At 71.4% G+C, this 196187-nt stretch carries 220 protein-coding genes, 1 tRNA gene, 3 pseudogenes and 1 riboswitch; of the genes and pseudogenes, 43 read left to right on the top strand and 181 right to left on the bottom strand.

What is annotated here, in order from left to right; all coding sequences use genetic code 11:
• Positions 1-414: 414 nt before the first annotated feature.
• The 3 genes from ABZX75_RS18010 to thyX form a co-directional block, all read right to left on the bottom strand.
• Positions 415-2100 (bottom strand): ribonuclease J, encoded by a 1686-nt coding sequence (locus ABZX75_RS18010; protein WP_355411482.1) that lies wholly within the window; start codon positions 2098-2100, stop codon positions 415-417.
• 113 nt (positions 2101-2213) lie between these two features.
• A complete protein-coding gene (gene dapA, locus ABZX75_RS18005) occupies positions 2214-3113 on the bottom strand; it encodes a 4-hydroxy-tetrahydrodipicolinate synthase (RefSeq protein WP_355411480.1) in 900 nt (299 codons plus the stop codon).
• 201 nt (positions 3114-3314) lie between these two features.
• Positions 3315-4055 carry an FAD-dependent thymidylate synthase gene (gene thyX, locus ABZX75_RS18000; RefSeq protein WP_355411478.1) on the bottom strand — a complete coding sequence of 247 codons (741 nt, stop codon included), beginning with the start codon at positions 4053-4055 and terminating at the stop codon, positions 3315-3317.
• A 239-nt stretch (positions 4056-4294) separates the two neighbouring features.
• On the opposite strand from thyX, the gene ABZX75_RS17995 reads away from it, so the two are divergent.
• Entirely contained in the window at positions 4295-4534 is a 240-nt protein-coding gene (locus ABZX75_RS17995) for a hypothetical protein (protein ID WP_355411476.1), read from the top strand.
• Between the two features lie 48 nt (positions 4535-4582).
• Positions 4583-5143 (top strand): PH domain-containing protein, encoded by a 561-nt coding sequence (locus tag ABZX75_RS17990; RefSeq protein ID WP_355411474.1) that lies wholly within the window; start codon positions 4583-4585, stop codon positions 5141-5143.
• A gap of 37 nt (positions 5144-5180) precedes the next feature.
• On the opposite strand, the gene ABZX75_RS17985 is transcribed toward ABZX75_RS17990, so the two are convergent.
• From ABZX75_RS17985 to eccD, 6 genes are all read right to left on the bottom strand, one after another.
• Positions 5181-5648, bottom strand: coding sequence for a hypothetical protein (locus tag ABZX75_RS17985; protein ID WP_355411472.1), 468 nt, complete (start codon positions 5646-5648; stop codon positions 5181-5183).
• 9 nt (positions 5649-5657) lie between these two features.
• Positions 5658-6413 (bottom strand): 4-hydroxy-tetrahydrodipicolinate reductase, encoded by a 756-nt coding sequence (dapB, locus tag ABZX75_RS17980; RefSeq protein ID WP_355411470.1) that lies wholly within the window; start codon positions 6411-6413, stop codon positions 5658-5660.
• 74 nt (positions 6414-6487) lie between these two features.
• Positions 6488-7867: a pitrilysin family protein gene (locus ABZX75_RS17975; RefSeq protein WP_355411468.1), complete on the bottom strand. Its 1380-nt coding sequence runs from the start codon at positions 7865-7867 to the stop codon at positions 6488-6490.
• Positions 7864-10086 (bottom strand): polyribonucleotide nucleotidyltransferase, encoded by a 2223-nt coding sequence (locus tag ABZX75_RS17970; protein WP_355411496.1) that lies wholly within the window; start codon positions 10084-10086, stop codon positions 7864-7866. The genes ABZX75_RS17975 and ABZX75_RS17970 overlap by 4 nt, the downstream gene beginning before the upstream one ends.
• A 304-nt stretch (positions 10087-10390) precedes the next feature.
• Positions 10391-10678, bottom strand: coding sequence for a 30S ribosomal protein S15 (rpsO, locus tag ABZX75_RS17965; RefSeq protein WP_030011220.1), 288 nt, complete (start codon positions 10676-10678; stop codon positions 10391-10393).
• Between the two features lie 172 nt (positions 10679-10850).
• The gene (eccD, locus tag ABZX75_RS17960) at positions 10851-12356 is read right to left on the bottom strand and encodes a type VII secretion integral membrane protein EccD (protein ID WP_355411466.1); all 1506 of its coding nucleotides are present in this window, start codon (positions 12354-12356) and stop codon (positions 10851-10853) included.
• A 220-nt stretch (positions 12357-12576) separates the two neighbouring features.
• On the opposite strand from eccD, the gene eccCa reads away from it, so the two are divergent.
• On the top strand, positions 12577-16539 hold the full coding sequence (gene eccCa, locus ABZX75_RS17955) for a type VII secretion protein EccCa (RefSeq protein WP_355411464.1): 3963 nt from the start codon (positions 12577-12579) through the stop codon (positions 16537-16539).
• A gap of 154 nt (positions 16540-16693) precedes the next feature.
• A complete protein-coding gene (locus tag ABZX75_RS17950; RefSeq protein ID WP_355411462.1) occupies positions 16694-16939 on the top strand; it encodes a DUF397 domain-containing protein in 246 nt (81 codons plus the stop codon).
• A gap of 76 nt (positions 16940-17015) precedes the next feature.
• Here ABZX75_RS17950 and ABZX75_RS17945 read toward each other — a convergent pair whose 3' ends face one another.
• From ABZX75_RS17945 to eccB, 4 genes are all read right to left on the bottom strand, one after another.
• Complete coding sequence (locus tag ABZX75_RS17945; protein ID WP_355411460.1) at positions 17016-17324, bottom strand: WXG100 family type VII secretion target; 309 nt, start codon at positions 17322-17324, stop codon at positions 17016-17018.
• 44 nt (positions 17325-17368) lie between these two features.
• The gene (locus ABZX75_RS17940; protein WP_355411458.1) at positions 17369-17713 is read right to left on the bottom strand and encodes a hypothetical protein; all 345 of its coding nucleotides are present in this window, start codon (positions 17711-17713) and stop codon (positions 17369-17371) included.
• Positions 17714-17925: 212 nt separating this feature from the next.
• Positions 17926-19203, bottom strand: coding sequence for a type VII secretion-associated serine protease mycosin (gene mycP, locus ABZX75_RS17935; protein ID WP_355411494.1), 1278 nt, complete (start codon positions 19201-19203; stop codon positions 17926-17928).
• 17 nt (positions 19204-19220) lie between these two features.
• Positions 19221-20801, bottom strand: a complete 1581-nt coding sequence (gene eccB, locus ABZX75_RS17930; RefSeq protein WP_355411456.1) for a type VII secretion protein EccB — start codon at positions 20799-20801, stop codon at positions 19221-19223.
• 258 nt (positions 20802-21059) lie between these two features.
• Here eccB and eccE point away from each other — a divergent pair, with 258 nt between their 5' ends.
• The 3 genes from eccE to ABZX75_RS17915 all read left to right on the top strand — a co-directional run bounded on the left by eccE (position 21060) and on the right by ABZX75_RS17915 (position 25567).
• Entirely contained in the window at positions 21060-22334 is a 1275-nt protein-coding gene (gene eccE, locus ABZX75_RS17925; RefSeq protein ID WP_355411454.1) for a type VII secretion protein EccE, read from the top strand.
• Positions 22331-23029 carry a hypothetical protein gene (locus ABZX75_RS17920; protein WP_355411452.1) on the top strand — a complete coding sequence of 233 codons (699 nt, stop codon included), beginning with the start codon at positions 22331-22333 and terminating at the stop codon, positions 23027-23029. Before eccE ends, ABZX75_RS17920 begins: the two co-directional genes overlap by 4 nt.
• A 234-nt stretch (positions 23030-23263) precedes the next feature.
• Positions 23264-25567, top strand: coding sequence for an SCO5717 family growth-regulating ATPase (locus ABZX75_RS17915; RefSeq protein ID WP_355411450.1), 2304 nt, complete (start codon positions 23264-23266; stop codon positions 25565-25567).
• Positions 25568-25650: 83 nt separating this feature from the next.
• Here the strand turns inward: ABZX75_RS17915 and ABZX75_RS17910 are convergent, their stop codons facing one another.
• The 8 genes from ABZX75_RS17910 to rimP form a co-directional block, all read right to left on the bottom strand.
• The gene (locus tag ABZX75_RS17910) at positions 25651-26607 is read right to left on the bottom strand and encodes a bifunctional riboflavin kinase/FAD synthetase (protein ID WP_355411448.1); all 957 of its coding nucleotides are present in this window, start codon (positions 26605-26607) and stop codon (positions 25651-25653) included.
• A gap of 604 nt (positions 26608-27211) precedes the next feature.
• The gene (gene truB, locus ABZX75_RS17905) at positions 27212-28144 is read right to left on the bottom strand and encodes a tRNA pseudouridine(55) synthase TruB (protein ID WP_355411445.1); all 933 of its coding nucleotides are present in this window, start codon (positions 28142-28144) and stop codon (positions 27212-27214) included.
• Positions 28141-28599 (bottom strand): 30S ribosome-binding factor RbfA, encoded by a 459-nt coding sequence (gene rbfA / locus ABZX75_RS17900; protein WP_355411443.1) that lies wholly within the window; start codon positions 28597-28599, stop codon positions 28141-28143. Before rbfA ends, truB begins: the two co-directional genes overlap by 4 nt.
• A 34-nt stretch (positions 28600-28633) precedes the next feature.
• Positions 28634-28927: a DUF503 domain-containing protein gene (locus ABZX75_RS17895; RefSeq protein ID WP_355411441.1), complete on the bottom strand. Its 294-nt coding sequence runs from the start codon at positions 28925-28927 to the stop codon at positions 28634-28636.
• A 153-nt stretch (positions 28928-29080) separates the two neighbouring features.
• On the bottom strand, positions 29081-32227 hold the full coding sequence (infB, locus tag ABZX75_RS17890; protein ID WP_355411439.1) for a translation initiation factor IF-2: 3147 nt from the start codon (positions 32225-32227) through the stop codon (positions 29081-29083).
• A gap of 149 nt (positions 32228-32376) precedes the next feature.
• Positions 32377-32664 (bottom strand): YlxR family protein, encoded by a 288-nt coding sequence (locus ABZX75_RS17885; protein ID WP_355411437.1) that lies wholly within the window; start codon positions 32662-32664, stop codon positions 32377-32379.
• Between the two features lie 155 nt (positions 32665-32819).
• Positions 32820-33818 carry a transcription termination factor NusA gene (gene nusA, locus ABZX75_RS17880; RefSeq protein WP_355411435.1) on the bottom strand — a complete coding sequence of 333 codons (999 nt, stop codon included), beginning with the start codon at positions 33816-33818 and terminating at the stop codon, positions 32820-32822.
• Positions 33819-33820: 2 nt separating this feature from the next.
• The gene (rimP, locus tag ABZX75_RS17875; RefSeq protein ID WP_355411432.1) at positions 33821-34318 is read right to left on the bottom strand and encodes a ribosome maturation factor RimP; all 498 of its coding nucleotides are present in this window, start codon (positions 34316-34318) and stop codon (positions 33821-33823) included.
• A gap of 114 nt (positions 34319-34432) precedes the next feature.
• Here rimP and ABZX75_RS17870 point away from each other — a divergent pair, with 114 nt between their 5' ends.
• From ABZX75_RS17870 to ABZX75_RS17855, 4 genes are read left to right on the top strand one after another with little or no spacing between them, the layout of a single operon-like run.
• Positions 34433-35041 (top strand): hypothetical protein, encoded by a 609-nt coding sequence (locus ABZX75_RS17870; protein ID WP_355411430.1) that lies wholly within the window; start codon positions 34433-34435, stop codon positions 35039-35041.
• Positions 35038-35496 (top strand): ferritin-like domain-containing protein, encoded by a 459-nt coding sequence (locus ABZX75_RS17865; RefSeq protein WP_355411428.1) that lies wholly within the window; start codon positions 35038-35040, stop codon positions 35494-35496. The genes ABZX75_RS17870 and ABZX75_RS17865 overlap by 4 nt, the downstream gene beginning before the upstream one ends.
• A gap of 16 nt (positions 35497-35512) precedes the next feature.
• Complete coding sequence (locus ABZX75_RS17860; protein WP_355411426.1) at positions 35513-36415, top strand: aminoglycoside phosphotransferase family protein; 903 nt, start codon at positions 35513-35515, stop codon at positions 36413-36415.
• Positions 36416-36457: 42 nt separating this feature from the next.
• Positions 36458-37345 (top strand): slipin family protein, encoded by an 888-nt coding sequence (locus tag ABZX75_RS17855; RefSeq protein ID WP_355411424.1) that lies wholly within the window; start codon positions 36458-36460, stop codon positions 37343-37345.
• Between the two features lie 121 nt (positions 37346-37466).
• Here the strand turns inward: ABZX75_RS17855 and ABZX75_RS17850 are convergent, their stop codons facing one another.
• From ABZX75_RS17850 to ABZX75_RS17775, 16 genes are all read right to left on the bottom strand, one after another.
• A complete protein-coding gene (locus tag ABZX75_RS17850; RefSeq protein WP_355411422.1) occupies positions 37467-39164 on the bottom strand; it encodes a proline--tRNA ligase in 1698 nt (565 codons plus the stop codon).
• Between the two features lie 42 nt (positions 39165-39206).
• Positions 39207-39779, bottom strand: a complete 573-nt coding sequence (locus ABZX75_RS17845) for a GNAT family N-acetyltransferase (protein ID WP_355411420.1) — start codon at positions 39777-39779, stop codon at positions 39207-39209.
• Positions 39780-39824: 45 nt separating this feature from the next.
• A complete protein-coding gene (locus ABZX75_RS17840) occupies positions 39825-40670 on the bottom strand; it encodes a GNAT family N-acetyltransferase (RefSeq protein WP_355411418.1) in 846 nt (281 codons plus the stop codon).
• A 174-nt stretch (positions 40671-40844) separates the two neighbouring features.
• Complete coding sequence (gene ispG, locus ABZX75_RS17835; RefSeq protein WP_355411416.1) at positions 40845-42002, bottom strand: flavodoxin-dependent (E)-4-hydroxy-3-methylbut-2-enyl-diphosphate synthase; 1158 nt, start codon at positions 42000-42002, stop codon at positions 40845-40847.
• A 176-nt stretch (positions 42003-42178) separates the two neighbouring features.
• Entirely contained in the window at positions 42179-43480 is a 1302-nt protein-coding gene (locus tag ABZX75_RS17830; RefSeq protein WP_355411414.1) for a site-2 protease family protein, read from the bottom strand.
• Entirely contained in the window at positions 43477-44778 is a 1302-nt protein-coding gene (dxr, locus tag ABZX75_RS17825; RefSeq protein WP_355411412.1) for a 1-deoxy-D-xylulose-5-phosphate reductoisomerase, read from the bottom strand. The genes ABZX75_RS17830 and dxr overlap by 4 nt, the downstream gene beginning before the upstream one ends.
• A gap of 20 nt (positions 44779-44798) precedes the next feature.
• On the bottom strand, positions 44799-46103 hold the full coding sequence (locus ABZX75_RS17820; RefSeq protein WP_355411410.1) for a hypothetical protein: 1305 nt from the start codon (positions 46101-46103) through the stop codon (positions 44799-44801).
• Positions 46104-46266: 163 nt separating this feature from the next.
• Entirely contained in the window at positions 46267-48234 is a 1968-nt protein-coding gene (locus tag ABZX75_RS17815) for an acyl-CoA dehydrogenase family protein (RefSeq protein ID WP_355411408.1), read from the bottom strand.
• Between the two features lie 516 nt (positions 48235-48750).
• A complete protein-coding gene (locus tag ABZX75_RS17810) occupies positions 48751-49338 on the bottom strand; it encodes a MazG-like family protein (RefSeq protein WP_355411406.1) in 588 nt (195 codons plus the stop codon).
• Positions 49339-49388: 50 nt separating this feature from the next.
• A complete protein-coding gene (locus ABZX75_RS17805) occupies positions 49389-49775 on the bottom strand; it encodes a DUF6302 family protein (RefSeq protein ID WP_355411404.1) in 387 nt (128 codons plus the stop codon).
• 10 nt (positions 49776-49785) lie between these two features.
• Positions 49786-50601, bottom strand: a complete 816-nt coding sequence (locus ABZX75_RS17800) for an endonuclease/exonuclease/phosphatase (protein ID WP_355411402.1) — start codon at positions 50599-50601, stop codon at positions 49786-49788.
• On the bottom strand, positions 50598-51212 hold the full coding sequence (tmk, locus tag ABZX75_RS17795; RefSeq protein ID WP_355411400.1) for a dTMP kinase: 615 nt from the start codon (positions 51210-51212) through the stop codon (positions 50598-50600). The genes ABZX75_RS17800 and tmk overlap by 4 nt, the downstream gene beginning before the upstream one ends.
• Entirely contained in the window at positions 51209-52321 is a 1113-nt protein-coding gene (locus ABZX75_RS17790) for a radical SAM protein (protein WP_355411398.1), read from the bottom strand. The genes tmk and ABZX75_RS17790 overlap by 4 nt, the downstream gene beginning before the upstream one ends.
• Before the next feature lie 82 nt (positions 52322-52403).
• Positions 52404-52595 (bottom strand): hypothetical protein, encoded by a 192-nt coding sequence (locus ABZX75_RS17785; RefSeq protein ID WP_355411396.1) that lies wholly within the window; start codon positions 52593-52595, stop codon positions 52404-52406.
• Positions 52596-52931: 336 nt separating this feature from the next.
• Positions 52932-53375, bottom strand: a complete 444-nt coding sequence (locus ABZX75_RS17780) for an ATP-binding protein (RefSeq protein WP_355411394.1) — start codon at positions 53373-53375, stop codon at positions 52932-52934.
• Positions 53368-53961, bottom strand: a complete 594-nt coding sequence (locus tag ABZX75_RS17775) for a hypothetical protein (RefSeq protein WP_355411392.1) — start codon at positions 53959-53961, stop codon at positions 53368-53370. Before ABZX75_RS17775 ends, ABZX75_RS17780 begins: the two co-directional genes overlap by 8 nt.
• 516 nt (positions 53962-54477) lie before the next feature.
• On the opposite strand from ABZX75_RS17775, the gene ABZX75_RS17770 reads away from it, so the two are divergent.
• From ABZX75_RS17770 to ABZX75_RS17760, 3 genes are read left to right on the top strand one after another with little or no spacing between them, the layout of a single operon-like run.
• Entirely contained in the window at positions 54478-55473 is a 996-nt protein-coding gene (locus tag ABZX75_RS17770) for a hypothetical protein (protein WP_355411390.1), read from the top strand.
• Positions 55470-56039: a GNAT family N-acetyltransferase gene (locus ABZX75_RS17765; protein WP_355411388.1), complete on the top strand. Its 570-nt coding sequence runs from the start codon at positions 55470-55472 to the stop codon at positions 56037-56039. Before ABZX75_RS17770 ends, ABZX75_RS17765 begins: the two co-directional genes overlap by 4 nt.
• Positions 56040-56089: 50 nt before the next feature.
• Positions 56090-56269, top strand: a complete 180-nt coding sequence (locus tag ABZX75_RS17760; protein WP_355411386.1) for a hypothetical protein — start codon at positions 56090-56092, stop codon at positions 56267-56269.
• A gap of 246 nt (positions 56270-56515) precedes the next feature.
• Here ABZX75_RS17760 and ABZX75_RS17755 read toward each other — a convergent pair whose 3' ends face one another.
• Positions 56516-57895 carry a hypothetical protein gene (locus ABZX75_RS17755; protein ID WP_355411384.1) on the bottom strand — a complete coding sequence of 460 codons (1380 nt, stop codon included), beginning with the start codon at positions 57893-57895 and terminating at the stop codon, positions 56516-56518.
• Between the two features lie 615 nt (positions 57896-58510).
• Between ABZX75_RS17755 and ABZX75_RS17750 the strand changes: the two genes are divergently transcribed.
• The 6 genes from ABZX75_RS17750 to ABZX75_RS17725 all read left to right on the top strand — a co-directional run bounded on the left by ABZX75_RS17750 (position 58511) and on the right by ABZX75_RS17725 (position 64071).
• Entirely contained in the window at positions 58511-59773 is a 1263-nt protein-coding gene (locus ABZX75_RS17750) for a TfuA-like protein (protein WP_355411382.1), read from the top strand.
• On the top strand, positions 59763-60908 hold the full coding sequence (locus ABZX75_RS17745; protein WP_355411380.1) for a YcaO-like family protein: 1146 nt from the start codon (positions 59763-59765) through the stop codon (positions 60906-60908). The genes ABZX75_RS17750 and ABZX75_RS17745 overlap by 11 nt, the downstream gene beginning before the upstream one ends.
• Complete coding sequence (locus ABZX75_RS17740; protein ID WP_355411378.1) at positions 60905-61804, top strand: class I SAM-dependent methyltransferase; 900 nt, start codon at positions 60905-60907, stop codon at positions 61802-61804. The genes ABZX75_RS17745 and ABZX75_RS17740 overlap by 4 nt, the downstream gene beginning before the upstream one ends.
• Complete coding sequence (locus ABZX75_RS17735) at positions 61801-62808, top strand: NAD(P)H-dependent glycerol-3-phosphate dehydrogenase (RefSeq protein WP_355411376.1); 1008 nt, start codon at positions 61801-61803, stop codon at positions 62806-62808. The genes ABZX75_RS17740 and ABZX75_RS17735 overlap by 4 nt, the downstream gene beginning before the upstream one ends.
• A 65-nt stretch (positions 62809-62873) precedes the next feature.
• Positions 62874-63230 carry a hypothetical protein gene (locus tag ABZX75_RS17730; RefSeq protein WP_355411374.1) on the top strand — a complete coding sequence of 119 codons (357 nt, stop codon included), beginning with the start codon at positions 62874-62876 and terminating at the stop codon, positions 63228-63230.
• Positions 63217-64071 (top strand): hypothetical protein, encoded by an 855-nt coding sequence (locus tag ABZX75_RS17725; RefSeq protein WP_355411372.1) that lies wholly within the window; start codon positions 63217-63219, stop codon positions 64069-64071. The genes ABZX75_RS17730 and ABZX75_RS17725 overlap by 14 nt, the downstream gene beginning before the upstream one ends.
• A 65-nt stretch (positions 64072-64136) precedes the next feature.
• Here the strand turns inward: ABZX75_RS17725 and ABZX75_RS17720 are convergent, their stop codons facing one another.
• The 61 genes from ABZX75_RS17720 to ABZX75_RS17420 form a co-directional block, all read right to left on the bottom strand.
• Entirely contained in the window at positions 64137-64517 is a 381-nt protein-coding gene (locus ABZX75_RS17720; RefSeq protein WP_355411370.1) for a hypothetical protein, read from the bottom strand.
• Entirely contained in the window at positions 64517-64825 is a 309-nt protein-coding gene (locus ABZX75_RS17715) for a hypothetical protein (protein WP_355411368.1), read from the bottom strand. Before ABZX75_RS17715 ends, ABZX75_RS17720 begins: the two co-directional genes overlap by 1 nt.
• A gap of 12 nt (positions 64826-64837) precedes the next feature.
• Complete coding sequence (locus ABZX75_RS17710; RefSeq protein WP_355411366.1) at positions 64838-65761, bottom strand: N-acetylmuramoyl-L-alanine amidase; 924 nt, start codon at positions 65759-65761, stop codon at positions 64838-64840.
• Positions 65739-65996: a hypothetical protein gene (locus ABZX75_RS17705; RefSeq protein WP_355411365.1), complete on the bottom strand. Its 258-nt coding sequence runs from the start codon at positions 65994-65996 to the stop codon at positions 65739-65741. The genes ABZX75_RS17710 and ABZX75_RS17705 overlap by 23 nt, the downstream gene beginning before the upstream one ends.
• Before the next feature lies 1 nt (position 65997).
• Entirely contained in the window at positions 65998-67068 is a 1071-nt protein-coding gene (locus ABZX75_RS17700; RefSeq protein ID WP_355411363.1) for a hypothetical protein, read from the bottom strand.
• A gap of 90 nt (positions 67069-67158) precedes the next feature.
• On the bottom strand, positions 67159-68400 hold the full coding sequence (locus ABZX75_RS17695) for a hypothetical protein (RefSeq protein WP_355411361.1): 1242 nt from the start codon (positions 68398-68400) through the stop codon (positions 67159-67161).
• Between the two features lies 1 nt (position 68401).
• Complete coding sequence (locus tag ABZX75_RS17690) at positions 68402-71416, bottom strand: hypothetical protein (RefSeq protein WP_355411359.1); 3015 nt, start codon at positions 71414-71416, stop codon at positions 68402-68404.
• Between the two features lie 61 nt (positions 71417-71477).
• Positions 71478-71699, bottom strand: a complete 222-nt coding sequence (locus ABZX75_RS17685; protein WP_355411357.1) for a hypothetical protein — start codon at positions 71697-71699, stop codon at positions 71478-71480.
• A gap of 5 nt (positions 71700-71704) precedes the next feature.
• Positions 71705-72247, bottom strand: a complete 543-nt coding sequence (locus ABZX75_RS17680) for a hypothetical protein (RefSeq protein WP_355411355.1) — start codon at positions 72245-72247, stop codon at positions 71705-71707.
• Between the two features lie 104 nt (positions 72248-72351).
• Positions 72352-72729: a hypothetical protein gene (locus ABZX75_RS17675; protein ID WP_355411353.1), complete on the bottom strand. Its 378-nt coding sequence runs from the start codon at positions 72727-72729 to the stop codon at positions 72352-72354.
• Complete coding sequence (locus ABZX75_RS17670) at positions 72726-73313, bottom strand: hypothetical protein (RefSeq protein ID WP_355411351.1); 588 nt, start codon at positions 73311-73313, stop codon at positions 72726-72728. The genes ABZX75_RS17675 and ABZX75_RS17670 overlap by 4 nt, the downstream gene beginning before the upstream one ends.
• A complete protein-coding gene (locus ABZX75_RS17665) occupies positions 73304-73765 on the bottom strand; it encodes a hypothetical protein (RefSeq protein WP_355411349.1) in 462 nt (153 codons plus the stop codon). The genes ABZX75_RS17670 and ABZX75_RS17665 overlap by 10 nt, the downstream gene beginning before the upstream one ends.
• 339 nt (positions 73766-74104) lie before the next feature.
• Positions 74105-74815, bottom strand: a complete 711-nt coding sequence (locus ABZX75_RS17660) for a hypothetical protein (RefSeq protein ID WP_355411347.1) — start codon at positions 74813-74815, stop codon at positions 74105-74107.
• Position 74816: 1 nt separating this feature from the next.
• Positions 74817-75518, bottom strand: a complete 702-nt coding sequence (locus ABZX75_RS17655; RefSeq protein WP_355411345.1) for a hypothetical protein — start codon at positions 75516-75518, stop codon at positions 74817-74819.
• A gap of 83 nt (positions 75519-75601) precedes the next feature.
• The gene (locus ABZX75_RS17650) at positions 75602-75847 is read right to left on the bottom strand and encodes a hypothetical protein (RefSeq protein WP_355411343.1); all 246 of its coding nucleotides are present in this window, start codon (positions 75845-75847) and stop codon (positions 75602-75604) included.
• Between the two features lie 24 nt (positions 75848-75871).
• Positions 75872-76609, bottom strand: a complete 738-nt coding sequence (locus ABZX75_RS17645; protein ID WP_355411341.1) for a hypothetical protein — start codon at positions 76607-76609, stop codon at positions 75872-75874.
• Between the two features lie 88 nt (positions 76610-76697).
• Positions 76698-78719: a glycosyltransferase family 4 protein gene (locus ABZX75_RS17640; protein WP_355411339.1), complete on the bottom strand. Its 2022-nt coding sequence runs from the start codon at positions 78717-78719 to the stop codon at positions 76698-76700.
• Between the two features lie 49 nt (positions 78720-78768).
• Entirely contained in the window at positions 78769-79266 is a 498-nt protein-coding gene (locus ABZX75_RS17635; RefSeq protein WP_355411337.1) for a hypothetical protein, read from the bottom strand.
• On the bottom strand, positions 79263-80117 hold the full coding sequence (locus ABZX75_RS17630; protein WP_355411335.1) for a cupin: 855 nt from the start codon (positions 80115-80117) through the stop codon (positions 79263-79265). Before ABZX75_RS17630 ends, ABZX75_RS17635 begins: the two co-directional genes overlap by 4 nt.
• 78 nt (positions 80118-80195) lie before the next feature.
• Positions 80196-81836: a major capsid protein gene (locus ABZX75_RS17625; protein WP_355411333.1), complete on the bottom strand. Its 1641-nt coding sequence runs from the start codon at positions 81834-81836 to the stop codon at positions 80196-80198.
• A 144-nt stretch (positions 81837-81980) separates the two neighbouring features.
• Complete coding sequence (locus tag ABZX75_RS17620) at positions 81981-82160, bottom strand: hypothetical protein (protein WP_355411331.1); 180 nt, start codon at positions 82158-82160, stop codon at positions 81981-81983.
• Positions 82160-85621 carry a phage minor head protein gene (locus ABZX75_RS17615; protein ID WP_355411329.1) on the bottom strand — a complete coding sequence of 1154 codons (3462 nt, stop codon included), beginning with the start codon at positions 85619-85621 and terminating at the stop codon, positions 82160-82162. The genes ABZX75_RS17620 and ABZX75_RS17615 overlap by 1 nt, the downstream gene beginning before the upstream one ends.
• On the bottom strand, positions 85608-85853 hold the full coding sequence (locus tag ABZX75_RS17610) for a hypothetical protein (RefSeq protein WP_355411327.1): 246 nt from the start codon (positions 85851-85853) through the stop codon (positions 85608-85610). The genes ABZX75_RS17615 and ABZX75_RS17610 overlap by 14 nt, the downstream gene beginning before the upstream one ends.
• Positions 85850-87589 carry a hypothetical protein gene (locus tag ABZX75_RS17605; protein ID WP_355411325.1) on the bottom strand — a complete coding sequence of 580 codons (1740 nt, stop codon included), beginning with the start codon at positions 87587-87589 and terminating at the stop codon, positions 85850-85852. The genes ABZX75_RS17610 and ABZX75_RS17605 overlap by 4 nt, the downstream gene beginning before the upstream one ends.
• Positions 87589-87948: a DUF1360 domain-containing protein gene (locus ABZX75_RS17600; protein ID WP_355411323.1), complete on the bottom strand. Its 360-nt coding sequence runs from the start codon at positions 87946-87948 to the stop codon at positions 87589-87591. Before ABZX75_RS17600 ends, ABZX75_RS17605 begins: the two co-directional genes overlap by 1 nt.
• 203 nt (positions 87949-88151) lie before the next feature.
• Positions 88152-88292 carry a hypothetical protein gene (locus ABZX75_RS17595; RefSeq protein ID WP_355411321.1) on the bottom strand — a complete coding sequence of 47 codons (141 nt, stop codon included), beginning with the start codon at positions 88290-88292 and terminating at the stop codon, positions 88152-88154.
• A 107-nt stretch (positions 88293-88399) separates the two neighbouring features.
• Complete coding sequence (locus tag ABZX75_RS17590) at positions 88400-89140, bottom strand: AbiV family abortive infection protein (protein WP_355411319.1); 741 nt, start codon at positions 89138-89140, stop codon at positions 88400-88402.
• A gap of 52 nt (positions 89141-89192) precedes the next feature.
• Positions 89193-89441: a hypothetical protein gene (locus ABZX75_RS17585; RefSeq protein ID WP_355411317.1), complete on the bottom strand. Its 249-nt coding sequence runs from the start codon at positions 89439-89441 to the stop codon at positions 89193-89195.
• 42 nt (positions 89442-89483) lie between these two features.
• Positions 89484-89651, bottom strand: coding sequence for a hypothetical protein (locus tag ABZX75_RS17580; protein WP_355411315.1), 168 nt, complete (start codon positions 89649-89651; stop codon positions 89484-89486).
• A gap of 123 nt (positions 89652-89774) precedes the next feature.
• Entirely contained in the window at positions 89775-90080 is a 306-nt protein-coding gene (locus tag ABZX75_RS17575) for a hypothetical protein (RefSeq protein WP_355411313.1), read from the bottom strand.
• 41 nt (positions 90081-90121) lie between these two features.
• Complete coding sequence (locus tag ABZX75_RS17570) at positions 90122-91702, bottom strand: terminase family protein (RefSeq protein WP_355411311.1); 1581 nt, start codon at positions 91700-91702, stop codon at positions 90122-90124.
• Positions 91699-92382, bottom strand: coding sequence for a hypothetical protein (locus ABZX75_RS17565; protein ID WP_355411309.1), 684 nt, complete (start codon positions 92380-92382; stop codon positions 91699-91701). The genes ABZX75_RS17570 and ABZX75_RS17565 overlap by 4 nt, the downstream gene beginning before the upstream one ends.
• A 79-nt stretch (positions 92383-92461) precedes the next feature.
• Complete coding sequence (locus ABZX75_RS17560; protein WP_355411307.1) at positions 92462-93322, bottom strand: ParB/Srx family N-terminal domain-containing protein; 861 nt, start codon at positions 93320-93322, stop codon at positions 92462-92464.
• Positions 93286-94743: a hypothetical protein gene (locus tag ABZX75_RS17555; protein ID WP_355411305.1), complete on the bottom strand. Its 1458-nt coding sequence runs from the start codon at positions 94741-94743 to the stop codon at positions 93286-93288. The genes ABZX75_RS17560 and ABZX75_RS17555 overlap by 37 nt, the downstream gene beginning before the upstream one ends.
• A gap of 197 nt (positions 94744-94940) precedes the next feature.
• Positions 94941-95017 (bottom strand) — tRNA-Arg (locus ABZX75_RS17550).
• Between the two features lie 120 nt (positions 95018-95137).
• Positions 95138-95659 carry a hypothetical protein gene (locus ABZX75_RS17545; protein WP_355411303.1) on the bottom strand — a complete coding sequence of 174 codons (522 nt, stop codon included), beginning with the start codon at positions 95657-95659 and terminating at the stop codon, positions 95138-95140.
• A 131-nt stretch (positions 95660-95790) separates the two neighbouring features.
• Complete coding sequence (locus ABZX75_RS17540) at positions 95791-96957, bottom strand: ParB/RepB/Spo0J family partition protein (protein WP_355411301.1); 1167 nt, start codon at positions 96955-96957, stop codon at positions 95791-95793.
• A gap of 140 nt (positions 96958-97097) precedes the next feature.
• A complete protein-coding gene (locus ABZX75_RS17535; RefSeq protein ID WP_355411299.1) occupies positions 97098-97763 on the bottom strand; it encodes a hypothetical protein in 666 nt (221 codons plus the stop codon).
• A gap of 80 nt (positions 97764-97843) precedes the next feature.
• Positions 97844-98797: a magnesium chelatase domain-containing protein gene (locus tag ABZX75_RS17530; protein WP_355411297.1), complete on the bottom strand. Its 954-nt coding sequence runs from the start codon at positions 98795-98797 to the stop codon at positions 97844-97846.
• A 125-nt stretch (positions 98798-98922) separates the two neighbouring features.
• Entirely contained in the window at positions 98923-99198 is a 276-nt protein-coding gene (locus ABZX75_RS17525) for a hypothetical protein (RefSeq protein WP_355411295.1), read from the bottom strand.
• Between the two features lie 107 nt (positions 99199-99305).
• Positions 99306-101099: a DNA cytosine methyltransferase gene (locus ABZX75_RS17520; RefSeq protein ID WP_355411293.1), complete on the bottom strand. Its 1794-nt coding sequence runs from the start codon at positions 101097-101099 to the stop codon at positions 99306-99308.
• A gap of 98 nt (positions 101100-101197) precedes the next feature.
• The gene (locus tag ABZX75_RS17515) at positions 101198-101434 is read right to left on the bottom strand and encodes a hypothetical protein (protein WP_355411291.1); all 237 of its coding nucleotides are present in this window, start codon (positions 101432-101434) and stop codon (positions 101198-101200) included.
• 115 nt (positions 101435-101549) lie between these two features.
• Positions 101550-102590, bottom strand: a complete 1041-nt coding sequence (locus ABZX75_RS17510; RefSeq protein ID WP_355411289.1) for a hypothetical protein — start codon at positions 102588-102590, stop codon at positions 101550-101552.
• 47 nt (positions 102591-102637) lie between these two features.
• Positions 102638-103465 carry a methyltransferase gene (locus ABZX75_RS17505; RefSeq protein WP_355411287.1) on the bottom strand — a complete coding sequence of 276 codons (828 nt, stop codon included), beginning with the start codon at positions 103463-103465 and terminating at the stop codon, positions 102638-102640.
• Between the two features lie 78 nt (positions 103466-103543).
• Entirely contained in the window at positions 103544-103945 is a 402-nt protein-coding gene (locus tag ABZX75_RS17500) for a hypothetical protein (protein ID WP_355411285.1), read from the bottom strand.
• Between the two features lie 136 nt (positions 103946-104081).
• Positions 104082-105107 (bottom strand): DUF3560 domain-containing protein, encoded by a 1026-nt coding sequence (locus ABZX75_RS17495; protein WP_355411283.1) that lies wholly within the window; start codon positions 105105-105107, stop codon positions 104082-104084.
• Positions 105108-105132: 25 nt separating this feature from the next.
• Positions 105133-105444 carry a hypothetical protein gene (locus tag ABZX75_RS17490; RefSeq protein WP_355411281.1) on the bottom strand — a complete coding sequence of 104 codons (312 nt, stop codon included), beginning with the start codon at positions 105442-105444 and terminating at the stop codon, positions 105133-105135.
• Between the two features lie 55 nt (positions 105445-105499).
• Positions 105500-105811, bottom strand: a complete 312-nt coding sequence (locus tag ABZX75_RS17485; RefSeq protein WP_355411279.1) for a hypothetical protein — start codon at positions 105809-105811, stop codon at positions 105500-105502.
• Between the two features lie 60 nt (positions 105812-105871).
• Complete coding sequence (locus tag ABZX75_RS17480) at positions 105872-106159, bottom strand: hypothetical protein (protein ID WP_355411277.1); 288 nt, start codon at positions 106157-106159, stop codon at positions 105872-105874.
• A gap of 162 nt (positions 106160-106321) precedes the next feature.
• Positions 106322-106720 carry a hypothetical protein gene (locus ABZX75_RS17475; RefSeq protein ID WP_355411275.1) on the bottom strand — a complete coding sequence of 133 codons (399 nt, stop codon included), beginning with the start codon at positions 106718-106720 and terminating at the stop codon, positions 106322-106324.
• 116 nt (positions 106721-106836) lie between these two features.
• Positions 106837-109590 carry a DUF3560 domain-containing protein gene (locus tag ABZX75_RS17470; RefSeq protein ID WP_355411273.1) on the bottom strand — a complete coding sequence of 918 codons (2754 nt, stop codon included), beginning with the start codon at positions 109588-109590 and terminating at the stop codon, positions 106837-106839.
• 65 nt (positions 109591-109655) lie between these two features.
• Positions 109656-109955 carry a hypothetical protein gene (locus tag ABZX75_RS17465; RefSeq protein WP_355411271.1) on the bottom strand — a complete coding sequence of 100 codons (300 nt, stop codon included), beginning with the start codon at positions 109953-109955 and terminating at the stop codon, positions 109656-109658.
• A gap of 136 nt (positions 109956-110091) precedes the next feature.
• Positions 110092-110604, bottom strand: a complete 513-nt coding sequence (locus tag ABZX75_RS17460) for a hypothetical protein (protein ID WP_355411269.1) — start codon at positions 110602-110604, stop codon at positions 110092-110094.
• Positions 110605-110760: 156 nt separating this feature from the next.
• The gene (locus ABZX75_RS17455) at positions 110761-111222 is read right to left on the bottom strand and encodes a hypothetical protein (RefSeq protein WP_355411267.1); all 462 of its coding nucleotides are present in this window, start codon (positions 111220-111222) and stop codon (positions 110761-110763) included.
• 86 nt (positions 111223-111308) lie between these two features.
• Entirely contained in the window at positions 111309-111671 is a 363-nt protein-coding gene (locus ABZX75_RS17450) for a hypothetical protein (protein WP_355411265.1), read from the bottom strand.
• A gap of 34 nt (positions 111672-111705) precedes the next feature.
• Entirely contained in the window at positions 111706-112302 is a 597-nt protein-coding gene (locus ABZX75_RS17445) for a hypothetical protein (protein WP_355411263.1), read from the bottom strand.
• 124 nt (positions 112303-112426) lie between these two features.
• The gene (locus tag ABZX75_RS17440) at positions 112427-112690 is read right to left on the bottom strand and encodes a hypothetical protein (RefSeq protein WP_355411261.1); all 264 of its coding nucleotides are present in this window, start codon (positions 112688-112690) and stop codon (positions 112427-112429) included.
• Between the two features lie 37 nt (positions 112691-112727).
• Positions 112728-113642, bottom strand: a complete 915-nt coding sequence (locus ABZX75_RS17435; RefSeq protein WP_355411259.1) for a hypothetical protein — start codon at positions 113640-113642, stop codon at positions 112728-112730.
• Between the two features lie 133 nt (positions 113643-113775).
• Entirely contained in the window at positions 113776-114132 is a 357-nt protein-coding gene (locus tag ABZX75_RS17430; RefSeq protein ID WP_355411257.1) for a hypothetical protein, read from the bottom strand.
• Positions 114133-114293: 161 nt separating this feature from the next.
• Positions 114294-115061, bottom strand: a complete 768-nt coding sequence (locus tag ABZX75_RS17425) for a mucin-2 (protein WP_355411255.1) — start codon at positions 115059-115061, stop codon at positions 114294-114296.
• A 35-nt stretch (positions 115062-115096) separates the two neighbouring features.
• A complete protein-coding gene (locus ABZX75_RS17420; RefSeq protein ID WP_355411253.1) occupies positions 115097-115522 on the bottom strand; it encodes a hypothetical protein in 426 nt (141 codons plus the stop codon).
• Between the two features lie 161 nt (positions 115523-115683).
• Here ABZX75_RS17420 and ABZX75_RS17415 point away from each other — a divergent pair, with 161 nt between their 5' ends.
• Positions 115684-116298, top strand: a complete 615-nt coding sequence (locus ABZX75_RS17415; protein ID WP_355411252.1) for a hypothetical protein — start codon at positions 115684-115686, stop codon at positions 116296-116298.
• 51 nt (positions 116299-116349) lie between these two features.
• Here ABZX75_RS17415 and ABZX75_RS17410 read toward each other — a convergent pair whose 3' ends face one another.
• From ABZX75_RS17410 to ABZX75_RS17360, 11 genes are all read right to left on the bottom strand, one after another.
• A complete protein-coding gene (locus ABZX75_RS17410) occupies positions 116350-116874 on the bottom strand; it encodes a hypothetical protein (RefSeq protein ID WP_355411251.1) in 525 nt (174 codons plus the stop codon).
• A gap of 96 nt (positions 116875-116970) precedes the next feature.
• On the bottom strand, positions 116971-117570 hold the full coding sequence (locus tag ABZX75_RS17405; protein WP_355411249.1) for a hypothetical protein: 600 nt from the start codon (positions 117568-117570) through the stop codon (positions 116971-116973).
• Between the two features lie 279 nt (positions 117571-117849).
• The gene (locus ABZX75_RS17400) at positions 117850-118026 is read right to left on the bottom strand and encodes a hypothetical protein (protein ID WP_355411247.1); all 177 of its coding nucleotides are present in this window, start codon (positions 118024-118026) and stop codon (positions 117850-117852) included.
• 79 nt (positions 118027-118105) lie between these two features.
• A complete protein-coding gene (locus ABZX75_RS17395; RefSeq protein WP_355411245.1) occupies positions 118106-119404 on the bottom strand; it encodes a hypothetical protein in 1299 nt (432 codons plus the stop codon).
• Complete coding sequence (locus ABZX75_RS17390) at positions 119404-119811, bottom strand: hypothetical protein (protein WP_355411243.1); 408 nt, start codon at positions 119809-119811, stop codon at positions 119404-119406. The genes ABZX75_RS17395 and ABZX75_RS17390 overlap by 1 nt, the downstream gene beginning before the upstream one ends.
• A gap of 27 nt (positions 119812-119838) precedes the next feature.
• Entirely contained in the window at positions 119839-120819 is a 981-nt protein-coding gene (locus tag ABZX75_RS17385; RefSeq protein ID WP_355411240.1) for a hypothetical protein, read from the bottom strand.
• A 3-nt stretch (positions 120820-120822) separates the two neighbouring features.
• On the bottom strand, positions 120823-121515 hold the full coding sequence (locus tag ABZX75_RS17380) for a nuclease-related domain-containing protein (RefSeq protein ID WP_355411238.1): 693 nt from the start codon (positions 121513-121515) through the stop codon (positions 120823-120825).
• The gene (locus ABZX75_RS17375) at positions 121512-122627 is read right to left on the bottom strand and encodes a hypothetical protein (RefSeq protein WP_355411236.1); all 1116 of its coding nucleotides are present in this window, start codon (positions 122625-122627) and stop codon (positions 121512-121514) included. The genes ABZX75_RS17380 and ABZX75_RS17375 overlap by 4 nt, the downstream gene beginning before the upstream one ends.
• A 74-nt stretch (positions 122628-122701) precedes the next feature.
• Positions 122702-122902 (bottom strand): hypothetical protein, encoded by a 201-nt coding sequence (locus ABZX75_RS17370; protein WP_355411234.1) that lies wholly within the window; start codon positions 122900-122902, stop codon positions 122702-122704.
• A gap of 115 nt (positions 122903-123017) precedes the next feature.
• Positions 123018-123176, bottom strand: a complete 159-nt coding sequence (locus ABZX75_RS17365) for a hypothetical protein (RefSeq protein WP_355411232.1) — start codon at positions 123174-123176, stop codon at positions 123018-123020.
• Positions 123176-123574: a hypothetical protein gene (locus ABZX75_RS17360; protein ID WP_355411230.1), complete on the bottom strand. Its 399-nt coding sequence runs from the start codon at positions 123572-123574 to the stop codon at positions 123176-123178. The genes ABZX75_RS17365 and ABZX75_RS17360 overlap by 1 nt, the downstream gene beginning before the upstream one ends.
• A 198-nt stretch (positions 123575-123772) precedes the next feature.
• Between ABZX75_RS17360 and ABZX75_RS17355 the strand changes: the two genes are divergently transcribed.
• From ABZX75_RS17355 to ABZX75_RS17335, 5 genes are all read left to right on the top strand, one after another.
• The gene (locus ABZX75_RS17355) at positions 123773-124102 is read left to right on the top strand and encodes a hypothetical protein (RefSeq protein ID WP_355411228.1); all 330 of its coding nucleotides are present in this window, start codon (positions 123773-123775) and stop codon (positions 124100-124102) included.
• 123 nt (positions 124103-124225) lie between these two features.
• Complete coding sequence (locus ABZX75_RS17350) at positions 124226-124621, top strand: tyrosine-type recombinase/integrase (RefSeq protein ID WP_355411226.1); 396 nt, start codon at positions 124226-124228, stop codon at positions 124619-124621.
• A gap of 132 nt (positions 124622-124753) precedes the next feature.
• Positions 124754-125083: a DUF6233 domain-containing protein gene (locus ABZX75_RS17345; RefSeq protein WP_355411224.1), complete on the top strand. Its 330-nt coding sequence runs from the start codon at positions 124754-124756 to the stop codon at positions 125081-125083.
• A 55-nt stretch (positions 125084-125138) separates the two neighbouring features.
• Entirely contained in the window at positions 125139-125360 is a 222-nt protein-coding gene (locus tag ABZX75_RS17340) for a hypothetical protein (protein WP_355411222.1), read from the top strand.
• A complete protein-coding gene (locus ABZX75_RS17335) occupies positions 125357-125572 on the top strand; it encodes a hypothetical protein (RefSeq protein WP_355411220.1) in 216 nt (71 codons plus the stop codon). The genes ABZX75_RS17340 and ABZX75_RS17335 overlap by 4 nt, the downstream gene beginning before the upstream one ends.
• A 51-nt stretch (positions 125573-125623) precedes the next feature.
• On the opposite strand, the gene ABZX75_RS17330 is transcribed toward ABZX75_RS17335, so the two are convergent.
• The 12 genes from ABZX75_RS17330 to ABZX75_RS17275 form a co-directional block, all read right to left on the bottom strand.
• Positions 125624-125851 (bottom strand): hypothetical protein, encoded by a 228-nt coding sequence (locus tag ABZX75_RS17330; protein WP_355411218.1) that lies wholly within the window; start codon positions 125849-125851, stop codon positions 125624-125626.
• Positions 125852-125985: 134 nt separating this feature from the next.
• Positions 125986-126288: a hypothetical protein gene (locus ABZX75_RS17325; RefSeq protein ID WP_355411216.1), complete on the bottom strand. Its 303-nt coding sequence runs from the start codon at positions 126286-126288 to the stop codon at positions 125986-125988.
• Positions 126285-126827, bottom strand: a complete 543-nt coding sequence (locus tag ABZX75_RS17320; protein ID WP_355411214.1) for a hypothetical protein — start codon at positions 126825-126827, stop codon at positions 126285-126287. Before ABZX75_RS17320 ends, ABZX75_RS17325 begins: the two co-directional genes overlap by 4 nt.
• A 97-nt stretch (positions 126828-126924) precedes the next feature.
• On the bottom strand, positions 126925-127320 hold the full coding sequence (locus ABZX75_RS17315) for a hypothetical protein (protein ID WP_355411212.1): 396 nt from the start codon (positions 127318-127320) through the stop codon (positions 126925-126927).
• A gap of 15 nt (positions 127321-127335) precedes the next feature.
• Positions 127336-127686, bottom strand: coding sequence for a hypothetical protein (locus ABZX75_RS17310; RefSeq protein WP_355411210.1), 351 nt, complete (start codon positions 127684-127686; stop codon positions 127336-127338).
• On the bottom strand, positions 127683-128036 hold the full coding sequence (locus ABZX75_RS17305) for a hypothetical protein (RefSeq protein ID WP_355411208.1): 354 nt from the start codon (positions 128034-128036) through the stop codon (positions 127683-127685). Before ABZX75_RS17305 ends, ABZX75_RS17310 begins: the two co-directional genes overlap by 4 nt.
• 147 nt (positions 128037-128183) lie before the next feature.
• A complete protein-coding gene (locus ABZX75_RS17300; RefSeq protein WP_355411206.1) occupies positions 128184-128738 on the bottom strand; it encodes a hypothetical protein in 555 nt (184 codons plus the stop codon).
• A complete protein-coding gene (locus tag ABZX75_RS17295; RefSeq protein WP_355411204.1) occupies positions 128735-128956 on the bottom strand; it encodes a hypothetical protein in 222 nt (73 codons plus the stop codon). Before ABZX75_RS17295 ends, ABZX75_RS17300 begins: the two co-directional genes overlap by 4 nt.
• Positions 128953-129438, bottom strand: a complete 486-nt coding sequence (locus tag ABZX75_RS17290; RefSeq protein ID WP_355411202.1) for a DUF6011 domain-containing protein — start codon at positions 129436-129438, stop codon at positions 128953-128955. Before ABZX75_RS17290 ends, ABZX75_RS17295 begins: the two co-directional genes overlap by 4 nt.
• Entirely contained in the window at positions 129438-129629 is a 192-nt protein-coding gene (locus tag ABZX75_RS17285) for a hypothetical protein (protein WP_355411200.1), read from the bottom strand. The genes ABZX75_RS17290 and ABZX75_RS17285 overlap by 1 nt, the downstream gene beginning before the upstream one ends.
• Positions 129616-130065 (bottom strand): hypothetical protein, encoded by a 450-nt coding sequence (locus tag ABZX75_RS17280; RefSeq protein ID WP_355411197.1) that lies wholly within the window; start codon positions 130063-130065, stop codon positions 129616-129618. Before ABZX75_RS17280 ends, ABZX75_RS17285 begins: the two co-directional genes overlap by 14 nt.
• Entirely contained in the window at positions 130062-130517 is a 456-nt protein-coding gene (locus tag ABZX75_RS17275) for a hypothetical protein (RefSeq protein WP_355411195.1), read from the bottom strand. Before ABZX75_RS17275 ends, ABZX75_RS17280 begins: the two co-directional genes overlap by 4 nt.
• A 373-nt stretch (positions 130518-130890) precedes the next feature.
• Between ABZX75_RS17275 and ABZX75_RS17270 the strand changes: the two genes are divergently transcribed.
• Positions 130891-131100, top strand: a complete 210-nt coding sequence (locus ABZX75_RS17270) for a hypothetical protein (protein WP_355411193.1) — start codon at positions 130891-130893, stop codon at positions 131098-131100.
• Positions 131101-131235: 135 nt separating this feature from the next.
• Entirely contained in the window at positions 131236-131436 is a 201-nt protein-coding gene (locus tag ABZX75_RS17265; RefSeq protein ID WP_355411191.1) for a type II toxin-antitoxin system prevent-host-death family antitoxin, read from the top strand.
• A gap of 23 nt (positions 131437-131459) precedes the next feature.
• On the opposite strand, the gene ABZX75_RS17260 is transcribed toward ABZX75_RS17265, so the two are convergent.
• The 19 genes from ABZX75_RS17260 to ABZX75_RS17170 form a co-directional block, all read right to left on the bottom strand.
• On the bottom strand, positions 131460-131783 hold the full coding sequence (locus tag ABZX75_RS17260) for a hypothetical protein (RefSeq protein ID WP_355411189.1): 324 nt from the start codon (positions 131781-131783) through the stop codon (positions 131460-131462).
• A gap of 73 nt (positions 131784-131856) precedes the next feature.
• A complete protein-coding gene (locus ABZX75_RS17255; protein WP_355411187.1) occupies positions 131857-132015 on the bottom strand; it encodes a hypothetical protein in 159 nt (52 codons plus the stop codon).
• Positions 132012-132263: a helix-turn-helix domain-containing protein gene (locus ABZX75_RS17250; protein ID WP_355411185.1), complete on the bottom strand. Its 252-nt coding sequence runs from the start codon at positions 132261-132263 to the stop codon at positions 132012-132014. Before ABZX75_RS17250 ends, ABZX75_RS17255 begins: the two co-directional genes overlap by 4 nt.
• Positions 132264-132379: 116 nt before the next feature.
• Positions 132380-132580 carry a hypothetical protein gene (locus ABZX75_RS17245; protein WP_355411183.1) on the bottom strand — a complete coding sequence of 67 codons (201 nt, stop codon included), beginning with the start codon at positions 132578-132580 and terminating at the stop codon, positions 132380-132382.
• Positions 132581-132602: 22 nt separating this feature from the next.
• Positions 132603-132947 (bottom strand): WhiB family transcriptional regulator, encoded by a 345-nt coding sequence (locus ABZX75_RS17240; RefSeq protein ID WP_355411181.1) that lies wholly within the window; start codon positions 132945-132947, stop codon positions 132603-132605.
• A gap of 81 nt (positions 132948-133028) precedes the next feature.
• On the bottom strand, positions 133029-133256 hold the full coding sequence (locus ABZX75_RS17235; RefSeq protein ID WP_355411179.1) for a hypothetical protein: 228 nt from the start codon (positions 133254-133256) through the stop codon (positions 133029-133031).
• The gene (locus ABZX75_RS17230; RefSeq protein ID WP_355411177.1) at positions 133253-133471 is read right to left on the bottom strand and encodes a helix-turn-helix domain-containing protein; all 219 of its coding nucleotides are present in this window, start codon (positions 133469-133471) and stop codon (positions 133253-133255) included. Before ABZX75_RS17230 ends, ABZX75_RS17235 begins: the two co-directional genes overlap by 4 nt.
• Positions 133471-133794, bottom strand: coding sequence for a hypothetical protein (locus ABZX75_RS17225; protein ID WP_355411175.1), 324 nt, complete (start codon positions 133792-133794; stop codon positions 133471-133473). The genes ABZX75_RS17230 and ABZX75_RS17225 overlap by 1 nt, the downstream gene beginning before the upstream one ends.
• A gap of 2 nt (positions 133795-133796) precedes the next feature.
• Positions 133797-134606: a RusA family crossover junction endodeoxyribonuclease gene (locus ABZX75_RS17220; RefSeq protein ID WP_355411173.1), complete on the bottom strand. Its 810-nt coding sequence runs from the start codon at positions 134604-134606 to the stop codon at positions 133797-133799.
• Positions 134603-135295 (bottom strand): hypothetical protein, encoded by a 693-nt coding sequence (locus ABZX75_RS17215; RefSeq protein WP_355411171.1) that lies wholly within the window; start codon positions 135293-135295, stop codon positions 134603-134605. The genes ABZX75_RS17220 and ABZX75_RS17215 overlap by 4 nt, the downstream gene beginning before the upstream one ends.
• The gene (locus ABZX75_RS17210) at positions 135288-135527 is read right to left on the bottom strand and encodes a hypothetical protein (RefSeq protein ID WP_355411169.1); all 240 of its coding nucleotides are present in this window, start codon (positions 135525-135527) and stop codon (positions 135288-135290) included. The genes ABZX75_RS17215 and ABZX75_RS17210 overlap by 8 nt, the downstream gene beginning before the upstream one ends.
• Positions 135515-136252 (bottom strand): exonuclease domain-containing protein, encoded by a 738-nt coding sequence (locus ABZX75_RS17205; protein WP_355411167.1) that lies wholly within the window; start codon positions 136250-136252, stop codon positions 135515-135517. The genes ABZX75_RS17210 and ABZX75_RS17205 overlap by 13 nt, the downstream gene beginning before the upstream one ends.
• Positions 136249-137244 (bottom strand): recombinase RecT, encoded by a 996-nt coding sequence (locus ABZX75_RS17200; protein WP_355411165.1) that lies wholly within the window; start codon positions 137242-137244, stop codon positions 136249-136251. Before ABZX75_RS17200 ends, ABZX75_RS17205 begins: the two co-directional genes overlap by 4 nt.
• 2 nt (positions 137245-137246) lie before the next feature.
• On the bottom strand, positions 137247-138317 hold the full coding sequence (locus ABZX75_RS17195; protein ID WP_355411163.1) for a lambda-exonuclease family protein: 1071 nt from the start codon (positions 138315-138317) through the stop codon (positions 137247-137249).
• Positions 138314-139105, bottom strand: a complete 792-nt coding sequence (locus tag ABZX75_RS17190; protein ID WP_355411161.1) for a hypothetical protein — start codon at positions 139103-139105, stop codon at positions 138314-138316. Before ABZX75_RS17190 ends, ABZX75_RS17195 begins: the two co-directional genes overlap by 4 nt.
• Positions 139105-139314 (bottom strand): hypothetical protein, encoded by a 210-nt coding sequence (locus tag ABZX75_RS17185; protein WP_355411159.1) that lies wholly within the window; start codon positions 139312-139314, stop codon positions 139105-139107. The genes ABZX75_RS17190 and ABZX75_RS17185 overlap by 1 nt, the downstream gene beginning before the upstream one ends.
• Positions 139314-139625, bottom strand: a complete 312-nt coding sequence (locus ABZX75_RS17180; protein ID WP_355411157.1) for a hypothetical protein — start codon at positions 139623-139625, stop codon at positions 139314-139316. The genes ABZX75_RS17185 and ABZX75_RS17180 overlap by 1 nt, the downstream gene beginning before the upstream one ends.
• 84 nt (positions 139626-139709) lie before the next feature.
• Positions 139710-140051 carry a hypothetical protein gene (locus tag ABZX75_RS17175; RefSeq protein WP_355411155.1) on the bottom strand — a complete coding sequence of 114 codons (342 nt, stop codon included), beginning with the start codon at positions 140049-140051 and terminating at the stop codon, positions 139710-139712.
• Positions 140048-140299, bottom strand: coding sequence for a helix-turn-helix transcriptional regulator (locus ABZX75_RS17170; protein WP_355411153.1), 252 nt, complete (start codon positions 140297-140299; stop codon positions 140048-140050). Before ABZX75_RS17170 ends, ABZX75_RS17175 begins: the two co-directional genes overlap by 4 nt.
• Before the next feature lie 239 nt (positions 140300-140538).
• Here ABZX75_RS17170 and ABZX75_RS17165 point away from each other — a divergent pair, with 239 nt between their 5' ends.
• Positions 140539-141018, top strand: a complete 480-nt coding sequence (locus tag ABZX75_RS17165; RefSeq protein ID WP_355411151.1) for a helix-turn-helix transcriptional regulator — start codon at positions 140539-140541, stop codon at positions 141016-141018.
• Positions 141019-141042: 24 nt separating this feature from the next.
• Positions 141043-141687: a hypothetical protein gene (locus ABZX75_RS17160; protein ID WP_355411149.1), complete on the top strand. Its 645-nt coding sequence runs from the start codon at positions 141043-141045 to the stop codon at positions 141685-141687.
• A gap of 84 nt (positions 141688-141771) precedes the next feature.
• Here the strand turns inward: ABZX75_RS17160 and ABZX75_RS17155 are convergent, their stop codons facing one another.
• The 4 genes from ABZX75_RS17155 to ABZX75_RS17140 form a co-directional block, all read right to left on the bottom strand.
• On the bottom strand, positions 141772-143562 hold the full coding sequence (locus ABZX75_RS17155) for a site-specific integrase (RefSeq protein WP_355411147.1): 1791 nt from the start codon (positions 143560-143562) through the stop codon (positions 141772-141774).
• Between the two features lie 157 nt (positions 143563-143719).
• The gene (locus tag ABZX75_RS17150; RefSeq protein ID WP_355411145.1) at positions 143720-145165 is read right to left on the bottom strand and encodes an aldehyde dehydrogenase family protein; all 1446 of its coding nucleotides are present in this window, start codon (positions 145163-145165) and stop codon (positions 143720-143722) included.
• Positions 145166-145453: 288 nt separating this feature from the next.
• A complete protein-coding gene (locus ABZX75_RS17145) occupies positions 145454-147034 on the bottom strand; it encodes a PucR family transcriptional regulator (protein WP_355411143.1) in 1581 nt (526 codons plus the stop codon).
• Positions 147035-147228: 194 nt separating this feature from the next.
• The gene (locus ABZX75_RS17140) at positions 147229-149622 is read right to left on the bottom strand and encodes an ATP/GTP-binding protein (RefSeq protein WP_355411141.1); all 2394 of its coding nucleotides are present in this window, start codon (positions 149620-149622) and stop codon (positions 147229-147231) included.
• A gap of 241 nt (positions 149623-149863) precedes the next feature.
• On the opposite strand from ABZX75_RS17140, the gene gabT reads away from it, so the two are divergent.
• Positions 149864-151198 (top strand): 4-aminobutyrate--2-oxoglutarate transaminase, encoded by a 1335-nt coding sequence (gene gabT, locus ABZX75_RS17135; protein ID WP_355411139.1) that lies wholly within the window; start codon positions 149864-149866, stop codon positions 151196-151198.
• A gap of 182 nt (positions 151199-151380) precedes the next feature.
• Entirely contained in the window at positions 151381-152208 is an 828-nt protein-coding gene (locus tag ABZX75_RS17130) for a phosphatase PAP2 family protein (protein ID WP_355411137.1), read from the top strand.
• On the opposite strand, the pseudogene ABZX75_RS17125 reads toward ABZX75_RS17130, so the two are convergent.
• The 8 genes and pseudogenes from ABZX75_RS17125 to ABZX75_RS17090 all read right to left on the bottom strand — a co-directional run.
• Positions 152180-152302 (bottom strand): annotated as a pseudogene (locus tag ABZX75_RS17125) (chitinase); the annotation flags it as partial. The gene ABZX75_RS17130 and the pseudogene ABZX75_RS17125 sit on opposite strands and share 29 nt — an antisense overlap.
• Before the next feature lie 7 nt (positions 152303-152309).
• Positions 152310-152438, bottom strand: coding sequence for a hypothetical protein (locus ABZX75_RS17120; protein ID WP_355411498.1), 129 nt, complete (start codon positions 152436-152438; stop codon positions 152310-152312).
• Positions 152439-152479: 41 nt separating this feature from the next.
• A complete protein-coding gene (locus ABZX75_RS17115; RefSeq protein WP_355411135.1) occupies positions 152480-153898 on the bottom strand; it encodes an FAD-binding oxidoreductase in 1419 nt (472 codons plus the stop codon).
• Between the two features lie 57 nt (positions 153899-153955).
• Positions 153956-154777, bottom strand: a complete 822-nt coding sequence (locus tag ABZX75_RS17110; RefSeq protein WP_355411133.1) for an ABC transporter permease — start codon at positions 154775-154777, stop codon at positions 153956-153958.
• Positions 154778-155707 (bottom strand): ABC transporter permease, encoded by a 930-nt coding sequence (locus tag ABZX75_RS17105; protein WP_355411131.1) that lies wholly within the window; start codon positions 155705-155707, stop codon positions 154778-154780. It abuts the gene before it with no gap.
• Positions 155704-156879 carry an ABC transporter ATP-binding protein gene (locus tag ABZX75_RS17100; RefSeq protein ID WP_355411129.1) on the bottom strand — a complete coding sequence of 392 codons (1176 nt, stop codon included), beginning with the start codon at positions 156877-156879 and terminating at the stop codon, positions 155704-155706. Before ABZX75_RS17100 ends, ABZX75_RS17105 begins: the two co-directional genes overlap by 4 nt.
• Before the next feature lie 103 nt (positions 156880-156982).
• A complete protein-coding gene (locus ABZX75_RS17095) occupies positions 156983-158230 on the bottom strand; it encodes a spermidine/putrescine ABC transporter substrate-binding protein (protein WP_355411127.1) in 1248 nt (415 codons plus the stop codon).
• A gap of 50 nt (positions 158231-158280) precedes the next feature.
• A complete protein-coding gene (locus ABZX75_RS17090; protein ID WP_355411492.1) occupies positions 158281-159795 on the bottom strand; it encodes a gamma-aminobutyraldehyde dehydrogenase in 1515 nt (504 codons plus the stop codon).
• 182 nt (positions 159796-159977) lie between these two features.
• Here ABZX75_RS17090 and ABZX75_RS17085 point away from each other — a divergent pair, with 182 nt between their 5' ends.
• Positions 159978-160547, top strand: a complete 570-nt coding sequence (locus ABZX75_RS17085; RefSeq protein ID WP_355411125.1) for an NADAR family protein — start codon at positions 159978-159980, stop codon at positions 160545-160547.
• A gap of 114 nt (positions 160548-160661) precedes the next feature.
• Positions 160662-161329, top strand: a pseudogene (locus tag ABZX75_RS17080) (TROVE domain-containing protein); the annotation flags it as partial.
• Positions 161330-161357: 28 nt separating this feature from the next.
• Here the strand turns inward: ABZX75_RS17080 and ABZX75_RS17075 are convergent.
• Positions 161358-162104 (bottom strand): hypothetical protein, encoded by a 747-nt coding sequence (locus ABZX75_RS17075; RefSeq protein WP_355411123.1) that lies wholly within the window; start codon positions 162102-162104, stop codon positions 161358-161360.
• A 111-nt stretch (positions 162105-162215) separates the two neighbouring features.
• Between ABZX75_RS17075 and ABZX75_RS17070 the strand changes: the two genes are divergently transcribed.
• Together ABZX75_RS17070 and ABZX75_RS17065 are read left to right on the top strand one after the other, a co-directional pair.
• Positions 162216-163241 carry an adenosine deaminase gene (locus ABZX75_RS17070; RefSeq protein ID WP_355411121.1) on the top strand — a complete coding sequence of 342 codons (1026 nt, stop codon included), beginning with the start codon at positions 162216-162218 and terminating at the stop codon, positions 163239-163241.
• A 39-nt stretch (positions 163242-163280) separates the two neighbouring features.
• On the top strand, positions 163281-163970 hold the full coding sequence (locus ABZX75_RS17065; RefSeq protein ID WP_355411119.1) for a glycerophosphodiester phosphodiesterase: 690 nt from the start codon (positions 163281-163283) through the stop codon (positions 163968-163970).
• A 187-nt stretch (positions 163971-164157) separates the two neighbouring features.
• Here ABZX75_RS17065 and ABZX75_RS17060 read toward each other — a convergent pair whose 3' ends face one another.
• A complete protein-coding gene (locus tag ABZX75_RS17060) occupies positions 164158-165597 on the bottom strand; it encodes a gamma-aminobutyraldehyde dehydrogenase (protein WP_355411117.1) in 1440 nt (479 codons plus the stop codon).
• 169 nt (positions 165598-165766) lie between these two features.
• Between ABZX75_RS17060 and ABZX75_RS17055 the strand changes: the two genes are divergently transcribed.
• The 6 genes from ABZX75_RS17055 (at position 165767) to ABZX75_RS17030 (ending at position 171825) form a co-directional block, all read left to right on the top strand.
• Entirely contained in the window at positions 165767-166270 is a 504-nt protein-coding gene (locus ABZX75_RS17055; RefSeq protein WP_031144106.1) for an Lrp/AsnC family transcriptional regulator, read from the top strand.
• 3 nt (positions 166271-166273) lie between these two features.
• Positions 166274-167635 carry an aspartate aminotransferase family protein gene (locus tag ABZX75_RS17050; protein WP_355411115.1) on the top strand — a complete coding sequence of 454 codons (1362 nt, stop codon included), beginning with the start codon at positions 166274-166276 and terminating at the stop codon, positions 167633-167635.
• 237 nt (positions 167636-167872) lie between these two features.
• Positions 167873-168661, top strand: a complete 789-nt coding sequence (locus ABZX75_RS17045) for an ATP-binding cassette domain-containing protein (RefSeq protein WP_355411113.1) — start codon at positions 167873-167875, stop codon at positions 168659-168661.
• Positions 168643-169722 (top strand): hypothetical protein, encoded by a 1080-nt coding sequence (locus ABZX75_RS17040; protein WP_355411111.1) that lies wholly within the window; start codon positions 168643-168645, stop codon positions 169720-169722. The genes ABZX75_RS17045 and ABZX75_RS17040 overlap by 19 nt, the downstream gene beginning before the upstream one ends.
• Positions 169723-169747: 25 nt before the next feature.
• Positions 169748-170839 (top strand): LOG family protein, encoded by a 1092-nt coding sequence (locus ABZX75_RS17035; protein ID WP_355411109.1) that lies wholly within the window; start codon positions 169748-169750, stop codon positions 170837-170839.
• An 80-nt stretch (positions 170840-170919) separates the two neighbouring features.
• Complete coding sequence (locus ABZX75_RS17030) at positions 170920-171825, top strand: hypothetical protein (RefSeq protein ID WP_355411107.1); 906 nt, start codon at positions 170920-170922, stop codon at positions 171823-171825.
• Between the two features lie 149 nt (positions 171826-171974).
• Here the strand turns inward: ABZX75_RS17030 and ABZX75_RS17025 are convergent, their stop codons facing one another.
• The 9 genes from ABZX75_RS17025 to rpsB form a co-directional block, all read right to left on the bottom strand.
• A complete protein-coding gene (locus tag ABZX75_RS17025; RefSeq protein ID WP_355411105.1) occupies positions 171975-173006 on the bottom strand; it encodes an ABC transporter ATP-binding protein in 1032 nt (343 codons plus the stop codon).
• Positions 173006-174622, bottom strand: coding sequence for an iron ABC transporter permease (locus tag ABZX75_RS17020; protein WP_355411490.1), 1617 nt, complete (start codon positions 174620-174622; stop codon positions 173006-173008). The genes ABZX75_RS17025 and ABZX75_RS17020 overlap by 1 nt, the downstream gene beginning before the upstream one ends.
• A gap of 86 nt (positions 174623-174708) precedes the next feature.
• A complete protein-coding gene (locus tag ABZX75_RS17015) occupies positions 174709-175806 on the bottom strand; it encodes a thiamine ABC transporter substrate-binding protein (protein WP_355411103.1) in 1098 nt (365 codons plus the stop codon).
• Between the two features lie 85 nt (positions 175807-175891).
• Positions 175892-176001: riboswitch (TPP riboswitch) on the bottom strand.
• A 117-nt stretch (positions 176002-176118) separates the two neighbouring features.
• The gene (rlmN, locus tag ABZX75_RS17010; protein ID WP_355411102.1) at positions 176119-177228 is read right to left on the bottom strand and encodes a 23S rRNA (adenine(2503)-C(2))-methyltransferase RlmN; all 1110 of its coding nucleotides are present in this window, start codon (positions 177226-177228) and stop codon (positions 176119-176121) included.
• A gap of 194 nt (positions 177229-177422) precedes the next feature.
• The gene (locus tag ABZX75_RS17005) at positions 177423-178493 is read right to left on the bottom strand and encodes a phosphatidate cytidylyltransferase (RefSeq protein ID WP_355411100.1); all 1071 of its coding nucleotides are present in this window, start codon (positions 178491-178493) and stop codon (positions 177423-177425) included.
• Complete coding sequence (gene frr, locus ABZX75_RS17000; RefSeq protein WP_355411488.1) at positions 178493-179050, bottom strand: ribosome recycling factor; 558 nt, start codon at positions 179048-179050, stop codon at positions 178493-178495. Before frr ends, ABZX75_RS17005 begins: the two co-directional genes overlap by 1 nt.
• Before the next feature lie 84 nt (positions 179051-179134).
• Complete coding sequence (gene pyrH, locus ABZX75_RS16995) at positions 179135-179914, bottom strand: UMP kinase (RefSeq protein WP_355411098.1); 780 nt, start codon at positions 179912-179914, stop codon at positions 179135-179137.
• Positions 179915-180076: 162 nt separating this feature from the next.
• Entirely contained in the window at positions 180077-180913 is an 837-nt protein-coding gene (gene tsf, locus ABZX75_RS16990; protein WP_355411096.1) for a translation elongation factor Ts, read from the bottom strand.
• 135 nt (positions 180914-181048) lie between these two features.
• Positions 181049-181987 (bottom strand): 30S ribosomal protein S2, encoded by a 939-nt coding sequence (gene rpsB / locus ABZX75_RS16985; protein ID WP_355411094.1) that lies wholly within the window; start codon positions 181985-181987, stop codon positions 181049-181051.
• Between the two features lie 250 nt (positions 181988-182237).
• On the opposite strand from rpsB, the gene ABZX75_RS16980 reads away from it, so the two are divergent.
• Positions 182238-182750, top strand: coding sequence for a M23 family metallopeptidase (locus ABZX75_RS16980; protein ID WP_355411092.1), 513 nt, complete (start codon positions 182238-182240; stop codon positions 182748-182750).
• A 176-nt stretch (positions 182751-182926) separates the two neighbouring features.
• Here ABZX75_RS16980 and ABZX75_RS16975 read toward each other — a convergent pair whose 3' ends face one another.
• The 17 genes and pseudogenes from ABZX75_RS16975 to ABZX75_RS16895 all read right to left on the bottom strand — a co-directional run bounded on the left by ABZX75_RS16975 (position 182927) and on the right by ABZX75_RS16895 (position 195865).
• The gene (locus ABZX75_RS16975) at positions 182927-183484 is read right to left on the bottom strand and encodes a helix-turn-helix domain-containing protein (RefSeq protein WP_355411486.1); all 558 of its coding nucleotides are present in this window, start codon (positions 183482-183484) and stop codon (positions 182927-182929) included.
• Between the two features lie 52 nt (positions 183485-183536).
• Entirely contained in the window at positions 183537-184373 is an 837-nt protein-coding gene (gene whiG, locus ABZX75_RS16970; RefSeq protein WP_355411090.1) for an RNA polymerase sigma factor WhiG, read from the bottom strand.
• Between the two features lie 239 nt (positions 184374-184612).
• A complete protein-coding gene (gene dprA, locus ABZX75_RS16965; RefSeq protein ID WP_355411088.1) occupies positions 184613-185758 on the bottom strand; it encodes a DNA-processing protein DprA in 1146 nt (381 codons plus the stop codon).
• Positions 185755-187386: a YifB family Mg chelatase-like AAA ATPase gene (locus tag ABZX75_RS16960; protein ID WP_355411086.1), complete on the bottom strand. Its 1632-nt coding sequence runs from the start codon at positions 187384-187386 to the stop codon at positions 185755-185757. The genes dprA and ABZX75_RS16960 overlap by 4 nt, the downstream gene beginning before the upstream one ends.
• Complete coding sequence (locus ABZX75_RS16955) at positions 187386-187757, bottom strand: YraN family protein (protein ID WP_355411084.1); 372 nt, start codon at positions 187755-187757, stop codon at positions 187386-187388. Before ABZX75_RS16955 ends, ABZX75_RS16960 begins: the two co-directional genes overlap by 1 nt.
• 111 nt (positions 187758-187868) lie before the next feature.
• A complete protein-coding gene (locus ABZX75_RS16950) occupies positions 187869-188177 on the bottom strand; it encodes a DUF2469 domain-containing protein (protein ID WP_005311352.1) in 309 nt (102 codons plus the stop codon).
• Between the two features lie 55 nt (positions 188178-188232).
• Positions 188233-188748, bottom strand: coding sequence for an NUDIX hydrolase (locus tag ABZX75_RS16945; RefSeq protein WP_355411082.1), 516 nt, complete (start codon positions 188746-188748; stop codon positions 188233-188235).
• The gene (gene lepB, locus ABZX75_RS16940; protein WP_355411080.1) at positions 188738-189574 is read right to left on the bottom strand and encodes a signal peptidase I; all 837 of its coding nucleotides are present in this window, start codon (positions 189572-189574) and stop codon (positions 188738-188740) included. The genes ABZX75_RS16945 and lepB (ABZX75_RS16940) overlap by 11 nt, the downstream gene beginning before the upstream one ends.
• 46 nt (positions 189575-189620) lie before the next feature.
• A complete protein-coding gene (gene lepB, locus ABZX75_RS16935; protein ID WP_355411484.1) occupies positions 189621-190517 on the bottom strand; it encodes a signal peptidase I in 897 nt (298 codons plus the stop codon).
• Positions 190489-191499 (bottom strand): annotated as a pseudogene (gene lepB, locus ABZX75_RS16930) (signal peptidase I); the annotation flags it as partial. The pseudogene lepB (ABZX75_RS16930) and the gene lepB (ABZX75_RS16935), both read right to left, overlap by 29 nt.
• On the bottom strand, positions 191492-192241 hold the full coding sequence (gene lepB, locus ABZX75_RS16925; protein ID WP_355411078.1) for a signal peptidase I: 750 nt from the start codon (positions 192239-192241) through the stop codon (positions 191492-191494). The gene lepB (ABZX75_RS16925) and the pseudogene lepB (ABZX75_RS16930), both read right to left, overlap by 8 nt.
• 44 nt (positions 192242-192285) lie before the next feature.
• Complete coding sequence (gene rplS / locus ABZX75_RS16920) at positions 192286-192636, bottom strand: 50S ribosomal protein L19 (RefSeq protein ID WP_355411076.1); 351 nt, start codon at positions 192634-192636, stop codon at positions 192286-192288.
• 132 nt (positions 192637-192768) lie between these two features.
• Positions 192769-193590 carry a tRNA (guanosine(37)-N1)-methyltransferase TrmD gene (gene trmD / locus ABZX75_RS16915; RefSeq protein ID WP_355411074.1) on the bottom strand — a complete coding sequence of 274 codons (822 nt, stop codon included), beginning with the start codon at positions 193588-193590 and terminating at the stop codon, positions 192769-192771.
• On the bottom strand, positions 193590-194165 hold the full coding sequence (rimM, locus tag ABZX75_RS16910) for a ribosome maturation factor RimM (RefSeq protein ID WP_355411072.1): 576 nt from the start codon (positions 194163-194165) through the stop codon (positions 193590-193592). Before rimM ends, trmD begins: the two co-directional genes overlap by 1 nt.
• Before the next feature lie 94 nt (positions 194166-194259).
• Complete coding sequence (locus tag ABZX75_RS16905; protein WP_150517622.1) at positions 194260-194499, bottom strand: RNA-binding protein; 240 nt, start codon at positions 194497-194499, stop codon at positions 194260-194262.
• Between the two features lie 2 nt (positions 194500-194501).
• Complete coding sequence (rpsP, locus tag ABZX75_RS16900; protein ID WP_355411070.1) at positions 194502-194939, bottom strand: 30S ribosomal protein S16; 438 nt, start codon at positions 194937-194939, stop codon at positions 194502-194504.
• Between the two features lie 329 nt (positions 194940-195268).
• Positions 195269-195865 (bottom strand): hypothetical protein, encoded by a 597-nt coding sequence (locus tag ABZX75_RS16895; RefSeq protein WP_355411068.1) that lies wholly within the window; start codon positions 195863-195865, stop codon positions 195269-195271.
• Between the last annotated feature and the right edge of the window lie 322 nt (positions 195866-196187).

The raw sequence follows: 196187 nt of genomic DNA, 5'->3' as shown, positions 1-196187 counted from the left end.
AACGGACGCTTCCTTTGTACTCACCTCAGCACATCGGCTGAAGCTTTCCTCCGGGCTTCGTTCTTCATTCTTCGTTTCCGACTCTATCAGATCCTCGCGGACCCGACTTCCTCGGTGCTTTCCAGGTTCCCGCTTTCGCGTTTCCCTTTCCGGCGATTCCGACTCTATCAGATTCCATTCCCTGCCGTTTCCGGCTGGATTCGAATTCCGATGGCCTGCGGAGGGCCTTTCCCTTTCGGGTGGATCAGACTTTATCAGGTCTCCCTGGCGTCTTCATTCCCGCCCGCCCGCATGACCCGTCCGGGCACACGTGTGTGCCGGGGTGCCGTGCGAGTGGAGACGCAAACGTACTGGAGCGGGGCCCCCGGATGCAAATCCGGTTGCCCCGCTCCAGGTCGGGCGCTACGGAGGAGGTCAGACCTCGACCACGACCGGGAGGATCATGGGGCGGCGGCGGTAGCCGTCGGAGACCCACTTGCCCATCGTGCGGCGGATCAGCTGCTGGAGCTGGTGCGGCTCGGCGACGCCGTCCGCGCCCGCGCGGGCGATGGCTTCCTCGATCTTCGGCAGGACCGCGGCGAAGGCCGAGTCCTCGATGCCGGAGCCGCGGGCCTGGATGCTCGGGCCGCTGACGACCTTGCCCGTGGTGCTGTCGACCACGACGTAGACCGAGATGATGCCCTCTTCGCCCAGGATGCGGCGGTCCTTGAGGTGGACCTCGGTGACGTCTCCGACCGAGAGGCCGTCCACGTACACGTATCCGGCCTGCACCTTGCCCGAGATCCGGGCCTTGCCGTCGATCAGGTCGACGACCACGCCGTCCTCGGCGATGACGATGCGGTCCTTCGGAACGCCCGTCAGGGCACCGAGCTCGGCGTTGGCGCGCAGGTGGCGCCATTCGCCGTGGACCGGCATGAGGTTCCGCGGCTTGCAGATGTTGTAGAAGTACAGCAGCTCGCCCGCGGAGGCGTGGCCGGACACGTGCACCTTGGCATTGCCCTTGTGCACGACGTTGGCGCCCCAGCGGGTCAGGCCGTTGATCACGCGGTAGACCGCGTTCTCGTTGCCCGGGATCAGGGACGACGCCAGGATCACGGTGTCACCCGGGACGATCCGGATCTGGTGGTCGCGGTTGGCCATGCGGGACAGGGCCGCCATCGGCTCGCCCTGGGAACCCGTACAGACCAGGACGACCTCGTGGGCCGGCAGGTCGTCGAGGGTCTTCACGTCCACGACGAGGCCGGCCGGGACCTTCAGGTAGCCGAGGTCGCGGGCGATGCCCATGTTGCGGACCATCGAGCGGCCCACGAAGGCGACCCTGCGGCCGTACTCGTGCGCGGCGTCGAGGATCTGCTGGATGCGGTGCACGTGGCTGGCGAAGCTGGCCACGATGATCCGGCTGTGGGCGTTCGCGAAGACCGTCCGCAGGACGTTCGAGATCTCGCGCTCGGGCGGGACGAAGCCCGGGACCTCGGCGTTCGTCGAGTCGGAGAGGAGGAGGTCGATGCCCTCTTCGCTCAGACGCGCGAATGCGTGCAGGTCCGTGAGGCGGTTGTCCAGCGGGAGCTGGTCCATCTTGAAGTCACCCGTGGCGACGACCAGGCCCGCAGGGGTGCGGATGGCGACGGCCAGGGCGTCGGGGATGGAGTGGTTGACCGCGATGAACTCGCAGTCGAACGGGCCGAGGCTCTCGCGCTCGCCTTCCTTCACCTCAAGGGTGTAGGGGCGGATGCGGTGCTCCTGGAGCTTCGCCTCGATGAGGGCCAGCGTCAGCTTGGAGCCGATCAGCGGGATGTCCGGCTTCTCCCGGAGGAGGAAGGGGACGGCGCCGATGTGGTCCTCGTGGCCGTGCGTGAGGACGATGCCGTCGATGTCGTCGAGACGATCCCGGATGGACGTGAAGTCCGGCAGGATCAGGTCGATGCCCGGCTGCTCCTCCTCGGGGAAGAGGACGCCGCAGTCGACGATCAGGAGGCGACCGTCGAACTCGAAGACGGTCATGTTGCGGCCGATCTCGCCGAGGCCACCCAGGGGGGTGACCCGCAGGCCGCCCTTGGGCAGCTTCGGCGGCGGACCGAGTTCAGGATGCGGATGGCTCAAAAGTATCTCCTCACCACGCGCGCCACGTGCCCCGAAGGCACGTGGCGCGCATGTCATTCGTGCACTTGCTCTTGTCTGTTTCGGTCTTGCTTATTCAGTTGTGAAGTCTGTTGTCAGAGCTGTACCCCACCGGCGGCAAGATCGATCTTGAGCTGGGCCGTCTCTTCGTCGGTCAGCTCCACCAGCGGGAGTCGCAGCGGGCCCGCGGGCAGGCCCCGCAGGTTCAGCGCGCCCTTGGTGGTCATCACGCCCTGGGTACGGAACATGCCGGTGAAGACCGGGAGCAGCTTCTGGTGGATCTCGGCGGCCTTCTGGACGTCGCCGTCCAGGTGGGCCTCCAGCATGGCGCGCAGCTCGGGGGTGACCACGTGGCCGACGACCGAGACGAAGCCGACCGCGCCGATCGACAGGAGGGGCAGGTTCAGCATGTCGTCGCCCGAGTACCAGGCCAGGCCGCTTCGTGCGATGGCCCAGCCGGCGCTGCCGAGGTCGCCCTTGGCGTCCTTGTTGGCCACGATACGGGGGTGCTCGGCCAGCCGGACCAGGGTCTCGGTGTGGATCGGGACACCACTGCGGCCCGGGATGTCGTAGAGCATGACCGGCAGCCCGGTGGCGTCCGCGATCGCCGTGAAGTGCCGGTAGAGGCCCTCCTGCGGCGGCTTGCTGTAGTACGGCGTCACGGCGAGGAGGCCGTGGGCGCCGGTCCGCTCGGCCTCGCGGGCGAGCTCGAGCGTGTGGCGGGTGTCGTTGGTACCGATGCCGGCGACCACGTGGGCGCGGTCTCCGACGGCTTCGAGCACGGCTCGTACGAGGTCGTTTTTCTCCGCGTCGGTGGTGGTCGGCGACTCGCCGGTGGTGCCGTTGATGATCAGGCCGTCGTTGCCTGCGTCCACCAGGTGGACGGCGAGCTGCTGCGCGCCGTCGAGGTCGAGTGCGCCATCCGCCGTAAACGGCGTGATCATGGCGGTGAGGACCCGCCCGAAGGGGGTCTGCGGAGTCGAGATCGGAGCCATGGGTAACACGCTACTCGCTGCCATGCTCGCGGTGTCCCCTCGGGGGACGTCAACAGGGTGTTGGACACCGGCACTGCCTGCTCGGGGGTTCAGGCAGTGCCGGGTCCGTTTGATCAGCCTAGATGAACTTTACGAAACGCCGCAATACGGACACTTGGGACTTAACTTCGTACATATGTACGTCCCGGGTGCATCGACCCTTTACGGGGCAACGCGACCGTTGCCGTTGAAGGCCGCGTACGTGAGCGGCATGAGCTTCGCCCAGTGCTGCTCCATCTTCTCGCCGACCATCTCGATCTCCCGCTGCGGGAAGGACGGGACGGCCGCGAGCTCGTGCTGCGTACGCAAGCCCAGGAAGTGCATGAGCGAGCGCGCGTTGCAGGTGGCGTACATCGACGAGAAAAGACCGACCGGCAGGACCGAACGGGCAACCTCGCGGGCGACGCCCGCCGCGAGCATCTCCTGGTAGGCCTCGTAGGCCTCCCGGTACGCGCTCTCCATGACCCGGCCCGTCAGCTCCTGCTGCGCCTCGGTCCCCTCGACGAAGACGTACTTGCCGGGGCGGCCCTCCTGCACGAGCTTGCGCTCGGCGTCCGGGACGTAGAAGACCGGCTGGAGCTCCCTGTAGCGACCCGATTCCTCGTTGTAGGACCAGCCGACGCGGTGGCGCATGAACTCGCGGAAGACGAAGATCGGCGCGCTGATGAAGAAGGTCATCGAGTTGTGCTCGAAGGGGCTGCCGTGGCGGTCCCGCATCAGATAGTTGATGAGGCCCTTGGAACGCTCCGGGTCCTTCTGCAGCTCTTCCAGGGACTGCTCGCCGGCCGTGGAGACCCGTGCGGCCCACAGCACGTCGGAGTCGCTCGCGGAGTGCTTCACCAGTTCCACGGTCACATCACTGCGGAAGCTGGGTTTCAGATCTGAAGCGGCGGTTTCGCTCACCGGCGGTCCTTCCAAACGTGCGTTACCTGGGGCGCGCCCAACTCTACGTCGCCCTCCGCGGCCCACCGCGCAAACCCACTCGGGTCCAGAACCACCCGGACAGCTGACGGGGCGCCATGAAATTCGGTTGATGTGCCGGATTCCGGCACCGATCGGGCGGCTCGTACGTCCTACAAGGGGAGAAGACACATCCGCCTGGCACACCGCTCCAGGGCCCTGATCGTGAGGAGAGTCGCTCCATGTTCCTCCGGCGCGAACCCGTCCCGTTCGCCTTCGTCGCCGAAACCGACCGTTTCCGCAGTAACGTCACTCCGCCGCCGCGCGAGCGTCTGGGCAAGACCCAGATAGCCGCCCGTAGTCTGGTCGGACTGACCGTGGTGGCGGGGCTCGTCGGCTCGCTGCTCTTCGGCATGCCAGCACTGCAGCCGAGCAAGGCAACCGCGACGTCGCAGCAGTCGGAGGCGTCCGAGGGGCGGTAGCCTCACGGGCACAGCCCAACCGAACGTGCACGTGAGTGAGGTCCAGCCGTGCCCCTGCCCTTCCTGTCGGCCGACGGCGTCTTCGACGCGGATGACGCCGGCGACGAGGTACTGGCCCATGCCGATCACGACCGCTGGCAACGGCCCTACCGCCCCGGTCCATGGCGGGTGGCCATCGCCGCGGTACTGCTCCTGCTGTCCGCCTTCATGCTGCTGGCCACGATGATCATCGCCTTCGCCGGCACCTGGGCGGGGGCCGGCGTCTGCCTGGCCGCCGCGCTCTGCGTCGTCGGCGCGGCGGTGCGGATACTGCGCGCGGGCGTCTGGGTGAGCCCTACGGGGCTGCGCCGCGTCGGGCTCTTCGGGACCCGTTCGATCGCGTGGAGCGAGATCGTCGAGGTCCGTACGGTGCAGCAGCCGGTGCGCTGGCTCGGGCTGCCGAGGACCGTGCAGGGGCAGGCGCTCACGGTGGCCGGACGCGGCGGCGCCCAGCTGCCGGTCCTCATGACCGACCACAACGCCGACTTCCTGTCGCGGACCGAGGCCTTCGACCGGGCGGCCGACACGGTCGAGGCCTGGGCCGAGGAGTACCGGCCCGTGTCCGCCTGACGGAGGGGAACGGGCCGGCGGGGCCGCCCGTACGGGTTCAGGCCCGTACGGGCCCTTCCTGTACGGGCACCGCGTCGTGCAGGGCGATCGCCCGCTGCATGGCCTTGCGCGCCCGCGGGGTGTCGCGGGCGTCGTGGTAGGCGACGGCGAGGCGGAACCAGGTGCGCCAGTCTCCCGGCGCGTCCTCGGTCTCGGCCTTGCGGCGCGCGAAGACCTCGTCGGCGGAGTCACGCAGGATCCGGCCGTACGTGTCGCGCTCCAGCTCGTCGACGGGAAGTCCGCCCTCGGCCTCCAGCTCGGCTCCGAGCCGGTTGGCCTTGGTGACGAACCGCGTGTTCTTCCAGAGGAACCAGGCACCGATGACCGGCAGGATCAGCACGGCCACCCCGAAGGTGACGGTGAGCCAGGTGCCGTGGCGGATCAGCATCAGGCCCCGGCTGCCGGCCAGGACGAAATAGACGACCAGGACGGCGGCCGTGAGGAAGTACGTGATCTTCGCGCGCATGACGTCGAATCAGCCCAGGTCGAGGAAGTTTTCCAGGCCGAAGGTGAGGCCCGGGGTCGTCACGACACGGCGCGCACCGAGCAGGATGCCCGGCATGAAGCTGCTGTGGTGCAGGGAGTCGTGACGGATGGTCAGGGTTTCGCCCTCGCCGCCGAGGAGCACCTCCTGGTGGGCCAGCAGGCCGCGCAGGCGGATGGCGTGCACCGGGACGCCGTCGACGTCCGCGCCGCGCGCGCCGTCGAGGGCGGTCGTGGTGGCGTCGGGCTGCGGGGCGCGGCCGGCCTCGGCGCGGGCGGCCGCGATGAGCTGCGCCGTACGGGTCGCCGTGCCGGAGGGCGCGTCGACCTTGTTCGGGTGGTGCAGCTCGACGACCTCGACGGACTCGAAGTACCGGGCGGCCTGCGCGGCGAACTTCATGGTGAGGACGGCGCCGATGGAGAAGTTCGGGGCGATGAGCACACCCGTCTCCGGGGAGCCCTCCAGCCACGTGTTCAGCTGGGCGAGGCGGTCCTCGGTCCAGCCGGTGGTACCGACGACGGCGTGGATGCCGTGCCGGATGCAGAAGTCGAGGTTGCCCATGACGGAGGCGGGGGTGGTCAGCTCGACGGCGACCTGGGCGCCGGTCTCGGCCAGGGTCTCCAGCTTGTCGCCGCGGGTGAGGGCGGCGACCAGTTCCATGTCATCGGCGGCCTCGACGGCCCGGACGGCTTCGGCGCCGATGCGCCCGTGGGCGCCGAGAACCGCGACCCGCAGCTTGCTGCTCATACTCCTGCTTCCTTCGCTTCCTGTCGTACGGGCCGGACGCCGGCCGCAGCCGGCGTCCGGTCGCGTGCTTCGCGTCAGGCCACGGCTTCGTCGAGGCGGGCGGCCTGCTTTTCCTTCAGCGGGCCTATCACCGCGAGCGAGGGCCGCTGGGTCAGTACATCCTGTGCGACCGAGCGGACGTCGTCCGGGGTCACCTCGGAGATCCGGGCCAGCATGTCGTCGACCGACATCTGGTCGCCCCAGCACAGTTCGCTCTTGCCGATGCGGTTCATGATCGCGCCGGTGTCTTCGAGGCCGAGGACGGTGGAGCCGGAGAGCTGGCCGATCGCCCGCCTGATCTCCTCGTCGCTGAGCCCGTCCGCTGCGACCTTGTCGAGTTCGTCGCGGCAGATCCGCAGCACGTCGTGGACCTGGGTGGGCCGGCAGCCCGCGTACACGCCGAAGAGGCCGGTGTCGGCGAAGGCCGAGGTGTACGAGTACACGCTGTAGGCCAGGCCGCGCTTCTCCCGGACCTCCTGGAAGAGGCGGGAGGACATGCCGCCGCCGAGGGCGGTGTTCAGTACGCCCATCGCCCAGCGGCGATCATCGGTGCGGCCGAGGCCGGGCATGCCGAGGACCACGTGGGCCTGCTCGGTCTTGCGGCCCACCAGATCGACGCGGCCGGCGGTGCGGATGCGCTTGGTGCCGGTGCGCGGGCCGACCGGTTCGGCGTCGGTGCGTCCGAGGGCGCCGGCCTTCTCGAAGGCCGCGCGGACCTGGCGTACGACCTTGTTGTGGTCGACGTTGCCCGCGGCGGCCACCACCAGGTGGGTCGGGTCGTAGTGCTTCTTGTAGAAGCGGCGGATCCGCTCGGAGCCGAGTGCGTTGATCGTGTCCACGGTGCCGAGGACGGGACGCCCCAGGGGGGTGTCGCCGAACATGGTCTGCGCGAACAGGTCGTGCACGCAGTCGCCCGGGTCGTCCTCGGTCATGGCGATCTCTTCGAGGATGACGCCGCGCTCGGCGTCGACGTCCTCCTCGCGGATCAGCGAGCCGGTGAGCATGTCGCAGACGACGTCGATCGCCAGCGGCAGATCGGTGTCGAGCACCCGCGCGTAGTAGCAGGTGTACTCCTTCGCCGTGAAGGCGTTCATCTCGCCGCCGACGGCGTCTATCGCGGAGGAGATGTCGAGGGCACTGCGCTTCTCGGTGCCCTTGAAGAGGAGGTGCTCCAGGTAGTGCGTGGCACCGTTGAGCGTCGGCGTCTCGTCACGCGAGCCCACGTGCGCCCAGATGCCGAAGGTGGCGGAGCGGACGGAGGGCAGCGTCTCGGTGACGATGCGCAGTCCGCCGGGGAGAACCGTGCGCCGGACGGTGCCGATGCCGTTCTGCCCCTTGAGGAGGGTTTGGGTACGGGCGACGGCCCGCCCCTCCGAAGAGGGGCGGGCCGTCACACGGGAACTACGCGACGTCACTTGTCGGAATCGTCCTTGTCAGTCTCAGCGTCGGCGGTCTCGCCCTCGATCACGGGGACCAGGGAGAGCTTGCCGCGGGAGTCGATCTCGGCGATCTCGACCTGCACCTTGGTGCCGACCGCGAGCACGTCCTCGACGTTCTCCACGCGCTTGCCACCGGCGAGCTTGCGGATCTGCGAGATGTGCAGCAGACCGTCCTTGCCCGGCATGAGGGAGACGAAGGCACCGAAGGTGGTGGTCTTGACGACCGTACCCAGGTAGCGCTCGCCGACCTCCGGCATGGTCGGGTTGGCGATCTGGTTGATCGTGGCGCGGGCGGCCTCGGCGGCCGGACCGTCGGCGGCACCGATGTAGATGGTGCCGTCGTCCTCGATCGTGATCTCGGCGCCGGTGTCCTCCTGGATCTGGTTGATCATCTTGCCCTTGGGGCCGATGACCTCACCGATCTTGTCCACGGGGATCTTGACGGTGATGATCCGCGGGGCGTTGGGGGACATCTCGTCCGGCGTGTCGATCGCTTCCATCATCACGTCGAGGATGTGGAGGCGGGCGTCGCGGGCCTGCTTGAGGGCCGCGGCCAGGACGGAGGCCGGGATGCCGTCCAGCTTGGTGTCCAGCTGGAGGGCGGTCACGAACTCCTTGGTGCCGGCGACCTTGAAGTCCATGTCGCCGAAGGCGTCCTCCGCACCGAGGATGTCGGTGAGGGCGACGTAGTGCGTCTTGCCGTCGATCTCCTGCGAGATCAGGCCCATGGCGATGCCGGCGACGGGGGCCTTGAGGGGCACACCGGCGTTCAGCAGCGACATGGTCGAGGCGCAGACCGAGCCCATGGACGTCGAACCGTTGGAGCCGAGGGCCTCGGACACCTGGCGGATCGCGTACGGGAACTCCTCGCGGGTCGGGAGGACCGGCACGATCGCGCGCTCGGCGAGCGCGCCGTGGCCGATCTCGCGGCGCTTGGGCGAGCCCACGCGGCCGGTCTCACCGACGGAGTACGGCGGGAAGTTGTAGTTGTGCATGTAGCGCTTGCGGGTCACCGGGGAAAGGGTGTCCAGCTGCTGCTCCATGCGGAGCATGTTCAGGGTGGTGACGCCCAGGATCTGGGTCTCGCCACGCTCGAACAGCGCCGAGCCGTGCACGCGCGGGATGGCCTCGACCTCGGCGGCGAGGGTACGGATGTCCGTGATCCCGCGGCCGTCGATGCGGATCTTGTCCTTGATGACGCGCTGGCGCACCAGGGCCTTGGTCAGGCTGCGGTAGGCGGCGGAGATCTCCTTCTCGCGGCCCTCGAAGGCCGGGAGGAGCTTCTCGGCGGCAAGCTCCTTGACGCGGTCCAGCTCGGCCTCGCGGTCCTGCTTGCCCGCGATGGTCAGCGCCTGGGAGAGCTCGCCCTTGACGGCGGCCGCGAGGGCCTCGTACACGTCGTCCTGGTAGTCCAGGAAGACCGGGAACTCGCCCTCTGGCTTCGCGGCCTTGGCGGCCAGGTCGGCCTGGGCCTTGCAGAGGACCTTGATGAAGGGCTTCGCGGCGTCGAGACCGGCGGCGACGACCTCCTCGGTCGGCGCCTCGGCGCCGTCCTTGACGAGGGCGATGGTCTTCTCGGTGGCCTCGGCCTCGACCATCATGATCGCGACGTCGCCGTCGTCCAGGACACGGCCCGCGACGACCATGTCGAAGACGGCGTCCTCGAGCTCGGTGTGCGTCGGGAAGGCCACCCACTGGCCGCGGATCAGCGCGACGCGGACGCCGCCGATCGGGCCGGAGAAGGGCAGGCCGGCCAGCTGGGTGGACGCGGACGCGGCGTTGATCGCGACGACGTCGTACAGGTGGTCCGGGTTGAGCGCCATGATCGTGGCGACGACCTGGATCTCGTTGCGCAGGCCCTTCTTGAAGGACGGGCGCAGCGGGCGGTCGATCAGGCGGCAGGTGAGGATCGCGTCCTCGGAGGGCCGGCCCTCACGGCGGAAGAAGGAGCCGGGGATCTTGCCGGCCGCGTACTGCCGCTCCTCGACGTCCACCGTCAGGGGGAAGAAGTCGAGCTGGTCCTTGGGCTTCTTCGACGCGGTGGTGGCGGACAGCACCATCGTGTCGTCGTCCAGGTAGGCAACGGCGGAGCCGGCGGCCTGGCGGGCCAGACGGCCCGTCTCGAAGCGGATGGTGCGGGTGCCGAAGGAACCGTTGTCAATGACGGCCTCGGCGTAGTGGGTCTCGTTCTCCACTAGCGTTTTCTCCATTTTCGTCGTCTCCGTCCGCCGCCCGTATGGCGGTGGACGGTTGCGGAGAAGCGCTCCTGGCGTGCGGGCCGGTCTTCGATCGAAGCACCCGGTTCGGTGCCCTCGGGGGCATTCCGGGTGCCACTACCGAGGACCGGCGGCGTAGGGAGGGCGCTCCTCCTCTTCAGTTGTGCACGTCTTCCTCAGACGGGCACGTGCGTCCGTTCCAGACTACAAAGGGTCCGGTCCGTCCCGCACGTACAGCAAAGGAGCGGCTCCCTCATGCGGGAACCGCTCCCTTCACGGCGTGTTACTTGGCGCCGGCCGCACCGCGGCGGATGCCGAGGCGCTCGACCAGCGTACGGAAGCGCTGGATGTCCTTCTTGGCCAGGTACTGCAGCAGGCGGCGACGCTGGCCGACCAGGATCAGCAGACCACGACGGGAGTGGTGGTCGTGCTTGTGCGTCTTGAGGTGCTCGGTCAGGTCCGAGATCCGGCGGGAGAGCATCGCGACCTGAACCTCGGGGGAGCCGGTGTCGCCCTCCTTGGCACCGAACTCGGTGATGATCTGCTTCTTCGTAGCGGCGTCGAGCGGCACGCGTACTCCTCGTGTTAGGTCTTCATAGCCACCGAGTGCCCCAGGTCTGTGTCTCTGGGGAGCTTCCGTAACTCGGAAGGCGGGGTCCGCTGAGCGCAGCCCCCAGAGGACTCCGGGAACGCGTACACAAACGGCCGTCACCCAGCGTACCAGGCTGCCGCTCGGCCAGGTCTCAGCTGGTGAGAGCCCGGGCCCGGGAGTAGACGTCGAGCACGGCCAGGGTGAGCGGCACCAGGCTGAGCAGCACCGCGGCCTCCGTGAGGTCGAGCAGGCGCCCCCAGAAGGGTGACAGACCCTTGCGGGGAATGACCAGCGCGATTCCGGCGAGGAGGGCCGCGCCGGCGATGACCGCGGCGGAGAGCCAGATCGTACGGAGGTCCAGGCCGCTGCGGTCGTGCTCGACGACGAGGGCCTCGACCAGGTGGAGCGGCGGGTGCAGCGCCAGACCGAGGATCAGCAGGCCGATGGCGGCCAGGCCGGCGACGAGGGCGCACACCACCTGGGAGGTGTAGCGGAAGAGACGGGCGCGCAGCAGCATGGCGAGGCCGGTGGCCAGGGCGAGCAGCCGGCCCCAGGTGTTGTCGGAGAAGCCGAGGACGGCGGCGGCGCCGACGCAGACGGCGGCGCAGCCGCCGACGAGGCCGAGCAGCATCTCGTGGCCGCGGCGGGCCTGGGCCGCGATCCGCTCGGCGTCGAGCGGGGCGCCCTGCTCGTGCTGGTCGGTGCCGGACTGGTCGCCGTACGGCTCGGTCTCGTAGCGGTCCGGGGTCTCGTAGTCCTCGGTGGCGCTCTGGGGGGCGGCGTAGCCGATGGGCAGCCGGGCGAAGCGCGCGGAGAGGCCCGGCAGGAAGGCGACGAGTCCGATCGCGACGGGCGCGCAGACGGCGGCGGTGGAGGTCGCGGAGGCCTCCGCGGTGATGGCCGCGAAGGTGGCCAGGGTTCCGGTGGCGGCGACGAAGGTGGCCGCGACGAAGGGGGCGTCGCCGCTGGGGGTGAGCGCGACCAGGGCGACGGAGGCGACCAGGACGCAGACGCAGCCGAGCAGGAACTGGAGGCGGCCGGGGCCCTGGCCCGCGGCGGGGCCGATGATGCCGGAGCCGGCGATCAGCAGGTGCGGGAGGGCGCCGAGGCCGAGTGCCACGGCGGAGCCGCGGTCCCGGTAGACCCGGGCGCGCACGCCGGCCAGGGCGGTGAGCAGGACGCCCACGGCCCCGGCGATGATGCCGGGCAGGCCGTGCATGTCGTGGCGGACCGGGTCGGCGTACCAGAGGACGAATCCCAGCAGGACGAGGAGCAGCGCGGCGCCGGCCAGGCCCGCGCCGCGCAGCATGTCGTCGCTCCAGCGGTGCCGGTCGCGGACCACGGCGGAGGCGACGGCGTCGGAGACGTCGTCGAAGACGGCGGGCGGCAGGGATTCGGCGAACGGGCGCAGGCTGAGCACCTCGCCGTCGAGGACCTGCTGGGCGGCGAGGGTGCGGGCGCCGTCCAGGACGGCGCCGGAGCGGCGTACGAGGTGGAAGCCGGTGGGGGCGCCGACGGGCTGGGTCTGCCCGGTGAGGCGCAGCAGTTCCGGATAGACGTCGGCGACGGCGATGTCCTCGGGCAGAGCGACGTCGATGCGACTGTCGGGAGCCACGACGGTGACCCTGCAGAAGCCCGTCGTTGCGGCCGTACTCACCTGTATGACCCCCTGGTTGGTTCCCGCACCGGCGGACGATTCGCGGATGCGCATGCTGCGCGCGCCACCCTACCGGCCGTATGGCCGACTGTCGGCAAGTAGGATCACCTCCCCCGGCCCACGCCGGGAGGTACCCCCGGGCGGAGGAGCCCCATGACCGCCCGGGACTTGAGGGCGCCGGTCGCGACGTCCCGTCCTTTTTCAAGGGATTGATGCTCCGGTGAGCCAGATCGTCGTCAAACGCCCGCCGCGGTCCCTGCCGCCCGAAGTGCCTTCGGACGAGCTGCGGCTGGAGGCTCCGCCGGAGCTTCCGCGGGGGCAGCAGGAGGGCATGCTGATGCAGCTCCTGCCGATGCTCGGCATGGGCTCCTCGGTCGTCTTCTTCTTCATGCCGGGTGCGGCGCCCTTCATGCGCATCATGGGTGTGCTGATGCTGGTGTCCACGGTGGGCATGGTCATCGCCCAGCTGGTGCGGCACCGGCGCGGTACGCAGGGGCAAATGGCCGATGTGCGCCGCGACTACCTCAAGTACCTCGCACAGACGCGCCGTCAGGTACGCCGGACCGCGCGGGCGCAGCGCGATGCGCAGCTGTATCTGCACCCCGCTCCCGAGCAGTTGTGGTCGGTCGTGGCCGAGGGCTCGCGCCTGTGGGAGCGGCGGGTCGGCGACCGGGACTTCGGGCAGGCCCGGCTCGGGCTGGGATCGCAGCGCCTCGCGACTCCGCTGGTGGCCCCCGACACGGCGCCGGTGGACGAGTTGGAGCCGCTGACCGCGGGCGCCATGCAGCGCTTCCTGAAGGTGCACTCCTCGCTGGACGGGCTGCCGGTGGCGGTGTCGCTGCGGGCGTTCTACCACGTGACGGTGTCCGGTGAGCCGGAGTCGGCGCGCGGGACGGCGCGGGCGCTGGTGGCGCAGCTGGCGACGCTGCACTCCCCTGAGGACCTGGTGGTGGCCGTGGTGGCCGCGCCGGGTGCGCTGGCCTCGTGGGACTGGACGAAGTGGCTGCCGCACACCCAGCTGCCCGGACAGGTCGACGGGGCCGGTACGAAGCGGCTGTTCAGCGACGACCTGGGTGAGCTGGAGGTGCTGCTGGCTCCCCGGCTGGAGGGGCGGCCGCGGTTCAGCCGGGAGGTGTCCCCGGTGCTGGACCAGCCGCACCTGGTCGTCGTACTGGACGGCGGCATGGTGCCGGCGGACTCGGCGTTCGCGGCGGCCGAGGGATTGCAGGGCGTGACCATCGTGGAGGTGGTCGCGGGTGAGCTGGACGAGCCGCGCGGCGGGCTGTCGGTCGTGGTGCGCCCGGGCCGGCTGCGCCTGGAGTCGGGCGGGGGCGTCGCGTACGAGGGCACGCCGGACACGCTGTCGCTGCCCGCGGCCGAGGCGCTGGCCCGGCAGCTCGCGCCGCTGCGCACGGGCGGCGGGGACGACGACGAGCCGCTGCTGGCCAACTTGGACTTCACGGACCTGCTGAACCTGGGCGACGCGGCCGCGGTCGACGTGGCCCGGACCTGGCGGCCTCGGTCGGCCGGTGAGCGGCTGCGCGTGCCGATCGGTGTCGGCGAGGACGGCGGTCCGGTCATGCTGGACCTCAAGGAGGCCGCGCAGGAGGGCATGGGCCCGCACGGGCTGTGTGTGGGCGCGACCGGTTCCGGCAAGTCGGAGCTGCTGCGCACGCTGGTGCTGGGCCTGGCGGTCACGCACACCTCGGAGACGCTGAACTTCGTACTCGCCGACTTCAAGGGCGGTGCGACCTTCACGGGCATGGGTCAGATGCCGCACGTGGCCGCCGTCATCACCAACCTGGCGGACGACCTCACGCTCGTGGACCGCATGGGCGACTCGATCCGCGGCGAACTGCAGCGCCGCCAGGAGCTGCTGCGCTCGGCGGGCAACTACGCGAACATCCACGACTACGAGAAGGCCCGCGCGGCGGGCGCCCCGCTGGAGCCGCTGGCCTCGCTGGTGCTGGTCATCGACGAGTTCAGCGAACTGCTGACGGCGAAGCCGGACTTCATCGACATGTTCATCCAGATCGGCCGCATCGGCCGGTCGCTGGGTGTGCACCTGCTGCTGGCCTCGCAGCGTCTGGAGGAGGGCAAGCTGCGCGGGCTGGACACGTACCTGTCGTACCGGATCGGTCTGCGGACCTTCTCGGCGGCGGAGTCGCGGACCGCGATCGGTGTGCCGGACGCCTACCACCTGCCGTCGTTGCCCGGTTCGGGCTATCTGAAGTTCGGTACGGACGAGATGACCCGCTTCAAGGCGGCGTACGTCTCGGGTACGTACCGCTCGGGCGGACCGGACCTGTCGGTGGGCCTCTTCCCGGTGGAGCGGCGGCCCGCGCTGTTCACGGCGCATCCGGTGCCGGTGGTGTACGCGGCCCCGGACCCGGCGTACCTGGTGGCGCAGACGGTGCGGGAGGACGACGCGCTGGCGGACACGGTGCTGGACGTGATCGTGAGCCGGCTGGAGGGGCAGGGGGTGCCGGCGCACCAGGTGTGGCTGCCGCCGCTGGACCAGGCGCCGCCGCTGGACCAGCTGCTTCCGGCGCTGGCGCCTTCGGCGGAGCGCGGCCTGCACGCGGAGGGGTACACGCGGCCCGGTGGGCTCGTCGTACCGCTCGGGCTGATCGACAAACCGTTCGAGCAGCGGCGCGAGGTGCTGTACCGCGACTTCTCGGGCGCGGCGGGCCACATGATGGTGGTCGGCGGTCCCCAGTCGGGCAAGTCGACCCTGATGCGGACGCTGATCTGCTCCTTCGCGCTCACCCACACCCCGCGCGAGGTGCAGTTCTACGGGCTGGACTTCGGCGGTGGCAGCCTGTCCGCGGTGGCCGAGCTGCCGCACGTGGGCGGGATCGCCTCGCGGCTGGACCCGGAGCGGGTGCGGCGCACGGTCGCGGAGGTGGGCGGCATCCTGGGCCGCCGCGAGGAGTTCTTCCGCTCGAACGGCATCGACTCCATCGGCACCTACCGGCGCCGGCGGGCCGCGGGCGAGCTGCCCGGTGAGCCGTGGGGCGACGTCTTCCTGGTCATCGACGGCTGGGGCGGCTTCCGCGGCGAGTACGCCGGCCTGGACGAGATCGTCACCGACATCGCGGCCCGCGGCCTGGGTTACGGCATCCACGTGGTGATCACCGCGGCGCGGTACATGGAGGTGCGGCCCGCGCTCAAGGACCAGATGCTGAACCGGCTGGAGCTGCGGCTCGGCGACGTCATGGACTCGGAATTCGACCGGAAGGTCGCGGCGAACGTTCCCCCGGGCATGCCGGGCCGCGGTCAGGTGGCGGAGAAGCTGCACTTCCTGGGCGCGCTGCCGCGGATCGACGGCTCGCACGACGCGGGAGACGTGTCGCAGGGCACGGCCGCCTTCGTGGCGGCGGTGAAGCAGAACTGGGCGGGTGCCTCGGCTCCCGGCGTACGGCTGCTGCCGCGGCTGCTCCACGCCGATCAGCTGCCCAAGGGCAGTGAGTACCCCGGCCGCGGGATCGCGATCGGCATCGACGAGACCGGTCTTGAGCCGGTGTTCGTCGACTTCGAGTCCGACCCCTTCCTCCTCGTCTTCGGCGAGAGCGAGTCGGGCAAGACGAATCTGCTGCGGCTCATCGCCCAGCAGATCGCGGACCGCTACTCCCCCGAACAGGCGCGCATCGTCGTGGGCGACTACCGGCGCGGCCTGCTCGGGGCGCTGCCGGAGGCGCACCTGCTGGAGTACGCGCCGATGGCCGGCTCCCTGCAGATGCACATGGAGGCACTGGGCGGGGTGTTCTCCCGGCGCCAGCCGCCGGACGACGTCACGCCGCAGCAGTTGCGCGACCGCAGCTGGTGGACCGGCCCGGACGTGTTCATCATCATCGACGACTTCGACCTGGTGGCCACGAGCCAGGGCAATCCGCTGGCGCCGCTGGTGGAGTTCCTGCCCTTCGCCCGGGACACGGGCGTCCGCTTCGTCATCGCGCGCAACTCGGCGGGCGCCTCGCGCTCGCTGTACGAACCGTTCATGCAGCGGATCAAGGAGCTTGGCGCGCAGGGCATCGTGCTGTCCGGCGACCCGTCCGAGGGTGACCTCGTGGGCAACGCGCGCCCGCGTCCGATGCCGCCGGGCCGGGCCTACTTCGTCTCGCGCAAGCGGGGTACGTCGCTGGTGCAGCTGGGGCGGGTACCGGGATCGCCCGGGATGTGAGCACCGCCGTGGGGCGGCGCCGGGTCGCCCGGGGCCGCCCGGGGCCGCCCCACGGCGCACGCTTCGGGCGGAAACCCGCCCCCGGCGGGCACCCACCACCGATAATCGGCAGCGCAGACCGTGCAACACCGCACCACCGAGGGAAAGGCCGCACATGGGCACCCAGCAGGAGAAGGACGAGCTGTACGCGCTCGACATCAGCGGCGTCGAGTGGGAGGGCCCGCCCGGGAGCAGCCCGGACGAGGAGCGGGTCGAGATCGCGCGGCTGCCCGAGGGCGCGGTGGCCATGCGGTCCTCCCTGGACCGGGACACCGTGCTGCGGTACACCGCGGCCGAGTGGGAGGCCTTCGTACTCGGGGCCAGGGACGGCGAGTTCGACCTGGACCGGCACCAGCCCTGACGGCGGCCGGACGTGACGAAGGGGCACGCCCGGTGCGGGCGCGCCCCTTCGTCACGGTGCGGACGTGTCGGCCGGCTCAGTAGGCCTCGGTGAACAGGCGCGAGGCCTTCACGTCGGTGGCGCGGTAGTCGCCCTTGCCGCGCTCGATGAGCTGGGCGACCTTCTCCAGCTGCTTCTGCATGTGCTCGGCCTTGCCCTTGTACTTCGTCTGGAGCGCGATGTACTCGGCGTGCGCCACACCGTCCCACGTGTCCGTGACGACCTTCAGGGCCTGGTCCATTTCGGCCAGGTCCTTGATGATGTTCCCGGAGACGATCCGGATGCGGTCCGCCATCTCCTGGACGCTCTCGTACCGGACCCGGGTGTGCCCGTCGTTACCCGCCATGTTCTTCTCCCTTTCACTGCGGCCAACTGGAAAACGGCGCGTTGTCAGACGTTGTTGAGTGCCGACCGGTTGGCGCTGGGCGAGTCCGCGGTGGCCGCCTTGAACGCGGCACGCACGTCGTCGTCCTGGGCGTTGCTGAGGTTCTTGGTCCCCACCACCGCGTTGTGCAGGACGCCGAGCATCCTGCGGATCTCGTCGTGATCCTCATTGACGACGTTCTGGGCGGTGATGAAGCCCGAGGCACCCACACCTGTCCAGCCCGCGCTCACCGTGGCGATGATGTCGGCAAGCTCGCGGGCCTGCTTGGTGACGGCGTTGGCCGTCATCTCGATCTTTGTCTTCGCCTGGACGACCGGATCGTCTGCAAGTCCGTAAGTGTTCGTGCTCATCCGAAGCCCCTCATTCCAATTCGCCGGCAGAACCGGCAGATTGCGTGGCGGAGCAGACATTCCAAGGCACGGCTTTGAGCCACGCGTACCCGGACATCCCCCTCCGCTTCACGCGATCCCCCGATCACACTCGTGAAGCCTGTTGTCACTCTAGTCAGTTCACGGTCCCGGCCCAACACAGGTATGCCGCTCTGCCGATGAACCGTGACTGTTCACTGCAAACGGCGTCGGCGGTTCCGGGAGTCCCGGACGACTGTCGCGGTCCCGGCGATGACGGCGATGAGGACGGCGCCGATGCCCAGGGCGTAGGTCCCGAACCGCTCCTCTCGCTCTTGCGTCGTCTCGGTCAGCCGCAGCGCCACGGCCTGCGGTGCCGACGCCGGGGGCGGGCCGGGGTCCGGGACGGGCGGCTTCGGGGGCTCGTGGTCCTGGCTGACCGCGCGCACCGGATCCACGACGCCCCATCCGACGTAGTCGTCGCGGCCCTTGACCGAGCGTTCGGCGGTGTTCTGGATCTGCCAGACGATCTGCTGCGGGGACCACTCCGGGTGCTCGGCGCGCAGCAGCGCGGCGACGCCGGCCACGTACGGCGCGGAGAAGCTGGTGCCGTTGTCGATGCACTGGCCGAAGCCGGGAACGGTGGAGACCATGTCGACGCCGGGTGCCGCGACCCCGATGAAGTCGCCGGGCTGGGAGAAGGCGGCGCGCTCGTTGTTGCGGTCCGAGGAGGCCACCGCGAGCACACCGGGGAAGGCCGCCGGGTAGGTCTTGCGCTTCTGGCCGGTCGTGCCGTCGTTGCCCGCCGAGGCCACGACCACGATCCTGGCGTCGATGGCCTTCTGGACCGCCTTGGCGAGCTCCGAGTCCGCGGACAGCGGCACGTCGGTGTCCTGGGAAACGTTGATCACGTGGGCGCCCTTGGCCACCGCGTGGTCGATCGCCTGGCTCAGTGACAGGGCGTTGCCCTTGCCCTGCCCGTCGTTCTGCCGGATCGGGATGATCGTCGCCTCCGGGGCCAGGCCGACGAAGCCGGTGCCCTGCTGGGGGCGGGCCGCGATCAGCCCGGCGACCTTGGTGCCGTGCCCGACGGTGTCGGTCGTACCGTCGCCGCCCTTGGGGTCGATGAAGTCCTTGCCGGCGCCGATGTCGACGGCCGCGCTGAGTTGCGGGTTGGCGCGGTCCACGCCGGTGTCGATGACCGCCACCCGGATGCTCTTGCCGTCCTTGCCCTTGCCCTTGGTCTGAGCCCAGAGCGTGTCGAGGAGGAGCCGCTGGAGGGCCCAGGGGCGGTCCTCGATCTGCTTCTTCATGGGGAAGGTGCACTCGCCGGCGCCGGTGAGGCGCAGGGCGTACGGGGGCTGCGGCGCGGGCGCGGCGCCGGTCGTGCCGGAGATCGCGAGGAGGGTGAGCGCGGCGGTGAGCAGCGGTGCGCGCCGCGCGGGCGGGCGACGGCGGTTCGGCGAGGTCTGCGTGGGCGTCGGCATGGGCATGGGCATGGGCGGCATCGTCACGAACCCTGGGGCTGGCGGGCGGAGTTGGTGTCCATGCGCGGGCCCTTGGAGAGGAACTCCGACCACGCGATGGGCACCATGGCCGGTGCGACGCCTCCGTAGCCGAGCCGGATCTGCGCCTGGCTGGCCTCGGGGCGGCCGTCCCCGGTCGCCTTGGCCTGCTGGTCGGGCGCGCCGATCTGCGACTGCTCGGCGTCGCTGTCGCCGTTGGCCTGGACGGCGTACCGCAGGCCGGTGTCGGTGACCAGGAAGAGGGCGCCGCCGGCCGTGGTCTGCTTGCCCTGCACCTGGGTGTAGAGCAGTCCCGAACCGGGGGTGACGTACGCGCTCGTGCCGCTGGCGGTGATGTCGATGGGGAAGCCGGAGCCGGCCCAGGTGCTCAGCGTCTGGTTGCCCTGGCCGTCGACGGCGCGCAGGACGTTGCAGACGGTGTCGCGGTCGCCGGAGCCGGTCGCGGCGGCCCCGGCGGCGGGTGCGGTGTGGTTGATCCGCTCCGTCTTCTTCTGCGGCCACTTGGTGCCGCCCAGGAACGAGGTGGCGTCGGGAAGGAGGGACTGGAGGTCGACCTCGCGCGGCTTGCCGTGCATGTTGAGGCCGTCGGTCGCCGGAGCCGAGATCAGCAGCCAGGCGATGAAGTCGGAGACCGGGGCGACCTTCCCGGGCAGCACCACGTAGTGCTGGGCGCCGCTGCCGGTCTGGGCCTTGAGCACCATGCCGACCTTGTTGTCGGCGGTGACCAGGCCCTGGACTCCGGCGTTGGCGCCGACCTGGCCGGGCAGTTGCGGGAAGGCGAGGTCCGCGCCGGCGTCGAGGGTGGCCAGCCACTGCTCGGTGACCTGCTGCGGGACGGCGCCGGTGCCCACCAGGGCGGTGGTCATCGTCCCGGCGGCCGGCGTGCCCTCCGGGAACTTGTACCTCCGGCCCGTGGAGTCGACCAGGTAGCGCTCCTTGCCCGCGCCGGTGCTCTGGACGTACAGCGCCTGGGTGTCGGTGACCTTGCGGGTGTCGTCCATCAGGCCGGCCTCGCGGTCGGCGAGGACGAAGGTGGCGGTCTGCACCCCCCGGCCGTTGCCGCCCGGCTGCTGGCAGACGGCCCAGCGCTTGGCCTTGCCGGCGTCCGCCTTGGCGGGCAGCCGGTCGGGGGCGTACGGGATGCCGATGATGGGGCCGCGCGGCGGCTTGCCGGCGTCCAGGACCTTGTCGTCGACCTGGACGACCTTGAACTTCTGCGGGTCCAGCAGCAGTCGGGCCGAGGCGAGGTTCAGCACCGGGTGGAGCCGGGTCTGGTCCTTGCCGTTCACCTTGGTCGTCAGGACCACGTACCGCGTGGTCGACTGCTTGCCGACGATCACCTGCGTACCGGGCGCCGCCCAGCCCTTGGGGGCCGTCGGCTTGAACATGCCCCAGGCCCCGAAGCCGGCCAGCACGAGCGCCCCGATGACCATTCCGGGGACGACCGCCCGCAAGGGCCGCGGCGCGCCCTCCTCGGTCCCCGTGGCGGAAGGCTGGAGGAACGCTGCCACCGTGCGCCGCTTCGCAAAGGTGTACGCGTTGAGCTCATCACGTCGTGATGCCATGACCGCCTGATTCTCCCCGCACGGCCCGCCGGTGAGTACGGTCCCCGGGCCTCGATTGTCGGACCGGGCACCTACTATGCCTCTTGACGGACGGTATGCGGGGGGCCGGGTAGGGTGACCTTGCCGCTCAGCGCCTTCCGGACCGGGGCAGTCAGGGCTTGTTGGGGTTGATTGGGGAGATTCCGGGGTCATGCGACGGGTGTCGCACAGCACCGGGACTCATGGGGTCTGGCCCCGGGAAGGGGAGGTGTGCGAGTGATGGCCACCGTGACGCAGCCGCAGACGGGCGCAGCCACATCCGCACGCGGCGGGGTGACACCGCATCCGAAATCGAGCCCGGGCCGCTTCGGCCCGTTTCGATTGCAACAGCTCGTACTGCTTCAGCTCGCCGCGGCGGCGCTGCTGGTGGCCTGGGTGGTCGAACCGCTGCTGCTGGTTCCCGCCGGTGCGCTGGCAGTCGTCCTGGTCGTCCTCGCGGTCGTACGCCGCCACCAGCGCTCCCTGCCCGAGTGGATCGGCGCCGCGCTCGCCCTGCGCGCGCGCCGGCGCCGGGCCGCGTCCCTGACCGTGCCCGCGGGCACGGAGCCGGGGCTGGCCCCGCTGGTCGAGGCCGATCCGGCACTGCGGACCCTGACGTTCAGCGACCGTGACCGGCGGCCGGTCGGGATGATAGGCGACGGCACCTTCCTGACCGCGGTCGTCCAGGTGGACATGGAAGCCACCGCGCTGCGGCCCGACCGTACGGCGCGGCCGCTGCCCCTGGCCGTCGTCCGGGACGTCCTCGAAGTGGACGGCATCCGGCTGGAGTCCGCGCAGCTGGTGCAGCACACCCAGACCGCGCCGGCCCCGCACCTGCCCGCCCAGTCGATGGCCACGCGCAACTACGCGCCGCTGCAGGCGCGGACGGGTTCCCCGGCGGTGCGGCTGACCTGGATCGCCCTCAAGCTCGATCCGGAACTGTGCCCGGAGGCCGTCACCGCCCGCGGTGGCGGACTGGCGGGCGCGCAGCGGTGTGTGGTGCGGGCGGCGGACCAGCTGGCGAGCCGGCTGGCCGGCGCCGGTTTCAAGGCCACCGTACTGACCGAGCAGGAGCTGACGGCCGCGCTGGCCACGTCCTCCTGTGCGAACCCGATGGCGATCACCCAGGCTGGGCGGTCCGCCGGCACGGGGCGGCGTACGGAGGAGACGCCGCGGACGTGGCGCTGCGACGACCGCCGGCACACAACGTACTGGATAGGCCGCTGGCCGCAGTTGGGCGGCGGCGGAGCGGCGGCGCTGCCGCAGTTCGTGGCCCTGCTGACCTCGCTGCCCGCCCTCGCGACGAACTTCAGCCTGACGATGGCCCCGGCGGAGCGCCAGGGCGTGACACTGGCCGGGTACGTACGGGTGACCGGGCGCAGCGACGAGGAACTGGTCGCGGCCCGCAGGGAGCTGGAGCGGACGGCGCGGGGCGTGAAGGCCGGGCTGGTCCGCCTCGACCGCGAACAGGTACCGGGGCTGCTGGCTTCGCTGCCGCTGGGAGGGGCGCGATGAGAGGCGGATTCGGGCTGATCGGCCCCCAGCGGGAACGGCATGTGGTGCCCGCGGCCGACTTGGACGTGCTGGCGCTGCCCATCGGGGACGACGGGGTCGTCATCGGCGTGGACTCCGAGGGGCGGCCGGCGGTGCTCGGCATCAACCGGCCGACACCGTACGAGGTGACGCTCATCGGCGGTCTGTGGACGGCGCAGGTGCTGACGCTGCGCGCGGCGGCCACGGGTGCGCGGGTGGCCGTGGAGACGGGGCGCGGGCAGGTGTGGTCCGGGCTGGCCCAGGCGGCCGGCGGCGGACAGCAGTGCGTGACGTTGCACGAGGTGGGCCGGGTGCCGCCGCAGGGCGCGTCGGCGGGCAGCCCGGTGCTGGTGGTCCGCGACTGCGGGATGCGGCCGCCGCGCGGGCGTGTGGTGGCCGGGCCGTGGCAGTCGGTGCTGACTCTGCTGCCGTATCTGAGCCCGACGGCGCCGCGGCTGCTCCAGCAGTCGTCGCTGGTGGGCGTGCAGCGGGTGTCCCCGGACGAGGCTGAGCAGATCGGCCGCCTGATGAACCTGCCGCCGTCGGCGGTGCATTCCCTGCCCACGCTGGGCGACGGGGTGACGCTGTGGTGCACGTCGCGGGACCGGCAGTTCGTGATGACGCAGGGGACCGAGGTGGAGACGGGCCTGCTGGGCGCGTCACGCCGTATCGACTGAGCACCGGCTGAGCCTTGCGCGCGGTTGCCGTTGCCCGTCGCCTGCTCGGGCCGGGCCGGCCCGGCCCGGCCCGGCCCGACGCCTTGTGGACGACCTCGTGGAGGCGGACCCGGCGCCGGCCGACGGGGGCACGCCCCCGGGGCGGCGGACATTGACGGCGGGCGCGATTAGGCTGAGTGCGGGCGTGGCGTCGAGGTGGGCGCCGGACCAGTGTTCGACAGACCAGGAGGACCAGTGAGCGGCGATCGGAACGAGAGGCGCGGCGGGACGTGGGACGTCCCGACGGACGATCAGTCCGACGCCGACCAGGAACTGACGGGCGAGTTCACCATCGACTACACCCCGCCGGCCTGGTACACGCAGGGCGCGCCGTCGGCCACGCCGGTGGTGCCGGGGCTGCCCGAGGGCAGCGGCTTCGAACCGCACCGCCCGTCGGAGGTGGCCTCGCCCCCGACCATGCGGATGGCTCCGCCGGCCCCCCGGCCCCCGTCGGACGGCACGGCCCCGCCCGCGCCGCACCCGGAACCGGCCCCGCACGACCAGGACGCCCCGCCCGCGCCCTACACGGCACCCGCACCCGCTCCGGCGGAAAGCCCGGCGACACCGTACGCGACCCCTACGCCTGCCCCGCACGACGAGCAGGACGCCCCCGCGCCCTACACGGCACCCGCACCCGCACCGGCGGAGAACCCGGCGACACCGTACGCGACCCCTACGCCTGCCCCGCACGACCAGGACGCCCCGCCCGCGCCCTACACGCCACCGGCACCGGCACCGGCACCCGCACCCGCACCGCAGGAGCAGGCCGTCCCGGCGGCGCCCGTCGAGGCGCCGACCCCGGCTGAGCACGCCGCCCCGGCCCCGTACGCGGCACCGGCACCGGCACCGCACGAGCAGGGCGCCCCGGACGCGCCGCAGGCTCCGGCCGACGACGTGCCCGGCCGTGCCGCCGAGACCCCGTTCGAGGGAACTGGCACCAGCCCGCGCGACACTCCCGCCGAGAGCACTCCCCTCGCCGCCGCGCCGCCGTTCGCCGAGTCACCGGTCGCCCGTACGGACGCCCCGTACCCCGGAGCGGAGAACCCGTACGGGGGACCGGGGCCCGGTGGTGAACTGCCCTCGCTGCCGCCCGCGTTCCCCGCACAGGGCTCCTACGGATTCCCGCCGCCCGCACCGCCGCAGCCGCAGCCGCAGCCACCGCACCATGACCTCCGCGCCAACACGCAGTGGCCCGTCGGCCCGCAGCAGCAGCAACACCAGCCGCACCAGCCGCAAGACCCCCGCTACCCGGCCGGTCAGGCGACCGGTGGGGCTCCGCTCGGCTACACCGCCGCCGTCGAGCTGTCCTCCGACCGGCTGCTGCGCAACAAGCAGAAGCCCAAGAACAACGGCGGCGGCGCCGGAGGAGGAGGCGGCGGTCTCTTCCGCTTCGGAGGCAAGGCCGCCGAAGCGGAACGCCGGCGCAAGCTGGAACTGATCCGCACCCCGGTCATGTCCTGCTACCGCATCGCCGTCATCAGTCTCAAGGGGGGCGTCGGCAAGACCACGACCACCACCGCCCTCGGCGCCACCCTCGCCACCGAGCGCCAGGACAAGATCCTGGCCATCGACGCGAACCCCGACGCCGGCACCCTCGGCCGCCGCGTCCGCCGCGAGACCGGCGCCACGATCCGGGACCTGGTCCAGGCGATCCCATACCTCAACTCGTACATGGACATCCGGCGGTTCACCTCGCAGGCCCCCTCCGGCCTGGAGATCATCGCCAACGACGTGGACCCGGCCGTCTCCACCACCTTCAACGACGAGGACTACCGCCGCGTCATAGAGACGGTGGGCCGCCAGTACCCGATCGTCCTCACCGACTCGGGCACCGGCCTCCTCTACTCCGCCATGCGCGGCGTCCTGGACCTGGCCGATCAGCTGATCATCATCTCGACCCCGTCCGTGGACGGCGCCAGCAGCGCCAGCACGACGCTCGACTGGCTCTCCGCGCACGGGTACGCCGACCTCGTCTCCCGCTCCCTCACCGTCATCTCGGGGGTGCGCGAGACGAGCAAGATGATCAAGATCGAGGACATCGTGCAGCACTTCGAGACCCGCTGCCGCGGCGTCGTCGTGGTGCCCTTCGACGAGCACCTGGCGGCCGGCGCCGAGGTCGATCTCGACATGATGCGGCCCAAGACGCGAGAGGCGTACTTCAACCTCTCCGCCCTCGTGGCCGAGGACTTCCTCCGGGCCCAACAGCAGCCCCCGCAGAACCACTGGGGAACGCCGCAGCAGCCCCAGCCCGGCCAGCCGCCTCAGCACCACCAGCAGCAGCCTCCTGCACAGCCGCAGCCGTACGGACAGCCCCCGTACCAGCAGCCTCAACAGCCTTACGGCCAGCCCTACCCGCAGGCCGGTCAGCCCTGGCAGCAGCCCCAGGCCCCACAGCCGCAGCCGCAGCCGCCACAACAGCAGCCCCCGCAGCAGCCGCAGCCGCACCACCAGCAGCCGCCACAACCGGCCCAGCCCCCGCGCGACCCGCGCCTCGGCTGACGAAGACGGCAGCGAGAAGGGCCCGTACCGCCTCAGGATCCACGATCCGGGCAGTACGGGCCCTCACCCGTTGCGGCGGAGCGTCAGCGCTCCGCGTCGTACGTGTCCGTGAGCACCCGCGCGCGCTTCACGTCGTCCGCGATGGCCTCCAGCAGCCCGTCCAGCGACTCGAACTTCGCCATCCCCCGTACGTAGGCGAGGAAGTCGACGGCCACGTGCATGCCGTACAGGTCCAGCCCGATCCGGTCGATGGCGTACGCCTCCACGGTCCGCTCGGTGGCGTCGAACTGCACGTTCGTCCCCACCGAGATCGCCGCCGGCATCCGCTCGCCGGCCGCGGTCAGCCAGCCCGCGTACACGCCGTCCGCCGGGATCGCGGTGTGCGACTGCGTCTCAACGTTCGCCGTCGGGTAGCCGAGCTCGCGGCCGCGCTGCGCACCGCGCACCACGACGCCCTCGACCCGGTGCGGCCGGCCCAGGATCTCGGCCGCGCCCTCCATGTCGCCCTCGGCGACCAGCTTGCGCGCCAGGGTCGAGGAGAACGGCACGCCGCCGCCCGCCTCACCCCTCTCGACCAGGTCCACGACGTCGACCTCGTAGTCGTAGGTGGCGCCCAGCTCGCGGAGGAAGTCGACGTTTCCGGCGGCCCGGTGGCCGAAGCGGAAGTTCGGGCCCTCGATGACGGCGCGCGCGTGCAGCTTGTCGACGAGCACCTTCACGATGAAGTCGGCCGGGGACAGCTTCGAGAACTCCGCCGTGAAGGGCAGGATCAGCAGGGCGTCCACACCCAGCCCGGCCATCAGTTCGGCACGCCGGTCGTACGTGGCCAGGATCGGCGGGTGGCTGCCGGGGCGGACCACCTCGCTGGGGTGGGGGTCGAAGGTGACGACGACGGAGGGGACGCCGAGCGCGTGCGCCTTGGCCACGGCCCGTCCGATGATCAGCTGATGCCCTCGGTGCACACCGTCGTAGGAGCCGATGGTGACGACGCTGCGTCCCCAGTCCTGGGGGATGTCCTCCAAGCCACGCCAGCGCTGCACTGTGACCGCTCCTCGCCCGAACCGTGTAGTCCTTGTACTGATTGCCTCTTGCAGGTCTAAGACTGCCATGCCGGTGGCCGGTGCCTCGCATCGGCATCTGGCTGAGACCAGTGCTGTGTCATATCGTCACGTCACATCAGAAGCCGCCCCGCCGAGGGTCTCCACCGTCCGCCGGGCACGCGGTCCCGGCAGTGCCGCCGCCTCCACGCCGGCTTCCGTCGGCCGGCGCGCGAGGTGCTCCCGTACGAGTCACCTGCGCCGGGCCGGCCCCGGCGTCGTCAGCGCGGCCGGGGCGCGCAGGTCCCCCGTCGGCCTGGGCCGCACCAGCTCCGGAGCGGAGCTGGAGAAGCACGCGAGGCGAACGCGCCCCCGTACGCTCCCTCCATTCACTCCGAGCGCCTGCTCGGACGGGTGAAAACGAGGGTCCGGGTGGATAGAGACCTACCCGAGGGGGGTCGTGGAGCGGCGAGCCGCAGAACACGTGCGCTCGCCGCTCCACGTCGACACGGAATCCCGTCGAGCGTGAGGGCCGGTTCACCACCGGCCCGGGTCCGAACCCGCAGATCAGCAGATCGGCAGATCGGCAGATCGGCAGATCGGCAGATCAGACGAAGACCGCGAGGGACTTCGCCTTCCCGCCCTTGCTCTCGACGAGCCCGAGCAGCTGCCCCTGCGGCCCGTAGACCGCCACCGTCTTTCCGGCCTCGTACTCCGCCGGCATCTCGATGCGCACGCCGTTGGCGAGCAGCGAGGCCCGCCGGGCGTCGAGGTCCCAGCGCGGAAAGGCCGCGGCGGCCGCCTCGCCGATCGGCATGACGGTCAGCTCCTCCTGGAGCTGGTCCAGGGTCCGCGCCCGGTCGATCTTGTACGGGCCCACCCGCGTGCGGCGCAGCGCGGTCAGGTGCCCGCCGACGCCGAGGTCGGCGCCGAGGTCACGGGCCAGGGCGCGGATGTACGTACCGCTGGAGCAGACGACGGAGACGATGAGGTCGAGGACCTTCGTACCGTCCTCGGCCTGGGCCTCCCGCATGTCGTACACCTGGAACGACGAGATGGTCACCGGCCTGGCCGGGATCTCGAAGTCCTCGCCGTCGCGCGCCCGCTTGTAGGAGCGCACGCCGTTGATCTTGATGGCGCTGACCTTGGACGGGACCTGCATGATCTCGCCGGACAGCTTGGCGATGCCCGCGTCCACGGCCTCGCGGGTGACCCCGGAGGCGTCCGTGGACGAGGTCGGCTCGCCCTCGGCGTCGTCCGTCAGGGTGTTCTGGCCCAGGCGGATCGTGCCGAGGTACTCCTTCTCCGTGAGCGCGAGGTGGCCGAGGAGCTTGGTGGCCTTCTCGATGCCCAGGACCAGCACGCCCGTCGCCATCGGGTCCAGCGTGCCGGCGTGGCCGACGCGGCGGGTCTTGGCGATCCCGCGCATCTTGGCGACCACGTCGTGCGAAGTGAAGCCGGACGGCTTGTCGACGATGACCAGGCCTCCCCCGGCCTCCGGCCGGGAGGGACCCCCTGGCGTCCCTGCGTTGGTGCTCATTCCGCGGCTGCGTCCTCGTCGTCCTCGTCGTCCTCGCCCGGCTTCTTGTACGGGTCGGCTTCTCCCGCGTACGTCGCGCCGGAGGAGACCTCGCGCACCTGGGCATCGGAGGCGCGCGCCTTGTTGAGGAGGTCCTCGATGGTCTTGGCGTTCTCCGGGAGGGCGTCCGCGATGAAGGTCAGGGTGGGCGTGAACTTGGTGCCCGCCGCCCGGCCGACCGCGGAGCGCAGTACGCCCTTGGCGCTCTCCAGGCCCGCTGCCGCGCTGGCCCGGTCCTCGTCGTCGCCGTACACCGTGTAGAAGACCGTGGCCTCCCGCAGGTCACCGGTGACGCGGGTGTCCGTGATGGTCACGTGCGTCCCGAGGCGGGGGTCCTTGACACCACGCTGCAGCTTCTCGGCCACCACCTCCCGGATGAGGTCCGCCAGCTTCTTCGCCCGCGCATTGTCGGCCACTGGTCCGTCTCCTTCTTTTCTTGCAGACAAGCAATCAGTCTTCATCACCGTGGATGCGCCGTCGTACGGACAGCAGCTCCACTTCCGGACGTGCCGCGACCAGCCGCTCGCAGCGGTCGAGTACGTCCGAGAGGAACCCCGTGTCCCCACTTACCAGGGCTACCCCTATACGGGCCCTGCGGTGCAGGTCCTGGTCGCCCACTTCGGCCGCGCTCACAGAGAACTTGCGCTGGAGCTCGGCGACGATGGGCCGGACGACGGAGCGTTTCTCCTTCAGCGAGTGGACGTCGCCGAGGAGCAGATCGAAGGACAGAGTCCCCACGTACATGCAGTTCCGGATATCCCGCCGGTTCGGGTTCGGTGGCCTGCCGGCCGACGCTCGGCAGGCTCACCTGAACCGTACACGCAACGGCCGGGGCCGATCGACGGATATATTCCGCCGACCGGCCCCGGTTACGACACGGTGCGTTCCGCCACGCGATTACGCGCGGGGCTTCTCGCGCATCTCGTACGTCGCGATGACGTCGTCGACCTTGATGTCGTTGAAGTTTCCGAGGTTGATACCACCCTCGAAGCCTTCGCGGATCTCGGTGACGTCGTCCTTGAAGCGGCGCAGACCGGAGATGGTGAGGCTCTCCGCGATGACCTTGCCATCGCGCAGGAGCCGCGCCTTGGTGTTGCGCTTGACCTCGCCGGACCGGATGAGGACACCGGCGATGTTGCCCAGCTTGGACGAGCGGAAGACCTCGCGGACCTCCGCCGTACCGAGCTCGACCTCTTCGTACTCCGGCTTGAGGAGACCCTTCAGGGCCGCCTCGATCTCCTCGATGGCCTGGTAGATCACCGAGTAGTACCGGACGTCGACACCCTCGCGCTCCGCCATCTGCGCGGCACGGCCGGCCGCACGGACGTTGTAGCCGATGACGATGGCGTCGGAGCCCATCGCCAGGTTGATGTCGGACTCGGTGACCGCACCCACACCGCGGTGCAGGACCCGGATGTCGACCTCTTCACCGACGTCGAGCTGGAGCAGCGAGGACTCGAGAGCCTCGACCGCACCGGACGCGTCGCCCTTGATGATGAGGTTGAGTTCCTGGACGAGACCGGCCTTGAGGACCGAGTCGAGGTCTTCCAGGGACACCCGGCGGACACGCTTGGCGAAGTTGGCGTTGCGCTCTCGCGCAGCACGCTTCTCGGCGATCTGACGGGCCGTGCGGTCCTCGTCGACGACGAGGAAGTTGTCGCCGGCGCCGGGGACGTTGGTGAGACCCAGGACCAGGACGGGGGTCGACGGACCCGCTTCCTCGACGTTGTTGCCCTTGTCGTCGAGCATGGCGCGCACTCGGCCGTAGGCGTCGCCCACGACCATCGTGTCGCCGACGCGGAGGGTACCGCGCTGGACGAGGACGGTGGCGACGGCACCGCGGCCGCGGTCGAGGTGGGACTCGATCGCAATACCCTGAGCGTCCTGCTCCGGGTTGGCGCGCAGGTCGAGCGAGGCGTCGGCGGTGAGGACGACGGCCTCGAGCAGGGAGTCGATGTGCAGACCCTGCTTGGCGGAGATGTCGACGAACATCGTGTCGCCGCCGTACTCCTCGGCGACCAGACCGAACTCGGTGAGCTGACCGCGCACCTTGACCGGGTCGGCACCCTCGACGTCGATCTTGTTGACCGCGACCACGATCGGCACACCGGCCGCCTGGGCGTGGTTCAGCGCCTCGATCGTCTGCGGCATGACACCGTCGTTGGCCGCCACCACGAGGATCGCGATGTCGGTCGACTTGGCGCCACGGGCACGCATGGCGGTGAACGCCTCGTGACCCGGGGTGTCGATGAAGGTGATCTTGCGCTCTTCACCGTTGACCTCGGTACCGACCTGGTACGCACCGATGTGCTGCGTGATGCCGCCGGCCTCGCCCGCAACGACGTTCGTCTTGCGGATGGCGTCGAGCAGTCGGGTCTTACCGTGGTCGACGTGACCCATGACGGTCACGACCGGCGGACGCGGCATGAGGAATTCCTCGCCGCCCTCGTCCTCGCCGAACTCGATGTCGAAGCCCTCGAGGAGCTCGCGGTCCTCTTCCTCCGGGCTGACGATCTGAACGACGTAGTTCATCTCGCCGGCCAGCATTTCGAGGGTCTCGTCGGAGACGGACTGCGTGGCAGTGACCATCTCGCCGAGGTTCATCATCACGGCGACGAGCGACGCCGGGTTGGCGTTGATCTTCTCCGCGAAGTCGGTGAGGGACGCACCGCGCGACAGGCGAACGGTCTCGCCGTGGCCGCGGGGCAGCATCACGCCGCCGACGGACGGGGCCTGCATGGCCTCGTACTCCTGGCGCCTCTGACGCTTGGACTTGCGACCACGACGGGCCGGACCGCCGGGACGGCCGAAGGCACCCTGCGTGCCACCACGGGCACCGGGACCGCCGGGACGACCACCGAAGCCGGGACGACCGCCGCCGCCGGCACCAGCCGGACCGCCACCGAAGCCGCCACCACCGGGACGCGGGCCGCCGAAGCCGCCACCGCCACCGGGACGCGAGCCAGGACCGGCCGGACGGCCGGCGAAGCCGCCACCGCCACCACCGGGACGAGCGCCGCCGCCACCGGGACGACCGGCGCCACCGGCACCGGGACCACGGCCACCGGGGCCGCCGCCGGGACGCGGACCGGGACCACCGGCAGCGGGACGCTGCGGCATCATGCCCGGGTTGGGACGGTTACCACCGGGCGCACCGCCAGGACGCGGGGCACCACCCTGCGGACGGGGCATACCGCCCGGGGTCGGACGAGCGCCGCCCTGGCCCTGCGGACGCGGAGCGCCGCCGGGGCCGCCCTGCGGACGGGGAGCACCCTGGCCGCCGGCGCCGGGGGCGCCGGGACGGGGAGCGCCGGCCGGACGGGGCGCCTGCGGGCGCGCCATGCCGGTGGAGCCACCAGAGGTGAAGGGGTTGTTGCCCGGGCGGGGACCCGCCGGACGGGAGCCCTGCGGACGCGGGGCCTGGGATCCGGGACCACCGGCAGGGCGCTGCGACGGACCGCCGGGGGCGGTGCCGGCCGGGCGCGGGGCGCCGGGACGGGCGCCGGTCTGGCCACCCTGACCACCCTGGGCCGCGGGACGCTCGGTACGTGCCGGGCGCGGACCGGGGGCCGCACCGGCGGGACGCTCGGTACGCGCCGGGGCGGCCGGAGCCGCCGGAGGCGCGGTGAACTCGGTCGCCACGGGAGCCGCCGGAGCGGGCTTCGGGGCGGCCGGAGCCTTGGGACCGGGACGCGGGCCGGATGCGGCCGGAGTCACCGGGGCGCTGGCGGCCGGAGCCTCGGCAGCGACCGGCTTGGGGGCCGGTACGCCGGGCTTCGGGGCAGCGGGACGTGCCGCGGCGGCCGGGGAGGGCGCCGCGGGCTTGGCGGGCGCGGCCTTGCGGGGCGCGCCCGGCTTCGCAGCGGCCTTGCCGGCGTTGCCGCCGGGCCCCTGCAGTGCGTCAGTCAACTTGCGTACAACCGGCGCCTCGATCGTCGAGGACGCCGAACGGACGAATTCACCGAGTTCTTGGAGCTTGGCCATGACGACCTTGCTCTCCACTCCGAACTCCTTGGCGAGTTCGTATACCCGGACCTTAGCCACTTCGCTCCTTTTAGGTCCGGGTTACGCCGGACCGTCGCTACTTCATGGGCGTACTCATCGCGTACTCATCGAGTGCTCATCGCAATCTCGACCTACTTCCAACTCGCGAGGTACCTGACCGCACGGGGTATCCGTGCCGTACTACGTTCTTACGGTGTTGCCTCGGCCTCACCGGCCACGGCTTTGCGCAGTTCCGCTGTGTCGAGCGCTCCGGCGGACCGAAGGGCCCGGGGGAACGCCCGGCGGCGGACCGCCTGGTCGAGGCAGACCACGGCGGGGTGCACGTAGGCACCCCGGCCGGGCAGCGTACCGCGTGGATCGGGGACGCATTCGTCCCCGATCGCCACGATGCGCAGCAGTTCGTTCTTGGCCGCTCGCTCCCGACACCCCACACAGGTGCGTTCGGGGCATGCGCGGGCTTGCGTCCGGCCAGACACGCCTCAGTCTACCTCCCCGTACCGACCTCACCCCTTCAGGCGAAAAATCGAACGGATGTTGTTGTGATCGACAGCCCCGCGCCCCGCTACCGAAACCTCGACAGCGCTCGCTCGTGGTCCTGTCTACCGTCCGGATAGCCCCGGCCGGTACCGGTTTATTCCCCGTCGCCGTCCGAGGGCTGCTCGGTGTCGGGACGGATGTCGATGCGCCAGCCGGTGAGCCGCGCGGCGAGGCGGGCGTTCTGGCCCTCCTTGCCGATGGCCAGCGACAGCTGGTAGTCGGGCACGGTCACCCGGGCGGAGCGCGAGTCCCAGTCGACGACCTCGACCTTGCTCACCCGGGCGGGTGACAGCGCGTTCGCGACCATCTCCGCCGGGTCGTCCGACCAGTCGACGATGTCGATCTTCTCGCCGTGCAGCTCGGCCATCACATTGCGCACACGGCTGCCCATCGGGCCGATGCAGGCGCCCTTCGGGTTCAGGCCCGAGCGGGTGGACCGTACGGCGATCTTGGTGCGGTGACCGGCCTCACGTGCGATCGCCGAGATCTCGACGCTGCCGTCGGCGATCTCCGGGACCTCCAGCGAGAAGAGCTTCTTCACGAGGTTGGGGTGGGTCCGCGACAGGGTCACGGACGGACCGCGGACACCCTTCGCCACCCGTACGACGTACGCCTTCAGGCGGAGGCCGTGCGTGTACTCCTCACCCGGGACCTGCTCCTGCACCGGCAGCATGGCCTCCATCTTGCCGATGTCGACCAGGACGTTCTTCGGGTCCTTGCCCTGCTGGACGACGCCGGTGATGACATCGCCCTCACGGCCGGCGAACTCGCCGAAGGTGAGGTCGTCCTCGGCGTCGCGCAGACGCTGCAGGATCACCTGCTTGGCGGTCGTCGCGGCGATGCGGCCGAAGTCCGACGGGGTGTCGTCGAACTCCTTGGGCTCTTGGCCCTCTTCGAGATCCTTCGGGTCTTCCGTCGCCCACACGACCACGTGACCGTTGGTGCGGTCCAGCTCGACGCGTGCGCGCCGGAAACTGCCCTCGGTCCGGTGGTACGCGATGAGGAGGGCCGACTCGATCGCCTCGACGAGCAGGTCGAAGGAGATCTCCTTCTCCCGGACCAGACCCCGCAGGGCACTCATGTCGATGTCCACGGCTACGCCTCCTCTTCCTTCTTGTCCTTGCGGTTGAACTCGATCTCGACACGCGCCTTGGCGATGTCGGTCAAAGCAATACGGCGGGTGGTCGCCTTGCGGCCCTTCACACCCGGGATCTCGAGCTCCAGGCCCTCGTCGTCGACGTCGAGGATGCGGGCGATCAGTTCCCCGCTCTCGGCCAGCTGGAACTTCACGAGGCGGCCGATCGCCCGGACGTAGTGACGGTGCTCGGTCAACGGGCGGTCGGCGCCCGGCGAGCTCACTTCGAGGACGTACTCGTCCTCACCCATCGCATCGGTCTCGTCGAGCTTGTCGGAGACCTCGCGGCTCAGCTCGGCACACGCGTCCAGCTCCACGCCTTCGTCAGAGTCCACGATGATGCGCAGCATCCGGCGCTTGCCCGCCCGGGAAATCTCGATCTCCTCGAGGTCCAGGCCCTTGGCGGCGACGAGCGGCTCCAGCAGTCCGCGCAGCCTGTCGCTCTGGGTGGTGCTCATCCGGGTGACTCCTCGGCCGCGTGTGCTGTTGTGGTTTCCGTCGTGTGTCAGGTCAAAGGGTATCCGGTCGCGGGGGGTGTTGCCGTCCGCCCGCCGGCCGGGGCCCCGGGTACCGTGATCACACTCTGCCCCGCCACCATCCCCGAGGACGTCGCCGTGCCTTCTTGGACCATGCCTTCGAGGCCCTCGCGAAGGAGCCTGCTCGTCGGTGCCGCCGGTGCGGCCGGTACCGCGCTGATCGCCGGGTGCTCCGGCGGGGCCTCGCCCGACGAAGACTTCGGAGTGCCACTCGAACGGCGGATGCGCGAGGCGGCCGTTCGTGACAGTGAGCGACTGCTGGAACGTTACGACAGCACCGCCGCGGCCCATCCGGCCCTCGCGGAGCGGCTCGCCCCGCTGCGCACCGCCGTCGCGGCGCACACCTCGGCCCTGGCCTTCCGGGACGCCGGCGCGGGCACCGCCCCCGCGCCGTCGCCCCCGGGACCGGCCTCCCCGTCCGGCGCCGCCCCCGCCGGTGCCGCCACGGCGAGCCAGGCGCCGGTGCCCCCGAAGCAGGCCGACGCCCTGACCGCCCTCGCGGACGCCGAGCGGAGCCTGTCGGAAGCCCGGACCATCGACCTGGCCGCGGCCCCCGGGGAGCTGGCCCGGATGCTGGCCTCGGTGGCCGCGTGCGGCGCCGTACACGCCTACCTGCTGACCTCGACCCCGGGAGACAAGCCGTGAAGCCCGAACCCTCCTCCGCCGGCCGGGCCCTGGAGGCCGCGCAGGCGGCACTCGCCGCCGAACACGCGGCCGCCTACGGCTACGGGGTGATCGGCGCCCGGGCCGACGCCGCCCGCGCGGCGCAGGCCAGGGAGGCCTACGGCAGCCACCTCGCGCGGCGGGACGCGCTCGCCCGGACCGTACGGGAGCTGGGCGGTTCGCCCCGGGCCGCGGAGGCGGCGTACGCCCTGCCCTTCGAGGTGCGCGGCCCCGCCGACGCCGAGCGGCTGGCCGCCGACATCGAGGACCGGGTGGCGGGCGCTTACTCCGATCTGGTGCGTGCGGCGGAGGGCCCGCTGCGCCGCGAGGCGGCCGACGCGCTGAGCGCCGCGGCCGTGCGCGCGGCACGCTGGCGTGGTGTCGGCGTAGCCTTCCCTGGGCTCACGGAACGCGTAGAAGGAGCCCAGACCGGCTGAAAGGGACCACGCACGCATGGCTTTCGAACCGCCGCAGCGGCTTGTACGGGCGCTCGGCGAGCTGCCGGAAACGGCGCGGGACGCGGACTGGCTGCGGCAGTTGCCGGGGCTCACCGAGGCCGCGCTGTCCCGGCGCGGTGTACAGGCGCAGCGGGTGCAGGCCCCCGGCGGCCGCAGCAGCCTGGTGGTCCTCGTCCGGTACGCCGACGGGACCCCGGCCGCGCTGAAGCTGGCGCCTCCGCACGCCCGGCCCGGCCGGGAGCTGGCCGCGCTGGCGCACTGGGGCGGTTTCGGGGCCGTACGGGTCCTGGACACCCGCCACCACGAGGAGGACGGGGCGCTGCTGCTGGAGCGGCTCCACCCGGAGGTGTCGCTGCGCTCGCTGCCGGAGGCGAAGGCGCTGCTGGAGGCCAGCGGCACGCTGCGCAGGCTCTGGGTGGCCCCGCCGGCCGGGCACGGGTGGGAGACCGTGGCCGAGCGCACCGAGGGGCAGTCGGCGGCCCTGCGGGAGGCCCCGGCGGAGGTCCGGGCCCTGGCCGACACGGCTCTGGCGATGCGCAAGGAGCTGGTGACGGCCCCGCCGGAGGAACTCCTGCTGCACGGGAACTTCCGGCAGGGCAAGGTGCTGGCGGGCGAGCGGGCCCCGTGGCTGACGGTGGGCCCGGACCCGCTGGTCGGCGAGCGGGCGTACGACCTGGCGCGGCTGGTCCGGGACCGGCTGGAGGACCAGGTCGCCTCCTCCGCGGGGGCGGCGGGCGCCCGGCGCCGGGTGAACAAGCTCGCGGACGCCCTGGAGGTGGACCGGGACCGGCTGCGGGGCTGGACGCTCTTCCGGGCGGTGGAGTCCGGGAACCGGGCGCTGGCCGCCGGGCGGCGCAGGGATGCGGAGCTTTTGCTGGAGTTCGCGGCCTGGCTGTAGGGCATACCGTAGGTAGGAAGGCACGTCTGGCAGGGGGCCGCCATGGTCGAAGAACTGCTGACAGCGGGAATCGCCGCGGCCACGGGTATCGCGGTGTACGTCGGGGCCGCCGCCCGGGTGGTGAAACAGTACGAGCGGGGCCTGGTCTTCCGCTTCGGCCGACTGCGCGATGAGATCCGTCGGCCCGGCTTCACGATGATCGTGCCGGGCGTGGAGAAGCTGCGGAAGGTGAACCTGCAGATCGTGACGCTGCCAGTGCCCGCGCAGGAGGGCATCACGCGGGACAACGTCACGGTGCGGGTGGACGCGGTCGTGTACTTCAAGGTCGTCGACCCGGCGAGCGCGATCGTGGCGGTGGAGGACTACCGCTTCGCGGTCTCGCAGATGGCGCAGACCTCGCTGAGGTCGATCATCGGAAAGTCGGACCTCGACGATCTGCTGTCCAACCGGGAGAAGCTCAACCAGGGGCTGGAGCTGATGATCGACAGCCCGGCGGTGGGGTGGGGCGTAGGGGTCGACCGCGTGGAGATCAAAGACGTCTCGCTGCCGGAGACGATGAAGCGGTCGATGGCCCGGCAGGCGGAGGCGGACCGTGAGCGCCGGGCCCGTGTGATCAACGCGGACGCGGAGCTGCAGGCCTCGCACAAGCTGGCCGAGGCGGCGGAGGTCATGTCGGAGCAGCCGGCGGCGCTTCAGCTGCGCCTGCTGCAGACGGTCGTGGCGGTCGCTGCGGAGAAGAACTCCACGCTGGTCCTGCCGTTCCCGGTGGAGCTCCTCCGCTTCCTGGAGCGTGCGGCCCCCTCGCCTGCGGCTCCGGCTCCGGCTCCGAGTGAAGGGCCCGGCCCCCAGGCCGTCACCGGCCCGGCCGGGCTGTCCCTTGACGGGTCGCCGCCGCCGTCCCCGGCGGAGCCGGACGAACCGCGCGGATAGGCCCCCTTCAGCCCCGCCGGCGTTTGAGGCGCGGGGTGTGGGGCGGAGCCCCCGGAGACGGCGCGGGACAGGCGCGGGCACCGGCTGGGTCAGGCGGTCAGGCGGTCAGGCGGTCAGGCGGTCAGGCGGTCAGCCGGGACAGTGCCTCGGGCAGCGGGAGTTCCTCGCGGGTGCCCGACGCACGGTGCTGGAGTTCGACGACCCCGTCGGCGGACCGGCGCCCCGCCACCAGGATCCACGGCACGCCGATCAGCTCCGCGTCCGTGAGCTTGACGCCTGGGGAGAGCCCGGGGCGGTCGTCCAGCAGGACCCGCGAGCCCGCCTCGGCCAGGGCGGCGGCTGCCGTCTCCGCCAGCGCGAGCGGCACCGCCTTGCCCGCCGCCACCACGTGGACGTCGGCGGGGGCCACCGCCGACGGCCAGCACAGGCCGCGTTCGTCCGCGCTCTGCTCGGCCAGCGCCGCCACCGCGCGGGAGACGCCGATCCCGTACGAGCCCATCGTGACCCGGACCGGCTTGCCCTCGCGGCCCAGCACGTCCAGCCCGAAGGCATCGGCGTATTTGCGGCCCAGCTGGAAGATGTGCCCGATCTCGATCGCGCGGTCGAGCCGCAGACCGGCCCCGCAGGACGGGCAGGGGTCGCCCGGCTCCACGATCACCACGTCCAGGTACTGGTCCACCTCGAAGTCCCGCCCGCAGACCACGTTCCGCGCATGGGTGTCCGCCCGGTTGGCCCCGGTGACCCATGACGTGCCGGGGGCCACCCGCGGGTCGGCCAGGTAGCGGACCTTCTCCAGGCCCTGCGGGCCCACGTAGCCCCGTACGAGATCCGGCCGGCCCTCGAAGTCCTGCGCCGTCACCAGCTCGACGACCGCCGGTGCCAGGTGCTCCCCCAGCTTGCCGAGGTCGACCTCCCGGTCGCCCGGCACGCCCACGGCCGTGATCTCGCCGTCCACCTTCACCAGGAGGTTCTTCAGGGTCGCCGAGGCGGGGACCCCCAGTTGGGCCGCCAGCGTCTCGATCGTCGGGGTGTCCGGGGTGTCCACCTCCTCCAGCGGCGGGTGCTCCCCGGCCACGGGGGTCAAGGCGAAGGTCACGGCCTCGGTGTTCGCCGCGTAGTCGCACGACGGGCAGTCCACGAAGGTGTCCTCCCCCGCCTGGGCCGGCGCGAGGAACTCCTCCGACGCCGAGCCGCCCATCGCCCCCGACACCGCCGACACGATCCGGTGGTCGAGGCCGAGCCGTTCGAAGATGCGCTGGTAGGCGGCGCGGTGGAGGGCGTACGAGTGGGCCAGGCCCTCGTCCGAGACGTCGAAGGAGTACGAGTCCTTCATCTGGAACTCGCGTCCGCGCAGCACTCCGGACCGGGGCCTCGCCTCGTCGCGGTACTTGGTCTGGATCTGGTAGAGCATGACCGGCAGGTCCTTGTACGACGTGCACTGGTCCTTCACGACCTGGGTGAAGATCTCCTCGTGCGTCGGGCCGAGCAGATAGTCCGCGCCCTTGCGGTCCTTGAGCCGGAACAGCAGGTCGCCGTATTGCGACCACCGCCCGCTGACCTCGTACGGCTCCTTCGGCAGCAGCGCCGGGAGCAGCACTTCCTGGGCTCCGATCGCGTCCATCTCCTCGCGGACGATGCGCGACACGTTGTCCAGGACCCGCTTGCCGAGGGGCAGCCAGATCCAGACTCCGGCCGAGCTGCGCCGGACGTATCCGGCGCGGACGAGGAGCCGGTGGCTGAGGGTTTCCGCGTCGGCCGGGTCCTCGCGGAGGGTCTTGGCCATGAGGCGGGACATGCGCTGCACGTGTTGCGTTGACATACCGGGAGATTACCGGCGGCCGGCCGGGGGCCGGTATCGGATTCAGAGCCGGCGCAGGGGCAGGGTGGCGCCCATGACGGCGTACGGGGGGCTCGCGCTCGGGAAGTGGACCTGGCGGGCGAGGTCGGTGTAGCCGAGGGCCCGGTAGAGCCCGCGGGCCGGGCTGTCGGTGTCGATGGCGGAGAGGATCGAGCGCGGCTCGGCGGCGCTGTCGGTGATGCGGGTGATCAGTGCGCGGCCGACGCCGTGGCCCTGGAAGCCGGGGTGGACGTGCAGCTCGGTGATGACGAAGGAGTCGTCGAGCCAGCTCTCGTGGCCGCCGGCGCGCAGGTAGGGCTCGACGATCGTGGACCACCAGTGCGTCCGGTCGTTCGGCATCCCGTACACGAATCCGGTGAGCGCGTCGTCCTCGGTGAACGCCCCGAACGCGCGGGCGCCGCGGCAGGCCATGTGGCGCTGGACGATGTAGCGCCGGATGCCGACCTCTTCCTGGCTGAGCCCGAAGGCGACGGCCTGCACGCGCAGGGCCTCGTCCACGCGGGCGGCGAGGTCGAGGGGGCCGATGCGGAGGCCGGCGGGCCGGGCGGGGTCGTCGGCCCCGGGGGTAGGCAGCATGCGGCGACTTTACGTCGCGACGGGGGCGCGCCGATATGCCGACGGTCAGAACAGCACGCTCATGAACGCGCCGACCTCGCGGAAGCCGACCCGGCGGTACGAGGCACGCGCGGCGGTGTTGAAGTCGTTGACGTAGAGGCTGACCACGGGGGCGACGTCCCGCAGCGCGTACGCGACGACGGCGGCCATTCCGCGCTCCGAGTGGCCGCGGCCGCGGAACTCGGGGTCCACCCACACGCCTTGGATCTGGCAGGCCCGGGAGGTGGCGGCGCCGATCTCCGCCTTGAAGACGACCCTGCCGTCCTCGACGCGGGCGAAGGAGCGGCCGGAGGAGACGAGTTCGGCGACCCGGGCCTGGTAGAGCAGCCCGCCGTCGCCGGCCATCGGCGAGATGCCGACCTCCTCGGTGAACATGGCCACGCAGGCGGGCATGATCAGGTCGATCTCGTCCTTGCGGATCCGGCGGACCAGCGGGTCGGGCCCGACCGTCGTGGAGGGCTGTTCCATGATCATGAGCGGTTGGCGGGAGCGGATGTCGCGGGCCGGTCCCCAGCTGGGCTCCAGGAGCCGCCACAGCAGCCGGGTGGCCTCGGCGGGGCCGACGATGGAGGAGCAGCGGCGGCCGGTGCGGCGCGCCCGGTCGGCGAAGGCGCGTACGGCGTCGGGTTCGGCGCAGACGGGGACCAGGTTGGCGCCGGCGTAGCAGAGGGAGCGGAGCTCGCCGTCGGCGTACCAGCCCCACATCTCGCCGCCCAGGCGCCAGGGGTCGAGTCCGGCGATCTGCACGCGGGAGGCGACGAAGGCGTTCGAGACCGGCTCACGTCCGAGGATTTCGAGCGCGGCGTCGAGATCACTGGGCTCAAGGACCCGGGTGGTGGTCTGCGTCAACACTGGGGCCTCACCATGCAAGTCTGCTGATCTCCGCACTGTACCCGGCGTCGCTGGAGGATGCCGCGTCCCGCAGGTCACGGAAAAGCCCCGACCCCGCCCGCGAGCTGCGGGAACGGGGCCGGGGGACGTTCTCGGGGCCGCCAGGGACGGAGCCCGGACTCGTGCCCGCGGGCGTCAGACGCCGATGGCCACGGTGGGCTCGCCGGACATCACGCCGTCCGCCTCCATCTGCGCGGCGATCTTCATCGCCTCTTCGATGAGGGTCTCCACGATCTTCGACTCGGGGACGGTTTTGATGACCTCGCCCTTCACGAAGATCTGGCCCTTGCCGTTGCCGGAGGCGACGCCGAGGTCGGCCTCGCGGGCCTCGCCGGGGCCGTTGACGACGCAGCCCATGACCGCGACGCGCAGCGGGACCTCCATGCCCTCCAGGCCCGCCGTGACCTCTTCGGCCAGCTTGTAGACGTCCACCTGGGCGCGACCGCAGGACGGGCAGGAGACGATCTCCAGGCGGCGCGGCTTGAGGTTCAGCGACTCCAGGATCTGGATGCCGACCTTGACCTCCTCGACCGGCGGGGCCGAGAGGGAGACGCGGATGGTGTCGCCGATGCCCTCGGACAGCAGCGCGCCGAAGGCGACGGCGGACTTGATGGTGCCCTGGAAGGCGGGGCCGGCCTCGGTGACGCCGAGGTGCAGCGGGTAGTCGCAGGCGGCGGCCAGCTGGCGGTAGGCGTTGACCATGACGACCGGGTCGTTGTGCTTGACCGAGATCTTGATGTCGCTGAAGCCGTGCTCCTCGAAGAGGGAGGCCTCCCACAGCGCGGACTCGACCAGCGCCTCGGGGGTGGCCTTGCCGTACTTCTTGAGCAGCCGGGCGTCGAGCGAGCCCGCGTTGACGCCGATCCGGATCGGGGTGCCCGCGTCCTTGGCGGCCCGCGCGATCTCCTTGACCTTGTCGTCGAACTGCTTGATGTTGCCCGGGTTCACGCGGACGGCGGCGCAGCCCGCGTCGATCGCGGCGAACACGTACTTGGGCTGGAAGTGGATGTCGGCGATGACCGGGATCTGCGACTTCTTCGCGATGACGGCGAGTGCGTCGGCGTCGTCCTGGGTGGGGCAGGCCACGCGGACGATGTTGCAGCCGGAGGCGGTCAGCTCGGCGATCTGCTGGAGCGTGGCGCCGATGTCGGAGGTGCGGGTCGTGGTCATCGACTGCACCGAGATGGGTGCGTCGCCGCCGACGGCCACGGAACCGACCTGAATCTTGCGGCTGACCCTGCGGTCGGCAAGCTTCGTCGGCACGGCCGGCATTCCGAGAGAGATGGCAGTCATCTGCTGTGCAACCCCAAGGTGTGGATCAAGGTCCCGAGATCGGCGGGCTCCAGGCTTCGAGATTACGCCAACCCGCGCGCGCCCCACGCATCCGGAGGGGTGTGCCACCCGAACGTAGGGGGCCGGGCACGATCCGTGCCCGGCTCCCGTCGGCATGAGGTAGCGCCCGACGGCCGCTAAGTGATCTTGATGGGGTTCACCACGTCCGCCACGAGCACGAGCAGCGTGAAGCAGACGAAGATTCCGGCCACCACGTACGCGGCGGGCATCAGCCTCGCCACGTCGAACGGGCCGGGATCGGGGCGCCGGAAGACCCGCGCCACATTGCGCCGGACCGACTCCCACAGGGCGCCCGCGATGTGCCCGCCGTCCAGCGGCAGCAGCGGGAGCATGTTGAACAGGAACAGCGAGAGGTTGAAGAAGCCGACGAGCTGGAGGAAGAACACCAGCCGCTGCTCGGCCGGGATGTCCAGGGTGGCGATCTCCCCGCTGATCCGGGCCGCGCCGACGATGCCCATCGGGGAGTCTGCCTCCCGCTCGGCGCCGTCGAAGGCCGCGTTCCACAGCGCCGGGACCTTGGCCGGGAGCTTGATCAGGCCCTGGACGCTGTCGTGGACGACATCGCCCATGTGATCGACGGACTGGCCGAAGGAGAGCGCGGCGATCTCGCTCCTCGGGGTGAAGCCGAGCCAGCCGGCCGTCACGTACTCGCCCTTGACGTACCCGCCGCGGCCGTCCGTCTTGCCGACCCTGTTCTCGATCAGGGTGACCGGGAGGGAGAGCTGCTGTCCGTCCCGCACGACGGTGAGCGTGGCCGGTCCGATGGTGGTGCGGATCTGCTGCTGGAGGGTGGTCCAGTCGCTGACCCCGCGGCCGTTGAAGGCGACGATCCGGTCCTCGGGCCGCAGGCCCGCCGCGTGAGCCGGGGCCACCGGGTCGCCGTCCTTGCAGACCTCGCGGTTCTCGCTCTGCTTGATGACGCAGGGCGAGACGGAGGCGACCTGGGTGGTCGTCTGGTTGATCCCGAAGGTCATCCACACGCCGAAGAAGATCGCGAGCGCCAGCACCAGGTTCATGAAGGGGCCGGCGAACATCACGATCACGCGCTTCCACGGCTTGCGCGTGTAGAAGAGCCGCGACTCGTCGCCGGGCTGGAGCTCCTCGTACGCCGCCGACCGCGCGTCCTCGATCATCGAGCGGAAGGGCGAGGTCGAACGGGCGGTGACCTTGCCGTCCTCACCCGGCGGGAACATCCCGATCATGCGGATGTAGCCGCCCATCGGGATGCCCTTGATCCCGTACTCGGTCTCGCCCTTCTTCCGCGACCAGAGGGTCGGGCCGAAGCCGACCATGTACTGCGGCACGCGGATGCCGAACATCTTGGCCGTGGACAGGTGTCCGAGCTCGTGCCAGGCGATGGAGACGAGCAGGCCGAAGACGAAGACCAGTATTCCGATCACCGTCATGAGTGCTGTCATGCGCCCGCCTCCACGGCGGCCTTCGCCGCCATCTCCCGCGCCCGGGCCCGGGCCCAGGTCTCCGCTTCAAGGACGTCCTGGACGGTGAGTGAAGTTCCCGCCGCGGGCATCCCGCTGCGCCGCGCTCCGCCTTCGGTGCCCTGGACTCCCGCGGAACCGAAGCGCTCATCGACCACGGCAGAGACCGTATCCATGATTGCCGTGAACGGCAGCCGACCGGCGAGAAACGCCTCGACGCACTCCTCGTTCGCCGCATTGAACACGGCCGGCGCGGTGCCTCCGAGGGCGCCCACGTGCCGGGCCAGGCCAACCGACGGGAAGGCCTCCGTGTCCAGCGGGAAGAACTCCCAGGTGGACGCCTTCGTCCAGTCGAAGGCGGGCGCGGCGTCGGGGATCCGCTGGGGCCAGCCGAGGCCGATCGCGATGGGGCCGCGCATGTCGGGCGGGGTGGCCTGGGCCAGCGTGGAACCGTCCGTGAACTCCACCATCGAGTGCACGTAGGACTGCGGGTGGACCACGACCTCGATGCGCTCGAAGGGGATGTCGTAGAGCAGGTGCGCCTCGATGACCTCCAGCCCCTTGTTGACCAGCGTCGCCGAGTTGATGGTGATCACGGGGCCCATGGCCCAGGTGGGGTGGGCGAGGGCGTCCTTGACGGTGACACCCGCCAGCTCCGCGCGGGTACGGCCGCGGAAGGGTCCGCCGGAGGCGGTGACCACCAGCTTGCGCACGTCGGCCCGGGTTCCGGCGGCGAGTGCCTGGAAGAGCGCCGCGTGCTCGGAGTCCACCGGGATGATCTGGCCGGGCTTCGCGAGCGCCTTGACCAGCGGGCCGCCGACGATCAGCGACTCCTTGTTGGCCAGGGCCAGGGTGCGGCCCGCCCGCAGCGCGGCGAGGGTGGGCGCCAGGCCGATGGAACCGGTGATGCCGTTGAGGACCGTGTGGCAGGGGGAGGCGGCGAGCTCGGTCGCCGCCTCCGGCCCCGCCAGGATCTCGGGCAGCGGCTCGGAGGGGCCGTACTGGGCGCTCAGCGCCTCTTTCAGGGCCGGTACGACGTCCTCGCGGGCGACGGCCACCGTCTGGACCCGCAGCAGCCGGGCCTGTTCGGCCAGCAGTCCGACGCGCCCGCCGGCGGCGGACAGCGCGGTCACCCGGAACCGGTCCGGGTGGCGCAGGGCGAGGTCGATGGCCTGGGTGCCGATGGACCCGGTGGACCCGAGGATGACGATGTCCCGGGGGCCGGCCGCGGGGTCGAAGAGGACGTGCGGATCGGCGAGGGGGGCTGGGCGGTCGCTCATGCCCCCATTGTTGCCGCAACTCAGGGGCCGCCGGACACGGAGTCCCCCTGTACGACCGCGGCGAGGAGCTGCGGAAGCGTTCCGGCGAAGTCGGGCAGTGCGAGGGCGGCGCACCACCACGCGTCCGGATCGTCGTGGAGGGCGGCGGCGAACAGCCGGTCGGCCTCGGCCCGCGCGGCGAGCACGGCTTGCGGCCGGTCGTGGCGGTCCGGGTGGTAGACGTCCCCCAGCCAGTGGTCCTCGTCCAGGGCCCAGCAGGCGGGGACCTTGTGCCGGATCACGTCCGCGCCGGTGAGGAGCCCGCGCGCCAGGCAGTCCCGCACCCACCGTACGTCCTCCTGGACGGTGTCCATGGGGACCGCGAGGCTCGTCAGGGCCAGCTCCCGTTCCACTCCCCCGAACGGCTCGTCGGCCGTCGGCGCGAGGTGGGGAAGGGCCTCGGCGAGCCCGGCGACCGGTGGTCCGCCGGCCGGCTCGGGCAGGGAGTCGTCGGCGACCCGGGCCACCAGCTCCGGCAGGGTGCCCGGGAAGGCGGGGGCGCCGCGCAGCAGTTCGTCCCAGAACCGGGGGTCGTCCCCCAGGGGCCGCAGCGCCCGGGCGACGGCCGTCTGCATCCCCGCCTGTTCGGGGAGGGTCCAGCGCAGGCCGTCGGCTTCGGGGAGGTGTCCGAGCAGCAGGGTCCGGTGCGCGGGGGCGACGTGGGCGACGAGCTCGTCGCAGGTGAGCATGCCCATGCGGACCGCCCGAACGGCGGGCCGGTGCCACTGGCGTCCGTACGTGTCCTGCGCGCGGGTGTCGAGCAGGGCCTGGCCTACCTGCCGGGGCAGACCGCCGACCAGCAGCAGGGCCTCGACGGCGCCGGGCGGCAGCGGGGCGCGGGCGTGCTCGCGCAGCAGCGGCTCCGGGTCGAGCTGGGCGTGCGGCATCCGCAGCAGGGTCAGGGGTATCCGGGGGCGGCGGCCGTGCCGTCGCAGCAGCGCGATCAGCTCCCCGGGGGCGAACGGCCCCGGTCCGACCTGCCGCAGCAGCTCGGCCGACGGCCCCGGCCGGGCCGCGTACCGCGCGGGTCCGGGCAGTCCGGGCAGGGGTCGTCCGACGACGTGCGGATTGCGGGCGACGAAGTGCCGGTCCGCCTCGCTGCCGTGGCGCAGCAGCAGGGTGACGGTGGAGGCGGACAGCCACTCGTCGCGGCACAGGTACTTGCGGGCCGGCGGACCGAGCCGGTCGAGCAGCTCGGCGACGACGTGGTCCGGTGCGTGGCGCAGCAGGTGCGCCACGCACCAGGCCAGTCGTCGGCTGCCCCGGTCTTCCTCGGCCGTCGGCATCGCTCTCGTCCGCCTCGTGCTGTGCTCGTCGCTCTGTTCGTCGGCTGTTCGTCGGCTGTTCGTCGGCTGTTCGTCGCGCTGTAGTCATCGCGCTGTACCCGTACGAAACCGGTACTCGTACTCATCTTCGTACGTCTGTCCGGCGTCCGCCGATGATCGCAGGTCAGCGCAGCGGCCGGTGCACGTTCTCCATGCGGGAGGGGCCGGGGGAGGCGTCGGCGATCCAGGGGCCGTCCCCGGAGGGGTCGAGGACGCCCTCCTCCAGCCAGGCGTACGTGCCGGACAGGACGCCGGCGACGACCTTGCGGTCGAGGTCGTCGGTGTTGGACCAGAGCCGGCCGAAGAGTTCTTCGACCCGGATCCGGGACTGGTGACAGAAGGCGTCGGCCAGTTGGTACGCCTCGCGGCCGTGGGCGCCGGTGGCGCGCAGGTGCTCGGCGCGGACGCAGGCCGCGCTCATCGCGAAGAGCTCGGCTCCGATGTCGACGATCCGGCCCAGGAAGCCCTGCTTGGTCTCCATGCCGCCCTGCCAGCGGGCCATGGCCAGGAACGTCGCCCGGGCCAGTCTGCGGGCGCTGCGCTCGGCATAGCGCAGGTGGGTGGCGAGGTCCGGGTGCCCGCCGGGGTGGAAGGCGCGGTAGGTGCCCGGGACCTGGCCCGGGCCGGTGGCCAGCTTGGGCAGCCAGCGGGCGTAGAACCCGGCGGCGCGGGCGCCCGCCTTCGCCTTGTCGCCGAGCGCCTTCTCCGGGTCGATGAGGTCGCCCGCCACCGACAGGTGGGCGTCGACGGCTTCGCGGGCGATCAGCAGGTGCATGATCTCCGTCGAGCCCTCGAAGATCCGGTTGATGCGCAGGTCGCGCAGCATCTGCTCGGCGGGCACGGCGCGCTCGCCGCGGGCGGCGAGGGATTCGGCGGTCTCGAAGCCGCGGCCGCCGCGGATCTGGACGAGTTCGTCGGCCATGAGGCAGGCCATTTCGGAGCCGTAGAGCTTGGCGAGGGCCGCCTCGATGCGGATGTCGTTGCGGTCCTCGTCCGCCATCTGCGAGGCGAGGTCGACGACCGCTTCGAGCGCGAAGGTGGTGGCGGCGATGAAGGAGATCTTGGCTCCGACGGCCTCGTGCCGGGCGACCGGGCGGCCCCACTGCTCGCGTACGCCGGACCACTCGCGGGCGATCTTCAGGCACCATTTCCCGGCGCCGACGCACATGGCGGGCAGCGAGAGCCGGCCGGTGTTGAGGGTGGTCAGCGCGATCTTGAGCCCGGCGCCCTCGGCGCCGATGCGCTGGTCCGCGGGGACCCGTACCCGGTGGAAGCGGGTGACGCCGTTCTCCAGGCCGCGCAGGCCCATGAAGGCGTTGCGGTGCTCGACGGTGATCCCGGGCGAGTCGGCTTCGACGACGAAGGCGGTGATCCCGCCTCGGTGGTTCTCGCTCTTGGGCACCCGGGCCATCACCACGAGGAGGTCCGCCACCACCCCGTTGGTGGTCCACAGCTTCACCCCGTCGAGGACGTACGCGTCCTCCCCGTCCGGGACCGCCGTGGTGGCCAGGCGCGCCGGGTCGGAGCCCACGTCCGGCTCCGTGAGCAGGAAGGCGCTGATGGCGCTGGTGGCGCAACGCGGCAGGTAGGCGTCCTTCTGCTCCTGCGTGCCGAACATCTTCAGCGGCTGCGGCACGCCGATCGACTGATGGGCGGAGAGCAGGGCCCCGATCGCCGGGCTGAGGGAGCCGACGAGGGCGAGCGCCTTGTTGTAGTACACCTGCGTGAGGCCGAGGCCCCCGTACTTGGGGTCGATCTTCATGCCGAGGGCGCCGAGCTCTTTCAGCCTGCGCACCGTCTCGTCCGGGATCTTGGCCTCGCGCTCGATGCGGGCGGGCAGACCGTCGGCGAGCTCGCTCTCGCAGAACTCCCGCAGCCTGGCCAGGAAGGCCTCGCCGCGCCGGACGTCCTCGTCGGCGGGGAGCGGGTGGGGATGGATCAGGTCGAGCCGGAAGCGTCCGAGGAAGAGTTCCTTGGCGAAGCTGGGCTTGCGCCAGTCCTGTTCGCGGGCCGCTTCCGCGACCTGGCGCGCCTCGCGCTCGGTCACCTTGGGCTGTGTGCCGCTGGGCTGTACGGGCTGTGTTGCGGACATGCGGGGACTCACCTCGCCGCCGGAGTCGGGGTGCTCTGGGGTGTACCAGCCGGTGCTACCTGTGAGTCGTACCCATTGTGGACGGGATGGAAAAGGGGGACGGCCGGAGCCCCCGCACAGTGCGTTCCTCAAACCGCCTCTGACCTGCGGTTTCTCTCTGACCTGCGCGGACGCTGGCCGCGTACGCCCTCATTTTCACTCATCCGCACGCATCCCCCCGCTCCCCGGCCCAGCCGTGCTCCCGTGGGATCACGCCCGAAAAGTACACCCGACAGGTCTACAGAGCAGAAGGCCCGGCGGCTGGCCGCCGGGCCTTCACTGCGCCCATTCAGCTTGCGGAGCATGGACAGGGCGCACCCGCCAAGACCTTCCGGCCTCCGCGAGCTCGAACAACGCTTCGGATCTTGACCGAAACGTGTACGACACACAAGGCCCGGATGCCCCCGTTCCCTCGTTCGATGCACTGGACGCGCGTAGTTGATCTGAACGAGACCGAACTCAGGGTTTGGTATAAACCTATGACCTCGTGTCACCCAGCACGCGCTGGACAAGGTGATGCAGCCGCCGGTCCACAGCGCTCGGCGCGTCGCCGTTGATCACGTCCAGCGCGCGCATGGCCGTCACGATGAGGTCCCCGAGCTGTCGCTCCACGTCCTCCCATGTATGGGACACCCCTGCCGCCTCCCCGCGCGGCGTTACCCCGAGCGCGCCGTAGAGGGCCTCCGCCACCTTGCCCATATCCTCGCTGATCGAGAGCACCCGCAGCAGCCGCACATCACCGACCGGGGCCTCGTCCGTCTCCGGCGCCCGTTGGTCTTGCTGGGTCTCCAGAACCTTCCCGGCGTCTCCGCTGATGGTGTCCAGCGCGACCATCGCCGTCACGATGACGTCCGCCAACTCCTTCTCCACGTCGGCCCACGTGTGGGAGGCGCCCTTCCTTGGGTTGGCGCCGAGCGCCCCGTGAACCGCCTCAGCGACCTCCCCCAGCTCCTCACTGATCTTGATCACGCGGAGCAGACGCATGTTCGCGGTCGTGGCCGCAGCCGCTTCCGCGTCCAGCCACTCCCGCAGCAGTTCCACATTGCGCCAGGTCTCGCCGTTCATACCGTCCTCCTCCAAGTTGCACTGCAAGGTCAGCAGGCGGCGCGGTCGCACTACCGCCCTGTGAACCGATTGATCGCGTCCTCGCTGTAGCCGTAGAACCGGCCCAGCGTCTCGTCGTCGTCCTCGCGCGGAGCTGGCTCGCCCCACGCGACGACGTGGCAGCAGTCGGCGTACGGCGACCAGCGGAGCCGGACGTCCGGGAAGCCGGGGCGGCCGGTAAGCAGTCGCCGCGCGGCGGCCCCTGTCAGTAGGTCCGGCACCGGCAAGTACCCACCGCGGCGCCGGCCTCCCACCGGGACAACGAGCCACGCGTCCCGGCCGAGTCGGACGGCGAGGGCGCCGGCCATGAGCGACGGGTCCTCCAGCCGCTGCCGGTAGTAGTCCGCGTCCCGGACGTCCGCCCCGGCCGGGTCCACCAGCGCTGGCATCCGCGCCATCGGGCCAGCCCTAGAACAGCGCCGGCGCGGCGACCGCGTCCATGGTCGCGACCGGGTCGGTCACCCGCCGTAGGGCCACTGGCGAGAGCGCCAGGGATACCGTCAGCGCGGAGTGATCGGTCAGCCGGTCCGGCATGGTGCGGGGCTCATGGACGTACGAGCAGCCGACGAGCGCCGGCGCCAGGCCGTCCGACACGTGGGCGTGGTCATAGCGGTAGCCGTCCCCAGTACGCCCCACCCACGAATGCTCGACGGCCTCCGGGTGCAGGGCCCGGAACGCATCGCGGTACCCGGCCGCACCGAGCCACTCGTAGAACGAGTACTCGAAGGGCTGGAAGAACCGGTACCTCGGCGTGTGCGTGGGCTCGAGGACGTTGAAGTCCCCGAGCACCACCCGCAGCCCTGTCCGGCCGTCAGGGAGGCCCGTACGGCAGCACTCCAGCCACTTCCGCTTGCGGTCGGTCTTGGTCTCCGTGGCGTCCCGCGACGGCACGTAGAGCCCCGTGATGTCCAGGGGGCCGTCATCCGTTTGGACCGTGCGGGACACCGCCCGGTGCGGCAGGTAGTCCAGGGAGGCCGGTCCCGCGGTGGTGGCGAGACGGCTGACGACCATAACTCCGCGTTCGCCGCGCGCGGGCCGGGGGAACTCCACGTCGTACCCGGCCGCCCCGAACCGGGACGCCAGCAGGTCGCACCCGGTGGAGTCGGCGGTCTCGGTCAGGACGAAGACCTGTTCCGGCCGGGCGGCGAGGTAGGCGAGCTGTCGCTCCGCGCGCTCCCGACCGGGGTTGTTCAGGTTGAACGTCAGCACGTCCAGGGTGTTCACCAGGCGCCCCTACTCCACGGTTCCTTGATGGCCGCCACGATCTGGCGGGCGATGTCGTCCGGCCGCGCGGTCGTCGCGTCCAGTTGCAGCACGCGCACGCCGCCGGCCATGAGGAACCTAGCGGCCTCCTGGAAGTGAACGCATTCGCGCGCGGTGTTCCCGGCCTCGCGCTCGTACCGGCTGTGCGCACCGCGGCCGGTGAGGCGCCGCTCGATGACGTCGGCTGGGGCGTTGAGAATGACCGCGAGGTCAGGCATGTCGGCGTGCCGGTTCAGCTCCCAGACGACGTCGCGACCGACGCCGTCCATGACCTGAAGCACGAGCGACGAGGCCACGTATCGGTCACACACCACGACGTCGCCGCGCGCCACCGCCGGGCGGATCTCGCTCTCCTGCTGCTGGTAGCGGTCAGCGGCGATCAGGCAGGCGAGCGCCATGCCCTGGTACTCCTCGGTGCCGTGTCGTGCCAGATCACCCAGGGCAGAGCCGCTGGGCTGCCGTGTCCGGTGCACGGCAATCCCCTCGGCACAGAGCTGGTCGGCCACGGCCTTGGTGACGGACGACTTCCCCACTCCGCCCGGGCCGTCGATGGTCACGAAGGTGCCGATCACGAGACACCCACCAGGGGCAGAACGCGGGACTGCTTCGGGACGACGGGACACAGCTCGGTGTCGACGGCGCCGATCCGCTGCCCGGCGGCGACGACCGCGGCCGGGCAGCCCTTCCCGCAGTCGTCCGACAGGGAGCAGCTGCCGCACGACGCGTTGGCGCCGACCTTGAACCGCTCGTGGAACTTGTACGCGTCCAAGCGGGCGGCGATGTCGGTGTCCGTCCAGACGTTGCCGACGATGAAGTCCGTGTCCGGGTGCCGGCTGACCCTTGTCCGGGCCGCGAAGACCAGGTAGGGGCAGACCGCCAACTCGCCCCTGGTGAAGACGTAGATGATGGTGCCGGCCTCGCATCCGGCGAGCGGCTTGTCCTGGTTGGGGAACCGGATGTGCACGACGTCGAGGTCCTGGTCCTCGGCGAACGGCAGCGTCAGGTCCCGGATGTAGTGCATGTGCTCGTCTGGTCGCCGCAGCTTCTTCGCCGAGTTGGCCGCGCCGCGCCCCATCTCGCCCAGCGGGTTCATGAGCACGTACCGGGCCCCTTGCTCCTTGGCGAACCGGCAGAGCTGGGCGTATTCCTCGTCCTCGGCGAGGTTGTTCGGCGTACACAGGAGGCCCTGGAGGATGCCCGCCTTCGCGAACCGCTTCACCGTTTCCACGGTCTCGTCGAAGCCCTCGCGACGGCCGCGGAATACTCCGTGCGAGTCGGCTGAGAACCCGTCGAGGGAGACGTTCATGTGGGCCCCGTAAGCAGCGAGCTGGCCGATCTGGTCGTCCGTGACCAACGTGGCGTTGGTACAGACCCCGACGCCCATGCCGGCGTCGTGGAACGCGGCGACGATCTCCATGAGGTCGTCGTGCATGAACGGTTCCCCGCCGGTGAGGGTGACGCGGTTGACGCGGGCCTCGACGAGCTGCGGAATCAGCTTGTCCCGGATGTCGGCGAGCGGCATGTACTCGCCATGCGGGGTGGCGCTCACGAAGCAGTGCTTGCACCTCTCGTTGCACGGCTCACAAATCTGGATGAGCGCCTTGCGGTGCGGGTGATCTACGGACGTACGGAAGTAGCAGGACGCTGCCTGCCCCTCCGTCACGATGCGACGAGCGGTCATGCCATACCTCCGGTTGAGGGGTGAGGGGGTGACCCGCGTCCCGGTCGAGCGACACGCGGTCAGCTCGACCGGGGGCGGGGGTTCAGGCCGAGACGTCGCGCCGCTGCTGGTAGGCGAGGACTTTCTCCTCCAGGCGACGGATGCACGGCTCACACGCGTGGAACGGGCCATGTCCGTGGAGGTCGGTGGTGACCGGGCCGAGCCACAGCACTGGTACGCCGATCGCGTCGCAGCGCCAGCACTCGCCGATCACCCATACCGTCCGCTGCTGCACCGGAGACCCGTCTCCTTCGGTGTCGTGGGGGTGGCTCCGGCCGTACGCGACGGCCGGAGCCCGGGGCCCGCCATAGCCCGGCTGCCTGGGAGGGGAGGCACGGACGCCAGCGGGGGCACAGGCGCTCACCGAGCGGGGCGGGGGCTTCATTGGTGGAACACGCCGTACGAGAGCACGGCCAGGAGGACGGCCAGGACGACCACGTACATGACCTGTCGGCCGGTTTCGTTCACCGCCGACCTCCGGGCAGGAGGCGGAGGCGTCGACGGCCAACGGGAACCAGGCCCAGTCGGCCGTCAGCAGGCAGGTACGGATGACCGGCGGTGGCGGTGACGCTCACGTCGCCTCCTGGTCGGCCGACGCTTCCAGATCGGCCCACACCCGCTTCCCCCACCCCATCTGGTGGACCCCCCACGCCCTCGACATGGCGGTGACGAGGACCAGCCCTCGGCCGCCGTCGGCATCGAGGCGCGCGGCGCGCAGCTGGGGGCGCCGGTTGGGATCGCGGTCGACGACCGCGATTCGGATGCGGGTTTCGCGGGTGCGCGTGACCGCGACGCGGATGGTCTCTCCGCGGGCGTGGTCGGCAGCGTTCGCCACCAGCTCGGACACGACGAGCGTCGCGCCGTCGATGAGGTCGGGAAGCTGCCAGGCGACCAGCGCCTCGCGGACCAGGCGTCGCGCGACGGCCGCCGCCTCCGCTTTCCGGGTCAGGGTCTCCGCGTACGCGGGCGCGGTCGTGGCGGCCGGGACGATCGGCATGGGCGGCGCCTCATTCATGGGCCTTCGGCTCCTTCGCTGCCTCCTTCGCCTGCGCCTTCGCCGCGGCCTGGCGGCCGTAGAGGACGAGGTCGGCCACGTCGTCGGCCGCACACAGGTCGCCGGGGCCGTCCATGGGGACCACCCAGTACGCGTCGTGGGTGCCGTCCGGGCCGACGCGGTTGATGGCCGGCACTCCGAGGAACGAGTCCCGACCGAAGCACTCAGCGAAGGGGACGTCCCACAGGCGCGCGGTGCTGGCGGGGACCAGGGCGTAGAAGTGGCGGCCTCGCGGGTCGTAGAACACCGGACCTCCGTCGAGGGCGCCGGTGAGGAACGAGGCGACCGTGTCGGGGGCTTCGGCTTCGGCCGCGGCATGCATGTAGGCGGCGGGGATCCGAACCGCGGTGAACAGCGTGCCGCAACGCAGCAGCGCCATCCCGTACGTCGCCCACTCGTGCCGCGCTTCCTCGCGGCTCGTCGCGGCCGACATCAGCCACTGGGCAACGGCCAACTGCCGGGTACCGCGGGTGCTGGAGACGCGACCGCTTATGGGCGGAGGCGGTTCCAGCTCGCTCCGGTCACGGGTGTTCGTGGTGCTCGCCATCGTGTCGCCCCCAAGCGGCTGTAGATGACCATCACAGGAGTCGGGATTGCGCGTCGGCTCCCTCACCTACGAGCCAACTCCCGGACAACCCACCGCGCCGGACCTTCGGGCGGACTTTCCGCCGGACTTTTCATCGCGATCGGACTTTTCACTTCCCGTGAAACAGCTACGGTCGGTATACGACCGGATCACCGGAGGTTACGGGTGGACGACCTGACGCCCTTCGAGCTGGAGTGCGTGGCGCACGGGTGGGAGCGGCCGGCGGACTTTCTGCGGGCCTTCCAGGCCACTGCGGACGTACTGGGCGAGGCAGTGACGCTGACGGACCGACAGGCCCGCCGGTGGCGCCAGCGCGTACCACCGGCGCCGCGCCCCCGCGCGTGGAGAGTGCTGCACGCCATGTTCGGCGTATGTCCGACCGAGCTCGGTTTCCCTGGACCCCCGCCAGGTGCCACCGTGGGGGGTGGATCACCCACCGCACAGAAGGGCACGCCCTCCGTGGACCGACGCGGCTTTATGTCCGACGCTGTCGGCATCGCAGCAGCCATAAGCCTTCCGCCGCACGTCCGGCCGATCAGCCCACCGGGAAAGTCCGGCGCCGTCGGCACCACCCACCTGCTCGAACTCCGGGAAGGGCTCCGCAGCCTCTTCCAGCTCGATGACGCGTACGGCGGCGGCGACGTCCGCTCGCTCGCCGTCCGGCACCTCCGCCGGGTCCGCCGCATCATCAACAGCAGCACCTACCCTGAGACGATCGGTCGTCAGCTTCAGCTGCTCGCCGGGGAGATCGCCGAGCACTGCGCCTGGCTGTACTACGACGCCGACGACCAAGACAACGCCCGCATGTACTGGGGCCAAGCGCTCACCACGGCGAGCATGCTCCATGACGCCAACCTGGAGATCCTGGTCTTCGCCGGGATGAGCTTGCAGGCCAGCCACGAGGGCCGGCCCCGCGACGGGCTCGACCTCGCCCGGGCCGCTCAGGAGCGCGCGACCCGCCTCGGGTCCCCCATCCTCCAATCGATCATCGCGGCCCGCGAGGCGCGAGCCCTCGCCATCATGGAAGACGAGAAGGCAGCGACCGGCCGCCTCGCCGAGGCCATGCGGCTCGTCGACCGCCAGGGCAAGGGCCGACCGTCGCCGGAGTGGGCGGCGTTCCACGGGCACGCGGAGCTGGAGTACGCCCAGGGGCTGCTCTACACCGAACTCGGTCACCACCACGCCGCGACGAGCTACCTCCGTGCAGCGCTCGCGCACCAGGATCGCAACTACGGGCGGAACCTGGCGCTGTACCGGCTCACGCTGGCGCACGGACTGGTCAAGGCAGGTGAGATCGACGAGGGCGCCGCTCGCGCCCGGGAAAGCCTCGACCACCTCGAAGAGGTTGAATCCGGCCGCGTTATGCGGAAACTGAACCAGGTGGCGGACGCGCTGCGCGACGTCGACGCTGTCGATGCCCGTTCCGTAGCCGAGGAGCTGACGGAGTACATCCAGCAGAAGGAGGCGGCGTGACGGAGGCCGGGGTCACGTACGAGCGGTACGAGGGAACGGAGGAGGCGACGGCGCAGCTCGACGCCTTCCTCCCGGTGTACGAGGAGGTCTACGCCGATCCTCCGTACAACGAGGGCCCGAGCGACGTCCGGCAGTTCATCGAGCACTACCTCCACCACGTGAAGCGCCCGGGCATGCGCCTGGTCCTTGCTCGCGAGGGCGACGAGGTCGTCGGCTTCGCGTACGGCTACCTGCTGCCGGCCGACACGACCTGGTGGTCCAATGTCCAGGAGCCGCTACCCGAGGACTTCGCGCGGGAGGACGGCGCGCGGACCTGGGTGATCCTGGAGCTCGCCGTCCGCAAGCCGTGGCGGCGCCGTGGCATCGCCGCCGGTCTCCACGCCGCGCTGCTGGACGGGCTCACCGTGGAGCGGGTGACGCTGACGGTGCGCCCCGAGCCGGAGGCGGCGCCCGCGCGGTCCGCGTACGCGGCCTGGGGATACAGGCGGGTCGGCTTGTCCCACCCCTGGGAGGACGCTCCCTTCTACGACGCGATGGTGCTCGAACTCAACCGCCCCGCGCAGTAGTTCCCTCCCACTGCGGGCGGGTGTCACCGCCCGCCCGTACGGTGGTCTTCATGACCTCCTCCCTCCGTAGCCGGGGTTCGCGCTGCCCTGCCCCGGCCGAGGTGAACCGCGCCATCCGCGACCTGATGGACCGGCCCGACGACGGCCGCCGCGCCGAGGAGTACGCCCGCCTGCTGCTGCTGTGGGCGGAGGCGAACGCGGCCCGCGACCGATGGGGCACAGCCGCCTGACCCGTGTCCGGACACGCCCCGGCCGGGTCCGGACACCTTGGTGCGGACAGACCCGGACACGTTGTGACCAGCCCGGACGCTGTCCGGACACCCTGTCGATCCGAGGTCACCGGACCCGTGTCCGGGCATCCTGGCGGACGGGCACGGCGCGGTGTCCGGACGGTCCGGTGGGGTGTGCCGCTGGACAGGCGAGCGCCCCCGCTCGCGGTCCACGCGGGAGGGGCGTTCCTGTCCGGCAGCACAAGGTCAGGCGGACGCCCCCGCCCACTGGCGGGCGCGCTCGTCGAGTTCGACGGCGCTCCGTACGCCCCGCCGCTGGAAGCGCGCCAGGTCCGTACGCATCCTCTTGACGGCGTCCCGGACCCGCTGGGAGCGGACGCCTTCCAGCAGATCCAGGGCGGTGGACCACGTACCGCATGCCTGCTCAACATGCCCCTGCGCGGACTGCATCCGGCCAGCCGCCGCGAGGGACAGAGCCCGGATGCGCCGGTGCTCGGTGCCGCTGTAGCGCTTCGCCGCCGTGGTGTGGAAGGACTCGGCGGCCTTGAAGTCCCCCACCGCCGACAGGACCTTGGCGGTATTGGACGCGACGGTCGCAGTCGCGGAACCCCACATCGCTGCCCACTCGGCGGTCCCGTCCGGGTCGGCGGCCTGAGCGATGTCGCCGGCCCGGATCGCCTCGGCGACCGCCTCCTGTTTCCGGCCCGAGAGCGCGAGGGCACGGGCCCGGCAGATGACGAACCGGGATTCGGTAGCCGGGTCGATCTTGGCTGCGCGGGCGCGAGACAGCGCCAGGTCGGCGAGGCCGAGGACGTGCTCCGGGCGCTGGGCGTCCATCCCGTGATGGGCAAGGATCCGCAGCACGAACGCCTGATGCGCCTCGTTGTCGGCTTCGCGCGTGAGGGCGTACGCCTGGAGGTAGTAGCGCTGCGCCACACCCATCTCGCCGGCGTCGAAACTCTTCCAGCCGGCGAGGTAGGCCAGGGACGCAGCGGCGGACAGCATCTCGCGATGCTGTTCTTCGGTGGCGAATCGGGCCCGGCACAGCGCTGCGACATCGGTCGTGAGGTACTGAACCACCGCTGTGCGCCCGTGCTGGCCGCCGTGGCGCTCGTCGATCGACGTGAACATGCGGGTCATGCTCCGCACAGCTTCGATGTCGGCGGCCCCTGCGTTGGCTCCGACCCGTACGGCCCGAGCGCGGGAGAGGTATTCGTCAGCGACTCCCAGAGGCAGGGCGGCAGCCGCGACCGAGTAAGCGGCGGAGGTCAGGAAATCTCGGCGTTCGATGTCGGCTCTCCCCACACGCACGATGGTCTCGACCGGGTCGGGCCCCAGGCACAGACCGAGGTCGTTGTTCCCTGTCGACGGTAGCCCGAGGTCCTCCGGCAGCAGAAGGCGTCCGAGCCGCCGTGACAGGACTTCGGCCAGGTATCCGCCGACATGCCCGGACGGCTGCACACCGCGTCGCACCCAGTGCGAGATCGCCGACTTGTTCGTCATCAGGCGCTCACCGCGCTCAGCGGCAATAGCCCGAACACCCCGCGCCACCTGGTCATAGGTCATCCCGGCCTCGGCAATGAGCCGGCCCAGGGTGTCGTTCGGCGATCGCTGTGGTTCTGCCACGAGTCCCCCTCATGGACGTTAAACCGCGTATACCGCTTCGCGTGACCGACACCGTACCGTCCGTAGCCGGGCTTCGGTTGACTATCCGTCAAGCCGCTTCGGGGAAGCAGGACAGCGCCCTGGAGATCCTCTCCCACGGCGCGGCTGTGCGCGGCAGACGGCTCGGTCGTCCCCCGAGGAGCCGTCTGCCGCCGACCACGCCAGCAGTCGAATCCGAGGGCCTCGTACGAAGCGACCGTGCGGCGATCACCGCACCCTCATCAGCGGCTGCACACCGAACTTCCCGCCCCGTCCCGGGGCGGGCAGCGCGGTCCTGGGAGCCACCGCTCCCAGGCCTGCGGCACCACCAGGCACGGGCATCCGCCCGAGCCGTCCAACCAGCCAGGAAATGGAGAGAGCCATGCAGCAGTCCAAGTCCGGCGCCGCCGCGGCGTCCGTGCAGCAGTCCGAGCAGATCCCCGGGGACGCCGTGACCGGCCCCGACGTGATCGCGGTCGACGTGGAGGACGAGGAGTAGTCCTCCCCTCTCATCCGCGTCCTGTTCTGGGCGCCTCTCCCGTTTCGTGGGCCCCTGCGGGTCTGGGAGGGGCGCCCCTCGCTTCACCGGAGGGTGCAGTGATTCACGTGTTCGTCGGGCCGACGCTGCCTGCGTCCGAGCCCGTTCTGACCTCGCCGGGCCTGCGGGTGCTGCCGCCTGCCCGGCACGGTGATCTGTTCGACACCGCGATCGCCGAAGGTGACACGGTGGTGCTCATCGACGGGGTGTACCACCAGGCGCCGGCGCTGCGGCACAAGGAGATCCTGGCCGCGATGGGCCGGGGTGTGCACGTGATCGGTGCGGCGAGCATCGGCGCGCTGCGGGCGGCCGAGCTGGCACCGTTCGGGATGCGCGGCGTGGGCACCATCTACACCGCCTACGTGCAAGGCGAGATCGAGGGCGACGACGAGGTGGCCGTCGGGCAGGCCCCCGACGGCGACTGGGACGCGCTGACCTGGCCCGTGGTCACCATCCGGCACGTCCTCCAGCTCGCCGTCCGCGCCGGGGGCCTCAGCGCCGAGCGGGCCGAGCAGCTACTGGCCGGGCTGCGCGCGGTGTACTACCCGCAGCGCACCACCGCCGCGGTGCGGGCCGTCTGCCACCGCCTGGGCGAGGGCGCCTTCGCCGAGTGGCTGGCCGAGCAGCGCAAGGCCGACGAGCACTTCGGCGACATCAAACGCGCCGACGCCCTCGCCGCCGTACGCACCGCGCTGGAGGGCGGGGCACCGCAGACCGGCGCCCGGCCGGCGCCAAGCACGTGGCAGACGACGTACTTCCGGCGCTGGTCCAACGCCGCTGTGCGCGAGCACATGAACGGGATGGTGCTGTCCACCGAGGACCGTCTCGTCTACCAGCAGATCTTCGACCCGGCGTTCCGGGAGACATGGGCGGCCTACCTCGAACACCGCTCCCTCAGGCCCGCCGGAGAGCGCGGGGTGCCGCTCCCGGAGCGGCTGGCCCGCGTGACCGGCGGGGACGTGAGCGCGGACCGCGTCTTCCACCCGGCGGTCGACCTGCGGGATCAGGCGACCGTGGAGCTGCTGCTGGCCAGCGAGAGCGAGGAGGACCGCCGAGCGGTCGCCCGATACGCCGACGCCCTCGCCTGGGCCCGCCGCAGCAGGCCCGGGTTCTCGACGGCGGCCGTCAGCGACGAGGTGACCCGCGATCTCCTGCTGCGGGTGTGGCGAGTGCCGCCGGAGCGGCTCGACGCGGAGGCGTCCGCGCGGGGGTTGGTCTGCGGGGCGCGCGCCGTCGCGGCGGCCAAGCGGTTCGTGACGGGGTTCCTGGAGGAGATCAGCGAGACGAGCGAACGGACGGAGGCGACCTGCGGTGGCCGTTGAGGAGCTGGTGGCGCTGCCGGGCACGGTACGGGCCCGGACGCCGGAGGAGACGTGGGCGGCGGTGGCCGGTCGGCTGCCGGACTACGGCATCACCCGAGTCGCCGACCTGACCGGGCTGGACTGCATCGGCCTGCCGGTGTGGACGGCGATCCGGCCCGCCTCGCGCACCCTGAGCACATCCCAGGGCAAGGGCGCCACCCCGCTGCTGGCGCGCCTGTCGGCGGTGATGGAGGCGATCGAGCTGTGGCACGTCGAGCAGCCGCTGCCCGTCGCCGCGTACGGCCCGGCCGCCGACGTCGCCCCCCACTGCCCGCTGGCCGACCTGCCGCTGACCGTGCCGTACGAGCAGCACACGCTGGCGGCGATGGTGTGGGAGTGGACGGCTGGCACCGCCCTGGTGAGCGGGCAGGAGGTGCTGCTCCCGGTCGACGTGGTCCGCCGCCGGGTGCAGCGGCCGGAGTGGAGCCCGGATGTGCTGCGCGCGACCAGCACCGGCCTGGCGTGCGGGAACACGCGGGCCGAGGCGCTGCTGCACGGTCTGTTCGAGGTGGTGGAGCGCGACGTGCTGTTCCAGGACGGGCAGTTGGGGGGGCGGCGGCGCACCCTCATCGCGCCCGGCACGGTCGACGACCCGCACGGCCGGGAGGTGATCGACCGGCTGCTCGGCGCGGGCATGTCGCTCGAGGTCGCACTCGTCCACAGCCCCTTCGTGCTGCCGGTGTGCCTGGTCTACCTGTGGTCGGAGGACCACCCGGTGACGTTCGCCGGCGGCGGCTGCCACAGCGACCCGGCGATCGCGCTGACCCGGGCGCTGACCGAGGCCGCGCAGTCCCGACTGGCCGCCATCGCCGGTACCCGGGACGACCTGCCCAGCGACCCCGCCGCCTTCGACGTCCCGCCCTTCCGCCCGGCGCGGACCAACGGCCTCGCGCCATGGCGCGAGGCCACGGCTCACTACCCCCCGCCCGACGGCGGCTTCGCCGACCAGGTGGAGGACGTGGCGCGGCGCATCACCCGCGTCACCGGCCACGAGCCGGCGGCCCTGGACCTGTCCGCCCCCGGCGGGCCAGTCCACGCCGTGCAGGTCATCTGCCCCGGCACCCGCTCACGGATCAGAAGGTCGATGCCCCGATGAACCCCCCCACCACAACGCCCGGCGTGCCGCCCGCCATCGTCGGAGCCCGCTCGGCGCAGTACGACGACTTCCACGCCGCCCGCGCCCGCACCACTCTGGTCGCCCGCCTGTACGCGGAGGCGATGGGCGCGGACTACCCGGCCGAGGTCGCCGCCTCCAGCTCGTGCGACTGGCCGCTGCTGGGGCTGATGACCGCGCGGCTGCGGATGAGCCCGGGCCAACTCCTCGTGGACGCCGGATGCGGCGCCGGCGGCGTCGGCCTGTGGCTCGCCCGCGCCCTGGCCGTCCGGCTGGACGGCTTCGACCTCTCGCCGGTCGCCGTCGCCCAGGCCGCGAGCCGTCGCGCGCACTTCCTGGGCGAGGGCGGTATCGCCCGCGCGGCCTTCCGCGTCGCCGAGCTGGAGAAAACCGGCCTGCCCGACGGCTGCGCCCACGGCATCGTGTGCGTGGACGCCCTCGGGCGCGCCACCGACCGGGGGGCGGCGCTGCGCGAGCTCGGCCGCCTCCTGGCGCCGGGTGGCCGCCTGGTCGTGACCCGCGCGCTCCGGCGCGGCGCCGAACCGGCCTGGCACCACCAGGTCGCGGCTGCCGGCCTGACGCAGGAGAACATCGACGAGCGGCCTCATGAGCCAGCGATGTGGGAGCGGCTCTACCGGCTGTGGATCGGCCACGCCGAGCAGCTGCGTCGCGAGCTCGGCGAGGCACCGGCCGAGAACATGCTCCGCGAGGCGCAGCAGGTCCTCCCCACCCTGCGCGGCCGACGAGCCGTCCTGCTGACCCTGCGCCGCCCCGGCGCCCCGGAGGGGGCACCGGCGGCAGGGGCTCCCGATAGGATTGCTGCGCCTGGCAGCCACCCCGTAGTCAGGCCCGCGCCCAGCGAGAGGACCCCGCAGTGACCCAGCACGCCCGTACTGCGGTGTTCTCGGCCGGGTCCTGGGGCACAGCCCTCGCGAAGGTCCTCGCCGACGCCGGCAGCGACGTGATCGTGCACGCCCGCCGCTCGGAGATCGCCGACGCCATCAACCTGGTGCACCGCAACGTCGGCTACTTCCCGGACATCGAGCTGCCCGCGTCCCTGACGGCGACGACCGATCCGGCCGCCGCGCTGGACGGCGCGCGCTTCCTGGTGCTGTCAATCCCCGCGCAGTCCCTCCGTACGAGCCTGTCGGCGTGGGCGCCGCACATCGGCCCAGACACCGTAATCGTGTCGCTGATGAAGGGCATCGAGCTGGGCAGCCACCTGCGGGCGAGCGAGGTGATCACGGAGGTGACCGGCGTGAGCGCCGAGCGGGTCGCGGTGCTGTCGGGCCCGAACCTCGCGCGCGAGATCATGGAGGGCCAGCCCGCCGCCGCAACGATCGCCTGCCCCGATGAGGATGCGGCGCGCCGCTTCCAGCAGGCGTGCCATACCTCGTACTTCCGGCCCTACACGTCCGCCGACGTGATCGGGTGCGAGCTGGGCGGCGCGGTGAAGAACGTGATCGCGCTCGCAGTCGGTATCGCCTCGGGCATGGGCCTGGGCGACAACGCGCAGGCGATGCTCATCACCCGGGGTCTGGCTGAGACCACGCGGCTGGCTGTGGCGATGGGCGGCGACCCGGCCACCCTCGCCGGTCTGGCCGGTCTGGGTGATCTGGTGGCCACCTGCTCCTCCCCGCTGTCCCGCAACCGCACCTTCGGCGCCCACCTCGGCAAGGGGCTGAGCGTCCAGGAGGCGACGGCCGCGACCCGGCAGACCACCGAGGGCGTCAAGTCCGCGGAGGCGATCCTCGACCTCGCCCGCGTCCACGGCGTCGAGATGCCGATCACGGAAGTGATCTCCGCCCTGCTGCACCAGAAGGTCACCCTCGACCAGGCCGCGGCCGCGCTGATGCAGCGGCCTCCCAAGCCCGAGCGCTGACCCCCGGGCCCCCGAGCGGGCCGCCCACGTCACCTTTCACCCTCCCGTTCCGGAGGTCTTCCGTCATGCACGTGCCTGTGCTGTCCGCTGCCCAGATCGCCGCCACCGCCGCCCTGATCGGATGGATGATCATCGGCTTCACCCGCCTGCCCGGCCGCTGGATGCGCTGGCGGATGTTCTGCCGGGCCACCTTCACCATCGTCACGCTCACCGGCACCACCAAGGAGGGCCGCACCGAGCCGGTCAACGTCTACGAGCACCTCTCCCCGGGCTCGTTCATCCTCGGCCCGCCCCAGCTCCAGGTCATCCTCGACCACCTCACCGCCACCGGCCGGTACGAGCGGATCGACGGTCACGGCCGCGTCCTGTCCGCCCGCGGCGAGCAGCCCGTGAAGGTGGTGAGCAGCCGTGTGGTTCTTTGACGCCCTCGGCTCGGGATTCCAGACCCCGACCGACCCCGCCCGCCTGCACTGGGTCCGGCTCGTCTTCGGGGTGGTGCTCACCGCGCGCTTCGCCCTCGCCTTCGGTCAGGGCGGCTGGGACCGCTTCACCGCCGGATCGCTCAGCACCCGCCTCGCGGTGCAGCGCTTCGGCCCCGCCCGGGCCCGGCTGCTCACCACCGCCTACCGCCCCGCGCTGATCGTCCGTACCGTCGCCGCGCTCGCCCTGGCGCTCGGCCTCGCTCCGCGCGCGGCGCTCCTGCTCGTCCTGGCCGGCGCCGCCATGGAGCTGCTCTACCTCCGCAGCCCCAACGCGATCCGCTACACCCTGCTCACCGGCACCTGCCTGCTCCTCGCCGGAGACCTCGGCAGCGGCCTGCACGTCCAGCACGGCTCCAGCACCGCGAACACCTGGGCGCAGTGCCTGATGGTGCTGATCACCACCGACATCTACTGGAACAGCGCCTATCAGAAGCTCAAGTCGCCCCAGTTCCGTACCGGGCTCTACCTCGCCCAGTGGGTGCACACGCTCAACCAGGTCCGCGACCAGCTGCCCTACGGGCGTCAGTTCGCCGTCCCCGCTTTCGTCCGCCGCCGCGTGGGCGGCCTCACCAACCGTGACATCCGCTTCTGGCGCCTGGTCGCGGTCACCGTCATCGCCGCCGAGATCGCGCTGCCGCCCGCGCTGCTCTACCCCCCGACGATGCCGTACGCCGTCGCCGCCGGCATCGCGATGCACGCGGCCTTCACCTGCCTCAAGCCGCGCCAGCTCGTGACTTTCTCCGGCCTGACCCTGGCCACCTACCTCGCTTTCGCTGCGTGACGTGTCCCTACGGCCCCGTACGAAGCAGCGCCCGCCCGGGAGTCGTCGGGCGGGCGCCGCGCGCGTTACGGGCTGGCGGTCGGCGGATCCGGCGGGCCGCAGCCCTCCCCCGATTCGTCCGGACACAGCCGGGCCAGGCGCTCGTTCGCGAGGTCAACGGCGTCGCGCAGGCTGCCGCCGGAGTTGGGGTACAGCTCGTGCTCGACCCTGGTGAGTCGCTGCTCGATCCCGCTCATGCGCGCCATGACGCCAGGTCTGGCGGGCACGCCGGGGCGCTCCGCCTCGCCGTACCAGTCGTCGATGAAGAGGTCGATGCGTCGCCCGAGGCGGAGGCCGCCCCGGACGACCCGCCAGACGGCGGTGCTGGCGCCGACGAGCAGGGTGAGCGCCCCGCCCCACACCAGCACCGTGTCCATGCCGGGGTGTCCGGTCTCGGGCGTCGGCATCACGCGGCCTTGATGAGCATGTCCTGTGCGCGCTGCGCGACTCCGGCCGGCTTCCACAGGCCGAAGTGCGCGGCGACGGCCACGACGAAGTTCACCAGGGTGAGCACGGCGGCGTCGCCAGCGGCCCACCCGGGTCCCGCCTCGGTGAGCTCCACGACGAAGCTCTCCACGGCCGCGAGCGCGAGCAGGACCACGGCCTTCCGGCCGGGGTGTGTCACGCGGGTCGTGACCAGGCCGACGAGGACGGGCAGGACGAACGCGATGAGCAGTGCGTACCAGTAGTCCGCGGTCAGGGTGATGCCGTTCATGAGGTGCCTCCTTCAGGCGACGACGTCGAAGCCGTGCTTCGCGCCGAGTCGGGTGAGACTGTCGCGGCCGGGGATCCCGTCCGCCGGCTGGCCGGGCTGCCGTCCGCGGTAGCCGCACCTCTCCTGCCAGCGGCTCATGGCCGGGATCGTGGCGCCGCCGTAGTGGCCGTCCTGGTAGCGCTTGGCCAGTAGCCCCTCGTCCACGAGGGCGGCCTCCACGGTGATGACGCCGGCGTACGTGACCGGTGTGCCGGCCATCTTCGGGTTGCTGCGCGCGGCAGCGATGAGCCTGGACAGGGAGACCTTCGGCCGGACGGGCGTGGGTAGCGGCCGGGTCGGCGCGCTTTGGCCGAGGCGGGCGGCGATGCGGTCGCGCATGGACGGCATGGTGAAACCGCGGGGGTCCGGCTTACCGGGCTGCCACTCCAGGTGTCCGAGCACCGAGCGGGCGCCCCAGTCGTGGGCGCGGCAGATGGCGGCGGAGACGCGCTCGATGGCGAGGAGCTGGGCGTCGGGCCACGGGTCCTGGCCGTCGCCGAGGTTCTCGCACTCGAAGCCGTAGTAGTGCTTGTTGCCGTCGACGGTGGCTTCGTCGTCCACGGGCAGCGGCGTCTCCGCGATGACGGCGCGCAGTACGTCCGGGTCGCCCAGGCCGGCGTGGTTCGCGCGCCCGTTTCCGATCAGGTGTACGCGGCCGTCCTTGGCGATCATGCCGTGGCACAGGGGGCCGGGCAGGCCGCTGTACCCGTCGCGCACGATGCGTACGGTGGTGTCCGTGCCCTGGGTCACGGTGTGGTGGATCATCACTCCGTGCACCGGGCCCCACGGCCCCCTGGTGTTCCGGTTTCTCGTACGCCAGCCGTCGACCTCGACGACTGCTACGCCCTCGTTGCGGAGCGCGGCCAGCAGGCGGTCAGCGTCCAGTGGGGTGCTCATGGCTCTTCTTCCTCTCGCTGTGCGGCGGGACGACCGGGAGGGGGCCACGGGGGACGAGGCGCGGCTCCTCGGCGCTCAGATCGACGTCGTAGTAGGCGCCGTTGAGATGGGCGACGCCGACCGGCCCGACGGGGGCGGTGGCGTTCTGCGTGACGGCGCGTCCGAGGATGCGCTGTGTGGCGGTGGCGGCCGTCAGCGGGCGCTGGACGGCTCTCTGGCCTGGGGCTGCGGTCATGTCAGGCACCTTCTGGTGGGTCGGGATCGTCGCCGAGGGGCACGAGGGAGACGGCGACCTGTTCGCCGGAGGCGCTCCACTCGACGTCCACGTCGGTGAGGCGGTAGGCCACGGTGACCTCGCTGCACATGCCGGTGGCCTCGACGTCCAGGCGCACGCCGGCGACGAGCTGGTCGATGGTCACGGGCGCGGAGGCGGTCAGCCGGGAGCCAGCCGGGATGCTGAGCCCGATGGGCACGGGGAATCGTCCGACGATGCTGGCCTGGGCGAGCTGGAGCAGGTCGTAGCCGCTCATGTTCTCCGCCTGGGAGAGCTGGAGGGTGTCCAGGCGCCCGTACGCGGTGTTGGTGTAGCCGGACACGCCCCACGCGGCCTGTGAGATGTCGTCCTGGACCTGGTTGGTCGCCCACACGATGGCGGCCCCGCTCGGCCCGTCCTTGATGAGCTCGACGTCGCCGGCGATGTCGTCCAGGGTGAGGCGCGCCTGCGGCCGGTCGGTCGCTGTCTGCGGGCGGCCGAGGATGAGGGCGCGGCCGACCGTGGTGTACTCCAGGCCCCGGGGCACCAGCTCGTCGTCCAGGACCTTGAGGACTGGCACGAGCCAGATCGCCGTGTCGGTGGTGCCGTCCTTCTCGAACCGGGTGGTCGTCGGAGCGTCGTCGCGGGCGATGTAGGGCAGGATCCGGCACCAGTCCGGCGGCGTGGACCACGTCGGGTCGTTGACGTTGAGCCGGATGATCGTGTCGGCGATCTCCTGCACCGGCCCGACGTGCTTCGGCTGGGTGACGTCCGTGGACACGAACCGGAGGACCTGCGTGTTGATGATCCGAGCCAGCCACTCCGTCACGTCCCTCGCCTCGATCCGCCACGCGGTCCTGCTCTCCACCGCCCGAACGATGGGCCCCTGCCACACGAGGTCGCTGTCCCGGTAGATCGACAGCTCGTGGACGTACGGCTCGACCTCCCCGAGCGGCCCGCAGCACTCCAGCGCCGTCGCTTTGGCGATCGTGACGACGGCCTCGGCCTGGTCGTTGATCGTGCGATTCCAGCGAACCGACGTCAGCGCCTCCACCGTCGGGCTCGTGAACGGGCGTGCCCCGCCCCGCCAGTGGATGACGGCCCTGTACTCCTGTGCGCACCCCAGCACCCCGCCCACGACCCGTCACCCCACGTCCGCGCGGGCGGCGAGCAGCACTCGCGCCCGCGAGTCCGGCGCCGTCGTCGCGGCGGTGGAAAGGATCTCGATGCACAGTCCGGACGGGCAGTCGAACGCCGGCCACTCGAAGGCCCGGCCCTGGGGGCCGTACACGATCGGCGTGCTGGTGGCGTACGACCCGGGCAGCGGGCTGCACTCGACCTCCGCGCGCTGCACGCGGCCGTCGACCCGCAGCACCGCTCCGGCCGGCAGGTAGGGGATCTGGATGACGCCGCAGAAGCCGCACGGGTCCGGCGACTCGGTACAGCTGCCACCTGTCGGGTTCGCCCAGAACCGGACGACGAGGCGACGCAGTGCGCTGGAGCCGGTCTCCAGCTCCAGGACCGGGACCGTCTCCAGCCACTGGTACATGTCCTCTGGAGGGATGGAGATCAGCGTCCGCCGGAACGTGGCCGGCCCGGTCGGGTAGCAGTCATCCACGGGGCTCGGCGGCCGGGTCGGCAGCAGGGGCGGAGGGCAGTCCGGGTCCTCGAGGCAGTCGACCGTCTCCACGCACAGCTCGTGGACGTCGTCCGGGTCCACCACCACGGAGGCGCCGGCGGCCAGGTTGTGCCAGGCCGTAGTGGAGGTGAGCGGCTCGCGGAACACCCACGGCTTGCCGGCGGCCAACGTGAAGGTGACCTTAGCCAGGATGGCGTCCGACAGGTACTCGACGGCGGTGACGGACGGGCCTTCCAGGAGGGCCACGTCGTACAGGTACCGGCGCTCGTAGGAGCCGTCCCCGGTGGGGCAGCAGGCGTATGTGGTCAGGGTGTCGCCGCTGCACGAGCCGCCGCAGTCCGCTCCCTCCAGAGCTACGGCGAGCCACTCCAGCCCGTACGCGAGGGCGCATTCGTCGCGGACGATGAGCAGCAGCGTGTAGACGATCTGGCGGTGGGAGCGGCGCGCGACACCCAGGGCGGCGCCGTCGCCGACGAGTTGGACCGGGTCACGTCCGATGGTCGAGGAGCGGAAGCCGACGGCGTCCAAGCCCATGTAACCGAGCACGTCGGCGCTCTCCGGTACGAGCGGGTCGTACCAGGGGGCGTCATCGGTGACGGGGTCCGTGTACGGCGGGTGGCCGAGGACGTCCGGCAGATCCGGGCAGGCGTCGCACTCGACCGGCAGGCAGTACGCGGACGCGTACGCTGCCGCGCGGACCGAGTTGATGACCTCGGCGCAGCCCAGGTCTGCATAGTCGAAGATCACGTCACACCCCCGCCGCCCGGGCGACCTGCCCGTAGAGGTGCTGGGACAGGACCAGCGGGTCGGAGACCCGCGACTGGATGTTCCACACGTTCGTCACCTGGGTGCTGCTCGTGGTGTTCGTGGTCCGGCCTCCCTTAGCGGTGACGCCCTGCTTGGCGAGGATGTCCAGCAGGCCCGAGCGCATGGCGAGTTCGACCGCGCGCCGAGGCCGGGTGAGCGGGATGATGACCTCCGGGCCGGCCTCGCCGACCAGGCCGACGACGGGTGAGGTGACGACCCCGCCGTCCGCGAAGGGCAGCGCTGCCCGTACCGGGCCCGGCAGTCCGGCCTTGATCTTCGACACGATCCGGCTGCCGATGTTGCCGAGCACGCCGACGATCCGGCCGGGCAGGGAGCTGAACAGGGTCACGACGGAGCTGATCAAGCTGGAGACGGCGCGGCGGGCGGAGCCGATCGCGTTGCGGAAGGCGCTGGCGATCCGGGATCCGACCGACGACAGCGCGCTGCCGATCCGGCCGGGCAGGGAGCTGAAGAAGGAGACCGCCGAGGAGCCGAAGGAACGCGCCGCGGCCAGGCCGGAGGCGCCGGCCGAGGTGATTGCGGAGCGGAGCCGCCCGGGCAGGGCCGCCACGGCTGCGGCCACGCGTCCGGGGAGCTGGGCGAAGAACGACGCCGCAGAGGACAGGAACGCCAGCGTGGCGGTACGGGCGGAGGTGAAGGCGCGGGTGAAGGCGGACAGCAGCCGCGAGCCCAGGGAGGACAGGGCTGACATGACCCGGCCAGGGAGCTGCGTGAAGACGATGATCACTGCCGCAACGCCGGTCAGCACGGCGATGCCGACGGCCGCGACGGCGTTGACGAAGAGGTCCACGAGCAGCCCGGGCAGTGCGCGCAGGCCGGCCAGGACGCGGCCCGGCAGCGCCACGAAGAACCCGACGACGGCGGTGATCCCGGCCGACACGGCGGCCGTCGCCGACTGCCAGGCCCCGACGAAGAACTGGGAGACCATCGAGCCGAAGGCGGACAGGGCGCCACCGACCATCGACGGGAGCTGGATGACGAAGTTGACGGCCGCCAGGAAGCCGTCTCGGATCGCAGCGGCAGCGGTGTCGACGATGGCGCGTACGAGACCGAACCGCTGGTAGAGCAGGTACAGCGCGGTGATCAGGCCGACGACCAGGACGATCGTGGCGCCGATCGGCGTGGCGACGAACGCGGCGTTGATCGCCAGCCAGGCCGCTCGCAGGGCCACGAAGATCGCCATGGCGGCCTGGATGGCCCGCACCAGTCCGTACGTCGCCGCGGCGGCAACCAGGATCGGGGCCGCGTAGTTGACGATCGGGCCGATGATCTGCGCCAGCAGCGTGACGGCAGGCGCGAGCGCGACGGCCAGGTCCGCCGCCGACCTGGCCAGCGCAGCCGCAGCGCCGGCCAGCGGCGGCAGGGCAGGTGTCAGCGCCAGGACGGCGGTGGCGACCTGCTGCAAGGTGACGCCGAGGTGCGGCAGGGCTGCCTGGGCGGCGGCACCAAGCCCGTTGATCACCGAGACGATCACCGGGCCGAGCTGGAACAGCGGCAGCAGGGCCGGGGCGATCTGCCCGACCTGGGTCACCAGCGCGGCCAGGATGGGCCCGAGCTGTGCCCCGACAGCGGCCAGGGTCCGGAAGATGTTGGTCAGCGCCGTCTGGCCCGGGTCGCTGTTGACGAACTCGGCCGTCGAGCGCGCGATCTGCTGGAGGGTACCGAGCAACCCTCCCCCGGCCACCTCGCCAGCCCGGAAGACACCCGCGGCGATCGAGCCGATGTTGCCCAGCAGGTCGCCGAGGCGGGCAAACGTGTTGAGGGCCTGGTCCACCCACCGTACGGCGTCCCCGCCTTGAGCGGCCTGCTGAAGGAACTCGCCGAGCCGCTGCCCCGAGCCACTGATGCCGCTAGCCAGCTCGTGGCCGAACCGGTCGCTGATGGCGGCTGCCATCTGAAGGACGCCGGCGGTGAGCTTGTTGGTGGTCTCGCTCAGCCCGTCGACCGCGAGGCCGGTGGCATCGAGGACGGACCGCACGTTGCCGACACCCTTGGCGCCCCGGACGTACCCGAGGGCCTGGCTCGCGGCACGGCCCCATCCGGCCGCGATGGTCTCAAGGCCCTGCTGTAGCGGGCCATTGAGCGCCCGTGCGGTGGCGAGGATCTGCCCTTGGAGCGGGGCGAAGAAAGCTTCCTGCGTGGAGGCCCGCAGCTCCTCGAACGCGGGCTTGAGGGCCCGGACCTCCGTGGCCGCTGCTCGCGCGGCGGGCGACAGGTCCTCCAGCGCCTCGGTGAACTCCTTGCCGCTGCCGGTCAGCGCCGCCTGGAAGGCATCGCTGACGCCGCTGAGCGCGAGGCGCAGCGTGCCGAGGGCGGCCTGCCAGCCGAGGATCAGCGCCGGGTAGGCGGCAATGATGCCGGCGGCCGGGGCGAGCGCAGCGGCCAGTCCGCCGACGGCGGTCGCGGCACCGGCGGCGGCGATGCCGACGGCGCTGATGCGCAGCAGGCCGCCGATGGACCGGCCGACCCGCGCGGCCATTCCGCCCAGCGCGCCGAGGGCGCTGGTGAAGCGGCCGGTGTCGACGTCGGCGTTGACCGTGACGTCGGGCGGGTTGTGGGCCCGGATACGGGCGTCGAAGCCGTCCAGGTCCGGGACCACCCGGACCTGAAGTTCCTCGCCCGCGAGTAGGGCGCGGATGCGCTCGACGAACCCCGTTAGGTCCGGAGCGATCGGGATGTTGAGGCTCTGCAACGAGCCGAGCTCGCGCAAGAGTGCCGCGTCGAAGCGGCGAAGATCCGGCGTGACTCGGAGAGCGACAGCGGCGGCGTTGAGGCCTCGCTGAACGTTCCGGCGGATCTGCGCGCCGACGGCGCGGGTGCTGCGGTCCAGCGCCCGCTGGATGCGCAGTCCGAGGTCTCGGGAGTCGGCGACGGCATCCGCGTCGTCGAGAACTATGCGGATGCGGCCGACGCCGTAGTCCTCGTCCTCGGCCATCTGGCAACCTCACGGCGATGCGTGGTGGTTGCCCGGCCCAAAACCAGCGGCGAATCCCAGCCTAGCTGGTGCGTCCCCCAGCCAGTCGTGCGTCTTCTGCTGCGAGCTGCGCGGCCATGGTCTGCGCTTGCGCCCTGCTCAGCCCCGTTCCCGGCGGCCTGGCCCGTCGGCCAGGCCCGTTCAGGTAGCCCTGGGGTGGGGCGTACAGCTTCGCCCGCTGCCTCTGCCAGTCGGCCTCGTCTTCGGCGGACATCTCCATGGACGCCTCAGCGGCGTTCAGCATGACCCTCAGCGGCCACGAGTGGATGTCGACGCCCTGGAGGGCGAGACTGCCCTCCCAGGCCTCCCAGGATTCGGCGATGCTGGCGCAGAGCCGTTGGACAACGTAGGAGGGCGCTGGCCGCCTCCATACAGCTCGACGACCCACTCCATCAGCTCGATGAGGACGCGGTCCGGCAGCCGCATCGACTCGTCGACGACCTCCGCGTCGCTCCGGGCGGTCGCGGTGGCCTCAGCCTCGTCGGGGTCGGTGTGCGAGCTGAGGACCTCCCCGCCGGCCACGACGTCCCAGCGGGCGAAGATCTCCGCCGACTCGGGGAGCATCAGGCTGGCGAGGAACACGCGCAGCGACACGGACACCCGGCGGACCTTCGTGAGGTCCACGTTCGCCATGTCGGCGATGTCGACGTTCAGGTGCCGGTTGGTCTCCTGAAGTCGGCCGTAGGCGTCCAGGAACTCGTCGCCCATGACCTCCGGGCGGAACAGCAACGTCACGTCGCCGATCTCGGCCTCGTGTGGCTGGGTGTTGAGCGCAAACTTCTTCGTGACCACGGGTAGCCCTTCTGTCCCGCGCGATCGCCCGGCCCACAACCAGCGGCATACCCGGAAGCGTAGAGCAGCCGGCGGCCATAATTCCGACGAGGTAGCCGCGAGGGTCACCGGCCCTGGCGCAGTGCACGGGCAAGGAAGTTGTTCGCGCGGCTGCCGGGATGCCTGACGTAGGTGGCGAACACCTGACGGCCGCGTACCTCGAACCGCAGCGCCTTCTTCCGACGCGGTCGGATGATGTGCGGCCGGGTGCCGTCGAGGACGAACCGCGTCGCCGGGTGGTCGCAGACGATGACGCCCTGGAGGCCACGGGGGCCGCTCTCGATCTTCCACGAGATGTACCGGCCCATGGAGCCCGGTGCCTCTCGCTCGGCGATCTTCGCCGTGCGCTCCGTACGGACAGCGAGCCGCCGCGCCACGACGCCGTTCCGGAGGCGCAGCGTACGCGCGATCCGGCCGGGGTCGATGCGTACCTCCACGCTCACGGCGACACCTCGTCCGGGCAACGGCATCCCGGCAGCGCCACGGTGACGCGCTGCTCCAGGCCGACGCAGCCGCCCTCCGGGCCGACCATGCGCTGCTGGCCGAGCACGAACTTCCGTCCCCTGCGAGCCGAGGAGGTACCGGGCAGGCAGCACAGGAGCGCGTTCTGCACGGTGACCGCGTCCACGTGCATGACGCGGGCCGCCGCCGACAACTCCTCGCACGTGGGCGGGCATCCGCCTTCGTCGTACGTGGGGGCGCACCGCAGCAGCGTGATCACGAGCTCTGCCGCGGTGAGCGGCGGCGGCGTGCAGCCACGCATCCCGAAGACCGTCCGGTCCTCGGTGGGGAAATCCAGCGTGCTCGAGTACAGGCGGGCCACGCTCACGGTGAGCTGCCCCGGAGCGCCATCGCCAGAGCAGGGGTCGTCGCAGTTGTCCCACGCTGGCTGGCCGGGCACCACGCACGCCCGGCCCGGGCAGCCGGGCTGCCCATCGACGACGAGCGCCGCCTCGGCGAGGGCCGCGCACACGCAGCCGAGGACGGCCTCCGTCAGGTCGTGCAGGTCGAGCGCGTTCAGGGCCATTGCTGCACCCTCGGCCGCTTGAAGTCCGGCGAGTAGACCTGCGACGGCGAGGTGAGCCGGTACGGGTTCACGACGGACAGCCACAGGTCGACGGTCGGCAGGCCCGTCCGGCCCTCCGAGTAGATCAGCGTCGGGTCCATCTCCATCTCGACGCCCTGGCGGACCATACGGGTCAGGTTCCTGTTCGTCTTGCAGCCGCACGAGCCGGGCGCGCACCCCTTGAGGAAGTGGCACGTCAGCTCGGACACCGCGGCGATCGCCGCGTCGTCCAGCGGTAGACCCACCCGGTACGAGACGGTGAACGTGCCCTCCGTTCCGGGCGGAGACGCGAGCTCCTGGCAGTCCGGCCAGCAGCCGCCGTCCGTACGGACCAGACGCCCCGGTGCGTCAACTCGGTACGCCTCCGGGACCAGGAGCTCGCCGTCGACGTCGACGCTGACGACGTCGTACACGGGGCCTGGGAGGTACACCTCGCACAACTCGCTGCACGAACAGTCCGCCCGGCACCCACACACCGAGGCGTTCCGCCAGACGCCGTCGACGCCGATGTACGGGATCCAGCCACCAGTGCTCGTTCGGGCCTGGAAGCTGATCGGCGCGGATTCCAGGCACGACCGCCGGCATGGGCGGACGGTAACCGGGCACGGGCCCAGCCGTCGCCCGGACAGGCCCCAGAGGAGCTGTGACGCGACGCGTGTCCACCGATCGACCTCCTCCAGGGCCATTCCTTCTGGGATCTCGCAGCAGAGGGAGGTGGGCCACGGGTCGCATGGTCCGATGTGGAGCGGCATTCACTGCCTCCCCGTGATTTCGTACCGGCACGGCTGCGGGAAGGCGCTGCGGATGAACTGTCCGACCATTCCAGCCGCGAAGGAGTCGGGCATGGTCGACAGGAACCCCGAATGGGGTCCGTAGCCGCGCGGCGCGCGGTGCGCGATCTTCACGTCCCGGAACTCCCTGCCGCCGAGTTCGGCAAGGTTGCCGTACATCGTCCGCTTGTGAAGGACGTCCAGGTGCCGGCCGACGTCCAGGGCACGCAGCATCCCGGTCTTGTCCACGGGCATCGGCACGTGCAGCTCGTACGAGAGCGGGTCGGGGTGGCCGAGCTGCTCCAGGAGCGCGCGGGTCTCCCTCATGCCGCGCAGGTACGGCCCGGACGCCCGGGCCGCGTAGTACGGCTCCACGGCCTGCACGGGACCTCTGTGGAGCACCGGCATGGAGGTGCAGGGCCGCATGACGAACATGTCGTCGTTGGCCAACAGGAACGTCTCGGACACCTCTGGGTGCTCGCACGCCGCCCGTACGGCGATGGTGGTGTTCTGGTACTTCGTGCCGATCTGCTGGGTGGGGATGTGCTGGACGCCGTTGAGCCACGGCAGACGGTGACCGACCACCCACACCCGCCTGTGCGGCAGGTGGGCCACCCACGAGCGCAGCGCGTAGCGCAACTGCTCGTTGGCGGATCCCTCCCGCACCGGTACGACGATGTCCGGCGCCTCCACGTCAGGACGCCAGGCACATGGGGCCGGTGACGGCGGTGTAGTCGCACACGGGCACCGGCGGGGCGATCGAGGTCACGAACGTCCGGCGGTGGCAGGACGAGCCGATCGGCGTGAGCATGGGGCCGGCGGTGCCCGCGGCGTTGATCGGCATGACGTTGTACGGGCCGACGCCCCACCCGCCGCCGGCGCGGGTCGCGCCGGTGAGGGTGAGCGAAGCGGCCTCGCTGCCGATCTCCATGTCGCCGAGGACACCGTTGGTGAGCCACGGGAGCAGGAAGTAGATCCAGGCGCCCTCGTCGCCGGCGCCGTCGCAGGCGTCTTCGCCCAGCACCTCGGCCCACAGCTCCAGCGCGAAGCCGCTGTTGCACTGGACGGAGCAGTCGTCGTAACCGATCGGCTTGCCGTCGTAGCCGTAGAAGACCGGATTTCCCGTGACCAGCTCGATGAACTCCGGCGACACGGAGAAGAAGTTCAGTTCGACGTCGAAGCCACGGAGGCTCGGGCAGCCGCGCTTGAAGCCGCAGACCCTGCCGTTGGCGGCGCGGTACTCGACGTCCTCGCCTTCCTCGATGTTCGGGTTCATCGACAGGCTGGCGAAGCAGTCGAACACGAATCCGTTGTCATCGCCACATACCGGGCGGCCGCAGCCGTCGAGCCGCGTGACCCGGATGGTGTCGGCGTTGGCGATCAGCGGACAGGGCATCTGGGGGCCTCCAACAGTGCGTTGGTCGGCCCGGCCCATAACCAGCGGCGACGGACACCAGCATAGCCGCGCGACTCCGCCCCCTACCGGGCGCGGCGTACGGTCTTCCGGCCTACCTCCGCTTGGGGGGTGCGGGGTACGGCTTCTGCATCGGCCTGCTGCTCGGCGGCGAGCCACGCGGCGGCTCGCTCCTCCCCGACGCGCTGGGCTGCCGCAAGGCGTGTGGCGTACTCATCCGGGCCTACCTCCTCCCACCCCTCGGGAGGGTCGAGGAGGTCACCGTCCTTGGTGAGGAACCCGGACTCGTCCGGGGAGATGAAGAACCGCATGGGCGTCAGCCTCCCTTTCACCGGTCAGTTGTTGGTCGTGGTGATGATCGCGGCGTCCGAGATCCACGAGTTGACCGTGATGCTGCCCGCGGTGACGTTGACGGCGGGAGTCAGGCGTACGGTGCGCGCCGTGCCAGGGGCGCGGTTGTAGCCGGTGTCGAGCACGGTGCCGCTCTGGCGCTCCCGGCGTGCCGCGCCGGGGGCGGTCAGCAGTCCCCACAAGGGCCGAACGGCACCGGCCCCGCCGTCGATGGACAGCAGGTATCCGACCGTGAAGGTGGCGGTGGAGACGTAGTTGATGTCCCAGGTACCGGCCACCGTCACCTGGTAGCACCAGGGGCGCGATGTGTTCCCCAGGTAGTTGGCCGGGACGGCGAACTGGACGAAGGCGCTCGCGTTGATGGCCACCCAGCCGGCGGTCACGGCGATGGAGCCGGAGCCGCTGGCGAAGTGCTCGGTGTAGACCTTGTCGGCTGAGCTGCGGTGTTCCGGTGGGGTCCAGAGCTTGCCGGTGGCGGGGTCGCACTTCAGGGTCGATTCCGTGGCCACGGCGCCGGTCCAGGGCCAGGCAGCCGACCCGGCCGCCGGCGCCACCACGAGGGGGGCAGCGGCCTCACCGGTGCCGCTTAGACCGCAGCCGGTCACGAGCGGGGTCGCGGCCACCGTGTACGGGGTGGAGGTCGAGCCGTTCCCGGTGACCGTGACGCCGGATCCCGCGATGACCGTGCACGTGCACTGGGCCTCGCCGCAGCATCTACGCATGAGCGCCCTCTCTACGGACGAAGGGCGCCCGGCCCACAACCAGCGGCGACAGCACCACCATAACCGCGCGAGCCCACGCGCTTCGGGCTCAAGGGGATCGGCGCACGGTGCCACGCGGCGCCCTCGGGGGCCCGCTGGCGGCGCGCTCCATGACCTCTATCCACCGCGCCAGCTCCAGGCGGGACTGCTCGGCGAGGAACGCGCTGCGAGCGCGCGCCGCTTCAACCTTGCGGGCACGCTCCGGGCCATCGCGGTACAGGGCACGGATCGCTGCCACCCAGGCGCGGGTATCAGACCGGTCGATGAAGACGCCGGCGTCGCCGAGCGCTTCGCGGAGACCAAGGGTGGGGTGGGCGATGACGGGGATGCCCGAGGCCAGGGCCTCCACCGCTGCCATGCCGTACGACTCGTAGACGCTGGGCGCGGTGAGGACCCGCGTCCGCGCCCACACATCGCGGCGCATGTCAGAGGTCTGCGGGATGATCCGCACGTTGCCGCGTACCCCGCGGGTCACCTGCTTGCCGTGGGCGCCGGTCACCCCGAGGAACGGCAAGGACCCCAGCATGGCCGCTGCGCCGCGCCAGGTGTCGACACCCTTGTCCCTGCTCAGGTTCACGAGCGTGACGTGGGCGCCGGGCCTCGGCACCCGATGTTCCTCGGGGATCACCGGGGGGTGGACCACGAGGGCGCCGGCCTGGTCAAGCTGCGGATAGCGCGTCGCGAGCGACTTCATCACCCACTCGGTGTTGTAGACGCACAGGTCCGGGGCCAGCTCCAAGGCCGGCTGCTCGAAGTCGTTGTGCAGCAGCAGCACGGCTCTGGAGCGCACGGTCTTGGCCAGCGTGACGGCGCGCGCCCCGAAGTGGTGGTGCGTCACGAGGGAGCGCGGGCGCATCTGCCGGAGGGTCGCCTCGGCAGCCGCCTCGCCGAGCTGGGCGTACGGGACGCCGTCGACGTCCCACCGAGCGGGGGCCTCGGGCATCTCGGAGCAGACCACCAGGACGCTCGTACCGGCTTCTCGTAGCGCCCGCATCATCGTGTGCAGCATCGTCTCCGAGCCCGCGCGCCGGTACGGCACGCCGTAGTGCACCCACGCCACCACGTCCGCTGCCGGAGGAGGCCCAGCGGAGGCCGCGACGACGGGCTCGGGCGAGGGGCGCCGCTGCTGGTGCCCGGTCGGCTGGGCGCGGAGGAGGCTGACGCACGCCTCCTCGAAGCCGCTCAAGCTGGCCGCTGAATCCAGCGTCTCTGCGTGCGCGAGCGCCGCCTTGGACGCCGCACGGTAGGCGGCCGGGGCGGAGAGGCGGCGGAGCTCGTCCACCCACCTGGTGATGTCGTCCCGCTCGATGTAGGTCGCGGCTGTGCCGAGCGCTTCCCGCAGCCCAGGCAGGGGGGAGGCGAGGACGGGAATGCCCGACAGCATCGCCTCGACCCCGGCCCGGCCGTACGACTCCGACTGGGACGGCATGACGAGGACGCGGGTGCGGGCGTACAGCTGCCGCGGGTCGGTTCGGTCGGTCACCTCGACGTTGCCGGGCATCGGCGGGTCGTCGCGCCGGTGGCTGCGTACGACGAGGAACCGGATGTCCGGCATCCGCTCGGCGACCAGAGCGAGCACGTCGGCGCCCTTCGCCGTCGTGGACCCGTTCAGGGTCACCAACTCGCCGGGATCCGTGCGGTACCGCTCCGGGGCGATCGGCGGCGGCAGCACGACGAACGGCCCCCGGTAGGCCGAGTAGTGGGCGCGGCAGGCGTGAGAGGGGAACCACGCCATGCCCGGCTGTCCGAGATCACGATCATCGGACATGCCGTGCACCATCAGCAGGCGCGGCACGTCCGGGGCCTGCGCGACGATCTGCCGCCCCCGCCGGTCACGGTGATGGGAGATCAGCACCTCCGGCCGAGCGACCTGGACAGCGCGCCGCCAGTACCGCAGCGGCCACACCCGTACGCCGCCCTCGGTGCGCGGCTCACCGTGCCCCTTCCCGGTGGTCACCACATCGACCGCATGGCCCGCCGCCACCAGGTGCTGGACGTACTCGCGGGTCGTGACGTACGCGCCAGTCGGGGGCACCCGGTCGTAGAAGGGCAGGACCACCAGGATGCGCATCACGGGCGCGTACACGCTGTCACCGGGCGCCGGCCTGGCGCTGGAGGCCTCACGAGCGCCGTACCTCCGGGTGCTTCTGGCGGCGGTGGTGGTCCCGGCCGCGCTCCGTAGTGAACGTCCGCGCGCAGAGGTCGCACGGGAAGGCCCCTTCGACGCCGTCGGCCTGCGGGGTGCTGGAGTCGCTGCCCGGCTCCTCCAGGGGCACCGAGCCCGGCGGGTAGGCGGCGGGAGGCACCTCCGGGAGCGGCTCGCCCGGCACGGCGATCCGCTCCTGTTCCAGCCCACCGGCCAGCCCTTCGGCGGTAGCGACGCCCAGCAGCTCGACGTGCTCGCTCGCCTCCTGCTCGTCCACGTCCGGAGAGATGTACTGGTGGCCGTCCACTCGGGCGCCGATCAGGATCTCCTCCGGGGCCACGGTGAACAGCTCGGCCGGGACAGCGAAGGTGTTGGGACCGACGGTGTACGGCTTCGGTGTCTGGGCGACCGCCCAGCGGGCGAAGGCGACGCGCAGCTCGTGGGCCGGCTCAACCTCGATCATGTCGCTCATGGGTAGGTCACCACCTGGATCGCGCACACGGTGCAGGTCGTGCCCACCACGTAGGTGCGCTCGACGAGCAGCCGCATGTCGTTGCTGCGGATGTTGATGGACTGGCCCCGCTGGTCGGGGATGGTGTCGACCGGTCCACGACGGATGGCCACCGGGCCGGTGATGTACAGCCACCCCGTGCCCGGCTCGGCCGGGATGTTTCCCGGGCCCGTGTTCATGACGCTGTACCCCGCGCCGATCACAGCGCAGTGGCCGGCGAGCGTCCGCAAGGTGCCGGTTGCCGGGTCCTCTCTCAGCACGTTGCAGCAGCCGAGGAGCGAGGCGACGCCGACAGGGACGTGCAGGGTGCCGACGCCGCCGTACGACTCCGCGAGACACCCCTCCAGCGCGGCCACGCCCTGCTCGACAGTCACCGGCCCGGCGGCCGGGGTGAGGTCCACAGCCGTCATCGCGAGCGTGTCGCGCCACCACGCGGCCTCGAGCGCCTGCTGCTCGCCGAGCGCGAGCGAGGCCTGCGCATGGGCGCGGGCCTCCTCGTACGACCAACCGAGGGTGGAGCACTCGATGCCGGCGTACACGGTGATGGGTGAGGCGTGTTCCAGGGCCGGGCGGCAAAACTCCTTCTGGGTCGGGGCGCCGGGGGATTCGTCGCTGGGCGACTCGTCGTCGCACGGGTCGGGCCAGTCGTTGACGGGGCAGCAGCCAAAGGTGATCCACTCCACGCCGTTGAGCTCGTGGATGCGGTCCTCGGTGACGTCGGTGATGGTCGTGCACGAGGCGCCGAGGATGCCGTGCGGCAGCGGTGTGCCCGGGATCGCCTCTACGTAGCTGCGCAGGCCGGCGGACGGCATCGCGCACCTCCAGTCGTGTCAGGAGCGGTGCCGGGCCCGTGGGGAGGGCCCGGCACGCTGTAGTGGGCCGGAGGCGGATCAGCTCGCGTCGGGCAGGCACACGATGTCGGTCTGGGCGCCGGTCTCACCGCTCGGGCAGACGGGCACCGTGACGCGGCGGGTGTCGACCGACCTGTTCACGAGGGCCACGCACTCCTCCGCGAACAGCGCGGTGTAGTCGTTCTTGCTGAACTTGGTGCTGTCGTGGATCACGCCGAGGTTGACCTCCTCGCCGCGGCCGATCTGGAGCGAGCCGGCCGGGTAGATGAGGAACTGGACGGCGTCCGGGAAGCTGGTGACCGGGGTCGCGCCGCCGATGTCCGTCGGTACGGCTGGGGAGAGGCCGCGCGCCCACTGGACGCGGACGCCGAGTTCGGTGAACAGCGCCTGGATCTGGGAGTCGCTGACCTGGTCCACGGTCACCCCGTTACGGCGGGCGAGGTCGGTGAGGAAAAGGCCGCGCGCCCACCATGGGAACACGACCTCCAGGGACGTGCTCTCGCACAGGCTGTGCCGCTCGATCATGTCGCTGCTCTGGAGCGCGACGGCCGCGTACACGGCGGACAGGGCGCCCATCGAGGGGGCCATCGTGACGGGGGTCGCCGCGGCGAGCGCCTTCTGGAAGAGGACCTGCCGGAGGCGGATCTCGTGCGCGACCATCGAGTTCCTCAAGTACCACGCGACGAGCTCCGGAAAGTGACGCTGCGTCAGAATGCCTGCTTCCAGGCAGACACCGACCGCGTCGCACCTCACCTCAGTCGGTGCCGGGCAGGGGATCTTGAAGCACGGCTTGGTGGCACCGCTGATGTCGTCGGCCTCGGTGTGCACCCAGGTCATCGACCCGACGTCCAGGGACGGCGTGCGGTAGAAGCGCAGTCCGCCACGGGCGAGCTGGATCTCCGGGGCGTCCCACAGCATGTCCGGACACGCGACGTCGACCAGGTCGTACACGGTCTCGGACGGCGCGCACCAGCCGCCGGACGCGACCAGGTCGCCCTGGGGCAGGCGCCGCTGGTTCGCCGCCGTGATGGCGACGGTCGTGCCTTCCGGCGCCGAGCTGGAGTCGGTGACGATGAGCTCCTGCGGGTACGGGTGCCGGTAGGAGATGACCTGCCCGACGCCACCGCCAGCGGTTTTGAGGGCGTTTGCCCGGCTGATGATGCCGGTGGTGATGTCGCCGAAGTCCAGCGCTGCGCCCGGGGTGTAGCCGGGGACGTCGACCGCCGCGGTGATGGAGGTGCCCGGGGCCGGCGGCTCCGGGAGGACGCGGGGCTGGCGGCGGCGCACGTGGGACAGATCGAGGGCGGGGCGATGGACGACGGCGCTGGCGGTGGCCTTCGGGGCGGGCTCCGGCTCGGACTCGGGCTCGGGCTCCGGTTCCGCTGCCGCTGTCTCTTCGGCCGGCTCGTCCTCGCCGGGCTCGGGGTCGCTGCCGCGCACTTGGGCGGCGAGGGCGTCGATCTCTGCGGCGGCCTGTTCGGCGGCCTCGCGGCGGCTGGCCTGTTCGGTGCGGATCGAGTCGACCACGGTCGCGAGGGACCGAAGGGCTTCCAGGTCCTTGGTGGTGACGGTCGTGGACTGCGACTTGGCGTCGAACGCCTCGACGGCGCCCGCCAGCGCCTCTGCGAGCTCGTCGTCGGTGAGGGCGGTGATGTCCTCGGGGATCTCGAAGTCGGCCATAGCCGGGCACTCCTGTGATCGATCGCGGAGTGTCCAGGCCCATAACCATCAGACGCTGTCGAACAGCATAGCCAGACGTCAGCACCCCTGACCGGGAGAGCTGCATCCGCTCGTGCGGAACGGTCTCCCGGCCGGGGTGTTGCGCTACTGACTGGAGGTGCTCGCCGCCCCCTGCGGGGCCTTCGGGCGGACGATGCTGCCCGCGTACCGCTTGGCGACGGCCTCGCACGTGGGTTGGGAGCTGGAGCTGAACAGCACCTTCCCCTGGCCGCCGTCCGCGACGACCTCGAACTGCTCACGCTTCTTGTTGCAGGAGCACGGCATCAGGCATCCCCTTCCGGTGTGTTGGTGTCGGGAGCGAGCTGTTCCCGGGCCGGGTCGATGACCGACGCCGCCAGGCGCGCGGCCTCGGCCTTGGCGGCTTCCGCGCGCTGCTCCTGGCGGCGGTCCATGGCCGCCAGCAGCACGTCGAGGAACGGGACGCTCGTGAGGAGCGCGGAGGCGACGGCGTCCACGTCGCCGCTCAGGAGCGGACGCTGTCCGGACGTGTCCGCCGGGTTGTCCGGACGGTGTCCGCCCAGGTCGGCGGCGTCGGCCGCGAGTTGGCCCGAGTTGTCCGGAACAACTCCCGGGCCGGTGTCCGGCTGCTGTCCGGACGTGTCCGGACGGTCCATGAGGCCGGCGGCCGACGCGGCCAGGGCAAGGTTCGACCGCTCGGCAACCGCGGCGGCGAGAAGCGGCGAGGAGTGCCCGGGGACGGGGACGGACAGCACCGCGCGGAGCTGCCAACGCCCGTCCGGGCCCTGCTTCATGTGGTAGCTGGGCTGCGTCGCCCGGAAAACGGCGCGGTCCCACTCTGACAGCCACGGGCCGGCCGCGCCGCTGAACCAGAGGCCGCCCGCGTTCTGGCCGACCGTGACGATCCCGGCGACGGTCCGAGAGTCGTCGAACTGGCAGGCGGCGTCCTCGCACTCGGCTCCGTCGCGGCGGTGCGGGGCGTTCATCGTGAAGGCACCGGCCTTGACAAGGGTGCCGTCGTCGAGCTGGAAGCGGGCGCGGAGGAAGTGCGTGAGGTCGAGCTTGCCGAGCGACTCGATGGTCAGCTTCCGGCCCGGGTACCCGGCGTGAGGCTCCCCGGCCTGGGCGACCCAGCCGTAGATACGGCCGTCCGCGTAGTGCACTCCCCCGGAGCCGGGCGGCAGTTCCTCCGGGGTGGGCTCCTTGAACCAGGCGGCGGGCATCGGCGGGAGGTCTCGCATCGCCGTCCACGCCGACGCCACCAGCTCTTGCATGGACGCCGTCTCCATGCCGGTGCCGTCAGCCACGGCCAGGTCCTCGAACGCGGACGCGTGAACGTCGGGGCCCTCGGTGATCGGGCCGCAGTACAGACCCGGGGCGAGGCGGACGATCCGGCCGGCCTTCGCGGCGCGGGACAGGTGCCCGCGTACGGGCTCCATTTTCATGCCGAGGGCGCGGGCGACGTCGCGGGCACCGACGGCCACGGGCGAGCTCTTGACGTACTCGACGACCCGCATGTGTGCCTCGCTCGGCCCGTTGGCCGCCGCCCACCACTCGTCCTCGTCGCTGTCGTCGGCGGGGCCAGGCTCGGGCATGTCGTCGAGGACGATGCGGGCCTGGTCGTAGGCGGGCATCGCGACGAGGGTCGCGCCACGCAGCCGGGCTCGGGTGACGCGCATCAGCAGGTCACCGGACGACTCGCGGTGCACGACCCGGCCCTCGATGTCGTCGGGGTCGCCGGCCGCCGCGGTGAGCGTGCCGGTCGCGCCGAGTGCCGCGTGCACCGCGGCGGCGGACACGACGCCGTCCTTGCCGGTGATGAGCTGGACGGCGGTACCGGTTCGGGAGAGCGCCACGCCGGACGCGGCCCACTCCGTGGTGTGGGTGGCGGTCAGCGACCACGCGCCGTCGTCCAGACGCAGCAGCGACGCCGACGGCAGGGAGGCCAGCAGCAGGACCTGGCCCTCGCCGTCCTCGGCGGGCGTACGGTCCACGAACTCCACGGAAACGTCGTCCAGGTCTACGGAGACGCCGAGCGGGGCCTGCTCCTCCAGCAGCATGAGCGCGTCGGCTCCGGCAGGGCGTCCCGGGTAGAGGACGCCGGTGCCGGTGATCCGGTCGCCTTCGCGGGCGATGCTCTGGATGGCGCCGGCGAGTTCGGCGCCCTGGTGGCCCATCAGCATCTCGTCGGCGTGCTGGAGCGGCCACGGCCCGGGGCCGTTCCAGTACAGCGCCCCGGGCCGGAACACGCGGCCGTCGCCGGTCTGGGTGTTCTCGAACGCCAGGGCGGTGGTGCCGGGCGTGGACCAGGGGCGCGGTGCCAGGGGGCCGAGGGACTGGTTCTCGTCGCCGTCCATGGCGGTTGCCTCCTCTTCCGAGGCGAGCGGGATGTCGGTGTGCGTACCGGCGAACGCCACTCGTAGCCGGTCGAATCGGATACGCCCGAGGCGCTGGTTCATCGCGGTCAGCAGCGACGGGCTGCGGGTGTAGGCGGCGCACACGTGCGGCTGCCACGGGGTGTGCTGGGTCGGCAGCTTGGGCTGCCGGTGCATGTCCTCCAGGGCGTAGGTGGCAGCCCAGCGGGCGGCTTCGAGGTTCGGGGCGTCCTCGGGCCGGTCGCGGTCGTCGCCGACGGACCACACCCAGCACGGCTCGTCGCCGTCCGCGTTCCACTGGTTCGCGCCGAACGCGCGGGCCACGATGGGCTCGCTGATGTCCGGGGCGCGGGAGCGCAGCCGGGCGATGAGGTCGGCGCGGTGCTCCTCGTCCCAGGCGTCGGCCTCGCCGAGGTAGTACAGCGTCAGGTGCAGCTCGCCGGGTGGTTCGGCGCCGGTGGCGTGGAGGGCCAGACGCTCGGCGTCCTCCTCGGTGGGGATGAGGGCGATCATCGCGCCCGTGTGGCCGCCAGCGGCGGTCACGGACTGGGCTTCCACAGCGCTCTCCTCTGATTCCAAGACGTCGACCCGCGTCGGGTCCTGTGGTTCGAAGGCGGTTGCCTGGAGTTCGGGGTGCACGGCAAGGCGGCAGCGGCAGTTGATGACAAGGCCGGCCGGGGCCGTCGGGTCACCGGGGTGCTGCATGGCCACGCCTGCGACGGTGAACGGCTCGGACAGGAGCCGGATCTGTCCGTCTGCCTCGTCGTGGGTCTCGCGGACGCGCGGGTCGTGCCGGGTGACCCACTGCTTCACGATCGGCCGGTCGGGGCCGGTCATGTCCTCGGCGGCGGCGAGCGTGGCCGTGTTCCAGACCCGGCCGGCCTCCGTGCGGGCGATGCGCTGCTCCCGTGCTGGGCCGAGGTTGGCGCCATCGCGGGTGAACGCGGCGCGGAGCCGGGCGCGCAGCTGCTCGATGTCCTCTCCGGCGTCGATGCCCGCGGCGAGTTCGGCGCGGGCGGCTTCGGCCAGGCGGTCGCCGACCGCGCGCAGCAGGTGTTCCGTCGTGGTGACGTACTGGCTCATGGCGGCCGGGAGGGTGCCGTCGTCGTACCGGGCGGGCAGGTCGTCCCAGCCGTCCGGGAGTTCGGCGTCGACGTCTTCGGCCGCCGCGGTGGCGGCTTCCTCAGCGGTGCCGAGGAGCCGGCGGACGAGGCCGGTGACGCGGGCGCCCCACATGCGGGCGATCCGGCCGACGCTGAACCGGGCGGCGACCAGCTCGGTGGCGGCCTGGACGGCGTCGGCGAACTCGTCGGCGGTCTCGGTGAGCGCCGCGGCGACCGCGTCGGCGAAGTCCTGCTCCGCCTGGTCGAGCTGGCGGTTACGGTCCGGCACGGTCGATCCTCCTCACCGGCAGGGGGTTCTCGGGGTCGTCGCAGACCTCGCACCACGCCCAGGTGCCGACCAGGGTCAATCCGTCCGGGGACAGGAGCAGCAAGTCGGCGGTGAGGTGCGTCCATGCCTTGCAGGTGCGGCACCAGCCGGTGCGCACCGTGCCGGGGTGAAGCGCCACGTCGTCCGGTGCGGGCCTGTGTATGCCGACGCTGCGGCCGGGGCGGGGCGTCATGCCGCTGCTCCGGCGCAGGAGGTGAGGACGGTATGCACGAGCCGGTACTCGTGCTCGACGCCGGCGGCGATCAGCTCGCGGGCGTAGCTGTCCAGGGACGCGGTCAGGCACTCCGGGTCGAGGCCGTACCGTCCGGCGATCTCGGGGGCGCGGGTCCATGCGCCGTCCAGGAGGCGCCACTGGTCGACCTGGCTGGCGTCGACCGGCAGCAGGGTGTGCAGGCGGGCAGACTCGATCTCGCGGGCCGCGGCGCGCTCGCTGCGGGGGCAGGCGGGGGTCTTGCGCAGCTTCTCCCCTGCCGCTGTGAGCGCGCCCCAGATCAGGCCGTCAGCGGCGGCCAGGAGCCCTTCGCCGAGGCCCGATGCGGCGGCGAGCGTGTCCGGGGGTGCCTCGGACTCGTCGACGGGCAGCTCGACCGGGGCCGGCGGCTCCGTCTCCTCCTCGGTGTCCTGGTCTCCGGGCTCGGGCGGGGTGGGCTTGCGGCGGTCCAGTTCCTCGTCGGTGGGGGCGTCGGACTCGTCGAAACCGGTCTCCCTGCGGAGGGCGGCGTCGGAGATGACGCCCCGGTCGTGCGCCTGCAGAGCGGTCTCGGACCGGTTGGTGCGTACCCGCAGCGGGGCGGTGTCGTACCAGACCAGCCACCGGTGCCAGTCCGGATCGTTTTCCGCTTCGAGGATGGGGCGGAGCCACTGCTGCGTGAGGGCGTACGCGACGGTGGCCAGCTTCGGTTCGATGCCGAGCCGGATCGCCTCGCTGGTCAACGCCCAGGCACCCCAGTGGTTCACGTCTCCGAGGCCGAGGAGGATCTCCGCCGGGATCTCCAAGCCGGTGGCGAAGCGCCGTACGGCCTCTTCGCGGAGCCGGATGGCCAACTCGTCGAATTCGGATTCGAACTTGATGTGCTTGAACTCAGCGATGGCCTCGGCCGGGAGCTCCAGGATGATCGGGACCGTCGCGGCGGCCGAGTCCGGGTCACGGATCGCCGTCTCGGCGATCGTCATCAGGATCTCGATCAGATCGTCCTCCGCTTCCCCGGCCGGGCCCGACGTGGGGAACCGGGTGCCCTTCGGGATGAGGAGCAGACCCCGGCCGGTGATGCGCGAGCGGGCGATCGCCTTCACCGCCGCGTTGAGCAGCAGCAGCTCCTCCAGCAGTTCGAGGCTGGAGCGGACGGGGCTGTCGGCCTCGATGGCGCGCTCGGGGTCGGGCTCCCACACGCGCAGCGCCACGGGCCCGTCCGGGTCCATGCTGTCGGGGTCTCCTTCGGGGATTGGGACCTCTTCGCCGTCGATCTCGGCTATGAGCTTCCCGGACTGCTGGCGGACCTCTTTCACCGACAGGACGCGCCAGTCGTGCCCGTCCTCGGGGCTGTACGGCGACAGCACCTCGGAGTTGGGGCGGACGATGATCCAGCCCTCGCCGGGGACGGTGAGGTGCTTGCCGAACGCTCCGAGCAGCTTGGCCTGTCCGTCGGGTCCGCCGGCGATCTGGGAGACGATCTCGTGCGCCCGGTGCCCGGCCGGTGCGGGTTCGATCGTGCCGTCGTCGGCGCGGCGGCCGGCGAACAACCGGGCGCCGGACATGGCGTTGCCGATCCACGAGGCGGCGAACCGCACCTCGGGGACCGCGTGGTACATGTCGTACGCACGGCTCTGCCACGACTGGTCCCCGGCGCCCTTGCCTCGGATCTTCCGCGACGTGTACCGGGACGCCGCCGCGGTGATTGTGCGGGCCATCAGTCGTGGTCCTGGCGGGAGTCGTCCCAGCGGTTGAGGAGGACGGCGGCGCCCGCGACGGCGAGCCACTCGAAGCCGTGGACCAGGACCGGGGTGCCGTGCCACTGGCCGGTGACGAGGAGCCACGCCAGGAGGAGGGCGCCGGCGACCCACCAGCCGGAGCAGTAGACGCAGGAGATCAGGGTGACGATCGCCGTGCGGGCGCTGCTCTCGGGCCGCTTCTGGTGCCAGTTGAAGACCCGGTCCCGTACCGGGTCGAGGATGGAGTCGTGCACGACGAGCTGCGTGCCGCGATACCCGGCGAGCGCCAGGAAGGCGAGTTCTGTAAGACCGATCATTCCGTACCCCAGGCTGATCATCCGGCCGAGTGAGGGCGGGATGATAGGCCATTTCGCGAGCGCCGGTCCGGCTTAACTCCGCAGGTCAGCACGGCATTTCAGATCACGACTACCAACGTAGCCTGGAGTACGGGGCGACCCGGGGCCCTGTGGCATGCGGGGAGGGCGAGCACGGAGAAGGCCCCGGAGCGGCGCCCCGGGGCCTTCTGGCCGGCCTCTTCCGCCTACTGGAGCAGGACCTTCGCCACCTCGCTGGCGACGGCGGCTCCGACGGTGGTCAGCTCCGTACGGATCGGGCGTACGGCCCGCTTGAGGGCGTCCCACCAAGGGCTGTTGCCCCGGGCGTGCTTCGGCTTCTTGCCCACGTGGACCTCACGGGGTCGGGGGAGCGCGTTGGGCTCCGTTCGCCCCTTCCCCGCTGAAGTCGCTCGTTTTACAGTACGGCCAGCCTGTGAGGTCGGTCACACTTCCGTCAGAGTGTGGTCGGCTCCTCGGCGGTGGCGGGGATCAGGCCCTCCAGCAGCTTCGCCATGGCCGTCCCCTGCAACGCCTCCTGCGGGGACAGCTCGTCGCGGGCGACCGCGGGCATGGCGAGTGCGACCTGACCCGCTTCCTCGGTTAGCACCTCCCACACGCCATCGGCGGCACCTGCCCGGACGTGGCGGATGAGCTGCATGTACAGGTCTGGCCGGGACAGGGCGTCCTCGGCGCCCTCGGAGATGGCGAGCGCCTTCTCAGCCGTGGCGATCAGCTCGGTGGCCTGCGTCTTGGTGATGTCGCTCGGCCTGAGGATGTGCCCGGTGTTCTTGTAGTCGACGTACAGGCCGCGGAACTTGTTCTTGTTCGTGCGGCGGGCGTTCCGGTCGGCCTGCTTGAACAGTTCCTCCACGCTGTCCGGGGCCCCCTCGCCGGCCATGCCGAGGACGAGCTGGGCGCAGAACGACTTGGCGCCGTGGTCGGTGACCCTGGCGCGGAAGGCTTCCATCTCCTCCTGCCGCTTCCCGTCAGGCAGGGGCAGGATCGCGGTGCACATCACGCCCTTGCCGATCTCTTCGAGGGCGAGGGCTGCGTTGGCGTAGGCGACCGACCAGATCTCGGCGTCGAGGACCAGGCGGGCGGCGCGCAGCAGTTCCCGGGCGTGCTTGAACGCCTCTCGCCCGAGGTCGAGGAGGACCCGGTCCGCGATGTCCGGGTCCGTGGGCAGGCTCGTCATTCGATCACTGTGGCAGTGGCGGGTCTTCAATGCACCAGGTTTCTCGCTGCCGTCAGAACAGCGCGGGCTCGGCGGCCTGGTCGCCGGTGTCCGGCTCCGGCTCGTCGACGGGGATCTCCATCTGCCCGTACGGCAGGTCGATGATCTCCAGCGATCCGTCGCACGAGATCAGGGCGTTGTAGCGGGACCGCATGTCCGGCGGGTCGTGCCGCCAGACACGGCCTTTGCTGAGGCGTCCGGCGACCGGGCCGGCGGCGACGGGCCGCTCGCAGATCGGGCAGCGCACGCGGGGCAGCTTCATACAGGCCAGTGTGGCGGCGCCGGCCCCGGCGCCGCCAGCCGTTCAGTAAGAGCCCCATTCGCGGGCGAACATCTCCGGCGGCTCGGCGCGGTACGCCTCGTCCTCCGCGTTGATCTGCTGGCAGATGCAGCGGAGTTGCCCGCCAGGTCCAGCGGGCTGGGCTGCCTTGCACTCGTCGTAGCAGTCGTCGTCGGGCTGCGGGTACGCCATCGCGGGGGCTCCTTCGCGGGCTTGGTCCCGGGGGCAGGGATCTCCTGTCCTACATCCGCTTAGGACAGCAGTGGGCGCAGATGCCCGTTTTCGTGACCGCTGTGACGCCTGGGGCGGGGCCGTCTACCAGTCGCCCCGTACGGGGACGGCGCCGGTGGCGGCGAGGTCCTGTACGGCGCGGGCATGGTCGCCCATCCGGGCGTTCGCCTCGTCGGTGCCGAGGCAGTCGGCGACGAGGCGCGCCCCGATCCTCTGCCGCGCCGCGCCCGTCAGGCCCTCGGCGGCGAGGGCGGCGTCAAGGTGGCCGAGGACGGTCCGCAGCCGGTGAACTTCCGCCGCGTACTGGGGGTCGTTCAGGGCGGCGTGCTGGGCTTCGGGGTTGCGTGCCAGGTGCTCGCGGAGCACCTGGTCGCCGTCGAGGGTGTCCATGTCGGCAGTGTCGCACGGACGGTGAGCGCGGCGAGGCGCGCTCACTTCCCGATCCTCCTCCCGTACGGTCCGGCGGCCGGCGGGGCCTGACGACCGCCCGGCATCGGGGCGGTCGGCAGCGGGGCGTGGACGATCGCGCCCTGGTTGACCTCCGGGATCAGGCCGTACACGAGGATGCACGAGGCGTCGATCCGGCCGGGGCTGTCGGCGTCCGTCGGCATCCACGTCGCCCACTCGTTCTCCAGGTCGACGAACGCGCCGCGCAGCCGGATCCGGTCCTCCACCATCTGCTGGGCGATCGGCTCGGCCCTGAGCAGCTTGCCCTGCTTGGCGTTGATCGGCAGGAGGCCCGGCATGAGCGCGCCCTTCGGGATCCGGCCCTCCGCTTGCAGCGCCTTCCACGCGGTGTCGAGCGCCAGCAGGCACATGTCGCGGCCGTAGTTCCACTCGACGTAGATGACGCCGGCGTTCGTCTCGTGCGCGAGCAGGCACGCGGTACGGGACCACTCGGCCGACGACATGGAGCGGGTCTTGTCGTGGGTGATCCACACCCGCTTGTCGGCGCCGAGGAACCCGCCGATGATGCCCGCGGTGTCCCGGCCGCCGCCGGACGGGTCAATCGCCACGGCGATCTTCTGCGGCTCCACCACGGTGAGGCCGTCGCGGATCGACCGCAGCAGGTCCCGGGAGACGAGCGCGCCTTCGGACGGCTGCGGGTCACCCTGGGACAGGGCGTGCCAGTCCCGGACGCTGGAGCCTTCTTTGTCGGCCTGCCACCAGGCTTTCAGCGCACTCCGGTTCCGGGTGGGGATCTTCGGGTGCGTCAGCGGGTCGCCGTCCCGCCGGCCAAGCGGGTCGGGCCCGAACCTCGACGGGTTGGCGATGGCGGGGAGATGGACGACCTTCCACTTCCCGCCTTCCTCAAGTCGGCCGTCTTCCGCCAGCCGGCGGCCCGCGAAGTCGTCGGGATGCCAGCGCGTCTGGATCGCCACCACGGCATGGCGGTCCGGCTGCAACCGCTTCACGGCGGCCGACGACCACCAGTCGTGGACGCGTTCGCGCATCTTCTTCGACTCGGCCTCTGCGCGGTCCTTGTGCGGGTCATCGACCACGAGCAGGTTGACGTCGAAGCCGGTCAGGCCCGCGCCGATGCTGACGGAGCGGACGCCGCCGCCCTTGTTGGTGTCGTAGTCCTGTGCCGCCTCCGAGCCGGCCAGCAGCGACAGGCCGTACTCCCCGCCGAACTCGGTGACGTACCGGCGGATCGCCTTGCCGCGCCGCAGCGCCAGGTCGTCCGAGTACGACGTCACGCCGACACGGTCCTCACCGTGCAAGCACAGCCACCAGAACGGGAACCACTCCGCCACCGTTGTCGACTTGCCGACCTGCGCCGGCGTGATGACGAGGAGCCGGTTGTACTCGCCGCGCTCCAGGCCCACGAGCGCGTTGCTGATGACCTTCAGGTGTGGCCGCATCCGATAGCCGGGATCCAGGCCCCGGGCGAGGGTGGCCGGGTCACGCAGCAGGTCTTGGGCCGCGGCCCTCTTGGCAGCCTGGAGCCGCCGGAACACCTCCGCGTCGTCAAGGTGGTCCAGCTCGCTGAAGTCGTACTGCGCCGTCACTCTTCACCGCTGGGCTCGTCCACGGCCGGAGCGGGCTCGTCCTCCTCGGCCTGGTCGTCCTCGTCGTCGGGCACCTCGTACGCCTCCTCGCCGTCGTCCTCATCGTCGGCGTCGTCCATCGCGCGGGCGCGGCGGGCGACGGTGGCGGCCAGCTCGGCAAGGCGTACGCGCCGCTGCTCCGGCGGCATCGCCTGGAACTCCTGCACGGCGACGGTGAGCGGGTCGCCGCCGGGGCCGGTGACCGCGATGGTGTCCGTCGGGTCGCCGAACAGGTTCCGGCGCAGCCGCATCGTCGTCTCCACGAACTTCGTGAACTCGGCGATGGTCATGTTGGCGGCCTGCTGCTGCACGTGCGGGAGGGCCTGGCCGACCATGCCGGTCATGATGCGGAGGATCTTCGCGTCGTCGCGTGCGGCCTTGCGGCGTTCCTCTTCGAGCTCGGCCGTGTACTGGCGCTGCTGATGGGCGTCCCAAGCGGCGGCGCGGTCCTGCCACCGGTACTCGGCGGCGAGGGCTCGCACATGGCTGTACGAAAGTGCTAGCTCGTCTGACGCTTTTGCAAGGGTCCTGGTGAGGCCGATGTCGCGGAAGACGAGGAAGCGGGCGTGCCGTTTCGGGGTCTCGCCCGGCTGCCGCTCCCAGGGGTCGAGCGTGGGGTCGAGGGTGATGCGGTCGCTCATGGTGATCACAATCCCTGGGGGTGTGGAGGTGCCCGCGAAGCATGTGCGGGGCTTCGCGGGCGCGGGGTCGGTGCTGGGGTCAGGTGGGGGCCGGCTCGTCGTGCTCGGTGGATTCCTTGGCGGCTTCCTCGACCTCGCGCCGGGCGATATCGGTGAGGAGGGCGATCATGGTCGTGAAGTTCCGGACGTCCTTGCAGCGGCCGAAGGCGTACACCGCGGCGGCGAACTCCTCGAACATCTCGACCGGGGCGACGCCGACCAGGTCCGTGCCGTTGGCGATGGCGGTGACGGCGCCCTTGAAGTCCTCCATCTGGTGCGGGAGGAACATGAGGGTCGCGGAGCGCCAGTCGAACTCGCCGTGCGGGATGGCGAGCTTCGTGTCGTCCGGCTCCACGGTGGGGAGCTGGTCCTCGTCGAGGCCGGTGGCGATCAGGTCGTCCACGTTGTCGATCATCGAGACGAGTTGAGCGAGGACGTCCTTGTCGGGGTCGCCGTGCAGCTCGTTGTGGGCGATCTGCTTGGCGATGACCTCGGAGCGGCGCATCATGCGGGTGTCGATGATGGCGGGGATGCGCTGGAGGCCGGCCGCTCGTGCCGCGCGGGAGCGGTGGTGTCCGGAGATGACCTCGATCGGGCCGGTGCCGCCGGGCTGGTGGCAGTAGGGCAGGGACTCGACCATGCCGCGCTTGCGGATGTTGCCGGTCAGCCGCTCGAAGTGCCGCGGTTGCATGACCTGGGCGTTGATGTCCTGCTCGCGGAGCGAGGCGACGTCAACCCAGCGGATGAACAGATCGTCGCCGATCTGCATGACGTCCTGCGGCGGGTCCTCGGTGGACCAGGACGTGCCTGTCGAACCGGGGTCCGGGGCCGTCGCCGGCTCGTCCGCCTGGGGGGCCGGGGTGGTCACTTCCTCATCGCCTTGCTTCGGCTGGCGCGCCATGCCTTCTCCTTCGCGAGGAACGTGCTGACGGTGGTGGGGATGTCGTCCATGGCCCAGTCGGCGCGGTACGACAGCTTGTAGCCGTCCGGGTGCTTGGCCCGGGACTCCAAGGTCATGAGGCCGCGGAGGCCCTTGGCCTCGGGGTGCCGGGTGTACTCGACGGTGACCAGGCCGTTCGAGGCGGCGAGCAGGATCTCCGAGGCGCCGGTGAACACGAGCTTCGCGGTGTCGCGGCGGAGGGCGAGCATGGTCGCGAGGCGGGTGAGGCGCAGCTCGTAGTGCGGGGCGCCGAACGCGAACCGCATCAGCAGATGCGTCGTGTACTTGTTCGTGCCCGGGTAGGGGCGGGTCATCGTCTCGGCGCCGTAGCCGATGACGCCGGCCACGTAGCCGTCGACGACGACGAGCATGTTGTACGAGCCGGGGGCGGCGGCGAGGCGGTGCATCCACAGGTCGCGGTAGTAGTCGACCTCGGTGCCCTTGGCGGGGAGGACCTCTACGCGGGACTGGTCGGTGACCTGGTGCTCCGGGGGGACGATCGGTAGGGAGGTAGGTCCGGTGGACCGGGACATGCCCAGGGCGACCTTGGGGCCTCCCGTGAGCTTGAAGATCTCCTCCGGCCGGTTGCTGATGACGAAGGCGCGGGCGACGTCGCCGAGCGGGTGGGCGAACACGGGGGTCTCGTGGGCGGCGATGCCGGAGCGTTCCTCCTGGAGGAACATCAGCAGCGCGGCCTTGTCCCGCATGTGGTCGGCGAGCCGCTTCATGTCGACATCCGGGTCGAAGATCGAGTACGGCGGCTCGTTCCAGGCGACCCGGCCGCCGGTGTCGAAGAACTTCTCGAACCCGGCCTTGTACGTGGGCGGGGCGGCGATGATGATCGCGTGCGGGTCGTCCTCGGCTTCGGCGATGTGGTCCCACATGCACTTCGGGGTGAACTTCACGCCGGGCAGCCGGTCGGCGATCTGCTGGAGGGAGCCGGCGAGCCGCTTCTTGTGCTCGTCCTCGCGCTCGACCATGTCCGTGACGAGGTTCGTCCAGTAGTCGACTTCGGGCTTGGCCTGCATGCGGGCGAGCCAGTGGACGTAGAGGAGGTGCGCGGCCTGGTCGACGATCGTCCCGTCGGGTAGCTCGACGGGCTCGCCGTCGAGGGTCATGCCCAGGGACTCCAGATCGCCGCCGGACACGCACGTGCCGACGATGCCGGTGTAGAGGGTGACGTCCGACGTCTCCATGGAGGACGGCGGGATGCCCGCGTTGGCGGCGACGAGGGCCGCGGCGAACGAGCCGACGCCCACCTCGACGTACCGGGTGTACTGGTCGCGCGGCAGCTTGTTGAACACCTGCCGGTAGAAGGCGCGGTCGGGGGCGGAGGAGTTCCCGGCGAAGAGGACGCCGGGCGCGGCGAATCCAGCTGGCATGGGTGTCCCAAGGGGGGTGTCAGCGGTTCGCTCGGCCCACAACCAGCAGCGTGGAGAGAGGGTAGCCGCTTCACCTGGGCGGACCCGGTGGTCGGATGCGCGCGGGGCGGTAGTGGGGAGGGTGTGGCCGTCGGTCGGCGGGAGAAGCTTTTGAGGGCAAACGACGGTCCCCCGGGCCGGGTGGCCAGGGGGACCTGTGGACCGCGAGGGAGGACTCGAACCTCCAACCTCCGCCTACGAGAAGCGGTGCTCGATCCAACCGAGCTGCTCGCGGTGGCCATGACGCCGGCGGAAGAGTAGCAGCCGTTTCGGGGCGGTCCCGGCGGCCTGTGGATAACCGCCGAAGGCCGGTGGCCCGGGGGGTGTTGGCCCCCGGGCCACCGGCCTTCATCGGTCAGAACAGGGTGTCCGGCGCCGGTGCCGTCGCCGGCTTCCGGCCCTTGGGCTGCCGCGGTGCCGCGTCGGCCGGGTCGGGGAGTTCGGGGACGTTCCAGCCGAACCGCTGGCCGAACCACTCCGAGGCCCACTGCCGGTGGCACGCCTCGCCGCCGTTGACGTCCTCGAAGCACATCAGGACGCCCGGCAGGTCCGGGTACGAGCGGGCCACCTCCTCCAGCGCTTCCAGGATTTCCGGCTCGAACACCCGCAGCCGCTCGCGGTACACCCGGCGCTCGATGGGGATGTTGTCGATGTTCTTGAAGGGCGCCCGGAACAGCTCGTGGGGTGCCAGGTGGCTGATCGAGACGTAGTCGTAGCGGACGAACCGGGGCCGTCCGACGGTGATGCCGATGGGGACGCCGGCCGACTCCCGCCAGTTCTGGTAGCGGCTGGTGACCAGCGGCAGCGGCGGCGGTACCTCGATCCGTTCCGTCTCCGGTTCCGGGGCGTTCAGGTCGAGGTTGGTGAGGTAGATCATCGTGTGCTCGCTCTCTGTGGGTGGGCGGGATTGTCACCCTCATCCTTGGACCAGCCCGCCGGGTTTACCCTCGTAATCCCGGTGGATTTGGCCGATGGGCCCCGCCGGTGCGGGGCCCCGCGCGGACCGGACTAGGCCGCGTCGTTCTCGGTGGTGTTGGTGGCCTCCGCGTCGGGGGCGACCCGGAGGGCTCCCGCGCGAACGGTGGCCGCGGTGACGGCCTTGGCCAGGTTCTGGGACGCCTTCGTGGCGACCTGGCGCAGGTGGTCGATGCGCATCCGGTTGCCGGGGATGCCGCCGTGCAGGCCGGAGAGGAGGAGGGCCAGCTCGTCGGGGTCCATGTCGGCGATCTCCTGGAGGATCTCGCCAGCCGCGCCGAGCTTGCCGATCTTGGTGGCGAGCTTGTTGCGGTCGCTCACGATCTTCTCCCGCTTGTCCACGTCCACCTCCAGCTCCGGGAACATGCTCTCGTCGACCTTGCCCGGGTCCGTGGCCTCCTCAGCCAGGATGAACATGACGCTCTGGCTGGCCGCCGCCGTCTCCTCGGTCCGCACCCGCTGGCAGAACTGCTCGGCGTCGCGGATGGAGGGGAACTGCCCCCGGCTCCAGCGGGCGATGAACGCGTTCTGGTTGGCCGGGCTGATCTGCGCCGCGTACCAGGCCAGGCCGACCGGGAGGTGACCCTTGAGCAGGGCCTCCTGCGCGGTGGGCGTCAGCTTGAGGAGCTGGAGCCGGTTGTCGACGTGGTTCCAGCTCTTACCGACCCGCTTGGCGACTTCGGTGGCGTCCAGGCCGAAGTCGATGAGCTTCTGGAAGGCCCGCGCCTCTTCCATCGGGGTCATGTCGGCCCGGCCCAGGTTCTCGGCGACCGACCGGGAGAAGGTCTCCAGGGTCTCGGAGCCACCCTCCAGGCCGTGGACGACCATCGCGTGCATCTCGGTGAGGCCGGCCATCTGGGCCGCGCGCCAGCGGCGCTCACCAGAGATGATGGCGTACCGCTTGGTGCCGGGCACGTACCGGACGGTGATGGCCTGCTGCTGGCCGACTTCCTTCATGCTGTCGGCCAGCTCCTGGAGCGCGTCCTGGTCGAAGACCTCGCGGGGCTGGTTCTCGTCCCGGTCGATGCGGTCCGTGGGGATGGTCTTGAGCGCGGTCTTGAGCTCGGCCGCCTTCTCGGCCGCCTTCTCGGCGGCCACTTCGCGCCGCTTCACGACCTTCGTGGGCTCGACCACCTTCTTGGCCGGGGCCGCCTTCGGGGTCTCGGCCGCCTCGGTGGCGGTGGTGGTGGTGGCGGTCATGGCGTCCTCCGTGGTTGTGGGCTGGTGGGGTGTTACACCTCCTTCATTGACCAAAGCCCTCTGGGGTAACTCTGTTATCCAGGAAAGTTTGGTCAAGAAGTCGGCAAGCGAACCGGCAAGTCAGCGGCCGTTCAGGGGGTTCAGACCGGCGCGCTGAACAGGTCGAGCTGGGCGGCCTCGACGGTGGCCTCGGCGGGCTCGCCGGCCGCCCGGTGGGCGAGATGCTGGGCGACCGTCCAGCGGGTCCAGGCGCCGCCCGTGGCGCGCTGTCCGGCGGACGTGGAGAGGATGAGGTGATCGGCTCGGGCCTGATGGACGGTGCCGTCGAGGATCAGCCAGACCTCACACTTCGGGGTGCCGACGGCGGTGACCATGGCCAGCTGGTGGATGTCGCCCCATCCGGGGTGCAGCGCTCCAGGGCGGATCCAGACCCACGTGCCGATGCTCACGTCGCCGGGCCCGGCCGGGGTGTGCCGGTAGGGCGGGCGCTGCCGCCTCGGCCGGGCGGGCTTCGGCGGGTAGTAGTGGCTCGGCGGGTAGTGCGGGCGGGCGGGGCGGAGCAGCGCGGCCTGGGCGACGACGGCCTCGGCGTCGGTGTAGCAGCGGGGGCCGCTGTGCCACCTCCGGGGCGTCGTCGTGTCCGCCCAGGTGGTCGCCCCGCAGGTGCACTTGCAGGTCGTCAGGTACTCCCCCGCGGTCGTGCACGGCCAGGCGGTGCCGCAGGCCCGGCAGGTCGGGCTGCCGCTGTCGATGCCGTGGGGCAGGTGCTCGTCGGGGAGGCGGATCGGTCGCAGGGCCCAGGCCATCGGGGGCGTCCTTTCTCGGGCGGTCGGTGGTGGAGCAGGGGGCGGGCCCGCGGTGGTCCCGGGCCCGCCGGCGGTCCTGGCTACCGCTTGTTGATCTCGCCGATCTGGGCGAGGTAGGCGACGGCGTCGCCGAGGGTGCTCACGCCGTAGATCGCGGTCCCGTCGTACCCGGCCGCGTTCTCTGCGGTCTCGCCGGCCACGATGATGTGCCGGTATCCGGCGGTCCGGGCGGCGTTGATGGCTTCCTCGGCGTCCCGGACCGGGAAGACGCGGCCGTCGAGGCCGAGTTCGCCGATCAGGATCGTGCGGCCGAGGGCGCGCGGGTCGATGGCGCCGGTGGCGGCGAGGGCGGTGCAGGCCAGGGTCAGGTCGGAGCTGGAGCCGGTGCGGACGACCGTCCAGTGGGCGTCGATCCGCATGGTGCCCGGCGTCCACTCCAGGCCGCTGTTCACGATGGCCGCGCGGACGCGGTCGCGGGTCTCGCGGGTGAACATCGAGTTCGGGCCGGTGATCCAGAAGGCCGGGGTGCCGTCGGGGGTGAACTCGGCGACCACCGTGGCCATGCCTTCGGGGGTGGGGAAGGCGGTGGCCGCCGTGCCGCGCGCGGCCAGGTTGCCGGTGGGGAGGGTGATCGAGCGGTACGGCAGGCCGTCGGCCGCGGTCTCCCATCCGGCGTCTTCCAGCCCGCCGAACTTGAAGGCATCGCGGAGGAGGGCGGTGACGTCGTCGGCGATGCCGTCGCTCAGCGGGCTGGCCGGGGTGAAGGGGGCGCGATAGATGGCCTTGCCGTCGCCGTCGCGGACCTCGTGGAGTTCGCCGTCCTCGGTGTCGGCGGTGATGGCCACAGCCTCGGGGAGGACCGCGCGGATGAGGCGGGCGGCGTATTCAACGGTGTTGCGGTGGAGGACCTGGCGGGCGCGGGTCACGTTGTGGAGCGCGTCGTTCGTGGCGTGGGAGAGAGCGGCAGTCATCGGGTCGGCGGGGAAGACGGTGGGCGGCAGGTAGGCGAGGGCGGGGTGGGTGTTGCGGGCCATGGTCGGTCCCTTCGCGGGGTGGTGGAGCGCCTGGTGGCATTCCTGGGCGGGCAGCACGGTCCGGGTGGAGGCCGTGCTGTCTGCTCAGGAGGCGGCCGGAACGCCGGCCGCCCTGCCCGGGACGGTCAGTTCAGGAGCGCGACTACCTCGCGGGCGGTGAAGGAGCAATAGCCGACCTCGAAGACGTTGAGGATGGCGAACTCGGCGTCGTACTCAGCGCGGGCGATGAACTCGGCGATGGCCACCACGTTGCGGTGGAGGGACTTGGTGGCGATCTCCTCGGCCGCCGCTTGGTACTTGGCGGCCATGTCCGGGTCGGCGATCTCGCTGAAAGGGGTGCCGTAGATGGCCTGGGCGAGGGCTTCGGTGACCTGGCTGGCGGTGGGGATGGCCTGGTTCATTGCGTGCTCCGTAGTGGTGGGTGGTGAGTGGGTTACACCTTCTTCATTGACCAAATCTCTCTGGGGTAACTCTTATATCCAAAGAGATTTGGTCAAGAAGTCGTCAATCAGGCGGCCATGGCGTAGCGGCTGATCTCCTCGCCGGTGATGCACTCCGCGAGCAGGCAGATCAGGACCTCCGCGGCCGGCGGGGTGACCGCGTTGCCGAGCTGCCGTACGCGGTCCCGCTTCGAGCCGAGCACCACGTAGTCGTTGGCGAAGGCCATCGCCCTCTGGATCTCGTGAGGCTGGAGCATCCTGAACAGGACGTCTTCGATGTTGATGTCGCCCTGGACGAGCGCGAAGCGGTCGCGGGTGGAGAGGGCGCCGACGGGGTCGCTGACCGGGCGCGGGGTGCCGTTGCCGTAGTACGGGGCCAGGAAGGGTTCCCAGGTGACGAGGGACTGGTGGCCGGTGGTGGTGAGGGTCCGCATCGGCTCGGCCAGGTCGGTGCAGTGCTCCCCGCCGTCGCCGGTCGACCCGTTGTTCCGCATCATCATCCCCGGCATCGGGACGGCGGCCAGGCCGTGGTGGTTGCCGCTGGCGCAGACCGTCGCGAGCGGGTCGGTGACCGCGCGGACGTCGCTGGAGCCGCCCCGGATCTCGGTGATGAACGGCAGCCACGCGAGGCCGGCTTCAGCCCTGGCCGTCTGGGTCTGCATCGGTCCGTAGATCGAGCGGGCGTTCTTGCCCTCCCGGCCGTCACAGGGAACGAGGAGCGGGGGAACCGCGAGCGCGTCGTTCTCTCGGGTGGTGCGGGTCGGCATCGGGTCCAGCAGGTCGGTGGCCGCGTCCCGCCAGGTGCCGCCGGTGGGCACCATCATCGGTCGGGCGAACTTGTCCAGCCCGGCCTGGATGCGCCGCATCGTCTTCTCTGCCAGCGGGGTCTTGCGGTCGCCGATCCGGCCGCCCGCGATCGACCAGTCGATGGCCGCCGCGGCCGGGAGCGTCTCGGGCTCCACGATCTGGTGGCCGCACTTCGTGTTGGGGCACCGGTAGTCGTACTGGCTCTTGTACCGGCCCATGTCGACGCCGGGCCGCCGGAACACCTGCCGCGCCTTGACCGTCTCACCGCAGCTGGTGCAGAACGCCGAGGGGGCCAGCCACTTCTCGAAGTTCGGGTTCCGGCCGAGGCTCTTGTGCCAGTACACGAAGTACAGGCGGTCACGGGACTGCGGGGCGCGGTGGACGCTGCGCGGGTCGGCGTGCATCGAGTTCAGGGCGACCAGCCTCGTCCGGTAGCCCAGCTTGTGGAACTCCGCCACCCAGCGGTCCCACTCGAACCACTGCCTGACGTCGACCACGTTTTCCACGACCCCCGCCTTGACCAGCCCGCCGCGCTCGATGACGCCCCGCAGGTAGAGCGGGATCTCCTCCATCAGCGCCCGGCTGGCCTCCTCCTCCTCGGTGGGGCCGCTGTCGCGCTCGTCCTCGGTCTGGAACTTCTCCGCTTCCAGCTCCGCGTACAGGTCGAGGAGGTCGCCCTGTACGGCCTTGGCGAACGACCGCTTCTTGCCCTGGGCGATGGACCAGTTGGTGCACTCCGGCGAGCCCCAGTGGATGTCCGCGATCGGCCAGGCCCAGACCGGGGCCTTGCGGATGTCGCCGATGTAGTGGGCGACGCCGGGGAAGTTCCGCTCGTGGCTCTCGATCGCCCGCTTCCAGTGGTTCGCCGCCCGGGTGACGCGGACGTTCGGGACGGCGTCCGCCCCCTGGGTGGACCCGCCGGCCCCGCAGAACCAGTCCATGACCGACAGCTCGGTGCCGTCGTGCTTGTACGCCTTGGCGCGGCGCCGGGCGAAGGTCTGGGCGCCTGCTGAGGCGGAGGCCATCGCGCGGGTGGTGGTGGAGATGCAGGGCATTCGACCTGTTCCGTTCTGGGTGGTGGGGCCCGGCCCATGGGAGGGCCGGGCGGTGGGAGTTGAGGGGTGGGGGCCGCCTCGGCGGCCCCCGGGGTGGTTCAGCCGCCGTGGCACATGCACGTGGAGGGGGTGGGCGCCGGGGTCCCGTAGAGGCGGTGAGAACGGATGAGGAGGGCGCCGAGGAGCTGGCACGGGTCCGAGTTGGCGTCGTCCTTGGCCTGCTCGGTGAGGGTGGTGTGGAGCCAGGGGGAGAGGGTTTCCATGTCCTGCCGGGTGAGGACGATGACCTCCTCGGCCTGGCCGGTCTCCGCGTTGGTGATGTTGGTGATGTCCATGTCGGGCCCCTTGTGTGGTGGTGAGTGGTGACACCTTCTTCATTGACCAAATACATCCGGGGTAACTCCGTTATCCAAGTGGATTTGGTCAATGAATCGTCAAGGAAACCGCAGGTCAGCGGCCGTAGTAGGAGAGGAACGGGAGGCTGTAGGCGTCGGCGTCGTCGCCGATCGCGTCCCGCAGTACCGCGTCGGCCTCGCCGAGCGTCTCGGTGTCGAACGGACCGCCGTCGCCGAGGTTGAGCTCACCGCCGTGGGCGATTACGCCGACCACCCGCTGGTCCTCCACGAGGACTTCCGTCGCCTCGGGGGCCAGCCGGCGCAGGATGCCGAAGACCTTCCGCGCGGCTCCCGCCAGGGCCGTCCCCTTCTCGCGGCTGAGGCCGCACTGCCAGCCCTCGCACTCGGTCACGTGCCAGGGCTGGTAGGACCCGCAGGCGCACCACCAGGTCACGAAGCCCCACGCCCACTCCCAGCCGCCGATGTTGTAGCGGCCTTCCTCGTCGGGCTCGATGATGTCGGTGCCCTTCCGAGGGCCCTCCTCTTCCAGGTACAGCCACGAGATCTTCAGGACGACCGCCACCGGCCGACCGTTGTCGTCCGAGGCGCCGAAGTCGATGACGTGCACGGTATCGACGCCTTCGGGGCCGCATTCCTCAGCGAGCCGCTGCGTCTGGGCAGCCAGCTCACGAGCGGCGTCCAGGGTGAAGCGGGGCGAGACGAAGCCGTTCCACCGGTCCTCCGGGTCGACCTTGGCGTCGAGCGGGCCGAGCGTGTCGTCGATGCAGACCTTCGTGTCGATGCTGCGGAGCCGGGAGGCCAGCCGACGGAGCGCTGCCGGTTCCTGCTGTCCCTCCCAGGTGTCGCTGTCATCGTCCTCGAGTGCGTCGGCCACCGTCTCGCAGAGTGCGCGGTACAGGGCCTTGCGGTGGGCGAGGGTGCCGTCGAGGCGGCTGCCCTTCCACGCCTCCACCCAGGCGTTCCTGTCGAAGTGGGGGGTGGGCGGCAGGTCCGCGGCCACCTGGAGGAGGACCCTGCGGTCGAGGTGGGCGCTGCCGTTGGCGTGGCCGCCGACGCGGGCCTGGAGGATGTGGGCCACGCGGTCGATCGCGCGGGCCAGTTCGGGCTGGGTGATTTCCGGGGTCGTGCTGGTCATGACGGATACCTCCGTGCAATGGGTTGGGTGGTGGTGGCCGGTGCTGGTCAGGCCATAGCGAACAGGTCGAGCTGGAGCGGCTGCCGCTGGAGCCAGCCGTGGGTGGGAAGGGGGCCGCCGGGCTCGGCGTCCAGGCGCAGGAGCACGGTGGGGATCCGCGCCCCGGACGAGAGGAACGCGTCGTCGGGGAGGGGGATGACGTCACCCTCGGCGTCGGTGACGAGCTGGCGGAACTCGACGGCCTTGCGGTCGCTGTGCCAGTTGATCGACTCCGGCATGACGGCGACGAGGGTGCCGCCGTCGCGCAGGAAGTTCAGGGCGTGCATGACGTGCCCGATGGCGTCGCTGAACGGGGGGTTCATGAGGATGCGGTCGTACGGCTCGTCGATGCCGGCCGGGTCGAGGTCGAGGAAGTCGCCCTGGGTGACCTGGCGGGCGATGCCGAGTTCGCGGAGGACGTGAGCGCGGCGGGGGTCGATCTCGACGCAGTCGACGATGCCCATTTGGTCGGCCGCGCGCTGGGCGAGCACGCCGGTGCCGGCGGAGGGCTCCAGGACGGTGTGACCGACCCGGATGGAGGCGTGCTCCAGCATGTCGAAGGCCACTGCGGGCGGGGTGGGGTACCAGCCCTGGTCGAACCGGGAGGGCCAGGCTCCGGCCGCGAGGCAGGCCCGCATGAACTCCTCGACCGGGAAGGGGAAGGTGTGGGCGCGGACCGCCTTGCGGCCGTCCCACCGGCCGCCGATGTCCTTGAGCATGACGTTCAGCCGCTGGTACAGCGCGCGGTCGAGCTCGAAGGGGACTTGGACGCGGTCGTCGGTGATGACGGTGCGGGGGTCGGTGAGGACGGTGAGGAGGTCGGTGGGGATCTGCATCGGGTGCTCCTTGGTGCGTGCGGGCATGGCTGAGGGCGCCCCGCCCGCCGTGGGCGGGGCGCTCGTGGTGGTGGAGGGTCACATCGGGACGCCGCCGCTGTTCTCGTCGTCGCCGATGGCGCGGGCGTAGCGCTCGGCGTGGCGGGCGCTGCTGAATTCACCGCGGGCCCAGCGGACGAGCATGAGGAACTGGTTCGGCTCGCTGAGGAGGGCGATGTGCCAGGCGAGGTTCGCGGGGAGCCGGTCCCCTTCGAGGGCGGCCTGGCCGGCCGGGGTGAGCTGGAGGAGGTCCAACCGCCAGCCGACGTAGGAGGCGCGGCGGCCGATCATGCTGCCGATGTCCGGGTTCGTGTAGCCGGCCATCGCGAGGAGGTTGAAGACGTGGGCCTCGCGGATGGGGCTGATGCCGGGGATGGTCGCCTGGTCGGCGATCTGCTGGGCGAGTTCGGCGGGGATGAGCTTGTCGGTGTCGGTGGCCATGTCCGGCTCCTGGGGGGTTTGTGGTGGTGTGTGTTACACCTTCTTCATTGACCAAATACATCTGGGGTAACTCTGATATCCAAAGAAGTTTGGTCAAAGGTGGGTCAAGGGGCCCGGCTCGCGAGCCCCTTGACCGCTACTCGCCCGCGGCCTCCGCCTGGAGGTGAGCGGCCATTTCCTCGCCGCTCATCCGGCCCATGACCTTGTCGTACGGGAGGGTGCTCGTGGCAGTGCCGGACTGGTTGTCCCGGCTGTAGACCCTGGCCTTCCAGTCCACCGACTTCGGGACGGTCAGGGACTTGGAGTTGACCCGGAGGACCAGGTACCAGCGGTCGCCGAGCTGAGCGTAGTCGCCGGGCGTGAAGTCGCCCTCGCCCCAGATCTTGACGCCGGCCGCCTGGACCTCGAGGAGGTGAGCGTCCCAGTGGGCGATCTGGTCGCACAGGTCGGCGTGGTCGGCGTCGAGCTTCGCGAGGTGATCCACAATCAGCTCGGGGTCGAGGGGGTTGCCCGCCTCCGTGCACCCCTCCGCGGTCCGGACGACCCGTTCCATCTGCCGCTCCAACTGCCGCCGGTCGGCGTTCAGTCGGTCCAGGCGGCGGAGGGTCGCGCCCGGGTGCTTGCGACCCTTCTCGTAGGACGCGGCGCTGTCCGCCCGGCTCCGGCACCGGTCCGCTTCCTGCTGCTCGGCGACCGACTGCCCGGCGAGCGTGCGCGCCCGCTCCAGGTCCCGGATGTGCCGTCCGGCCGAGTAGTGGTCGACCTTGACCGGCTCACCCTGATAGCTGGCTGCGAGCTCCCTGCCGCGCTTCCACTTCTCGTCCGAGGACTCCTGCAGACGGTCCGCTCTGGCGCCGAACCGCTCGGCGCGGACTCCGGCCCGCTCGTACCGCTCGGCCTCGGCCTCGCCGAAGGGGCGCCGGGTGGTCTCGTCGATGTCCAGGGTCACCGTATGCCCGGCGGCCTCCAGGGCAGCCTTGGCGCCCTGGATCCGGCGCGTGTCCGCCGCGCGGTCCCGGGAGCCGCGCAGGTAGACGAAGCCGACGGAGCGGGCGTAGCGAAAGCCCCACGGGTTCAGCGCCTCCAGGACGCCGTCGCCGGGCTCCGAGCCGTGGATCAGCGTGCCCGCGGCTCGCGTGTGTTTGATCGTGATCTCTGCCATGGCTTTGCCTCTTGGTGTCGGGTGCTCAGCGGCCGTCGCTGGCATACGGGTTGGGGAGGCGGCGGGACTTGTCGGTCTGGCCGGTCTCGCGCTGGTCGGTGACGAAGCTCTTGTGGATGCGGAGGAAGCGGGCGAGCGCGGTGGGGGACTCGAACCGGCGGCTGAGGAAGACGAGCACGGTGTCGTACGGGCCGCTGATCTCGACGCCGTCCTCGTAGAGCGCGACCGCCACGTGGCCGCCCTTGATGGCGTTGCGGAGCGCGCGGGCGAGCGCCTGGTCGCCGGCGAGCCGCTGGGCGGGGGTGAGCTTCGGGCCGATGGTGGTCTTAGCGGTCATTTCGGTCCTCTCGGAGGGGTGGGGGCCCGGCGGTCGCCGGGCCCGTGAAGGAGGGTCAGGCGGTGGGGGCGGCAGCCTCGGCGTCGAGGTGGGCACGGGCGGCGAGGCGGGCCTCAGCCCATCCCCGCATGAGGGCCGTTCCGGCGTCGGCGGCGGCCTGACCGGCGGTCAGGCCGTTGCCCAGGCCGGCGAGGAACCGGGCGCTGATCATGTCGACCGCGCAGGACCGGGTGAAGGTCTCGGTGAGCTGATCGAGGTCGACGTTCGGGAAGGACTCATGGAGGGAGAGGGCGGCGAATCCGGCGATCCGGCCGACGGCCTCGCCGAGGACGTCGGCGGGGATGGCGGGGTTGGTGGTCTGGCTCATGGAGTTCCTTCCGGGGCGAGGGGGCCGGCCCGGCGGGTGCCGGGCCGGGGTGGAGAGGGGTCAGGCCGGGCGGTGGGCGGTGACGGTGCGGACGCGGTAGTGGCGGGCCCGCCGGTTGATGCCGACCAGCCGGACCTGGGCGACCACCGGGGCGATCTCTCCGGCGCGGAGGGCCTTGACGATGCCCATGACGCCGTCGTAGACGACCATCGACCCGGTCTGGGTGTCCGGGTTGCCGGACTTGAACAGGGCCCGCAGGGGGGTGACCTGCTCGGCCAGGAAGTCGGCCAGCTCGTCGGCGGTCAGGGCGGTGGGGGTGATGGGCTTGCGGGCGGTGGCGGTGGCCATGTCGGGCTCCCTGGGGTTTGTGGTGGTGTGTGTTACACCTTCTTCATTGACCAAATACATCTGGGGTAACTCTGATATCCAAAGAAGTTTGGTCAAAGAGTGGTCAATCGGGCGGGTTCGAGGCCCGGCCCCGCGGGTGCCGGGCCGGGCTGTGACGGGCCGTCAGGCCACGCAGGTGGCGGGCGCGATGTACGCCGCGTACGTCCAGGTGGCCGGGACGGTGAAGGGGGTGTTGAAGCCCTCGATCCAGAACCGCATCGTCTCGCCGTCGATCGCGGCCTCGTAAACCCGCCGGATGCCGTCCATCCGGATCTGCATCCCCGCCTCCAGCTCCGCCGCCGGAATCCAGGTGGGGGCGATCGGAGTGTGGACCGTGTACGTCCAGGTGACCGGGACGGTGAAGGGGGTGTTGAAGCCCTCGATCCGGAGCCGCATCGTCTCGCCGTCGATCGCGGCCTCGAACACCCACCGGCGGGCGCCGTCGAGCCAGACCAGCATCCCGGCCTCCAGCTCCGAGGCCGGAACGGTGGTGGTGAAGGTGGGGGTGAGGATGGTGGCCATGTCGGGCTCCCTGGGGGTTGTGGTGGTGTGTGTTACACCTTCTTCATTGACCAAGCCCCTCCGGGGTAACTCTGATATCCAAGAAAGGTTGGTCAAAGAATCGTCAATCGTGCAGGTCAGGCGACTACGAACAGGCCGAGCTGTTCCGGCGTCTGGTCGTCGGCCGCCATCGGCGGCAGCTCCTCCATCGGCCGCTGATTGAGGTCCGGCAGCTCAGGCTTCGGCTGCGGGTTCTCCGCGTCCTCCCGCAGCTCGGCGACGACTTCGGGGTCCAGGCGGTGCTCGGCGATCTCCTCCTCCGTCGGCACCCAGCCGGCCGGGCGCCGCTGGAGCCGGTACGCGATGTCGTTCACCTTCGCCCAGGCCGCCCAGAGCCGGTCTTCGCGGTCCTGCCAGGCGATCAGCCGGGCGTGGGCCTCGCGGAACTCCTGGCGGGCCGCCTTGCGCTTCGCCTCCGCCTCCTGGGCCTGCCGGGCGAGCCTGCGGGCCTGCTCGCCGTGGAGGAGGGGGCGCAGCCGCTCGCACTCCTGCTCGCGGGTCATCTCCACGGGCTTGGGCTGCCAGCGCTTCCAGACGGTGGCGGCCCGGCGTCCGTCGACGGTAACCAGGATGGGGCGCCTCCTGGTCGCGTCCGGGGTGCCGACCGTGAGGAACCCTGCCTTCACGAGGGCGCCGAGTCGGTGGTTGGAGATGGCTCGGCCTGCGGTGCCTGGCTGGTCCTGGCAGTGGAGCGTTCCGAACGCGTGGCGGTAGAGCCGTCCGGCCGCCGCGGCGAGGACGACTTCGGCCTGACCGGCGGACCAGCCGAGAGCCGCCGCCTGCTCGCGCTGGAGCCGCAGTTCCTCCGGGGTCTCGACCGGCGGGGCGGGCTCGTCGGCCGGGGCCTCCTCTGGCTCCGGGTCGTCGGCGGGCTCGGGCGCCGAGGGCGCCTTGGGCTCTGGCTCGTCCACCGGCGGAACGGGATCCGGCTCGTCTGCCGGTGTCTCCTCCACCGCCCGGACCTCCGCCTCCGGCTCCGGCTCGGGCGCCGAGGCCGTCTCGGCGGGCGCGGCCGGGATGGGCTCGATGGGCCGGACCAGGCCGCTCCTAGAGCCACCTGACCACCGGTCACCCTGGTACTGGAAGCCGTGCTCCTCCAGGTACTGCTTCACCGCCGCGAGGAGCGACCGGGATGATGCCGCCTCGGTGAACTTCTCGCCGTCCGGCGCGCTGATTGTGACCGGCTCGTACAGCTTGTGCGACTTCCCCCGCCCGTCGAGGTAGGTCAGCGTGGCCTCGGTGGCGTCCCACTCCGAGACCACCTTGACCCGCTTGGGGACCTTCGGGTCGCTGCGCCGCTTCTCCTTCGGCTTGGCGGCCTGGGCCTCGCGCACCACGCTCGCCGGCTGCGCCTCGGAGGCCGCCCACGCCGACCTGGTACCGGGAACCTTGCCGGCCGCGAGAAAGGCCCGCATCGCCTCTTCGGGGCAGCGGGCGGCGATCTTGCTGTAGTCGATGGTGAACGTGCCGACCGATCCCCACTCGGTGGCGTCCTCCAGCGTCATCACCGACTTGGGGGCCAACCGGAGGTTCCACGCGATGCTCAGCGTCTTCGGGTTGACCCGCTTCACCTGGTACCAGCAGCCGCCGTAGCGCGCGAAGTCGCCGGGGGCGAAATCGTCGGCCTCCCACAGCTTCACGCCGTCCAGCCTGGCCTTCTCGACCACGCCCTCCCAGTGGGCGATCTCCTCCTTCAGGTCCTCGATCCGCCGGTCGTACCGGCTGGTGTCCGACGCCCCGTTGCGCTCCCGCTCGTTCCATCGGAGGTCCGCCCGCAGTGTCTCCAGCCGCCGCCGGGTGCGGTTGGGGTCATAGCGGCGGTCCTCGTACTGCTCGGCCGCCTCCGCCCGGTGACCGTAGTAGGTGGCCTTGCCGTGCTCCTCGATCGACTTCCGCATGTGGTTGTCGCTGCGCTCGATAGCCCGCCGGTGGTGGCGCTCGCTGTGGTGGCCCCGGAGGATCGGCTGGCCGGGCTCGATGCCGTCCAGCGCGCCCATCGCCGCATTACGCCGGGCGGTGCTGTGACTCGCGGCGCGGTCGGCGCGGTCGCTGTACCGCACGGCGCGGTCCTCAGCTCGCTCCAGCCGCTCGGCTTCGGCCTCCGCGAAGCTGCGCCGCTTCGTCTCGTCAATCTCGACGGTCACCTCGTATCCAGCCTCCCGCAGCGCGGCGGTCGCGCGGTTGATCCGCCAGGTGTCCGCCTCCCGGTCGCGGGAGTGCTGGATGCCGAGCATCCCGATGGAGCGGAAGGGCCGGAAGCCGAACGGCCGGACCAGCTCGAAGACGCCGTCGCCCTTTCTGGAGCCGCCCAGGAGCGTCCCGTCCGCCCGCGTGTGGGTGATGGTCACCGACGCCTTCGGGGGCGCCGGGGGCTGCTCCTCCTCTTCCGGCTCCGCCGGGTCCTCGAGAACCGCCGCGCTGACCGTCGGCTCCGGCTGGGCCGCCGGCTCCGGCGCGGGTTCGGCCTCGATCTCGGGCTGGGCCTCCGGCTCCGGCACGGGGGTGCTGGTGGGCGGGTCTTCGCGGACCCGCTCGACCGGCCCGTTGGTGATTGTGATCATCGGGCGCGGCTTGCCGTCGATGTACCGGACGGACACCTTGAACGACCAGCCGCCGTCCTCGCTCGCCCAGCGCTCGATGTCGTCCGCGTGGGCGGCGACCGTCTCGTCCGCGTGCTGGGTGAGGGTGAGGACGTACGTGGCGACTCGCTCGCCGTCGCGGTACTCGCCTTCCACGCGGAAGTCCTTTCCGCGGCCCTGGGTGAGGCCGAGCCGGCGAAGGGCGCGGGCGATGGCGATGCTGGGGGTGCGGGCGGTCTTGACGACTGCCATGAGGTTCCTCCTTCGGGGATGGGTGCGGCCCGGCGCCTGCGTGCCGGGCCGCTGGGGTGGGGTGGTCAGTTGGCGCCGCCCATGCCCCACCAGATGCCGTTCCGTTCGTCGGCCTCTGCCTTGCGCTGGGCGGCGAGGCGCCGGTCGCGCTCCTCGGGGGTCTCCTGCCAGACCGTGATGTCGGTGAGCGGGCCCTCGTGGCGGTACTCGCGGGCGACGATCGCGGCGGCCTCTTCGGGCGTCAGCTTCTCCTCGCCGTTGTTGAGGTAGGTCGTGTTCTTCTCCAGGCCGTCGCGGGCCCACCACGCCTCGGCCGGTGCGGGGTAGCTGTAGCGGATCTTCCAGCGTCGATCGGTAAGAGCCATGGCGTTTCTCCGGTTCTGTGGTGGTTGTTACACCTTCTTCATTGACCAAGGCTTTCTGGAGTAACTCTGTTAGCCAAGAAAGTTTGTGGGATTTCTGCGGCCCCGTCCCAGGTCAGGGGCGGGGCCGCGGGGGGCGTCAGTCGCGGCCGTCGAGGGCGGACAGGGCGCGGACCATGGTCCAGCCGTCGAAGCGGACCCGGGCGACCGCCCGCTCGTACGCCGCGCGGTGCTCGGGCCGGACTTCGCCGTCGGGGTCCATGTGGGCTCGGGTGGCCTCGTCGAAGGCGCGGACGAGTTCGGTGGCGTCGTCGGCGAGGTCGTCGAGCGCGCGTTGCCGCTGGAGCTCCGGGCGGAGGTCGCTCCAATCGATGCCGGCCCGCCCGCCGGGCATCCCCTCGAAGGAACCGTCCTCGAGGACGAAGCAGTCGGGCGTCTCTTCGGCCGTCATGTGCCAGGCGAGCACCTGCGCCCACGCCTTCTCGGTCGAGCAGGCGGTGACGACGTAGGTAGTGGGGCTTCCGCCGTCGTGGCGCTCCGGTCCCGCCACAGTGACGGTGAACGGACGCTCGCGCTGGCTGTAGTCGTGTTCGAGACCCGCGTACAGGGGCTCGCCACCGTAACGCTCCGGGGTCAGCTGGTAGGGATTCATGGGGGTGGTTCTCCTTGCCTCGGGTGGCCGCCTGGGGTGTCCGGACACGTCCGGGGCGGTGTCCGGACGCTGTCCGTTCCGGCCGTCCGGCCGGGCGGGGCGTGGGTTTTACCTGGGTGGACACCGTCCGGACAAGCTGTCCGGACGGTGTCCGGGTCAGTGGGCGTACGCGGCCCGGACGACGGTCGGGTTGATCTGGGTGTCGTCGTCCGTCCAGAGCCAGAGCCAGGGGCGTCCGCCGAAGGACAGGCCCTTGTGGGTGGGGAGGCCGGGCATGACGCGCGCCGAGCTGTAGGAACCGTGGAACCAGATCTGGGCCGCCGCCTCGGTGTACCGGGTGCCGACCAGGTCGCGGAGGTCCAGGCCCTTGCGGCCGGAGCGGTGCAGCTCGTCGACGAGGTCCTTGCGGGTCCACCGGCCGGACCAGTCGGGTGCCTCGTCCAGGGCTTTGCGGCGGATCTTCGTCTGGTCGGACAGGGCCTCGTCGCCGTACCGGCAGTCGATCGCCTTGTTCACGGCCTCGCGGAGGTGGCGGGGTTCGGCCTGGACGTCGTCGGCGGGGATGAGTGTGGCGGCCGTGGCGTGGACGCCGCGCACGATGCTCTTGGTGATCCTCATCGGGGGTCCTCCTGTTGTACGGTCTGGCCGGGCGTCCGGACGTGTCCGAGGTCAAGGCGGACACGTCCGGACATCCAGCGGGGGGTTCAGGCCGAGTGCTTGGCGATCAGCTCGCGGATCTCGTCGTCGGTGGCCGGGCTCTGGTCGGCGTGCTCGCCGCCGTGCTCCTCGATGAGCGCCCGGACGTCCTCCACGGGGACCTCGTAGAAGAGGCGACCCCCGTCCTGCCCGGTGTCACCGGCGGTCAGCCAGAGCTCCACCGAGTCCTCGTTCGCCCAGCTGTCGTTGCAGGGGGCGTCGACTCCGGGCCACAGGAAGGCCTCGTCGATGCCGAACGGGGAGCCGGGCCGGGTGGTGAGGGTGATGCGGTGGCCGTCGGCCATGCGGATGACGGCGTGGCCGTCGCCGGTGCCGTCGGTGGCGATGCGGTCGAAGATGCTGGTGCTCATGGCGGGCTGTCCGTTCTGTTCGGGGTGTGGTGGGTCAGGAGGCGGTGACGGCAGCGGCGAAGCCGGCGGGGATGGAGTCGACGAACTCGGCGGTGACGAGCTGGCGGTGACGTCGGGCCAGGGAGTGGGCCTCGTCGGGGCTTCCGGCGCGGGCGGTGAGGCCGCAGGCGCACAGGGCCGTGCCGGTGCCGGGCTGGTGCTGGCGGGCGAGGAGCCCGAGGCAGGCCGTCAGGGTGAGCCGGACGCGGTCGTAGCGGTCGGCCGTGACGAGATTCCGGGCGCGGTAGCGGGCGGTCGTCAGGGGCGGGATCTCGTACATGCCCGCGGTGATGATCCGGCGGCCGTCGCGCAGCTCGTAGCGGACGGTGCCGGCGCTGTCGATGACGCCGAGGTCTCGCGCGGTGTCGTCGGTGAGGGTGCCGACCGGGGTGTGCGGGTCGAGCGTGATGGAGCGGACGACGGCCCGGCCGCCGTGGCCGATGAGGGACCAGGTGATGACGGCGCCGCCGGCCGGGGTGACCTCCATGGCGTGGCCGCGCTTGAGTGCGCGCCGGAGGAGGAGTAGGCCGTGGGCCTCGCTGGCGTGGCCTCTGCTTTCGCCGCTGGCGTGGGTGACGGTCTCGTGGAACATGCGCCGTGCCCCTTTCTGTGGGGTGGTGTGGTGGTGTGTCGCACTTCATTCATTGACCAAGCCACCTTGGTTTACCCTCATAAACCAAGATGATTTGGTCAAAGAGGCGTCAAGTAGCCGCGGGTCAGGATCCGACGGGCCCGGCCGTCGGGACGAGCCCCGTGAGCGCGAACAGCGCCCGGAGCACGCCGTCGTCGTCCACCTCGATCTCGGGGACGACCCTCGCCGTCTCCTCGCGGTGCGCCTCGCAGGCCGCCAGCCCGTGGCCGCTGGTCGCGCTGATCAGGACGGTCGCCTGAGAGCGCCTGTCACCCAGGAGGCAGCGCACACAGGGCATCGCGAAGTAGGCGGGCACGGGGTGCTGGCAGGTGATGGCGTGATCCGACATGGTGGGTTCTCCTTCGGGGCTGTGAACGGAGGGGAGATCAGACGCGGGGGTAGCGGTCGGCGTGGTCGGCGAGCCAGGCCGCCAGGCACAGGGTGGCGTGCGCGCACTCGGCCTCGATGGGAAGGCCCGCCTGCGCGGTGAACAGCTGGCAGACGTACTCGCCGTCGCCGTCGTACAGAGCGGCCGTCCACGGCTCGTCGTGCTCGGCCGCGGTACGGTCGGCGTTCTCGCCGGAGTACAGGAACACCTTCGGGCCGGTGTGGGCCTCGCCCTCGTCGGCGGTCTGGTCGACGCCCACCAGGACGTAGGAGACGCCGCAGTCCTCGGCGAGGAAGGCCGGGATGCCGTACGCGCCGAGTGCCGCGATCAGCTTCTCCCCGTCGGTCGGTCCGGCCTTGGCCGCCGCCTTCTTGGCCTGCTGCTGGAGCGCGACCAAGTGGAACGGGGTCAGACCCTTGTTGCAGGGCCGGGCGTTGTCGGCGGCGACCACGGCGGCCAGGCGGTCGCGCTTGTAGAGGATGCTCACCAGCGCCCGGAGCGCCCAGGCCACGGTCTCGTCGTCGTCCGAGTTCAGTCGGTCGCCTTGCAGCACGGTGTTCCGGCGCTTCTGCAACTCGAAGTCCTCGCGGGCCAGTTTCTCAGTGACCGCGTTCAGCGCCTTCATCGGCGGAACGTCGCCCACGGGAGGTGCCAGGACGTAGTCGAGGATCGAGGCGGGGATGTGGAAGTCGTGGGCCTCCATGAGGTCCGAGGCTTCCTGGACGGTGTCCAGGGTGATGGCCGGGACGGTCCGGCCGTCCTCCAGCGGGGCGACCGCCGCGGTGGCCGCCGCGCTCTTGAGGAGCGCGACCAGCCGGTCGATGAGGTGCGGCTGCGAGTGGTGGGCGCGGTCCTGGACGATGCCAGCGAGCAGGTCGAGGCGGCGGGCGACGTTCTCGGTGTGGTTGGTCATGCGGTCCTCCTGGTGGGGTGGGTTACTCGGCGACATCGCATCCGCAGAGGGTGCGGAAGCCGTCGTCGTCGATCTCGATCTGGTCGCCGCAGTCCTCGCAGCGGGTCGTGCGGGTGGCCATGTGGCGGTCCTTTCAGCTGGCCAGGGCCAGGACGTGGGCGGCGATGCGGTGGGCGCACATGTAGGTGGCGCGCAGGCCGGCCGGGCAGGTGCAGGCCGCCCGTGCCGTCCTGTAGACCTCCAGGCCGTCGCTGCTGACCGCGAGGTAGACGGCGTTCTTGCCGGTGTCGCGGAGCGGGACCATGCCGCCCTGCTCCAGCAGCTCGGCCGCCTTCTCCACGAGGTGGGGCTTGTACTGGTCCAGCTCGTTGGAGCGGGCGGCCTTGCGAACCTTCCGCCTGCACTTCGGTCCCAGCCCGTCGGGGCTGTCGTTACGGAGTCGCCGGCCACACTTCGTGCACCGGATCTCGGGCTCGGTGGTGGTGGCCATGGCGACTCCCTGGGGGTGGTGGTGGAGTGGGTTACACCTTCTTCATTGACCAAACACATCTGGGGTAACTCTGTTATCCAAGTGGATTTGGTCAAAGATTCGTCAAGCGGGCCCCGTCGCCCGGTCGCCGCCGCGCGGGCTGCGGCCGGGCGCCGGGGCGGTCAGGCGAGGTCGGCCAGGAGGACGGTCGCGTTGTCGGCGTAGGGCCGGACGGGGTTCTTCTCGGCCGTGGTCCGCAGCGAGGTCGCGACCGCGAGCGTGACGAAGTCGCGGGTGACGTCGTCGAGCGGGTCGTCGTCCAGCTCCGTGTAGAGGTCGTGTCCGGCGTCCGCGTGCGGCTCGTACGCCCCGTCGGAGGCCAGGAGGAGCCGACAGGGCCCGTCCAGCCTGGCGGTGGCGGTCTCGATCGCCGGGTGACCGTAGCGGTCCATCAGCTCCTCGTCGTCGTAGACGCTGCCGAGGTACGAGGTGATCGCGTTCCGGTTGCCGCCTTCGGGGTACCCCGCGGTCGGCGGGTGGACGCGGCGGTCGTTGTGGTCTTCGGTCAGCCGGCGGGTGATGCCGCGGGTGAGGAGGTAGGCGCGCGAGTCGCCGCACCAGGCCACCGAGAGCGGCTTACCGGGGGAGGTGACGGCCACGACCGCGGCGGCCGACGGCATGTACCGCCGCATGTAGGGGTCTTGACGGTCCGGGTCGGCCGCGTAGCCCTGATAGATGTGGCGCAGTCCGGCCTCGGCGTCGCCCCTGCGGGAGGCGGCTCGGGCGACGCGGCGGGCGGCCGTACGGGTCCAGTCGCGGACGGTCTGGGAGTCGCCGATGCCGTCGAGCAGGACGTAGGCCCGGGAGCCGTCGGGGGCGGTGTGGATGGCGGTGGCGTCGCACTGGAGGGCGCGGGAGCCGAGAGCCTGGGCGGTGGCGAAGTTACGCACGGGGTGCTCCGTTCTTCGGTGGTGGTGGGGTCGGGCTACGGGCGGACGGTGAGCCGCACGCAGGCGTCGTGCCGGTCGCAGTTGCAGCGCCCGCAGGCGGAGCACATCTCGTCGGCGTCCAGGCCGCAGTCGCCGCAGCCGCCGGCGGCGTCGAGCTCGGCGTCGTCGAGCGCGGCCGCCAGGTCGATCAGGGCGTCGCGGTCGAAGGACCGGCGGGGCGCGGCGGCCAGGTCGGCGGGCTCGGCCTTGATGGTGATGGCGCCGACGATCAGGATGCCGGTGCCGTCGATGTCGGCCTGCGAGCGGAGCCCGCCGACGTCGCTGATCATCTGGCCGTCGTCGGTGACGTCCTGGCCCTGGGCGCGGGCGACGCCGTACGCGAGGGTGCGCAGCTCACCGCCGGTCCGGCAGGCGTAGACCCGGTCGCCGAGGGCGGGGTGGCTGATGGTGACGTCGTACATCCGCTGCTCCTTGGGGGGGTGAGTGTGTCATCCTCAGTCCTCCCCGACCCACCTTTATCCAGACTCGTTTGGGCGAGAAAAGTGCAGGTCAGGCCCGTTTTTTCCATTCCTTGGGTCTGGCGGTCACGTTTATCCCGGCGGCCTTGTGCCAGACTCCCGGTATGGCCACCACCGACAGCCTGCCCACGGGCGGCTACCAGCCCAGCGACCGGCTCCGCGACTGCCTCGCCGCCTGGAAGAAGGCCGTGGAGGAGACCGAGCCGGAGGCCCGCGAGGACCTTCTGGAGAAGGGCGTTGCCCAGGAGCTGCGGGACAACCGGCAGCTGACTCTGGCGGTGCTCGCCGAGCATCTTCCGTGGACGGACGAGATGCTGCGGCTGCTCATGGCCAGCCGGGACATTCCACCGCGCGAGCGGCACCGCCAGAGTGAGGGGGAACCGCCGGTCTACAAGCCAAGCGAGCGACTGCGTGACCTCCTGGCAGCGTGGCACCTGGCTGGCGACGACGTGAAGAAGACTCGCGCCGCCCTGGAGCAGTGCATCGCGGACGAGCTGAAGGCTCACCCGACGCTGACCAATGCGGAGATCGCCAAGCACCTGCCCTGGAGCCAGGAGCAGGTACGGGTCATCGCCCGCGCGCACAACGTGCCGCGCCGCCGAAAGCGCGGTTCGGACCACAAGCTGATCGAGGAGAACGGTGTCCCGAAGGCGGTCACCGTGCCGTACGACTGGTACGTGCAGCAGCCGGGGGCAGACCCGAGCATCGTCCGACGGTGACAGCACGACGCCCCGCCCTCCAAGGGAGAACGGGGCGTCAGTGCGTGTGTCTCAGCCGTCGGCGCGGGCCAGACGGATCAAGGCGGCGACCTCGCTCACCGGCTCGTCGTCCAGCGTGAGGTCGAGCGTCGAGGATGACGCCCCTCGGGTGACCAAGCCGCGCACCTCGCCGTTACGGAACCCGACCTCGCTCGTGCCCGGTACGACCAGCTCACCGAGGGCCGGCCACGGGGCGTCGTCGCACGCGCAGTTCTCGTCGTGGTGACAGGCGTCGCGATCCTCGGCTCCGCCCCGGATCCGCTCGTACGCGGCCTCGTCCAGGCAGCGGAAGACTACGCGGGCCCGGTCGCCGAACGACTCGGTCAGAATGTACGCGTCGACGCCGGGGGCCCACATCTTGCACCAGGAATCGGGGCCTTCGCCCCTCCACGTTTCGTGGATGCCGCCCCGGCCGCCGTTGGCCTCGATCAGATAGAGGCACGCGACGTGCGCGGCGGCCTTCGCGGCCGACCGGGCGCTGTCGCGCGCCGCCCGGAAGGCGGTCGCCATGGTGTCGGACGTGGGGTTCTTGTTCATGCCTGTCCTTGCTGGGGTGGTGGCGGGGTGGCTAGTTGACCGTCGTCGGCAGCTAGGTGGGGCAGGGGCGGGCCGGTCGGCCCGCCCCTGGGGTGGTCAGTGGCGGACGGTGCCGTCGAGGCGCTTCAAGACCTCGGCGGCCTCGGCCTCGCCGGCCTCGATGGCGCTGGCGGTGAGCGGGTCGTGCTCGCTGAGGTACGCGTGGGCGGTCGTGAGCCGAGCCAGGGCCGTCTTCCACTCCAGGTTCTCCGGGTCGGGGTCGGTGCGGACCCGCTCGGCGGACGCGGTGGCCAGGTGGCGCATGGACCGGATGCGGCCCTGGGCGTCCTCGTCGCGGATCAGGAAGCCGCGGGCGCGGGCCTCGCGTTCGGCGACGACCATGCTGTCCATGTAGTCCTCGCCCATGTAGTCGCGGCCGGGCTTGGTCAGGTGGGGGAAGGTGCCGCGCTCGTCGGTGATGGCGGCCGGGAAGGCGATGACGAGGAAGCCGACGACCTGCTCGGCGTCGACCACGATCACGTCGCCGTCGGCGATCTCGTCGCGGTCGGCGGCCTCGCGGGCGGCCTGGGTGGTCCCGAAGTGGTGCACGCGGATCGCGGCCCGCCGGCTGTCAGTCTCTTCGACCAGGTCGCCGAAGGCGAGCGCCGCGGCGGCCAGCGGGGAGGTCTCCGCGTAGGAGCTGGGGTTGTCGGTCACTGTGTGGGCCCTTCGGGTCGGTGAGTGGTTACACCTTCATCATTGACCCAAACAGCCCTGAGTTACTCTCCATATCCAAGATGATTTGGGCAAGATGCGGCTCCAGCAAGTGTGGCCCCCGCCGGTCAGCTCCGCGACGGCCTCCGCGACGCGCCCGCCGAGGAGCACCCACCCGAAAGCCGTCGTTCCGGTCATGCAACCGAACATGCCGAAGGCCCTGCACAGTTGACCGTGCAGGGCCTTCGGTGTGACCGCCCGACGGCGGGGCGGACCGGGGGTCTACGACATCCGGAAGGCGATGCCGACCAGGATGGCGAGGATCATCAGGGAGCCGACGACCCACTGCCCGAGCGGGATGTCGGTGAAGCGGAACGGCTCGGGCTCGGGGACCTGGACGGCGGTCGCCCGGGCACAGCAGCAGCACTGCGCGTGGGGCGTGTGCCGGGTGTGGCTCATGACCGCTTCCCTTCCCATTCAGATCACCTCCATCATGGCGGATCGACAGGCCGTACGGCTACCGGTTGCTGTTGCCTCCTTACCGTCGGTCGCGGGGCTTCAGGTATTCGATCTTCCACGCGGTGGGCCCCCGCTCGGGGTCCGGAACGAAGCGGCGCCCCTCTCTCCGCTCCTCTTCGGTCCACTCTCCGCCGCTCTCCACTTCCGACAAGTTCGCAGGTCGGGGGCGCTCTCCGCCCCCGGAGAGCGGCTTGGAGAGGGGAACGGTGGCTCCCTTGGGGAAGGGCAGTGGCGGAAGCTGATCACGGTGAACTCCGGCGCGCCCGGCGGCACCCCTCGCGCGGAACGTACGGGAGGGGTCCCAGCCGGCCTCGACGAGGATCTCCCGGAGGTCTGCATCGGTGGCCGTGTAGAGCGCCGGGAAGGCCCGCCGCATGGCCGGTCGGAGGTCCTGCAAATGCACCCCGTTCTCGGCCCCGATCTCCTTCCGGATGAGGGCCGTCAGGGGGTCCTCGGCGGGGGTCTCAGGCGCCTCTTCTTCGGCGTCCTCGTCCGCCTCTTCCGGGGTCTCCTCCGGGGCCTCTTCCGAGGGCTCGGCGGGGGTGCTCTTGAAGCGTCCGGCGAGGCCGGCGAGCAGACCGCGCTTCGGCTCGGCGGGGGCGTCCTCCTTGGTGACCTCGCCGCCGGTGTCCGCGTCGCCCGCGGGGGTGTCCTTGGCGGGGGCATCGGCCTTCGCCGGGGCCTTGGCCTTCTCGTACCTCTTCGCGGCCTTCGGCTGGGGGACCGTGATCTTGCCGGTGCAGGCGAGGACGAGTACGACGAGGGCGGCCCCGCCGAACAGCCAAGGCGCGGCGGGGTACTGGGACGACAGCTTGGCGATGCAGTAGAGGAGGAAGCCGACGATGCCGAGGCGGGCGCGGACGCTGCCGCCCTTGCCGAACCGGCCGGACAGCCATCCGGCGAGGAGCGCCAGGAGGACGGTGAGGCCGCCCCAGTACCAGAGGAGCATCCGGCCGAGGAGGCGGAGGAAGCGGCCGAGGAGGCGGAGTAGCGGCGGGCCGCCGGTCCGGCCGGCTTCGACGGCGAGGGGTGCGAGCTCGGCGAGTGGACGGACGTCGTAGTACGGGCGGAGGTTCGGGATCCAGCTGCGCCCCTCCCCCGCGGCCTCCCCATCGTCTTCTTCGTCGTGGACCAGGTCCTCGTCGCCCTCGTCGAATAGGTCCTCGTCCTCGTCGGTGTCGTCGGCGGGCGGGTCCTCGAGGACGTCGTCGGCCGGACTGCGCTGCGGGGTGACGACGGCGAGCAGCGTGGGCCGCTCCCCCGAGTCCGGCGTCTCCTTGTCGGGGTCGTCGGGAACGGCGTGCAGGTGGGCGGCCATCAGGCGAAGCTCTGCATGATCGTGTCGATGTTTTCCGCGAGGATGGTGAACCCTCCGCCCGCGCCGGTGGCGACGTTGAAGTAGACGATGCCGATCACGGCGACCTGCCGGGTCGTGAGCTTCTTGTAGAGGATCACGCTGGTGATGAAGAGGGCGATGCCCGCCATGGTGGCACGTGAGACGACGTCGCTGAACAGACCGAGCAAGTCCTGGACCAGGCTGGATACGAGGTCGAAGGGCGTTCCGGCTGCGTTGTACGAGGCCCCGGCGATCATGGCCAGCAACAGCGTCGACCACCAGCCGAGAGGCTTGACCTTGCCGCCGGTGGAGGTGCCGAACCAGAGGACGCCGGTCAGGCCGAGGGCGAGGCCGGCGGCGCCGAATGCGGGGATCAGGCTGCTGCTCATGCTGCTTTCCGTTCAGGGGTGGGGTGGTCAGGCAGCTGGGGTGCCGTAGAGGAGCACGCCGACGATCATCGAGACGAGGGGGATCCGCGTGGCCAGCGCGAAGGGCGGCAGCCAGTTGCGGGTGCGGTGGTCGAGCGCCCAGATGGCGACGGCGACGCCGTACCAGATGCACACGTAGAAATCGGTCCACGAGTCGTACGTGGCGTCGAGGTAGGCGACTTCGGCGGTGAACCACTGGGGGACGCCGAGGTACCAGCCGATACCCAGGGCGGTCCCGTTGTAGAGGAGGTGGCGGGTCTTCCGGTCCCGTGCGGCCCAGGCGTCCAGGAGGGACTTCTTAGGGCCGCCCTCCCTGCCGTAGGTGGGTCGGCTGTACGTCTTCTTGGCGTTGCCGCGCATGCCCCAGATGCGGCGGATGGCGGGCGGGACCTTGTCGACGGGCTTGCCGTCGTCCTCGCCCTCTCCGCCGTCGTCGTCCTCGTCCTCTTCACCGTCTTCCTCGTCGTCCGCCTCGGTGACGTCGGCGAGTTCGTCGTAGTCGTCGGGGACGCTGAGCTGGGTCTCGCAGTCGGCGCACCAGTACGCGACGAGCTGGCCGGTGACCTTGTTGCGGACCTCGTGGGGGGCCGGGTGTTCGCACAACTCGGCGGGCGTGAGCCCGTCGGCCGTGGGCTTGTCGTCCGGGATGGCGGGGTGGAGATCCGCCTTGCAGTCCGGGCACCAGAAGGGGATGGGCTGGTCGTATCCAGCGATTCGGAATGTGCGCGGGTTCGGGTGCTCGCACTCGCTGGTGATGACGGGCTTCGGCTCCCACCAGTTGGGGGCTCGGTCGCCGGGGCGGAGCGTCTTGGTCTGCTCGGGGACCGTGACGGCCGGGGCGGGCTCGGGGGCCTCCTCCGTCTTCTCGGCCTCGACCTCGGGGTCCGGCTCGGGCTCGCGCTCGGGTTCGGGCTTGGGCACCGGGGCGATGCCGAGCCGCTGGAGGAGCGGCTTGGAGCTGAGGTCCACGGGTCACTTCCTTCCGTACGGCTTGAAGAGAGCGCCCGCGCGGGCACCGGGGTGCGGGCCGGGGGCGGCGTAGCGGCGGGCCAGCTTGCGGAGTTCGATCACGACCTGGTCGGCGGGGACGATGCGGACGCCGTCGACCAGCAACTGGCCGCCTTGGATCCGGGGCCCTTCCATGGAGACGAGCGGGATGACGGGACAGCCGAGCTCGCGGGCGACGATGCGGGTGCCGTGGTGCAGGCCGCGCAGGCGCCCGGTGACGTTCTTGGTATGGCCGTTCGGCGCGTCGAGGAGGAGCCGGTCGCCGTCCGCGCGGAGTGTGTAGCGGGAACCCCAGAGCTTGCTGTCGACGAGGAACACGACGCCGGCGCGGCGCTGTCTGGCGGGGCTCACGAGCAAGTGGTCGATGTTGGCTGCGCTGCCGGGGATGGCCCGGTCGTGGACGACCATCCAGCCCTGGCTGGCGAGGGGGTCGAGGCGGGCAGCGGTGCGCTTCTCCCCCACCGCCCCGGCATCGCACTGGTCCGCCATGCGGCCTCGGGCGGTGCTGATACCGGCGAGGGTGGCAAGGCGTACCAGGGGGGTGCGGAGGCGGCGGGCGCGGGCGGCCGACGAGGCGCCCGCGCCGGGCCGCCCCTGCTGGCGCTGGTAGTACCAGGTAGCAGCGGCGACCGCGGCGAGGACGAGGGCGAGGGTCACGAGACCTTCCGGGCCTTTCGAGTCGGATCGACACGCTGTGCGGAGCGGCGGACGGTGTCGGCGAGCTTGTCGGTGTGGGGGTGGCCGGCCTTCAGGGCGGCGGCCACGAGAGCGGCGTCTGTGACCTCGACGTCGGCTCCGATCTCCCTGCGGCAGATCGCGGCGATCGAGGGGCGGGTGATGTCGGAGACGGGCGGCACCGGCGGGGCGGGCGGCTGCTGCTCCTGGGCCTTGGCGGTCGGGGGCTGCGGGGCCACCGGCGGGACCGGCGGCGCTGGGGGCGGGGTGACCGGCGCGGACACCGTGACCGGCGGCTGTCCGGACAGCGGGGGCTGCGGCGCGGGCGCCGGTGCCGGTGCTTGGACAGGCTCCGGGGCGGGGGTGTCCGCCGTGTCCGAACGCTGTCCGGGCAGCTCGGCCGGGGTGGTCTGGGCGGAGGCGAGGATGGCTCCGGCTGCCTGGTACTCCCGGCCGCCGATGGCCTCGCGGTAGGCGGCGGAGCGGTTCAAGCGGGCAAGGCGGCCGGTGAGCAGTGCCCGGCTGGCGAGCTTCTGTTCCTGGTCGACGACCCAGTGAGCGACGCCCGGGTCGAGCGGCACGGAGTGGTACCGGATCAGCCGCGCCCACAGGCCCTTTGACAGCAGGTCGACCGCGGCGCCGACGAGGCCCGCCTCCAGGTGGCCGAGGCTGTTGCCGTAGGCGATGACGGCGGCCATGCCGAGGGCGAGCATCAGCCATCCGGCGTTCCGGTCGGACCGGGCCCGCTCGGGGTCGATGCGGTGCAGCCACTCCATGCCGAGGCAGGCGAGCCAGCCGCTGGTGAACACGATGCCGGAGGCGTACGCGAAGACGTCGGGGACCAGCGGGCTGAGGAGGCCGCCGATGCTGGCGGTGGTCCCGGCAGCGGCGATGACCGTGACGGTGATCGCGGCGCCGGTGACGCCGCGCAGGATCACCTCGTCCCACTCGCGCGGGGGAACCGGCTCCCACGCGTCGTACGGGACTCGGCGGGTGGAGGCCACGCCGTCGATGACGGTGGTCTCCGCCCGGTGCCTGGTGACCCGGCGGTACTTCACGCCGGGAAGGCGCTGCTGCTCGGGGGCCTGGTCCATGGTGCTGCCTCTCGTGTGGCCCTACAGGGGAAGGCCGGCCCGCCCTGGAGGGCGGGCCGGCCGGTGTGCCGCCGTCAGGCTCCGAGGTGTCGGCGCTCGGCGGCTTCCCACGCCTGTCCCGCCCGGTCGGCCTCGCGGACCTCCCGGGCACGACGGGCGCGGGTCTTGGCCTGCCGCTTAGCGGTGGCCCGGTCGGAAGCGGACTCGCGGCCCGCGTACTTCGCGGCGGCGAGCTCGCGGTCGTTGCCGCCCTTGAGCCAGGAGAGGGGCTTCACTGGTTCCCCCTCGCCTGGTCCTTGGCGACCTGCTCGGCACGGTCGGCCTCGGCGCGCGCGATGAGCTCGGCGGCCGTGGCGTTCGCGTCCTGGTCCACGGGGGTCGTGTTGCTCATCAGCGACGCCCCCTCGGGGCGCCAGCGGCGACGTTGCCGTTGGTCCTGGCCATGCCGGACTGGAGGCGGGCGGCGGCGGCGCGGTCGGCCCGCTCGGCGGGAGTGCCGTAGTCCTTCTTCGCCTGGGCGATGAGGTCCGCGGCGGTCTCGCGGGCCATCAGCGCTCACCGTCCGTCGGCTGCGTCGGGACGGTCGGCTTCGGGTTGCGGGGGCTGGGGATGCCGGTGATCCGGGGGATCACCGGCTCGTTCGCGTCGTCGCCCCACTCGGCGCCGTCCTTGGCGGCGGTGCGGAGGATCAGGGCGTACTCGCCCCGGGTGGTGCCGGGGATCAGCTCGGGCGCGGCCTCGAAGGCGGCCTTGGCGAGCGCCTGGCCGCCGCCGCCGATGCTGCGGTCGGTCAGGCGGTACGCCTCCGCGCCGAAGGCGATGAGCAGGGCGACTGGCTCCAGCTCTTTGGTCGGGTTGTTCTCGGTGAAGTGGTCCGCGACGGCGAGCAGCACGTGGCCGACGGCCGCGTCTGCGCCCACGCGCGTCAGATCAGTACTCTGTTCCATGCGTCAGCTCCTGGAAGGCAGGTGTCTGGCGCGGCCCCCGGTCGGCGTTTCTGAGGCCCCGACCGGGGGCCGACTTGTACGTACGGACCCACAGCGGGAGCAGGTCTCGTGACACAAACCCTAGGGCTTGTTTTGAGGAGTGGCAAGCCCTAGGGTTTGTGTCGCGCGATCGTCCCGCACGGCAGGAAGGAGCGGGGCGTGGCCGAGGAGAAGGAGAGGGAGGTACCGCCGGAGGTGACGAAGGTGCTTGAGGCCATCGAGGCGCTGTCGGAGATGGAGGACGACGCCGCATGCACATCCGCGGTCTCGGAGATCCTGCGCCGTTGGCCCGACCTCGGGTCTCAGCTTCGGAGGCTTCGGGAGACGCGGGTTAACGCCCTTCGCGCCAACCGGCGGACGTGGCCGGAGATCGCCAAGATCATCGGCGACGTGACCCCCGAGCGTGCTCAGCAGATCAGCAAAGGGCTGAGCGGGGCCTCGCGCAAGAAGGCGGCCAGGAAGATCGCCGAGGAGCAGGCAGACACGTGACGCGGCCGAGCGGTCGCTAACCACGGCACGGCCGGCGCCCTGTCGGGCGTGGGCTGATGGTGACGAATAGCGGAGATTGGGCAGCATGCGACTGCCCGGGTTGGGAGACTGAAGGACATGGGGATGAGCATGAACGTGGTGAGCACGGAGGAGCTGCGCGCGGTCCTGGCCGACCCGCAGGTCCCGGTCGAGGCCCGGGCGTTGTTTGCGCTCATGGGGCAGCAGCGGCTGCGCGTGGCCGATGCCCTGTCGGCCGACGTCCGCGATGTCGACTTCGAGACCGGGATGCTGAACGTCGAGACACCGGTACGGGGAGAGCCGAGGACCGTTCCGCTGAGCGCGGTGACGACGGAGCTGCTGCGGCAGGTCGTCGGCGACCGGAAGGACGGACCGCTCCTGGCGGGTCGGGAGGGCACTCCGCTCTCACGAGAGTTTGCCAGCCGGTGGGCGCGCGCGGTGGGGCACAGCATCCACGACTTCAAGCCCGGCCCGGACAAGCCGGCGGGCACCGAGAAGTAAGGCGCGCACCAGACCAACAACGGCCCCCTGTCCGGCACTCGGTGGGGGGCCGTCATCATGCCCGGACGCTGTCCGTACGGTGGCAGCGGGGGCTTCATGTCGCCGGGGTGAGCGGAGCCTAGAATCGAACGTATGCACGATCCTCGCCCCCCGTCCCGCCTGGAGATGCTCCGGGGCCTTGAGCGCTACCTCCTCGGCGAGGTCGACCGTGTACGCCGCTGGATCGCCGCTGAGGAGGACCGCGAGCAGCGAGCCGCCCACGTGCCGCCGCCCCGGCCGGAGTGGCTGGTGCAGCTGGAGCTCACCGGCGGCCGGCCGCTGGCCGTGCACATCGGGGACTGCACGCACCGCGGTGCTGCGCGCGGTCGGCCGGTGAGCCGGGACGAGGCGCTCCGGCTGCTCACAGGCGGGGTGGAGCCGTGCGGATTGTGTCGTCCGGATCGGGAGCTCGGCCTGCTGTGACCCGCCCGGGCCCTGTCCGGATGCGTCCGGACCGGTCCGGACCCACGCTGTCCGTATGGCCTCGCACCCGCCGGTGATCGTCTACCCGCCAAGCCCCTCCGGCGGTCGGCGGGTGCGGGCCGACGGAACGATCCTCGGGCTCGCGTACTCGCTGCAAGACGTGGTGGAGTTCCTGCGGCGCGCTGGGCTGGAGCTCAACCCGGACGAGGCCGCTGAGTCCCGGCTTATCGAGTGGCGGGGTGGCGGCCCGGGCGTCTGGTCCGAGTCGCCGCCGTGACCGCGCGCGCCCCGCCGCGTTGGGCGGTCATGGACGACTTCGACCTGATGATGGACGAGCCCGGCGAACGGCTTCCGCTGCTCACGGCCGGCGAGGCGCGCGCCGCAGTGGCGCTCCTCGGCTACCTCCGGGACGGCGAGGCGCCGCCCGACACCGCGGCGTGGGCAGCCGAGCTCCAAGGGCGGCTGCTGCGCCGGATCCCGTCGCCCTGATGTACGCCCCGTGGACGGCGTCCCGGGGCGCGACGATGCCGCGCTCGCGCCCTACTCGGCACGCATGGCGACGGTGAACAGGAACTCCCGATGGTCGAGCTGGTCCGGGATGGGGACGCTGTGCCCGTTGACGCAGGTCAGGGTGACCGGAACGGCGGCGTCGTCAAGCTGCCCCCGGACCGTGTGGGAGTGGGTGGCGCGGCAGGTCGGGCAGGCTACGGCGGTGCGGTCGTGCCCGTAAGCGATCGGGCCGTGGATGGTGATCTCTGCGCGGTCCATGCGGGGGATCCTCTCGCGTGCGGGTGGGGCGCAGGTAGGGCGCACGGCGGTGCCGGCTTCTCTGACAGTAAGGCCGCGGCGCTTCACCAAGCGGTCGATGAGGAGGGCAGCGCGGGCGTGGGCCTGCTCGGGGGTCATGGGGTCGTGCCCTCTCTGTCGGAAGCGGGCGGGGGTTCGTGGGCGGCGGCAATGGCGGCGAAGGCTTCGGCGAAGGCGGCGCCCAGGAGCCGGCGGGGGACGCGGGCCCGGTACTCGACGCGGACACCGTCCGGACTGTCCGCCGGGTTCGTGTCCGGGGGTGTCCGGACGGTGTCCGCGCTGGTGGGAAGGGAGCCGCATTCTGTCGTCTCGCCGACGACCGGGCTTGTCCGGACGGTGCCGCCCCGGTTGTCCGGGCTGCCCTCGGACGTGTCCGGGGACTGTCCGGGGCCGGTCATGACTTGCTGCCGTTGGCGGTGTCGGGCCGCTCCTGAAGCGGGATGGGCACGGCCGCGGTGAGCGTCGCGCCCGGCTGGAGGGGGCCGGTCGGCGGGACGCGGAGCGGGCGGCCGGGTCGCGGCAGCCACATGGGGTGGTCGAGGCGGACCAGGAGGTGAAGCATCTCGGCGAGCTGGCCCGCCATGTACTGGGCGCACTCCGGGGAGAGGTCGAGCGCCCATCCGGCGTGGGACTGCTGGAGGGCGTACGCGATCTCCTGGACGGTCGCCGGGCGGACGCCGGGCGCCGGGTTCAGCGCCTCGTCCCACTGGTAGTCGCAGCGTTCACACTGCCGTTCCAGCCGCTCGGGGAGCGGGCCGCGCCGCTCCAGGCGGCCGTTGTACTCCTCGGTCCGGGGGTGGCCGATCGCGGGCTGGAAGCGGGTGTACGCCTCCAGGTTCGAGCACTTCGCGCACAGGGTCTCGCGCCCGGAGTACGGCGGCAACGGCCCGCCGGCCTGCTCGGGCGCGGGGGTGGTGACGGTGTCGGTCTGGGTCACGTTCGGCTCCTTCGACAAGTGGCGGCACCGCGCCGGAGTGCGGTGGCTCCTGGCACGGTGCCGCGGGATGGTAGGTGATCCGGCGAGGTCCGGTCCGTCAGTGCTGTTCGGCGTACGCCGGGGCGTCGGGGCAGTTGACGGTTCGACAGCCGTCGGCGACGTACGGGCCGTGGACGCAGCGGGCCCGGTTGTAGTCGGGCTCCCGGTCACGGAGCGGGGCGCGGCGGACCGGGTGGGTGGCCCGCTTGTGCCAGCCCGTCGGCTCGTCCTGGGTGTCCGCGTTCCACGCGGCGACCGCGGCCTTGACCAGGTCGGGGTCGCGGGGGAAGCACCAGCCGTGGTCGTAGCCCATGGCCTCGTTGACGTCGAGCGGGACAGCGATCAGGCGGATGTTGTAGCCGTGCCAGATCCAGACGTAGCGGTGGGTGTCGTCGGCGGCGAGCTCGTAGCCCTGCCAGTGCTCGTCCAGGATCGGCTGAGGGTGGTGCTGCATGGGTGCCTCCTCGGGTTAGGGCAGGGCGCGGCCGGTGCGCAGGACGCGGAGGATCTGCGCGGCAATGTGGGCGGGGTCGTCGGCGGGGGCCAGGAGCGGCGACAGTGGGCCGCCGACGGGCGCGTTGGGGTGGGCGGTGCCCCACGACCACTCGGGCAAGGCGGCGCCCCACAGCACGTACAGGTGCTCGCCCTTGGCGGCCGGGCCGGGCAGGCCGGGGGCGTGGTCGTCGAGCGGGACGACGACGCTGTGCTCGGTGGCGTGGACGCCGGCCAGGCCGGCGCCGGTGAGCGCGGCGACTATGGCGGCGGTGAGCGCCGTTGGGACCTCGTCCCACAGCAGCGGTTCGCCGTAGGGCGGGTTCACGGGCTTTCCTCCCTGGCGTAGGCCGGGCACGTCGTGTCGTGGTCGGCGCCCATGCTGATCCACCAGGTCTCGCAGCGGCAGCCGGGCGGGAACGCGGTCGCGTACTCGATCGCGGCGGCGTCCTCGTCGTAGTCGGGCCGCTGGTTGTGCCGGTAGACACCGACGATGTGGATCAGCAGGGCGGTATTCCGGTACTCGCGGTATATGGCCACGAGCAGAGCCATAGAGACACCGAACAGGGTGTGCGCGTACAGGTGGTGGCCGTCGTCGGCGGCGGTGACGCCGACGTACAGGGCGGCCATGTACGCCATGGCGTACAGGCTGATGGTCACGCGGCGGGCAGTGGTCACAGGCGGAGTCCTTCCGCGCGGAAGTGGGATGGTGGCCGGGCCGGGCCGCCCTCGGTTGGGACGAGGGCGGGCGGCGCCGGTCGTCACGGGAGGTTGGTGGGGCGCGGGGCGCCGCAGCTGCACGCCTCGGCGGTCAGGGGTGTGCGGTCAGAAGCAGCGGTCGCACGTGCAGTGCACGCGGACCAGGCGGTCGGTGCCGAAGCCGTCCTGGGCGAAGGAGGAGCGGCAGGTGAGGCCGCTGGGCCAGTGGTCGACAGGCGTACCGGCCTGGCACTGGCGGCAGTCGGCCGGCCTCGGGTTGCTTCGGGCCTGGGCGTTGACCTCGGTGCGGGACAGCGACGGCACCGTGTAGGTGGCCGTCTGGGCGCGCGGCACCCGGACGGGCAGTTCGGGCCGAGCCGATTCCTGGGAGCAGGCGCACGGGATGGCGTGACCTTCCGTGTCGCAGACGACCGTCGGCGCGGCCTCCAGCTGGTCCGCCGCGGCCAGGCACGCGGCGATGACCACCTGGTCCGGGGCGTCGCCGGGGAACTCGACGACCGCGCCACCGGGGCAGTCCAGCCCGCAGTCGCCGGAGTCGTTCGACACGGCCCACACGGCGCCGGACGGGTGGCGCAGCAAGCCGAGCGGGTCGGGCTCGTCGCCGACCCATCCGGCGGCCTCCAGGGCCTCGGCGACGTCGATGCGGCTGATCCAGGTCACGACGTGATCTCCAGTTCTTCCAGGGGCTGTTCGCTGTCGATGTGGGCGTGCAGCTCGCGCAGCCGGGCGAAGGCCCGGCCGTCGCGCTTGTTCAGGGCCCGGCGGGCGGCGGCGGGCAGGGCGCCCCAGCAGGCGCCGCACAGGTACAGGTGGGGCGGCTTCGGGATCCGGCAGGCCCGGCACGGGGTGGCGGTGTACGCGCCGCGCCGGGCCGTCACCGGTCCTCCCCCACCACTGCGGCGGCGTGGATCCGGCCGACCTGCGGCGTCAGGTAGCGGGCGAGGACATCGGCGGGGATGCCGCTGCGGCACTCGGGCCCGATCCCATACGCCTTCGACGTGTCGTCGCTCAGCGGCCGTCCGCACTGGCAGCAGCGGATGCCGAAGTCGGCGAACCGCCGCCCGGCCGCTACCGGGTCCGCGGCGATGACGGCGACGACCTGGTCCAGGTACGCGCGCCGCGACGTCGACCAGGCGGCGACGAACTCCGCGCGCGCCAGCCGGTCCATCGGGACCTCGGACCGGCGCGGGACCTTCGGCCCGTACCAGGCCCGAGTGGGCCACGGCTTGAGCGCGTTCGTCCGCGCGGTCCGCGTCCGACGCCAGTACGTCATCACGTCCGCGTCGTCCGGGTCGGGGATCGCGTAGTACCCGTCGGCGATGGCGTCCAGCTCGGGCCAGTCGATCGTGGGCGCCGCCATCAGGCACCTGCCGGGACGAACGGGAGTCGGCCGACTCCGTTGCAGCGGCGGCCGGTCGAGAACCCGGCCGCGTCGACGCCATTGTGCCGTCCGACCAGGCCCTCGCTGGTCAAGGCGTAGTCGAAGTGGCACACGGGGCACTCGGCCCGCTGGTACGACGGCCCCGGGCAGGGCCGCTCATCGGTCTCCATCAGGCGTTTCTCCTTCGTCGTCGTGGCCGGCCGGGAGGCCGGGCCGTCGGGTGGAGGGCTGGCGCAGGCCGAGCGCGATGGCGTGGGCCACAGCCCGCGCCCCGAACCGATCGGCCGCCACGTCGTGGCCGTGCTCCTCGAGGACGCGCAGTACCTCGCCGGGCACGAAGTCGTCGGGCAGCTCCTTGGCGGGCCGCCGCTGGGAGTTGCCGCACAGCAGGCACCCGTTCTCGGCCGACGGGTCGACCGGGGAACCGGGGTGCCGCAGGCAGCTGTTCGCCCGCGGGTTACCCCTCGCGGAGGCGACGAGCGACCGGGCGCGGTCGAGGTCGGCGGCGATGTCGGCAAGGGTCGAGTCGTTTACCTCGTGCCGGGCGGCGTACTCACCGAGCTTGCGCAGGGCGGCGCCCAGCGGGGGCAGGAAGTCGGGGTTCACGCGTTGCTCACCTTCAGTGCGCGCTGCTGCTCCTCGGCAGCGAACACGCAGTCGGGACAGCGGTCCGAGTCCCGCAGCCGGAACTCACGGCCGCAGGCGCAGACCCGCAGGGGCGCCAACGGGTCCTCTTGGGGCAACCGGGGGCGCTCTCGGCGCGGCGCGGGCACGGACTCCCCGCCTCCGGCCAGCGGCAGCAGGAACGCGCCCTGGACGCCCTTCGCGGCCTCCTTGGCGGCCTTCGCCTCGGCGTCGTCCGCCCGGATGCAACCGGCGCAGCGGTCACGGTCGGCCCGCATGATGCGCTGCCCGCAACGGCAGTACCGCTCACCGGCGAACCGGTCCTCGGGGCCGTCGGGCCGCGCAGCGGTCACGGCCTTCTCGTGCTGCTGGAGCGAATCGTCTTCGGCTTCCTCGCCCGCGCGCTCCTGTGGCTGCGGTACTACATCAGCCATCTCCTGGGGTGGTTCCTGGGTAACCCCTGGGTTGTTCGGACCACTGTGGCCCGAACCATTCGTGCCTCTGTGGACTGAACCCATACGTGCCTCTGTGGACCGAACCCCTTCGGCGCCAGTTCGTGCCTCTGTGGCCCGAACTTCGCCCTCCGAGTTCGGGCCACTGTGGCCCGAACTTTCGTCGTCCGACTTCCGGGGCCGAGCCGTCGACCTGAGATAGTCGGCCGCCGCCTCCCACGTCGGGCACGGGCACAGCACGAGCGCGTACAGCGTCGGCTTCCCCCGGCGCCGCTCCCCGATCGTCACCACCACGCCGGCCCGCATAGCCGCCTCCAGGTACCGCCGAGCGTCCTGCTCCCTGCACCCGGCGGCCTTGGCGATGTCCTGGATCCGGATGGGCTTCCCGTCGCCTGAGAACCGCATCTCACCGCTCGCGGACGCCATCGCCCGCATCGCGTACAACATCGTCAGGAACCCGCCCTTGAGGCCCTTCGGCATGGCCCGGGTCCACTTCCACGCCAGGGCATTGCCGAACTCGTGCGGCGCGCAGCCGGGCCTGTGCCCGCTGTCGTCCTGCTCGTAGCTCACGGCATCTCTTCTCGGTCGTGCCGGTCGGGTGGGTCTGGGCGGCGCCGCACGCCTCGGGAGGAGGGGGGCGGACCTTGATCCCTAATGTGTACACTAGCGTACGCTCGCGTACATCAGCTACCCTCTGCGTATGCCTGCGAACACCACCGCCGAGATCGGAGTCCGCGACCTGCGGACCCAGCTGTCCGACGTGCTGCACGAGAGCACCGTCCGGGGCCGGATCACCTACGTGACGAGCCGTGGCCGGCGAGTGGCGGCGATCGTCCCGGTGGACGTAGCGGAGGCAGCTGAGGCGGCGCGCGAGGAGCCGGGGGACGAGCTCTCGGCCTGACCGAGGAGAACCGCCATGGGCCCTCATGACCGGCCCCGTGCCTTGCGGCGGTAGGCGGCGAGGTCAAGCACGCCGGGCGGCAGCGGGCCGGGCTGCGCGCGCGCCTGGTCCGGCGCGGGACGTCGGGCCGCGCACGTCGCTACGTGGGGGATGTGCAGCTTCTCCCAGCCCATGCGGGGCAGTTCCTCGGATGGGCGGCGGGACCGGTACGTGCCCGTCCCGTCGCGGTAGACCGCGGTGTTGCCCTTCTCGTCCGGCTCGGGGTCGACGGCCATGCGCTTTCCGCTCTCGGTGACAGTCCACAGCACTGCGGCGCGGCAGACCATGCAGATCGAGCGCTGGGGCATCCGCTTCTCCTTCCTGGGGAACTGGTTGAGGCCCGGGGCCGGTTGGCCCCGGGCCGGGTGCCTGGGCGAGGGGTCAGATCGCTTCGTCGAGGAATTCGCCGAACCAGATCAGGACGGCGACGATCAGGCCGACGAGCCACCACCACGGCGGGGCGGTCGTGATGGCGTAGGTGATCGCGGCAGCGGCGGCACCACACCCGACGCCGAGGTAGAACCGGGCCCACGTGTTCACTGGCCGGCCGCCTTCCGGGGGCGGCGGGCGCGCGGGCGGAGCGTGACGCCGGCGTCGAGCAGCAGCGTCCGCGTCAGCCCGTACGACATGTCGTGCTCGGCGGCCAGGGCACGGATCGAGTTGTCGGCGGCGTAACCGTCCGCGAGGGCCTTCTTCAGCGCGGCCCGCTTCTCGCCCTTCACGCGCGGGCGGCGGGTCAGCTCCTGGCGGGAGCCGCGCCGCTCGGGGGTGGTCTGGTCGTTGCTCATGGGTCGTTCCTTCTGTGCGGAGGTGCTGTGTCGTACGGCCGGGCGTCGGGCCCGGCCGCGAGGGTGGCCAGCGACCGAAGCGACTCAGGCCAGCCGGTACGGAAAGATCCGGGCGGTCAGAGCTGGGCCTGGCCGCTGTACGCCCGGACGATGTGGTCGATCTCGGCGAGCGCCGCCTCTGCGCAGACCTTGTCCGCCGGCCGGCTGTCCTCGTCCCGCAAGTGCGTGGGGGCGCCGCAGTACCAGCAGGGCCGGGCGTCCTGCGCGAAGTGGTCGGAATCGGTCCAGTCGAGGAGGCCGCCGGGCGGCAGGGCCATGACCCGCTTGACGGGGCCACGGCTACGCCGCCGCGGAGGCATCGGCCTTCGCCTTCTCCCGCTCCTTGCGGCGCTGCCGCTCGGCCGCACGCCGTGCCTGGGCCAGGAGTGCGGCCCGCTCGTCCTCGTTGAGGCCACCCCACACGCCGTAGTCCTCCCGCGCCGTCAGGGCGTGCGTGAGGCACTTCGAGCGCACCGGGCACCGGACGCAGATCGACTTGGCGTATGCCTCGTCGGCGCTGGCCTGGGGGCCCTTGCCGAGGGCGAAGAACACCTGGGTGGGGACACCGAGGCACGCCGCGTCGTCCTTCCAGGTGCGGGCGCGCGGCAGAGTCCTGTGGTCGTTCGGTCGGGGTATGCGCGGCATGGCTGCTCCTTGCTTGCTGGGTGATTCCGGACGCCGTCCGGACAGGCCCCGCCGGGCGTGTCCGGACGGTGTCCGCGCAGGTCAAAGGCGTGGACTGGGGGTGAGGGTCGTTAAGGCGGGAGCGTTGTCCGCGTCGTCTCCGGACGTGTCCGGACGACGTGTCCGGCGGTGTCGGCCCCGGCCGGGAGCCAGGCGGGCCGCAATGCCGAGGCAGGCGGCTCCGGTGAGCAGCGGCCCCCACACGTCGGCGGTCGCCACCACGGCGTCGACTGTGACGATGTAGGCGAAGAACACCTCGACCCAGCTCATGACGCGAGGCCCATGTCGTCGCGCCAGCGGGTTACCGTTCGGGCGCATATCCCGAGCCGGTCGGCGATCGTCTCGGCGGACCGGCCGGCCTCCGTCATCACCCGTACCGCGCGCAGGACTTCGTCCGGCTGGAGGGGCGGGCACTCGCCAAGGAGCGACGCGGCACGCTCCACGGCGACCAGGTCGATGCCCTTGTCCCACGTCGCGCCGTACATCACGCCGTGCCTCCTTCGCGGAGCGCGCGGTCGGCCAGGTGCTCGCCGGCCACGCAGCGCGGGTAGTCGCACGTCGGCCGGACGTTGCCCTGGGGCTCCCGGCCGTGGTGCCAGCGGAACGCCAGCCGGTACGCCGTCTCGACCTGCCCGCGGTACGCCACCACGGGCGTGCCCCGGGCGCCGGTCGCACCCGTCCAGCGCAGGTGGCCGCCCTCGACCGGGTCGGTCCGCTGCTCGAAGGCGTCCTCCCACGACGTGCCCGACGCAGGCCGGCCACCCGTACGCGGCGCCGCAGCGGCGGCAGCAGTCTCCTCGGAGGTCACGGTCACCTCACCTTCTGGCGGGGCGACGGCGGAGCGACGTCCGTACGGTCCAGCGAGGAGACATGGCGGGCGACGACGAGCACGGTGCGCGGGGCCGCCGCGTCCAGCTCGGCGACGCCGTACTGCGCAGTGATCTGCGCGTCGTCGACCCACGCGATCGTGTTCCCGGCGTCGCAGACGTGCTTGAGCATGTTGTCGACGTCGATCCGCTGCCGGTCCGGACGGAAGAAAATCGCGCCGAGCGCCAGGTTCCCGACGAGCGGCCGCCGGAACGCGCGGCGCAGCTGCCACTGCGTGCGGGTCTCCGCCACCTTGTCCGTGTCGGCCTTGTACGCCCGCCCGTTGCCGCCGAACCGAGGGCGGCCCTTGCTCGCCGGTGTCCCGTCCAGGACCACCATCGTGAACTTCTCCGTGCCCGGGGCGAGGGCCTGGGCCAGGAGCCGGGCCCGTACGACGTCCAGCTCCGGCCCGCCAGCGGGCAGCAGAGACGCCGCGAGGAGCATCGGCGCCGAGTCCTGCTCGGGACCCCTCGGTGCCAGCCGCAGCCCCGGCCACTCCAGCCGCTCCCCCGCCGTGTCCTCGTTGCCCGGGATCGCGTCGAGATCGAGTTCGGCGAGGAACGTCCGCCCGGCCAGGTCGTCGGCCGGGATACCGGAGGCCGCCACGAAGGGCGCCGCGTCGGTGAGGAACGCGCGACGCGGGGACCAGGCCATGACCCGGACCCACACGTGCGCGCTGTCGGTGTCGCAGCAGTCCATCTGCCCGCCCTCCTGGACGGCGATGACCCGCACGACGGTCAGTGCATCGGTCACTCGCCCGTACCGCCGTCCGCGCGCATCGAGCCGGTGGGCACCTGGGAGGACTTCCGGAAGCCGGTCAGCACCAGCCGGTCCGGGGACTCCGCCAGCCAGTTCGCCTCGGCCTCCAGCCACCGTCCGGGCAGCGAGTCGATGTCCACGCCAGCCTCGCTGACGATCTGGTCCACGAGCACGGTCACCGGCGCCTCGGACCACCATGCGGAGACCGTGACCTGGGCGGTGCGCGCCTTCATGTCGACGTCCCGCACCTGCACCGCCGTCACCGCCCGCTCGTCGTCCCGAGCCGCCAGGTAGGTGTGCCCGAGCGGCGTGATCGCGGGGAGGCCGTGCACGAGCTGCGCCAGCCCGCGTACCTTCAACTGCGGGAACAGCTCGTCGGGGTCCTCGACGTGCGCGCCCTTCGCCAAGGCACGCAGCAGGTCCTCCTCCTCCGTCGCCAAGGGCAGGTCGCGGGCGAGCAGGGTGACGCGGACCTGCGCCTCCCGCCACGCGGCGGTGTGCCGCGTCGTCTCCGCCGAGCACGGGCAGTTCTCCACGGTGGCGCGGTGCTCGGGGTCGACGTGGCCGTAGCACCGCAGCACGCTGATCTGGCCGCGCTCGCACAGCGCCGCCGTGCAGCACTCGCAGCGCTCGCAGTCCGCCTGTGCGGGCCGTACGTACTCGGGGCCGAACGGCTCATCCATGGATGTCCTCCTCTGTGCGGGTGGTGGTCTTGCAGGACAGGCACCGGCGAGCGCCGGCGTCGCTTCGGTGGGGCGTCACCTGCCGCTCGGCCGGGCACCAGGCCCACAGGGGGCCCGTCCGGAACTCGGCGGTCGGGCCGTACCGGCGCCGGGGCACGATGGCCATGAGCAGCGCCACGAGGGCGATCGCCGCCAGGACGCTGGAGAGGACGTGGGCGATCAACGTCCCCACCCCTCGAAGCCAGTCCGCATGGCGGGGACGAGCGGCCAGTCCGTCCGCACGGACGCGACCAGGTGGGCCTTGCCGGGCGTCGTCGCGAAGTGCTCCCGCAGACTGGCCTGTTGGTCGGCGTACCAGCGGGCCTGTCGCTCGTGCAGGTCCTCCAGCGGCATCCGGCCCAGGTGCGGGTACGCCTCGCCGATGGCCACGGTGACGTCGCACGCGGCGACCGCGTCCGCGCCCGCGTCGTGGGCGCCACCGTGCTCCACGCCGTACGTGCGGCACAGGTCCTCGAGGCGGCGCGAGCCGCGCCGGTACCGGTCGGCATGCTTGTCCAGCACGCGCGGGTCGAGGACGAGGGGAACGGCCGCCGAGAAGAGCGACTTCGTACCGTGCCGCTCGGCCTCCCGCTCCAGCATCGTCAGGTCGAACGGCGCGTTCATCACGACGATCGGCGGGCCGTCGTTCACAGCCTCGACGAGGGCGGCGACGACCTCGGCGACCACCGCGGCGGCCGGGCGGCCCGCCGAGCGGGCCAGTTCCGTCGTGATGCCGTGCACCTTCGTCGCCCCGGCCGGGATGGGCACGCCGGGGTCCGCCATCCACGTGCGGACCCTGGCGGGCCGGCCGCCGCCGTCGTACGAGACGACGGCGGCCGTGACGATGCGATCCGACTCGGGGTCAACCCCGGTCGACTCGACGTCGAACCCGACGAGGGGCCTGGAAATCCAGGTCACCGACGGCTCCCCTTCCGGCCCCTGCGGGTCGTCCGGCGGGGCTGGGACCGCTTCCGGGCCAGCGGCCGGACGCGGGTCTCCTCGGGGGCCTGGGACTCCTCGGCCCGCTTGTGGGCCTCCTCGGCCTCCGCCAGGAGTCCGGCGTCCTCTGGGGCGTGGATCACCTGGACCTGCCCGGCCTCACCGGCCTCGTCGGCCTTGATGAGCTGCACCAGCTCCGCCGACATCGGCACCACCTTGTGCACCCGCCGCAGCGCCGACTTGGCCCACATGGCGTTGAAGTCCGTGTGCCAGAACGAGTTCTTCGCCCCCGTCTCCTCGGCCCGCCGGTACGCCTGGCTGTACTCGTCGCGGATCTCCTCGGCGTCCTCCCGCGACAGGACGACGACCTGCGAGCGGGCACCGGACGTCATCCAGCAGAAGGCGTAGGCGAGGATCGCGGGCCCGCGGTCGGCCTTCGGCAGGTCCACGCGCGGCCGGTGGGTGAAGTCGTCCGGCGCCGGGGCCGTCGGCTCGAAGTTCCACTCGTCGTGCTCGTGGACCAGGCCGACATGCACCGAACCGACACGGCCCGAGCGGTACATCAACTCGACGTAGCCCTGGTACATCGGCACGAACACCGCCTGGGCACCCTCGGCCTTGATGACCGCGTGCCGGCCGTCCGGCAGGAGACCGAACCGGGCGCACGTCAGGAGCGCCTGCAACAGGCTCGCCGGCGTGCACCGGACCAGGCCTGGCAGAGCGGCCCGTACGGCGGCGAGGAACGCCCCCGTATCGACGTGCGACGGCAGGGCCTTGGTGAAGTGGTCGCCGTACCGCTCCAGCCAGGCCAGGACGGCGTCGGTGGTCTCCCCACCCTCCTGCTGCTCGGCCGCGTGCATCTCGTCGGCCGTGGCGTCCTTCACGGTCTCGGCAGGCCGGACAGGCGCGGGGGCGGCGGGCTTGTCATGGGTGGCCGCGCGCACGCGGTCCTTGAGGCTCGTGAGAGCCATGATCAGATTCCCTTCGCGGGGACGAGGAGCTGCCGGGCGCGGTACTTCGCGTACACGTCGGGCTTCTCGGTCTTGAGGCGGTCGAGGTCCAGGGCGGGGACCAGGTGCGTGTACTCGGCGGCCAATTCGGGCTCGGCCTTGGTGAACCTTTTGCTGGCGAACGTGCCGTTGGCCTTCCAGGTCCAGGCCGGCTTACCGCCCGCCATGGCGATCTCGTTCTCGCCGGTCAGCAGACGCATCTCGTTCTCGACGGTGCGCAGCTGCTCGGCGAGAACCGTCTCCTGTGCCTTGAGCTCACCGCGACGGGCGCGCAGTTCCTGGGCCTTGGCGACGTCGATCTCGGCGATCGTCTCGGGCTTCGCGGACCAGAGCTTGGCCAGCAGGTTCGCCGTCGCCTCGTAGCCGTCGGCCGGGGGCGGGAACCCCTCGACGACGTGGCGCTGGTACCACTTGCCGCAGTAGTCGACGAGGTAGCCGATCAGCTCCTCGTCGCGCTCCAGGCGGTGGTACCTGAGCTTGTTGCCGCCCACGAGCGCGGCCACGTAACCGTGGGACCAGCCGCCGACCGCCATGTACCAGTGGCACTGGATCGCGGGGGCGTCCGGGACGCCGTTCTCCCAGTCGGACGCCTGGTACTCGCTGCGGTTCTTGCACTCCAGCGGCCCGACGACCGCCCCGTCCTCGTTGAGGACGTAGCGGTCGACGTTGGCGAGCATCCACCATCGCTCGGTGTGCACGAGCGTGCCGGGAGGCGTCGCAATGGGCAGCCCGCTCCGCTTGGAGAACAGCCGGGCGATGAAGTCCTCGATCTCGGTGCCGATTTCGGCTTCCTCGGAGTCCACTTCGACCGGCCGGCCGTGCTTGGCCTCGTAGACGTGGCGCGGGCTGGTGTACTTCCCGCCTCCCAGGCCGAGGATGGCGGCGATGTCGGAGCCGCCGAGACCGGCACGGCGGGTGGCCTCCCAGGCCTCGCGCGAGGCGTCCGCCGGGAGGAGGAGACGGGCAGTCGGCGCGTCCGGCCGACGGGCGGCCGGGGCCTGGGCCCCGGTCCGCTCGGTGGTGGTGATGGTCACGCGTCGTTCCTCGTGGTCGCGGTGGTCGGGGCGGCGTCGCGGGCGAGGGTGTGCAGCAGACTCGCGGCGCCCTTGGCGGACATGTGGCCGCGGCGGTTCTTCAGCTCGGCCATCACGACCGCGGCGGCGTCCGTGTAGCCGTGCTGATCCAGGAGCTGGGCGGCCTGCTTCGCGTGCATGCCGCGCCGCTCACTGGCGGCGGCGAGGATGAGCGCTACCGGGCCGTCCTCTTCGGCCGGGGCAGGAGGCTCCTCGACCACCGGGGCCGGCGGGGGCAGTTGCTGATCGCGGGACTCGCGCAGTACGGCGGCGTACGCGTCCACGTGCCCGCACGGGTTGTCCCAGCAGTCCACGACCAGCCATTCGCCGTCCTCGTGGAACCGGTGGGGCCGGACGGTGTCCCAGCCGCGCGGCCCGCCGCACACCGGGCACAGGGTGGAGATCGTCACGGTGACGATGCACACCCCGACGTACTCCCGCCCGTCACCCCGGTCACAGACCCGGACGCTCATGCGGTCCGGGAGCGGCTTCACCGGCTCGTCCCCGGCGACGTACCGCACCCAGACGGTCACCTCGTCCCCGGCAGGGGCGGCGTACGCCTCGAAGGCCCCGGCGGGGCGGTAGGCGGGGTACTTCGCGTCGCCGGCCCCAATGAGGCGGGCAACGGTTCGGGCGCTCGGGCTGCTGTTGTAGAGGCCAGCCAGCTTCCATGTGCCGCGCTCGGCGCGGGCGGCCTTGGCGGCGGCCTGGTGGTCGGTCGTGGCCCGGTAGGGGGAGCGCTTGGCCATCACTCGCCTCCTCGCTGGCCGGGGAGGGTGGACAGGGCGGCGCGGATGGCACGGTGGGAGGGGTGGCGCAGCGCCGTGCAGTGGCGGCAGTCGGCCGTGTGCTTCTCCGGCGCGCGCTCGCTGGTCAGGCAGCGGCTCGCGACCACGGAGGCGACCAGCGCGACGAACGCGGCGATCATCAGCGCGCCGACGAGTAGTTCGAGGCTCATCAGGCCGCCACCGCCGGGGTCTTGGGGTAGCTCGCCCAGACCTTCACGAGCACGTCACGCCACTCGGTGGCGAGCTGGGCGAGGCCCTGGCCGTCGCCGTGGTGCCAGATGGAGGTGCGCAGAACGGTGCCGCCGATGATCTCAGCGCAGCGGTCCACGATCTCGCCGCTGCCGTTCTGGCCGTGCTGCTCGCCCTGGAGGACTCCGACGGTGTCGATCGTCCAGGTGAGGCCGGTCAGTTCGGGGTGCTCGGTGAGGAGTTGGCTGAGCGCCGTAGCGGCGCTGGCCTGGGGGTTAGAGTGTTCGGTCACGGTCCCTCGATTCACTGGTGGTTGAGGTGACTGGGTGGGCGGGGACGTCTGGACCCGGCACGGTCCGGGCGGCCCCGTCCGCCGTCAGGCGCGCTTGCGTCCCTGAGCGGGGCGGATGGAGCGGAGGGTGACGGCGGGGGTCTCGGCGCTGGTGAGCGTCGGAGCGGCCTGGTTCAGCGCGGGTGCGACGGAGGCCGGCATCACGCTGCAAAGGGCCTGGATGATCGACAGCTCGCACTCGCAGAAGACGGCGTTCTCGCCGATCCGCTGGTGCGGCAGGCTGCTTATGCGGTCTCGCAGCCACCGCTCGGAGCACCCGAGCTTGTCGGCGGCCTCGCCGTACTTGTAGTTGCGGACGGTGGTGCACCGGCAGTACTCGCGCCTTGCGGATACGGCTGCCGCCCGGACCTGGAGAGTGCGGCTCATGCCGGCACCTTCCCGGCGTCCGGGACACTCGTGGAGGCGTCCGTCAGCAGCTCGTCGAGCGTCTCGAACCCGTACGCGTCCCTGATCGCGATGAGGGTCGCCACGGAGGGCGTGGTCTCCCCGTCGAGCAACCGGGTGATCGTCGAGTTTGCGAGACCCGCGCGGCGGGCGATGGCGAGGCTGGTGTCGTCCCCAGCGTCCTCAGCCGCCTTGTTGACCAGGTCGGTACGGAGGCGATGCCTGGACACAGTTCCTCCCTTCACAGTCGGTTGCAGCAGTGCAACGCGGTTGCTTGGGTGCAACCGTAGATCAGTCGCTTGCATGCACGCAACCAGCAACACGAGGGATTCCCGTTGTGAATTTCAGGCAGACCACTCCGGCGCACGCCTTGCCCCATCAGGCCTTTGGAGAAAACCGCCCCCGACCTGCACGATTGCACGCATGCAAGCGCTACACAGTTGCATGCACGAGCGCTACCCTCCGGGGCATGCGGAGTATGGAACCCCCCAAGCGAGAGACCGTGGCCCAGCGCTTCGGTGCCCTCATCTACGAGCTCGCCACCAAGGCAGGCTTCGACCTCACACCAGGGGCCGGCGGGCGGCAGGAGCTAGCCGAGAAGAGCGGCATGCACAAGAGCAGCGTCGGCCGCATGCTCGATGGCCAGACGCTGCCCAGCCCTGCCGCGATCAGCGGACTGGCGAGAGCAGTCGGCGTGGACGTCATGGACCTCTTGATTGAGGCAGAAATCATTCCGAAGGAAGACAGGCGCAAAACCGTAGTAGCAGATGTACTCTCAGCTACTCCACAGCCACAACCGCTCTCCCCGTCAGCGGCAGCCGACGCATGGGGCATCACGGATCCCATGATTCGCGGAATGCTCATCAGCAACATCACCCAGGCGATCCGGCTACAGCAGGATGCGGATCAGCAGCACCGTCCAGATACGGCGTCCACGGGGGACCCGTAGGCACGAGGCAAGGGGGCCGTCTATATGCCGTGCAGGACCACCATCGCCACACTGTGCGGGTTTGGCGCTGGTATCACCCTCACTCTCGCGGCGACGCAGAAATTCAAGCCCGAGGACGTAGGCGCCGTCCTCCTCTTCTCGGCAGGCTGCCTGATCCCGATGATCGCTGTCGCGCGGGTCGCTCTCGGCACTGTGAAGCGGTGGATCATCCGCCACGAATACCGCGTCAAGGGGCAGCTCACCGACCTGACGGCCACGCGGCAACGACTCAGCGAGGAACACGACCGGCGCCTCCGGGAGGTCGAGGCCCGTGAGGCGCGGCTGAATCGTTCCGTCGAGATCTACAACTCCCAACTGGTCCGGCTGGCGCAGCGGTTGGACGAGGCCCTTGCGGGCCAGCAGTACGAACGCCGCGTCCGTGCCGACCTCCAGGAGGAGTTCGACCAGCTCGCCACCGAGTACAACGCGCTGGTCGTGGAGGTGCTGCGCGAACGCGCTGCCAAGTTTGGTCGGGGAACCGGCCGATCCTCCAGCGCCTCGGCGACCAGCGGGTCCGCGGGATCCCCCACGGCCCACGAACCCGTACGACTGCGAACGCGCCTCACCGCCATTCCGCAACCGCACACCGAGCACTCCCGAGCAGCCGAAGGCGTCGGCGACGCCGGCTAGTTCCTCACAGGCAACCCCCCACGCCACCCCCCGCACAGAAGGGCCCCGGCAACTGCCGGGGCCCTTCACCGTTTCGACGGGCCGTCAGACCACCGACCCCTGTCCGTCTTCCGTCGCCGCCCGCGTCGAAGGGTGGTCCGCGCACACCCGCAGCGCCTCCGCCCGGGCTGCCGCGTACGCCGTCAGAACCGCCTCTCGCTGCGCGCCCCACGCGAACGCCTCGGTAAGCCCCCCGGGGCCGTACCAGGTGCGCTGGAGGGCCGCCTCGGTGGTGTACCGCTCCTCCCACTCCCACACCCACCCCTGCTGCGGCTCGTGACTCTCCACGCTGACGGCGCGCTCCGTGCCATCCGGCGCATAGCGGGCCGGCCCGACGGTCCACACCTGCACACGGCTCGGAATGTGGCTGCGAACTTGCGCCAGTCCGCCGACGACCGCCCGATGCCACCAGGCCGCCGAGAGCTGCTCGACTCGCGCGGGCTCTCCCCGGTCCAGCTCCCACTGCTCGGCCACGGCGGCCGCGTCCTCCGCGTCCCAGAACCCGATCAAGTGCGGCCCCACGTGGACGGCGTGCACGCGCTGCCCGTACGACTGGCCCGGCAGGCGCACCGGCTCAGGCTCGGCATTCGCGGGCGGGGGCGTGTCCAGCCGGATCTCCATGACCCGGCTGAGCGTGACGAGCGCGGCCTTGTGCGCCGTCTCCAGGAGGTGTCCGTACCGGTCCGACGTCGTCACGATCGACTCGTGGCCCAGGCGCCGCTGCACGTAGGTCAGGCTGTGACCGTCCGACAGCAGGGCAGCGACGTGGGAATGCCGCAGATCGTGGAAGGTGGGGAACTTCCACTCGGGCAGCAGTCCCAGCTTCTTCGCCTTCGCGACCGCCCTGTTCCAGCGCTCCCAGAACGTGCCGTACTTGATCCGCTCACCGTCCAGGCCGCGGAACACCAGCTCATCCAGTTCCAAGTCCGCGAGCCCGTAGTCCACGAGCTCCAGCCACAGGCCCTCCGTGATTTCGACAGTCCGTCGACCGGCGCTCGACTTCGGCGGACCCAGGTAGAAGTCGCTCGGTGTCCGTCGCTTCCATGCTCGGGTGACACGCACCTCGTACCGGCCCGAGACAGGGTTGCGGATGTGCCGGGCAGCCAGGGCGGTGATCTCACCCCACCGCAATCCGGTGCCGTACGCGGTCCGCACGAGCATCTGGTCAGACGCCCGGGGGAAGCAGCTCACCACGCCGGCGACCTCCTCAGGAGTCAGAAACTCCATCTGGTCGTCGCCCTCGTCGTCCCCCACCCCGTGGTCGTCGTCCTTCGGCAGCCGGGTCAGATCACAAGGGTTGCGGTCGCGGAGAGGCGGCTCGGCAACCACAGCCTCTTTCAGGATCGACGAGAGAAGCCCGTGCAGGCCCCGGAGCGTCTCCGGGGACATGTCCTTCGGTTTGCCACCGCCGCGCCGCACCTTCGTCTGCCGCATCTTGTTGATCCAGGCCCCGACCGTCGCTTTGCTGAAATGCTCGGGGCTCCGGACATCGCAGTGCGCGAACGTGGGGAAGAGGTACATCTCCAGGTTCCGGATGCGCTGCTTCTTGTAGTAGTCGCCGGCCGTGCGGTTCGCGATCGACTGCCGGGCGAAGTTGTCGAACCGGTACTTCGCCTCGTCGTCGGACTCTGGGTCGATGTACCCCTTGCCCTTCACCCACCCCGGCGGCCACTGGTGGCCATGATCCTCGACGGCCTTCTTGAAAATCTTCGCGGAGTCCTCGTCAAGGAACCGCTCGTGCTGCCAGTCGCCAGTTCTCTTCCCACCTAGGTGCCACTTCACCTGGTAGCTGGTGATCTCACCCGCATTGTTCTTGCGTGGAACAAGGGTCGCCATGGCGGGAGAGGGTACCCCGTGCTCCCACGGTGATCCCACGGCCGTGCATCAAGTAGTCGCTATCCGGCCGTTGTTGCTGCTCAGCAAGGGGATAAAGGAAGACGGCCGGAGCCCCCGCACAGTAGGCTCCGGCCGTCGGCTTTTTGGCCGTACGAGATCAGATGTCGAGGCCGGTCAGGACCAGGACTCGCTCGTACGTGTAGTCGTCCATCGCGTAGCGGACACCCTCGCGGCCCACACCGGACTGCTTGACGCCGCCGTACGGCATCTGGTCGGCGCGGTAGGACGGCGCGTCGCCGATGATCACACCGCCGACCTCGAGCTCGCGGTGGGCGCGGAAGGCGACCTGGATGTCACGCGTGAAGACGCCGGTCTGCAGACCGAACTTCGAGTCGTTGACGGCGGCGAACGCCTCGTCGGTGTTCTCGACCCGCTGCAGCGTCAGGACCGGGCCGAAGACCTCCTCGGTGGCGAGCTTGACGCCCTGCGGCACCTCCGCGACGACGGTGGGCTCGTACGAGGCACCCTCGCGCTTGCCGCCGGTGAGCAGCTTGGCTCCGGCGGAGACGGCTTCGTCGACCCAGGACTCGACCCGCTTGGCGGCGTCCTCGGAGACGAGGGGGCCGACGTCGGTGGCGGAGTCGGAGGGGTCGCCGGTGACCTGCGCCTGGACCTTGGCGACGACCTTCTCGACGAGGCGGTCGTAGACGGAGGCGTCCGCGATCACGCGCTGCACCGAGATGCAGGACTGGCCGGCCTGGTAGTTCGAGAAGGTCGCGATACGGGTCGCGGCCCAGTCGAGGTCGGTCTCGGAGGCCCAGTCGGCGAGGACGACGGCCGCGGCGTTGCCGCCGAGCTCCAGGGTGCAGTGCTTGTGGGGCACCGACTGCTGGATGGCGTAGCCGACCGTGTCGGATCCGGTGAAGGAGATGACGGGGAGGCGCTCGTCCTTGACCAGGGCGGGCATCTTGTCGTTCGCGACCGGCAGCACCGACCAGGAACCGGCCGGAAGGTCGGTCTCGGCGAGCAGCTCACCCAGGATCAGCCCCGAGAGCGGCGTGGCCGGCGCCGGCTTGAGGATGATCGGCGCGCCGACGGCGATGGCCGGGGCCACCTTGTGGGCGCACAGGTTCAGCGGGAAGTTGAACGGCGCGATGCCGAGGACCGGTCCCTTGACGAAGCGGCGGACCAGCGCGAGGCGGCCGACGCCACCGGCGTCGGTGTCGAGGCGCTGGGCCTCTCCGCCGTTGAAGCGGCGCGCCTCTTCGGCGGCGAAGCGGAACACGGACACCGCACGGCCGACCTCACCGCGGGCCCACTTGACGGGCTTGCCGTTCTCGGCGGAGATCAGCTGGGCGATCTCCTCGGTGCGCTCGGTGAGCCGCTTGGACACGTGGTCCAGAGCGGCGGCCCGGACGTGGGCCGGGGTCGCGGAGAACTCCGCCGTCACGGCGTACGCCGCGGCCACGGCCTCTTCGACCTGCGCGTCGGTGGGCACGCTCACGGTGCCTACCAGGCGACCGTCCCACGGGGAGTGGACGTCGAAGCTGTCCTCGCCGGTGGCCTGGCGGCCGGCGAGCCAGAAGGCGTGGGTGGAAGTCATGCGGATCCCGGCCCTTCGGATCTGTGCGGTGGGTCGTTGTCCCCTCCACGGTAGGACTCCGCCGGGGATTCGGCGTTTATCCCTCGTGGAGCGGCGGGCCGCGCGGCTTCGCCGCTTTGTCAGTGTCCGGAGACCGCGAGGCCGTGTGGTGGCCCGTGCGGGCCGCCCGCTGGGGGCCCCGCCCGGACCCGCGCCTCAATCGCCGGCGGGGCTGAAGTTCAGCCCCGTCGGCGATTGAGGCGGCGCGGGGTAAGGGGTGGAGCCTCGGCAGCGGCGCCGCAGGGGCCGTCAGGACGGCGCGGCGGTGGCCTTCAGGGCGAGCCACAGCTCCATGCGGACGTCCGGGTCGTCCAGGGAGCGGCCGAGGATCTCCTCGACCCGCTTCATCCGGTAGCGCAGCGTGTGCCGGTGGACGCCGAGGTCGGCCGCGGCCGCGTCCCACTGGCCGTGCCGGGACAGCCACGCCTGCAAGGAGGCCACCAGGTCGCCGCGGCCGGTGGCGTCGTGCTCCCGCAGGGCGCGCAGCGTGCCGTCCGCGAAGGCCCGTACCGCGTCGTCGGCGAGCAGCGGCAGCACCGAACCCGCCGCCATGTCCTCGTGTTCCACCATCGGCCGCCCCCGCCGCCGGGCGACGGCAAGGGCCTGGTCGGCCTGGGTGAGGGCTCCCGCCACGCTGCCCGGCCCGGCCGGCGCCGACAGGCCGATCACCAGTTCGTCCGGCTCCGGCCCGGCGGCCTCGCGCCCGCGCCGCGACTCCAGCGCCTCCGCGTGGTCCGCGCACGCCTGTACGGCCGAGCCTCCGTCGGCGGCCAGGACGACGAGCCTGCCCTGCTCGGGCACCACCAGCAGCGCCTCACCCGTACGGGCGGCCGCCGACTCCACCGCGTCGGCCAACAGCGCCAGCCCCTGCGGCTGCGCCGTCCCCGGCAGCGCCGGCTCGGCCACGATCAGCCGGAACGGCGTCTCCAGCAGGGCCCCGTACAGATCGCCGGCCACCTCCCGCGCGTGGTCCGCCTCCCCCGCCAGCAGCATCCGCAGCACCGCTGCCCCCAGCCGGGATTCGGCGTCGTGCAGCGAGCGGGAGCGCTCCGTGGTCAGGGTGAGCAGCGCCACCGCGGAGTGCACGGCGTACCGCTCGGCCGTGCCCAGCGGGGCCCCGGTGCCCACCGCGAGCGCGCCGCGCGCCCGCCGGCCGGTGCCCAGCGACTGGAGCTCGACCCGGTCCTCGGAGCCGCCGACCACGGCGCTCGCGGGCGCCGGCCGCTCGCGCAGCCGCTCGACGTCGGGGGTCAGCCGGGCGGCCCGCCGCGCCGCCCACTCGGGCGCGGCGGCGACGACCGCGCCGGAGGTGTCGTACAGCGCGGCCCAGCCGTGCACGTGCGCCGCCAGCCGCGCCAGCAGCTCGGCGGGGCCGTCGGCGGACAGCGCGGCCCGGGTCAGCTCCCGCTGCGCCTCGAAACCGGCGGTCACGGCCCGGTACTGGTCCGCCGCGAGCGCCGCGGAGACGGCCTTGCTGATCGCGAGGAAGGGGGTCCGGCGCGGCACCTCCAGCAGCGGCAGGTCCTCGGTCCGCGCGGCCTCGACGAGCCCCTGCGGGATCGCGTCGTAGTTGACGCCGACCGCGAAGCCGATGCCGACGACCCCGGCCGCGGCGAGGCGGCGTACGTAGCGGCGCATCTCCTCCGGGTCCTCCGCGTCGAGCTTCATCGCGGTGGTCAGGAGGAGTTCCCCGCCCTCCATGTAGGGGACGGGGTCGGCGAGCTCGCTGACGTGGGCCCAGCGCACCGGGGTGTCGAGGCGGCTCTCGCCGGCCCGGACGCTGAGCTTGAGCGCCGAGTGCTGGACGAGTGAGGCGAGGGTGAGCGGCATCGGTTACCAGGGGCCTTAACGGGAGGGGGCGGCGGAACACGGCGGGAGCGGTGTCAGAAGAGCAGCAGAAGGGCCGCTTGCGCTTTTCGCCGAGTCGTATGAACGGCTCCCCTCGATTCTGCCACCTCGTACGGGTTCGCTCAGCTCGGTCAGCTCGGTCAGCCCCGTCAGTCCCGTCAGGCCGGTCAGGTCGGTCAGGTCGCGCCGGCCGTGCCGGCCAGCCGGACCAGCAGCGGAACCGCCCGTTCCCCGCGGACCGAGGTCAGCGACAGCACCGCGTACCCCGGCGGCACCGCGTGCGCCAGATCCGAGGCGGACCACCGCTCCCGCTCCACCTGCCGCACGGTCACCGCGTCCGTGGTCACGGCCTTGCCGGTGACCAGCTTGCGGAAGGCGTGGATCGCCCGGGTCAGCGGCTGGTCGGCGAAGACCGTGCGGTGGGTGACGTCCCGCGTCTCCACCCACTCGGTGCCCCAGGCCTCGGCGAAGCGCTTGCCGTCCCAGGTGGTGACCCCGGAGAAGGCCATCCGGCAGCCGACCGCCCCGAGCAGCGGCGTGCGCAGCGCCTCCGGTACGTCGTCCAGGGTGCGCAGCGTCAGCAGGACGCCCGCGTTCGCCGAGCGCAGCCGCTGCACGCCGCGCACGGTCTCGGCCGTCAGGGTGTGCGAGGCGTCGTCGAAGGCGAGGAAGGCGAAGAGGGAGCGGTCGGTGCGGGCGGCCGCGGCGGCGTTGAACTGGGCGAGCAGCAGCCGGGCCAGCATGCGCGAAGCGTCGGCGTGTCCGCGTTCGGGCAGGTCCACGCGCACGCGGATCGGGTGCTCCAGGGCGCGCAGCGAGAAGGGACGGCCCTGCCCGGTGGTGTCGAAGCCCCCGACATTGAAAAACGTGGCGAAGGCGGGCCGGTCCAGCAGCGCGACGCGGTCGGCGAGGGCCGGGCCGGGGTCGGAGGGGGCCCCGTGCTGCCGCATCCGGGCGTCGAGTTCGCGCAGCATCGCCGACTGCCCGGCGTCCTCCAGGGCGCGCCGCAGGCCCGTGAGGGCGGCCGGCACCTGGTCGAGCAGCTCGCGCAGCTCGGGCACGGCGGGGAAGCGGCCGTGGGCCGCGCGGAACGGCCCGAGCAGTTGGGCGAGGGCGGTCGCGGCCCGGCGTACGTCGATCCCCGGGACGTCGCCGACGAAGGCGTCGGCGAGGAGGGTGGCGGCCTCGTCGGGGTCGGTGGTGCCGCCGTAGAGGTCGAGGTCGTAGACGGAGGCGCAGTCGCCGACGCGGATCACGACGTCGTAGGCGGCGTCCGGCCCGAGCTGGGCCCCCGCCGCGCCGACGGCGACGACGGCGGCCTGGCCGGCGAGCGCCTGGAGCGCGAGCGACTCGACGACGGGCCGCACCAGCCGGCCGGTCTTGCCGGTCCCGGACGGGCCGACGGCGAGGACGGAGGTCCCGAGGACCTCGGGGTCGAGGGCGATTCCGGTACCGCGGCGCGCGTACGGGTTGCGCGGGCCGTCCTCGACGGTGCCGAGCAGCACCTGCCGGGCCAGCAGGTCGTGCCGCGCCGCCCGCACGGGCAGGTCCCGCGCGCCGGAGGGGTGCACGCACGCCCCGGCGCCCTTGTCCCGCACGGCGTCGGCGAAGGCCCGCAGCCGGGAGGGATCGACGCGTACGGAGTCCCAGGCCCGCCGGATCCGCGCGTAGTCCACGTCGTTCATCCGCCCGGCCCCCACCTCGGCCCCGAGCCGATCGGCGACCTCCCCCAACCCGGCCCCCCGCACCTCGGACCACTGCACGGGGTCGTCCCCCGCCTCGGCGCCCGGCGCCTGGCGGGCCGGTCCCGGCCCGCCGACGTCCGGTGCCCGCCGCCCCCGCCAGCCGCCGAGGCGGGCGAAGTAGACGACTACGGGCCCGTAAAGCGCCAGGTAGAGCAGCACCATGACCACGAGGCTGCCCACTCTGCCCAGCTCGTGGTAGGGCAGGTGCCCGAAGAAGAGGTCATCGGCGGTCAGCGTCTTGGTCCAGATGAGCATGATCACGAACAGCCCTCCGGCGGCCGCGCCTACGGCACGGGCTCCGGGGCCGCGTGCGGCGACGAGCCGGTCGAAGGCGGTGCCCCAAGAGCCCAGTCGGCTGAACCACACGGCAAGAACGCCGGTCAGCAGCAGCCAGTACGCCTCCAGCGCGGCCGTGCCCCGCCCGTCGACGGGCCTGCCGCGCAGGTCCCACCAGTCTCGGGGGGTGAACAGCTTGAGCGGCAGGTCGGCGTAGGGGATGTAGCCGTTGGTCAGCAGGGACCAGACCAGCACGCACGCCAGGAACGAGATGACCGCTCCGCTCAGCAGCGACCGGTCCGTGGCGGGCTCGGCCTCCTCACCGTCTCGCGGCTCGTGCCGGAAGCGCCAGACGCCCGGCTCCGCGTGCGGCCGGGGAGCGCGCAGCCAGTCTTCGAGCGAGGGGCCGACGGTGGGCGCGTGCGCGGGCTTCGGCGGCGGCGAGCCGGGCGCGTGGGACGTCGGCGGATTGGCGGGGGGAGGCCCGGCCGGCCTTGGTACGTGGTTCGCGCGGATCGCCTGTCCCTCGTACGTGCCGTCGGTGTCCATGAAACCCCTGCCCCCTGCCAGTTCACTGCCTGCGCTGCGCGATCAATCTAGTCGGCGGCGGGGCCCGCGGGCCCGTACCCCGGCGTCATCCACAAGACACGCGCCGCCTCCCTCCTATGGCCGTCACGGACAAGGACACGCGGGCATCACTCCCGAACGGAGCATGCCGTACCCCCTGCCGCGGGCCTAGCCTGCGGACAAAGACACAAGTGCGTCCGAAAACACCCCCCAGGAGCCCCCTATGACCGCTGTTCCGCAGGAGCGCCGCATCGTCACCGCGATCCCCGGCCCCAAGTCGCAGGAGCTGCAGGCCCGCCGCCTCGAGACGGTGGCCGGCGGCGTGGGCTCCGTGCTTCCCGTCTTCACGGCCCGCGCGGGCGGCGGCATCATCGAGGACGTCGACGGCAACCGCCTCATCGACTTCGGCTCCGGCATCGCCGTGACCTCGGTCGGCGCCTCCGCCGAGGCCGTCGTGCGCCGCGCCTCCGCGCAGCTCGCGAACTTCACCCACACCTGTTTCATGGTCACCCCGTACGAGGGCTACGTCGAGGTCTGCGAGGCCCTCGCCGAGCTGACTCCGGGTGACCACGCCAAGAAGTCGGCGCTGTTCAACTCCGGCGCCGAGGCCGTCGAGAACGCCGTCAAGATCGCCCGTTCGTACACCAAGCGCCAGGCCGTCGTCGTCTTCGACCACGGCTACCACGGCCGTACGAACCTCACCATGGCGCTGACCTCGAAGAACATGCCGTACAAGCAGGGCTTCGGACCGTTCGCCCCCGAGGTCTACCGCGTCCCGGTCGCCTACGGCTACCGCTGGCCCACCGGCGCCGAGAACTGCGGCCCCGAGGCCGCCGCCCAGGCGATCGACCAGATCACCAAGCAGATCGGCGCCGACAACGTCGCCGCGATCATCATCGAGCCGGTCCTCGGCGAGGGCGGCTTCATCGAGCCGGCCAAGGGCTTCCTGCCGGCCATCGTGAAGTTCGCCAACGACAACGGCATCGTCTTCGTCGCGGACGAGATCCAGTCCGGCTTCTGCCGCACCGGCCAGTGGTTCGCGTGCGAGGACGAGGGCATCGTCCCGGACCTGATCACCACCGCCAAGGGCATCGCGGGCGGTCTGCCGCTCGCCGCCGTGACCGGCCGCGCCGAGATCATGGACGCCGCCCACGCGGGTGGCCTGGGTGGTACCTACGGCGGCAACCCGGTGGCCTGTGCGGGCGCGCTCGGTTCCATCGAGACCATGAAGGAGCTCGACCTCAACGCCGCGGCGAAGAAGATCGAGTCGGTCATGAAGGCCCGCCTGAAGACCATGCAGGAGAAGTACGACATCATCGGCGACATCCGCGGCCGCGGCGCCATGATCGCCATCGAGCTGGTGAAGGACCCCGCGTCCAAGACCCCCTTCCCGGAGGCGGCCGGCGCGCTCGCCAAGGCCTGCCACGCCGAGGGCCTGCTCGTCCTCACCTGCGGCACCTACGGCAACGTCCTGCGCTTCCTGCCGCCGATCGTCATCGGCGAGGACCTCCTCAACGAGGGCCTGGACATCATCGAGGCCGCGTTCGCGGGCATCTGATCACGGCATCTGATCACGGCATCCGATCACGGGAATCCGATCGAACGTCTAGAACGTGAGAACGCCGTGCTCGATCAGTACCGGCGGTAACGGTCGGGCACTGTGAAGAAGGTGTGGGGGGCCGATGGCGGGAGTGCTTTCCCGCTGTCGGTCCCCCTTTCGCTGCCGTACGGTTTCTGCAGATGAGTGAGACACCCCGCTCCCGGGAGACCGGGGGCGACACCAGTACCGGGCTTCCCCAGCGCCGCACTGGGCATGCGTTCGCGCACACTCCTCACCGATCGGACAGCCGTACGCCCCAAACCCCCCGGGGCGCACGGCAACCCGGTCCGGGCGGCCGTCCCGGAACCATCCCCCCTGTTCCGGGACGGCCGGCCATTCGGCCGGCGGGGGTCTTCCTGCCGGGCCTCTGCCTCGCGGCCTTCCCGCTCCTGGCTCTCGCGCTGATCACGTGGCAGGTCCTCGTCTCGGGCCCCCTGCTGTCCCCGGACGCGCGCCTGAGCCGCGCCCTGGTCCGTACGGTCCCCGACGCGGTCACCGAGCGCCTCGCGGACCTCGGCAACATCCCGGTCGCGCTGCCCGTCCTGGCCCTGGCCGTGGCGTACGCCGCCCGGCGCGGCAACCGCCGCGGCGCTCTGGCCGGGGCGCTGGCCCTGGCCCTGGTGCCGGCCCTGGTCATCCCGCTGAAGGAGTGGACCGCCCGCCCGGGCCCGCTCGAACCCTGGGCGGCCGGCTACTACCCCTCGGGCCACACCGCGACCTCCCTGGTGGCGTACGGGGGAGCGGCCCTGCTCCTGGGCCCGTACACCCGCCGCGCGTGGCCGCCGGCCGTCGCCCTCTGCCTCACGGTGGCGACGGCCGCCGGGCTGGTCCTGCGCGGCTACCACTGGCCGCTGGACGTGCTGGCCAGCCTCCTGCTGTGCACGCCCCTCCTGCTCGGCGTGCGGTGGGCCGTGACGTCCGGCGCGGCCTCGGCCGGCCGCCGGAGCGGCCGTCGCGGTTACGGCTGAACTCCCATCCGCCGAAGCGGTCCCGGTTGATCGACCAGGTCATCAGGGCGCGCAGGGCGGGCCTGGGCCAGGTGCCGTGAGTCCGGTAGGAGCCGCCCCTGTCAAGGCCTCGCGCCGTCCTTCCCGCCCCGCTCCCCCGCCACGGTCGCCGCCGCCTCGTGCATCGCGAGCTCCAGCACCGCCGGGTCGGTGAGCGACCCCGTGCCGTCCGGCAGCACCAGCCAACGCACTCCCCCGGTCGCACGTCCCACTGCCGGCCGGCGGGCGAAGATCAGCTGTCGAAGCCCAGTCCGACCCGGTCCAGCGCCTTCAGCCACAGGTTCCGGTGCCCGCCCCGGCTGTCGGCGCGGGCCAGCGACCACTTGGTCAGCGCGATCCCGGTCCAGGCGAAGGGCTCCGGCGGGAAGGGCAGCGGCTTGGAGCGGACCATCTCCAGCTCGGTCCGCTCGGTTCGCTCCCCCGCCAGCAGGTCCAGCATCACGTCGGCGCCGAAGCGGGTGGCTCCCACGCCGAGCCCGGTGAAGCCGGCGGCGTAGGCGACCTTCCCGGAGTGCGCGGTGCCGAAGAAGGCCGAGAAGCGCGAGCAGGTGTCGATCGCCCCGCCCCACGCATGGCTGAAATTCACCCCCTCCAGCTGCGGGAAGCAGGTGAAGAAGTGCTCCGCGAGCTTGAGGTACGTCTCGGGTCGGTGGTCGTGGGCGGGGTCGATCCTGCCGCCGTAGGGGTAGACCGCGTCGTAGCCGCCCCACAGGATCCGCCGCTCCGGGGTGATCCGGAAGTAGTGGAACTGGTGGGCGCTGTCCCCGAGCCCCTGGCGGTTCCTCCAGCCGACCGAGGCCAGCCGGGCCTCGTCGAGCGGCTCGGTCATCAGGGCGTAGTCGTAGACCGGCACGGTGAGCGGGCGGATCCGCCGGACGAGCGACGGGAAGATGTTGGTGCCCAGCGCCACCCGACGGGCGAAGACCCGGCCGTACGGGGTGCGTACGGCCATCCCGGCGCCGGCGGCGGCCAGATCCAGCCCGCGCGTGTGCTCGTAGATCCGCACCCCCAGGCCGATGCACGCCTGCTTGAGGCCCCAGGCCAGCTTCGCCGGGTTGAGCATGGCGACGCCCTCGCGGTCCCAGATGCCGCCGAGGAAGGTCGGGGAGTCCACCTCGGCCCGCACCTCGTCGCGCTCCAGCCACTCGGAGCCGCCTGCCAGGCCGAGGCGTTGCGCCTCCCGGTGCAGCGCGCGCAGTTCCTCGACCTGGTGGGGCTCGGTGGCCACGTCGATCTCGCCGCTGCGCTCGAAGTCGCAGTCGATGCCGTAGCGGGCGACGGCCGCCTCGATGGCATCGAGATTGCGGGAGCCGAGCTCCTCCAGCTTCGCCAGTTCGCCGGGCCAGCGGGCCAGGCCATTGGCGAGGCCGTGGGTGAGGGAGGCCGCGCAGAAGCCGCCGTTGCGGCCCGAGGCGGCCCAGCCCGCCTCGTGGCCTTCGATCAGTACGACGTCCCGCGCGGGGTCGCGCTCCTTGGCGAGCAGCGCGGTCCACAGGCCGCTGTAGCCGCCGCCGATGACGAGCAGGTCGCAGCGCTCGTCGCCGGTGAGGGCGGGTCGCGGCGCGGGCTTGCCGGGGTCGTCGAGCCAGTACGAGACCGGCAGTGCTTCGGAAAGTGATCGTGCAGCGGTGCGCATGGCAACTGGGGCCATGTCTTCCAACTCCCTACGGAACTGTCGGCGGGCCGGGGTGCCGGCTCGCCTCTTCGACTACCTGGGCCGCGCCTTCTTCCGGCGGCTGCCGACCATCTGGCCGGCGAGGACCACCAGCACCGCGATGACGAACATCGCCGTGCCGATGACGTTGATCTGTACAGGCGTACCGCGCTGGGCCGATCCCCACACGAACATGGGGAAGGTGACGGTGTTGCCCGAGTTGAAGTTGGTGATGATGAAGTCGTCGAAGGAGAGCGCGAAGGAGAGCAGCGCGCCCGCCGCGATGCCGGGGGCGGCGATCGGCAGGGTGACCCGTACGAAGGTCTGCACCGGGCCCGCGTAGAGGTCGCGGGCGGCCTCCTCCAGCCGCGGGTCCATGGACAGGACACGCGCCTTGACGGCGGCGACGACGAAGCTGAGGCAGAACATGATGTGGGCGATGAGGATCGTCCAGAAGCCCAGCTGGATGCCCATGTTGAGGAAGAGGGCGAGCAGCGAGGCGGCCATCACGATCTCGGGCATCGCCATGGGCAGGAAGATCAGCGAGTTGACCGCGCCGCGCACCCGGAAGCGGTAGCGGACGAGCGCGAAGGCGATCGCGGTGCCCAGCGCGGTCGCGGCGATCGTGACCCACAGGGCGATCTGGAGGGACAGCGAGAGGGAGCCGCACATGTCGGCCACCCCGCAGGGGTCCTTCCAGGCGTCGAGCGAGAACTCCTGCCAGGCGTAGTTGAACCGCCCGGTGGGGTTGTTGAAGGAGAAGACGGTGACGACGACATTCGGCAGGATCATGTAGGCGAGCGTGCCGAGGCCGGCGATGACGACGAGATTGCGCCGCAGCCAGGCGAGGGGTCGACGCGCGATGGGATGAGACATTTAGACCAGGTCCTCCGTCCCCGCTCGGCGGATGTAGAGAGTGACCATGATCAGCACGATGGCCATGAGGATGAAGGACAGCGCGGCCGCCGTCGGGTAGTCGAGGATCCGCAGGTACTGGGACTGGATGACGTTGCCGATCATGCGGGTGTCCGTGGAGCCGAGCAGCTCGGCGTTGACGTAGTCGCCGCTCGCCGGGATGAAGGTGAGCAGGGTCCCGGAGACCACACCCGGCATGGAGAGCGGGAAGGTGACCTTCCGGAAGACCGTGGCGGGGCGGGCGTACAGGTCCCCGGCCGCCTCGTGCAGGCGGGTGTCGATCCGCTCCAGCGAGGCGTACAGCGGCAGGATCATGAAGGGGAGGAAGTTGTACGTCAGACCGCAGACGACCGCGAGCGGCGTGGCCAGCACCCGGTCCCCCTGGGTGATGCCCAGCCAGCTGGTGACGTCGAGGAAGCCGATGCCGTTGAGAACGGCGACCACGGGGCCGCCGTCGGCCAGGATCGTCTTCCAGGCGAGGGTGCGGATGAGGAAGCTGGTGAAGAACGGGGCGATGACCAGCACCAGCAGGAGGCCCCGCCAGCGTCCCGCCTTGAAGGCGATCAGGTAGGCCAGCGGGTACCCGAGCAGCAGGCACAGCACGGTCGCGGTGCCTGCGTAGAGCAGGGAGCGCACGAACTGCGGGAGGTACTGGGTGAGGGCGTCCCAGTAGGTCTGGAAGTGCCAGGTGACCTCGAAGCCCTCTTCGAGGGAGCCCGTCTGCACCGAGGTCGACGCCTGGTAGACCATCGGCAGGACGAAGAAGACCAGCAGCCACAGGATGCCGGGCAGCAGCAGCCAGTACGGGATCAGGCGCTTGCGCAGGGTCGCCCGGTGCACCGGGGGTTCGGCGGGGGCGGGCGCCTGGGGCGGCGCCGCGGTGGCGGTCACGCGCTCTCCTCGACCGTCTCGATGCCCGCGTCGCCCATCGTCCCCGCGAGCATGGACTGCGCGGCGTCGAGGCCGAAGGTGTGCTCCGGGTTCCAGTGCAGGATCACCTGGGCGCCGGGGACGAGGCGGGCGTCCCGCTCGATGTTCTGGGCGTACACCTCCAGCTCGGGGCTGACCCGGCTGTCGATGACGTACTGGGTGGAGACGCCGGTGAAGGAGGAGTCCGCGATCCGGCCGGCGACCTTGTTGCGGCCGGGCGCGATGGTGTCCTCCTCGTCGGCGTGGACCAGGGAGATCTTCTCCGGGCGCACCCCGACCAGCAGTTTTCCGCCCGTGGTGGGCGCGGTCGCGCAGCGGGCCGCGGGCAGCCGGAGCTGCGTGCCGCAGGCGGCGACGACGACGTCGCCGGACGCGCCCCCGGCGTACTCCACCGACGCCTCGATGAGGTTCGAGGTGCCGAGGAAGTTGGCGACGAAGGTGGTGCCCGGGTTCTCGTACAGCTCGGCGGGGGCGCCCAGCTGCTCCACGCGGCCGCCGTTCATCACGGCGACCGTGTCGGCCATCGTCATGGCCTCCTCCTGGTCATGCGTGACGTGCACGAAGGTGATGCCGACCTCGGTCTGGATCCGCTTGAGCTCCAGCTGCATCTGGCGGCGCAGCTTGAGGTCGAGGGCGCCGAGCGGCTCGTCGAGGAGGAGCACCTGCGGGTGGTTGATCAGGGCGCGGGCGACGGCGACGCGCTGCTGCTGGCCGCCGGAGAGCTGGTGCGGCTTGCGTCGGCCGAACTGGCCGAGCTCGACCAGTTCCAGCATGTCGTCGACCTGCTTCTTGACGGACTTGATGCCTCGGCGGCGCAGCCCGAAGGCGACGTTCTCGTAGATGTTCAGGTGCGGGAAGAGGGCGTAGCTCTGGAAGACCGTGTTGACCGGGCGCTTGTACGGCGGCAGGTCGGTGACCTCGCGGTCACCGAGGTGGACCGTGCCGGTGGAGGGCTCCTCCAGGCCGGCGATCATGCGCAGGGTGGTGGTCTTGCCGCAGCCCGAGGCGCCGAGCAGGGCGAAGAAGGAGCCCTGGGGGATGGTGAGATCCAGCGGGTGCACGGCGGTGAAGGCGCCGTAGTGCTTGCTGATCCCGGCGAGGCGGACGTCGCCGCTCGCGGTCTTGTCAGTCATGGGTGGGTCCCGGGGTTGGGTGGAAAAGGGGCGGGGATCGGCCGGGCGCGGCCGGACGGCGGGGTGGGGCCGCACGCCGTCCACTGCGGCCCGTCGCGAGGGGCTAGGCGCCGATGAGCTTGGCGAACTTCTCTTCGTACGCCGTCTCTTCCTCGCCGCTGAGGGAGCGGAAGGCGTGGGACTTGGCGGTCATGGCCTGGTCCGGGACGATCAGGGTGTTGTCCGCGAGGGCGGGGTCGATCTTGGCGAGCTCCTCCTTGACGCCCTCGACCGGGCAGACGTAGCTGATGTAGGCGGCCAGCTGGGCGGCGACCGGCAGCTCGTAGTAGTAGTCGATGAGCTTCTCGGCGTTGGCCTTGTGCCGGGCCTTGGCGGGGACCAGCAGGTTGTCGCTGGAGGTGATGTAGCCGGCGGCGGGGATCGCGTACTTGATGTCCGGGTTGCCGGCCTGGAGCTGGATCACGTCGCCCGCCCAGGCGAGGCAGGCGGCGAGGTCGCCCTTGTCGAGGTCCGAGGTGTAGTCGTTGCCGGTGAAGCGGCGGATCTGGTTCTTGTCCACGCCCTTCTGGAGCCGGCCGATGGCCTCGTCGTAGTCGGCGGTGGTGAAGTTCGCCGGGTCCTTGCCCTGGTCGAGCAGGGTCATGCCGACGGAGTCGCGCATCTCGGTGAGGAAGCCCACCCGGCCCTTGAGCGTGGGATCGTCGAGCATCTGGGTGACGGAGTCGACCTTCTTCCCGTCGGTGGCCTTGGAGTTGTAGGCGATGACCGTCGAGATGCCGGTCCAGGGGTAGCTGTACGCGCGGCCCGGGTCCCAGTCGGGGCTGCGGAACTGCGGGGAGAGGTTCGCGAAGGCGTGCGGAAGGTGGGAGGGGTCCAGCTTCTGCGCCCAGCCCAGGCGGATGATGCGGGCGGCGAGCCAGTCGGTGACGACGATCAGGTCGCGTCCGGTGTCCTGTCCGGCCGCGAGCTGTGGGCGGATCTTGCCGAAGAACTCGACGTTGTCGTTGATGTCCTCGGTGTACTTGACCTCGATCCCGGTCCGCTTGGTGAATTCGTCCAGGGTCGGGCGGGTCTTCCCGTCCTCGCTGATGTCCATGTACTCGGTCCAGTTGGAGAAGTTGATCTCCTTCTCCTTGCCCGAGTGGTCGTCGGAGGCCGCCCCCGTGCCCTCGCGCTTGGCCGGCGGGATGCCGCAGGCGGCGAGGGTGGACATGCCTCCGAGAGTGAGCGCTCCGACTCCGGACGCGCGCAGCAGCGAGCGGCGGGTGAGGGCGCCGCGCCCGCGGTCAAGGCTGCGTCGCATCGCGGCGAGTTGCGCCGGCGAGAGGCGGTCGGGCTCGAACTGCTCCATGCGCGTTGCCCTTTCGGGATGGGTGCGCCGCTGGTCACACGGCTACGGTGCTATCGGTCCCCGAAGACGGTGCGGTGCCAGTCCTTCGCGGCGACCGCGGTGTTGTCGTACATCACATGCTTGACCTGCGTGTACTCCTCGAAGGAGTAGGCGCTCATGTCCTTTCCGAAGCCGCTCGCCTTGTAGCCGCCGTGGGGCATCTCGCTGATGATCGGAATGTGGTCGTTGACCCAGACGCAGCCCGCCTTGATCTCGCGGGTGGCGCGGTTGGCCCGGTAGAGGTCGCGGCTCCAGGCGGATGCGGCGAGTCCGTAGGGGGTGTCGTTGGCCAGCGCGATGCCCTCGTCGTCGGTGTCGAAGGGCAGTACGACGAGGACCGGCCCGAAGATCTCGGACTGGACCACCTCGCTGTCCTGGGCGGCGCCGGTGATGAGGGTGGGGCGGTAGTACGCGCCGTCCGCGAGATCGCCCTGCGGGATCTCGCCGCCGGTGACGACGGTGGCGTACGCGCGGGCGCGCTCGACGAAGCCGGCGACCCGGTCGCGCTGCGCGTGGGAGACCAGCGGGCCGAGGTCGGTGGTGGGCGCGAAGGGATCGCCGAGGCGGACGGTCTCCATCAGTTCGGCGACGCGGGTGACGAAGGCGTCGTGGAGCGGGCGCTGGACGTAGGCCCGGGTGGCGGCGGTGCAGTCCTGGCCGGTGTTGATGAGGGAGGCGGCGACGGCTCCGTGCGCGGCGGCCTCCAGGTCGGCGTCGTCGAAGACGAGGAAGGGGGCCTTGCCACCGAGTTCCAGGTGCAGCCGCTTGACGGTGGCGGTGGCGATCTCGGCGACCCGCTTGCCGACGGCGGTGGAGCCGGTGAAGGAGGTCATGACCACGTCCGGGTGACCGACGAGGTGCTCCCCGGCCTCGCGGCCGGCTCCCGTGACGATGTTGACCACGCCGTCGGGCAGGCCCGCGTCCTTGGCCGCCTGCGCGAACATCAGGGAGGTCAGCGGGGTGAGCTCGGCGGGCTTGAGGACGATGGTGTTGCCCGCGGCGATCGCCGGGAGGATCTTCCAGGCGGCCATTTGGAGCGGATAGTTCCAGGGCGCGATGGACCCGACGACCCCGATGGCCTCTCGGCGTACGCAGGACGTGTGGTCTCCGGAGTACTCGGCGGCCGCCTGTCCCTGGAGGTGGCGGGCGGCCCCGGCGAAGAAGGCGGTGTTGTCGATGGTCCCCGGTACGTCGAACTCCGTGGACAGCTTGATCGGCTTGCCGCACTGGAGGGACTCGGCGTAGGCGAAGTCCGGCGCCTGCTCGGCCAGTACGGCGGCCAGCCGGTGCAGGGCTTCGGAGCGCTCGCCGGGAGTGGCGCCGGACCAGGCCGGGAAGGCCCGTCGGGCGGCGGCGACGGCCGCGTCGACGTCCGCGGTGCTCGCGAGCTCGTAGGTGAGGACCTCCTCGCCGGTGGCGGGGTCGACGACGGTGTGCGACTGTCCCGATGTACCCGGCCTGAGTTGGCCGTCGATGTACTGCGCGCCGTCTGCGAAGCGGTCCTTGACCTGGAAGCGGTTGCCCATCACGCTCTCACGCTCTCCGTAGCTACAGCTCGAATTGAGTGCCGATCCTGACAGAGGTGTGACCCCGCGCCAAGTGATTCCGTTGTTGCCTTTTGATTACGCGACGGAATCGGTCGACCATGTGTCGAGATGCACCCCAAAACCCGTACGCACTGTCAGTGGCGACTGCCAGAATCGCGTGCATGGAGATGATCGACAAGCTGATCGGGCAGGTCAGGCGTGGTGAGCGGGTGAAGTTTCTGCCGTTCTGGGGACACCGGCCGCAGCCGGACGGACGGCTGGGGCGGAGCTGCCTGAGCCAGTGGTGGCCCTCCGCTTTCACCGTCGGTGACGTCCGTTATGCCACCGCGGAGCACTGGATGATGGCCGGCAAAGCTCGGCTGTTCGGGGACGCGGAGGCCGAGCGGGCCGCGCTGGAGGCCAAGACCCCGGCAGCGGCGAAGAAGGCCGGCCGACTGGTGCGCGGCTTCGACGAGTCGACGTGGGAGCGCGAGCGGTACGCACTCGTGGTCGAGGGAAGCGTGCACAAGTTCGCCTCCGACCCCGCGCTGCGCGCGTACCTGCTGTCCACCGGGGACCGGGTACTGGTGGAGGCGAGCCCGCTGGACCGGATCTGGGGCATCGGCCTCGCGGCGGACGACGAGCGCGCCCTGGACCCGGCGCGGTGGCTCGGGCTGAATCTGCTGGGCTTCGCGCTGATGGAGGCGCGCACGCGGCTGCGGACGGATCCCGCCGGGGAGACCACCGGGTGACGGGCAGCCGCGTGCCGGACCGGCACCGGCCGGGACCGGCCGGGCGCGGCGGTCTGACGGGGCCGCGGACGCGCGTTTAATGCCTCGCGCCCGTCCGGGCAGGCGTCTAGCCCCTCCCCCGACCCGGCCAAGCCCTGGCAGGGCGACCTGTTCCGCTACGCCCTCGACCGCAGGCACAGCCCCGAAGACGCGGAGGTCCCGCCGGCAACCGCACCCTGGCCGCCCACCGCGCGCTGATGGAGCTGCCGGTCGAGCAGCGCCGGGCCCGGGTCACCGCCCCGGACGCCGCCGAGCGGCTCGCGGAGGCCGGGATGACCTGGGAGGCGCTGGCCGGATGGCTGCAGGGGCCGATGGACGCGGCGGCCGTGTTCGCAACGGCGCTGGCGCTGCGGGCCGAGGCCGCCGACCTGGTGCAGTTCGGTACGAGCAGCCGGGTGGTCGCGTACGCCCGGGGCGAGTCCGTACTGACGGTGCTGGAGAGGTTCGGGGATCTCGGCGGCACCTACACGGCCCGGGCGGTGAAGGAGCACTACCGGGCCCACGACCGGGTACTGATCGTCACCGACGAGCAGGCCGCCTCGTACGGCTACGGGGGCGATCCGACGGCCGAAGTGCCGTCCACGGTCCCGCTCTGCACCTGGAACCTGGCCGGATACCGGGTGGGCCACGCCCCTTCCGGCTCCGCGAACCGGCACGCCTTCGGCGGGCTCACCGATGCGGCCTTCCGCATGGTGTCCCTGATCGAGGGCGGCCGGGACGCCGACTGGCCGTGGGCCGCGTGAGCGGCGCCCGCCCCTCCCTGAGACCGGGTCAGGCCTTTTCGCGGACCTGGGAGTTGGAGTACGGACTCTCGTAGTTCGAGTCGTCCTCCAGCTCGCCCAGGTCCTCCAGCATGAACCCGGTGAGCAGGAGCGCCGTCATCAGGGCGCCCAAGGCGATGCCGAGCGCGCCCATGATGATGCCGGCCAGTGCCGCCCCGCCGTTGTCGGCCTGGCCTCGGTTCGCCTTGCCGTGACCGAGGGCGCCGAAGACGACCGCGCCGATGCCGAGCGGGACGGCCAGGAAGCCGGTCACGCACCCGAGCACGGCGACCATGGCCACGATGCCGAGGACGAGGGCGGTGGTGCCGAAGCCGTTGCTCGGCTGCGCCCCGTAGGCCGGGTACGAGGCGTGGCCCGGGTACGACGCGTGGCCTGGGTATCCGGGGTAGCCGTAGCCCTGCTGGGCAGGCGGCTGAGCGGGGTAGCCGTAGCCGCCGGGGTCCTGCTGGGCCGGATAGCCGTACGCCGCCACCGCAGGCCCGGGTATCGCGGTCTCAGCGGACGGGCCCTGGGCGTGCGGAGTGTGAGCGGGCGGGGTTTGAGCGGACGGATACATTCCGGCCGTCGGCGTGCCGGGCCCGGGCGGCTCGGCCCCCGGCATCCCCGCGAGCGTCGGCTGGTCGTGCACGGACGGCGAACCCGACATGCCCGGCGCCCCCCGCGACTTGCCGAGATCCACGGCAGGGCGCTCCGGCGGCGCCCACGGGTCTCTCGGCTCAGGGCTGTGTTCGGTCATGCGGCGCCCCCCTCTCGTACAGCCATGCTAAGTGCTGCCACCGACCGTCACGGGGGCCTGCCTACGATGAAGCCCGACCCGACCGCACCCTTGTCCCCCGGAGGCACCTTCATGACCGACCTGCACCCCTTCATCGCGGGGCTGCCCAAGGCCGAACTGCACGTGCACCACGTCGGATCGGCCTCCCCGCGCATCGTGGCCGAACTCGCCTCCCGGCACCCGGATTCGAAGGTCCCCACCGACCCCGACGCGCTCGCCGACTACTTCACCTTCACGGACTTCGCGCACTTCATCGAGGTCTACCTGTCGGTCGTGGACCTGGTCCGCACCCCTGAGGACGTCCGCCTGCTGACCTTCGAGGTCGCCCGCGACATGGCCCGGCAGAACATCCGTTACGCCGAGCTGACGATCACCCCGTACTCCTCCACCCGCCGCGGCATCGAGGAGACGGCCTTCATGGCCGCCATCGAGGACGCCCGCAAGGCCGCCGAGGCCGAGCTCGGCGTCATCCTGCGCTGGTGCTTCGACATCCCCGGCGAGGCCGGCCTGGAGGCCGCCGAGGAGACCACTCGCCTCGCCGTCGACCTGCGCCCCGAGGGCCTGGTCTCCTTCGGCCTCGGCGGCCCCGAGATCGGTGTCCCGCGCCCGCAGTTCAAGCCGTACTTCGACCGGGCCCGGGCGGCCGGCCTGCACAGCGTGCCGCACGCCGGCGAGACCACCGGCCCGGAGACGGTCTGGGACGCCATCCGCGAGCTCGGCGCCGAGCGCATCGGCCACGGCACCAGCGCCGCCCAGGACCCGGAGCTCCTCGCCCACCTCGCCGAGCACCGCATCGCGGTGGAGGTCTGCCCGACCTCCAACATCGCCACCCGCGCCGTCACCGACCTCGACCGGCACCCGGTCAAGGAGATGGCCGCGGCGGGCGTGCTCGTCACCATCAACAGCGACGACCCGCCGATGTTCGGCTCCGACCTCAACAACGAGTACGCGGTGGCCGCCCGCCTCCTCGACCTCGACGAACGCGGTCTCGCGCAGCTGGCGAAGAACGCCGTCGAGGCCTCCTTCCTGGACCCGGCCGGCAAGGCGAAGCTGGCCGCGGAGATCGACGCGTACACCGCCGAATGGCTCGCGCGCTGACGTCCCCTTTTATCCCGCCGGCCCCCGAGAATGAGGGCCATGCGCACCCTGACTGTCGTCGGCCACCGCGGCGATCCCTACCGTGCCCGCGAGAACACCCTGTCCTCGATCCGCTCCGCCTTCGCCCGTGGGGCGGACGCGGTGGAGGTCGACGTACGGCTGACCCGCGACGGGGTACCGGTCCTCCTCCACGACGAGACGCTCAAGCGGCTGTGGGGCCATGACGTGCGCCTCGACGCCGTCACGGCCCCGCAGCTGAAGGAACTGGCGCAGGGCGGGATCCCGACCCTGCGCGACGCCTTGATGGCGGCGGGCGCCGGGCGGCTGATGATCGACCTGCCGGGCGCCACGCACGAGGCCGTACGGACCGTCGTCGGCCAGGTGCGCGAGTGCGGGGCGCGCGAGCGGACGTACTACTGCGCCGGCCCTCACACCATGCTGGCCGTGCGCGCCGCCGATCCGGGCGCCGAGATCGCGCTGACCTGGACCACGCTGTCGCCGCCGCGCCGCGTCCTGATCGACGCGGTGGCGCCGCGTTGGCTCAACTACCGCTTCGGGCTGGTCGGCCGGGAGCTGACGGACGCACTCCACCGGGACGGACTGCTGGTGTCGGCCTGGACGGCGGACACCCGGCGGACGATGCGCAAACTGGTCGCGGCCGGGGTGGACTCGGTCACCACGAACCGTGTGGACGTGCTGGCCGCCGTACGGGCCGAGTCCGGGCGATGACACGCACGCCGGCCGCGCGGCTGTCGCGGGGCCGGGCCGTGACGCGTGGACAGCGGTCCTGACGCTGCCGGCGCAGCCGGCCGTCACGATGCCGTTCGTCCTTGAACGGGTTCGCCGGGGCGCGAAAGAGGGCGGGCGGTGGACATGCCGTCCACCGCCCGCCCCCTCACCTCAGCGCCGGCCGCGATCAGCCGCCGAGCGAGGTCATCACGTGCTTGATGCGCGTGTAGTCCTCGAAGCCGTAGGCCGAAAGGTCCTTGCCGTAGCCGGACTTCTTGAAGCCGCCGTGCGGCATCTCGGCGACGAGCGGGATGTGGGTGTTGATCCACACGCAGCCGAAGTCGAGGTTCTTGGACATCCGCATCGCGCGGCCGTGGTCCTTGGTCCACACGGAGGAGGCGAGGGCGAACTCGACGCCGTTCGCGTACTCCAGGGCCTGGGCCTCGTCCGTGAAGGACTGGACGGTGATGACGGGGCCGAAGACCTCGTTCTGGATGATCTCGTCGTCCTGCTTGAGGCCTGAGACCACGGTCGGGGCGTAGAAGTAGCCCTTCTCGCCCACCTGGTGGCCGCCCGCCTCGACCTTGGCGTGCGCGGGGAGGCGCTCGATGAAGCCCGCGACCTGCTTGAGCTGGTTCGGGTTGTTCAGCGGGCCGTAGAGCACGTCCTCGTCGTCCGGCTGGCCGGTCTTGGTGTCGGCGGCGGCCTTGGCGAGCGCGGCCACGAACTCGTCGTGGATCGACCGGTGCACGAGCACGCGGGTGGCGGCGGTGCAGTCCTGACCGGCGTTGAAGTAGCCGGCGACCGCGATGTCCTCGACGGCCTTGGCGATGTCGGCGTCCTCGAAGACCACGACCGGCGCCTTGCCGCCGAGCTCCAGGTGGACGCGCTTGACGTCCTTCGAGGCGCTCTCGGCGACCTGCATGCCCGCGCGGACCGAGCCGGTGATGGAGGCCATCGCCGGGGTGGAGTGCTCGACCATGGCCTTGCCGGTCTCGCGGTCACCGCAGATGACGTTGAAGACGCCCTTCGGCAGGACCGAGTCGATGATCTCCGCCATCAGGACGGTGGAGGCCGGGGTGGTGTCCGAGGGCTTGAGCACCACGGTGTTGCCCGCGGCGATGGCCGGGGCGAACTTCCACACGGCCATCATCATCGGGTAGTTCCACGGCGCGACCTGGGCGCAGACACCGACCGGCTCGCGGCGGATGATCGAGGTCATCCCCTCCATGTACTCGCCGGCCGAGCGGCCTTCCAGCAGACGGGCCGCGCCCGCGAAGAAGCGGATCTGGTCCACCATCGGCGGCAGCTCCTCGCTGGCCGTCAGGCCCAGCGGCTTGCCGGTGTTCTCCGACTCGGCGGCGACGAGCTCGTCCGCGCGGGCCTCGAAGGCGTCCGCGATCTTCAGCAGTGCCTTCTGCCGCTCCGCGGGCGTGGTGTCGCGCCAGCCCGGGAACGCGGCCGCGGCGGCGGCCATGGCCGCGTCGACATCGGCCTGGCCGGAGAGCGGGGCGGTGGCGTACGCCTCGCCGGTGGCGGGGTTGACCACCTCGGTGGTCCGACCGTCGGCGGCGTCCTTGAACTCTCCGCCGATGTAGTTGCGCAGACGACGCAGTTCGGTGGTCACTACAGCCACACTCCTGATCACATGTCCAATGGTTGAGACGATCCCCAAGCCTAGCGTCTCGGCGGATGCTTTCGACAGGGCCAGATGCCACGAACTACGAAATCAGTGAGATCACCGTCGCCAAACAACGGATTTCATCGATTCCGTCTTGCGGAACAGACGACTCCTCGTGCACAGTGAGGTCGTGGTCAGTCGAAGCGCAGATTCCAGGAACAGACAACCGTCCCCTTCGGTCGATGCTGTGTCCCTGGCGATCATCGAGCAACTGCAGGAGGACGGTCGCCGTCCCTACGCAGCGATCGGGAAGGCCGTCGGCCTCTCCGAGGCAGCGGTGCGCCAGCGCGTGCAGAAGTTGCTCGACCAGGGCGTCATGCAGATCGTCGCCGTCACCGACCCGCTCACCGTGGGGCTGCGGCGCCAGGCGATGGTCGGCATCAACGTCGAGGGAGACCTCGACCCCGTGGCCGACGCTCTGACCGCGATGGCCGAGTGCGAGTACGTGGTGATGACCGCGGGCTCGTTCGACCTGATGGTGGAGATCGTCTGCGAGGACGACGACCACCTGCTCGAAACGATCAACAAGAAGATCCGCACGCTCCCCGGCGTGCGATCAACCGAAAGCTTCGTTTACCTGAAGCTGAAGAAGCAGACCTACATGTGGGGAACTCGATAGCCCGTGAGCCAGGACCTCTCCAAAACCGCGTACGACCACCTGTGGATGCACTTCACCCGCATGTCGTCCTACGAGAACGCCCCCGTCCCCACCATCGTGCGTGGTGAGGGCACCTACATCTGGGACGACAAGGGCAAGCGCTACCTCGACGGTCTCGCCGGACTGTTCGTGGTCAACGCCGGTCACGGCCGCAAGGAACTGGCCGAGGTCGCGTACAAGCAGGCGCAGGAACTCGCCTTCTTCCCCATTTGGTCGTACGCGCACCCCAAGGCCGTGGAGCTCGCCGCGCGCCTCGCCGACTACGCCCCGGGCGACCTGAACAAGGTCTTCTTCACCACCGGTGGCGGCGAAGCCGTCGAGACCGCCTGGAAGCTCGCCAAGCAGTACTTCAAGCTCCAGGGCAAGCCCACCAAGTACAAGGTCATCTCGCGTGCGGTCGCCTACCACGGCACCCCGCAGGGCGCCCTGTCCATCACGGGCCTGCCGGCCCTGAAGGCCCCCTTCGAGCCGCTGGTCCCCGGTGCGCACAAGGTCGTGAACACCAACATCTACCGTGCCCCGATCTACGGCGACGACCCCGAGGCCTACGGCCGCTGGTGCGCCGACCAGATCGAGCAGGAGATCCTCTTCGAGGGCGCCGACACCGTCGCGGCCGTCTTCCTGGAGCCGGTGCAGAACGCAGGCGGCTGCTTCCCGCCGCCGCCCGGGTACTTCCAGCGGGTCCGCGAGATCTGCGACGAGTACGACGTGCTGCTGGTCTCCGACGAGACGATCTGCGCGTTCGGCCGCCTCGGCACGATGTTCGCCTGTGACAAGTTCGGCTACGTCCCGGACATGATCACCTGCGCCAAGGGCATGACCTCGGGCTACTCCCCGATCGGCGCCTGCATCATCTCCGACCGCCTCGCGGAGCCGTTCTACAAGGGCGACAACACCTTCCTGCACGGCTACACCTTCGGCGGACACCCGGTGTCCTCCGCGGTGGCGCTCGCCAACCTCGACATCTTCGACAAGGAAGGCCTCAACCAGCACGTGCTGGACCACGAGGACGCCTTCCGCGCGACGCTGGAGAAGCTGCACGACCTGCCGATCGTCGGCGACGTCCGCGGCAACGGGTACTTCTACGGCATCGAGCTCGTCAAGGACAAGGTCACCAAGGAGTCCTTCACGGACGAGGAGACGGAGCGCGTGCTCTACGGCTTCCTCTCCAAGGCGCTCTTCGAGAACGGCCTGTACTGCCGGGCCGACGACCGCGGTGACCCGGTCATCCAGCTCGCGCCGCCGCTGATCGCGGACCAGGGCACCTTCGACGAGATCGAAGGCATCCTGCGCTCCGTGCTCACCGAGGCGTGGACCAAGCTCTAGGCACCGGTCCCGCCCACAGCTCCACCCCGTTTCACCGGCTCCACCACACGGCCCGGATCCTCCGTTCGAGTGAGAACGTGAGGGTCCGGGCCGTGTGCTGTCGGTCGACAAGACGTTCATCTCTTTACATCTCTGTACGACGCCAGTGACCGATCGGCCTCCGCCTTCGTTCCCCCGGACGGGGGAGCCGGGCTGGTCCAAGTCCCGATCCGCAGTCGAACCGAAGAGGTGTACGCCATGGTGGCCCCACCGGACAACGATGTGCTCTGGGCACGCTCCCTGCACTACTCCCACAGGGGGTCCCCCCGGACGAAGTCTGGGGGAGGCTCGCCCGGCCTCATCGGCGTCTCCGTCGGAGTCCGCCAGGGCGAGATCCTGGCCCTGACCGGACCGCGCGGCAGCGGCAAGACCACGCTGCTGCGCTGCCTGTCCGGCCAGTTCCAGCCCGAACAGGGCGAGGTCTGGTTCAACAGCGTGCCCGTGCACACCATGGGCGCCCTGGCCCGTGAACGGCTGCGCCGCGACCGGTTCGGCTGGATCGGCCCCGAGCCCCAGCTGCTGCCCGAGCTGAAGGTCTGGGAGAACGCGGCCCTGCCGCTGCTGATCGCCGGTGCCTCGCACCGCAGCGCCAAACACGCCGCCTGCGAATGGCTGGGCCGCCTCGACATCGGCGGCTGCGCCCGCAAGCGCCCTTCCGCCCTCACCCGGGCCGAGTCTCAGCGCGTCGCCCTGGCCCGGGCCCTGGTCAACGAGCCCGCGGTGATCTTCGCCGACGAGCCCACGGCCCCGCTGCACCGCGCCGAGCGCGCCCTGCTGCTGCGGACCCTGACCACCGCGGCCCGCTCCCACGAGATCACCGTGCTGCTGGCCACCGACGACGAGGACACCGCGGCCGCCGCCGACCGCCGGTTCGCCCTGATCGACGGCCGACCCGCCGCAGCCGCGGCCGCGGCCGACTCCCCGGCCGCCGAGACCCCGGCCGCCGAGACCCCGGAGGGCCAAGCCGCGTGCTCGCTCTCCGCCTAGCCCGCGGCTCCCGGCCGCTCGTCCAGCTGCGCCGGCTGCTGGTGGCCGCCGCCTCGGCCGGTACCGGGTTCCTGCTGCTCTACGTGCTCGTCGGGGCCGTGGTCCAGCCCGCCGGATCGTTCCCGCGGCTGCTGTGGACCCTGGTCCCCGTGGCCGCCACCGTCCAGTTCGCCGTCGCCGTGGCCCGGACCGACCCGGCGACCCGGCCGCGCGAGGGCCTGGACGCCGCCGGGCTGGGGCCCGTACGCCTCACCCTCGTCGCGGCGGTCTCCACCGCCATCGCCGCCACCCTGGGCAGCGCCCTGGCCCTGGCCGCCTTCCTCCACCTGCGCGGGGACCTGACCGGGCTGCCCTTCGACGGAGCCGGCGCCGAGCTGCTCCACGCCGACCAGCCGCTGCCCCTGGCCGGCGCCCTCACCCTGCTGGCCCTGGTGCCGCTGGTCTCCTCCGCCGCGACGGTTCTCGCCCTGCGCCCCCGGCCGCCCCGGCCACCCGCCCCGCAGTCCGGCGTGCCCTGGGGCGTCGCCCTCACCGCGTGCGGGCTCGCCGTCGAGGTCTACGCGGGCCGTGGCAGCGCCGGGATGCTCGCCGGCTGGACACTGACCGCGATCGGGCTCGCCCTCGCCGGACCGGGCCTGGCCTACGCCTGCGGGACGCTGGTACAGGCCGTACGCCCCGGCGCGCTGCGGCTGCTGGCCGGACGGGCCCTCCAGGAGGAGGCACCCCGGCTCGGCCCGCCGCTCGGGGTGCTGTGCGCCGTCGGCGCGGGCGCCATCACCGCGCTGGCCCTGCGCGACCGCGGCGGGCTGCTCCTCCCGCTGGGCCCGCTGACCGCGATGGCGGCCGCGCTGGTCGCGGCGTGCGCGGCCGCGACCCTTCTCACATCCGCGGTGGAGGCACGCCAGGCCCGCCGCGCCGCCCGCGAGACCCTGCTCGACCTCGGCGCTCCGGCCAAGGTCCTGCGTACGGCGGTGAGTTTGCGGGCCACCGCCCTCGCGGCCGTGTGCGTACCGCTCAGCTGGGGTGTGGCGCAGCTGACGTCGCTGGCACTGACCCGCTGAGCGGGCAGCCCTTAGGGTGGGCCGAATGGTCAACGCAGACATCGAGATCGAGACGCTCGCCGAATTCGACCAGGTCGTGGCCCGCGGCTCGCTCAGCGGTTACCGCATCCAGTCGGTCAACCTGCTGGAGCGGACTTTCGCGCTGCTGTCGGCCGACACCTCGGCGGCCGTGTTCCTGGGCTGCCCGATGGAGCCCGACGCCGCGGTGAAGGTGCGCGCGGACGGCGCACTGGTCTTCCCGCCGCTGCCGGAGCTGCCGTTCAACCCGTACCGGGGCCTGCTGTACACGCCCGAGGAACTGTTCTCCGGGCTGCCCGACGGCTACGAGGCCACCCCGGACGCCCAGGCGTACGCCTGGCTCCAGGAGACCAAGGCGGACGGCGACATCCTGTCCTCGATGCTCCGTGCCCTCCACGACGACGCCATCTCCGACGCCCTCGACGAGCACCTCGCGGGTGCCCGGGTGGTGGGCGTGATGGGCGGGCACGCGATGTCCCGCGGCGGTACGGAGTACCGCGGCGCGGCCGAGCTGGGCCGGGCCCTGTCCCGGTCCGGGTTCACGGTGGCCACGGGCGGCGGCCCCGGCGCGATGGAGGCGGCCAACCTCGGCGCCTACCTGGCCCCGGCCCCCGACGAGGCGCTCCCGGAGGCCCTGGAACTGCTGGCCAAGGCACCCTCCTTCGTACCGTCGGTGTCCGACTGGGCGCGCGCGGCCTTCGCCGTACGGGAACTCTGGCCCGGCGGCGGCGACTCCGTGGGCATCCCGACCTGGTTCTACGGCCACGAGCCGCCCAACCCCTTCGCGGGGCACATCGCGAAGTACTTCGCGAACGCCACCCGCGAGGACGGGCTGCTGGCCCGGTCCACCGCGGGCGTGGTCTTCCTGCCGGGCGCGGCGGGCACGGTCCAGGAGATCTTCGACAACGCCACGCCGAACTACTACGGGTCGCGCGGCGAGCCGACGCCGATGATCCTCGTCGACCGCACCCACTGGACCGAGCACCTCCCGGCGTGGCCCCTGCTCCAGACCCTCGCACGCGGTCGTGCGATGGAGTCCCGGATCGCGCTCGTGGACTCGGTGGAGGAGGTCCCGGGCGTCCTCGCGTCAATGGGTTGAACTCCGCAGGCAACTTCCGGGCCCGTTTCGACGTCTGGCAGTGGTACCGCAAAACCTGCCAGACGTGAACGGAGCCTTTGGTGCTCATAGGCCTGCTGACCGCCGTCGCGGCGTCCATCTGCTACGGCACGGGATCCGTGCTGCAAGCCGTGGGCTCGCGCCGCGCAGCCCGGATGTCCCCGACCGCCGCCGGGGTGACCGCCCACGGCGGCCCCAACCTGTCGTCCACCGCGAAAGCGGCGATGACGTGGGAATTCATCGTCGGCACGATCCTGGACTTCGTGGGCTTCGGCCTCGGCGCCCTTGCCGCCCGGCTCCTGCCCCTCTTCCTCTCGCAGACCGTGATCAGCGCCAACCTGGTGATCACGGCGGTCCTGAGCGTGAAGATGCTGGGCATCCGGCTGACCCGCAAGGAATGGACCTCGATCGGCGTCGTCTGCACGGCGCTGGTGCTGCTGGCGACGGCCGCGGGCCACGAGGGCGGCCACCACGCCCCGATGTCCACGCACTGGTGGCTGCTGGGGATCACCGTCCTGCTGATGGTGGGCGGCACGGTGGCCGTACGCCTCCTGGGCGGCGGGGCGGCGATCCTGGCGGGCCTGCTGTCGGGGCTCGGCTTCGGCGCGCTGGGTGTCGGCGTCCGGATCCTGAACGGCGTCGACCCCTTCGACCTCGGCGCGTTCCTTTCCGACCCGGCCCTCTACGCCATCCTGGTGGCGGGCATCGGTGGCATGTACCTGCACACGGTCGCCCTCCAGATCGGCTCGGTGAACGGCGCGACGGCGGCGCTGGTCGTCGGCGAGACGGTCCTGCCGGGAGCGATCGGCGTCCTGTGGCTGGGCGACGCGTCGCGCCCCGGCCTGGCGTGGCTGGCGATCCTGGGCTTCGTCCTGGCGGTCAGCGGCGCGGTGGCGGTGGCGTGGTACGGCAAGCACGAGTCCCCCGAACCGGAAACCGCCACCCCCGTCCCCGTCCCGGTCCCCTAGCCGCGGCCCCGGCCTACCGGGGCGCTCCACCCGCTCCAGCCCCGCCGACGTTTGAGGCGCGGGGCCCGAGGCAGCGCCCCGCCCTTCAGCCCCGCCGGCGCTTGAGGCGCGGGGCCCGAGGCAGCGCCCCGGCAGGCGGCCCGCAGCCGCTACGAGACCGGCAGCACGACGACCTCGCCCGGGGCGAAGGTCACCGCCACCCGGTCCCCCAGCCCCGGCGCCCCCGCCAGCCCGCACTCCGCCTCGAGCTCCGGCCCCGCCTCCGGCCGCAGCCGCAGGGCCACGTGCGTGCCCCGGAAGGTGCGGGCCAGCACCTCGCAGCCCAGGCCGTCGGGAACGAGCAGAACCCCCGCGGGACGCACCAGCAGCTGCCGCTCCCCCTCCGGCGACCCCGCCGGCACCGGCACCTTCCCCCACGGAGTATCGGCCGCGCCCCCCGACACCGTCGCCGGGACCACGTTGTCGAAGCCCAGGAACCGCGCCACGAATTCCGACGCCGGCCGCTCCCACACCTCCAGCGGAGTCCCCACCTGTGCGATCCGCCCCTCCCGCATCACCACCACCCGGTCGGCCAGCGCGAAGGCCTCCCCCTGGTCGTGCGTGACGGCCAGCACGGTGGTGCCCAGCCGGGAGAACAGCCCGCGCAGCTCGATCACGAGCCGCTCGCGCAGCCCCCGGTCCAGCTGTCCCAGCGGTTCGTCCAGCATCAGCAGCCGCGGCGACGGCGCCAGTGCCCGGGCCAGCGCGACCCGCTGCTGCTCGCCGCCCGACAGGGAGGCGACCGCCCGGCCCCGGGCCCCGGGGAGCCCGACCAGCTCCAGCAACTCCGCGACCCGGGCCTCGTACGACCTGCGGCCGGCGCCCTGCATACGCAGCCCGAAGGCGACGTTCGCGCCGACGTCCCGGTGCGGGAAGAGCTGGTGGTCCTGGAACATCAGGCCCACGCCGCGCCGGTGCACGGGCACACCGGCCTGGTCCGCCCCGCCCAGCAGGACCCGCCCGCCGGAGACGGGCTGGAGCCCGGCGACGACCCGCAGCAGCGTGGACTTCCCGCTCCCGCTCGGCCCCAGGACGCACACGATCTCGTGCTCGGCGACCTCGAGATCCACGCGGTCCAGGGCGTCCACGACCGCCCGCTCACCGAAGCGGACCGACACCCCTTCCAGCTGAAGCAGTGTCATCAGAACTCTCCGGAGGTCTTGTCGGGCCGCAGTCGCTCCAGCACCAGCAGGGACACCGCGCACACCAGCATCAGGATCGTGCTCAGGGCCATCGCCTGCCCGTAGTTCATCTCACCGGCGCGGCCCAGCAGCCGCGCCACGGCCACCGGCAGCGTCGGCTGGTCCGGCCGCGCGATGAAGACGGTGGCACCGAACTCGCCCAGGGACACCGCGAAGGCGAAACCGGCCGCGATCAGCAGCGCCCGCCGGACGAGCGGCAGGTCCACCTCGCGCCATGCCCGCAGCGGCGACGCGCCGAGCACGGCGGCCGCCTCCCGCAGCCGCGCGTCGACGGCCCGCAGCACCGGCAGCATGGTCCGTACGACGAAGGGCACGCCCACCAGCGCCTGCGCCAGTGGTACCAGGATCCACGAGGTCCGCAGATCCAGTGGCGGCCGGTCCAGGGTGATCAGGAAGCCGAAGCCCACCGTCACGGCGGACACCCCGAGCGGCAGCATCAACAGGGCGTCGAAGCCGCGGGCGAAGCGGCCGCCGCGCCGGGTCAGGGCCGCGGCCGCGAGCCCGCCGATGACGAGGGCGATGGCGGTGGCGGCGAGCGCGTACCGCAGCGAGTTCCAGATCGCCTCCAGCGGCGGCACCAGGAACGTTCCGCCACCGGCGGCGACGTCCTGCAGTGCCCGGTAGAAGCCGAAGCCGTACCCGCCGGGGGCGTCGAAGGACCGCTCCACGAGCACACCCAGCGGCAGCACGATCAGCAGCGCCACCGTCAGCAGCACCCAGCCGAGCAGGGCGCGCTGTGCCCAGCCGGCCGGCCGGTGCGTCGTACGGCCCGGATCCACCAGCCGCAGCGCGGTCTCGCGCTTGCGGACGGTCCAGGCGTGCACGCCGAGGATCGCGCCGACGGCCGCGAACTGCACCATCGTCAGCACGGCGGCCGTCGGCAGGTCCAGGAGCTGCGCGGTCTGCCGGTAGACCTCCACCTCCAGGGTGGAGTACGCAGGCCCGCCCAGGATGAGCACGACGCCGAAGGAGCTGAACGTGAACAGGAACACCATCAGCGACGCGGCGGCCACGGCCGGGGCCAGCGCGGGCAGCGTCACCCGCCGCCAGGCGGCGAACCGCCCGGCCCCCAGCACCCGGGCGGCCTCCTCCTGACGCGGGTCCAGCTGCGCCCACAACCCGCCGACCGTCCGTACGACGACCGCGTAGTTGAAGAAGACGTGGGCGAGCAGGATGGCCCAGACGGTGGTGTCCAGGCGCACGCCCCACACCTCGTCCAGCAGCCCGCCCCGCCCGACGAGGGCGAGGAAGGCCGTACCGACGACCACGGTCGGGAGCACGAACGGAACCGTGACCACCGCCCGCAGCAGCTGCTTGCCGGGGAATTCGAAGCGCGCGAAGACGTACGCGCCGGGGAGCGCGATCAGCAGCGTGAGGGCGGTGGACGCGAGCGCCTGCCAGGTGGTGAACCAGAGCACGTCCGCGATGTCGGACCGGGTCAGCACCTCGCCGATCCGGCCGAACTGCCAGCCGGCGCCGGTCCTGAGCCCGCGCCCGACGATCGCGGCGACGGGATAGGCGAAGAACAGCCCGAAGAAGGCGAGGGGCACGGCCATCAGGGCGAGCCGCACCGCGGTCGCCCGACGGCCTCCGGGGGCCGGTGCGGCGCCACCCGGCGCCGCACCCGGCTCGTTCGTGACGCCTACTTCACGACGATCGAGGACCATGCCTTGACCCACTGCTCACGGTTCTCGGCGATGGTCTGCGGAGCCACGTGCTCCGGCTTCTCGACCACCACACCGTGCTTCGTGAACAGCTCCGGCAGCTTCGCGTCCTTCACGACCGGGTTCACGAACATCTGGAGCGGCATGTCCTCCTGGAACTTCTTGCTCACGAGGAAGTCGAGCAGCGCCCTGCCGCCCTCCTCGTTCTTCGCCCCCTTCAGCAGACCCGCGAACTCGATCTGGCGGAAGCAGGTGCCGGTGGCGACGCCCGTCGGAGCCTCGGCCGGCTGCGGCTCGGAGTACAGCACCTCGACCGGCGGGCTGGAGGCGTAGGAGACGACCAGGGGCCGGTCGCCCTTGGCCTTCTTGCCGCCCGCGGAACCGGAGAAGCGCTCGTTGTAGGCCTGCTCCCAGCCGTCGACGACCTCGACGCCGTTCGCCTTGAGCTTGCTCCAGTAGTCCTTCCAGCCTTCCTCTCCGTACTTGCCGACGGAGGCGAGGAGGAAGCCGAGGCCGGGCGAGGATGTGGCGGCGTTCTCGGTGACCAGCAGGTTCTTGTACTCCGGCTTGATCAGGTCGTCCAGCGTCTGCGGCGGGGCGAGCTTCTTGTCGGCGAAGTACTGCTTGTCGTAGTTGACGCAGATGTCACCGGAGTCGACCGGGGTGACCCGGTGCTCCTTGTCGAGCTGGTACTCCGGCTTCACCTCGCCCAGGCCCTTGGCCTCGTAGGCGGTGAAGATGCCGTTGTCGAGTGCGCGCGAGAGGAGCGTGTTGTCGACGCCGAAGAAGACGTCGCCGCGAGGGGCGCCCTTGGTGAGGATCTCCTGGTTCAGCGCCGCGCCCGCGTCTCCGGACTTCAGCACCTTGACCGTGTAGCCGCTCTGCTGCTCGAAGTCCTTCAGGACCGTGTCGGTCACGTTGAAGGAGTCGTGGGAGACGAGCGTGACGGTCTTGGACTTCGGGGCGTCACTCGCGCCCGCGGGCTTGTCCTCGGCGTCGCCTCCGCAGGCACTGAGGGTGGTGACACCCAGTGCGGCCGCGAGCGCCGCGCCCGCGATCTTCTTGGTGGTGCTCACTGGTGAATTCCTCCTGGGATGACCAGGAGAAGACGCGGCCCTGCCCGGCGCTCTGTCCGAGCGGACGCCGGGCAGGGCGCAACAGCTTGAGTGGTGACCGAACTTCCTACCCCGAATGACCGGGGCGAGGTTCAGAGGGTCTGCGGGTGACGGATACCGCACTCTCAGCGCTGTGGCGCTCCCCTGTCGGAATATGAAATTGGTTCGGCCACAGGGTACCCCGTGGCCGAATACGAACGATCGAGGAGGTTCTTCCAGGTCCCGGTCGGCCCCTAAGCGGCCTCGGGGAAGTGAGGCACGCCCCGAGGCCGCTCAGCGCTCCGACGCGGCCAGCTGGCCGCAGGCGCCGTCGATCTCCTGGCCACGGGTGTCCCGTACGGTCACGGGCACGCCGTGCCGGGCGATGGCCTCCACGAAGGCCTTCTCGTCCTCGGGACGCGAGGCGGTCCACTTGGAGCCCGGCGTCGGGTTCAGCGGGATCAGGTTGACGTGCACGCGCTTGCCCTTGAGCAGCTTGCCGAGCAGGTCACCACGCCAGGCCTGGTCGTTGATGTCCCGGATCAGGGCGTACTCGATGGAGATCCGGCGGCCCGACTTCTCGGCGTACTCCCAGGCCGCGTCCAGGACCTCGCGGACGTTCCACCGCGTGTTCACGGGTACGAGCGTGTCGCGCAGCTCGTCGTCCGGTGCGTGCAGCGAGACGGCGAGACGGCACTTGAAGCCCTCGTCGGCGAAGCGCAGCATGGCCGGGACCAGGCCTACGGTCGAGACGGTGATGCCGCGCTGCGACAGGCCCAGGCCGTCGGGCTCCGGGTCGGTCAGGCGGCGGATGGCGCCGACGACGCGCTTGTAGTTGGCCAGCGGCTCGCCCATGCCCATGAAGACGATGTTCGACAGCCGGGCCGGGCCGCCGGGGACCTCTCCGTCGCGCAGGGCGCGCATGCCGTCGACGATCTGGTGCACGATCTCGGCCGTGGAGAGGTTGCGGTCGAGGCCGGCCTGCCCGGTGGCGCAGAACGGGCAGTTCATACCGCAGCCGGCCTGCGAGGAGATGCACATGGTGACCCGGTCGGGGTAGCGCATCAGCACGGACTCGACGAGCGTGCCGTCGTGCAGCTTCCACAGGGTCTTGCGGGTGGTGTCCTCGTCGCACGAGATGTGCCGGACGACGTTCATCAGGTCCGGCAGGAGCTCCTGCCGGAGCTTCTCGCGAGCGCCCGCCGGGATGTCCGTCCACTCGGCCGGGTCGTGCGCGTACCGGGCGAAGTAGTGCTGCGAGAGCTGCTTGGCCCGGAAGGGCTTCTCACCGATCGCGGCGACCGCCTCGCGGCGCTCCTCGGGGGTCAGGTCGGCAAGGTGCCGGGGCGGCAGTTTCGCTCCGCGGGGAGCGACGAAAGTGAGTTCTCCGGGACGGGGGGCCATGAGCGGGTACTCCTCAGTGGAACGAGGCCCGGGCGACCTCCGCGGCAACGGAGTGACGGCAATGGCTCGACCGGAGCCAGGCGACCTCACAGGGCGCCCCCCGCGGTCGGGGGGCAGGAAAAGGCGCGCCGCTCGTGAGTGGCGCGCCTTCCAGGATAACCCGGGCAGATCTGCCCGTGCCCACGCCAGCCGTATCAGCCCGTGCCGACGAATGCCGCCAGCAGCAGCCACACCACCGGAGCCGTCGGCAGCAGGGAGTCCAGCCGGTCCATGATGCCGCCGTGGCCGGGCAGCAGGGTCCCCATGTCCTTGATGCCCAGGTCCCGCTTGATCATCGACTCGCCGAGGTCGCCCAGCGTGGCACTGACCGCGACGGCGAGACCCAGCAGCAGGCCCTGCCACCAGTGACCGCCGTCGATCAGGAACTCCATGCAGAGCACGCCGGCCGCCATCGCGAAGGCCACCGCGCCGAAGAGCCCCTCGCGGGTCTTGCCGGGGCTGATGCGCGGTGCGAGCTTGTGCTTGCCGAAGCGCCAGCCGACCGCGTAGGCCCCGGTGTCGCTGACGACGGTGAGGACCAGGAAGGTGACCACTCGCTGCGGCCCGTCGTCGGCGGTGAGCAGCATCGCGACGAAGGTGGCGAGGAAAGGCACGTAGAACGCCGCGAAGACGCCCGCGGTGACGTCCTTGAGGTAGTCCTCGGGCGGTTCGGTCATCCGCCAGACCAGGACCGCCAGCGCGGTCAGGGCCATGGCGACCCAGGCTCCCTCGGCTCCCCGGACGTATCCGGCGATGATCATGGCCGCTCCGCCGACCGCGAGCGGAACGAGCGGGGCCTTGATGCCCTTCTTCTCCTGGAGCCGGGAGGTGAGCTCCCACAGGCCCACGACGACCGCGACGACGATGACGCCGACGAAGACCGCCTTGACGATGAAGAGCGAGGCGAAGATCACCGCGCCGAGGCCGACGCCGACCCCTATGGCGGCACGCAGATCCCGCCCGGCGCGCTTCTTCGGCGGTGGGGGCGAGGCGGCCTGCGGGGCCTGCGGAGGCGGGGGGCTGGGCATGGGCTCCTGCAGCGGCGTCTCGGCGCGGAACGGGGGGCCACCATGAGCGGCGGCCCCCCGATCGCGTGCTTCCCGGTCGTCGAAGTCACGGCCGGCGGCATCGGGCACGATGGGCATGGGCCGAGTGTGCGGGCCCACCAGCGCATCGTATGCGGGACCCGCCGGAACCGGCTCCGTGGCCCAGGGAGAGTCGTTCATCAGACCTCGAGGAGCTCGGCTTCCTTGTGCTTGAGCAGCTCGTCCACCTGCGCGACGTACTTCGCGGTGGTGTCGTCGAGCTCCTTCTCCGCGCGGCGCACCTCGTCCTCGCCGGACTCCTTGTCCTTGACGAGCTTGTCGAGCGCGTCCTTCGCCTTGCGGCGGACGGCGCGGATCGAGACCTTGGAGTCCTCGGCCTTGGTGCGGGCGACCTTGATGTACTCCTTGCGGCGGTCCTGCGTCAGCTCGGGGAAGGTCACCCGGATGATGCTGCCGTCGTTGCTCGGGTTGACGCCGAGGTCGGAGTCGCGGATGGCCTGCTCGATGTTGCGCAGGGCGCTCTTGTCGAACGGCGTCACGATCGCCATGCGCGGCTCGGGCACCGAGAAGGACGCGAGCTGGTTGATGGGCGTGATGGCGCCGTAGTAGTCGGCCACGATCTTGTTGAACATCGCCGGGTGCGCACGGCCGGTGCGAATCGCGGCGAAGTCTTCCTTGGCGACGACGACGGCCTTTTCCATCTTCTCCTCGGCCTCGAGGAGGATCTCTTCGGTCACCACGTGCTCCTGCATGTCTTGAATGGATGGTTCAGGCGGGCGGTACGGGTCGGGCCGGGCAGAGCTCGGCCCGCTGCGGACTGCTCAGACCCGGGTCCCCTGGTCGCTGACGAGCGTGCCGATCTTCTCACCCTTGACGGCACGGGCGATATTGCCCTCGGCGAGCAGCTCGAAGACGAGGATCGGCAGCTTGTTGTCACGGCACAGCGTGATGGCGGTGGCGTCGGCGACCTTGAGGTCGCGGGAGAGGACCTCGCCGTACTCCAGCGCGTCGAACTTCACCGCGTCCGGGTTCTTCTTCGGGTCGGAGTCGTAGACGCCGTCGACACCGTTCTTGCCCATGAGCAGGGCCTCGGCGTCGATTTCCAGGGCACGCTGGGCGGCCGTGGTGTCGGTGGAGAAGTACGGCATTCCCATGCCGGCGCCGAAGATGACGACGCGGCCCTTCTCCAGGTGCCGCACGGCGCGCAACGGGATGTACGGCTCCGCGACCTGGCCCATGGTGATGGCGGTCTGCACGCGGGAGTCGATGCCCTCCTTCTCCAGGAAGTCCTGGAGGGCGAGGCAGTTCATGACGGTGCCGAGCATGCCCATGTAGTCGGACCGGGCCCGGTCCATGCCGCGCTGCTGGAGTTCGGCGCCGCGGAAGAAGTTGCCGCCGCCGATGACGATGGCGATCTCCGCGCCGTCGCGGACGACCGCGGCGATCTCGCGCGCGATGGCGTGGACGACGTCGGGGTCGACGCCCAGTCCTCCGCCGCCGGAGAAGGCCTCGCCCGACAGCTTCAACATGAAGCGGCGGCCCTTCTTGTCCTGGTCGCTCTTGTCGTCGATTGCGGTGTGGGGGTCCACGCCCTGATTCATGGAGATCTCCTCGTGCACATACGAAGAAGGCCATTGCCGGTGGGTCCTCGCGGTTCCCTCTACGGCAATGGCCTCCTCGTCAGATCTGCGGTCGTCCTGCGCGAGCGCGGACGACTGCTTCAGACCCTACCGGGGTCCGGTGTCCGTCGCGTACGGACGGACTCAGATGCCGACCTTGATGCGGCTGAAGCGCTTCAGGGTGACACCGGCCTCGTCCAGAACCTTCTGGACGGACTTCTTGTTGTCCAGCGCGTAGGGCTGGCCCAGCAGCGTGGCGTCCTTGAAGAAGCCGTTGATGCGACCCTCGACGATCTTCGGCAGGGCGGCCTCGGGCTTGCCCTCCGCGCGGGTGACCTCTTCGGCGATGCGACGCTCGGACTCGACCTTCTCGGCCGGAACGTCTTCCTTGGAGAGCCACTGCGGGGCGAACGCGGCGATGTGCTGCGCGACGCCGCGGGCGATCTCGGCGTTCTCCTTGTCGAGCTCGACGAGGACACCGATCTGGTACGGCAGGTCGGGCATGGTGCGGTGCATGTACGACGCCACGTAACCGCCGGTGAACTGCGCGAAGCGGTCCAGGACGATCTTCTCGCCGAGGTTGGCGTTGGCCTCGTCCACGAACGCCTGGACGGTCTTGCCGGGCTCGATCTCGGACGCGAGGAGCGCCTCGATGTCGGCCGGGGAGGTGGCGGCGACGTGGGCGGCGAGCTGGTTGGCGACGGCCAGGAACTTCTCGCCCTTGGCGACGAAGTCCGTCTCGCACTTCAGCTCGACGAGGACACCGGAGGTGTTGTCGTCGGAGATGAGGGAGACGACGGCACCGTTCTCGGCAGAACGGCCCTCGCGCTTGGCGACGCCCTTCTGACCCTTGATACGGAGCGCTTCCATGGCCTTGTCGACGTCGCCGTCGGAGTCGACCAGAGCGTTCTTGCAGTCCATCATGCCGGCGCCGGTGAGCTCGCGGAGCTTCTTGACGTCAGCGGCGGTGTAGTTCGCCATGAGTCTGTGATTCTCTCTCGAAGTCGTAGATCTACGGGTGAACGGCGGAGGCGCCGCGCTCGTGGCGCGGCTCCCCCGCCGTCATCGTCCGTGCTGCGAGTGCCCGGCGCGTGAACGCCGGGCGCTCTCAGTGGGTCAGGCCTGCTCGGCGTCGGCGTCGGCGGCCGGAGCCTCGACGACGGCCTCGGCGGCCGGGGCCTCAGCCTCGGTGGCCTCAGCCTCGGTGGCCTCGGCGGCGGGGGCCTCGACAGCGGCCTCGGCCGGAGCGGCCTCGACCGACTCGTCGGAGGCCTTCTTCTCGCCCTCAAGCAGGTCGCGCTCCCACTCGGCGAGCGGCTCGGCGGCGGCCTTCTCGCCCGGCTTCGAGTCGCCGGTCGCAGCGCCGGAGCGGGCGATGAGGCCCTCGGCGACAGCGTCGGCGATCACGCGGGTGAGCAGGGTGACGGAGCGGATCGCGTCGTCGTTGCCCGGGATCTTGTAGTCGACCTCGTCGGGGTCACAGTTGGTGTCGAGGATCGCGACGACCGGGATGTGGAGCTTGCGCGCCTCACCGACGGCGATGTGCTCCTTCTTGGTGTCGACGATCCAGACGGCGCTGGGGACCTTCGACATCTCGCGGATACCACCGAGGGTCTTCTCCAGCTTGATCTTCTCGCGAGAGAGGACCAGGAGCTCCTTCTTGGTGAGACCCGACGCGGCGACGTCGTCGAAGTCGATCGCCTCAAGCTCCTTCAGACGCTGAAGGCGCTTGTAGACGGTGGAGAAGTTGGTGAGCATGCCACCCAGCCAGCGCTGGTTGACGTACGGCATACCAACGCGCGTCGCCTGCTCGGCGATGGCCTCCTGGGCCTGCTTCTTGGTACCGATGAACATGATGGAACCGCCGTGGGCGACGGTCTCCTTGACGAACTCGTAGGCGCGGTCGATGTACGACAGCGACTGGAGCAGGTCGATGATGTAGATGCCGTTGCGCTCGGTGAAGATGAAGCGCTTCATCTTCGGGTTCCAGCGACGGGTCTGGTGACCGAAGTGGACGCCGCTTTCCAGCAGCTCCCGCATCGTGACGACGGCCATGGCCATCTCCTTGGTTTCTCGGTTTGGTTCCTGACGCCCCCAACGCGCCCTGCCCCCATAGGGGACCGAGAGACGCTTTCACCTGGCCGTTTCCGGCTGATGCTGGGGCGTGCGAAGTCGACCCGGTGACCCGGATCGCCACAAGAAGTGTACGGGACCCGGCGGTATGCCGGGTGACGCCGTTGTCCACAGTGCCGGGGTTGTCCACAGGCCCGGTGGCGGCTCCCCCGTACGCGGGACGCTGTGGGCCATGACGACACTGCTGCTCAGCCTCATTCTGCTGCTGGCCCAGGCGGCCGTCCCCGCGGTCCGCCCGCTGCCGGCGCCCCTTTCGGTGGCCCGCTGGTGGGACCCGCCGCCGACTCCGTACGCGGCCGGCCACCGCGGTGTGGACCTGTCCGCACCGGTGGGCGCGCGGCTCCGCGCGGTCGCCGACGGGCGGGTGCACTACGCGGGCCAGGTCGCGGGCCGCGGGGTCCTCTCGCTCATGCTCCCGAACGGCCTGCGCACCACCTACGAGCCGGTCCGCCCGCTGGTCGCGGAGGGCGAGCGGGTCACCGCGGGGCAGCCGGTGGCCGTCCTCACGGAGGGCTCCCACTGCTCGGACCCCTGCCTCCACTGGGGCCTCCTGGCGGGCGAGGTCTACCTCAATCCCCTCATCCTCCTCCCCCGCCCCACCCCGCGTCTCCTGCCGGACGCCTCCGGCCCACTGCCGGGGGGCACCTCCGTGGGGGTCGCTCCGGGCGGAGTCCGGGGAAGGTAGCCGGGGGGAGATCGAGACGCGGGTCCGGTGCCGAACCCGCCTCCGCCTCCCCGCGGTGCGACGCGGGGCTGGGGCCGGAGCCGGGGCGGGAGCCGGTGGCGGGAGCCGGGGCCGGCGTTGGAGTCGGGCCGGAGCCGGTGCCGGAGTCAGAGTCGGAGTCGGAGTCGCCCCGGGTTTCAGCCCCGGACGCCCCGCAGGGCCATCGCGACGGCCGTCTCGGTCACCACGGCGGGATCCTCGGCCGCGCCGAGCTCGATGCGCCGGACCGCGGCGTCCACGACCCCCTGCAGCAGCATCGCGGCCAGCCTCGGCTCCGCCTGCCCCAGAGAGCTCAACGCCTCGACGATCATCGCCACCAGCCCGCCGTGGGCCGCGCGGATCTTCTCCCGCGCCCCGGCGTCCAGCTCGCTGGCCGAGATCGCGACCACCGCCCGGTGCCGCCGGTCCCCCACCAGCCCGAGCTGGCTCCGTACATACGCCTCGATCTTGGCCTCGGGCGACTGCGCCCGCTCCATCGCCGCCTCGATCTCGGCAGCCCACACGGGGAAGTCAACCGCGCACAGCTCTTCGACCACGGCCGCGCGGGACCGGAAGTACTCGTACACGGAGGACCGGGCCAGCCCGGTCCGTTCCGCGAGGGCGGGGAAGGTCAGCGCTTCCGTCCCGCCTTCGGACAGCAGGGAACGCGCGGCGTCCAAGAGGGCGCCGCGCTGCATCGACCGGTGCTCGGCCACGGAGGCCGCTCGAATCCTGGGCACGCATCCACTCTACGGAGGCACCGCAAGGTCACCGGCCGACATCCGCCAGCTTCGCCCGCAGTTGCAGCACCGACTTGGTGTGGATCTGGCTCACCCGGCTCTCGGTGACGCCGAGCACATTGCCGATCTCGGCCAGCGTCAGGCCTTCGTAGTAGTAGAGGGTCACCACCGTCTTCTCCCGATCGGGCAGCGTGTTGATGGCCCGCGCCAGCAGGCGCCGCAGCTCGCGGTCCTCCGCCACCTCCACGGGGTCGTCCGCGGCGGTGTCCTCCAGGGTGTCCATGAGCGAGAGGCGGTCGCCGCCCTCCCCGCCCGCGTGCAGCAGTTCCTCCAGGGCGACCACATTGGCCAGCGACAACTGGCTGAAGACCGCGTGGAGATCCTCCACCGCGATCCCCATCTCACCCGCGACCTCGCTCTCCGTGGGGGTGCGCCGTAGCTGTGCCTCCAGGGTGGCGTAGGCCCGCTCCACGGCCCGCGCCTTCTGCCGGACCGAGCGCGGGATCCAGTCCAGTGCCCGCAGTTCGTCGATCATCGCGCCGCGGATCCGGGTGATGGCGTACGTCTCGAACTTGATGGACCGGTCGATGTCGAACTTCTCGATGGCGTCGATCAGTCCGAAGACCCCGGAGGAGACGAAATCGGCCTGTTCCACATTGGGCGGCAGTCCCACGCTGACCCGTCCGGCGACGTACTTCACCAGCGGCGAGTAGTGCAGGATCAGTTGCTCCCGCAGCCGCTCGTCACCCGAGGCCTTGTACGAGCGCCACAGCACCTCCAGGGACGAGGGAGCGGTGGACCGCACGCCGCCGCGGGCAGCGGGGGGCACCGCAGCGCGGTCAGACCCTGAGGTGTGCTGGGGCATGCTTCGCCTTTGCCGGAGCCGGATTCCTTGGGAGCGTAGCGTGACGGAAGTGTCGCGGTGCGCGAAGAGTACGGGATCGCGCGAGGGCGCAGGGGCGTCCCGACTCGCGCGGGCGACCCGGGACCGGCGCTCGGCGCCCGGTCCCGGCAGCTGGCACCGGGAAGACCGCGTCTCTCATCGGTTTCACTCTTTCACCGGAACTCCCCAGGTCAACGACCGCCTCGCCGGACAGTGCCGGTTTATATGCCTCCTTCAGCTGTTTGTCTGCTCAACTGCCAGCCGTCGCCCTGCCGTTCGACGAACCCCAGAGAGTGAAGTTCGTACAGTCTGCCGATGACTTCATCGGTGCCGGTGCCGGAGGCAAGTGCCACCTCCGCCAGGTTCGCGAGGCGTCCGGCGGGGAGGGCTTCGAGCACGCGGACGGTGTCCCGGTCCAGCAGGTCCCGGGCGTACACCGGGCCGCGCCGCTCGGGGGCCAGCTCGCCCATGCCGCCGACCAGTTCGGCCACCTCCGCCGCGTCGCCGACGAGCACGGCCTCGCCGCGCAGCAGCTCGTGCACCCCGGCCGAGAGCCCGCTCGTGGCGGGACCGGGGACCCCCATCGTGAACCGCCCGAGCTCCTGCGCCCGCCGGGCGGTGACCAGGGAGCCGCTGCGATGGGCCGCCTCCACCACGACCGTGCCGCGGGTGAGGGCGGCGATGACCCGGTTGCGCAGGACGAACCGGCTGGGCGTCGGATGGCTGCCGGGGGGCAGTTCTCCCACGACGAGTCCCTGGCCCGCGATCCTGCCGAGGAGTCCGGCATGGCCGCGGGGGTAGGCGACGTCCACCCCGCAGGCCAGCACGGCCGCCGTGGCACCGCCCGAGGCGAGGGCCCCTCGGTGGGCGGCGCCGTCGATGCCGTACGCCGCCCCCGAGACGACCACCCACCCGCGCTCGGCGAGCCCCGCGCCCAGGGTCTGGGCCATGTGCGCCCCGTACGGGGTGCAGGCCCGGGCCCCCACCACGGCCACCGAGCGCAGCGCCCAGGTCCGGAGGTTCGGCCGGCCCCGGAGCCACAGCCCCACGGGCCGGGCGTCGCCGAGGTCGTCGAGCTGGGTCGGCCACTCCGCCGACCCCGGGCAGACGAACCGGCCTCCCGACTCGGCCGCCAGCGCCAGGTCGCGCCGGGGTTCGGCCAACGCCGCCCGCCTGCGGTATCCGGCGAGCCGCTCGGGGCCCACCCCGGCCGGCCCGCCCGGCCACGCCTCGGGGCCGGTCAGCAGCCGTATCAGCCCCACCGCGCCGAACTCGCGGAGCCAGCGCCCGCCGTGCTCGTCCCCCGGTTCCAGAACGCGGGTCAGCGCGGCCCGCGCGAGCAGCTCCGGCTCCTCGTGGCCGGTCACGGCCGGATCCCTTGCGGCATCGTCGCGCCCCGGGCGATCCCCGTACGCAGTTCCAGCGCGACGGCCACGTCCAGCGCCTCCGGCCGGTCCCGACCCCGCAGGTCGGCCACGGTCCAGGCGATCCTGAGCACCCGGTCCAGCCCCCGCGCGGTCAGCAGGCCCCGCTCCAAGTCCCGCTCGGCCTGCGCCAACGCGCCCGGGCCGGCCTGCCAGCGGGTGCGCAGCTCCTGCCCGGGCACCTCGGAGTTGAGCCGCCACGGGGTGTCGGCCAGCCGGGCCGCGGCGCGGTCCCTGCCCTCCCGCACCCGGTCGGCGACCACGGCGGTCGATTCCCCCCGGCCGCCCTGCCCCAGCAGATCGGAACGGGTGACCGGCTCCACCTCCACCCGCAGGTCCACCCGGTCGAGCAACGGCCCCGACAGCCGCGCCTGGTAACGCCGGATCACGGAGGCCGGGCATTCGCACCCGGCCCCCTGCAAGGTGTGGCGTCCGCACGGGCACGGGTTCGCGGCGAGCACCATCAGGAATCTGGCCGGCAGCCTCACCACCCCGGCGGCGCGGGCGATGACCACGTGCCCCGATTCGAGGGGCTGACGCAGCGCGTCCAGCGCCCGGCCGTGGAACTCCGCCGCCTCGTCCAGGAAGAGGACGCCCCGGTGGGCCAGGGAGACCGCCCCCGGCCTGGGGACCCCGTTCCCGCCGCCCACCAGGGACTGCATGGTCGCCGAATGGTGCGGTGCGCAGTAGGGCGGTCTGGTGACGAGCGGTTCGCCGGGCGGGAGGATTCCCGCGACCGAGTGGACGGCCGTGACCTCCACGGAATCCTGACGGGTGAGCGGCGGCAGGATCCAGGGCAGCCGCTCGGCCAGCATCGTCTTGCCGGCACCCGGGGGCCCGCTGAGGAAGAGGTGGTGGCCCCCCGCGGCCGCCACCTCCAGGGCTCGGCGCGCCATGTGCTGCCCGGCGACGTCCGCGAGGTCGGGAAAGTCCGCGCAGTCGCCCTGCCCGGACCGGCCGGGGGAGATCCCCGTGCCCAGTCCCGCCCCCGGCAGGACCAGCCCGGCCAGCATCGGGTCCGGTCGTCCCGGCGGGTCGGGGGGCTCCTCGGGGACCACCCCGCCGGTCAGCACCGCGATCAGCTGGCGCAGGCTGCGCACGCCGAGCACCGAGACGTCCGGCACCAGGGCGGCCTCGGCGGCGCACTGCTGGGGCACCACCACCTGCCGGTATCCGGCCTCCGCCGCGGCGAGGACGGCCGGTAGGATCCCGCGGACCGGACGCACGCGGCCGTCCAGGCCCAGCTCGCCGATGAGGACGAGGTCGGCGATCGCGCCCGGGTCGACCACTTCCGCGGCGCCCAGGACGGCTGCGGCAACGGCCAGGTCGAAACCGGCGCCTGATTTCGGCACGGAGGCGGGGCTGAGCCCGACCGTGAGCTTCTTCTGCGGCCACGGCGCCCCCGAGTTCACGAGGGCGGCGCGCACCCGGTCCCGGCTCTCGACCAGCGTCTTGTCCGGCAGCCCGACCAGGGTGAAGGCCGCGACCCCGGGCTCCAGGTCGGCCTGGACCTCCACCACCACGCCGTCGACGCCCACCAGGGCCACCGAACAGGCTCGCGCGAATCCCATCAGGCCACCCCCCTGACGTGGTCCACCACGGGCGCGCCGCGGCGGGGCAGCAGGACGCCGACGAGGTCGATGCGCACCCCGCCCGGGGGTGGTCCGCCGTGGTCGGCGAGCCAGCGCCCGGCGAGTCTGCGCAGCCGCTCCGCCTTGCCGGGCCGGACGGCGGCCATGGGGTGCTCGAAGTCCCCCACGCGGCGGGTCTTGACCTCGCACACGACGAGGGCGTTCCCGTCCCGCGCGACGATGTCGATCTCCCCGCTGCGGCACCGCCAGTTCCGCGCGATCACGGTCATCCCGGCCTCGGTCAGCCGCCGCGCCGCGAGCTCCTCGCCATACCGCCCCAATGCCTGCTGTGCCACGCCCTTCGCGTTCATTCGGCACCACCTCCGGTACCGACGATCCCGCGCGCCCGCCCACCTGGTGGATCTTGGTGGACAACCGGGCCGTTGTGGATAACTCAGTCACCCACACAGGTGAGGGGCAGTTCAGCTGCCCGGTAGTTCGAGATCGCTCTTGTTGAGCTCCTCGATGTTCACGTCCTTGAAGGTCAGCACCCGTACCTGCTTCACGAAGCGAGCCGGCCGGTACATGTCCCAGACCCACGCGTCGGCCATCGAGACCTCGAAGAAGACCTCCCCCTGGACCGAGTGCACCTGCATCTCGTAGTCGTTGGTGAGGTAGAAACGGCGTTCGGTCTCGATCACATACTTGAACAGCCCGACGACGTCGCGGTACTCCCGATAGAGCTTCAGCTCCATCTCGGTCTCGTACTTTTCGAGGTCCTCGGCACTCATGGCATGTTCCCCTTCAGCCGTGCGTCCCCCTATTGTGCGCCAGGCCCCCGCGCCCCTAGACGATTTCCGGGGCCAGGACCACCGGCGCGCCCGGAGGACCGTCGTCGAGCAGCGTCCGCAGCAGCTCGGCGAGTCTGGTCGGGTACACCGTCTCATGGGCCGCGAGAAGTTCTTCGGAGGTCCACCACCTGGCTCCGGTGACGCTGCGCCGCTCCAGCTCCGTGAGGCCGCCCATCCCGGTCGCCGTCTGGGCGGTACGGGCCAGGAAGTACCACTCGTCCTGTTCCCAGCGCCGCCCGTCGAACTGGAACGAGCAGTACCGGTGCCACAGCACCGGCCCCAGCTCGACCTCTGTGATCCCCGTCTCCTCCGCGAGCTCGCGCAGCGCGGCCTGCTCCCGGGTCTCGGTACCCTCCAGCCCGCCGCCCGGGGTGAACCACCAGGCCTCCGCCGGATCCGCCGGCTCGAAGCCGTGCAGCAGCAGGATCCGGTCCGCGGGGTCCAGCAGGATCACCCGCGACACCTGCCGGGCGGGGCGGGGGCCGTCGGCCCCGGCCGGGTCAGCGGGCACCGGGCCGCTCCCGTCGCCGCCCGCGCCCCAGAACCCGTACGAGCGGCCCGTACGCGGCTCCCAGCAGCACCAGGGCGGCCCCGACGGCCACCGCCGCCACCTGGAGCCGCAGCGGCCCGGGCCGCGAGATCCCGCCGGGCAGGGCGGCGTAGGTGCGCGGCCGCTCCAGCATCGCCATGGAAGGCCACGCCAGGGCGTCGACACGGGCGCTGACGGCGGACCGGGCGACCGTTCCCTGCCCGGCCTCCTGGAGGTGCGCCCGGGAGTCCAGGGAGGCGGCTCGCCGGTCGCCCAGCAGGAAGAGCTTGCCCTCGGGGACGGTCACCTCGAAGGGAGTCACGGAAGCCGCTCCGGACGGCGTGCCCGCCGCGCCGGTCTGGCCGTCGGCCTGCCCGCCGGGCTGCCCGTCCGGCCGGGCCGCGGGCTTGGTGTCGTCGATGTACGGCTCGTCCAGCTCCTTGCCGTTCACCGTCAGCCGGCCGCCCTCACCGCAGCACTTGACGGTGTCGCCGCCGACCCCGACGACCCGCTTGACCATGGGCGAATCGCTCCACATGGAATCAGTAAAGACGACCACGTCCCCGCGGCGCACCTCACCGCCGTCGATGCGCTGCGCCAGCACCCGGTCCCCGGGCCGCACGGTGGGCATCATCGAGTCGGTCGGCACCGTGTAGGGCTGGTAGAGGACCGCGCCCCACACGAAACCGCCGATGAAGAGCACGAAGCCGATGGCCACGGCCAGTCCCGACAGCACATTGCCGAGACCGCCGCGGCCATCCTTGCCACCACGCTGTGAACGCGTACCTCTTGCTTGTGTTCCGCCCATTGCAGCGCCCCCAGCACTTCGGAGATCGTCGACCTGGGCGGTCACCCTACCCGGCGGTACGGCCGCGGGTCAGCCTCCGCCGGCGCCACAGTACGAGCGGCACCGCGCCCGCGAACCCCAGCGCGGCCGGACCGAGCCCGACCGGCGCCAGCCCGGAGGCCCCGAGGCCGAGCGCGGTCGCCGCGGCCTGGGTGCCGATGCCCGGCTGGTCGAAGGTGTCCGGAACCGGCAGGGTGGACCAGCGGGTGACCGGCCACGCGACCACCACGGCCCGCCCGACGACCTTGTCGACCGGCACGAAGCCCAGGGTGGAGTCCTGCATGTGCCAGCGGGAGTCCTGCGAGTTCTGCCGGTGGTCGCCCATCACCCAGATCTTGCCCTTGGGCACGGTGATCGGGCCGAAGGGGGCGTCGTCGCACGCGGTGTTGCCGGGGAAGACGTACGGCTCGTCCAGCACCTTGCCGTTGACGACGACCGGTCCCCCCTTCTTGCACTCGACCGTGTCCCCGCCGATGGCGATGGTCCGCTTGATCAGGTCCTTCTCCTCGGCGGACGGCATCAGGCCGATCCAGCTGAGGGCCTTCTGCGCGAGATTCGGCTCCGGCGTGGGCTCCCCGTCCAGCCAGCCAGCGGGGTCGTGGAAGACCACGACCTCACCGCGCTCGGGCTCCGAGCCGAACCACGGGGTCAGCTTGTCCACCAGCACGCGGTCGCCACGCTGCAGGGTGTTCTGCATCGAGTCGGACGGGATCGAGAACGCCTGCACCAGGAAGGTCTTGATCAGCAGGGCCAGCAGCAGGGCGATACCGACGAGGAGCGGCAGCTCCTTCCAGAACGAGCGGTGCGGACGCGCCGCGGCCCCGTCGTCCTCGGCCTCGCGCTCGACGGCATCGTCCGGCCGCTCCTCGCCCTCATCGCGTCCGGATCGTGCGCCTACCGCCACATCCCCCACATCCACTCCTCACTCGCGATCGCCGCCCGCGCCGAATCAGGCGCAGGCCCTCCCCTCCCCTAACGAGCGGGAGTTCCCTAAGGCGCGGGAGACCCAGGACACACTATGCGAACGGCGCGGCCCGGCGGCGCCGACGGCGGCCGCGTCGCTCGCCGCGCGCCTCGTCGGGAACCATGAGGAAGGTCGCGGGCTGCTCCAGCCTGTGCCAGTGGCCGAAGGGCCAGGCGATCACCACGGCTTCCCCCACGACGTCCTTCTCGTCGATCGTGCCCTGAAACGCCTCGTCGAGGTGGTAGCGGGAATCGGCCGAATTCGCCCGGTGGTCGCCGAGCACGAAGAGCCGTCCCGCCGGCACCCGCACCTCGAAGCCGATCTCGGAGGGGGCATTGCCCGCATTCACGTACGGCTCATCCAGCGGCGCCCCGTTGACGCTGACCCGGCCCCTGCCGTCGCAGCACTTGACGGTGTCGCCGCCGACGGCGACGACGCGTTTGATCAGGTCCTGCTCGTCGGCCGAGGGCAGCAGGCCGATGAAGGTCAGGGCCTGCTTGAGCTGCTTGACCCCGACCGGGTCCGGAGCGGGACGGGCGGTGTCGTCCTTCAGCCAGCCGCCGGGGTCCTTGAACACGACGACGTCGCCGCGCTCGACCTTGGAGCCGAACCACGGCGTCAGTTTGTCGACCAGCACCCGGTCGCCGATGCGCAGCGTCTGCTCCATCGAGCCCGACGGGATGAAGAAGGCCTGTACCAGGAAGGTCTTGAGGACCAGGGCTATGCACAGGGCCACGGCCACCAGCACCGGCAGCTCGCCCACGCGGCGGGTGCGGCGGCGGCGCCGTACGCGGCGCGCCAGCCGGCGCCGCTCGGCCCGGCCGCCGCCGCCCTCCGCCGGCGCGACGTACTCCGGTTCCGGTTCCGGCTCCGGCTCCGGCTCGGGGTCGCGCCCGCCTCTCGGCCGCCCCCGGCTACCCATGCCCGCCCCAGCGCGAGACCGGCCAGCCGATCCAGTCGGCCCGCCCGATCACCTTCTCCACCGGCACCATTCCCCCGCCCGGTTCCCCCAGGTGGTCCCGGGAGTCCCGGGACTGGGAACGATGATCACCCATGACCCACAGGGTCCCAAGGGGCACGACGATCCGGAAGGGCACCTTCGAGGGCGTGTCACCGGGATACAGATACGGCTCGGCCAGCGGGACACCGTTGACCTCGATCCGGCCACCGGCGTCGCAGCACACCACATCGTCGCCGCCCACGCCCACGACCCGCTTCACGAAGTCGGTGTCGGACGGCCCCGCGAGCCCGAGCGCGGAGACCGCACCGTGCAGGGCGGCACCGATCGGATGGCCGTCGCCGTCTCCGGTCCGTTCTCGTACGAAGGACCCGGTGCCGTCGAAGACCACCAGGTCCCCGCGGTGCGGCTGATCGCCGAAACGGTACGCCAGCTTGTTGACCAGAACCCGGTCCCCGACCCGCAGCGTCGGCTCCATCGACCGGCTCGGGATCAGGAAGGGCTGGACGACGAAGTTGCTGAAGAGCAGCAGGAAGACGGTGCAGATGACGCCGAGCGCTCCGGCACGCCGCCAGGTCAGCCGCGGCCCCGTCGCCGGCCGGCCGGTCGAAGGCCGGTCCTGCGGAGGAAACGCAGAACGCGGCCGCCCCTCCCCCTCGTCGGGGGAAGAGTGGCCGCGCTGCGTGTGAGGTGCTTCGGTGTCCATCGGGGGCGAGCCTATCCGGCCGCCCCGGGACCCCGGAGGGGACCTCAGTTGTCGCGCTTCTCCTTGATCTTCGCGGCCTTGCCGCGGAGCTCACGGAGGTAGTACAGCTTGGCGCGGCGCACGTCACCGCGGGTGATGAGCTCGATCTTCTCGAAGATCGGGGAGTGCACCGGGAAGGTACGCTCCACGCCGACGCTGAAGGAGACCTTGCGAACGGTGAAGCTCTCGGAGACGCCGGCGCCCTGGCGACGGATGACGACGCCCTTGAACTGCTGGATACGGGAGCGGTTGCCCTCGATCACGCGGACGTGCACGTTGACGGTGTCACCGGCGCGGAAGGCCGGGACGTCCGTGCGGACGGTGGCGGCGTTGACGCCATCGAGCAGGTGAGACATGTTCTTCGTCTGCTTTCTTCGCACGACGCCACAGGTCGCCGGGCGGGTCTTTGTAGAGAATTCGGGAGCCGTTCCACCCGCCGGGCGACGGTCCCCCTGTGGCAGGGGCGCTGGCGGGCGTACAGCAGCCGCCTATTCTTCCACGGCCTGGGGCCTGCGCCAAAATCGGCCGTCCGTGGACGGCTTCCAGCCCAGGGCGCTGAGGATCTCCCGGTCCTTCTTGTCGAAGGCGGAGGCCTCGCAGCGCTCGATCAGGTCCGGGCGGTTCAGCGCCGTCCGGCGGAAGGCCTCGTCCCGGCGCCAGCGGGCGATCTTCCCGTGGTGGCCGCTGACCAGCACGTCGGGAATGCCCCGGCCGCGCCACTCCGGGGGCTTGGTGTAGACGGGTCCCTCCAGCAGGTTCGCCATCTCGCCGGGGGCGAAGGAGTCGTCGCGGTGGGATTCGGCGTTGCCGAGCACTCCGGGCAGCAGCCGGGCCACGGCCTCGGTGACGACCAGGACGGCGGCCTCGCCGCCCGCCAGTACGTAGTCGCCGATGGAGACCTCGTACACCGGTATCCGGGTGGCGTACTCGTCGACGACCCGGCGGTCGATGCCCTCGTACCGGGCCGGCGTGAAGATCAGCCAGGGCCGCTCGGAGAGTTCGACGGCCAGTTCCTGGGTGAAGGGACGGCCGCTGGGCGTGGGGACGACCAGGACCGGCCCGTGCGCGCCCGACTCGTAGCCGTCGGCCAGCGCCGTGTCCAGCGCCTCGCCCCACGGCTCGGTCTTCATGACCATGCCGGGACCGCCCCCGTACGGGGTGTCATCCACCGTGTTGTGCCGGTCGTACGTCCAGTCCCGCAGGTCATGGACGTGTACGTCGAGCTGGCCGCGGGTGCGGGCCTTGCCGACGAGGGAGACGTTCAGCGGCTCCAGGTACTCGGGGAAGATCGTGACGACGTCGAGACGCATCAGGCTTCTTCCTCGGTAGCGCGCGCCGACGCACTGGAACCGCTCTCGACTTCGTCGATGACAGCACGGTCGTCGATCAGCCCGGGCGGCGGCGTGATGACGCAGCGCTGCTCCTCCAGGTCGATTTCGGCGACGATCTCCTCTACGAAGGGGATCATCACCTCGGAGCCGTCCGGCCGCTCGACGATGAAGAGGTCCTGCGAAGGCAGGTGGGAGATCTCGGTGATGCGGCCGACCTCGGTGCCGTCGGCGAGGACCACGTCGAGGTCCATCAGCTGGTGGTCGTAGTACTCGTCGGGCTCCGCCGGCATCTCCGTCGGGTCCACGTCGGCGATGAGCAGGACGTTGCGCAGCGCCTCGGCGCCGGTGCGGTCCTTGACGCCCGCGAAGCGCAGCAGCAGCCTCCCGCTGTGCACCCGGCCCGTTTCGATGGTCAGCGGCCCCGCCGACGCCGGTTCGGTCTGGAGGACGGCGCCGGGCCCGAGCCGCTGCTCGGGCTCGTCGGTCCGCACCTCGACCGTGACCTCACCCTTGATCCCGTGGGCGCGGCCGATCCGCGCGACTACCAGCTGCACTGTGTGTCTCCTGTTCAGACGACGACGGGCCGGGGCGGGCACATTGCCCTCCCCGGCCCGTGCCGGTGATTCAACTCTTCAAGCGGACCCGGTCTCAGCGGACCTGGTCCACGTCGACGAGGTCGACGCGGATCCCCCGGCCGCCGATGGCGCCCACGACGGTACGCAGAGCACGTGCGGTGCGGCCGTTACGGCCGATCACCTTGCCGAGGTCGTCGGGGTGGACCCGGACCTCGAGCACCTGTCCGCGGCGCAGGTCGCGCGAGGCGACCTGCACGTCGTCGGGGTTGTCCACAATGCCCTTCACGAGGTGCTCAAGAGCCTCCTCGAGCATGCTCAGGCCTCGGTCGACTCGGCGGCGGCCTCAGCCTCGTCCGCCTTCTTGTCGGCCTTCTTCGCCTTCTGGGTGATGGCCTCGCCCTTGGCGTCGCCACCCTCAAGGGTCTTGGCGAACTCGTCGAAGGTACGACGCTTGTCTTCCTTCGTCTCCGGCTGCAGCAGCGGCGCGGGGGCGGGGAGGCCCTTGTGGGCCTGCCAGTCACCGGTCAGCTTCAGGATGGCGAGCACGGCCTCGGTGGGCTGGGCGCCGACGGAGAGCCAGTACTGCGCACGCTCGGCGTTGACCTCGATGCGCGACGGGTTGTACGTGGGGTGGTACAGACCGATTTCCTCGATCGCACGACCGTCCCGGCGGGTGCGGGAGTCGGCGACGACGATGCGGTAGTGCGGCTGGCGAATCTTGCCGAGGCGCTTGAGCTTGATCTTGACTGCCACTGGAGTGGTGTCTCCTGAACTTGACGTGGTTGGGCACATGAGATGCCACGTGGGGTTGCGGTACTCGGATGCCCGATGGACGCGTCAGCCGGAGGAGAGAGGGGTCCTATGCGACTGTCGAGTACAGCTAGCCATTGTGCCATACGCCCGCGGCGCTTCCGAGCGCGGAGGACCCCACCCCGGCGGTTCCCCGTCGGTCGGCCCCGATCCGCGGGCGGCTCCGGCGCCGACGCGGCGGAGGACGGAGGGCGCCGGTGTCCCGGAGTTCACGGGCCCGGGCCCCGCGGGTCGCCTCCGGACGGCCTCGGGAACGCTCGCCTCCGGACCGCCTAGGAAGCCACCGCGATGGCCGCCTCGGGGATGCGGAAGGGCTTCATGCAGCCTCCGCACACGATCGGGGCCTGGGCCAGCACGGAGGGGACCACGCGCACATTGCGCCCGCAGTCGCAGACCGCCTTGACGCGCACGCCGCCGCCGGACGAGCCGTGGCGGGCGGCCGGCCCGCGGAAGCTGCGCTTGGTGTCGGCGGAGGTGGCGGCCGTATGCGCCTTCAGGGCGCGGTGCAGCCGCTCCATCGTGGAGCGGTAGCGCTTCTTCGCCTCGGGGTTGAGCGTGACCAGTGAGAAGCCGCTGCTGGCATGCGGTTCTTCGGAGTGGTCCAGCCCCATCTCCTCGGCGATCGCGAGAAATCTGCGGTTGTGGTACCGGCCTGCGCGCGAAGTGTCGCGGACTCCTCGGGCGGCGGCGATGCCGTGGACTGCCTCGTGCAGCAGTCGCTCGAAGGAGAGCTCGGCGCCGCAGGCGGACGAGGACTCTCCGATCAGGGACTCGGGCGCGGCAAGGTCAGGCAGCTCGGGGTGGTACCGCTGAATATCGGCCCACGCCTGCGCCAGCTCTGCGGCGAGAACAGGTGGTGTCGTGCTCACGTCGTGACAACGAGCCGAGGTGCCCCGGTGTTCCGATTCCGGGCCATTGCAAATTTTTTGCACGTACCAGTCAGTTCAGTCTCATGCGTCCTGACGAGGACGGGTGCGCCGATCTCCGGAGAAGTCGGTACGTAACGACGACTACGCCCCGGCGCGCGGCGGTGGCCGCACGTCCGGGGCGCAGGGGTCGAACTGGTGTGGCCCGGTGCCGATCGGCCGGACCGGACCTAGTGTCCTGAGTCGGAGATTCGTCGGCAGTAAGCGGCGACCTTGTCGAGGATCTCGTCGGCGGTCTTCGTCCAGACGAAGGGCCTGGGGTGTT

The sequence above is a fragment of the Streptomyces sp. NPDC003038 genome (genome assembly GCF_040611115.1).
Lineage (GTDB): Bacteria > Actinomycetota > Actinomycetes > Streptomycetales > Streptomycetaceae > Streptomyces.
Note: the sequence above shows the minus strand (reverse complement) of the source record. Positions and strands in the feature narration are given on the sequence as shown.

Coding starts and splice junctions, on each gene's coding strand:
- dapA (WP_355411480.1), bottom strand. CDS start 3,113: ATGGCTCCGATCTCGACTCCGCAGACCCCCTTCGGGCGGGTCCTCACC.
- ABZX75_RS17995 (WP_355411476.1), top strand. CDS start 4,295: ATGTTCCTCCGGCGCGAACCCGTCCCGTTCGCCTTCGTCGCCGAAACC.
- ABZX75_RS17985 (WP_355411472.1), bottom strand. CDS start 5,648: ATGCGCGCGAAGATCACGTACTTCCTCACGGCCGCCGTCCTGGTCGTC.
- dapB (WP_355411470.1), bottom strand. CDS start 6,413: ATGAGCAGCAAGCTGCGGGTCGCGGTTCTCGGCGCCCACGGGCGCATC.
- ABZX75_RS17950 (WP_355411462.1), top strand. CDS start 16,694: ATGGGCACCCAGCAGGAGAAGGACGAGCTGTACGCGCTCGACATCAGC.
- ABZX75_RS17945 (WP_355411460.1), bottom strand. CDS start 17,324: ATGGCGGGTAACGACGGGCACACCCGGGTCCGGTACGAGAGCGTCCAG.
- ABZX75_RS17940 (WP_355411458.1), bottom strand. CDS start 17,713: ATGAGCACGAACACTTACGGACTTGCAGACGATCCGGTCGTCCAGGCG.
- mycP (WP_355411494.1), bottom strand. CDS start 19,203: ATGCCCATGCCGACGCCCACGCAGACCTCGCCGAACCGCCGTCGCCCG.
- eccB (WP_355411456.1), bottom strand. CDS start 20,801: ATGGCATCACGACGTGATGAGCTCAACGCGTACACCTTTGCGAAGCGG.
- eccE (WP_355411454.1), top strand. CDS start 21,060: ATGGCCACCGTGACGCAGCCGCAGACGGGCGCAGCCACATCCGCACGC.
- ABZX75_RS17920 (WP_355411452.1), top strand. CDS start 22,331: ATGAGAGGCGGATTCGGGCTGATCGGCCCCCAGCGGGAACGGCATGTG.
- truB (WP_355411445.1), bottom strand. CDS start 28,144: ATGAGCACCAACGCAGGGACGCCAGGGGGTCCCTCCCGGCCGGAGGCC.
- ABZX75_RS17895 (WP_355411441.1), bottom strand. CDS start 28,927: ATGTACGTGGGGACTCTGTCCTTCGATCTGCTCCTCGGCGACGTCCAC.
- rimP (WP_355411432.1), bottom strand. CDS start 34,318: ATGAGCACCACCCAGAGCGACAGGCTGCGCGGACTGCTGGAGCCGCTC.
- ABZX75_RS17860 (WP_355411426.1), top strand. CDS start 35,513: ATGGCTTTCGAACCGCCGCAGCGGCTTGTACGGGCGCTCGGCGAGCTG.
- ABZX75_RS17855 (WP_355411424.1), top strand. CDS start 36,458: ATGGTCGAAGAACTGCTGACAGCGGGAATCGCCGCGGCCACGGGTATC.
- ABZX75_RS17850 (WP_355411422.1), bottom strand. CDS start 39,164: ATGTCAACGCAACACGTGCAGCGCATGTCCCGCCTCATGGCCAAGACC.
- ABZX75_RS17845 (WP_355411420.1), bottom strand. CDS start 39,779: ATGCTGCCTACCCCCGGGGCCGACGACCCCGCCCGGCCCGCCGGCCTC.
- ispG (WP_355411416.1), bottom strand. CDS start 42,002: ATGACTGCCATCTCTCTCGGAATGCCGGCCGTGCCGACGAAGCTTGCC.
- ABZX75_RS17830 (WP_355411414.1), bottom strand. CDS start 43,480: ATGACAGCACTCATGACGGTGATCGGAATACTGGTCTTCGTCTTCGGC.
- dxr (WP_355411412.1), bottom strand. CDS start 44,778: ATGAGCGACCGCCCAGCCCCCCTCGCCGATCCGCACGTCCTCTTCGAC.
- ABZX75_RS17820 (WP_355411410.1), bottom strand. CDS start 46,103: ATGCCGACGGCCGAGGAAGACCGGGGCAGCCGACGACTGGCCTGGTGC.
- ABZX75_RS17815 (WP_355411408.1), bottom strand. CDS start 48,234: ATGTCCGCAACACAGCCCGTACAGCCCAGCGGCACACAGCCCAAGGTG.
- ABZX75_RS17810 (WP_355411406.1), bottom strand. CDS start 49,338: ATGAACGGCGAGACCTGGCGCAATGTGGAACTGCTGCGGGAGTGGCTG.
- ABZX75_RS17805 (WP_355411404.1), bottom strand. CDS start 49,775: ATGGCGCGGATGCCAGCGCTGGTGGACCCGGCCGGGGCGGACGTCCGG.
- ABZX75_RS17790 (WP_355411398.1), bottom strand. CDS start 52,321: ATGACCGCTCGTCGCATCGTGACGGAGGGGCAGGCAGCGTCCTGCTAC.
- ABZX75_RS17780 (WP_355411394.1), bottom strand. CDS start 53,375: ATGAATGAGGCGCCGCCCATGCCGATCGTCCCGGCCGCCACGACCGCG.
- ABZX75_RS17775 (WP_355411392.1), bottom strand. CDS start 53,961: ATGGCGAGCACCACGAACACCCGTGACCGGAGCGAGCTGGAACCGCCT.
- ABZX75_RS17770 (WP_355411390.1), top strand. CDS start 54,478: ATGTCCGACGCTGTCGGCATCGCAGCAGCCATAAGCCTTCCGCCGCAC.
- ABZX75_RS17760 (WP_355411386.1), top strand. CDS start 56,090: ATGACCTCCTCCCTCCGTAGCCGGGGTTCGCGCTGCCCTGCCCCGGCC.
- ABZX75_RS17740 (WP_355411378.1), top strand. CDS start 60,905: ATGAACCCCCCCACCACAACGCCCGGCGTGCCGCCCGCCATCGTCGGA.
- ABZX75_RS17730 (WP_355411374.1), top strand. CDS start 62,874: ATGCACGTGCCTGTGCTGTCCGCTGCCCAGATCGCCGCCACCGCCGCC.
- ABZX75_RS17720 (WP_355411370.1), bottom strand. CDS start 64,517: ATGCCGACGCCCGAGACCGGACACCCCGGCATGGACACGGTGCTGGTG.
- ABZX75_RS17715 (WP_355411368.1), bottom strand. CDS start 64,825: ATGAACGGCATCACCCTGACCGCGGACTACTGGTACGCACTGCTCATC.
- ABZX75_RS17710 (WP_355411366.1), bottom strand. CDS start 65,761: ATGAGCACCCCACTGGACGCTGACCGCCTGCTGGCCGCGCTCCGCAAC.
- ABZX75_RS17705 (WP_355411365.1), bottom strand. CDS start 65,996: ATGACCGCAGCCCCAGGCCAGAGAGCCGTCCAGCGCCCGCTGACGGCC.
- ABZX75_RS17690 (WP_355411359.1), bottom strand. CDS start 71,416: ATGGCCGAGGACGAGGACTACGGCGTCGGCCGCATCCGCATAGTTCTC.
- ABZX75_RS17685 (WP_355411357.1), bottom strand. CDS start 71,699: ATGCTGAACGCCGCTGAGGCGTCCATGGAGATGTCCGCCGAAGACGAG.
- ABZX75_RS17670 (WP_355411351.1), bottom strand. CDS start 73,313: ATGGCCCTGAACGCGCTCGACCTGCACGACCTGACGGAGGCCGTCCTC.
- ABZX75_RS17655 (WP_355411345.1), bottom strand. CDS start 75,518: ATGCCCTGTCCGCTGATCGCCAACGCCGACACCATCCGGGTCACGCGG.
- ABZX75_RS17650 (WP_355411343.1), bottom strand. CDS start 75,847: ATGCGGTTCTTCATCTCCCCGGACGAGTCCGGGTTCCTCACCAAGGAC.
- ABZX75_RS17645 (WP_355411341.1), bottom strand. CDS start 76,609: ATGCGTAGATGCTGCGGCGAGGCCCAGTGCACGTGCACGGTCATCGCG.
- ABZX75_RS17640 (WP_355411339.1), bottom strand. CDS start 78,719: ATGCGCATCCTGGTGGTCCTGCCCTTCTACGACCGGGTGCCCCCGACT.
- ABZX75_RS17635 (WP_355411337.1), bottom strand. CDS start 79,266: ATGAGCGACATGATCGAGGTTGAGCCGGCCCACGAGCTGCGCGTCGCC.
- ABZX75_RS17630 (WP_355411335.1), bottom strand. CDS start 80,117: ATGCCGTCCGCCGGCCTGCGCAGCTACGTAGAGGCGATCCCGGGCACA.
- ABZX75_RS17625 (WP_355411333.1), bottom strand. CDS start 81,836: ATGGCCGACTTCGAGATCCCCGAGGACATCACCGCCCTCACCGACGAC.
- ABZX75_RS17620 (WP_355411331.1), bottom strand. CDS start 82,160: ATGCCGTGCTCCTGCAACAAGAAGCGTGAGCAGTTCGAGGTCGTCGCG.
- ABZX75_RS17610 (WP_355411327.1), bottom strand. CDS start 85,853: ATGACGCCCCGCCCCGGCCGCAGCGTCGGCATACACAGGCCCGCACCG.
- ABZX75_RS17605 (WP_355411325.1), bottom strand. CDS start 87,589: ATGGCCCGCACAATCACCGCGGCGGCGTCCCGGTACACGTCGCGGAAG.
- ABZX75_RS17600 (WP_355411323.1), bottom strand. CDS start 87,948: ATGATCAGCCTGGGGTACGGAATGATCGGTCTTACAGAACTCGCCTTC.
- ABZX75_RS17590 (WP_355411319.1), bottom strand. CDS start 89,140: ATGACGAGCCTGCCCACGGACCCGGACATCGCGGACCGGGTCCTCCTC.
- ABZX75_RS17585 (WP_355411317.1), bottom strand. CDS start 89,441: ATGAAGCTGCCCCGCGTGCGCTGCCCGATCTGCGAGCGGCCCGTCGCC.
- ABZX75_RS17580 (WP_355411315.1), bottom strand. CDS start 89,651: ATGGCGTACCCGCAGCCCGACGACGACTGCTACGACGAGTGCAAGGCA.
- ABZX75_RS17575 (WP_355411313.1), bottom strand. CDS start 90,080: ATGGACACCCTCGACGGCGACCAGGTGCTCCGCGAGCACCTGGCACGC.
- ABZX75_RS17565 (WP_355411309.1), bottom strand. CDS start 92,382: ATGAGCGACCGCATCACCCTCGACCCCACGCTCGACCCCTGGGAGCGG.
- ABZX75_RS17560 (WP_355411307.1), bottom strand. CDS start 93,322: ATGGCGCGCCAGCCGAAGCAAGGCGATGAGGAAGTGACCACCCCGGCC.
- ABZX75_RS17555 (WP_355411305.1), bottom strand. CDS start 94,743: ATGCCAGCTGGATTCGCCGCGCCCGGCGTCCTCTTCGCCGGGAACTCC.
- ABZX75_RS17545 (WP_355411303.1), bottom strand. CDS start 95,659: ATGATCTACCTCACCAACCTCGACCTGAACGCCCCGGAACCGGAGACG.
- ABZX75_RS17540 (WP_355411301.1), bottom strand. CDS start 96,957: ATGACCGCCACCACCACCACCGCCACCGAGGCGGCCGAGACCCCGAAG.
- ABZX75_RS17535 (WP_355411299.1), bottom strand. CDS start 97,763: ATGGCCTGGGCCCTGCGACCGATCCGCCTCCCCGACGAGCACCTGCCC.
- ABZX75_RS17530 (WP_355411297.1), bottom strand. CDS start 98,797: ATGGCCCGCAACACCCACCCCGCCCTCGCCTACCTGCCGCCCACCGTC.
- ABZX75_RS17525 (WP_355411295.1), bottom strand. CDS start 99,198: ATGAACCAGGCCATCCCCACCGCCAGCCAGGTCACCGAAGCCCTCGCC.
- ABZX75_RS17520 (WP_355411293.1), bottom strand. CDS start 101,099: ATGCCCTGCATCTCCACCACCACCCGCGCGATGGCCTCCGCCTCAGCA.
- ABZX75_RS17515 (WP_355411291.1), bottom strand. CDS start 101,434: ATGGACATCACCAACATCACCAACGCGGAGACCGGCCAGGCCGAGGAG.
- ABZX75_RS17510 (WP_355411289.1), bottom strand. CDS start 102,590: ATGACCAGCACGACCCCGGAAATCACCCAGCCCGAACTGGCCCGCGCG.
- ABZX75_RS17505 (WP_355411287.1), bottom strand. CDS start 103,465: ATGCAGATCCCCACCGACCTCCTCACCGTCCTCACCGACCCCCGCACC.
- ABZX75_RS17500 (WP_355411285.1), bottom strand. CDS start 103,945: ATGGCCACCGACACCGACAAGCTCATCCCCGCCGAACTCGCCCAGCAG.
- ABZX75_RS17495 (WP_355411283.1), bottom strand. CDS start 105,107: ATGGCAGAGATCACGATCAAACACACGCGAGCCGCGGGCACGCTGATC.
- ABZX75_RS17490 (WP_355411281.1), bottom strand. CDS start 105,444: ATGACCGCTAAGACCACCATCGGCCCGAAGCTCACCCCCGCCCAGCGG.
- ABZX75_RS17485 (WP_355411279.1), bottom strand. CDS start 105,811: ATGAGCCAGACCACCAACCCCGCCATCCCCGCCGACGTCCTCGGCGAG.
- ABZX75_RS17480 (WP_355411277.1), bottom strand. CDS start 106,159: ATGGCCACCGCCACCGCCCGCAAGCCCATCACCCCCACCGCCCTGACC.
- ABZX75_RS17475 (WP_355411275.1), bottom strand. CDS start 106,720: ATGGCCACCATCCTCACCCCCACCTTCACCACCACCGTTCCGGCCTCG.
- ABZX75_RS17470 (WP_355411273.1), bottom strand. CDS start 109,590: ATGGCAGTCGTCAAGACCGCCCGCACCCCCAGCATCGCCATCGCCCGC.
- ABZX75_RS17465 (WP_355411271.1), bottom strand. CDS start 109,955: ATGGCTCTTACCGATCGACGCTGGAAGATCCGCTACAGCTACCCCGCA.
- ABZX75_RS17460 (WP_355411269.1), bottom strand. CDS start 110,604: ATGAATCCCTACCAGCTGACCCCGGAGCGTTACGGTGGCGAGCCCCTG.
- ABZX75_RS17455 (WP_355411267.1), bottom strand. CDS start 111,222: ATGAGGATCACCAAGAGCATCGTGCGCGGCGTCCACGCCACGGCCGCC.
- ABZX75_RS17450 (WP_355411265.1), bottom strand. CDS start 111,671: ATGAGCACCAGCATCTTCGACCGCATCGCCACCGACGGCACCGGCGAC.
- ABZX75_RS17445 (WP_355411263.1), bottom strand. CDS start 112,302: ATGTTCCACGAGACCGTCACCCACGCCAGCGGCGAAAGCAGAGGCCAC.
- ABZX75_RS17440 (WP_355411261.1), bottom strand. CDS start 112,690: ATGTCGGATCACGCCATCACCTGCCAGCACCCCGTGCCCGCCTACTTC.
- ABZX75_RS17435 (WP_355411259.1), bottom strand. CDS start 113,642: ATGACCAACCACACCGAGAACGTCGCCCGCCGCCTCGACCTGCTCGCT.
- ABZX75_RS17430 (WP_355411257.1), bottom strand. CDS start 114,132: ATGGCCACCACCACCGAGCCCGAGATCCGGTGCACGAAGTGTGGCCGG.
- ABZX75_RS17420 (WP_355411253.1), bottom strand. CDS start 115,522: ATGTACGACGTCACCATCAGCCACCCCGCCCTCGGCGACCGGGTCTAC.
- ABZX75_RS17415 (WP_355411252.1), top strand. CDS start 115,684: ATGGCCACCACCGACAGCCTGCCCACGGGCGGCTACCAGCCCAGCGAC.
- ABZX75_RS17410 (WP_355411251.1), bottom strand. CDS start 116,874: ATGAACAAGAACCCCACGTCCGACACCATGGCGACCGCCTTCCGGGCG.
- ABZX75_RS17400 (WP_355411247.1), bottom strand. CDS start 118,026: ATGAGCCACACCCGGCACACGCCCCACGCGCAGTGCTGCTGCTGTGCC.
- ABZX75_RS17395 (WP_355411245.1), bottom strand. CDS start 119,404: ATGGCCGCCCACCTGCACGCCGTTCCCGACGACCCCGACAAGGAGACG.
- ABZX75_RS17390 (WP_355411243.1), bottom strand. CDS start 119,811: ATGAGCAGCAGCCTGATCCCCGCATTCGGCGCCGCCGGCCTCGCCCTC.
- ABZX75_RS17375 (WP_355411236.1), bottom strand. CDS start 122,627: ATGGACCAGGCCCCCGAGCAGCAGCGCCTTCCCGGCGTGAAGTACCGC.
- ABZX75_RS17365 (WP_355411232.1), bottom strand. CDS start 123,176: ATGGCCCGCGAGACCGCCGCGGACCTCATCGCCCAGGCGAAGAAGGAC.
- ABZX75_RS17360 (WP_355411230.1), bottom strand. CDS start 123,574: ATGGAACAGAGTACTGATCTGACGCGCGTGGGCGCAGACGCGGCCGTC.
- ABZX75_RS17350 (WP_355411226.1), top strand. CDS start 124,226: ATGAGCATGAACGTGGTGAGCACGGAGGAGCTGCGCGCGGTCCTGGCC.
- ABZX75_RS17345 (WP_355411224.1), top strand. CDS start 124,754: ATGCACGATCCTCGCCCCCCGTCCCGCCTGGAGATGCTCCGGGGCCTT.
- ABZX75_RS17340 (WP_355411222.1), top strand. CDS start 125,139: ATGGCCTCGCACCCGCCGGTGATCGTCTACCCGCCAAGCCCCTCCGGC.
- ABZX75_RS17330 (WP_355411218.1), bottom strand. CDS start 125,851: ATGGACCGCGCAGAGATCACCATCCACGGCCCGATCGCTTACGGGCAC.
- ABZX75_RS17325 (WP_355411216.1), bottom strand. CDS start 126,288: ATGACCGGCCCCGGACAGTCCCCGGACACGTCCGAGGGCAGCCCGGAC.
- ABZX75_RS17315 (WP_355411212.1), bottom strand. CDS start 127,320: ATGCAGCACCACCCTCAGCCGATCCTGGACGAGCACTGGCAGGGCTAC.
- ABZX75_RS17290 (WP_355411202.1), bottom strand. CDS start 129,438: ATGGCGGCGCCCACGATCGACTGGCCCGAGCTGGACGCCATCGCCGAC.
- ABZX75_RS17285 (WP_355411200.1), bottom strand. CDS start 129,629: ATGGAGACCGATGAGCGGCCCTGCCCGGGGCCGTCGTACCAGCGGGCC.
- ABZX75_RS17275 (WP_355411195.1), bottom strand. CDS start 130,517: ATGGCTGATGTAGTACCGCAGCCACAGGAGCGCGCGGGCGAGGAAGCC.
- ABZX75_RS17265 (WP_355411191.1), top strand. CDS start 131,236: ATGCCTGCGAACACCACCGCCGAGATCGGAGTCCGCGACCTGCGGACC.
- ABZX75_RS17260 (WP_355411189.1), bottom strand. CDS start 131,783: ATGCCCCAGCGCTCGATCTGCATGGTCTGCCGCGCCGCAGTGCTGTGG.
- ABZX75_RS17250 (WP_355411185.1), bottom strand. CDS start 132,263: ATGAGCAACGACCAGACCACCCCCGAGCGGCGCGGCTCCCGCCAGGAG.
- ABZX75_RS17245 (WP_355411183.1), bottom strand. CDS start 132,580: ATGGCCCTGCCGCCCGGCGGCCTCCTCGACTGGACCGATTCCGACCAC.
- ABZX75_RS17240 (WP_355411181.1), bottom strand. CDS start 132,947: ATGCCGCGCATACCCCGACCGAACGACCACAGGACTCTGCCGCGCGCC.
- ABZX75_RS17235 (WP_355411179.1), bottom strand. CDS start 133,256: ATGAGCTGGGTCGAGGTGTTCTTCGCCTACATCGTCACAGTCGACGCC.
- ABZX75_RS17230 (WP_355411177.1), bottom strand. CDS start 133,471: ATGTACGGCGCGACGTGGGACAAGGGCATCGACCTGGTCGCCGTGGAG.
- ABZX75_RS17215 (WP_355411171.1), bottom strand. CDS start 135,295: ATGGATGAGCCGTTCGGCCCCGAGTACGTACGGCCCGCACAGGCGGAC.
- ABZX75_RS17200 (WP_355411165.1), bottom strand. CDS start 137,244: ATGGCTCTCACGAGCCTCAAGGACCGCGTGCGCGCGGCCACCCATGAC.
- ABZX75_RS17190 (WP_355411161.1), bottom strand. CDS start 139,105: ATGGCCAAGCGCTCCCCCTACCGGGCCACGACCGACCACCAGGCCGCC.
- ABZX75_RS17185 (WP_355411159.1), bottom strand. CDS start 139,314: ATGAGCCTCGAACTACTCGTCGGCGCGCTGATGATCGCCGCGTTCGTC.
- ABZX75_RS17175 (WP_355411155.1), bottom strand. CDS start 140,051: ATGAGCCGCACTCTCCAGGTCCGGGCGGCAGCCGTATCCGCAAGGCGC.
- ABZX75_RS17165 (WP_355411151.1), top strand. CDS start 140,539: ATGCGGAGTATGGAACCCCCCAAGCGAGAGACCGTGGCCCAGCGCTTC.
- ABZX75_RS17160 (WP_355411149.1), top strand. CDS start 141,043: ATGCCGTGCAGGACCACCATCGCCACACTGTGCGGGTTTGGCGCTGGT.
- ABZX75_RS17155 (WP_355411147.1), bottom strand. CDS start 143,562: ATGGCGACCCTTGTTCCACGCAAGAACAATGCGGGTGAGATCACCAGC.
- ABZX75_RS17150 (WP_355411145.1), bottom strand. CDS start 145,165: ATGACTTCCACCCACGCCTTCTGGCTCGCCGGCCGCCAGGCCACCGGC.
- ABZX75_RS17145 (WP_355411143.1), bottom strand. CDS start 147,034: ATGCCGCTCACCCTCGCCTCACTCGTCCAGCACTCGGCGCTCAAGCTC.
- ABZX75_RS17140 (WP_355411141.1), bottom strand. CDS start 149,622: ATGGACACCGACGGCACGTACGAGGGACAGGCGATCCGCGCGAACCAC.
- gabT (WP_355411139.1), top strand. CDS start 149,864: ATGACCGCTGTTCCGCAGGAGCGCCGCATCGTCACCGCGATCCCCGGC.
- ABZX75_RS17130 (WP_355411137.1), top strand. CDS start 151,381: ATGAGTGAGACACCCCGCTCCCGGGAGACCGGGGGCGACACCAGTACC.
- ABZX75_RS17115 (WP_355411135.1), bottom strand. CDS start 153,898: ATGGCCCCAGTTGCCATGCGCACCGCTGCACGATCACTTTCCGAAGCA.
- ABZX75_RS17110 (WP_355411133.1), bottom strand. CDS start 154,777: ATGTCTCATCCCATCGCGCGTCGACCCCTCGCCTGGCTGCGGCGCAAT.
- ABZX75_RS17100 (WP_355411129.1), bottom strand. CDS start 156,879: ATGACTGACAAGACCGCGAGCGGCGACGTCCGCCTCGCCGGGATCAGC.
- ABZX75_RS17095 (WP_355411127.1), bottom strand. CDS start 158,230: ATGGAGCAGTTCGAGCCCGACCGCCTCTCGCCGGCGCAACTCGCCGCG.
- ABZX75_RS17090 (WP_355411492.1), bottom strand. CDS start 159,795: ATGGGCAACCGCTTCCAGGTCAAGGACCGCTTCGCAGACGGCGCGCAG.
- ABZX75_RS17085 (WP_355411125.1), top strand. CDS start 159,978: ATGGAGATGATCGACAAGCTGATCGGGCAGGTCAGGCGTGGTGAGCGG.
- ABZX75_RS17075 (WP_355411123.1), bottom strand. CDS start 162,104: ATGACCGAACACAGCCCTGAGCCGAGAGACCCGTGGGCGCCGCCGGAG.
- ABZX75_RS17070 (WP_355411121.1), top strand. CDS start 162,216: ATGACCGACCTGCACCCCTTCATCGCGGGGCTGCCCAAGGCCGAACTG.
- ABZX75_RS17065 (WP_355411119.1), top strand. CDS start 163,281: ATGCGCACCCTGACTGTCGTCGGCCACCGCGGCGATCCCTACCGTGCC.
- ABZX75_RS17045 (WP_355411113.1), top strand. CDS start 167,873: ATGGTGGCCCCACCGGACAACGATGTGCTCTGGGCACGCTCCCTGCAC.
- ABZX75_RS17035 (WP_355411109.1), top strand. CDS start 169,748: ATGGTCAACGCAGACATCGAGATCGAGACGCTCGCCGAATTCGACCAG.
- ABZX75_RS17025 (WP_355411105.1), bottom strand. CDS start 173,006: ATGACACTGCTTCAGCTGGAAGGGGTGTCGGTCCGCTTCGGTGAGCGG.
- ABZX75_RS17020 (WP_355411490.1), bottom strand. CDS start 174,622: ATGGCCGTGCCCCTCGCCTTCTTCGGGCTGTTCTTCGCCTATCCCGTC.
- rlmN (WP_355411102.1), bottom strand. CDS start 177,228: ATGGCCCCCCGTCCCGGAGAACTCACTTTCGTCGCTCCCCGCGGAGCG.
- ABZX75_RS17005 (WP_355411100.1), bottom strand. CDS start 178,493: ATGAACGACTCTCCCTGGGCCACGGAGCCGGTTCCGGCGGGTCCCGCA.
- pyrH (WP_355411098.1), bottom strand. CDS start 179,914: ATGAATCAGGGCGTGGACCCCCACACCGCAATCGACGACAAGAGCGAC.
- tsf (WP_355411096.1), bottom strand. CDS start 180,913: ATGGCGAACTACACCGCCGCTGACGTCAAGAAGCTCCGCGAGCTCACC.
- rpsB (WP_355411094.1), bottom strand. CDS start 181,987: ATGGCCGTCGTCACGATGCGGGAGCTGCTGGAAAGCGGCGTCCACTTC.
- ABZX75_RS16980 (WP_355411092.1), top strand. CDS start 182,238: ATGACGACACTGCTGCTCAGCCTCATTCTGCTGCTGGCCCAGGCGGCC.
- whiG (WP_355411090.1), bottom strand. CDS start 184,373: ATGCCCCAGCACACCTCAGGGTCTGACCGCGCTGCGGTGCCCCCCGCT.
- ABZX75_RS16960 (WP_355411086.1), bottom strand. CDS start 187,386: ATGGGATTCGCGCGAGCCTGTTCGGTGGCCCTGGTGGGCGTCGACGGC.
- ABZX75_RS16955 (WP_355411084.1), bottom strand. CDS start 187,757: ATGAACGCGAAGGGCGTGGCACAGCAGGCATTGGGGCGGTATGGCGAG.
- ABZX75_RS16950 (WP_005311352.1), bottom strand. CDS start 188,177: ATGAGTGCCGAGGACCTCGAAAAGTACGAGACCGAGATGGAGCTGAAG.
- lepB (WP_355411080.1), bottom strand. CDS start 189,574: ATGGGCGGAACACAAGCAAGAGGTACGCGTTCACAGCGTGGTGGCAAG.
- lepB (WP_355411078.1), bottom strand. CDS start 192,241: ATGGACACCGAAGCACCTCACACGCAGCGCGGCCACTCTTCCCCCGAC.
- rplS (WP_355411076.1), bottom strand. CDS start 192,636: ATGTCTCACCTGCTCGATGGCGTCAACGCCGCCACCGTCCGCACGGAC.
- trmD (WP_355411074.1), bottom strand. CDS start 193,590: ATGCGTCTCGACGTCGTCACGATCTTCCCCGAGTACCTGGAGCCGCTG.
- ABZX75_RS16905 (WP_150517622.1), bottom strand. CDS start 194,499: ATGCTCGAGGAGGCTCTTGAGCACCTCGTGAAGGGCATTGTGGACAAC.